The sequence below is a fragment of the Deinococcus aestuarii genome (genome assembly GCF_018863415.1).
Classification (GTDB): Bacteria; Deinococcota; Deinococci; order Deinococcales; family Deinococcaceae; genus Deinococcus; species Deinococcus aestuarii.
This window is the reverse complement of sequence record NZ_JAHKSN010000001.1, coordinates 393,269-614,543: the sequence shown is the minus strand read 5'-3', so window position 1 is coordinate 614,543 and position 221,275 is coordinate 393,269. Positions and strand designations below refer to the sequence as shown.

Here is a 221,275-nt window from a genome sequence, read left to right as displayed (position 1 = left end):
CCGCCGACCAGAAGACCGCGCTCAAGGAAACGATGCGCGACCTGGAGAAGCCCAACCCCGCCGACCGCCTGATCTCCGGCGACGTGGGCTTCGGCAAGACCGAGGTCGCCCTGCGCGCGGCGCACCGCGTTGTCGGCTATGGCAGGCAGGTCGCCGTCCTCGTGCCCACGACCCTCCTCGCCGAGCAGCACACGTCCACCTTTGTCGAGCGGTTCAAGAACCTCCCCGTGCGCGTCGAGGGCCTGAGCCGCTTCACCGGTGAGAAACAGGCCCGCGCGATCCTCGCCGACCTCGCGCAGGGCAAGGTGGACATCATCATCGGCACCCACCGCCTGCTCTCGAACGACATACAGTTCAAGGACCTCGGCCTGATCATCGTGGACGAGGAGCACCGCTTCGGCGTGGGGCAGAAGGAGAAGTTGCGGGCCTTGCGTGGCCTGCCCCCGGTCTCCAAGGAAGGCAAGATCGAAATTCCCGAGGGCGTGCGGGCCGTGGACACCCTGGCCCTCTCCGCCACGCCCATCCCGCGCACCCTCTACATGAGCATGGTGGGCCTGCGCGACATGAGCAGCATCCAGACGCCCCCCAAGGGTCGCAAGCCGATCCAGACGGTGCTCGCCCCCTTCGACCCCGTGACCGTGCGCGACGCGATCCTCAGTGAAATCGAGCGCGGCGGCAAGGTCTTCTACATCCACGACCGCATCGCCTCCATCGGGGCGCGCAGCCTGTACCTGCGAAACCTCGTCCCGGAAGCGCGCATTGGCGTGGCGCACGGGCGCATGAACGAGGAGGAGCTGGAGGAGATCATGCTCGGCTTCGCGGGGGGGGCCTTCGACGTGCTCCTCTCCACCACCATCGTCGAGACGGGCCTGGACATCCCCGAGGCGAACACCATCCTGATCGAGCGCTCGGACCGTTTGGGATTGGCGCAGCTCTACCAGCTTCGCGGGCGGGTGGGACGGCGGCAGCAGACCGCCTACGCCTATCTGTTCTACCCGCCGCGCATGACGGAAAACGCCCAGCGCCGCCTGTGGGCCATCGCCGACCTGCAAGACCTGGGAAGCGGACACCTCCTCGCCGAGAAGGACATGGAGATTCGCGGGGTGGGCAACATCCTGGGGGAAGAGCAGCACGGGCACGTCCAAGCCGTCTCCATCGACGTGTACACCGAACTGCTGGCCCAGGCCGTCGCCCGCCTGAAGGGGGAGAAGCTGGAGACGCCCGCGAGCGTGTCCATCGACCTCCCTATCAACGCCCGCCTCACGCCCGAGTATTTCGACGGCAACGAGGAGGAGCGCATCGCCACCTACGGGCGGCTGTCGGAGGCGCGGACGCTCCAGGCGGTCAGCCGGGTCGAGCGCGACCTGCGCAAGAAGTACGGCCCGCCGACCCCCGAGGTCCAGAACTTCATCGACCTCGCCAAGCTGCGCCTGACCGCCCTCGCCAAGCGGGTGCTGAGCATCGGCGAGACGATGACCCATATCCAGGTCGCCTTCGCCTACAAGGGCCTGGATTACGACGCCCCCGGCCTGAAACGCTTCCCGCACAAGACGGAAGTGACAACCTTCCCGCCCGGCGTGAAGTTGGAGAGGCGGGGGCTGAGGCCGGACGACTACGCGCGGGTGTTGATCGAGGTGCTGGGGTACTTCGGGTGAGGCGGAAGCTTTTGCCCAGTAACCCCTCCGGCGCTTCGCGCCACCTCCCCTTAGAAGGGAGGCTGTCGTGGGTTTCGTTCCTCCAGTGTCGTGCGCCCCAAAAGGCTCCCCTTTGAGGGGAGTTGTCGACGCAGCCGACTGAGGGGTCTCCCCGCCTAAGCTCTCGCCATGCGTCACGCCTACACCCAGCGCCTGGCCCCCCACGCAAGAGGACTCCGCAACAGCCAGACCCCCGCCGCGCGCAAACTCTGGTTCGAGTTCCTCCGCACCTACGGCGGAGCGCAGAAGGGTTGTCATGCTGAGCGGAGAAACATCCCAAGACTGAGGAACCCTTCGCGGAAGTTACCCTTGAGCGCAGCGAAGGGCTGAGGGTGACAAGCTTTCTGAGCGCCGCCCTATCCGGTCAAGTTCCGGCGTCAGGTCCCGCTTCACGGCTACATCCTAGATTTCTACTCGCCCCTCCCTGAGGCTGTGCATCGAACTGGATGGGCACAGCCACGACGGTTCGGCGGCGGTGGAGTACGACGCCGAGCGGACATGGCAGCTCGCGGCGGCGGGCATCCAGGTTGCGCGCTTCAGGAATGCGGAAGTGTTGGGGCAGTTTGAGGGCGTGTGCACGGCGATTGATGCACTTTGTCGAGGAGAAGCGCCTTTCTAAACCTGAGGCCCGCCCATTCCCTCTCCGGGCGCGGTAAAACTGACCTACCCATGAGCGAAGACCAGGAGAGGCAGACGGCGGAGCAGGACGCCGAGGTGAAGGTCAAGGTCCAGGTGGGCGAGAAGGGCCGCCCGGACGAGGAGCGGTCTCAGGACGAGGTTCGTGTCACCCACCACCGCGTCACCGTGAATGGCCGCGAACTCCACTACACCGTCACAGCGGGCACGCTGGTCCTGGCCGAGGAGAAGCACGCCAAGGAGGGCGAGTCCGAGGGGTCGAAGCCCCGCGCCCGGGTCTTTTTTACGGCTTACGCGCTGGACGGTCAGCCGGACCCGCGTGGGCGGTCCGTCACCTTCAGCTTCAACGGTGGGCCGGGCAGCAGTTCCGTGTGGCTGCACCTGGGCGTGCTCGGCCCACGCCGGGTGGTGATGGGTGACGCCGGAGCGCTGACCGGGCCTCCCTACGACCTCGTAGACAACGAGTTCACGCTGCTGACCCACTCGGACCTGGTGTTCATCGATCCGGTCAGTACCGGGTATTCCCGCGTGACGGAGGGCGAGAAGCCGGGCGACTTTCACGGCTTTCAAAAGGACATCGAGTCGGTGGGTGACTTCATTCGCCTCTGGACCAGCCGGGCGGGGCGCTGGCTCAGCCCCAAGTTCCTGATCGGGGAGAGTTACGGCACCACCCGCGCGGCGGGCCTCAGCGGGTACCTCCAGGAGCGCCACGGCCTGTACCTGAACGGCATCTTGCTGGTCAGCTCCATCCTGGACTTCTCCACGGTGGACTTCACGCCGGGCCACGACCTGCCCTACCTCGTGCATCTGCCGACCGCCGCCGCGACCGCCTGGTATCACGGCAGGCTCACGGCTCGGCGCACCCTGCCCGAGGTGCTGCGCGAGGCCGAGGCGTTCGCGGACGGCGAGTACGCCCGCGCCCTCCACGCCGGGTCCCGCCTGGGCGCCGAGGAAAGGCGGCGGGTGGCCGAGCGGTACGCCGAGCTGACCGGCCTGAGCGTGGACTTCGTGCTGCGAAACGACTTGCGGGTGACCCTCGACCGCTTCTGCAAGGAGCTGCTGCGCGATCAGAACCGCACGGTGGGGCGACTGGACAGCCGCTTTACTGGCATCGACCGGGACGCGGGCGGCGAAGGGCCCGAGTACGACCCGAGCCTGAGCGCCATCCTCGGCCCCTACACCGCGGCCATGAACCACTACGTCCGCGTCGAACTCGGCTTCGAGTCCGATCTGCCCTACGAGATCATATCGGGGCGAGTGCGTCCCTGGAGCTTCAAGGAGTTCGAGAACACGCACGTGCGCGTCTCCGACACCCTGCGCAAGGCCATGCATCAGAACCCGCACCTCAAAATCCTCGTCACGTCGGGCTACTACGACTTCGCCACGCCGTACCACGCCACCCGCCATACGCTCGACCATCTGGGCCTCGCCCCGGCCCTGCGGGAGAACATCCGTGAGACGTTCTACGAGGCGGGTCACATGATGTACGTCCACCTGCCCAGTCTGGAGCGGCAGTCGGTGGACCTGGCCTCGTTCATCGAGTGGGCGGTCGGGCGGCGCTGATTCAACAGGAAAGACCCGCCCGGGTGTGAGGGCGGGTCTTTCCTGGTCCTGCTTCCCTTAGACGCTGATCTCCGCGAACCGCGCGTTCTCCCGGATGAAGTCCTTGCGGGGCGTCACGTCGGTCCCCATCAGGTCCTCGAAGATGCGGTTGGTGTCCATCAGGTCCTCGATGCTGACGCGCTTGAGGACGCGGACCTCGGGATTCATCGTCGTCTCCCAGAGCTGCTCGGCGTTCATCTCGCCCAGGCCCTTGAAACGCTGAATCTCGTACTTCTTGCCTTCCTTGGTCGCGCGGGCGACGTGCGCCTTCAGCTCCTCCTCGGTGTAGAGGTAGGTGCCCTTGTTGTTCTTCGTCTGCGCGCCCACCGTGATGCGGTACAGCGGCGGCTGCGCGATGTATAGGTGCCCCTGCTCCACGACCGGGCGCATGTAGCGGAAGAAGAAGGTCAAAAGCAGCGTCGTGATGTGCCCGCCGTCCATGTCGGCGTCGGTCATGATGATGATCTTGTGGTAGCGCAGGTTGGACAGGTCGAAGTGAACGTTGTCGCCCGTGCCCTCCACGCCCGCGCCGATGGCGCCGATCAGGGAGCGAATCTCTGCGTTCTTGAGGATCTTGTTCAGCTCGGCCTTCTCGACGTTGAGAATCTTGCCGCGCAGGGGCAAGATCGCCTGGAAGCGCCGCTCCCGCCCGCCCTTCGCCGAGCCGCCCGCCGAGTTCCCCTCCACGATGAAGAGTTCGCTCTCGGAGGGGTCCTGGCTGGAGCAGTCCGCCAGCTTGCCGGGCAGGTCGTCGTTCTCCAGGGGGTTGCTCCGCCGCACGATGTCGCGGGCCTTGCGCGCGGCCTCGCGGGCGCGGGCGGCCTCGGCGGCCTTTTCCACGATGGTGCGCCCGACCCTGGGGTTCTCCTCCAGGAACTCCGCGAACTTCTCGCCCACGACGGCGTTCACGGCGGTCTGGGCTTCCGAGTTCAGCAGCTTGACCTTCGCCTGCGACTCGAACTGCGGGTCGCCCAGCTTGACCGACACCACGCAGTAAATCCCTTCGAGCAGGTCGTCGCCGCCGGGCACCGGGTTCCCCGCCTTGATCAGGTTCTTGTCCCTGGCGTACTTGTTCAGGATGCGGGTGTACGCGGTCTTGAAGCCCGTCAGCGGCGTGCCGCCGTCGCGGGTGCGGATCATGTTCGCGTACGTCAGGATGTTGTCGCTGGAGTACGTGTTCGCGTGGATGAACGCGACCTCGACCTCCACGTCGCTGTGGGTGCCCCTCATCACGATGGGCTGGTCGTACAGCAGCTTGCCGTCGTCGATTACGAGCGCGCGGGCGAAGTTGGCGATGCCGCCCTTTTCATGGAAGGTCTCTTCCTTGATGTCGCCCGCATGCAGCTCCGTGCGCTCGTCGCGGATGACGATCTTCAGGCCCGTCAGGTACGCCAGCTCGCGCAGGCGGCGGCGGATGCGGTCGTAGTCGAACTGGTTCTCGAACTCGTGGAAGACGCCGGGGTCGGGGTGGAAGGTGACCTGGGTGGCCCACTGCACGTTCCCCGGCGTCTTGCCGAGCACCTCCAGCGGCACCGCGACCGCACCGCGCTCGAAGCGGATGTGGTGAAGCTCGCCGCCCTTGTTCACGGTCACGTCGAGGTAGGTGGACAGCGCGTTCACCACGCTCGACCCCACCCCGTGCAGGCCGCCCGACACCTTGTACGCGCCGCCGCCGAACTTGCCGCCCGCGTGCAGCTCGGTGAAGATCACCTCGATGGCGGGACGGCCCTCGGACTTCATGAGGTCCACGGGAATGCCGCGCCCGTTGTCGGTGACGGTGGCCGAGCCGTCGGCGTGCATGATGACGTGCACCTCGTCGGCAAAGCCCCCCAGGCCCTCGTCGATGGCGTTGTCGATGATCTCGGTGAGGAGCTGGTGGTAGCCGTCCACGCCGGTCCCGCCCTGCACGTACATGCCGGGCCGCTTGCGCACGGCCTCCAGGCCCTTGAGGATCGAGATGGAGCTGGCGTCGTAATCGTGGGTCTGCGTCATGGTCCTCCTGGCAGCGCCCCGGGTGAGGGCGCGGCGATCAAGGTTCGATTCGGAAAAAACGGGCGCCAGGTGCGCCCCCGAAGGTCCTGACAGTATACCTGCTGGGTTGAAATGGGTCAAATATTTTACGTAAATGGCGTAATCCGGTGGCCCGAATAGGGATCGGGGCGGTCGGGCTGGAGGGCGTCCAGCGCGGGAAAAATTTCCGGGCGGGGGAGGAGGGGCCGCCGGGGTTTGGCGTTCCGGGTCGCTCGGGGCACAATGGGCACCCGATGCGCCGCGTTTCCGCCCTCATGATCCTGCTCGCGGGCAGCCTCGCCCACGCGCAGCCCGCGCCCTCCGCCTGCGCCCTTCCCGCCGGGCCGCTGCCCACCCAGACCCGCGCCGTGTTCATCCTCGACACGAGCGGCAGCATGCGCGGGATCGGGGACGGGAAGGCGGACATCTTCGGGCGGGTGAAGGCGGCGGTGAGGGACTACGTGCGCGGGGCGGGGCCCGATCAGGTCGAACTCGTGACCTTCGACACCGGGCCGAGGCGGGTGCAGAGCTACGCGCTGCCGGGGGACGCCGCGCGCTGGAACGCCGACCTCGCCGCGCTGCGGGCGGACGGGCGCAACACCTACCTCTACCGCAGCGTGGCGCGGGCGCTGGCGCCGTTGAGCACCCGCGAGCGGTACGCGACGACCGTCTTCATCCTCACCGACGGCATCGACAACGACCCGGACGACCGCGCCAGCCCCGCCCACGCCCTCGCCGCCTTCCGGGGACGCGGCCCCCTCGACACGCTGCATTACGTGGCGCTGGGCACCGACATCCCCGCCGCCGCCCGCGCCGCGCTGGGGGCGAGCGGCTACGGGGACGGCCTGACGGTGCCCGTCGGCCAGGTGCCGGACCTGGGCCGCCTGGGAGGGGGCGTCCTCACCGTCCGCGACCCGGGGCAGGTTCCCGTCCCCTTGCCCGAGGGCGCGGCCCTCACCCTCGCGGCGGGCGGGGCCGGGGACCGGGTGAGGCTCTCGGGCACCCAGGTCACGGATGGGCAGGTGCAGTTGAGGGTCGAAGGCCGCGTTCCTCCCGGCACGCCCGCCCTGCTCTGCGCGCAGACTGCCGGGGGGCAGGTGCGGCGCGTCCTGTTGCGCCTGAACGTCGCCCCGGCCCCCAGCCTGACCTGGCTCAACCCCGGGGCCGACCGCACGCTCGCGCCCGGCGAGACGGTCACGCTGCGTTACCGGCTGGAAGAGGCCACCACCGCGACCCTGCGCCCCACGCCCGGCCTGGGCGGTGAGGTCGTGCGCCTGCCGGGCGGGCGCGAATTCGGCGTGCGGCTGACGAACGCGGGGCTGGAGCCGGGGCGTGCGGTGACGCCGGTCCTGACCCTCGCGGGCGGGCGCAGCGTTCCCCTGGCGGGCGTGACGGCGGCCGGGGGTGGGGTGGCGGTTCTTCCGCGGCCCACGCCCCCGGTGTCCCCGAACAGCTCCGGTCCCGAGGGTCGGGGTCGCCTCCTCCCCTGGCTCCTCGCGGTCCTGCTCGGGCTGATCGCGCTGGGCGGGCTCCTCCTGCTCGCCCGGCGCCGCCGATCACGCGCCCGCCCGCGCCCTCCACTCCCGGCCGCCGCGCGCCCCAGCCCCGCCCCACCCCCGCCGACCGTCGAGGGCCTCCAGTACCGCGAGGACCGCACGCTCGCCCTCGTCGGCGCGAACGGGTTGGTGACGGCGGTGTCCACCCCGCTCGGCGGCCCCTTCGACCTCGGGCAGGTGGGGCGGGTGCCGCACCTCAGCGGGCTGCGGCTCGAACAGGCGCAGGGCGGCCTGCGGGTGCTGCGCGTGCCCGCCGACCTGGAGGTCAGCCAGGGGGCGCGGCTGCTGGAGGGCGGCGACGTGATCCGCCCCGGCACCCTGCTCGGCGTGGCGGTGGCGCGGCCCGCCCGCTCGCCGTGGCCGCCGCTGGGCACGCTGGTGGGGCTGGGGCTGCCGCTGCGGCTGCGCGCGGAGGGGGTGGCCCTGCACGTCGTCGGGCCGTACGGGGACCACGCCCTCACCCTGCCCCCCGGCGTCACCGACCTCGGGGAGGCGTTCGGGGCGCCGGTCCTGGCGGGGCTGAAGCTCACCCGCAGCGGCGGGCACATCCTGCTCGCCGACGTGCCCGCGTCGCTCACCGTGCGCCGGGCCACGGACGGAACCTCCCTGCGGCCCGGCACCCACCTGCCCCCCGAGGCGCATCTCGACCTGCCGGGGGAGGGGTGAGGGGCGCGTTACGCTGGGGCGCATGGACCTCCTGCGGCTGATTCACAACGTTCAGTTCGGCAGCTCGCTCGCGCTGCTCTTTCCCACGCCCCTCGCGCTGGGCACGCTGGTCCTCTTCCTCTGGAGCCTGGGCCCGGCCCTGAAGGGCACGGTGCGGACGGGCTTTCTGGTGGCGCTGCGGGTGGTGTGGGTGTTGACGCTGCTGCCCGCCGTGACGGGCGTGATCCTCGCCGTGGGCGGCGCCAAGGTGCCGAGCGCCGTGAACGTGGGCGGCGGCCTGACGAAGTACGGCCTGCCCTACGACCCCTCCCGCGACCCGGAACACTGGATGTACACGGCCTTCGTGCTGCTCAGCCTCTACGTGATCGAGGTCCTCGTGAGGGGCCGCCTCGTCGAGCACCGCCGGGGCCTGCGCTTCCTGCCCGTCGTCACCCTCTTCCTGTACGGGTGCGCCTACATGGTGGGCCGCGTGGCCGTGTTTCCGGGAAGCACGCCGGGGACGTGAGGGAAGCGGTCAGCCGTCAGCTTTCAGCAGGAGGAGCTTTCGCCCGGGCTTCCGGCTTTCTTGCTGAAAGCTGATCGCTGAGAGCTGACCGCTCTATCCTTCCCCCCATGATCGATATCTCCAGGCAGCTCGTCAGCGGGCACCCCACCTGGCCGGGCGATCCCCCCTTCGTGGTCGAGCCGATGGCGCAGATCGCCCGGGGAGACAGCGTGAACACGTCCCAGCTCCACGCGAGCACCCACACCGGCACCCACGTCGACGCCCCCTGGCACTACGACGACGCGGGCCTGCGGCTGGAGGAACTCGGTCTGGAGCCGTACGTGGGCCGCTGCCTCGTCGTCACGGCGCGGGGTCCCCTGGTCGGCCCGGAGGTGCTGGAGGGCCTGCCGCAGGGCCTCCCGCCCCGGCTGCTGCTGCACACCGGCCAGCCCGCCCACTGGGAGACCTTCCCGGGGGAGTTCGCCGCCATCGACCCGGCCCTGATCCGCGAGCTGTCCCGCCGGGGCGTGCAGCTCATCGGCACCGACAGCCCCAGCGTGGACCCCCTGACGAGCAAGACGCTGGACGCCCACGCCGCCTGCCGCGAGACCGGCCTCCTGATCTTGGAGGGCCTGAACCTCAGTCACGTCCCTGACGGCGAGTACGACCTGATGTGCCTGCCCCTCCCGCTGGCCCGGGTGGACGGCGCCCCGGCCCGCGCGGTGCTGTTCCCGGCGGGCAGCCTGCCCGAGGCCCCGCCAGTCGGCGGGTAAGAGAAAACTGGTCAGCCGCACCCAAAGTACGCCATCCTTTGATGTCATGCCAAAGCTCATCCTCGACATACCTGACTACACTCTCCAAGACGGTCTCAGGGCTGAATGGGAGGAAGGTTTTGAAATCTCAGTTCGTGTCGAGGAAGGTAGCGTGTACTTGCGGGCTAACGATGCTGGATTGAGGTCATTGGCCCGCTTGCTCCTCGGCCTCACGGTAGAAGGTGTTTCCGATTGGGCTCACTGGCACCTGGAAGACTACAACTGTCTTGAAGAAGGTTCGGCTCCCCTGACCATCGGCAAGCTTCAGGCCGATAGTCAGCACACGCCCTAGAACCCGAAGGCCCGCACGACCTCCTGAGGGGTCCGCTTGGGGCGCCCGCTGCCCGGGTCCACCCACACCCACTCGGTCTCGCACTCGGCGAGGCGGACTTCCTGCCCGTCCTCGCCGAGGCGGTCGAGGGTGTACGCCCGCACGCTCCGCACGCCCCCCGTCACGGTGAGCGCCGTGCGGACGCGCACCCGGTCCCCCAGGTACGCCGGACGGTGGTAGACGATGGTGTGCTGCCGGGCGACGGGCACGGCCCCGAGGGCGATCAGGGCGTCCGTGCCCATGCCCAGCCGCAGGGCGTGCGCGCGGGCCACCCCCTCGCACCACGCGAGGTAGACCGTGTTGTTGACGTGGTTCAGGTCGTCGAGGTCGCCGGAGCCCACCGTGACCTCCATCTCATGGCGGCGGGCGGGCGGGAGCGAGTCCCACAACACGTCCGCGTCGGGAATCTGGAGCTTCAAGGCTGGCCCGCCTCCGCCAGCCGGTCGACCGCGTGTGCCCCCGCGATGTCGAGGCCCGTCACGCCGCCCGCGTCGTAGGTGAAGTAGTTGACCCGCACGCGGCGGTAGGAGAGCCGGATATCGGGGTGGTGCCCCTGTTCCTCCGCCAGCGCGGCCACCCTCACCACGAAGTCCACCCCCGCCTGGTACGTGTCGAAGGTGAAATCGCGGTAGAGCTTGCCGTCGTCGCCCCACCAGCCCCGGGGCTTGAGGTCCTGCACGTCGCCGTCGGTCAGCTTGCGGTGCGCGTCAAAGGCCATGCGCGGGTCGTAGGGGTGGTAACTCATGCGGCCATGCTACGGGAGGGGGCGGGGAAGAGGGTGGGGGGTGGGACGCGGTTGAAACGGCCCCCCGCTCCCGGTCGGGGTTGGGCTGGAGGAGCTTTATCAAACATTGAAGGACGGGGGCGCCCCCATCTTCCCGCGTCACATCTGCAACCTGGGGGGTCGCAAAGCCTTTACGGTGAGTGGCGTATGAAAAAGCTTGGTGCCCTGATGATGGTCGGCTCCGTCCTCCTGCTCGCCTCCTGTGACCGCACGAACGTCCCCAGCAACCTCACCACTGTGTCGGGGACGGTCGTGGAGGGGAATCTCACCGCGTCGAGCAACGGTGCCCTGACCCTCACGACGAGCGCCTGGACGGGTGGGGCGGGCTCCGTCAGGGCGTACACGGTGGAGGGGACCCAGCCCCAGAACGTGGTGACCACGCCCCTCGCCGCCGACGGCAAGTTCAGGCTCAACCTTCCCGCCACGCCCGCGACGGGAACGCTGGCGGCCATCACCGCCGACGAGTTCAACGACGAGGAGGACAACTGCACGGGGACGGTCACGGTCAGCACCAGCCAGGCGCAGGGCACGGCTCTGGTGATCGGGGCGGAGGGCGCGACGAAGAGCGGCGGCATTTCTCCCCTGTCCGTCACCACCAAGGTTGACGGCGCCGGAACGGTGACCGGCTACGAGGCCGTGCTGGGTCAACTGCTGTACGTGGACCGTGGCGTGACCGTCAGGGGAACGCAGAGCTGCACGAACGGCGGCGACACGTTCAAGGGCGATGTCGACGTGAGTCTGCAAAAGGGCTGGAACAAGGTCAGCCTCACCCTTCAATTTGATGGGAACGGTGACTTGACCGGCTCAGTGGTCCGTGGCGGCTCCCCCAACAACTGGGTCTTCCTGAACAGCGGCGGCGCCTCCCCCCTGGGCGTTCAGAGCCTCAGGGCCCTGGAGAGGTTCTCCCGCTTCCGCTAGCCCACCCACTCCATCCGCCCCGCCTCCCCGTGGGGCGGTTTTTCTTGTGCCGTGTCCAATTGCAACGCCCGTTCCGCCGTGAACAGAACGGCGTGGGCTATTCTCCAGCCATGCCGGTGGGTGTGCCGCAGAGCGTGTTGAAGGGGACGGGATCGGGGGTGCTGCCGCCGATGCTCGAACAGTACGTGGCGTTGCGGGATAAGCACCCCGAGTTCTTGCTGCTGTTTCAGGTCGGCGACTTCTACGAGACCTTCGGGGAGGACGCCGAACGCGCCTCCCGGCTGCTGCGCATCGCGTTGACCCACAAGAGCAGCCGGGACTTCTCGACGCCGATGGCGGGCGTGCCGGTGCGGGCCCTCGACCACAATGTCGAGCGGCTCCTCGCGGCGGGGGTGCGGGTGGCCGTCGCCGACCAGATCGAGGAGCCGGGCTCGGGCCTCGTGGACCGCAAGGTGACGCAGCTCCTCACGCCCGGCACCGTGACGGAGGAGCGGCACCTGACCGCTGACGAGAACTACCTCGCGGCGGTGGCGACCGGGGACGGCTACGCCCTCGCGCTCCTCGACGTGTCCACGGGCGAATTCCGCTGCGCCGCCTTCCACACCCGCACGGCCCTCTACGACGAACTCGCGCGGCACCGGGCGCGGGAGGTGCTGCTCGCGCCGGAGCTGTCGGGGAACCCCGCTCTCCTCGCCGACTTCCAGACCCGTTTTCCCGTCATGCTCTCGCCCGCCAATTTCGACGAGGAGGCCACCCGGGCGGAGTTGAAAGAGACGCTCGGCGAGGTGCCCGGCTCGCTCACGAGCGCGGCCCTCGTGCGGGCGTGCGGGGCGGTCCTGGGGTACGCGCGCGTGACCCAGCAGGGGCGGCTGGAGATGGTGCGCCGGGTGGTGCGCTTCGAGCCCGGCGCCCACATGCGGCTCCCCGACGCGGCGGTGCGGGCGCTGGAGGTCTTCCAGGCGCAGGCCCCCCAGGGCATGACCCTGATGGACGTGCTCAGCGAGACGCGCACGGCGGGCGGGCGGCGGCGGCTGCGGGCCTGGCTGCGCGCCCCCCTCCTCGACGAACTCAGCATCCGGGCGCGGCTCGACGCGGTGGAGGCGCTGACCCGCGCCGCCGACCTGCGGGGGGCCATCCGGGCGCTGCTGTACCGGGCGCACGACCTGGAGCGCCTCGCCGCCCGCGTCTCCACCCAGCGGGCCACCCCGCGCGAGGTCGCCTCGCTCGCCCGCACCCTCGACCTGCTACCCGAGGCGTCCCGGCTGCTGGAGGCGCAAGACGGCCTTCTCGGCGCCGTCCGCGCCCGGCTGGGCGCCCTGCCCGACGTGGTGACGCTGATCCGCGCGGCGCTGGTGGACGACCCGCCCATCCGCATCGGGGACGGTGGCCTGATCCGCGACGGCTTCCACGCCGAACTCGACGGGCTGCGGAGCGAGGCGCTGGGGCACCGCGCCTGGCTGGCCGAGCTGGAGACGAGCGAGCGGGCCCGGACCGGGATCGGCAGCCTGAAGGTGGGGTTCAACAACGTCTTCGGCTACTACCTGGAGGTCAGCGGCCCGAACCTGAGCAAGGTCCCCGCCGACTACCGCCAGATCGCCACCCTCAAGGACCGCGCCCGCTTCACCCGCCCCGACCTGCGCGAGCGCGAGCGCGAGATCGCCCGGCTGGAGACCTCCGCGCAACGCCTCGAAGCGGAGGTCTTCACCGACCTGCGCGCGGGCCTCGCCGCCCACGCGGACGCGCTGGCCGAGGCGGCGGGCGCGGTCGCCGAACTCGACGTGATCGCGGCGCTGGCCGAACTGGCGGTGGAGCGCGGCTGGGTGCGGCCCCAGTCCGTCACGGGCGGGGCGCGGCTCGTGCAGGCCCGCCATCCTGTCGTCGAGCGGGCGACCGGGGGCCGCTTCGTGCCGAACGACGCGCACCTGGACGACACCCGGCACACCCTCCTCCTGACCGGGCCGAACATGGCGGGCAAGAGCACGTACCTGCGGACGGTGGCGCTGTGCGCCCTGCTCCACCAGGTCGGCTCCTTCGTGCCTGCCGACCACGCCGAACTGCCCATCTACGACGCCATCCACACCCGCATCGGGGCGAGCGACGACCTCGCGGGGGGCCGCTCCACCTTCATGGTGGAGATGAGCGAGCTGGCGAGCATCCTCCACGGGGTGACCCACCGCAGCCTCGTCATCCTCGACGAGGTGGGGCGGGGCACCTCCACCCTGGACGGTCTCGCCATCGCGCAGGCGGCGCTGGAACACCTGCACGCGACCCGCGCTCACACGCTGTTTGCCACCCACTACTTCGAGCTGACGCGGCTGGAGTCGGAGCACCCCGGCCTGGTGAACCTGCACGTCGCCGCCGAGGAGGACGCGGGGGGGCTCACCTTCTACCATCAGGTCATTCCCGGTGCGGCCCGCCAGTCCTACGGGGTGGAGGTCGCGCGGCTGGCTGGTCTGCCCGCGCCCGTGACCACCCGCGCGGCGCGGCTGCTGACCGCCCTCAACGCTGAGGGCGACGACCGCAAGCTCACCCGCGAACTCGCCACCCTCGACCTCAGCCGCCTGACGCCGATGCAGGCGCTCGAACTTCTGCACACCTGGCAGCGGGAGGCGCGCAGCACCGCCGAGGGCGAGGAGAAGGAGGTCAGGAGCCTGTGACCATCCGCGTCCTTCCCCCCCACGTCGCCCGGCTGATCGCCGCGGGCGAGGTCGTCTCCCGCCCGCTCGACGTGGTGCGCGAACTCGTGGAGAACGCGCTCGACGCGGGAGCCACGCGCATCGAGGTGGAGGTGGAGGGCGGCGGCCTCCTGCTGACGCGGGTGCGGGACAACGGGGCGGGCATCCCGGCGGACGCGGTATCACTCGCGCCCGTGCGCCACGCGACGAGCAAGCTGGAACCGGAGGCGGGGGCGGTCGAGCGCGTGACGACCCTCGGCTTCCGGGGCGAGGCGCTGTGGGCGGCGGCGCAGGCGGGGGACCTGCATCTGGTGACGCGCCCGGCGGCGCAGGTGGGGGCGGCGGAGGTCAGCGCCTCGGGCGAGGACGTGACCGTGCGCCGCACCTCCGCTCCGGCGGGGACGACGGTGACGGTGCGGGACCTCTTCGCCCGCCTGCCCGCCCGGCTGCGCACCCAGGCCCCGGCGGCGGCCGAGGCGCGTGAGATCACCGCGCTCGTGGGCCGTTACGTCCTGCACCACCCCGGTCTGCACTGGCGGCTGACGGTGGACGGCGAGCCCCGCCTCACCCACGCGCCTGCCGACCACCGGGGCGCGGTGGCGAGCGTGTACGGGCCGCTGAGCGCGAACCGCGTTTTACGGGTGGACGCCGGGGGCGTGTGCGGCGTCGTCTCCCGCCCCGAACTCACCCGCGCCCGCCGCGACCGGATGCACTTCAGCGTGAACGGTCGGCCCGTGCTGGCCCCGCCCGAGTTAGAGAGGGCCGTGATCGAGGGCTTCGCCGAACTCATCCCCTCAGGGGTCGCCCCGCTGTGCGTGCTCGACCTCCGCATCGCCCCCGAGGACCACAACCCGAACGTCCACCCGGCCAAGCAGGTCGTCGCCCTCGCTGACTTGCCCGGCGTGGCGGCCCGGGTGCGGGAGGCGGTGACGGCGGCCCTCGCCGCGCATCCCCTCGCCCGGAACGCGCCCAGCCTGATCGCCCCCCCGGAGCCTCAGACCGCGCCCACCCGGGGTAACTTCCCCGAACTCACGCTCGTCGGGGTCTACCAGGAGCTGTACCTCCTCGCGCAGGGGGAGGGCGACCTGTGGGTGGTGGACGCGCACGCGGCGCACGAACGCGCCCTCTACGAGCACTTCACCCGCGCGCTGGGCTCGGCGCCTCCTGTCGAACTCCCCGAGCCCGAGCTGCTGCACCTGACGCCCGAGCAGGTGGCCCGGCTGCACGAGCGCGGGGCCGAATTGCGGGCCTGGGGACTTATGATCGAGGACTTCGGGGCGGGCCTGGCGCGGCTGCGTGCCCTGCCCGCCGTCCTCGCCGCGCTGCCCGTGCCCCGGCTGCACGAGGAGATCGTGGAGGCGGCGCTGGGGGAGAACCCTGACCCCCGCCGCCATGTCCTCGCCCGGCTCGCCTGCGCGCCCGCGCTGAAGGCCGGGATGCTGGACGGAAACAGGGGAGAGGCGGTGCTGGCCTCCCTGAGCCTCTGCGAGCAGCCCTGGTCGTGCCCGCACGGGCGACCCACCACCCTGCGGCTGTCCGAGCGCGACCTCGCCCACGCCTTCGGGCGGCGGGGGGTGCGGGACGTGGCACGGGGGCGGGATACGGGGGACGGGCAGCGGGTGGAGCCGTTCAGGGAGTAGGGCGAAGGCTTGTCGCAGCCGGGCGCTGACGCCCCGGCGCACCCGTCCCCCTTCCCCGTATCCTGTCCCTCATGCCTGTCGTCACCCGCATCGCCCCCAGCCCCACCGGAGACCCGCACGTCGGCACCGCCTACATCGGCCTCTTCAACTTTGCGCTCGCCCATCAGGCCCGCGACCGGGGCGAGGAGGGCAAATTCATCCTCCGCATCGAGGACACCGACCGCAACCGCTACGTGGAAAGCAGCGAAAAGCGCATCTTCCAGATGATGCAGTGGCTCGGCCTCACCCCCGACGAGAGCCCCCTCCAGGGCGGCCCGAACGGTCCCTACCGCCAGAGCGAGCGCAACGACATCTACGGGGAGTACGCGCGGCGGCTGGTCGAGTCCGGCCATGCCTACCACGCCTTCGAGACACCCGAGGAGTTGAGCGCCCTGCGCGAGGAGGCGCAGCGGGAGGGCCGCGTCATCGCCGTCCCCAGCCGCGACCTCGATCCGGCGGAGGCGCAAAGGAAGGTGGACGTGGGCGAGGCTGCTGTCATCCGCCTCAAGGTCCCGCGTGAGGGTGAGACGGTCGTGAACGACGCCCTGCGCCAGCCCATCGTCTTCCAGAACCGCGAGATCGACGACAAGGTGCTGCTCAAGGCCGACGGCTACCCCACCTACCACCTCGCCAACGTGGTAGACGACCGCCTGATGGGCGTGACGCACGTCGTCCGCGCCGAGGAGTGGATCACCTCCACCCCCATTCACGTGCTGCTGTACGAGGCGTTCGGCTGGCCGCAGCCCGTCTTCGCGCACATGCCCCTGCTCCGCAACGCCGACAAGTCCAAGATCAGCAAGCGCAAGAATCCCACCTCCGTCGAGTGGTACATGGACCAGGGCTTTCTGCCGGAAGCCATGCTCAATTTCCTCGCCACGATGGGCTGGACGCACCCGGAGGGCCGCGAAATCTTCGACCTCGCCGAGTTCCAGCGCGTCTTCCACCTGGAGGACGTGACGCTGGGCGGCCCCGTCTTCAGCCTCGACAAATTGAAGTGGATGAACGGCAAGTATCTCCGGGAAGTGCTGACGGAAGAGGAGGTGGCGAAGCGGCTGCACGACTACCTCGCCTCCCAGAAGTACGACCTGCCCTTCGACGATTACTTCCGCGCCGTCGTCCGCATGATGATTCCGCGCATGGACGTGTTCTCGGAGTTTCTGGAGAAGACGCCCTACTTCTGGTCGGAGGACTACCCGGTGAACGAGAAGGCGGCAAAGCTCATCGAGGAGGGCCGCTCCTTCCTGCCCGAACTCGCCGCCCGCCTGAAGAACCTGCCCACCTTCGACCAGGCCACGACCGAGCCCGCCCTGCGCGCCTTCGCCGAGGAGAAGGGCCTCAAGCCCGGCAAGGTGATGCAGCCTCTGCGCGCCGCTATCGCCGGGACGAGCGAGAGCCCCGGCATGTTCGAGATGCTCGACGCCCTGGGGCGGGAGCGGGTGGTGGCGCGGGTGGAGCGGGCGGCACGGGGCTGAAGGCGGAGGGTATGGGGCGAAGACAGCTTCCCAGCGGTGGCGCTGGTCACACGCCCCCTCACCCCGGCCCTTTCCCGCAAGGGGAGAGGGAGAACTGCGCTTCTGCCTTTGCTCTCTAAAAACCGTCACCCTGAATGACTTATAGGAGCAAGCGCAACGGACGGCCCAGGCCACCACCCCGCCTTGCTCGCGCAGCGAGACGGTGGGCAGACCAGGCGGGACGCGACAAGATCAGACTTTGCCAGCGGACGGCCCAGCCGTGTCAGCCAAGCCTGCCTGAACCTGCCGAGCGCAGCGACCGCTCCCCCTGCCCCCCCTGGGGGTAGGGGGTTGGGGGGTGGGGGCAAACCGGAGCAAGTTGTCCGACCCCAACAAAACACCTCTGTGCCCTCCACCCGCCCCACCCCGTACAATGCCCCCAAACGACCGTTAGGAGGCAGGAAAGATGGAAGACCGCCGGATTCGGGTGCTGATCGCCAAGCCGGGCATGGACGGCCACGACCGGGGCGCAAAGGTGGTGGCGCGCGCACTGCGGGACGCGGGAATGGAAGTCATCTACACCGGCCTGCGCCAGACCGCCGAGATGATCGTCAACGCCGCCGTTCAGGAGGACGTGGACGCCATCGGCCTGAGCGTGCTCTCGGGCGCGCACATGCACTACTTCCGCGAGGTGGTGGGGCTGCTGCGTGAACGCGGCGCCGAGGACATCCTCGTTTTCGGGGGCGGCATCATCCCCGACCAGGACCTGCCGAAACTGGCGGAACTGGGCGTCGGGAAGGTCTTCACCCCGGGGGCCAGCACCGAGGACGCCGCCGAGTACCTGAAGGCCGCCGTGGCGCAGCGGTGGGCCGCGCAGGGCGCGTGACGTGGGCGAACCTGTCCGCGCCCAGTCCCCGGCCCTCGCCCCCGCCCTCCCCCTCGGACGGCTCCTGCCCCTCTACCTGGCCCAGGCGCTCGCCACGGGCGCGACGACCGTCAGCACCATCCTCGCCTCGCTGGTGATGAGCAGCCTGGGGCGCGAGAGCCTGTCGGGGCTGCCCAGCACCCTGATCTCCGCGTCGGCGGCCCTCTCGGCGGGGCTCTTCGGGGCGCTGATGCTCAGAGCCGGGCGGCGGGTGGGGCTGGGCGCGGCCTTCACGTTGGGGGCGGGCGGCGCGGTGCTGGGCTTTCTGGGGGCCAGGGCGGCCCTCACGCCCGTCTTCCTCCTCGGGGCGGCGCTGATGGGCGCGGCGCAGGGCGGCTACCAGCAGGCCCGCTACGCCGCTGCCGAAAGCGTGCCCGAGTCCAGGCGCGGCACGGCCCTGGGCCTCCTCATGCTGATGAGCGTCCTGGGTTCCTTCCTGATGACCGGCTTTTCCGGTGGCGTGGAGACCCTGGGAGAGCGCCTGGGTACCTCCGCCGAGGTCGCCGGGTGGCTCGTCGGCGGGGGGCTGCTGGGGGTGGCGGCCCTTCTGATCCTCGCCTGGACGCCCGTGCGGCCTCCCGCGCAGGTCGCGGCGAAGGCTCCGACCTCCGTCCGCGCCGCCTTCGCCGTGCCCGGCGTGCGCTCCACCGCCCTCGCGCTTGCCACCGCGCAGGGGTTGATGGTCACGCTGATGAGCCTGACCCCGCTGCGGGCGCACCACATGGGAATGGACCATACGGGTGTCGCCGCGCTGATCTCCGGGCACATCGCGGGCATGTTCGCCTTCGGGTGGCTCACGGGCCCCCTCATCGACCGGCTGGGCGTGCGCTTCGGGTACGTGGGCGGCTCGGTCCTCCTCGTGCTCGCCGCGCTGAGCGCCACGTTGCCCGGGGCCGCGTGGCTGGGCGTGTCCATGTTCGTCCTGGGGCTGGGGTGGAACCTCGCCTTCGTCTCCGGCAGCAAAGCGCTGGCCCGCCATCCCGCCGCGCAGGGGGTGACGGACGGCCTGGGTTACGTCGCCGCCGGGGCCGGGACCCTGATCGGCGGTCTGGTGATCGCCCGCGTGGGCTTTTCCGTCCTCGCCCACGCCTGCGCCGTGCTGGCGCTGCTGTCGCTCGTGAGCGCGTGGAGGGTGGGGCGGCGGTAGGGAAAAGGGGCAAAGGGCGAGGGCCGCACTCCCGGGTGGGAAGGCGGCCCTCGCCCTGCGCGCAGAGGCGGATTACTGTGCCGTCGAGGGCTCCAGCACGGCGTCCACGAGGAGCTTGGTCACCGTCATGCTCAGCAGCACGATGGAGAGGACGCTGATGCCCAGGGCCAGGAACTCGGTGTCCAGGCCGCCCGTGTTGCGGTAGAGCAGGTTGCTGTCCACCACGTTCAGGTGCCAGGCCGCCATGCCGGTGTAGTGCATGGCGACGATGGCCCCGCCCATGACCAGCCCCGCCGCCCCCTTGAGGCCCGTCAGGGCCGCGCCGGAAAGTTTGCGCGCCCAGGTGCTCGACACGAGGCGGAAGAGGTAGAACGCCGCCATGCTCGCCCCGACGGCGATGAGGACCGAGAGGACGAGGGGCACCGGGCGCACCGAGACGGCCGTGCCCGGCACCTGGAAGGCGAACATCCCCAGGTAGTGCATGAACACGATCCCGCTTCCGGCGACCAGCCCCGCCAGCAGCAGGCGGGGAAAGCGCAGCGGGCCCCCGTGGAGGATCAGCAGCGCCGGGTACATCAGACCAATCGCCAGCACCCCCGACAGCACCGTCAGCGGCAGGTTATAGGTGACGGTCGCCGAGACCTGATAGGCGAGCATCCCGACGAAGTGCATGGCCCAGATGCCGTACCCCAGCAGGGCAGCCTGCGCGAGCAGCCACGCCCGGCCCCGGCGCCCCTCGGCAGAGCGCTGGCCCGCGCGGGTGGCGACCTCCAGCGACACGTACGACGCCAGCGTGGCGATGACATACGACAAGACGACGTAAAAGACGCTCCAGCTATGCGACAGGGCTTGGTGCGTGTGGTCCATTCCTGGCCTCCTCTTTCTCGCCCCCACCGGAGCGGCTAGGCCGAGGGTAGCCCCGCCGGACACACGCGCCTCTTACAACGCCGAGGCCGGAGACCCGATGAATCGCCCCAAAAGAACATGCCTGTGGTGTCCGGGCAGACACGCACAGGCACAGGCTTTGGCGGAACGGGAGAGATTCGAACTCTCGGTACGGTTGCCCGTACACACGCTTTCCAGGCGTGCCCCTTCAACCACTCGGGCACCGTTCCAGCGCAGAGCAATCTAGCGGAGGAAGGCGGGAAAATCAAACGGGCGCGGGGGGGGTCATCCAGATGCCGCCGCGTGTGCCGGAGGGCTGACCGTTCAGGCCAGCCGCGCAGGGACCGTCCAACGTGTCTTTCGCCAGCATTTAACCGGGAAAGGGCACGTCGGGCTGGTCCCTATAGTGGGCAGATGGAAAACCTTCAGAAGCAGGTGCAGCGTTGGAAGATCGTCGCTTTCGCCAGCCTCGCCTTCGGCGGCGGGATGTTCGTGCAGCAGTACGGCAACGCCAGCGCGCAGCGCGGGGTCGCCGCCCAGGTCGTGCGGCTGGATACGAGCAACTGCACCTTCGGCGTGGTGACGGGCAGCTCGCCCCGGCAGGTGCCCAACGGTGCCCTGCTCATGCAGGCCGTGCAGCAGGGGAGCAGCGCGGTCAATACGGCGTGGATTTATAATGTTTGTAGGTAATTTGCTGGGTAGGTGAAGCGGGTGCCAATGCCGGGGAGAATGGATAAAGGACGGTGCGGGTGGTTGGTGTGACCATCCGCACCGTATTCCTGTAATTACCCCACACTAGCTTTCCAAGCATATGATTCTCGATTACTTAGGCACTGTATATAATGATGGACAAAGTGACAGGTGAGAAAGAGGCGTGTTGGACTCTGGTCCTTACTGGCTTTTAATTCCTGCTACTAGTAATTACCGTCAAGCTCTTCTAAGCTGTACGTTGGAAATTCTATAATCACAGCGGGCATATCAAGAACCTTGTTGACTAACTGCTTTAGGTAATTTTGTCCAAGCCGATATACCTCTAAAAGCATGTCTTGAGATATATCGTTGAGCATTTGTCTCCTGACAGGTTTAGGATGCACAAGGCTGTTTCTAATATCTACTATTAGGTCTGGGCCGCTCAAGATTTTGCGCTTAGCTTTGAAATATTTAATGATGTTTTTGTTGTAAGGGGGAACAAGCTCTTGTATCTCCGCCCAGCGTAGCAATTCTGAAATCTTTTCAACTGTGCGCAACTCATCAAAATTTTTGTCAGACATACTCTCAAACGCCAGATTGTTTTCTTTTAACGTCCAGGCAAACCGTTCAAATGCCGCTTGTTGTTGGACAATGGCTCCTTGTACTCCACCGGCTAAAGTGTTACTTTCTACATACCAATGAATGATCATTTTTAATGCATCGTGCCAATTAAAATCTACCCACTTTTTCCAGAATGTTGGGAACGAAAGTTGTAAATTAACAGAAGTTTTTGTTGTTGAGTATTCTGGGATGATTTGCCAGAAGTCAATCTTCCCTCCCTGTATCCCACGAAAGATTATAGAGTTTCGACATTGAACCCTATGGGTAAGCAAACTGAAACCCAAGAGCCTCTGTGAAATGAAAGGAAATAGGTTAAGAACTCGCCCAACTCATGCACAGAATCTTCATAAGAAACATGATAGATCGAGAGTCTTTCAACAAATAACACATGAGTTGATGCGTAACCATTGGTGTAGTCCAGACTTTTTACAATATCACCCAAATTGTCTACCCGGTGTAGTTCCATACGCCAATCGTCAGAAATTAAAGTCATCCTATCAGACTCGCTAAAACTACCCTCTGGATTGGATTCAATAAAATCTATATTATGTAGATTTATTATGTGAAACATCAATCGACCTAGCTTCATCAACGGTGAGGGAAACAAGAATCCCTGCTGATTTAATTTTCCGAAAAACTCTGTCGTCAACTCTGCATCAGACTCAAAAGAGTAGGTAATTGAGTCAACATGTCCATGAATGATGTGTCCCCAGTCATGTAAATTTATCAGAATATCGTAGTTGCCTTTGTGATGCATAAAAGTGCTTGTGGTGTGAAATCTAATGACTGGGTTGGGGTGCCAGGAACAGGTAATTCTGCACACGCCATCTGCTACTGCTTCTCCAGCCTTAATTTCACATTTCCCGCTGTAAATTTCTATTTCTTGGTTTATACTGGCCTGATGGTAACTCAGAGCTTTAAGTTGATTAAGTATATTCATAGATCACCTTACAGCTTATCCTGAAGCTGAGATGGGCAAGAGGAAGCAGTTACGCTTTACGTATACGGGTCCTCCAGATACCGCCTCAGCACCCCCAGCGGCCCGTAGGTCCCCGCCCGCAACTCCTCCTCTACCTTTCGCGCGTGGGCCCAGGCGGCCTCGGCGAGTTCCGGCGTCACCTGCCCGATCTGCACCGCCTCCTCCAGCTCGTCGGCGTCGATGACGTGCGTCTCGGTCACCCGCCAGCCGGGCTGCCAGTCGGCGATCACGTCGAGGTAGAGGTCGTCGTGCCAGGGCAGACCGTCTTCGCCCAGCCCCTCGCCCGCGTGGATGTCCACGTACAGTTGCTCGGGCCCCCCGGAAGGGTTGAGCATGACGGTCTGCGCATCACCCATGACGCCCTCGCCTCCGCCCGTCGGGTGGACGCGCACCCAGCGGTAGCCCTGATCGAGAATGCGGATGGTGCGTTCCCCGAAAGGCACGTCCTTCGTGCTCACGACCTCGTGGGCGGTGAAGTCCACGATGACGAAGCCGGGGATGTGGGTGACCGTGTGCGTCCCCCGGGCCACGCGCGGCCAGAGGCGGAGGTCGAAGACTTTGCGCTTCACGCCGAACCCACCGCCATCCCTTGCAGGGCGCGCAGCAGCAGTTCGCCCTCGGTCGCCTGCACCCGTGAGCGCAGCGTCTCCACCGTGTCGCCGGGCCGCACGTCCACCCGCGACTGCGCCAGCACCGGCCCCTCGTCGATCCCCGCCGTGACGAGGTGAACGCTCGCCCCCGTCTCGGCTTCCCCCGAGGCGAGCACCGCCGCATGAACCCGGTCCCCGTACATCTCCCGCCCGCCGTGTCTCGGCAGCAGGCTGGGGTGAACGTTCAGCAATCGCCCGGCGTAGGCCCCCAGCACGCGCGGCCCCAGTTCCCGCATGTACCCGCTCAGCACCACCGCATCCGCCCCCGCCCCCCGCAGGAAGCCCAGGATCGCCCCGTCCAGCGCCTCCGGGTCCGGGTGCGTCGCCGTGCTGAGGTGCGCCGTCTGAAGCCCTGCCTCCCGCGCCCACCCCAACGCCGCCGACCCGCTGTTGTTGCTGATCATCGCCACGGGCACGGCGTTCAGCCGCCCGTCCCGGCACGCCCCCACCAGAAACCGCGCCGCGCTGCCGCCGTGGGAGGCGAGGAAGGCGAGGTTCACGGGTGGCGCTCCGCGCCGGGGGTGGGAAGTGGTGAGCGGTGAGTCGGAAAAGAGGGGGCCCGCTCTGCTGGCGCACTCGGCATAACAAAGCCTGTCACCCTGAGCGGAGCGAAGGGTCTCCGGCGTGGAAGGCGAGAGGCTTCGCCGCGCTCAGCATGACAACGTGCTTTTGCTCCATCCACCAACCACTGCCCACTCACCACCAACCTCACTCGCCCAATTCCTGAAGCAGATACGCGCTCGTCAGAATCCCGTTGTGGTAATCCTCCAGCGCGAAGCTCTCGTTGGGCGAGTGGGGCGCGTCCTCGTTCAGGCCGAAATCCACGAGGAGGACGGGAGCGCCGAGCAGACGGCGAAAGTCGGCGACGATGGGGATGGAACCGCCCGTGCGCGCGAAGGCGGCGGGCTTGCCGTACACCCTTTGCAGTGCCCGGTCGGCGGCCTTGATATACGGCGAGTCGAGGTCCACCTTGACGGGCTGGCCGCCGTGCAGGGCCCTCACCTCGACCTTCACCCCCTGCGGCGCGATGGTGGGCACGTATTCCTGGATCAGGCGGGTGATGCGCTCGGGGTCCTGCCCGGGCACGAGGCGCATGGACACCTTGGCACCGGCTTTCGCCGCGATCACCGTCTTGCTGCCCTCGCCCTGGTAGCCGCCCCAGATGCCGTTCACGTCGAGGGTGGGCCGCGCCCACAACCGCTCCAGGGTCGTGTACCCTTCCTCTCCGGGCAGGGCAGGCACGCCGATGGAGGCCGCGAACTCCTCGTCCGAGTGTGGCAGACGGGCCCACATCTCGCGCTCTTCGGGGGTCAGCTCCTCCACCCCGTCGTAGAAACCGGGAATGGTCACGCGCCCGTGGTCGTCCTTGAGCTTCGAGATGATCTCGGCGAGCGCGTTGATGGGGTTGGGCGCCGCCCCGCCGTACGAGCCCGAGTGCAGGTCCCGGCTCGCCCCCTGCACGAGGATTTCCACGTAGCTCAGCCCGCGCAGCCCGTAGGTCACGGTGGGCACGTCGGGGGCGAACCGCGAGCCGTCGGAGATCAGGATCACGTCCGCTTTCAACTCGTCCGCGTGCGCCCCCAGGTAGGCGGCGAGGCTGGGGCTGCCGACCTCCTCCTCGCCTTCGAGCAGGAACTTGACGTTGACGGGCAACTCGCCCTGCGAGAGCAGCAGTTCGGCGCCCCGGACGTGCGCGTACGCCTGCCCCTTGTCGTCGGTGCTGCCGCGCGCGTAGATGCGCCCGCCCCGCACGGTGGGCTCGAACGGGGGCGAGGTCCACTCCTCCACGGGCGCCTCGGGCTGCACGTCGTAGTGGCCGTAGATCAGCACGGTCGGCCTGCCCGGCGCGCCTTGCCGCTCGGCGTACACGACCGGGTGCCCGGCCTTCCCGCCGTGCTCGGTGGCGTCCACCCGCGCCGCGAAGCCCAGGCGCTCCAGCTTGGCGCGCAGAAAGTCGGCGGCCCGGTGCATGTCGCCCGCGTGCGCAGGGTCGGCGCTCACGCTGGGAATCCGCAGCAGCTCGAACAGTTCCCGCTCGGCCTCCTCACGGTTCAGCAGGGCGGCGAGGTCCGTCTGGGATGTGGTCATGCCGGGATGATAGCGGGGGGGTGGGAGGGGGTGCAGGAGGGGGAACAGGGAAGAACGGCGCTGTTAGCTCCTCCCCCCTTGTGGGGGAGGGTGGGAGGGGGGTGAACCGAAGCTACGTCCTAAGGCCAATGAGAAGACAAAGCCATTCTCTTGGCGATGGGCTTGGTCACACGCCCCCTCACCCGTTGCTTCGCAACGCCCTCTCCCACGAGGGGAGAGGGGGCAGAACACCCACATTCTTACCCCGCACAACGTCACCTTTCCCTGCGTTCAAAAACCTTGCGGCGAGTATACTCAAGCAAGGTATGGCCGCCGACTCCAAGCACCGCCCCGTGTACGTGATCTCGGTCGCGGCGGAACTCGTGGACATGCACCCGCAGACCCTGCGGCTGTATGAACGCAAGGGTCTGATTCGTCCCGGGCGCAGCAGCGGCAAGACGCGGCTGTACTCCGAGCGCGACATCGAGCACCTGCGCGAGATTCGCCGCCTCACCCAGGAACTCGGCGTCAACCTCGCCGGGGTCGAGGAGGTCATGCGCCTCCAGCACGAACTCGACGACCTCCAGGGCGAGTTCGAGGCCGAGATCGAACGCATCGAGGACGAGCTGCGCGTTCGGGTTTCCCAGCCCCAGGCCCTGCCCGCCCCGGACGGCAAGACGGACCCCAGGGACCGCCCGGTGTACGTGATCTCCATCGCGGCGGAACTCGTGGACATGCACCCGCAGACGTTGCGGCTGTATGAACGCAAGCAGCTCATCCGCCCGGGCCGGAGCAGCGGCAAGACGCGGCTGTATTCCGAGCGCGACATCGAGCACCTGCGCGAGATTCGCCGCCTCACCCAGGAACTCGGCGTCAACCTCGCCGGGGTCGAGGAGATCATGCGCCTGCGCCACCAGCTCGACGCCTCGCGCTCGCACATGGAGGGCAACGTGCGCCGCCTCCAGCAGGACATCACCGAGCGCATGACGACGTGGCGGACGCTCCCGGCCCCCGAGCAGGCCGGGGAGCTTTCGGCCCGGGCAGAGGCGAACTCTTCCGAAGAACCGGAGGAGCGCGAACGGGCGGCGGGTCGGCGCGGGCGCGCTCGTGCGAACTGACCGGGCCGAGGTCGCGCTCGTGCGCCGGGGCGGGGATGGCGGCTGTGACCTCCCCGGCGGCGCGGTGAACGTGGGCGGGGCGACCCGCGTCTCTGTCGAAGCCCCGCGCGCCCGGCCGGGGGAGACGGTGTGAGCCACCCCACCGACCTGTGGGTGGTCGGTGACGTTCACGGCGAGCACGACAAGGTGCGAACCCTCTTGCGGGGGGCCGGTCTGATCGGTGCGGACGGCGCCTGGACGGGCGGGGAGGCCCACCTCGCCTTCCTGGGCGACTACCTCGACCGGGGGCCGGACGGCCTCGGCGTCGTGGGGCTGGTCCGCAGGCTGGAGGAAGAGGCGCCGCGCTCGGGCGGCCGCGTGACGGCCCTCCTCGGCAACCACGAGGTGATGTTCCTCGCCGCCGAGCACTTCCGCCGGGCCGACCCGGGGGACCGCTTCGGCTTTCGGAGCTACTGGGAGGCGAACGGCGGTCAGGTGCGGGACGCCGAGGGCCTCCAGCCCGACGACCTCGCCTGGATCGCCGCGCGGCCCGCCCTCGCCCGCCTGGGGCGCTGGCTGCTCCTGCACGCCGACAGCCCGGTGTACCTGCACCTGGGGGGCAGCGTGGAGGCCGTGAACGCCCGCGTCGCCGCCCTGCTGGCGAGCCCCAGCCCCGCGGTCTGGGGCGGCCTCGCCAACGCCTTTGCCGACCGCCTCGCGTTCGTGGGGCCGGGTGGAGAGGGCGTGGCGCGCAGGCTGCTGGACACCTACGGCGGCGACCGCCTCGCCCACGGGCACACGCCCGTCTCCGTGCTCCTCGACGAGGACGGGCCGGACGCGGGGCTCCCACTGCCCTATGCCGGGGGCCGGTGCGTGGCGCTCGACAGCGGCATGGCGTACCGGGGGGACGCGGGCTTCATCGCCCGGCTGGATGGCCGGGGCGTGGCCGAGGTCGTGGTCCTCCCGCCGGATTGAGCTCAGGAAAAGGGGTGGACCGCCCCGCCCGGTCCACCCCCTGCGCTCAGATGTGCTCGCTCAGGACTTGCGCTGGAGGTCGTCCTTGACCTCGGCCACGAGCTTCTCGCCGCCGCGCTGCATCTCGCCCCCCGCCGCGCGAACGGACGCGCCCGGCGACTGGCCCTGCATCACGTCGGAGGCGGCGGACTTCACGGCGTCGCCCGCTCGGGCGAGGTTGCCCTCGGGGCCGGGGTTCACCCGCTTGATCAGGCCGTCGACCTGCTCTTTCACCGTGGGATTGGTGCGGTACAGGGCGTACCCGCCGCCCACGAGAAGCACCAGCCCCCACGGAAAGCCGCCGCCCGAGGACTTCTGCTTTCTCAGCGCGGCGGTGAGCGTGCCGACCTCGCCCTGGAGGCTCTGGAGCTCCTTTTGTTGCTTGGTCAGCGCGGCGGCCATTTCGGCGTGCTGCTTCATCACGGCCTTGGAGACCTGCTCTTCCAGCTCGTGGCGGGCTTTCTGGGCGGCCTGTTTGAGGTCGGTCGTGGTGCGCGTGGCGGTGGTCATGTCGCTTCCCTCCTAGGAATTGAGCTGTGGACGCCTGCGGTGGCCCCCTCGTGCGCTGGGGCCACCCTGGTCTCGTGAAGTCTGAGGGGCCGGTCCCCGAGGTTCTTGCGACCGAGATAAAGAATTTTCCACAAATTCGGGTGCATGAAGGCTTCCTCAACGTCCGGCGGCGGTGAGGACGGGCTCCCGGCGCACGCGGCGGCGCGCGAGCGTGCCCGGGGCGGGAGGGTTACACTCGGGCACGTGAAGACGCACAAGGTCGAGGTCGGGGACGTGACGCGGGAGCTGCCGGTCGTGGCGGTGGCGCCGGGGGTGAGCGTGGCCCTGTTCAACATGCTGGGGGATACCGAAGTGACGGAGGCCGCCGGGCGCGCACTCGCCGCCCGCCTGCCCGCCGATGTGGACGTGCTCGTGACGCCCGAGGTCAAGGCCCTGTCCCTGGCGCACGTGATCAGCCGCGAGAGCGGCAAGCCCTACATCGTGATTCGCAAGACGCAAAAGCCCTATATGGTGGACCCCATCGCCCGCGAGGTCGTGAGCATCACCACGGGGAGGCCCCAACTTCTCGTGCTCGACGGTTTCGACGTGGACAAGATCAGGGGCAAAAAGGTCGCCATCGTGGACGACGTGGTGTCCAGCGGCGGCACCCTGCACTCCCTGCGGCAGATCATCGAGGAGGTCGGCGGCGAGGTCGCGGCGGTCGTCGCCGTCTTCACGGAAGGGCAGGAACGCCCCGAGGTCACGGCGCTGGGGCACCTGCCGCTGTTTTCTTGAGCGCGGAAGGAAGGGACGAGATGACCCAGCCCCACACCCCCACCCCGGCCCTGCGCGTCACGGTCGGCAGTGTCACGCGCGAGCTGCCCACCGTCCGGGTCGGCAGCGTCGGGCGGGTGCCCCTGGTGGAATTCATCGGGGACAGCGAGTTCACCAAGGCCGCCGCCGCGGCGATGCTGCCCCTGATCCCGCCGGGCACCGAGGTGTTGCTCACGGTGGTCACGAACGCGCTGCCGCTCGCCCACGAACTCAGTGACCGCTCGGGGCTGCCCTACGTCGCCGTGCGCAAGAAACGCCGCACCTACATGCAAGACCCCCTGATTCAGAACGTGCCCAGCATGACCCTCGGCGTCTCGGAGACCCTCTGGCTCGACGGGCCGCACGCCGCGCGGCTGAGGGGCAGGCGCGTCGCCGTCGTGCAGGACGTGATCGCCAGCGGGGGCACGGCGCAGGCCCTGGCCCGGCTCGTCGAGCGCGCGGGCGGCACCCTGAGCGGTTACGTCGCCGCCTTCAAGCAGGGGGACACGACCCTGCCCGTCGCGTACCTTCAGGAGCTGCCGACGAGCCTGTGAGGCGCGGCGAACCTTAAAGGGACGCTCAGGCCGCTCCCCGGGAAGCGCTGCTAGCGTGGCAGGACAGAGGAGGCAAGTCCCATGACCCAGAGCGACGACCAGCAGCTCCAGAACGCCCCCGCCGACCCGTCCGTGAAGACCGAAGACGAGGTCAGCAACGTGGACCTCCAGTTCATGGGCCGCACGGACGAGCGCCGCGACGCCCTCAAGGACGCCCGCGCCGAGGCCCGCATCGCCGACGAGTTCGAGGACCGGGGCCTCGACAAGCAGGACGTGGCCTCCAGCGGCAGCATGATCACCAGCGACCCCGCGAGCACCATGCCCGGCGACGAGACCTCGGAAGACACGAGTCAAGGCTGAGTCCCTCTGGAAGAGGGGGCCAGCGGAGTGAGTTCCCGCTGACCCCCTCCCCCCTACTTGCCCACGCAGAAGTTCCGGAATACGGCGTCCACCACGTCCTCGCCCACGTCGCGCCCGGTGAGGTCGGCCAGCGCCCGCAACGCCTCCTCCAGCTCGTACCCGGCCAGCTCGTCGGGGAGGAGGCGGGCCGCCCGGACATGCCCCAGCGCCCGCCGCGCCGCGTCCGCCTGCCGCTCGGTGGTGAGCCACGCCTCGCCCCGCGCCGCGTCCCCGATCAGCGCCGCGTGGATGGCGTCCCGCAACTCGGGCAGGCCCTGTCCGGTGACCGCACTCACGGCCAGCGTGCTGGGGTCGGTCCAGACGGCGGGGAGGTCGCTCTTCGTCCGCACGCGCAGCACCCGCGCGCCTTCCGGCAGACCGGCGGGCAGGGCCCCGCGCGGCAGGCTGCCGTCCTCCAGCGCGAGCACGAGGTCGGCGGCCCCGGCCAGGCTCACCGCCTGACGCACTCCGGCGGCCTCCACCACATCCGCCGTTTCACGGATGCCCGCCGTGTCCACCAGCGTGACGGGCACCCCGGCGAGGGAGAGCTGCGCCTCCAGGTAGTCGCGCGTGGTGCCCGGAATCGGCGTGACGATGGACCGCTCGTAGCCCAGCAGCGCGTTGAGGAGGCTGCTCTTGCCCGCGTTGGGAGGGCCGATCAGGGCCAGCCGCGCCCCCCGCGTGGCGACCTGCCCGGCCCGCGCCGTCCCCACCAATGCCTCCAGTTCCGCCTCCGCTGCCCGGAGGGGAGCGTCCCGGTCCTCCTCGGGCACCCCCTCCTCCGGGTAGTCGAGGAGGGCCTGGATCGCCGCCAGCGTGCGCGTGACGTGAGCGGCCACCCCCTCCACCCGCTGCCCGAGTGCTCCCGCGAGGCCGAGGGAGGCCTGCCGCCGCGCCGTGTCCGTCCCCGCGTTCACGAGGCCCAGCACCGCCTCCGCCTGCGCGAGGTCGAGCCTGCCCGCGAGGTACGCCCGCTGGGTGAACTCCCCGGGCCGGGCCGGACGCGCCCCGAGTTCGAGGACACGCGCCAGGACCCGCCCCAGCACCGCCGGGCTGCCGTGCGTCTGGAATTCCGCCACGTCCTCGCCCGTGTAGCTGCGCGGGGCGCGGAAGACGAGACACAGCCCCTCGTCGAGCACCTCGCCGTCGTCGGCCACGAGTTGCCCGAAGAGGAACTGCCCACCCCTCGTCGCGCTGGGCCTGCGCCGTCCCCAGAACACGCCGTCCGCAAGGGTCAGCGCCCCCGGCCCGCTCACCCGCACGATGCCCACGCCCGCGCTGCCGGGAGCGGTGGCGATGGCGGCGATGGTGTCGGATAAGCCGAGGCGCGTCACGGGGGGCAGGGTAGCAGGGGAGGGTGGGAGCATTCGGGCCAGAGTCCCAAAGTGCGTTCTTGTATAAGCTACTGAGGATGGATTTGGGCTACAGCTACGAGGGCTTGAGCGAACAGCAGAAACATACGTGTCGTGTATGTGGCTGGATCGAACCTTATATGCCTTATGGGGAAGATGGTTTTAGCTGGGGATTCGACTACTGTGACTGCTGTGGTGTGGAACACGGATACCAGGACATTGAACCGGAAAGCACTCGGCAGTACAGAGCCCAGTGGCTGTTGGCCGGTGCATCTTGGAACGACCCAAAGTCCACTCCTCCGCCCCGCAATTGGAGTGTCCATAAGCAGCTCGAAAATGTTCCTCCACCGTTCAGGTGAGTCGGTGTGTTGACGTGAAGAGGCGCCACCTCGCATCGAGGAAGGGCGCCTCTGAACTTTCCAACGTCCCTATCGTGTTTGCGAGCCGACGCTATCCCCCCTTCTTCCACTTCCCCTTGCTGCGGTTGCCCGGCTTGTTGCCCACTGGCGCCGTCCGCGTCCTGATTCTCTCGTCGTCGTAGCGCAGCATGACGGCGAGGCGGGCGCGGGAGATGAGGTGGTGCGGGTGCTTGGGCACGAAGGCCGTCACCACGTCGAGGTGCCCGCCCTGGCCGTGCTCGACGACGACGTGCAGGGGCAATGCCACCCCGTGCGACTCGAAGAAGCCGCACACCAGCCAGCGGCGGTCTTCCGGGTACACGGCGCGCACCCGCCCGGCGACGAGGACGTGCACGATGTCCTGTTCGAGAAAGCCCTCGGCGCGGGCGTGGCCGATAGCGTGGGGGCAGAGGTGGTAGTTGCCGTCGTACACGGCGTCACGCAGCCGGGCGTGGGCGCGGGTCAGCGTATGATCGGTGGTGTCGATGCCCGCGAGGTCGGCCTCACGCTGAGGCCCCACCGGCTTGGCGCGCAGGTGTTCGGGCTTCGCGGGCGGCGGCGTGGGCGCGCGGCGGGCCTCCTTCTCGGCGCGGGCGAGCTGCGCGCGCAGGGCGAGCAGGTCCGTGCCGGTCTTCGCCTGGCGGCGCGGGCTGGTGGGGCTGGACGCGGGTGCTCTGGGAGCAGATGCTTTCGTCACGGCGGGCCTCCCGTCTCGGCCACCTCCCCGTGGTTCTCTCCTGTTCAGGGGGCGGGTGTCCTTGCGGGAAGAGGCCGCCTCCTGAAAAGAAAAGACCCCTCAAACACGGCTTCGTGCTCAAAGGGAGGGAGGCAGCGTACCCTGTTCAGGGCATAGGGCAAATATAGCACGTCTCCTTAAGGGCGCGAGTGACGGGCCGGGCAGACGGGGGATGACGCGGGTCCATACGCTGACGGTGTTCGTTTCCGGTGGTGACCGCCCCGAAGCCGCGTTCTCCAGGAGGTGTCCTCCCATGATCCGCCCGATGCAAGCGACCGACGCCCCCGACGTGCTCGCCCTGCTGTCCTGGATGGACGACGCGCCCGAGCGCGAGGTGTTCGCTCCCGATGCCCGCGACGCCGCTGCCCTCCACGACGAGTGCGAGGACCGCGTTTGCCTGGTGGCCGAGGGGGTGGACGGCGCCGTGCAGGCCTACTGCGGGCTCGCTCCCTTCCGCGACGGGCTGGTGCTGGAGGGGCCGCTGGGCACCGGGGAGCTGCACACGCTTCTGCGGCGGGCGGTCGAGCGGGCCGACGGCCTGCCCGTCTACGCCTTCAGCGCCCGCGACAACCTCGCCGTGCGGGAGGCGCTGGAGGACGCGGGTTTCACGGCCATGCACGCCACCGACTTCTACACGGGCCGCGCCGAACACCTCGCCCGCGCGGCCCGCGTGCCCGCCGAGTACACCACCGAGACGGCCCTCTCCCCGCGGGAGTACCGCTCGCTGTTCCGCACCGCCGAGGACGGCTGGTCGGGGCGGCTCGACTGGACGGACGCCGAGTTGCGCTCGCACTTCGCGCGGGACGACGTGCGGCTCGTCGCGTTGAGGCAGGGCGGGCGGGCGGTGGGTTTTGCCGAACTCGAACTCAACGCCGAGGCCACCCGCGCCGACCTGACCTACGTGGCCGTCCACCCCGCCGACCGGGGGCAGGGGCTGGGGCGTGTCCTGCTGGGGCTCGCCGCCGCCGAGGCCGCCGCGCACCCCGAGGTCCGCACCCTGCGCGCCCGCGCCCACGACCACGCCCGCCCCGCCCGCGCCCTGTACGCCCGCGCGGGCCTGACCCACTGCCGCTCGGTGGTGACCTACCTGCGCGACGACACCGAGGGAGAACCGTAGGGAGGTGGTGGGCCGGGCGCTTGGGTGGGTGGCGCTGTGGCTCGTGGCAAGGTGGGCGGCACAATCCCTGCGCCGTCCCCGCGCTAGCCTCCCCGGCATGGGGAAACGTGACCGCCACGCCGTCCGCACCGCCTACGTCACGCTGCGCGACCTGCCCGGCTCGCGGGTGATGTTCTGGGTGGTGGACGAGTGCCCGTACTGCGGCGCGCGCCACTTCCACCCCGCCGGGAACCTCCGCACCGCCGACCCCAGCGAACGCCTCGGCGAGCAGCCCGCGATGTGCGACCCTGGCCGGACCTACGAGCTGCTGTTGCCCCCGCGCCCCCGCAAGAAAAGCGGCAAGCAGGAGCGCCGCAAGGAAAGGCGCGAGGGCAAGCGGGACGGGCTGGACGACGAGTATTAGGACCGGCGAAGGGAAGCGGGCGCAGAGGTGAAATCCTGCGCCCGCTCTCCTCTCGTGTCCGTTCTCAATGCTGGTGCCCGCCCATCTCCATGCCGTCCATCCCCCCGCCGTCGCCCGCCGGGGCCGGGAGAGGTTGCGCGCCCCGGTCGGCGAGAAGCTGGGTCATGAGCCTGATCTCGCCTCCCTGCGCCGCCTGAACCTGCCGGGCGAGGGCCTGCACCTCGGGCCGGACGCCGTTTTCCAGAGCGGGTTCGACCATCTCCAGGGCTCCCCGGTGGTGGCGAATCATCAGTTGCAGGAAGGTTTTTTCTGCCTGCGAGACGGGCTGGGTGTCGAGGCTGCCGAGTTCGGCGGGCGTCGCCATGCCCATCATCCGGGCGTGCTCCGCCGTCATGCCCTGGCCGCCCCAGGGCAGGCCCCACAGCGTCAGCCAGCCGCGCATCTGCCCAATCTGCTCCTGCTGGGAGAGCATGATGTCGAGGGCGAGCGCCCGGATCGTGCGGTCCTCGCTGCGGTCGCGGATGCGCGTCGCCATGTCCACCGCCTGCGAGTGGTGCTGGATCATCTCGCGCACGAAGCGGACCTCGGTGCTGCCCTCCCGCGGGGTGGCGAGCCGGGAGCCGAGCGTCAGCACGCCGACGAGCGCGAGGACGGCGAGCACGAGCAGGGCGAGGAGGCCGGAGCGGAGCTTCATGCGGCGAGTATAGGAAGGGGAGATGAGGCGCCGCGTCCCGGCCCGGTGTCTCCTGGCCCACGTTCAGGGCAACCGCAGAAGCCACTTCTGGATGGGCTCGCCCCGGTAAACCCCCTGTAAGCAGCTCTACGAGTCAGTCAGCTTCGCTCAAGGGGAGCCAGAGACAACATTCGCGCTATAGAGGGCAGGTTTTTGCCTCCCTTTCAGGGGAGGTGGCCCGGAGGGTCGGACTCGCAGAGCTGCACCGCAGACTGGTCCAGCTCCACAGAAGAGGGGTCAAACGAGGCTGAACAACCTTGGCGCTCACTCCGCCCCCACGTTCCACGCTCCACAATCCACCTCCCCCCGTCCTCTACACTGGCTTGTGATGAGCTTCCCGGAAATCACAGTCATCGGCGCGGGGCTGGCGGGGTCGCAGGCGGCGCTCGCAGCGGCCGGAACAGGAGTGCGGGTACGCCTCCATGAGATGCGCCCCGTCAAGATGACGCCCGCCCACCGTTCGGGGAACTTCGCGGAGCTGGTGTGCTCCAACTCCCTGGGCGGCGAGGGCGAGATGCAGGCCAAGGGGCTCCTCCAGGCCGAACTCCGCAGTGTGGGCGGCGAGATCGTCCTCTCGGCGGACGCCTCCCGCCTCCCCGCCGGGAATGCCCTCGCCGTCGAGCGCGAGGAGTTCAGCGCCCGCGTCACCCGCGCCGTCCGCGAACATCCCCTCATCGAGGTCGTGGAGGGCGAGGTCGAGCGGGTGCCGGAGGGCATCGCCGTGGTCGCCTCCGGGCCGCTGACCTCCGACGCGCTCGCTGCGGACCTCGCCCGAGTCACGGGGAGCGAGCGGCTGAGCTTCTACGACGCCGCCGCCCCTGTGATCGCCTTCGAGAGCATCGACATGCGCAGGGCATGGCGGGCCGGGCGCTACGACCAGAGCGCCGACTACATCAACTGCCCCTTCACCAAGGAGGAGTACCTGCGCTTCTTCGGGGCGCTGGAGCAGGCCCGCTCTCATACCCCCCACGACTGGGAGAAGCTCGAATTTTTCGAGGGCTGTATGCCCATCGAGGAGATCGCCCGCCGCGGCGTGGACACGCCCCGTTTCGGCCCGATGTCGCCCAAGGGCCTCGACGACCCCCGCACCGGGCGCTGGCCCTACGCCGTCGCCCAACTGCGCCAGGAGGACCGCGAGGGGCGGCTGTGGTCCCTCGTCGGCTTCCAGACCGGCCTGAAGTGGGGCGACCAGAAGGCGGTGGTGCAGCTCATTCCGGGCCTGGAGAACGCCGAGGTCGTCCGCTACGGGGTGATGCACCGCAACACGTACCTCAACGCGCCGGAGGTGCTGGACTCGACCCTGGGGCTCCGCGCCGACCCCACCAAGTTCGTCGCGGGCGTGCTGGCGGGCACCGAGGGGTATCTGGAATCGGCGGCGACGGGCTGGCTGGCGGGGTTGAACGCGGCGCGGCTCGCCCTGGGTCATTCACCCCTGACTCCTCCCGCCGAGTCCATGCTGGGCGGCCTGGTGCGCTACCTCGCCTCCGCCAACCCCAGGGGCTTCCAGCCCATGAACGTGAACTGGGCGCTCGTGCCCGAGATTCCCGTTCCCGAGGGACGCCGCAAGCTCGGCAAGCGCGAGAAACGCCCGGTGATGTTCCGCCGCGGCCTGGACGCCTTCATGGGCTGGGCGGGGGGGGAGGCCGCCTTGACCGTCACGCTGCCCCCGGTGTCCCAGCCCGCCCCCGAGGCGGAGGAGAAGGCCGCGCCCGTCTTGAGGTAGTGGGGGAGGTGGGGGTCACCGCAGGCCTCCTCCAGACGACCCGCCCCCGCTTTCCGGCCCCTTCCGGGGCGCGGCGCTAGACTCGTCCTTGATGGAGATCGGGGCGACCGTCACCGAGCGTTACGTGCTGCGCGCCCTGCTGGGGGAAGGCGGCAGCGCGAAGGTGTACCGCGCCCTGGACACCCACCTCGACCGCGAGGTGGCCGTCAAGGTCTTGCACCCCCACACCAACGACGCCGAGCGGGCGCGCTTCCTGCGGGAGGTGCGGACCCTCGCGCGGCTGACCCACCCCGGCGTGGTGCCCGTCCTCGACCTCGGCGAGATGCGGGAGCCGAGCGGGGCGGAGCGGGTTTTTTTCACCATGCCGCTCCTTTCGGGCGGGCCGATCACGGCGCTCGGGCCGCTGGAGGACGCGCCCGGACCGCTGGCGCACTTCCTGACCGCCGCCGCCTTCGCCTCGCGGGCGCTGGCCCACATCCACGGCCACGGGATCGTCCACCGCGACCTGACGCCCGGCAACGTGCTCCTCGACGACGCCCGGCTGCCGCGCATCATGGACTTCGGGCTGGTGGCCCTCAGCGACCACACCCGGCACCTCACCCGCTCGGGGGTGACGCTGGGCACGCCCGCCTACATGGCCCCCGAGCAGGCGCGCGGGGTGGGGGTCGGCCCCCGCAGCGACCTCTACGCCCTCGGCGCCGTGCTGTACCGGGTCGCCTGCGGCTCGCCGCCCTTCGTCGGCGACAGCGACCAAAGCGTGCTCTACCAGCACGTCTACGAGCCGCCGCCCGATCCGCGCGACCTCAACCCCGCCGTCCCCGATGCGGTGGCCCGCGTGCTGCTCGCCCTCCTCGCCAAGAGGCCGGAAGACCGCCCGGGGAGCGGCGAGGCGGTCACGCACCTGTGGGCCCTGGCCCGGCGGGACGTGTGGACCCGGCACGCGCGCGGGCAGTACCGGGGAGGCCGCGCCCGCACCGGCGAACACCCCGACGGCCCGGCCCGGGTGGAGGGACTGTGCGAGGCCTGGAGCGTGGCCCTGCCCGGCGAGGTGACCTGGCCCGCCGCCGTGGTGGGGGAGGGGGACCTCGTGGCGGTGGGGACGCGGGGGGGGCAGCTCGTCCTGACCCACGCCTCCGGGCGCCCCTACGCGACCTACGCGGCGCGCGACGAGGTGACGGCCCCGGCGACCTTCACGGGCGGGGCGGTGCTGTACGGCGGGTGGGACGGGACCCTGCGGCGGGTGCGGCTCTGGGACGGGGCGGAGGGCTGGCTCCACCAGGCGCGGGCCGAGTTCACCGGGGCACCGACCCTCTGGGGCGAGCGGGTCCTCGCCACCAGCCGCGACGGGCACCTCCACGCCCTGCACGCGCGAAGCGGCGAACTCGCCTGGGCCTACCGGGCGGCGGGGCCGGTGGCCGCCTCTCCCGTCGTGTGGGCGGGGGCGGCCCTCTTGTGCGACGAGAACGGCTGGCTGCACGCCCTCGACGCGCGGGAGGGCACGCCGCTGTGGAAGGTGGAGGTCGGCACGGTGCACGCCACGCCCGCCCTCGCGCCGACCGGACCGGGGTCAGCCACCCTGGTCATTCCCACCTGGCCCGGCGAGGTCCACGCCCTGAGCCTGAGTGCGGCCTCGGGGCGCGCGGCCCTCGTCCAGCCCGAGCCGACCCTCTGGACCTACGACGTGGAGGACGAAATCTGGGCCGCCCCGGCGGTGACCGGGGACCTCGCTGTCGTGGCCGGGTGGGGGGGTACGGTGCGGGCCCTGCGGCTTTCCGACGGCGAGGACGTGTGGACCTTCGCGCTGGAGGGCCGCGTGACCGCCAGCCCGGTGGTGAGTGCCGGGCTCGTCTTCCTCGCCTCCGAGGAGGGCGAACTCGTCGCGCTGGACGTGCGCAGCGGAAAGGTGCGCTGGCGCCACCAGGAGCGCGAGGGGGTGCAGGCCACGCCGCTCGCCGCCGGCGGGACGCTGTACGTGGCCTTTATGAACGGCACGCTGCGGGCCTACCGCGAAGGGCCGGAGGACAACGGCACCGGGACCTGAGGCGCCGCCGGGAAAAGGCCCCCTGACGTTTGTCTCAGGTCGCGGGGGTAGACTCCTGACAGGACGCCGCTTTCCACGCTCCGTCCACGTCACGGAGGACCCAAGATGCCCAATATCGGACCCGGTGAATTGCTCGTCATTCTCCTCATCGCGCTGCTCGTCTTCGGGCCGCGCAAATTGCCCGAACTCGGCAAGAGCCTCGGCGCGGGCATCCGCGAGTTCCGCCGGGGCACCCAGGGCCTCAAGGAAGAGCTGGAGGGCAGCTTCCGCGAGACGCCTGCCGCCCAGCCCGCCCCCGTGCGGACCGTGGTGGCGAGCGCCGCGCCCCAGCCCGTGCAGGCCGTCACCCCCCAGGCCGTGACGCCCGCTCCGAACAAGCCACAGGAGGGCTGACCTCCCGCTCGCCCCGCCGCCCCTGCCCACCGGGGGCGGTGTTCGCGTTGCGGTCTACCCCCATCATGGGGGGTCGAAAAGACGCTCCAGGGCGCGAGGTTGCCTGCTGAAGGGGGGCGCCCTTCGCTAGACTGCCCCCGTGAGCTTGGACGAGATGGCGACGACCCGGGGCGGCGGGGCCCGCAGGACGCGGCGTGTGGCGGGCCGGTTCCCGCGGGGGGGTTGATGCTCGCCCGCGCCCGCAGCGTCGCCTTGATCGGCGTGGACGCCGTGCCCGTCGAGGTCGAGGTGGACGTCAGCCCGGGCCTCCCCGCCTTCACCGTGGTCGGGCTTCCTGACCAGGCGGTCAGTGAGGCGCGCGAGCGGGTGCGGGCCGCCGTTCGCAATGCGGGCCTGCCCTTTCCGGCGGCGCGCATCACGGTCAATCTGGCGCCCGCCGACCTGCGGAAGGAGGGGCCGCTGTACGACCTGCCCATCGCGCTCGGGCTGCTCGCCGCGCAGGAACTGTTGCCCGCCTCCGCGCTCGCGGGCGTGGTGAGCGCCGGGGAACTCGCCCTCGACGGGTCGCTGCGGTCCATCGCCGGGGCGGTGAACCTCGCCCTGCTCGCCGCGCAGGAACACCTGCCCGCCCTGCTGCCCGCGGGCAACGCCTCCGAGGCGGCCCTGATCGACGGGGTGCAGGTATACGGGGCGCGGACCCTGGAGGACGCGGTGCGGCACCTCACCGGCCAGACCCTCCTCACCGAGGCCCCCCCGCCCGAGCCCGCGGCGGGGGCGGACGCCCTCCTCGACCTCGCCGACCTCAAAGGGCAGACGGCGGCGAAGCGCGCGCTGGAGATCGCCGTCGCGGGCGGGCACAACCTGCTCCTCGTGGGCTCGCCGGGAAGCGGCAAGACCATGCTCGCCCGCCGCGCTCCCGGCCTTACCCCGCCCCTCACGCGTGCCGAGGCGCTGGAGGTTACCCGCATCCACTCCGCCGCCGGGCTCCTCGCCGCCCGGGGAGGGCTCGTCGGTCAGGCGCCCTACCGCTCCCCCCACCACACCGTCTCCGATGCCGGGCTGATCGGGGGCGGGGGGGTGCCCAAGCCCGGCGAGGTCTCTCTCGCGCATAGAGGCGTCCTCTTCCTCGACGAATTCCCCGAATTCTCCCGCAAGGCGCTCGAAACGCTCCGCCAGCCCCTCGAAGACGGGCACGTCACGATCAGCCGCGCCCGCGCCACCGTGAGCTATCCCGCCCGCTTCCAACTGATCGCGGCCATGAACCCGTGCCCCTGCGGCCATCACGGTGACCCCGAGAAGGCCTGCAAGTGCACGCCGGTCGAGCGCACCCGCTATGCCGGGCGCCTCAGCGGGCCGCTTCTCGACCGCATCGACCTCACGGTGAAGGTGCCGCGCCTGACGGTGGACGAGCTGAGCCGCGCCCCGGAGACGGAGAACAGCGCTCAGGTTCGCGCCCGGGTGGCCCGCGCCCGCGAGGCGATGCTCGCCCGGCAGGGGGGCCGCAACAGCGACCTCGGCGGGCAGGCCCTGCGGCGTCACGCGGCGTTGCGCCCCGGTCCCGACGCCTTCCTGCGCGCCGCCGCCCGGCAGCTCAACCTGACCGGGCGGGGCTTTGACCGGGTTGTGCGCGTCGCCCGGACCGTGGCCGACCTCGCGGGCAGCGCCGACATCAGCGAGGCGCACCTCGCCGAGGCCGTCACGTACCGGCCGCGTGAGCTGGCCTGAAGCGCTCCGCCGCCCGGCCCCTTCCCAGGTGCGGCCGCTATGGGCACGAGAAGTTCGTCGACGGCCTGTGCAGCGCCCTCGCCAGGTAGGACCCGAGCCAGGACGAGACCGGGGCCGACCCGATCAGACGCGACGGGTCGGCCCCGGCATGGGTGCGGGTGTCGAACTAGGGGATCCCCCCGCCGGTGTCACGTTCATCGGGGAGGGTGCCGTCCGGGGTGATGTCGGGGTCGAGGACGGCGGGCACGGCGGTGGTGTTCGCGTTGGCGATGGCGGGCAGGGCGATCTGGTCGTTGTCCCAGAGTTCGCCGGTCGTCGGTGGGGGGTTTTCCAGATTGCCCCCCTCCTGCTCGACCTCCTCGACGCTGCGGCCCAGGGGCGTGTCGCCGTACCGGTTCTCACTGTCGGTCATGGCCTCTCCTCCCTCATCGCGCCGGGCACGGCGCCTGGCGTCAAGCCGTGCCCTCGCTGCTGTCGCGGTTCTCGCGGGCCGTGCCGTCGTCGGCCCCACCCGTATTCGCGTCCGTGACCCGGTCCACGTCCAAGACGCCGGGGATGACGGCGCTGCCCGCCGGACCGCTCAGCACGGGAGCCGCCGGGACTCCGGCGAGCATGTCGTCGTCGCGGACCTGTTCGCCGGGAACGGGGGAATTCATCCGGTTGCCCGCGTCCCCCTCGACTTCCTCGACACTGCGGCCCAGGGGGGCGTCACCGTAGCGGTTGTCGTCGTTCGTCATGGTCCAGTGTGTGGGGGTGGGCTGGCCGGGCGCGTGAGTCGCGGCTTGCGGACGCCTTTATGCCGGGCCCCGAGGAGGTGGGTGCGGGCGCGGCGGCTCACCCGCTATGCTGCCTCCCAAGGTGAGGAGAGCTGAGCCATGAATGACCGCGTACAGTCGGCCCTGAAGGTGCTGGGCATCGGCGTGCCGCCCGTCGCGACGCTGGAACGCGAGGGCGCGTTTTTCGCCCTGCTGGAAGACACGTTGATCTACCAGGACGCGGGCGGCACCCGCCGGGTCACCCTGCGCGACCTGACCCGCATCCACAGCGACGAGGAAGGCCTCCTGAGGGTCGAGACCCCCGCCGGAACGGCCCTCACCGCCAGCCTGCTCGGCTACGACCCCGCCCGCGTCCAGGCCTTTTTCTCCCGGGTGCGCGACGCCACCGCCCGCGCCAAACACCTGCCGACCACGCCCCTGCCGGGTCCGAGCGGGCAGAAGACCTTCGGTCCCTCGTCCGCGCCCTCCACACCGCCCCAGGGTCAGGCCCCCACCCCCGTCACCCCTCCCCGCGAGCAGGCCCCCCCCAGGGCCAGCCCGGACGCCGGGAAGGGGCCGGAGCCCGGGAAAGACCCCGGGCGGGGCGACCCGGCCCCCCCCCGCGAGCGTTCCGCGCCGCCCGCCGTCCCCCGCGCGACCCAGTGGAAACCGCCCGGCCACAACGACCTCGGCGGCGAGACGGTGCGCGTGATCGGCCCGTCCACCCAGGTGCCGCCCGCGCCCTCCCCCTCCCCGGCCCCGCCCGAGGGGACTCCGACGCAGGCCCCGACGACCTCCTCCCCCATCGTCGTGACGCCCACCCCGCCGGGCGCAGCTTCCGTCACGGGGCTGCCGGAGGTCACGCCGTCCGCCCCGTCTCCGGCGGTGACCCGCACCCGACGGGCCCCGGCGCGCGGTGGGCCCGGTGGTCTGGACGCGCGGGCGGAGGCCGTGCAGGGCTGGGTGGGGCGGCTGCGCCTCCTCGCGGCGGTGCTGGGGCTCGCGGCCCTGGGGCTGGCCGTCTTCCAGTTCGCCGAGGGGCCGCGCCTCTCGGGCCTGTGGACCCTGATTGTCGGGGGGGTGGGGGCCCTGGCCCTGCTCGCCTTCGCGGAGGTCACCGATCTCGTCGTGGCCCTCGCCCGGGCGGTGGCGGGCGAGCGGGGCGCCGGGGTGGCGGACGCGGGCGAGGCTGCCCCGGCCGACGGGTCCCCGTGAGGCCCCGGTGACCCGGCCGCCCGACCCGTTGACCGGCCCGCTGGCTGGGGCCCGCGCCCTCGTCGCCGGGGCCGTCGCCATCCCCTCCCTCTCCGGGGAGGAGGCGGGGGTCGCGGCCTACCTGAGGGCCTGGATGGCCGCGCGCGGCTTCGAGGCCCACGTGGACGGGGCGGGCAACGCCGTGGGCGAGCGGGGCTGGGGGCCCCTCACCGTCATGCTGCTCGGGCATATCGACACGGTGCCGGGGGACATCCCGGTGCGGGTGGAGGAGGACACCCTCCACGGGCGCGGCAGCGTGGACGCCAAGGGGAGCTTGTGCGCCTTTGTGGCGGCGGTGGCCGCCCTGCCGGAAGAAGCCCTCGCCGGGGCCCGCTTCGTGTGCGTCGGCGCGACCGAGGAGGAGGCGCCGAGCAGCCGGGGCGCCCGCCACGTCCTGGGCCGCTACCGCCCCGACCTCGTACTGATCGGCGAGCCGAGCGGCTGGACGGGCCTGACGCTGGGGTACAAGGGGCGGCTGGTGGTCCGCGTGCGGGTGCGCAAGGCCAACTTCCACACGGCGGGCGAGGGCACGAGCGCCGCCGACGACCTCGCCGAGGGCTGGTTCCGGGTGCGGGCCTGGGCCGCCGGGGAGGGGGGAGAGGGGGTCTTCGACACGGTGCAGGCCACCCTTCAGGACCTCTGGACGCGCACCGACGGGCTGGCCCAGCTCGCGGGGGGCACCTTCGGCCTGCGCCTGCCGCCCCGGCTCTCCCCCGAGGCCGCCGAGGAGGCCGTTCGCGGGGTGCTGGCGGACCTGCCCGACCCGGCGGGGGTGGAGGTCACCTGCACCGGGCACGAACGCGCCGTGCGTCACCCCCGGGACAACGCGCTGACCCGCGCGCTGCGGGTCGCCATCCGCGCGCAGGGCGGAACGCCCGTCTTCAAGGTCAAGACCGGCACGAGCGACATGAACGTGGTGGCGCGCGAGTGGCCGGTCCCCACCGTGGCCTACGGCCCGGGGGACAGCGCCCTCGACCACACCCCGCACGAGCACCTCGACCTGCGGGAGTACGACCGGGCGGTCGCGGTGCTGACCCAGGCGCTGACCCGGCTCGCGGCGGGAGGGGCCTCGCCCACCGCCGCCCCGGCTGCGCCCTGAGGGGCGTGCTTTAAGGGACGCGCGGGCCGTTCACATGCAGGGGCCTCCCGCCCCACGGCAGAGTCCGGTGGGGGGAGGGGAGGGCAGGCCCTGCGGCTTTTTCTCCGGCTCCTTCCCAAGGCGCCCGGCGGGCTCTCCTCGCCGGGCGTGACCGGCCCTCCAGCCGCCCCCCGGAGACCCATGGACCCCGTGACCATCCTGCTCATCCTCTTCGCCGCCGCGCTCGTGCTGTTTGCCACCGAGTGGCTGCCCGTGGACGTGACGGCCCTGCTGCTGCTCGGCTCGCTGCTCGTCCTCGGGCTACTGACGCCCCGGGAGGCGTTCGCGGGCTTCGGCAGCGACACCGTGATCACCCTCGCGGGACTTTTCACCCTGACGCGGGTGCTCCTGCGCGCCGGGGTCATCGAGTGGGTGGGGGTGACCCTCAGCCGCCGCGCCCGGAACGCGGGCGGGATGATCCGGGGGATGCTGGGCGCGGTGGCGGGCGTGAGCGCGTTCACGAGCAACACCGCCACGACCGCCGTCTTCCTGCCGGTGATGACGGGGCTCGCCCGCCGGGCGGGGGTCGCGCCGAGCCGGGTGCTGATGCCCCTGGCCTTCGCCAGCATCCTGGGGGGCACGGTCACCGTGATCGGCACGAGCACCAACCTCGTCGTCTCGGGGGCGCTTCCCGCCACGGGGCTCAGGCCGCTGGGTTTTTTCGAGCTCGCGTGGGTCGGCGTGCCCGTCGCCCTCTTCGGGCTGCTGTACCTCTTTTTCGTGGCGCCGCGGCTGCTTCCCGCCCAGGAGGCCGAGCTCGAAGAGTCCCTGCGCGCCTACCTCGCCGACCTGACGGTGGCGCCCGGCAGCCTCCTCACCGGGCAGACCCTGCGAGAGACGGGCCTGGGCCGTGACCACGGCCTGACCGTCGTGGCCGTGCGCCGCGGGGGCGAGACCCACTACGCGCCCGGCCCCGACTTCCGCATCGAGGAGGGCGACACCCTCGCCGTGGAGGGCCCGCCCCACCGCATCCTGAGCGGCAAGGGGACCCTGGGGGTGTTCAGCAAGAGCGAGCAACGCCTTCAGGTCGAGGGGGCCGTGCCCGTGCGGCTCGTGGAAGCGGTCGTGATGCCCGGCAGTCCCCTCACCGGGCGCACCCTGCGCGAGTCGCGCTTCCGGGAGCGCTACGGCCTGTCCGTGCTCGCCCTGCACCGCCGCGCCCGCACCATCGAACGCCTCGCCCGGGTGCGCGTGGGGGTCGGGGACGTGCTGATGATCCAGGGCCCCGCCGAACGGGTGGCGGCGCTCGGCGACCACCTCACGGTTCTCGGCGACCTGACCGAGGCGCAGCGTGACCCCCGCAAGGCCCCGCTCGCCCTGCTGCTCTTCGGCGGGGCCGTCGTCGGGGGCGGCCTGGGCCTGCTGCCGCTGAGCGTGGCGGTCCTGCTCGCGGTGGCCCTCGCCTTCGCGCTGCGGCTCGTGACCCCCGAGGAGGCGTACCGGGCCATCGAGTGGCCCGTCCTCGTCCTCGTCGCCTGCATGCTCGCCTTCGGCACCGCCTTCGAGGACACCGGGGCCGCGCGGGTGCTGACGGGCGCGATCTCCGGCGTCCTCGAACCCCTGGGTCCCTACGGCCTGCTCGCCGCCCTCTTCGGGGTGACGGTCGCCCTCACCCAGCCCATGAGCAACCAGGCCGCCGCCCTCGTGATGCTCCCCCTCGCCATCGGCACGGCGCAGGCCCTGGGCTACGACCCGCGCCCCTTTGTCATCGGCATCACCGTCGCCGCGAGCAACTCCTTCATCACCCCCCTCGAACCCTCCTGCATGCTCGTCTACGGCCCCGGCCGCTACCGCTTCATCGACTTCGTGCGCGTCGGCCTGGGCCTGACGGCCGTGAGCTTCGTGGTGGCGATGCTGGTAATTCCGCGGGTGTGGCCGTTTTGAGGGGAGCTTTCAGCTCTCAGCGGTCAGCCCTCAGCGAAACCCTCCCGTCCTGCTGAGGGCTGACCGCTAACGGCTGAAAGCTAGATAAACAGCGGCGCGTCCGGGTCGTCCGGCAGGGGGCGGTCCTTGCGGGCGAGCAGGGCGGCGGTCGTGCCGATGCCGATGGCGGCACCCACGGCGATGATCACCAGCGCCCAGGTCAGCACCAGTTGGTGGCGGTCCACACTCATGCGCGCAGCATAACAGCCGGGCCTCGCCCGGGCCCGCGCTCAGTCGGCGGGAAGACCGGGGGTGCTCGCGGCGGGGGCAGACGGCGTGACGCGCCGGGGCAGCCGCGTCCACAAGACGAGCAGCGCCACCGCGCCCAGGGCGGCGAGGGTCACCAGCCCCCAGCGGGGACCCAGCGGGCCCTCGCGGCCGATCAGGGTGCTGGCGAGCAGGGCGCCGGGCGGGCCCATCCCCACCAGGACAAAGGAATACAGGCTCATCACCCGGCCGCGCAGGTGGTCGGGAATGGTGAGCTGCACGGTGCTGTTCGCGCTGACGAGCAAGGAGAGCATCCCGAAGCCGCAGACCGCGAGGACGGGCGTGGCGAGGGCAGGCCCCGGCGTGAAGGCGAGGGCCGCCGCCGCCGCGAGCAGGATCACGGCGCCGACCCGCAGGTTGCGCGCCGGGTTGGGCTTGCTCGCCTGCCACAGCGCCCCCGCCATCGCCCCCACCCCGAACGCGGCGCTGAGGGTCCCGAAGGCCGCCTCCCGCGCCCCGAAGACCACCCGCGCGTAGTAGGGGATGATCACGTTGAAGTTGATGACGGTGAGGCTCAGCAGCCCCACGAGCAGCATCACGTTCCGCACGGCGGGGGTGGCCCGGACATACCGCAGCCCCTCGCGCACGTCCTCGGCCACGCTGCCGTGCCCGCCGAACTCGCGGTCGGGGAAGGGCAGGGTGGCGAGGACGAACAGCACCGCGAAAAAGGACCCCACGTTGAGGTAGAAGGGCAGAGCCAGCCGCGAGAGCCGCTCGGGGTCGCCGCCCGCGAGCAGGGTCACCCCCAGCGCGGCGACCACCCCGAAGAGGGCCTGCCCCACCGTGCGCGAGACGTTGAACGACAGGCTGTTCAGGGCCACCGCGTTCGGCACGTCGCCCCGGGGCACGAAGTCCACCACCATGCTCTGCCGGGCGGGCATGTCGAAGGCGTTCGCCGTGCCGCTCACGAAGGCGAGCAGCATCACCAGCCCCAGCGAGACGACGCCGAGGTGGGTCGTGACCGCCAGCGCCGTTGCCGTCGAGAGCAGCACGAGCTGGGTGACGATCAAGACCCGCCGCCTCGGCACCCGGTCGATCACCGCCCCCGCGAAGAGCGACAGAAGCAGGCTAGGCAGGAACTGGGCAACCGTCACGTACCCCAGCGCCGCGCTGCTGCCCCCCGAGAGTTCGAGCACGAGGTACTGCTGCGCGGTCGCCTGCATCCACGACCCCACCAGCGAGAGCAGTTGCGAGAACCAGTAGCGGCGGTAATGGGAGTGACGCAGCGCGCGGAACGTCCGGTCACGCCACGCGGAGACACGCGCGAACACCCGTCAAGAATAGGGGGGGCAGGCCCGCCGAGTCGGGGCCATTCCCCCCATGATGAAAACGCCAACGGGGGATGAGAGGTTTGATGACCCCTCCCTAAAGGGCATTCAGGCGGAAAGGCGAAAGAGGGGCGTGCGGAGCTTCTCTCAGGCTCGCTTCCCCGTGAAGAAGCCCTCTTCCTTCGTAAGGGAGGTCACGCGGGGGAGAGGGGACGGGTCCACTGCCCTCCGGCAGGAGAGTTCGGCAAGGGGGGCAGGGGAAAGCGCCGGGCCCTCCCTGCACGAAAAGTCGAAAACCCCACAGCGACGCCCTCGGCAGGGGTTGGCAGGGCGAGGACGGGCATGTTACGGTGCCGATGTTTCAATTCCTTTGGGGCACCTCTCATGCGGAGCGTTCCCCCTCCGGATGCCGTGCCGACTGGCGCCGCATGACTGTCCTTCGCGCCCTGCGAGCCCACTGCATGACGTTCTTTTCCCGGTTCCTGTTGCCGCTGGCCCTCCTGACCCTCGCCTCCGCCGCGGGGGCCTCGCTCACGAGCGCGGGGCCCGGACCGCTGCCGCCCGCCGCCTCCGTTCCGGAGGAAGTGCCGCTCACCGTGACCGTGCAGCCGGGGGACACGGCCTTCCGGCTGGCCCGCGCCCACGGCCTGAGCGTTGAGGCGCTCCTCGCCCTGAACGGTCTGACCGGCCCCGAGCTGCGGGTGGGACAGGTGCTGCGCGTGCGGGAGGTCCCGCCATACACCGTGCAGCCGGGAGAGACGCTGTATTCCCTCGCCCGCCGCTTCGGCGTGAGCGTGGACGCCCTGCTCGCGGCGAACACCCTCCCCGAAGGCAGCGTGCTGCGGGCCGGTCAGGTGCTGCTCGTGCCCGCGCCGAACCCTGTCGCGCCGGTCGTCGCGGTGGTGCCGACGCCCGTGCCCGCCTCTGCTCTCCCGGTCACGGTCGTCCCCGTGGCCCCGGCACCCGACGCGCCCGCCCCCGAGCCGCTTCCCGGAGCCGCCGTGACGCCGCCCCTTCCCGGGACCGCCTCCCCGGGTTTTGCCCTGCCGAGTGAATGGCGCGGCGCGGCCCTGGCGCTCCTGGGGGTGCCCTACGTTTACGGGGGCGCATCCCCCGCCGGGCTCGATTGCAGCGGGCTGGTGCTTCAGGTCTTCGCGCCGCTCGGGCTGAATCTGCCCCGCCGCAGCGCCGACCAGGCGCAGGTCGGGCAGCCCGTCGCGCCCGGGGAACTGCAACCCGGTGATCTCGTCTTCTTCGACACCGAGGGGGGAGGCGCCGTGACCCACGTCGGCATCTATCTCGGTGACGACGAGTTCGTGAACGCCAACTCGTACCGGGGTCAGGTCGTCGTGGACCACCTGCTCTCCGACCGCTACTGGGCCCCGCGCCTGCTCGGCGCCCGGCGCGTGTTGCCCCCGGCCACGTACGCCTCGGGTCGCTAGCGCAGGGTCCTCAGTCCCGGGAGCGGGGCGGCGTGCCTGCGGCCCCGCCTACCCTTCCTCGTCCCCGGGGTCGTCGTCGAGGAGGGCGCGGTACTCGTCGAGGTGTTCGCCCTCGCCGAGTTCGCGGGCGATCTTCTCGATGGCGAGGCGGACGACCTCGCTCTTGCTGATCAGTCGCTCGGGGCTCGACAGCTCATACGCCGTGCGGGTGAGCAGGGCGTCTTGCTCCTCGCTGATCACCACCTGCAAGCGTTTGCGTTCCTTTTTGGGCATCCCCTCTCCCTCTGGCGCCCTCTGGTGGCGGCTTGGTCTCCCGGGCAGCGTAGCACGCAGCATGAGTACCCTCAACATAGGCCTCATCGCACTCGGATGAGTACGTGTCCCCCGTTCCTCACCCGCGCCACATCGCCGGGGCGTGGGGCAGACGTATGGTTCTGCGTAGACGTACCGTGAGCAACATGTGTAAGATGCACTCTGCCCAGGCGGAGTGCGCCCGGGTTCACGCCATGCTCGACCCTCCCGCGCCGCGCGCGACTGAAAGGACCGCCATGCACCTGACCCCGCTGCACATTCAAGGAGGCCGGACCCTTTCCGGCGACGTCGCCATTCAGCCCAGCAAGAACGCGGCGCTGCCGATCATCGTGGCGAGCCTCCTGAGCAGCGAACCCGTCACCCTGCACGGCATTCCCCGCCTCAGCGACGTGTACACCATCCTCGACCTCGCGCACCATATTGGCGCCCGGCACGCCTGGGTGGGGCCGCACAGCCTGACCCTGCACACGCCCGAGATCGTCAGCACCGTCGCGCCCTACGGCCTCGTCTCCAAGATGCGCGCGAGCTTCATCATCCTGGGCGCGATTCTGGCGCGGGCCGGGGAGGCGACCGTGAGTATGCCGGGGGGCTGCGCGTGGGGACCGCGCCCGGTCGATCAGCATGTCAAGGCGCTGCGGGCCCTGGGCGCCGAGATCAGCGAGGATGGGGGCAATTTCGCGGCGGTGCGGCGCGGCAGCCTCAGCGGCACCTTCTTATTCGAGCTGCTGACCGTGGGCGGCACGCACAACGCCATCCTGGCCTCGGTCCTGGGCGACGGCGTGGTGACCCTGGAAAACGCCAGCATCGACACCGATGTGGTGGACCTGATCAATTTCCTGAACAGCCTTGGCGCGCGGATCGAGGGGGCGGGCACGAACACGCTGACCATCCACGGCGTTCCGGCGTTGCGCGGCGGCGAGTACACGGTGATTCCCGACCGCATCGAGGCGGGCACCTTCATGATCGCCGCCGCCGCCACCCGCAGCCGCCTGACGCTGACGAATGTGCGCCCCGACCACCTGCGCGCGGTCAGCGCCAAGCTCGCCGAGATGGGCGTGGACATCCTCGAAGGCCAGGACCGCCTGATCGTGGACGCCCGTGACCGCGAATTGCGGCCCGTCAACATCACCACCCAGAGCTTCCCCGGTTTCCCCACCGACGTGCAGCCGCAGATGAGTGCCCTGCTCGCCACCGTCCCCGGCACGAGCGTGGTGCAGGACCCGGTGTACCCCGACCGCCTGACCCACGTGGCCGAGCTGCACCGCATGGGCGCGAACATCACCGTCAGCGGCTACACGCAGGTCATCCAGGGAGGCAAGCTGCACGCCGCGCCCGTCAAGGCCGCCGACCTGCGCGCCGGGGCCGCCCTCTTCATCGCCGCGCTCACCACTGAGGGCGAGACGGTGATCGACGGGGTGCAGTACCTCAACCGGGGCTACGAGCGGCTGGCCGAGCGGCTGCGCTCCATCGGCGCGAACGCCTGGCAACCCCAGCCCGTGCTGGCGAACGCGATGGACTGAGGGAAGGGATGAGGGGACGCGCCCGCTTCCGGGGGATGGAGGTGGGCGCGTTCTGTTGAGGGGCGGGTCAGGCTGGCTTGAGTTGAAATTTCGTCGGTGAGTGATGAGGGGAAGTCATCGGGCTGTTTGCTGAGATGCCTTGCCCGTTCACCCCCTCTGCTCCGCAGCTCTACGAGTCCCAATTTCCCTCTCAAGGGGGAGGAGCTAAAAGGAAAGGCTCAGCGCCAGGCTGCTCCTCACACCTCCCCGCCCCACCCCTGCCCGTGCTCGGCCCAGGCCGCCTCGATCCGCTCCAGCACCTCGGCGGGAAGCGGTCCCTTCTCCACGGCGGCGGCGTTCCGCTCCAAGTTCTCCACCCGCGCCGTGCCGACAATCGCGCTGCTCACCCCCGGGGCGAAGGCGGAGAAGCGCAGGGTGAACTCGTTCCAGTCCAGGTCGCCGGGGTCGAGCCGCAGCGTCCGCAACCGTTCCCAGTACACCTCGGCGTATTGGCCCACCGGGCGCCCTGTGAACTGCCAGGCGGCGTTGGCGATGGGGCGCTTGGCGATCAACCCCAGGCCGCGGGCCGCCGCGCCGGGCAGGACGTGGTGGAGGCTCCACTGGTCGGTGACGTTCACGCTCGTCTGGAGGCTGCCGAAGCGGCCCGACTCCGCCGCCCACGCCAGCGCCTCGTTCTCGCCGCTGTAGGCCGCCACGCGGATGAGTCCCGCCTCCCGCGCCCGGTCGAGTTCGGCAAGCAGGTCGTCGCGGCGCAGGGTATCCAGTGGGCACGAGTGGAGGTGGAAGATGTCGAGGCGGTCGGTTCGCATCCGCCGCAAGGCGCGCTCGATGCCCCGGCGGATGTTCTCGGGCGTCCAGTCCTGGGTGCCCTCCACGCCGTACCCGCCCTTTGTGCTCAGGATGAACTCGTCCCGGCGGTGGGCGAGAAAACGCCCGATCCTCTCCTCGCTCAGCCCGTAGCCGCGCGCCGTGTCGATCAGGGTGATGCCGAGGTCGAGGGCGCGGTGGAGCAGCCGCTCCGCCTCCGCTTCCGGCAGCGTCTCCGCGCCCACCTGCCCGGCGCCGAGGCCGAGGACGCCGACCCTGAACCCCGTATTGCCAAACTCCCGCTGCTGCATGAGGCGTACCATACCGCCATGACTGGCCCCGCGCCGACCTTCTGGGAGATGAGCGAGGGGGAGTACCTGCGGACGGAGCCGGACAGTGCGGAGAGCTGGACCGACCGCGAATTGTCGGTCAATGGAGAGATCGTCGTCCCCGGCCTCAACACCACCCTCACCCTTGACGACATCTACGCGGGCGTGTTCGGCCGCTAGGCCAACTCTGCCCGCGCCTCCTGCTCCTTCCTGAACTGGAGTTCGTAGAGCCCCCGGTACAGCCCGCCCGCCGCCATCAGCTCCGCGTGGGTGCCGTCCGCCACGACCTGCCCCGCGTCCATGACGAGGATGCGGTCGGCGTTCCGGATGGTGCTCAGGCGGTGTGCGATCACGAAGGTGGTCCGGCCCCGCATCAGCCGTTCGAGGGCCGACTGCACCAGCGCCTCGGACTCGTTGTCCAGCGCACTCGTCGCCTCGTCGAGGATCAGGATGCGGGGGTCCTTGAGCAGCGCGCGGGCGATGGCGACCCGCTGGCGCTGCCCGCCGGAGAGCTTCACGCCCCGCTCGCCGACCACCGTGGCGTACCCGTCCGGGAAGGCGGCGATGAAGTCGTGCGCGTTCGCGGCGCGGGCGGCGGCCTCGACCTCCGCCGGCGTGGCGTCCGGGCGCCCGTAGCGGATGTTCTCCTCGACCGAGCCCGAGAAGAGCAGCGTCTCCTGCGGCACGAGGCCCACCTGGGCGCGCAGCCCCTCCAGCGCGTACTCGCGCACGTCCCGCCCGTCCACCCGCAGCTCGCCCGCCGTCACGTCCCAGAAGCGCGGAATCAGGCTCACCAGCGTCGTCTTGCCCGCCCCGCTCGGGCCGACCAGGGCCACGACCTGACCGGCGGGCACGTCGAAACTCACGTCCTGCAAGACGGGCGCGTCGCCGTACCGGAAGCCCACCCGGTCGAAGGTCACCCGGCCCTGCGCGCGGGCGAGGGGAAGGGGAGAGGCGGGCTCGGGGAGGTCGCTGCGCTCGTCGAGCAGCTCGAAGATGCGGCCCGAGGCCCCGAGCGCCTCCTGGAACTGATTGAAGATGCCCGTCAGGGCGGCGACCGTCCCTCCCACCTGAAGGGCGTAGATCAGGAAGGTGACGAGGTTGCCCGGCGTCAGGTCACCCGCCATGACCTGTCGCCCGCCGAACCACAGCAGCGCGGCGAGGGACCCGAAGGTGAGGAAGCTCATCGTGCCGCCCATCAGCGCCTGAAGACGGGCGCGTTTGAGCGCGGCGCGGAAGCTGGCGAGGACGCCCCGGCCGTAGCGCCCCCGCTCCACGTCCTCCGCCGTGAAGCTCTGCACCACCCGTACCCCGCTGATCGCCTCCTCGGCACTCGCGTTCGCCCCGGCCACCGCGTCCTGTACCTCACGGCTGACCCGCCGGATGCGCCGCCCGATGAAGACCGCCGTCCCGATCACGAGCGGGATGACGGCGAGGGTAAAGAGACTCAGGCGCGGACTCGTCGTGACGAGCAGGATGACGGCCCCCACGAGGCTGACCGTCTGGGCGGCGAGCTGCGCCAGCGCCGTGCTCGTCACCGTCTGCACCGTGCCCACATCGGCGGTGAGGCGGCTGGTGAGGTCGCCCGTCTTGTGGTCGGCGAAAAAGCGCGGCGAGAGCGTGAGGAGGTGACTGAACAGGACCTGTCGCAAGTCCGCCACCACCCCCGCGCCGACCCGGGCGAGCAGATACGACTGCGCCGCCGCGAAGAGGGAAGAGAGGGCAAAGATGCCGAGGAGGGCGAGGACCGTCCGGTCGAGCGGCCCGGTGACCGTGCTGCCCACCCGCAGGAAGGAGGCGTCGATCAGGCGCCCGAACAGCAGCGGAAAGACGAGGTTCAGACCGCTGGACACCAGGGTCGCCAGCACCCCCACGACGAAGAGGCCCCGGTAGGGCCGCGCGAAGGCCAGCAGCCGCGCGAGTTGCCGGGGGTCGTGTTTCACGCGGGGCGCGTCCGGGTCGCGGGCCGCCGAGGACATGCGGGAGGGACGGGAGAGCATGGGGGTAGGGTACGCCCGGCGTGGGGAGAAGAATTGCGCCCGAAGGGCCTTTGACCGTCGGGGGACGGGGCCGTCACAACAAGAAAACAGCAACTCCGTAAGGAGCGCGCGTCACTGGGGATCGAGGCTTGTGCAGCCCGCGCGAAGGTGTCACCACTCCCCCCGACGAACACGAAGTTCATCGGGAGAATTTTTATTCATGACACCACCCGCTTGCCGCGGATACTTTTCAATGGTGAAGCGGAACGCCGAACTAACGACCCGCCCAGGCGGTCACGCGGCACTCTGCACAACCGCGTGGACTTGAAGCCCACGATCCTCGCCGAGCACCGGCTGGAGATCAGTCAGCGACCAGCCGCGCAACTGCTCAAGCGTTGATCCAGCGCGGGCATGCAATGCCTACGCTCTGAAGCTCTGAGAGCAGGCTAGCCCCGAGTTCCCGAAGCCGCTGGCTTCCAGTTCGCCCACAACGATTCGTCAGACCGGAGAGAAGAGTCTCGAGGTGGTGGGCTACAGCTATGACCCACAGGTCTGGAACCTGCTCGAAGCTCTCGACCGCCAGGGCTGGGTGGACGAGGACAGGACCTTCCAGTGGACCAAATGGATGAACACCGAGGAGGCCATGAGCCTGATGTACGATTCCGCTGCTCGTGCTCGGGCCACACCTCAGCAATTTGCCAAACTCCTGACTGTCTTCGCCCGGCAGGAACGCTTCATTGATGAGGCGATGCTGAACTTTTGGAAGCCGGTGAGGTATGCCACGCGCACCGGGCCGAACACGCAGATCAGGTCGAGGTGCGCGTCTTGCAACGCTGCGGCAAGTTGGCAGCGTCTGGTGGCATGTTCGTCCCGCGTGATCTCCAGCCGCTCAAAGGGGCTCACGAGGTCTGCCCCTGCGTCTCGGGCTGGGGTTGCAGGATCAGCTCGGTGGCGGCGCGCCCCGCCGTGCCCTTGACGTACCCCGCGAGTTCCGGCAGGCGTTCTTTCATGACCCGACCGCTGGGTCCGGCGATGCCGATGGCGGCGATGACCTTCCCGGCGCCGTTGAGGATCGGGGCGGAGAGGCAGCGTACGCCGATCTCGCGCTCCTCGTCGTCCTCGGCGTAGCCCTGTTCGCGCACCCGTTGCAGCGCCTCCTCCAGTTGCCCGGGGTCGGTGATGGTGTGCGGCGTGCGGGGCCGCAGGCCGGTCTTGCGCAGGATGTCCTCCACCCGGGCGGGCGGCAGGTCGGCGAGGAACAGCTTGCCGACGTCGCTGCAATACAGCGGCGTGACCGAGCCCGGCGTGGTGAACATCCGCACCATGCTCAGCGGTTCGAGCTGGCTGAGGTACATGGCGCTCGTGCCGTACAACTCGGCGAGGTGGGCGGTCTCGCCCGTCAGGTCCACGAGTTCTTGCAGGTATGGGCGGACGCGGCGGACGAGGTCGTAGCGCAGGTACAGCGAGCGGCTGATCTCCACGATCTCCGGGCCGATGTCGTAGCGTTTGCTGCCCGCGTCCTGGTGGATGTAGCCCTTGGCGGTCAGCGTCTGGAGGATGCGGTGGATGGTGCTGGGCGCCAGGCCCATCGCCTGGGAGAGTTCGGCGATCCCGAGAGGCCGCCCCGCGTCCACGATGGTGTTGATCAGGTCGAGCGCCCGCTCGACGCTTTGCACGTTTTCGCTCATGGATAGCTCGCGTTCACGCCTGGAACATCAGCAGGCTTCGCGGGGAGTGCATCTCGCCGTACAGCGTCTGGATGAACGCTGGGCGCTCCTCGTCGGTCACCCGCTCGCGGACGGTGCGGACGGCCTCGTCGCCGTGCCAGTACGAGGCGATGAAGGGTCCCCGGAAGCTGTAGCTGGCGAAGCGGATGCGCCCGTCGATCCACGCGCGCTGCCCGAAGCTGTGGCGTTCGAGGTAGTCGCGGACGCGCGCCTCCTCCCAGCCGTCCCCCATCTGATACCACGCGGCACTCGTCGCGGCGGCGCTTCTCAGGCGGCGCAGGGCCATATGCACCGCGTCCCCCGCGTCCTCCACCCAGTCGATCAGGTGGATGCCCTGGTCGCCGATCCCCTCCTGAACGCAGCCGGTGACCGCGTTCGTGGTGCACAGCAGCACGTCGGCGGTGCTCTCCCCGCTCGCGGCGGCGTCCCGGGTGTAGAGGAGCTGGGTGGAGTGGCCGGGGAAGACCTCGTGGCACACCAGGTGCTTGAGGGCCGAGCGCGTGAAGTTCAGGTCCACGTTCAGGTCCATCTGCCCGACGTTGAAGTTGCAGCGGGCCGTGAAGGGCACCCCGCGCACGGCGTTGAGCGCCATGTGGTAGTCCCCGGTGGGGTAGATCATGGCGTCGGTGCGGCGCTGGGCCTCGCGCATCAGGTCGAGGAAGGTGGCTTCCAGGTCGCCGGGAGGTAGGGCGCCGTCGGCCTCGAAGCGGTGGACACGTTCGGCGAGCGCGCCGTGGCGGTACCCCGCCTGTTCCAGCAGGGCTTCGAGTTCGGCGAGCATGACCTGCATGGCGTCGTCGCCGACGGGTTCAGCGGGCACGCCCACGAGGTGTTCGAGCTTCTCCTTGAAGCTGAGTTCCTCGCCCTCGAACAGCCGCGAGGCGGTCCGTAGCGAGCGCAGCATGTCGGTCAGAAAAACCTTGCGCGCCCCGGTGGGGTAACCCCGGACGATCTCGTTCAGCGCGGCCAGTTCGGCGTGGACCTCGTTCCAGTCCGTGTAGTTCGGAGCGGGCACGAGGTCGTCGCCGAGGTAGATCGGGACGAGCCCCTCGCTGTCGAGCACGCCGTGCCCGCGTGAGAGGCGGCGCTCCAGCCGGTCCATTCCGACCGTCAGGGCAGTCAAGCGGCGGCCCACCTCATGGTCCTGAGCGGTCACATCCTCGTTGGACATAGAAACCTCCACCGCCAGCCTACCCGAAGATTCCGCAGAGTGGAACATAACTAGGACGGGAGCATTCCGGAGAGCGGAATGTCGTATGACCCGCCTCCTTGACTTTCCTTAACGGTACTCCGTACACTCGCCTTGCATCACAGGAATCTGCGGTATCAGAAGGATGTTCGACCCCCAACCTTCCCGAGGAGGATTTGGTATGGACTCGACCCGGCAGGCCAAGTATTCCGCGATCCGAAACGCCGCCCGCTTCCTCTCCGCCTCCGCCATTCTGCTAGGTGGAATGGCGCTCGCCCAGCAGCGGGGCGGAACCCTCACTGTCGGCCTGGGGTACGACATCGACACCCTCAACGTGTACTCCACCGGTTTTCTGGGAGACGTGCAGGCGGCGGTGGTCGAGGGGCTGGTCGCGCCGAACCAGCGGGCCCAGTACGTTCCCGTGCTCGCCACGCAGGTGCCGACGACGAGAAACGGCGGCATCAAGCTCAGCCCGGACGGCAAGCGCATGACGGTCACGTACAAGCTGCGCCCCAACGTCAAATGGTCCGACGGACAGCCCTTCACCTCTGCCGACGTGCGCTTCACTTGGGAGGCGGTCAAGAACCCCAAGTTCATCGCGGAGTCCAAGGACGGCACCGAGGACATCGAGAGCATCGCCACGCCCGATCCCCTCACGGTGGTCGTGAACTACAAGCGGGTGGCGCCGGACTTCGCCAGCACGCTCTTCACCTTCGGCATCCTGCCCAAGCACACCCTGGAGGGCAAGGACCTCAACACCGACCCCTACAACGAGAAGCCGCTGGGGACCGGACCCTTCCGGGTGAAGGAGTTCCGCCGGGGCCAGTACGTGGTGCTGGAGCGCAACCCGTTCTATTGGCGCAAGGACGCGAAGGGCGTGCAACTGCCGTACCTCGACGGTATGATCTTCAAGATCATCCCCGACAGCAACACCCTGGTGACGCAGCTCCGCTCCGGCGAGGTGCAGATGGCCTACGGGGTGCCGTATTCCCAGGTCCAGCAACTCGACAGCGTGCCGGGCCTGAAGGTCATCAAGAACAACGTGCTGTCGTGGCAGCACCTCGACTTCAACATGAAGAACGTGGCCGCCTTCAAGGACCCGAACGTCCGCAAGGCCATCGCCTACGGAATCAACAAGACCGCCCTCAGCCGGGCGCTCGGCGGCTATCCGACGCCCATCAACACGGTCGTCGTGCCGGTCTTCTCCTATACCAATCCCAACGTGCCCCGCTACGACTACAACCCCGCGCGGGCGCAGCAACTCCTCGACGCGGCGGGCTGGAAACCCGGCCCGGACGGTATCCGCGTCAAGGACGGCCAGCGGCTCAGCTTCAAGGTCATGGCGCAGGCGGGCCGCGCCACCGACGAGGACGCCCAGCAGGTCATCATCGCGTCCCTCAAGGGCATCGGCGTCGAGCTGCAACCCGACAACAAGTCGGGCGTGGCCTTCCGCGACGCACGCTACAAGGGCAACTACGACCTGTTCTACGGCGGCTGGATCACCTCCGCCGATCCCACCTACAGCGTCTTTTTCGGCTCCAAGGGCGTCAACAACGGCCAGGGGTACAGCAGCGCCAAGATCGACGCCACCCTCGCCCGGGCGGAGAGCACCCTCGACCCCGAGGACCGCACCGCCGCGCTCCGGCAGTTCCAGGTGGAGTTGATGAACGACCTGCCCAGCATCCCGATCACCAGCAACCCCTCGATGATCGTGGTGACCGACAAGCTCGGCGGCTTCGTGCCCAACCCGACCAACATGACGAACTTCGTGAACACGAGCGGGTGGTTCCTCAACAAATAGGGCAGGGGGCGGGGGAGACTGCCGCCCCGCGTCTCGGGTGACCTGTGAACGTGACCTACCTGCTCAAACGCCTGATCGGGGCGGTCCCGCTGCTCCTCGGCGTGTCCCTGATCCTGTTCGGGGTGCTGCACCTCGCGCCGGGCGGGCCGCTCGACGTGTACGCGGACAATCCCTCGGTCAGCCCCGAGGCGCTCGCTCAGATGCGCACCGCCTTCGGCCTCGACCAGCCGCTGCCCGTGCAGTACGTGTCGTGGGTGACGGCGTTCTTCCAGGGCGAGTGGGGCTTCTCGATCCGCACCGCGCGGCCCGTCGTGCAGGAGATCGGCGAGCGGGTGGGGCCGACCCTGCTGCTGGGGGGCACCAGCTTCGTGGTGTCGCTCTTGATCGCCATTCCGCTGGGGGTGCTCAGCGCCGTGCGCAAGTACAGCGCCGTGGACTACGGCATCACCTTCCTGTCCTTTCTGGGCGTGAGCATGCCGGTGTTCTGGCTGGCGCTGATGCTGCAACTGGTGTTCGCGGTGCAGTGGCGAATTCTCCCTTCGGCGGGGATGCAGACCATCGGGAGCGACTCGCTCCTCGACATCGCGCGGCACCTGATCCTCCCGGCGGGCATCCTGGCCTTCGCGTCGGTCGCGGGCTGGAGCCGCTACATGCGGTCGAGCATGGTGGACGTGCTGGCCCAGGACTACGTGCGGACGGCCAAGGCCAAGGGCGTCCCGGAGCGCAGCGTCGTGTACCGCCACGCCCTGCGCAACGGACTGATCCCGATCATCACCGTGGTGGCGCTGGATTTCGCCACCATCCTCTCCGGCGCCGTCATCACCGAGACGATCTTCGCGTGGCCGGGCATGGGGCGGCTCTTTATCGAGAGCATGAACGGGCGCGACTACCCGGTGCTGATGGCCCTGATGATGGTCGGGTCCTTCGCCCTGATCGTCAGCAACCTCGTCGCGGATCTCGCGTACGGTGCCGCCGACCCCAGGATTCGCTATGAGTGACGCGGCCCGCCGCCCTGCCCGCCCCGCGCCCAGGGAACGCGCGCCCGACACGCCCTGGAGCCTCTTCGTGCGGCGCTTCAGGCGCCACCGCCTCGCCGTGATCGGGCTGGTCATCCTGCTCGTGCTGGGGACGCTGGCCCTGCTCGCGCCCGTCATCGCGCCGTACGGGTTCGACACGCAGGACCTGAACATCATCGGCACGCCCCAGCCGCCCAGCGCCGAACACCTCATGGGCACCGACCAACTGGGACGGGACGCCCTGACCCGCGTGTTGTACGGCGCCCGCGTGTCGCTCGCGGTGGGCCTGATGAGCGCCCTGCTGGCGTCCCTCGTGGGCACGTTAGTGGGCGCGCTCGCCGGGTATTACCGGGGCTGGCTCGACACCTTCCTGATGCGACTGACCGACGTGGTGCTGTGCATCCCGCTGTTGCCGCTGGTGATCCTGCTGTCGGGGATGCTGCGCCCCAGCGTGCCGCTGCTCGTGGGCATCATCGGCGCGTTGGGCTGGATGGGCACGGCCCGGCTGGTACGCGGGCAGTTCCTGAGCCTGCGCGAGCGCGAGTTCGTGGAGGCGAGCCGGGCGCTGGGCGGCAGCAACAACCGCATCATGTTCCGGCACATCCTGCCCAACGCCATCGGGCCGATCATCGTCGCCACGACCCTCGCGGTGGGCAGCGGCATCATGCTCGAAAGCGCCCTGTCGTTCCTGGGGCTCGGCGTCCAGCCGCCCACCCCCACCTGGGGCAACCTGCTCAACTACGCGAGCCAGTGGCTCCAGGTCGCGCCGTGGCTCGCCCTCTTCCCCGGCCTGTTCATCCTGGTCACGGTGCTCGCCGTGAACTTCCTGGGAGACGGGCTGCGCGACGCCCTCGACCCCCGCTCGTAACTCCAAGGAGACCTCATGCGTTTCACCATCATCGGCGCCGGGGCCATCGGCGGCCTCGCGGGCGCGTGGATGACCCAGGCCGGACACGACGTAACTCTTGTGGACCGCTGGGCCGAGCATATCGACGCCATCAAGGAGCGCGGCCTCCACATCGACGGGGTGCGCGGGGAGCACCACGTTCAGGTCAAGGCCCTGCACCCCCACGAGCTGCAAGGACCGCTCGAAGCCGTCCTGATCGCCACCAAGTCGCAGCACACCCTGGACGCCCTGGAAAGCGTGCTGCCGCACTTCGGTCCGGAGACCTTCGTCGTGTCGTACCAGAACGGCTTCAACGAGCCCGACATCATCGCGCGACTCGAACGGGCCGGGCTGGGCGGGGCGGAGCGCGTGGTCGGCAGCATCCCCAACTACGGCGGTGCCCTCGTCGATCCCGGGTACATCGAATTCGTGCACGAGGGGCCCATCCAGCTCGGGGAGATGACCGGGGAGAGCACCGAACGCTTAGAGACGCTCGCCGCGTGTTTGAGCGCCCTCACAGAAGTGCAACTCAGCGACAACATCTGGGGGCAAATCTGGGCCAAGGAGGTCTACAGCGCGCAGGTGGTATTCAGCGCCCTGGTGGACGCGCCCGTGACCGAGACGCTGGGGGTGGAACGGTACGCGCGGGTAGCGGGAGCCGTCGTCCGGGAGGCGCTGGAGATCGCCGAGGCGAACGGCATCACCGTGGAGGCCTTTGACTTCTTCGACCCCGCCAATTACAAGCCCCGCACGCCCGAGGACACGGGGAGGCTCCTCGCCAATATCCACCACGCGATCTGGCTGCTCAAGAAGGACCAGAAGCCGAGCGCGCACCAGTTCAAGAAGAAGGGCTCGGGCATCTGGTGGGACATCGTGTACCGGAACCGCCCGTCCGAGGTGCGCGCTTCGAACGGCAAGCTGATCTCCTTCGGCGAGCGCGCCGGGGCCGACACACGCCTGAACGCGAGGCTCTGCGAGATGATCTACGAGATCGAGGACGGGCGGCGGCAACTCGGCTACCACAACTACGACGAGCTGGAGGCGTACGTGCAGCGCCTCGGAAAGGCCCTGCCATGACCCCCACGGACAGAGAGCGGCTGGGCGTCGGCGTGATCGGCGCGCACGCCTGGGCGGAGTCCGCGCACCTGCCCGGCTACCACGCCTATGACCGCGCCCGGCTGGTCGCCATTTGCGACACCGTGCCCGAACGCGCCGAACGCCTCGCCGAGAAGTTCGGGGCCGAGTGCGTCTACACCGACCACCGCGAGCTGCTGTGCGACCCCGACGTGCAGATGGTGGATGTCTGCACGCCGACCGACACGCACCTCCCGCTCAGCCTCGACGCGATCCGGGCAGGGAGACATGTCCTGTCCGAAAAGCCCCTCGCGCACGATGCCCGCGACGCCTTCATAGCGGCCCACGAGGCAGAGCGTGCCGGAGTCCGCACCAAACTCGGCGTCACGTTCCGCTACTCGCCCGCCATCCGGCAGGTTCACCGCTGGATTCAGGATGGGACCCTCGGCGAAATCTTCCACGTTCACGGGCTGGAGCAGAACTCGCAATTTCTCAACCCGCACTACCCGCTGCGCCAAGTTCCACACGGCGCTGACTTCTCCGAGCTGATCCCGTCCTCGGTGGTGGGGTACGGCTCGCACCTGCTCGACCTCGTGCGCTGGTGCGCCGGGGAGTACAAGAGCGTGATCGGCAGCATGAGGAACTTCGTGCCCGAACGCGAGGTGCGCGGGTACGAGGGGTTGCAGCGCATCAACGTCGAGGACGGCACCGTGGCCCTCGCCGAGTTCGAGAGCGGCGCGCACGGCATCCTGCAAACCTCGTACATCGCCGTGGGCAACTACCCTGGCGTGGAATTGCGGGTCTACGGCTCGAAGGGCGCGGCGGTCGCGCGGCTGGTGGAGGAGAACGGCATCGCTGAGACGCTGCGCTTTGCCACCCCCGACGCGGTGGAGTTCCGCGAGGTCACCCTGCCGGAGAGCGCCTATCCGCCCGGCACCACGCTGCACACTCCCTGGCCCGAGTTGTATTACCGCAACCTCGTGCGGCATTTCGTGGACGAGATTCTGGACGGTACGCCCCCCGAGTGCACCTTCTACGACGGGGCGAAGAGCCAGGAGGTCGTGAACGCCATCGTGCAGTCCCATCACGAGCGGCGCTGGGTGGACCTGCCCCTGATCGACGCTGAGGTTCTCGCGTGAGCGATGCCGCCAGCCTGGCGCAGGAGTACCTACGGGTACATGCCCACTTCCACCCTGTCGATGCGACCTTCATGGGGCTGCGCGGCCACGACCACCAACTGCCCCCCGCCGGGCCGGACAGCGTGGGGGTGGAACTCGACGCGCTCGCCACGTTGCGGGCGGGGCTGAGCAAGGCGACTATTGCCACCGGAAGCGGCGACCGTATCGACGCGCGGTTGCTGGACGCGCAACTCACCGTCCGGGCGGCAGAACTGCACCGGGCCCCACCCCAGCACAACCCCGCTTGGTACACGGGCGAGGCGGCCTTTGGGGTGATCTCGTTGCTGCTTCCAGGCGGCCCCGAGGACTCCCAGGAGGCGCGCGACGCGCTGCGGGTGAGGCTGGAGACTGTACCCGGCTTTCTCGCACAGGCCCGCACCCATCTCCAGGGGCGAACCGTGCCGCGCGACTGGGCCGAGCGTGCGCGACGTGAGGCGAGGGCGACCGCGCTTCTGCTTGAAGACGGCCTGCCGCGCCATCCGCTGTGGCAGGACGACCTCCACCACCCCGCCGCGCGGGCGGCCCGTGCCCTGCGTGCCTACGCGGAAGACCTCGACCGGCTGCCCCTCGCGGACGATGTAGCCTGCGGTGAGGCCCACCTCGACCTGCTGATGCGTGTCGGACACGGTCTGCCCTTCGGACCGCGTGAAGCTCTAGAGCGCGCCACGGTCGCCTTCGACCGCCTCACCCGCGAACTGGAGGGGGACGCCGCCCGGCTCGACCTCAGCCGCTCCTGGCAGGAACAACTAGCCGCCCTTGAACAAGTGTCACCCGACCTCAACGGTGTGCGGGACGCTTACCGGGCTTGGCACGAACGCGCCATGAGCGCCGCCGAGGGCCTGGTCACGCCTGCCCGCGAGTACGACCTCGACTTCCGCGCCGCGCCTGACTGGGCTGTGGGGACGGGTGACCTCTACTTCCTGTTCTACCGCTCCCCGGCCCCTTTCCGACCCGGCCACGGCAGCGTGTACTGGGTCTTTCCGCCTGGCGACGACGTTGCTGCGTACTTGCGGGCGCAGAACACCAGCGCCATCAAACTCATCCATGCCGTTCACCACGGCAGCATCGGGCACCACACCCACAACGCCCGCGCCCGTGAGGCGGAGAGCGTCCTCGCGCGCGTGGCAGGCACCGACTGCGCGAGCGGGATTGCGCTGCTGAGCGGGGGCACGGCGGTGGAGGGCTGGGCCTGCTATGCCGAAGACCTGCTGCTCGAAGCGGACGGCTTCTACACCCCCGCCGAGGCGCTGCTGCTCAAGAGCTACGAGCGGCGCAACGCGTCGTCGTGCATCGCGGACATCAAGCTGCACCTGGGCGAGTGGAGCCTGGAGGATATGCGCACCTTCTACCGCGAGCGTGTGAACTTCGCCCCGGCGCGGGTCTGGAGCGAGACGACCCGCAACTCCATGTTCCCCGCCACTCGCCTGATGTACTGGCTCGGCACGGAGGCGATCAAGGCGCTGCGGGCCGAACTTTCGCTGCCCCCCCGTGCCTTCCACGACACCCTGCTCTCGTATGGTCACGCGCCCGTGGCGTGGATCGCCGAGGAGATGCGCGCCGTACGCGCCCAGGAGACCGCATGACCCTGACCCAGGACCGCAAGCTGGAGCTGCGCGACCGCTTCCTGCGCGTGGACACCGCCAACGTCGCCGACATTCTGGACGAGATGGGCTACCCCGACTGCGGCCTTGCGAGCAGCTTCTGGCCGATCCGCGAGCGCCTTGAAAAGATGGGTGGCTGGACGTACACGATTCGCGGGCAGATGACCCCTTACCCGGGCACGGGCGACCCGAAGAAGATGCAGGCGGTGAGCGGCCTCACCCCCGGCCACCTCAGCGTCTGGAGCGGCGGCGGGGCCGAGGGCGTGTGCTTCTTCGGCGAGCTGATCGCGCGCGGGATGCAGTACCGGGGCTGCGTCGGCGCCCTGGTGGACGGCGGCATCCGCGACATCGAGTGGCTCGCCCGCATGAACTTCCCGGTCTATGCCCGCTACCGCACACCCGTCCAGTCCATCGGGCGCTGGGAGGTGAACGCCTGGCAGGTGGACGTGTACCTGCCAGGCGCGACGACTGCCCGGGTGCGGGTCAGGCCCGACGACTTCATCCTCGCCGACTTCGACGGGGCGGTGCTGATCCCCCAGGAGATTGCGGAGGAGGTCCTAACGCGCGCCGAGGCCCTCACCGAGAAGGAGCGGCACATCCGCGAGGACCTGGAGAGCGGCATGAGCCTCCCCGACGTTCTGGGCAAGTACGGGCACGTGTGACGTATGGACCTCGGCCTGACAGACCAACCGGCCATCGTGACCGCCGCGAGCGCCGGACTCGGGTACGCGACCGCCCTCGCCCTCGCCCGCGAGGGGGCGCGCGTTGCCCTCTGCTCCCGCGACTTGGAACGCGCAGGGAAGGCCGCCGAGCGCATTGAGCAGGAGACGGGAACGACCGTGCGCGCCTACGCGGCGGATGTTGCCAATGCTGACAGCCTACGCGGTTTCATCGACCGGGCCGCCGAGGACCTGGGCGGCCTGCGCGTGCTGGTGTGCAACGCGGGCGGCCCTCCTCCTGGGGGCTTCACCAGCCTGACCGAGGCGCACTGGGAGAAGGCCTTCCAACTCACGCTGATGAGCGTTGTTCGCAGCGTCCACGCCGCCCTGCCGTACTTCCGGGCGGGTGGCGGGGGGCGCGTCCTCGCCATCGTGAGCAGCAGCGTGAAACGCCCGCTGGACAACCTCACCCTGTCCAACGCCTACCGTCCCGCCGTGCAGGGGTTGTGCAAGTCGCTGAGCATCGAACTCGCGCCGAACAACGTGCAGGTCAACTGCCTCGCGCCGGGCCGCATCCTCACCGAGCGCATCCAGCAGCTCGACGAGGCCGCCGCCGCGAGACGCGGGATCACCTGGCAGGAGGTCCGCGCCCGTTCCGAGGGGGAGATTCCCATGCGCCGCCTCGGCACCCCCGACGAGTTCGGGCGGGTCGCGGCGTTCCTGTGCTCTGAGGCGGCCACCTACATCAACGGCAGCACCCTGCTCGTGGACGGCGGCGCCGTCACGTCGCTCTAACCGGAGGGCCCATGTCCCTGTACGACCCCGAACGCCACGCGGAGCTGCTCGCCGACTACTGCATCGGCGTCAAGCCCGGCGACCGCGTGTACGTAGGTGCCAGCACCCTCGCCCTCCCGCTGGTGGAGGCCTTGCACCGCGTGTTGCTCAGGCGCGGCGCCCGGCCCGTAGTCCGCCTGAGCTACCCCGAGCAGGACGAGAATGTCCAGCGTTACGCCAGCGACGAGGTGCTGGGCAGCGTGCATCCCGCCGAGGTGGAGGACGCGCGGGCCCTCGATGCGTCCATCCGTATCCTCACGCCCACCCCGCCCGACACTGGCCTCGACCCCGAGCGGGCCGCCCGGCACCGCGCCTCGCTCGCGCCGCTCGCCATGAGCCGCCTGCACCCCCGCTGGAACCTCACCCTGTACCCCACCCCCTTCGGCGCCCAGGCGGCGGGCCTGACCCTGGCCGAGTATGAGGACTTCGTGGCCCGCGCGATGTTCCTGGGCGCGCCCGACCCCGTGGCGAAATGGGGGGAGGTGCGCGCCTTCCAGACCGGACTGATCGAGCGCCTGGCGCGGGCCGACGACGTGCACCTCCTGAGCGAGGACACCGACCTCCACCTGAGCGTGAGGGGCCGCTCGTGGAGCAACAGCGACGCGAGGCGCAACATGCCGTCCGGCGAGGTGTTCACCGCCCCGCTCGAAACCAGCGCGAACGGCCATATTCACTTCGACCTACCCACCCTGTACGGCGGCCAGCCGGTGCGCGGCATCCGTCTCACCTTCCGCGACGGTGAGGTTGTCGAGGCCACCGCGCAGGAGGGCGAGGAGGTGCTGCGGGCCGCCCTGCGCACCGACGACGGCGCGCGTTTCCTGGGCGAATTGGGCATTGGCACCAACGAGGGCATCCAGCGGCCCAGCATGAATATCCTGTTCGACGAGAAGATCGGTGGCACCGTTCACCTCGCCGTGGGACAGGCCTACCCGGAAAACGGCGGCACGAACACCAGCGCCGTCCACTGGGACATGATCCTCGACCTGCGCAAGGGAGGGCGCGTGCGGCTGGACGGGGAGGACTTCCAGGTGGACGGCCGCTTCGTCGGAGACACCGCGCCGTAAGAGGCCCCCTAGGCTCCTGCTGAAAGCCCCGCCCGCCGGTGGACCCCTACTCCACCACGTCGATGCCCGCCTCCCGCACCCGCGCCTTCACGTCGCGCACGCCCTCGCCCGTCACGCGCATCACGAAGCGGCGGCGGGGCTGCCCCTCGCCCCCCCCCTGGCCCGAGGTGGCGACGCTGATGATGTTGCTCGGCAGCACGGCCCCCGCCGCGCGGGCGAGGCTGCCGGGCGTGTCGGGCATCTCCAGGGTCAGGCGCGTGCCCCCCTCGCGCAGGCCCAGGATGTCGGTCAGCGCGCGCAGCACGTCCGTGATCGTGAGGATGCCCCGCAGCTCCCCGGCGCTGTCCAGCACGGGCAGGCCGCCCACCCCGTACTCCTGCATCCGCAGCGCGGCGTCTTCGAGGGACTCGTCCTCCTGCGCGGTGATCACCGGCCGGGCCATCATCTCGGCCACGGTGAGTTTGCTCAGGAGGTAGTTGAGTTCCCAGACGCTCAGGGTGGTCGCCTGGCTGGGCACGGCGTCCTTGAGGTCCTTGCGGGTCGTGATGCCCACCAAACGCCCCTCGTCCATCACGGGCAGGCGGCGAAAGCCCCGTTCCTTGAGCTGCCGCAGGGCCTCCATCACCGTCGTGTCGGGCCTGACCGTGAGGGGGCCGGGGGTCATCCAGTCGCGTACGAGCATGCTGCAACCTTACCTTCCCGGACCCCCCTCCCGGCCTGACGGCCCGCTGATGCGATATGTGAGGAGACTGTGAAGAGATTCATTCGGCTCAGAATGGACCGTGCTAGCTTGCCCGCCATGAAGATCAACGCCACATCTCTCGCTCCCCTTGCCATCGTGGCCGCATTCGGCCTGGGCACCCTCGCCCCGCACGCCCAGACCACGCCGCAGAAGCTCGGCTTCGTGGACGTTCAGCGCATGCTCTCCGCCCACCCCGCCGACAAGGACCTCCAGGCGATTCAGCAGAAGGCCAACGCCGAACTCGAGGGGTTGCAAAAGCAGATTCAGGCCATCGACGCCAAGGGAGCCGGGGCGACTGCCGCCGAGAAGCAAAACCGCACCACCCTCGTCTCGACGATCCAGGCCAAGGCCAAGGCCTACGACGACCAGATGAAGCCCAAGATGCAGACTGTCGAGAAGGCCGTGGACACCGCCGTCAACGCGGTGGCGAAGGCCAACGGGTACAGCATCGTGATGGACCGGGGCGTGGCCGCCCGCAGCGGGCTGGTGGTCTACGCCGACAACGCCACCGACCTCACCGACGCGGCCCTCAAGGCCCTCAAGCCCTGAGGACGGCCGCCCGGGGCCCCCGCCTGAGCGCGGGGGTTTCTGGTTGGAGCCCCCGCCCTCCCCCGCCGAGAGGAGCCCGATCCTGATGAAACCCGCCCTCCTGATCCTGCCCCTGGCCTTGATCGCCACCGTGCCGCACGCCGCGCAGACCCGTGCCCGCGTCGGCATCGTGGACGTGCAGCAGGTCGTCGCCGCCCTGCCCGGCAGCGCCGCGTACCTCAGCCTCACCAAGCGGGTGGACGCCGACATCCAGCGCAAGCAGGCGAGTCTCCAGGGGCTCGTCGCCAAGGCGAACAGTTCGCGCAGCCCGGCCGACATTCAGGCCGCCCAGCGGGCCCAGCGCGACTTCCTGAGCACCCAGCAAAGCCACCAGCAGCGCCTGAACACTGAGTTCAAGCCCCTGGCGGGCCGGATCAACACGACTGTGGCGAACGTCGCCAAGGCGAGCGGCTTCACCGTGGTCCTCGACCGCCGCGTCGCCGCCCAGTCGAACCTCGTCGTCTTCGCCAACACGGCGACGACCGACCTCACGCCCGCCGTGCTCAGGGCCATCAAGAAGTAGGCCCCAACCCCCCGGCAGGCCCCCGTCTCCGCACGCCCGGAGCGGGGGCCTGTTACGCTGCCGCCCATGACGGACGACGACAGGGACGGGCCGGGGGAAGGGGAGACGCACGGGTCGGCGCGCCAGGCGATCTTCGGGGCGCAGGAGGAGCGCATCCTCGCGCGGCTGGCGGCCCTCGACCCGGACCTGATGAGCTACGTGCGCGACTTCGCCTACGACACGGTGTACGAGCGGCCCGGCCTGGACCTGAAGACCAAGGAGCTGATCGCCTGCGCCCTGCTCGTCAGCTTGGGCAGCCCGACCGAACTGCGGACGCACCTGCGCGGCGCCCTGCGGGCCGGGGCCACCGAGCGCGAGGTGCGTGAGGCCCTGCTGCTGTGCGCCCCCTACCTGGGTTTTCCGCGCGTGGTGGCGGCCTTTTCGCAACTTCAGGCGCTGCTGGAGGCGGGGCGGTGAAAAACCCCCACCCGCGAGGGGTGAGGGTTCAGGTGGCGAGGCTCAGAAATTGGTCTTGATGCCGATGCGGGCCTTGAAGACGGTGCCGGGGCGGACGAAGCGGTTGCTGATGTCGTTGTAGCCCGCCTCGCCCGTCTGGAAGGTATCCGAGCCGGTGCTGATGGCAGACCTGAAGAACTGGTCCACGCCCAGGTCGCCCACCAGGCTGAGGTTTCCGGCCAGCGCGTAGCTCACCATCACGCCCGCGCCGATGCCGAAGGCGTTGCTGGAGTAGGTCGTGCTGCCGGAGGCCCCGTAATCCTCGGTCGAGCGGAAGAGGCCGTAGCGCCCACCCGCGTACAGGGTCGCGCCGACGCCAGGGGTCAGCTCGCCCACGCTGTAGGTGCCGTCCACACCGAAGACCGTGTGGCTGCCGTACTCCGTGGCGCCGTTCGCCTTGTAGCTGGCAAAGGTGCCCACCCCCAGGTCGCTGTTGTCGTTGATCGCGTCGTTGGGGCGCGAGTAGCTTGCCCCCGCCTTGATCCCGAAGGGACCCGCGAGGTTGGGCGCGTGGACGAAGACCTCGCCGCTCAGGCCGCCAGCGTACCCGCCGGTGAGCCCGAGTTCGAGACCGCTGCCCGTGCTGAAACCGGCCCCTAAGGTTTGCGCGCCCGCCGTGGCGAGCCCGGCGCTGATCGTGAGTGCAAGAAGCTTGTTCATCTCGCCCGTAGCCTGAGCGCCTAAGATGAGCGGGCGCCCTCATGTGTTTCGTGGCGACTTTATGAACCGGACAGACGGGCGTCAGGTCGGGGGAACCCGGTGGGGGTGTGCGGATGGTCGCCTGCCGCCTCCGGACGGGCCGTCCGGGCACGGGGAACATGGGGGGCGCTGCCAGGGGAGCGACCTTGGCGCCTGCCCGCGCCGCCTGCTAAACTTACACCCGGTTCAATTCTTGACGCTGCCGGAGCGGGCCAGGCCGACAAGGCGGCAGCTCCGGATTCACTCCTGCGGAGGCCCCATGAAGATTCTCACTTTGGTCAGGCAAGTGCCCGACGCGGAGGCCCGCGTCAAAATCAATGCCGGAAGCGTCGATCTGGAGGGCACGACCCTCGTGATCGACGGCATGGACGAGTACGGCGTGGAAGAAGCCCTGCGGCTGCGCGAGGGCGGCGGGGGCGTGGAGGAGATCGTGGCGCTCGCCGTCGGACCCAAGCGGGTGGAGGACGCCCTGCGGACGGCCCTGGCGATGGGCGTGGACCGTGCCATCCACATCGAAACGGGCGAGTTGCTCGACCCCATCGCTCTGAGCCGGATCGTCGCGCAGGTGGCGCAGGCGGAGGGGGCGGGATTGATCCTCGTCGGCGGGCAGGAGGCCGACTGGGACAGCCAGGCGCTTGGGGCCGCGACCGCCGAACGGCTCGGGTGGCCGCAGCTCACCTGGACGAACGAGCTGCAACTGGAGGGCGACCGTCTCACGGGCCGTCACGACGTGGACGACGGCAACGAGAGCTTCCGCGCCTCCCTCCCCGCCGTCGTGACCACCCAGCAGGGCCTCAACGAGCCGCGTTACCCGACCCTGCCCAACATCATGAAGGCCAAGCGCAAGGAACTCCGCAAGGACGACCTCGCCACCTACGGCGTGCAGCCGACCGTGCGGGTGGTGAACGCCGAGATTCAAACCCGCGCCCGCCTGAACCGCATGATCGACGGCAAGGACCCGCAGGCCGCCGCCGAACAGCTCCTCGACCTCCTGCGGAACGAAGCGAAGGTCCTGGCCTGACGCTTCGGGGACGGTCCCTCCGCTTCTTACGAGAGAACACCGTGTCTCTCCACCCCTGGAAGGTGCTGACATGATCCTGATCGTCGCCGAATACGCGGGCGGCAAGCTCGCCAAGTCCACGCTTGAAATGGTCACCGCCGCCCGGGAGTCGGGCCGCGAGGGACCCGTCACCGTCCTCGTCCTCGGGCAGGGGACCGCGGAGATCGCCAACGCCGCCGCCGCCGTGGCCGATCAGGTGCTGGTGGCCGACCTTCCCGCGCTCGCCACCTACAACGCCGAGTTGTGGGCCGCCGCCGCCGCGCAGATCGCGCAGGAGGGGGAAGCACATACCGTCATCATCGGCGGCAGCCGCTCGGGCCGGGAGTACGCGCCCCGCGTCGCCGTGAAGCTCGACGCGCCCTACCTGGAAGACGCGATCCACCTGGCGAGCACGGGCACGGCCCTCCAGGCGCAGCGGTACACCTACCTCGCCCGGGTGACGGAGACCGTCGAGGCCGAGGGTCCGGTCGTCGTCGTGAGCGTCAAGCCCGGTGCGTTTGCCCCCGCCGCCCCGCTGGCCGCCGCCGGAGAGCAGTACGACGTGGAACTCGACCTCCCCGCCGCGCGGGTCGAGGTGACGGGCCGCAGCGTCGAGAAGACGAGCCGCGTGGCGCTCACCGAGGCGGACGTGATCGTGACGGGCGGGCGCGGGGTGGGCAACCCCGAGAACTTCAGCCTGTACGTGGAGGGGCTGGCCGACCGCCTGGGCGCGGGCGTGGGGGCCACCCGTGCCGTCGTGGACGCGGGCTGGCGCCCCTACGCCGAGCAGGTCGGGCAGACGGGCAAGACGGTACAGCCCAAGGCCTACGTCGCGCTGGGGGTCAGCGGCGCCGTGCAGCACCTCAGCGGCATGGGCAAGAGCAGGTACATCGTCGCCATCAACAAGGACGCCGAGGCGCCCATCTTCAAGGTCGCCGACTACGGCATCGTCGGGGACGTGAACCAGATCGTTCCTGCCCTGATCGAGGCCGCCCGGAAGTAGGTTCCGCGTCCGCCGGACCGCCTGCCCCCGTGGGTGGGCGGTTTTTCATGTTCCCTCAGCCTCTTTCTCATGTAGGATGTGCACGTCATCTCAACCCAACGTGGGGGCGGCTCGGGCGGGACGTTCCGGCGCCGGACCCGCGTCCCCCAGGAGACGCGCATGAAGCTTACCCCGTTTGCTGCCGTTGCCCTCGCCCTGACCCTCGCCGCCTGCGGGCAGACACCGGGCGCCTCCACTCCCCCCACCGCGCAGGGCACCCTGACGGCGAGCTACGCCTCCCGTCCCGAGTTGCAGGATGTGGAGAGCCAGGCGATCCTCGCGCGGTACGGGAACGATCCCGGCCTGCTCGCCGCGTTGCAGGAGGCGTACGGGGAGCGGCCCGCCACCTTCGAGCGCCCGCAGGCGCCGCTGATCTCCGGCCTCGACCTCGCGGGCGACCGCCTCGCGTACGTCAAGCGGATCGCGTGGGGCACGGTGCCCGCCTACAACGCGGAGTACGCCAATCAGGCGGGCGTGAACAGCGTCTACCCCGGCCTCGACTGGACGCGCGACGGGTGCAGCGCCCCCGACGGCCTGGGCCTGGGTTACCGCGAGGACTTCCGCCCCACCTGCAACGTCCACGACTTCGGCTACCGCAACCTCAAGGTGTACGAGCGCACCTCCGCCAACCGCCTCGCCACCGACGACGCCTTTTACGCCAACATGAAGACGGTCTGCGCGGCGAAGAGCTGGTATACCCGCCCCGCGTGCTACAGCGCCGCGTACGCCTATTACCAGGGCGTGCGGGTGGGGGGCGGCGCCAGCTTCTGACCTCCCGGGGTGGGTGAGAGGCGGGGCCCACGCTTCTCTCCTGACTCACGGTCTTCCCCCCTCCCGCCTGCTAAGCTCCCCGCCGTATGACGGGTGAGCGCGTTCTGTGTGCGATGTCGGGCGGGGTCGATTCCAGCGTCTCGGCGGCGCTCCTGAGGGACGCGGGCTATCAGGTCGTCGGGGCGATGATGCGCTTCTGGCCGGACGACAAGCGGGCCTCGACCTTCGATACCTGCTGCTCGCCGGACGCCGCCTACGAGGCGCGGCGGGTGGCCGAGCAGGTCGGGGTGCCCTTCTACCTCCTCGACTACCGCGAGCAGTTCCAGCGGCACATCGTGGGCCCCTTCATCGAGGAGTACGCGCGGGGCCGCACGCCCAATCCCTGCGTGAACTGCAACACGCGGGTCAAGTTCGACGAGCTGGTGAGGAAGGCGAAGCTGCTGGGCTGCCGCTACGTGGCGACCGGGCATTACGTCAAGCGGGTGGAGACGGCGGGGGGCGAGGTCCAGTTCCACCGGGGCGACGATCCCCGCAAGGACCAGACCTATTTCCTGTGGGGCACGCCGCGTGACGCCCTGCCCTTCATCCTCTTCCCGGTGGGTGAGCTGGAAAAGCCGCGCGTACGTGAGATCGCCGAGGAACGCGGCCTGCTGACCGCCCGCAAGCCGGAAAGCCAGAACATCTGCTTCGTGCCCGGCAAGGTGCAGGACTACGTGGCCGAGCAGTTGCCGCAGAGCCAGGGGTTCATCCGCGAGATCGGGACCGGCGAGGTCGTCGGCGAGCACCTGGGCACCCAGTTCTACACGCTGGGGCAGAAAAAGGGCCTGGGCCTGTACCGGTCGCACCGCGTCCGCCACGTCGTCCACCTCGACCCGGGGACCAACACCGTCTGGGTGGGCGACTACGAGGACTGTTTGTGGAACGGGCTGCGGGCGGAAGGGACGAACTACCTCCTCGACCTCGCCGAGTTGCCGCGCGAGGTGGAGGTGCAGGTGCGCTACCGGACGAAGCCCGTGCGGGCGACCGTCGTCCACGCCGACGAGCAGGGCTTCGAGCTGCGGTTCGAGGAGCCCCAGTTCGCCGTCGCGCCGGGCCAGAGCGCGGTGCTGTACGCCGGGACGCGGCTGCTGGGCGGAGGCCTGATCGCGGACCACGCGCGGGCGTTGCCGGTGGCGGCGGACGGGCAGCGGGTCGCCGTCCCATCTTGAAGCCCTGAACCTCGACCGCCCGTGCGACAGGCCCAAGCACGGGCGGTCCTGTTTTCAGGGCCTGGGCGACCGAACCTCAGTACGCCTGCCCCGCCTCCACCCGCCCCTCCGGCTCGCGCCCGGCCGCCATCTCCGAGAGAAAAGCCCGGGTGTACTCCGCCCCCCGCGCGACGAGATCGGCGGTCGTGCTGGCGATGTGCGGCGTGATGATGACGTTTTCCTGCGCCCACAGGGGGTGCCCCTCCGGCAGCGGCTCGGGGTCGGTCACGTCGAGGACCGCGCCGCCGAGGTGGCCCGAGTTCAGCCCGTCGAGCAGGGCGCCCGTGTCGATCAGGTTGCCGCGTCCCTGGTTGCTGATCCACGCGCCGGGCTTGAGGCGGGCCAGCACCTCCGCGTTCACGAGGCCCTTCGTCTCCGGGGTGCTCGGCAGGAGGAGGACCACCCAGTCGGCCTCCGAGAGCGCCGCGTCACGCTCGGCCTCGGGGGTGCGCGAGCGAATGCCGGTCACACGGGCCCCGAACGGGGTCAGCAACTCCTCCAGCAGCCTGCCGATGTGCCCGTAGCCCCAGATCACCACCCTCTTCCCGTCCAGTGTTCCGAGGTCCATCGTCGTCGCCCAGCGCCCCTCCCGCCCCGCGTCACGGAAGCGGTGCAGGGCCCGGGCGGCGGCCAGCATTCCGGCGGCGGTGTGGACGGCGACGGCGCGGTCGTGCAGGCGGTGGGCGTTGTAGAGGGTAACCCCCGGCGGCAGATCACCCGCCACATGCTCGATGCCCGCCGTGAGGGTCAGGACCCAGCGCAACCCGGGCCGACCCAGCAACTCGCGGCGCAGCTCGGGGGAGGCGAACCACAGCACCAGCCCCTCGGCGTTCTCGGGCGGAGCCTGCTCGCGGGAGTAGAAGCTCAGTTCCGTGTTCTCCACCCGCACCTCGCGGAACTCGGGTCGGTCAGGCACCAGCACGCGCATCCAGCCACTCTCCTCTCGTGATCTCCATGTGAACGTCGGTGCGGGTCGGCGTGGACGTGCGCCCCACCTCGCGGAAGCCACACGCCACAAAGGCCCGCTGGGCGCGGCGGTTGTGGCCGAAGGTGGTCAGGCGCACGCGCGCGAGCGGCACGGGTCTCGCCCGCCCCTGCTGCCCCACGTCCTGATCCCCGGCAAAGGCCCAGGCGAGAAGCGCCATGACCGCCTCGCGCCCGTAGCCCTGGCCCCACAGCGCCCGCACGCCGATCATCACCCCCAGGGTGGCGAGGGTCGGGGGGGTGGGCGGCGGGGGGCGCAGGTCGTACAATTCCGCGCTGCCGATCAATTCGCCACGTTCACCCAGGACGCCGAAGCCCGCGCGCTCGCCCGTGGCCTCCTCCTCCAGCATGACCCGGCGAAAGAGCCACTCGGGGAGCCGGATGGGCCTCGCGTCGTTCCAGTCGGCGAGTTCGCGGTCGCGGAAGAAGCGGTAGAGGGTGCTCCACTCGGCGGGGCTGAACTCGGGCACCGGTTTGAGGGTGACGCGGCCCCACCCGATGCCCGTGTCCTCCGCCCCCATGCGCGTCAGTCTACCCTCCCCGTTCCCACCGGAGCCGTCCCGAGGGTCCCCAGCGCCCGCGTCACGTCCCGGGTCAGCCGCTCGAGGTGAAAGGCGTCCCCCTCGGCCCGCTCGACCGCGCCCCCCTCCCCCACGACGAGCAGCGCGAGCGGACGCCCCCCCGCGTGCCGCACGAAAACGCCGGGATGTCCGGCGAGGGCGGTCCGGTCCCCCGCCGTGAGCACACTCCAGGCGGGGTCCCCGTCGGTCAGGCCGAGGTGGGCGGTGGGGAGCTTCCGCGCGGCGAGTTCGCCCTCCAGCCAGTCGAGCGCGTCGGGTCGTCCTCCCAGGAGCCCCTGCTCGACGTGGGGCCGGGCGAGGTTGTACCGGATGGGCCGCCCGTCGCGCCGCCGCACGTCGCCGCCCGACGCGCGCACGAGGGCGTGTCCGGCCGCGATGTCCCACTCCGAGCGCGGGCTCATCGTAAAGGTCACGTCCGCCTCGCCCGCCGCGATCCGCGCGAGTTTCAGGGCGATGGAGCCGCTCGGCGCCATCCCGGGCAGGTCGTGGCGGTGCAGCTCGCGCCGGAACTCGGTGTCCGACACGCTCACCACGTAGTCGCTCCGGCTGCTGAAGCCCGCGGCCTGGCCGTTGTTCGTCACGCCGCCGCCCACGACCCCCGCGAAGAGTTCGTCGGTGGCGGGCGCGTACACCACGCCGAGCACAGGCTCCCCCTCCACCGCGAGGCCGATGCTGACGGCGAAGTCGGGGCTGCCCGTCGTGAACTCTTTGGTGCCGTCGATGGGGTCCACGATCCACACGCGCCCCAGGCCGAGCCGCGCGGGGCTGTCGGCGGCCTCCTCACTGAGCAGGCCGTCTTCCGCAAAGGCGGCGCGCAGGCCGCGCAGGATCAACTCCGAAGCCTCGCGGTCGGCGGCGGTCACCGGGTCGTCGGCACCCGTCTTGTGCTCAACGGTGAGCCCCCGGCGCAGGTGCGCGCGCAGCAGCTCCCCGGCCTCCAGGGCGAGACGGGTGGCGACGTGGAGTTCGGCGGACAGAGGGCCACTCATGAGCCGAGGATAGAGCCCTGCGCACCCGGCAGTCGGGCCCCATCCGCCTCGGCGCGCCTGGGCCTGCCCCACTGCCTGCCCACCGGAGGTTGGAGGGCCCTCATGGGGCGGCAGAATTGTAGAGGATGAAGATTTTTTGAGCAGCGTGAGCCCATGATCAACGGCTGCTCACGACGCGCGGTCGGTAGCCTAAGTCATTCCAACAAAGGAGGAACGATGTTGAAACAAGCTACTCTTGCCGGTGTTCTGGTCCTTGGACTTGGATTGGTGGCCTGCGGGCCGAGTCAGACCAAGGTTGATCCCCCGCCCAGCGGCACCGGCACCTACCCCTACAACCCCGCCCCGAGTGCGGAGGAGTCCACCGATACGCGCGTGCCCTACCTGGGCGACTGGGCCTGGGTGGCGAAGCTGCCCGACGGCTCCGAGCGCCTGGGAGTCGTCAGCATCAAGGACCGCGGAGCACCGACGGACCGGGCCAAAAACGGCGGAGTCGGCCTGGGGTACCTCTGCCGCGACGACATCTGTGCCGTTCAGTACGACGCGAGCTACGGGGTCATCAACACCTACACCGGGAACGGCACGGCCCAGCTCGGCGCCGTGTACGTCGATCAGAACAGCACCACCAAGCCGCCGACGAATCGGCTCGCCATCATCGATAGCGACTCCAAGGTGAGCTTGAACGCCCAGAACAACCCTGTGATCGCCGGGCCGGGGACGTGGGTGGAGGTCACCGGGCAGCCCGGGCAGACGGTCAGGGCAGCCTTCGTGCAGATGGACAGTACGCCGGGCGACGACATTTTCGGTGTGCCCCGGACCGCCGCCTTCGCGCAGGCCCGCGAGGCAGCGGCGGCGGTCACCGTCCAACAGGTCAGCCCCCAGTCGCTCCTTCGTCTGCCGACGGTGGTGCCTACCCAGAGGTGAGGCCGGGCCGGGCCGCCGTGAACATCCGTTGATCATGGCCGGTCGGGCTTACTCTGGGCCATCCCAACCCAGGAGGAAACAACGTGAAACAAATGCTTGTCGCAGGTGCCCTGATCCTCGGTCTCGTGGCTTGCGGTGGAAATAAAGTGGGTGGTGGCGGCGGGAGCACCACCTACCCCTATAACCCCGACGCCTCGGCCACGGAGTCGACCGACACGCGCACCCCGTACCGCGGTGACTGGGTTTGGACAGCCAAGCTGCCCGACGGCTCCTACACGTCGGGGGTGTTGGTCATCTCCGAGCGCGGGCAGTCGGCAGCGGCGGCCAAGAACGGCGGGGCGGGTCAGAACGCCCCCTGTGCAGACGCGGGTTGCACCAGCATCAACGTCAATGCCTTCGATTTCGGCCTGATCTATTCGCAGGTCGCCAGCTCCGGGCCCCAACTGGTGGCCCTCCTGGGTGACCCTGCCAGCGAGGCCAACCGGGTGGAGATGATCGACACCGACGGCAAGGTCTCGACCAACGCGCAGGGGCGTGCCGTGCTTTCCGGCGCCGGGAAGGCGGGCACGCAGGCCGCCCGGGTCGCCTTCGTGCAGATCAATTCCGACGCGAACGTGGGAGGCCGGATCGACGCCGTGGTGACCCCCGAGCTCCTCGCCGAGGTGAAGGCCGCCGCCGATGCGGTCGCGGCCCAGAGCCTTCAGGCCCTCCCGTCGAGCCTCGACGGCAAGTCCATGTTGAAGTAAGCCCCAGACCCGGCGGCGGCACCTCTGCGACCCAGGGGGCCGCCGCTGCGTTTGGGTGTGATCTCCGCCCTCAGCCTCCCCCGCGCCCCCCGGTCTGACGAACGGGCGGGGGCAGGACCGGGGACCCGTCCCGGGTCGCGTCCGCCGCCGTCCCCTCCAGCCGCAGCAGGGCGGGGGAGAGGAAGCCCGCCAGGCTCGCCAGCGCCGAGAGCACCCCAGCGGCCACGAACAGCCCGCGCACGCCGAGCCACTCCCCCAGCGGGCCCGCCAGCGCCAGCCCGACCGGCCCGGCCAGCCCCATGACGGTGGAGAGCAGCGACAGCGCGCGGCCCTGGAGCTGGTTCGGGATCACGGTCTGGAGGACGGTGGTCATGGGCGCGTTGCCGTAGCTGAAGGTCACGCCGCTCACCACCCACCACACGACCGCGAGCCAGAAGGCATTCCCCGGCGCCAGGGCGGTGAGGGCCACCGCGAGGCACGACAGCGCGAAGGCCACCAGAACGGTCGCCACCCGCCGCCGGGGAGCGAGCAGGGTCACGGCGAGCCCGCCCGCGATCATCCCGACGCCCGAGAGGCCCTCCATCAGGGCGACCTGCCCCGCGCCGCCCCCGAAGTGTTCCTTGACGAGCAGCGGGGTCAGCGTGAAGGTCGGCATGATCACCAGCACGACGGCCGCCATCACCCCGTAGAGCTGCCGCAGCCCGGGGTGACGCCACACCAGCCGCACGCCTTCCCGGAACTCGGCCCAGACGCCCGCCCGTTCCCCGCGCGGGAGGCGCCGCTGCGGCACCCGGAAGACCAGCAGGGGGAGGATGCCGATCAAAGCCGTCGCCACGTCGATCCCCAGCGCCGCGCCCAGCGGCAGCACACTGATGGCGAGGGCGCCGAGCGGCGCGGCGGCCACCGTCATGACCCCCATCAGGGTCTGGTTCAGGCCCGCCGCCCGGGGCAGGAAATTCGCCGGAACGAGCATCGCCGTGCTCGCCGCCGCCGCCGGGCCCTGGAAGGCCTGCATCGACGAGCGCACGAACATCATCGTGTAGACGTGCCACAGCTCGACCCGCCCCGTGGCGAAAAGGGCGATCAACACGAGCATGCACAGCGCACTCACCGTGTCCGCCGCGATCATCAGGAGGCGGCGGCTGGAGCGGTCGGCGAAGGTGCCCCCCAGCGGCCCCAGGAGCGCCTGCGGGAGCAGCGCCGCCATCCCGGCCGTCGCCAGCGCTCCCACGCTACCCGTCGTGTCGGTGATCCACCACAGCAGCACGAACTGGGTCATCGCCGAGCCCGTCAGGCTGAGGGCCTGCCCGGTGAAGATTGCCCAGAACCGCCGCTGCCAGCCGGGGCCGGGGTCGAGGTGTCCGGACGGGGCGGGGGAGGGCGCCGTGCTCACGTCCGCGTCCATGCCAGCAACTCCTCTCGCAGCGCCGCCCGCCGCCCCGTGTCCAGGTCCGGCAGCCCCGTCAGCGGCCCCAGGCACAGCGCGTCGCAGGCGAGGCGAACCGCGTGGGCGCGCGCCGGGGGCAGGCCGTCCGCCTCCGCCCCGGTCAGTACGAAGGCCTGGGCCTCCCGCAGCCGCTTGATCAGCTCCGGGTGTCCGGCCAGCGGCGCGAGCGCGGCGATCAATGCGTCCTCCCCGGCGGCGGGCGTGAGGCTCACCTCGATGTACGCGCGCAGCCACGCCCCCGGCCTCTTCCCTGAGAGGGCGACCTCACGCGCCCGCGCCGCCTCGACGCGGGCCCGGAACCGCTCGGTCAGTTCCAGCGCCAGCGCCGACAGCAGGGCCTCCCGGCCGGGGTAGTGATGCAAGAGCCCCCCCTTGCTCACCCCCGCCTCGCGCGCCACCGCGTCCAGGGAGAGCGCCGCCCCCTGCGTCTGGAGCACCCTTCCCGCTGCCTCCAGCAGCGCCGCGCGGGTCAGTTCGGGATTGCGGGTCCGGGTCATGATGCCAGCATACCGTCTGGACGGTCGGTAAGGGTGAGCACGGAAAGGGGACGAGGGAGGTCCCGTCCCCCCTACCTGTCGGCGTGTTACTGGTCCTCGTCCGTGCCGGGCAGGGGCCGGGTGCGGGGAGGGCCGCCGTCGATGCCGCCCGAGCCGCCCACGCGGGGGCCCTTGGTCTCGCCGCCCGCGTCCTGGCTGGGGTCGGCGAGGCGGGTGGTGCCCTCCGCGTTGTCGGCGGTGATCACGCTGAAGTCGGAAAAGCTCGCGGGCGTGCCGTCGTCGAAGCTGGGCTCGTCGTTGACGTTGCCGGGAGCGAAATCGACCCCGTAGGCCACCGCGTTGTCGAGCATCTCGCTGCGCAGGGCAGGGTCGATGCCGTCGTCGTAGGCGACCCCCGCCCCCGCGAGCGCGTCGTCGCCGCCGCTGTCGCGCTTGCCGCCCGTGACGTCGCCCGAGCGCGGAAAGTCCTCCTCGGTCTCGGTCACGTCCCGGATCAGCTCGGCGTTCGACTGGGTGTCCTGGTTCGCCGGGTCGTCGTCCTCCGGCAGCGAGAAGTCCATCGTCTCCGCGCCCGTCACGCTGGCGCCGCCCACCGGGCGCAGCTCGGCGTCGGTCGGCTCGCGGTCGTCCCGGTCGAGGTCCTCGCCGGTCACGGTGGCGTCGTCGTCCAGCCGGGCATTCAGCTCGGGGTCGATGTCGGTGGTGGGGTCGCGGTCGGTGGGGTCGGTCATGAGCTTCCTCCTCGAAAAGGCGCCCGGTGCCGGGGCCGTGTCGCCACGAATTAGAGCGGACGGCCAAGTCCCCGCCGATGAGGACTCCTGCAACGTTCGTTGGCCCACGCCCGGTCTCGGGGAGGGGTGGCCTTGCCGCCCCGCTTTGTAAAGCGACCTTGGTCAATTTCTTCCCTGGGGTTGTCCCTGCGGCGGGTCAGATTGGACCGGCAGTGGCGGTCGGCGGCGCCCCCGCTCCGGGTGCAATCCGGCAGGGGCCGCGCTCCGTCTCTCTTCCCGGCCACGGGGAGGGCCACCCACAGGAGGGACATATGGCAGAACAGATTCCCATGACGGCGGAGGGGTACCGGCGCCTGGAAGAGACGTTGCAAAAGGAACGCGAGCGCCGAGAGGCCGCCACCGAGACCATCGCGGCCCTGCGTGACGACACCGGCGACATCGAGGACCGCAACCTGGAGGCGTCCCAGATCGATCTCCCCAGCATGGACGCCCGCATCTTCGAGCTCGAAGACGTGCTCGCGCGCGCGGTGATCGTCGAGACGCTTCCCGGAGAGGAGGGCAAGGTCGGTATCGGCTCGGTCGCCGTGTTGCGCGACGAGGACCAGGGCCGGGAGATGCAGGTCCAGCTCGTGAGCGCGGTCGAGGTGACGGCCCTCACGGAAGGCGTGACCCAGGTCAGCGAGGACAGCCCGGTCGGCAAGGCCCTGCTGGGACGGCAGGTCGGCGAGGCCTTCGAGGTGGAGGTCGGGGAGCGGCACGTGCGCTACACCGTGAAGAGCGTCGGTGCGGGTTGAGGGCCGGGGGAGCCCAGACCCCCCGGCCCTGCCTAGCCGCCCGCGTTGACCTGTCGACGGTGCCCCCGCTACACTTGCCGGCATGACCGCGGCCCACGCGAACGCTGTGCTGGCGAACAACGTGAAGGACGATCCCCGCTAGGGGACGCCCTCGCCGCCGCGCCGCGCCCCCGACTTCCCCACGGAGTCGGGGCCTTTTTTTGAAGCACAGCTTGTTGAAGCGCCGCCCGATCCATCCCGTCCAAAGGAGCCCGACCGTGACCACCGAACCTGCCGTCCACCTCCAGCGCACCCTCACCCGCGAGCTGCCCGGGCATGAGGGCCAGACCGTCCGGCTGCAAGGCTTCCTGCACGCCCGCCGCGACCTGGGGGGCGTGCAGTTTCTGGTCCTGCGCGACCGGAGCGGCGTGGCCCAGTGCGTCGGCAGCGGCCTGAGCCTGCCCCTCCCCGAGAGCAGCATCGAGGTCGTGGGCAAGGTGAAGGCCCACCCCAAGGCCCCCGGCGGCTTCGAGGTCCAGGTCGAGAGCCTGCGCGTCCTGACCGCCGCGGTCGAGCCCCCGCCCGTCGAGATTCCCAAGATGGAGTGGAACGTCAACCCGGAGACGATGCTCGACTACCGGGTCGTCACCGTGCGGGGGCTCAAGGAGCGCGCGGCCCTCAAGGTTCAGGCCGAACTCGTGGCGGCCTTCCGCGACCACCTGACCGCGGAGGGCTTCACCGAGATCAGCACGCCCAAGATCGTCTCGGCGGGGGCGGAGGGCGGGGCGAACCTCTTTCCCATCGACTACTTCGGGCACCCGGCGTACCTCGCCCAGAGCCCGCAGCTCTACAAGCAGATCATGGTGGGCGTCTTCGAGCGCGTCTTCGAGGTCGCGCCCGTCTACCGCGCCGAGGAGCACGCGACGAGCCGCCACCTCAACGAGTACCTCAGCCTGGATGTGGAGATGGGCTTCATCGAGTCCGAGGAGGACGTGATGGACCTCGAAACCCGCCTCCTCGGGGCGATCATGACCCGGCTGAGGGAACGCGCCCAGGCTGAGTTCCAGCTTCTCGGCGCGACCATTCCCGACGTGCCCGCCCGCATTCCCCGCATCACCCTGATGGACGCGCGCAAGCTCGTCACCGAAAAGTACGGCCACCCGGTCGGCGGCAAGGACCTCGACCCGGAGGCCGAGCGCCTGCTGAGCCAGCACTACGCGGAGGAAGAGGGCACCGACTTCGTGTTCGTGACGAAGTACCCGCGCGCCGCCCGGCCCTTCTACGCCCACCCCGAGTTGAACGCGGACGGCACGGTCAACCCGGAGATCACACGCGGCTTCGACCTGCTCTTCCGCGGCATCGAGATCACCTCGGGCGGGCAGCGCATCCACGACCACGCGATGCTGATGGACTCCATCGCGTCCTATAAACTCAACCCCGAATCTCTGACGGGCTACACCGAGGTCTTCAAATACGGGATGCCCCCCCACGGCGGCTTTGCCATCGGGGCCGAGCGGCTGACGGCGAAGCTGCTGGGCATCGCCAACGTGCGCTATGCCCGCGCCTTCCCGCGCGACCGGCACCGGCTGACGCCCTGAGGGCGCTGCTAGAGCATTTGACACACCACCGGGTGTCATGCTGAGCGAAGCGAGGCATCCCGTCTTCCCGGGAATGGACCCTTCGCCTCGCTCAGGCTGACAACTGTTCTTTTGTCAAACGCGCTAGAGGTCGAGGGGTCCAGGCAAATCATCTTCCTGGACCCCTCGACTTTCTGGCTCCTCGACCCTTAGCCGTTTCCCTCCAAGTCGAGCTTCACGTCCTTGCCGGGGGGCGTCTTGCCGCCGCTGGCGAGCGTCCGGGCGAACGCCACGACCTTGCCGATGCCGCTGGCCGGGCCGTCCCAGTATTCGGCCCGCTGCGGCGTGACCTTGATCAGGGTCAGGTTGGGGTCGTCCACGCCATCGGGGAAAAAGGCCTTGAGGGGCGGCTTCCACAGATCGCGCATCTTTTCCCGGTCGTCCACCTGCTCGGCGGTGCCCGACACATCGACCCACAGGTTCTTGTCGGGGTTGTTGTAGCCCAGGTGGACCTGCCGGTTGGCCTGAATGTCGGTGACCTTGTGGCTGTCGCGGTAGGTGAAAAACCACAGGTCACCGTCGAACTCGGCCTCCTGGGTCGCCATCGGGCGCCCGTGCAGGCTGCCGTCCTGCGAGACGGTCGTGAACGTGGCGAAGCGCACCCCCCTGATCTTCTCGGCGAGCAGTTGGGCGGCCTCCTGCGGGTCGGTCACGTGCTGCGGCTCGGTCATGTCGCCTCCTTTCCGGGCAGTGTAGGCGGGAGGGAACAGGCGTACTTTGAGCGGAGGTTAGGCCTCTCGTGCCCGTCCTCTCACGCGCGCCACTTCCCCCCGGCCCTCTGCCATCATCCCCGCATGGAACAGTTCGCGCAGTTCAAGGTGGGCGCCCAGCGCGTCTACGGCATGGTCCACGTCCCCGAAGGCGAGCGGCCCGCGCCGGGGTGGCCTGCCGCCGTCATCCTGCACGGCTTCACCGGCAACCGGGGCGGCGACCACCGCCTGCTGCCCCTGCTCTCGCGCTTTCTCGCGGCCCGGGGCGTGGCGTCCCTGCGCTTCGACTTCCGGGGCAGCGGAGAGTCCGAGGGCGAATTCAACGAGATGACCGTTGCCCGCGAGGTCGAGGACGTGGAGGCGGCCTTCGACTACGTGCGCGGCCTGCCCCTGCTCGACCCCGAGCGGGTGATGCTGCTGGGCTTCTCGATGGGCGGTCTCGTCGCGGCCCTCGCCGCCGAGCGGGTGCGGCCCCACCGCCTCGCCCTGTGGGCCCCCGCCCTGCCCGAGCTGTGGCTGCCCCTCCTGCGCGGCGGCTACGCCCCGCCCGTGATCCTCGACTACGGCGGCTGGCCCGTCGGGCGCGAGTTTCTGCTGGAGATGCCGCGCCTGCGTCCCCTGGAGGCGGCTACCCGCTGGGGCGGCGTGGCCCGCGTCTTCCACGGCGACGCCGACCAGGTGTGCCCCCCCGCCTTCGGGGTCCGCTATGCCCAGGCCCTCGGCTGCGATGCGGTGGCTATCCCCGGCGCCAATCACACCTTCGACTCGCTGGAGGCGGTGGAGATGCTGTACCGGGAGACGGCGCGGTTCCTGACGGGGGGGTAGGGGTGTTCGAATTTCACGGATGGTTCGCGCTTCGGGATTCAACCTCTGAGATAGACGATCAAAAGATGTGGGGCATCGTGGCGCGCCTCCGGGAACGTATCCGGAGATTGGGCTGGGAGTCCTCCGCCTCCGCAGAAGTCCGGCCCATGAACGGGACGTACTTTCTGTTCGTCCACGGCAACCTCAACCGCAGGGGGTCCTACGGTCCAGAGTTAGATGACCTGCTCGTCTCCGTGGCGTCAGAGGCGCCCGGCTCCTATGGCGTGATGGACTGGCGCGACTCGGAACGAGGCAACGATGATTTCACCATCAAGGTGATGGCACGAGGACGACTCATAGATCACCCTGATCCTTTTCTCTCGCCTGTCATCTCCACCGTCGAGGACGCCTGGGAACCCGGTATGGAATGACGGCGGGTTCCCTCCTTCGGCGCCCTACCGTCAAAAACGAGGTCGGGCCTCAACGCCGCGTGTCCAAATCCGTCCCGAACTGCCCATTCATGAACACAGCCAGTTCCCGGGCAAAACGCTCGTGCGCGAAGCTGCTTGGATGCACGCCGTCGAGGCTGAACGACCGCCCGAAGGGGGAGGACGCGGTGGGGATCAGGGGAGGTTTCGGCAGCGTGTCGAGCACCCGCGTCACGTCGAAGACGGGGACCCTGCGGGCGGCGGCGATCTCGCGGATGGCGGCGTTGTAGCCCTCCACAATGCGTTGCGACTGCGCGTACTCGGCGCCGGTCAGCGCCTCGGGGGAAGTGCAGGAGAGGGGGTTTTCCCGGCTGGCCCGCGCCACGATGACGCTGCCGAAGGACACGTCCTGCCCCCGGCAACTGTCGTCCACCAGCCCGGCGAGTCGAAGCCGCTGCACCGAGATCAGTGCGGGCACCCGCGTCACGTCCGGTACCGTCATCAAGACGAGGTAACGGGCGCCCCCCGCCAGCAGCCGGTTCACCAACGCCGTGTAGTCGGCGCGGAAGCTCTCCAGTGGCGTGGACTGGTCGGGCCGTCCGCGCAGGGTGGGCAGGAGCACGTCGTTGTTGCCGATCCACACGGTGACGAAGAGGGGACGGCGGGCCAGCGCCGCTTCGAGCTGGGTGGTGCCGGGGCCCAGGATGGCCCGGTAGAGGTCGGCGTCGTAGAGTTGCGGGTCGGGGTCGGTCACCCGCGTGTCGGTGCTGCGCAGAACGTCACCCACCTTCGCGCCGGGCACGGCCACCACCGGGGACACGACGCCGGGCTGGCGCAACGCGCAGTTCCTCTGCCCCGTCACGCCCACCGGGGGGGGACAGCCCGGGTCCCGCACCTCGGGCATGGGGACGTTCAGTCCCGCCCGCTCGCCCAGCAGCCGGGGGTAGGCCGCCCGCTGCGACGCCGCCGTCAGCCCGCCCGACTGGAACCCGGCGGTGATGCTGTCACCCACCGCCACGTAGCGGGTAAAGGGCACGGCGTCCGGGCGCGGGGTGTGGGCCGTCTGCCTCGGGGCGCAGGCCGCGAGCGCGAGCAGGGCGAGGAGCAGGAGTCGTTTCATGGCACCACCTTGGTCGGGAGGAGGGAAGTCGGCCTGACGGTTTCCGGGTCTTCTCGCAGAGGTTACCCTTCCCCGGCGCCCTCCGACTGCACGGAGGAGACCCCTCCTACGGCCAAGGGCGCGGGAGTGCCACGTCCCACGCCCTTCGCCCTCTGCCCCTCGCTCTACAGCGCCAGGTACGCCTCCCGCACCTTCGGGTCCGCCAGCAGCGCCGCCCCCGTTCCCGTATTCACCACCTGCCCGTTTTCAAGGACATAGGCGCGGCCAGCGAGCTTGAGACTCAGGCCGACGTTCTGTTCGACGAGCAGGACGCTCACGCCCTCCTGGTTGACGGCCTTCAGCGCTTCGAAGACCGTCTGGGTCATCAGCGGCGAGAGACCCAGGGAGGGCTCGTCCACCACCAGGACGCTCGGGCGGGCCATCAGCGCGCAGGGTATGGGCCGTCTGCCTCGGAGCACAGGCGGCAAGTGCGAGCAGGGCGAGGGGCAGGGGGTCACTTCGTGGCACAACCCTGGAGGAGGAAGGGCTGACCTTCTGGCGGGGCTCAGGGGGTGAGTCGCGGAAGTTCGGCTTTACTGGAAGACCGAGACCTTCCCCCTACGTTCCTTCTCCCGAGAGCGACACGGTTGCGTACGCCTTGTCCGGCTAGGCCTGGAAACCCGTGGATACCGGGTTCTCCGAGAGCCGCCGCGCCACGTTCATCGCCCGGTGCACCGCACCGTCGGAGTTGATGTAGAGCCATTCACCGAAACGGCCTACGCAATGCACGTCGTGGGCGGCGTAGTGGTCAAGGATGGTCCGGCGCGCGTCTGCCCAGGCGTGGTCGTACACCGGGTACGCCAGGGGGAGGGTGACCACCGAGCTGGCGGTCGGCCGCTCTCCGGCGCCGATCACGTTCATGCGGGTCAACGAGTCCAGCACCCGCTCAAACAGGCCCTCACGGTCCACCGGCTTGTGGGCCGAAAACGACACTTCCGCCTGGACGGAAAAGCCCGGGGCCCCGCCAGGCCGGGGGGTGGAATTGGCGTTGAACACGAGCTTGTGGAAAGGGTCGCGGGGGTCGGCGGAGTACAGCCGCTGCATCTCGGTCATGGCAGGACGGCCGAATACCAGATTCACCAGGTGCAGCGAGTTGTGCCGCAGCCGATCCGCCGCCTCTTGGACCTTGGGTGGAACCTGCCGCGTCGATCTCACAAGTGCCGTGAGCGGGATGGTGGAGACGAGCCCCTCGTACTCGTATGTCCGGCCCTGGTCGGTGTGCACGCGGCGTGCCTCCAGGTCGAGTTCCAGCGCCGCCTCGTGACGGAGGTTGGGCCTGACGGCCTCGACCAGGGGCGTAAAGAAGCCCTCGAAGCCGCCCCGCAACGGGTAGCTGACCTGGGCGTTGTCGAAGGACGTGAAGTCCCGGCGCCGCAGGGCCCCGTCGAGCACTTCGGCAAAGTCCGGGCGGACGATCCGTTGTCCCGTCCACTCCGGGTAGATGTCGTCGAGGGGATGGGCCCAGACCTTCTCGTTGTAAGGCACCATGAAGTGCCGCGCGATGCCTGACCCGAAGGTCGCCCCGATCCAGCTCAGCAGGTTGGTCGCCTCGCCCGGCTCGCCCTGCCGCGCCGCCTCATGCAGACCCAGCAGGCAGTCGTGCACGATCTCGTGCGGGAGGCCGTGCAGGTTGGCCTGAAACGGATAGGGGACGACCGCGCCGTGCGAGTGCACCCAGGCGGAGCGTGGCTGGGTGTAAACGGCCCCATCCAGCAGGTTCCACAGTAATTCGCGCACAGGCTCGTGCCTCGTAAAAAAAGCGTGCCCCCCCAAATCGAAGGTCAGGCCCCCCAGCTCGAACGAACGGCACAGCCCGCCGGGTGTCTCATTTTTCTCCAGCACGACATACTCGCGCTCCAGATGATACGCCGCACTCAGACCTGCCGGTCCTGCCCCCAAAATCACAATCATAGGTTTCCCTTCCGCTGCCGCCGACTGGTCAGACTTCCGACCAGGCCGAGCAATCAAATAGCCGACGACCTCCCCCTCACCCCTGTCATGAGGTGTGTTCGGCTTCCCGTCCCGGCTGGTCTTGTTGACTCTACAGCAAATTGCTTCGTTAAGTTCTTCACACTATGGGGGTCAGTGAGGCTCGCTGGTATCCCTTGACGACTCTGGCCGAAATGAGTGGGAATACGGCGAGCCCCCTCCTTCGAGGTCGTGTGCTGAAGGACAGGAGAAGGGCGCGGGTGTCATGTCCCACGCCCTCTCCCACGGCCGCTCATTCCGAACTCGCCCGACAGCCCCCGGGGCTTGACAGGTCTCTCACAGCGCCAGGTACGCCTCCCGCACCTTCGGGTCCGCCAGCAGCGCCGCCCCCGTTCCCGTGTTCACCACCTGCCCGTTTTCAAGCACATAGGCGCGGCCAGCGAGCTTGAGGCTCAGGCCGACGTTCTGTTCGACGAGTAGGACGCTCACGCCCTCCTGGTTGACGGCCTTCAGCGCCTCGAAGACCGTCTGGGTCATCAGCGGCGAGAGACCCAGGGAGGGCTCGTCCACCACCAGGACGCTCGGGCGGGCCATCAGCGCGCGGCCCACCGCGACCATCTGCTGCTCGCCGCCAGATAGGGTGCCCGCCAGTTGCCCCTGCCGTTCGCGCAACCGGGGAAAGAGGGTGTAGACGTGCTCCAGCGTCTGCGGCTGTGCGGCCCGCGCCTCGGCACGCATCGCCGCCCCGAGTTCGAGGTTCTCGCGCACGGTCATCAGCGGGAAGAGTTCGCGGCCCTCGGGCACGTGCCCCAGCCCCAGACCGACGATGCCGCTCGGCGTGGCGCGGGTGATGTCCTGCCCGCCGAGGAGGATGCGCCCGCCCGTGGGCCTCACCACCCCGCTCACCGCGCGCAGGGTGGTCGTCTTGCCTGCCCCGTTCGCCCCGATCACGGCGACGAACTCGCCGGGTTCGACCCGCAGGCTCACCCCCCACAGCACCTGCACCTTGCCGTACCCGGCCGTCAGGTTCTCGATGACGAGTTCCTGGCCCTGGGTCCGCGGAGTTGTCGAATTCGCCTGGGTCGCCGTCATGCGTGCAGTCCCTCCTCGGTGCCCAGGTAGGCGGCGACCACCTGCGGATTCGCCGTCACCTCGCGGTAGGTGCCCTCCGCCAGCACCTGCCCCTGGTCCATCACGACCACCCGGTCGGCGAGGTCGCGCACCACGGGCATGATGTGTTCGATGAAGAGGACGCTGACCCCGCTGTCGCGCACGCTCCGAACGAGGGCGACGGCCTCCTGCGCCTCGGCGGGGCGGAGTCCGGCCATCACCTCGTCGAGCAGCAGGACGCGGGGCTGGGTGGCGAGGGCGCGGGCCACCTCCAGCCGCTTGTCCTGAAGTAGGGTGAGTTCGTGCGCCGCCTTGTCCGCGTGCGCGGCGAGCCCGGTGCGTTCCAGCAGGTCGTAAGCCCGCTCGCGCGCCCCCGGCAGCGTCGTCCCCCGCTTGCCGAACAGCGCCCCGACCGTCACGTTCTCGTGGACCGTCATCTCGGGAAAGGGCCGCACGATCTGGAAGGCGCGGCCCAGCCCCGCGTGGCAGCGCGCCTCCATGCTCTCCTGCGTCACGTCCCGCCCGAGCAGGTGCAGCCGCCCCGAGGAGGGCCGGTACACGCCCGAGAGCAGGTTGAGCAGCGTCGTCTTGCCCGCCCCGTTCGGCCCGATCACCGCCAAAATCTCGCCCACGTACTGGCTGAAGCTGACGTTCTGCACGGCCAGAAGGCCCCCGAACCGCTTGCTCAGCCCCTCGGCCCGCAACACGACTTCCTTCTGGCTGACCGCTGACGGCTGAAAGCTGACCGCTGTCACAACTCCCCCCCCCGCTTCCCCTTCCTGAACAGCCCCATCAACCCGCGCGGCAGCCACAGGATCGAGAGCATCAGCACCAGCCCGTACACGACGAGGTAGCCATTCTTGATGTAGTTGTGCAGGATTTCCTCGGCCACCCGCAGCACCGTCGCCCCCAGGATCGGCCCGAGGGTGGTGTAGAGCCCGCCGAAGATGCTCGTCGTGAGCGGCGCGATGGAGTTGGCGAGGCTGAAGGTCTCCAGGGGGTTGATGAAAAAGGTCTTCCCGGCGAAGAGCACCCCGCCCAGCGCCGCCAGGAACGAGGAGATGAAAAAGGCGAGCAGCTTGTACCGCACGATGCTGACGCCAAGGACCCGCGCCGTCTCCTCCCCCTGCCGGATCGCGGCGAAGGCGTGGTGCAGCCGGGTGAAGCGCACCGCGAGGCTCACCAGGGCGGTAAGGAGCAGGACGGCGAGGGCCAGGAAGTACTGCGCCCGCGCATTCCCACCCAGCAGCGCCGGGACGAGCAGCCCGTTCGCGCCGCCCGCCACCGACTCGGGCAGGTTCTGGATGACCGTCCGCACGACCTCCGTGAAGGCGAGCGTGGCGATGGCGAAGTACATCCCGCTCAGGCGCATCGTCACCGCGCCCAGGATCAAGCTGACCAGCCCGGCGATCAGGGCCGCGAGGGGCATCGCCAGGAACCAGGGCACGGCCTTGCTCAGCAGCGCGAAGCCGTACGCCCCCAGCCCGTAGAAGGCGGCGTGCGCGAGGCTGACCTGACCGCTGCGTGCCAGGATGTCCCACGACAGCGCCAGGACGCCCGCCACGACGGTAAAAAAGGCGATCTGAAGCAGGTACTCCGCCCGCGCCCCCAGCGGCAGGAAGGGGAAGGCGAGCGCGAGCAGAAAGAAGAGGGCCAGCGGCACGAACGCCCGCCCGGTGAAGTCGGGTCGGCGGCTGACCGTCCGGGTGGCCTCGATCACGCGGCTCACCTGGCCCCCCGGAACGAGCGGAAGACCAGCGTGGCGAAGATCAGCAGGAAGAACACCGCGTCGCTCCACCCGCCGCCGCCCGGCACGTAGGTCTGCACCAGCGCCTCGGACACGCCGAGGACCACCGAAGCCCACAGCACGCCCGTCAGGTTGCCCAGCCCCGCCATGACGATAATCGCAAAGGCCTTGAGGGCGAACACCAGCCCCACCGTCGGCGAGGCGAAGAGCAGCACGGCGACGAGGACGCCCGCCACCGCCGCCAGCCCGCACGACACCCCGAAGGCGATGAGATACACCCGGTCCACGTTGATCCCGATGAGCTGCGAGCCCCGGCGATTCTGCGCCACCGCCCGCATCTGCCGCCCCAGGGTCGTGCGGTACAGCACCGCGTACAGCCCGGCCAGGATCGCCACCGCGAACCCGAACGCGATGAGCTTGGGCCCGCCGACGCTGAGTTCCCCGAGGCTGATCGAACTGCCCTGGTACGTCGTGGTGACCGTGCGCGTGTTGCCGCCCAGTAGCATCAGCGCGAGGTTTTGTAGCAAGATGCCCAGCCCGAAGGTCAGAAGCATCTGGTTGAGTTCGGGGGCCAGCAGCACGTGCCGGATGCTCACCCGGTAGGTCAGCGCCCCGACCGCGAAGACCGAGGCGGCGGCCAGCGGCAGCGAGAGCAGGGGATCGACACCCAGGTAGGTGCTCAGGCCCCAGGCGAGGAAAGCGCCGATCATCAGGAACTCGCCGTGCGCGAAGTTCACGATCCCGACCACGCCGACCGCCAGCGCCAGCCCCGACGCGACGAGCGCGTAGATGCCGCTTTGCAGCAGGCCGTTGAGGAGGGTCTGGAAAAACAGGTCCATAGGGAAGGCTCCGTTGAAGTGACGAGCCGCCTCGCGGGGGGAGACGGCTCGGGGGGCGGTCAGCTCTCAGCTTTCAGCGATCAGCAAAAACTTAGGGGGCGGAGGCGTGGGCCTTCTCGGGCTGATGGCTGACGGCTGACCGCTGAGGGTTTACTTGTTCCACACCATCGGCTTCTGCGCGAACTTGATGGGATAGACCGGCACGCGGCCCTCCCCCTGGAACTGGAAGTGCAGCCAGTTTCCGGCCTTGAAGCCCTGGTACTGGGTTTTGTTGCTCTTCGAGAAAGTCAGCGGGCCGAAGGGCGTGGGCGTGTTCGTCCCCGCGAGGGCGGCGGCCACCTTGTCCTTGTCGGTGCCCCCCGCCTGATTGATCGCGGCGGCGAGCGTCTTGAGGTTCACGTAGGCGAGGGGCGCGAAGTATTCCTCGGTCACGTTGCCGAACTTCTTGCGGTAGGCGGCGACGAACTTGCGGCTCTCGGCCTGCGGGCTGGAGGGAAGCCACAGGCTCAGGCCCGCGATGTTGTCGGCAAGCTGGTTTTTCTCGAAGCCCACCGGCCACGAGGGCGGCGTGCCGTAGACCAGCCCGACTTGCAGGTTCTGCTGCTTGATCTCGGTGGCGAGCGGCAGGGCGTCGGTGTCGTAGCCCACCCAGTAGAAGATGTCCGGCCTGGCGGCCTTCGCCTTGCTGATCAGCGGCCCGAAGTTGCCGCTGCCCGTCTTGAACTTCTCGGTCATCACGACGTTGAAGCCCGCCTTCTTGAAGGCCGCCACCGTGTCGCCTATCCCCGCGCTGCCGAAGGGACCGTCCTCGTAGGCGATGGCGATGTTGCGCGCCTTTTTCTGGGTCTTGAGGGTGTTGAAGTACCCCAGGATCGCCTCGAAGTTGTAGTACGACCAGGGGTGGTAGTGGAAGAAGTACCGGTGGTCGGCGAAGGCGTCCTCGACGGGCACCGCCGCCGCGCCGATCCAGGCCATAAAGGTGTTGTACTGCTTGGCCGGGCCGCTGATGGCGATGCTCGTGGCGCTGCTCACGCCGCCCGCCATGAAGTCCACCCTGTCCACGGTCACGAGCTTGACGAACTCGGGCACGGCCTTGGCGGGGGAGGAGCCGTCGTCGGCGAACTCCAGCTCCAGGGGCTTGCCGAGCACGCCGCCCGCTTTGTTGATCTCGTCCAGCGCCAGGAGGTAGCCGTTCCTGGCCGCCTGACCGGAGACGCTGCTCGCTCCCGAGAGGGGAAGCAGCACGCCCACCTTCACCGCGCCCGCGCTGGAGAGCGCGAGCAAAACGCCCGTCAGAAGCATCTTTTTCATGTTCGCCTCGGAGTGTAGGGGAGAGACATTACTCGTCTGTTACACCCCGGGCCCACCCTGCCCTGTGACCGCCCCGTAACGCCCCCCTCCTACCCTCTTCGGTAATGCGACAAGACGAAGAGGGCCAGGCGGGCGGGGCACCGCCGGGGGCGTTCACGCTGGAGGTGACGGCTCCGCTCGGCGGCGAGCGCGTGCCCGTGCGGCTGGGCGTGCAGACCTGGGGACGGCTGGGTGCGGCGCGCGACAACGCCGTCTTGGTGTGCCACTACTACACGGGCACGTCCCAGGCGGCGGGCGTGGACGCGGACGGGGTGCCCGGCTGGTGGGACTCCCTGATCGGACCGGGCCGCGCGGTGGACACCGACCGCTTTTTTGTGGTGGCGATGAACACCCTGTCCAACGTGCAGGTCCACGACCCCCGGGTGGTGACCACCGGGCCGGATACCGCGCACCCGGAGGGAGGCCCGTGGGCGGAGCGTTTCCCCGCCTGGACCTTCGCCGACCTCCACGCCCTGCAACTCGCGCTGCTGCGGCACCTGGGCGCCCAGAGGTGGCACGCCGTCGTCGGCCCCAGCTTCGGGGGAATGCAGGCCCTCCAGTGGGCGGCCCGGTCGCCGGACCTCGCCCCGCGGGTGGCCGCCGTCGGCACCAGCCCGTGCGCGGGGCCGGTGCTGCGCGGGGCCTTCGGGCCGCTGCTGCGCGACGTGGCCGCCCCCGGGGGGCTTACCGGGGCGCTGCGGCTGATCTCGCTCTTCGGGCTGGGGGCGGAGGCGCTGGAGCGCACCTTCCGGGAGGCCGACTTCGAGGCGTACCTGAGAACGCGGGCGGGCACGGCGAGCCTCGCGCACATCCTCGACATCGCGCGGGTGGTGGAGACGCATGACCTGAACGAGGTGGCGCCGCGCCCCGACCTCTTCGCCCGCTGGCGGAACGCGGGGTTGCGGCTCCTGACGGTGAACATCCGGGGCGACCTGTTCTTCCCCTCGGCCGAGATGCGGACCTTCGCCGAGGCGAGTCGGGCGGCGGGCGTGCCCCACACCCACCTGGAGTTCGACTCGGCGCACGGGCACCTGGGCTGCGTGGCGGACACGGCGCCCTTCGCGCCCCTGCTGCGCGGCCTGCTGGAAGACACCCTGCCCCTCGTGCCGCTCCCGCCCGAGCCCCTCGGCACCGGGGACGTGCCCCATGCCTGAACGGGTCCTCGTCGCCCTGCACGGCAATTTCGCGTCGGCGGCATGGTGGGACGATCTCGTCGCCCACCCCCCGGCGGGCTGGCGCGTCCTCGCCCCCGACCTGCCGGGGTTCGCCGGGACCGGGCATGAGGGAGAGGTCAGTATCGGGGCGTACGCGGACTGGCTCGGCACCTGGCTGCGGGATCAGGGCGTCACCCGGCCCGTGCTGCTGGGGCACAGCCTGGGCGGGGCGGTCGCGCTGGAGTTCGCCGCCCGCGATCCGGGAGCCCTCTCCGGCCTGATCCTCGCCGCGAGCGCGCCCCTCTCCGGGCTTGTCACGCCCGAGGAGAATTACCCGGTGCTCGACCTCCTGCGGACGAACGCGGCCCTGCGCGAGGTCAGCCTGGGTGCGCTCTTTCCCTCCGCCCGGCCCGCCAACTTCGCGCGGCTGGTCGAGGACGGCGGGCGGATGGCGGGCACGCACTACGCCGGGAACGCCCGCGCCCTCGCGGCCTGGAGCGTGGACCCCGCGCGGCTCGGCGGGCTGTCCGTCCTCGTGATCGGCGGGGACCTCGACACCCTCGTCACCCCCGAGATGGTGCGGGCGCTGGCGGCGGCGCTGGGCCGGGAGGCGATTATCCTGGGCGGGCGCGGGCACGGCTTCCCGCAGGAGGACCCGGGGGCCTTCCGCGCCCACCTGGAGGACTTTCTGAAAACGTTGCCGGTCGGCGGCTCTACAGTGGAGGCTCGATGAACAAGGTGTACGAGAACGCCGCGCAGGCGTTGCAGGACGTGGTGAGAGACGGCCAGACGGTCGCCGTGGGCGGCTTCGGGCTATGTGGCATCCCCGAAGGGCTCATCCTCGCCCTGCGCGACAGCGGCGCGAAGGACCTCACCGCCGTCAGCAACAACGCGGGCGTGGACGACTTCGGGCTGGGCCTGCTTCTCCAGACCCGCCAGATCCGGAAGATGATCTCCTCCTACGTCGGCGAGAACAAGGAGTTCGAGCGCCAGTACCTCAGCGGTGAGCTGGAACTCGAATTCACCCCGCAGGGCACCCTCGCCGAGCGGATGCGCGCGGGCGGCGCCGGGATTCCCGGCTTCTACACGAAGACGGGCGTGGGAACCCTCGTCGCCGAGGGCAAGGAGCACAAGGAGTTCGACGGCGAGACGTACATCCTGGAGCGGGGCATCGTCGCCGACCTCGCGCTCGTCAAGGCGTGGAAGGCTGACCGGGCGGGCAACCTCGTCTACCGCAAGACGGCGCGCAACTTCAACCCGATGGCGGCCACCTGCGGGAAAGTCACCGTCGCCGAGGTCGAGGAGATCGTGGAAGTCGGCGAACTCGACCCGGACGAGATTGATACCCCCGGCATCTTCGTGCAGCGGGTGGTGTTGAACGCCACGCCCGAGAAGCGCATCGAGCAGCGGACGGTGAGGAAGGTCGAGGCCCCGGCGACACCCGCCGCGACGGGAGAGGAGGTCTGACATGCCCTGGACGAGAGACGAGATGGCCCGCCGCGCCGCGCAGGAGTTGCAAGACGGCTACTACGTGAACCTGGGCATCGGCCTGCCGACGCTGGTCGCCAACCACATCCCGGAAGGGGTGAGCGTGTGGCTCCAGTCCGAGAACGGCCTGCTGGGCATCGGCCCCTTCCCCACCGAGGACGAGGTGGACCCCGACCTGATCAACGCGGGCAAGCAGACGGTGACGGCGCTGCCGGGGGCGAGCTTTTTCTCCAGCGCCGACAGCTTCGCGATGATCCGGGGCGGGCACGTTAACCTCGCCATCCTGGGGGCGATGCAGGTCAGTGAAACGGGCGACCTGGCGAACTGGATGATCCCTGGCAAGATGGTCAAGGGCATGGGCGGGGCGATGGACCTCGTGGCGGGCGTGCAGCGCGTCGTGGTGCTGATGGAGCACGTGGCAAAGGGCGACGCGCACAAGATTCTGCGTGAATGCACCCTGCCGCTGACGGGCAAAGGCGTGGTGGACCGCATCATCACCGACCTCGGCGTGCTGGATGTCACCGCCGATGGGCTGAGGCTGGTCGAACTCGCCCCCGGCGTGACGTTGGGCGAACTGCACGCGAAGACGGGGGCGGAGATTCGGGAGTAGGAGAGGGGGCGGGCCGGGCGCATCTGCGGGGGCGTCCGGCTGTTCCGTTGCCTATCCTGCCCGGGATGAGCCGTGCCCCCCTGCTGACCCTCCTCGCCCTCCCGCTGGGTTACCTGCTGGGATGGCTGCTGTTCGGGCTGCCGGGGTGGGCCGTGGCTGTCGCCGTGCTGGGCGCGGCCCTCGCGCTGGCCGCCGGAGTGGGCGGGGGCCGGGGGCTGGGGGGCTTCGTGCGATTGCTGGCGCTGCTGCTACTCGCCGCCGGGATGCTGTGGCTGCTGGGAGGTGGGCTGCTTCTGGCCGGGATGGTCCTATAACCCGTTGCCTCTCGGTGTGGGCGGGCTGCTCGTGGTGCTGGTGGTGGGTCTAGTCGCCTTTCTTCTGCTCGGTGGGTTGACGCGGCGGCTGGCGAAGACGCCCGGCTCCCCGCTGCGGGCCAGTCCTGCCGCTCCCTTTCTGCTGGGCGCGGGGGTCCTGCTGTTCGCCTTCTTTCCCGCCGTGCGGGTGGACTGCCGGGGACTCCAGGCAGATTCCTTTCTGAGCCACGGCAGCGGCTTTTCCGGCCCCTCTGCCACCCAGAGCTTCTGGGCCAGAACGCCCGGGCTGATTCCCGACCGGGCCGAGTTGCCGGACGACTTCGTGGTGGACGGCGTGAGCGCCAGCGTCACCCGCTGCTTTCAGGACGGGCGGGGGAGACCGCGCCCCCTGGGCTTCCGCGCCAGCGAGCCGCTGCTGGTGGTGCATCTGACCGAACGGGTGCGGCCCGGGATGCGGGCCTCCGCCGCCGTCTTCACGCCGGGCGAACACCGCAAGCTGACTCCCTGGCTTCCCGCCGGGCCGCCCTACGGCCAGACGCGCACGCATAGACCGTACTTCTGGCCCGGCTGGGTCGTCTTTCCCGAAGCGCCCGCCTTGCCGCCGAGGTTGGAAAGGGCGCTGGAGCGTTGACTTACGCCCATGTCGCGTCTGCTCCGCCGCGTTTTCGCCCCGCTGTCGGGCCTCGGGATGGTGGCCTGCCTGTTCGGGGCGCTGTTCATGGGATTCGGTGCAGATTCACCCTTTCCCGAGGAGGTGGCGACAGTTTTTCTCGTCCTGAGTGGGTTCGGCGTGCTCGCGTTCGGTGTCGCCCTGTGGTGGCTGAACGGGCAGCTCGGCCGGGCCGCGCGGGTGGAGGGGAGGCTACCGCCCAGCCGCTGAGGCTGCCCGCACCCGCGCCTGCACCGTCCCGTCCGGCTTGAGCGTCACGCCCGCCACCAGCCCCGTCGGCCCGCCGCCCGGCACGTCCAGCGTGAAGTCGCGCAGCACGAGCGCGGCGATGATCGCGGCCTCCATCAGGGCGAGGTGGTTGCCGATGCACATCCGCGCGCCCGCCCCGAAGGGCATGAAAGCCTCCGGCGTGCGCCCCCCGCCCAGCCACCGCTGGGGCCGGAAGGCGTCGGGCTGATCCCAGTACCGCGCGTTCCGTTGCAGCAGGAAGATGTTGACGCTGACGTTGGTCCCCTCGGGCAGGGGGACGCCCGCCACCGTGACGGGTTCGGTGGCCTGACGGGGGACGAGCCACGCGGGCGGGTACAGCCGCAGCGTTTCCTGGATGCAGGCGTTGAGCAGGGGAAGGTTCCGCGCGTCGCCCGCCGTCGGTGTCCGGTCCCCCAGGACCTCCCGCACCTCGGCCTGCACCCGCCCGCGGACCCCCGGGTGGCGGGACAACTCCAGAAACAGGAAGGTCAGCAGCGTGGCGGTGGTCTCGTGCCCGGCCAGGAAGAGGGTCATCACCTCGTCGCGCAGCTCGGCGTCGCTCAGGCCGCCCCCTCCCTCCTCATCCCGCGCGGCGAGCAGCATTCCCAGCAGATCGCCTCCCTCCGAGCCCGAGGCCCGACGCTCGCGGATGATGCGGTGAACGATCCCGTCGAGGGCCCGCGCCGCCGCCCGCTCGCGCCAGAGGGAGGGGGTGGGAAGTTCCCAGTCCACCACCGACCGCACCCGGTTCGTCGTGCGGGTCAGCAGGGGGGGCAGCTCGCGCTCGACCACCCGCAGGTCGCGCTCCTCTAGCGCCGCCCCGAACAGCACCGCCGCCACCGCCCGCAGGGTGACGTGCAGCATCTCGGAGGCCACGTCCACCTCGTCCCCCGACTGCGAGGCCGCCTCCAGACGGGCGAGCAGGGGCCGGGTCGCCTGCGCGATCTCCGTTGCCATCCCCTCCAGCGCCGCGTGGTGGAAGGCGGGCTGCATCAGGCGGCGGTGCGAGCGCCAGACCTCGCCCTCGGCGGTCAGCAGCCCGTTTCCCAGGAAGTCCTGCATCTTCTGGATGCCGCGTCCCTTGCGGAAGCTGCCCGCCCGAGTCACGAGGACCTCGCGCGCCGCTCCCGGTTGCGCCACCACGAGCACGTCGCGCGGGCCGAAGCGCAGGCGGAACACGTCCCCGTAGGCGGCGCGGCTGTGGCGCAAGAACCCCAGCGCGTCGCGCCGCAGCTCGGGGAGGTTGCCCAGCACGCCGTGTCCGCGTGGGCCGTCCGGCCAGCCGGTGACCTGTGTCATGGCGGCATTATGGTGCCTGCGGCGCGGGCCGACGGCAAGGGCGAGCCTGGGGCGGCGGGGGCTATCCCAGGCTCGCGGAGCGGTCGGTGGCCGTCCTCCCAGCCTACGAGCGCACGGCCTCGCGCGGGGCTTCCAGGCCCAGCAGCATCTCCTCGCTGAGGGTCTTCTCGCGGGCGACGGCGTAGATCATCAGGCCGTAGAACACCTTGGCGCAGATGTCGGCGACCGAGTGCCCGACCTGCCCGAGCGCGAAGGCGGGCGCCCCCGTGAGGCCCAGCAGCGGGAGGGCGTACACCAGGGGGTGCAGGCTCCACGAGGCGACCAGCAAGACGCGCAGCCGGGTGAACAGCTCGCGCACGCGCGGGGTCTCGAAGCTCAGCACGCCGCGCAGCTCGCTCCACAGCACGAACAGGATGTACGCGAAGGGCACGCACGACGCCGCGCCCCACAGGGCCCGCAGGCCGAGGTTCTCGCGCTGCACCTCGCCGACGTACCCCAGCCCGATCATCACGACGGCCGCGACGGCGAGCCGCGCCACCAGGCTGGCACTCTTGCGCCGCCCGATGTCGAGCACCAGCATCAGCGCGGCCAGGATCAGGGGCACCGTGCCCAGCCAGTCGGCGTAGCGGAAGGCGTCGGCGAAGGGCTGGCCGGTGGGGACGTACGCGCCGCCCTGAAGGGCGTAGGCCGCCTTCCAGCCGCCCAGGAGCTGCCAGTAGTGGTAGCACGCCATCCCGACGGCGGCCGCCATCAGGCTCAGCGCGAGGCGGTAGGCGCTCGCCACCTGCGAGCGCAGCAGGACGAACAGCAGCGCCGCGCCGCCCATCAGGGCGGTGGTGAGGTTCAGGGCGTTGAGGATCAGCAGGTGCTGACCCGGGGTCAGGGGCATCAAGTCGTTCATTCGCTCTCCGGGCGCGGGGCGCCGTGGGTGAGGCCGTGGGTGAGGGGAGCGGAGTGGTCTTGCCGCGGGGCACCCGCGACGCGCCGCAGATGCCCGGCCAGCACCCGCCGCAGCTCGCCGGGCTCGGTGGTGGCGTGCTGGTCGCGCACCAGGGCGAGCAGCCTCGGGGCCCGTTCGTCGAGTTCCTCATGCAGCTCGCGCTCGAACGCCTGCCACAACTCCTCGGCCGTCACAGAGGGGGGAGGCGGGGCGTCCTCCACGGGCAGGGCGGGCGGGGCGGGGCGCTCGTCGGCGTACAGCAGTGCGGGCAGCTCGCGCGGGGTCCAGGCGATCACCGTCTTGCGGTACCCCGCCGTGCTGTCGGGCAGGGGAGCCTGGAGAGGCGCGCCGCCGCGCAGATGCCAGATGTGGTGGTGCGTCGCCCCGCGTTCCAGCAGCACCACGCCCTCGAAGCCCCGAACGGTGAGGTCCGACAGCAGCGCGGGCTCGTGCGCGGGAAGCGGCTGGGCCAGCGCCACGGCCCGCCCGTCCACCGAGGCCAGGGCGAGCGCAGCCTGCTCGGCCCCCAGCGTGAAGGCGTGGACCGTGGCGTGCCGCGCGGCGCGCAGCAGGGTCTCCGCCGCCTCCACAGGCGGGAAAGTGCCGTACACGGCGTGCACCAGGCGGCCGTGGTGCAGCAGCAGCCACCCCCGGGCGCCCCCGGGCAGGTCCAGCTCAAACAGCCCCGTGAACCCCGCCGCCCGCCGCTGGGCAAAGGTGGTGCCGAAGGTCGAACTGGGCAGGTACTCTCCCGCTGTCCGGCGACGGGTCAGCAGCCGAAGGACGTGCGCGACGGGTGAGGACACCTCCGCCGTCATGGGCGTCCCCCCCGCGCCGTGCGGTCAAGGTGCTGCCGTCCTGTGCCGCCCGCCGCCCCAGGGGAACGGCCACGGCGGCGCCACGTCCAACGCCCGTCCATCCCTCGCGGTCGGGGACGGGTCTTTCCAGGTGCGCTCGTCATACCTCTCTTGTAGAAGGGTGGTCATCACAAGAACCTTTTCCCGCCGACCTCAAGAGTGTTCGCGCCCACAAAAGCTCGGGGAGGTCCGGCCTGGCGTTCTCAGGATGAGGAGCCAGGCTCGCCCTGCGTGTGGGCGACGGTTCCCTGCCGACGCCCTCAGGCTGGGGACCCCGCCGCGCCCGTTCCCCGCTCCTCGGGAAGGCGCCCGGTGAGCGGCCCGCACGGTGGGTGTCCTCCACCCCTCCCACAACTAACGAACGCTTGTTAGACTGCTCGCACAGATGACCTCCTCCGATCCCCCCGTTCAGGTTCCCGTCGCCTCCGCGTGGACGGACGCCCTCGCCCGCCTCGCCGCCGACCAGGCCCGGGTGCGCGCGGGTGGAGGTCCCCGGGCTCAGCAACGCCAGCACGAGAAGAGCCGCCTGACCGCCCGCGAGCGCATCGCCCGGCTGGTGGACGAGGGCACCGTGTTCGACGAGCTGATGACCTTCGCCGGGTGGGGCATGTACGAGGAGGTGGGCGGCTGCCCGAGCGGCGGCACCGTGACGGGCATCGGCCGGATTCAAGGCCGCCCGTGGATGATCGTCGCCAACGACGCGACGGTGAAGGCGGGGGCGTTCTTTCCCATCACCGCCAAAAAGGTCATTCGCGCGCAGACCATCGCCCTCGAAAACCACCTTCCCGTCGTGTACCTCGTGGACTCGGCGGGCGTGTACCTGCCCATGCAGGACGAAATTTTCCCCGACCAGGACGACTTCGGGCGCGTCTTCTACCTCAACGCGCGGATGAGCGCGAGGGGCGTCCCCCAGATCGCTGCGATCATGGGCAACTGCGTGGCGGGGGGTGCCTACCTCCCCGTCATGTGCGACACCCTGATCATGACCGAGGGCTCGGGCCTGTACCTCGCCGGTCCCGCGCTCGTGAAGGCGGCCATCGGGCAGGTCGTGGACTCCGAGGAGCTGGGCGGCGCGGCCATGCACGCCGGGATCGCCGGAACGGTGGACTACCGCGAGCCGGACGACGACGCGGCCCTCGCGCGGGTGCGCTCGCTCGCCGACCTGTACGCCCGGGGAGAGGTCGCCCTGTGGGCCAGGCGCCGGGCCGAGGTGCGGGCCGCCCCCGAGCGCGACCTCACCGGACTCGTCGGCTTCGACGGTTCCAAGACCTACGACGTGCGCGACCTCATCACGGCCCTCACGGACGGCGGTGAGTTCCACGAGTTCAAGGCCGAGTACGGTGAGACCATCGTGTGCGGCTTCGCGCGGGTGGGCGGCTACCCGGTGGGCTTCGTGGCGAACCAGCGCATGGTGATCAAGAAGAAGCTCAAGAGCGGCGGCGAGCCGGGCCTGCGCACCCGCATCGAGGTCGGCGGCGTGATCTACGGCGACTCCGCCGACAAGGCCGCGCGCTTCATCCTCGACGCGAACCAGGCGGGCGTGCCGCTGGTGTTCCTCTCCGACGTGACCGGCTTCCTGGTGGGCCGCGACAGTGAACAGGAGGGCATCATCCGCCGGGGCGCGAAGCTCGTGAACGCGGTGAGCAACAGCGTCGTCCCCAAGATCACCGTGATCACGGGCGGCTCGTTCGGCGCCGGGAACTACGCGATGAACGGCAAGGCGTACTCGCCCCGCTTCCTCTTCGCGTGGCCCAGCGCCAAGTACGCCGTGATGAGCGGCAACGCGGCGGCCAAGACGCTCCTCGACATCCAGCTCGCCGCCCTGAAAAGAGGCGGCCATGAGCCCGACGACGAGGAGTTGCAGGCCCTCTACCACGAGGTCAAGGCCAAGTACGACACCGAACTCGACCCCCGCTACGCCGCCGCCCGGTTGTGGGTGGACGAGATCATCCCACCCAACGACACCCGTGAGCGCCTGATCCGTGCTCTGGAAGCCTGCGCGCAGAACCCGGTGCAAGAAGAGTTCAAAGTGGGCGTGTTTCAGGTGTAGGCGCCGTTCTCCCTCCCTCCTCGTGGGGGAGGGCCGGGGAGGGGGGGCGTGTGACCACCTCCACCGCCGACGAGATGTCCTGTCTCACCCTCCAGCCGCGCCGCAGGTCGCTTATGTCCCCCCTCCCAGCCTCCCCCACCAGGGGGGAGGAGCAAAAAAGCCCCTCGTTCTCCTTCCCGGAGGTTTCACCCATGACCAGCACCCTCGACCGCCCCGCCAACCCCAACGTCTCGCCCCTGAACGACGACCAGCGCACCATCGTCTCGGCCCTGAGGAGCTTCCTGAAGGACCGGGTGGAGCCCGGGGCCGCCGAGCGCGACCAGACGGGCGAGTTCCCCTTCGAGATCGTCCGTGACCTGGGCGAGATGGGCATCATGGGCGCGCAGACGCCCGAGGAGTACGGCGGCTCGGGGCTGGACACGGCCACCTTCGCCATGATCATCGAGGAGATCGCGGCGGTGGACGGCTCGCTGTGCCTCACCGTCGCCTCGCACAACTCGCTGTGCCAGGGCCACATCCTGATCGCGGGGACGGACACGCAGAAGCGGAAGTTCATTCCAGACCTCGCCTCCGCGAAGAAGCTCGGCGCGTGGGGCCTGACCGAACCCGCCAGCGGCTCCGACAGCGGCGGCCTCCAGACGCGGGCGGTGGAGCAGCCGGACGGCTCGTGGATTCTGAACGGCTCCAAGAACTTCATCACCCAGGGCAGCGTGGGGGGGACCTACGTGATCCTGGCGCGTACCGACGCCGCGCGGCCCGGCAAGGGCAAGAACGATGGCATCAGCGCCTTCGTCTTCAACCGCGACGAGGTGACGGGCTTTTCCATCGGGCGCAAGGAGGACAAGCTCGGCCTGCGGAGCAGCGACACGGCGCAACTGATCTTCGAGGACATCCACCTCCCCGCTGACGCGCTGCTGGGTGAGCGCGGGAACGCCTTCAAGGACGTGATGCGGGTGCTCGACGGCGGGCGGGTCGGCATCGCCGCGATGGGGCTGGGGCTGGGCCGCGCCGCCTTCGAGTTCGCCGCGCGCTACACGCTGGGGCGCGAGCAGTTCGGCAAGGCCATCGCCCACAACCAGGCCATCGCCTTCCGGCTGGCCGACATGGACACCCAGCTTGAGGCCGCCCGGCTGCTGATCCGCAAGGCCGCCGACCTCAAGGACGCGGGGCAAAACTTCACGACGGCGGTCGCCCGCGCCAAGCTGTACGCCACCACGGTCGGCGTCCACGCCTGCGACGAGGCGATCCAGATGCTCGGCGGCTACGGCTACATCAAGGAGTACCCGGTGGAGCGCTACTGGCGGGACAACCGCCTGACCCGCATCGGGGAAGGGACGGACGAGGTGCAGCGGCTGGTGATCAGCCGGGACGTGATGAAGCGCTTCGCCGACTGAGGCTTGGAGGAGGGGCGGGCGGCGTGATGGACGCCGCCTGTCTCTTTTCTTTGGATGGTCACTCGGTCGGTTAGGACTCCGCCTCAAGTCCCTGGAACGCCCGCCGCGCCTCCATGATCGCCTCGCGGTGCTCCTCGGCCCACACCCAGACCCCGCAGAAGGCGGCGCTCAGGCTGCGGCCCATGTCGGTCAGCTCGTACTCCACCCGTGGTGGGATGACCGGAAACACGGTGCGAACCACCAAGCCGTCCGCTTCCATCTGCCGCACCGTCTTGGTCAGCATCTTCTGGCTGATGCCCCCGACCAGCTCGCCCAGGCGGGTGAAGCGCAGCCGCCCGTGTTCCTCCAGGGCCTCCAGAACAAGCATCGTCCACTTGTCGGCGACCCGCCCGATAATCTCGCGCACGAGCGCGTCCAGCTCGGGGTCGGTCTGCCGAGGAGGGGCCGTGCCTTCCCGCGTCAAGCTCCTCATCGCCTCACTCTCCTTCGGGTAAGTATAGAACTTTTGGGTGCCTACTTCCCTTTGGTAAGTGTGGGGCCTATCCTCCGAATCAGGAGGAAGACCATGCAGATGAACGGCAACACCATCCTGATCACTGGCGGGGGCTCGGGCATAGGCCGCGCGCTCGCCGAGGCCTTTCACGCCCGCGGCAATCAGGTCGTCATCGCGGGGCGCCGTCAGGGCGTACTCGATGAGGTGACGGCCGCGAATCCGGGAATGAAATCCGCCGTCCTCGACATCGAGGACCCGGAGGCGATTCGCGGCTTTGCTCAGCGGCTCCAGGCCGAGTACCCGGCTCTGAACGTGGTCATCCACAACGCGGGCATCATGCGCGCCGAGTCGGTGCGGAGCGGGGCCCTGGAAGACGCCGAGGCGACCGTGGCGACAAACCTGCTCGGCCCGATTCGCCTCACGGCGGCGTTGCTGCCCCTGTTGACGAGCCAGCCACGCGCGGCGATCCTCACGGTGTCGTCCGGCCTGGCGTTCCTGCCCCTGGCCGCGACTCCGACCTACAGCGCGACGAAGGCAGCCATCCACTCCTACACCCAGTCGCTGCGCCACCAGCTCCGGGATACGTCGGTGCAGGTCATTGAACTTGTCCCGCCCTACGTGCAGACGGAGTTGATGGGTCCGGGGCAGGCCAGCGACCCGGGCGCCATGCCGCTGGGGGAGTTCATCGAAGAGGTCATGGACCTCCTGGAGACCTCGCCGAACGCGGCTGAGATTCTGGTCGAGCGGGTGAAGCCGTTGCGGTTTGCTGAGGTGGACGGCAATTACGACGCCGTTTTCGGCCAGATGAACGCCTCGGCTCACTGAGGGCGAACGCGGCAACGCCCGGCCATCAATACTGCTCCACCCGCTCCGCCAGCAGCCCGAAAAACCCGTCCGCGTCCACCTCCGTCATCACCTCGGCGTTGGGCGCCCGGCCCGTCACGCCCCACACGTCCGCCACCGTTCGCCCCCGGCTGGGGCCGCCCGTCAGGTCGATCTCGACGTGCATGGGGCGCGTCCTGAACAGCTCGGGACGCAGCAGCCACGCCACCGTCAGCGGGTCGTGGAGGGCGCCGCCGTCCCAGCCGTAACGCTCACGGTGGTGTTCGGCAAAGAATTCGAGCAGCACGGCCACGAACTCGCCGACCTCGGTGCCCAGCTCCCGGAAGGCCGCCACCCGCGCCGGGTGGGCGATGGCCTGGTGTGAGGCGTTCAGGCCGATCATGGTGAGGGGCACGCCGGAGGTGAAGACGATGTGGGCGGCCTCCGGGTCGGCCAGGGCGTTGAATTCGGCGGCGGGCGTCCAGTTCCCCACGTCGGTCGAGCCGCCCATCCAGACGATCTGCCGGATCAGGGGCGCGATGTCCGGCGCGAGGCGCAGGGCCAGGGCGACATTCGTCAGCGGGCCGGTCGGCACCAGGGTCACGTCACCGGGCCGCTCACGAACGGCGCGGATGATGAACTGGGCGGCGTGCCCCGGTGCCACGTCCCGGCTCGGGGTGGGCAGGTGGGGGCCGCCCAGCCCACTCTCCCCGTGCACGAGTTCGGCGCTGATGGCCTCGGCGACGAGGGGACGGTCGGCGCCCCGGTACACCGGCACGTCCGCGCGGGCGAGTTCGCGCACGACGAGCGTGTTGCGGGTGGTGCGGGGAAGAGAGACGTTGCCGAAGACGGTGGTCAGCCCCAGCACGCGCAGCTCCGGGCTCGTCAGCGCGAGGAGGATGTTCACGGCGTCGTCGTGGCCGGGGTCACCGTCGAGGATGACGTTCAGGGGCATGGCGGGCATTGTGTCACCCCCCATTGTCCCCGGACCTTTGTCCCGGACTGTGGGCCCGAGGGTGAAGCCAACGTAAGATTGGGCGCATCTGCCCCATGTTCGCGTCCCTACACTGTCTCCATGAAGGGCCTGCGTGAATTCATCGACTGGCTCCGGGAGACCCTCCAGGGCTCGCCCCAACCCCAGCCGGTGCCCATTCCCGTCCGCGTCCGCGAACGGCGCTGACGGGCCTCGCCTGCCGAGCTCACTCTCCCGCTCACCTCCGGGTGGGTGTTTTTTTGGCTCCCGGTTGGTGACACAGGGCCGCCGCCCGCGTCTGCGCCCGCGCTATGCTGGCCCGCGTGCCCGGCCCGTCCGAACCCGTCTCCGAACACGGCATGGAGGAACTGCGCCCCCTCATCGCCGACCGACCGGCGGGGGAGCGCGAGCGCGTCGAGCGGGCCTACGAGTTTGCGCGGGACGCCCACGCGGGCGTGAGGCGCAAGAGCGGCGAGCCGTACATCACCCACCCCGTCGCCGTCGCCGTGATCCTGGCGGGGCTCGGCATGGACACCGACAGCCTCCTCGCCGGGCTCCTCCACGACACGGTGGAGGACGTGGAGGGCGTGACCTTCGAGGAGATCGAGCGCCGCTTCGGGCCGGACGTGCGCCGGATCGTGGAGGGCGAGACCAAGGTCAGCAAGCTCTCCAAGCAGGGGAGCCAGGCCGCCCAGGTCAGCGACGCGGGCCGCGACGTGCAGGCCGAGAATCTGCGCCAGATGCTGATCGCCATGACGGGCGACATCCGCATCATCGTGGTCAAGCTCGCCGACCGGCTGCACAACATGCGGACCCTCGGCAGCATGAAGCCGGAAAAGCAGGTGCGGATCGCCCGCGAGACGATGGAGATCTTCGCGCCGCTCGCGCACCGCCTCGGCATCGGGCAGATCAAGTGGGAGCTCGAAGACCTCAGCTTCCAGTACCTCCAGCCCGACGCCTACGAGTACCTCCAGACCCGGCTGCGCACCCGCCAGGACGAGCGCCAGGCCCTGATCGAGCAGGCGGTGGGGCAACTGCGCGAGGCGCTCGAAGACGACCTCGAACTTCCCGAGTGGGTCAGCGACATCGACATCGCGGGGCGCAGCAAGCACCTCTGGAGCATCCACAACAAGATGCAGAAGGAGGGCAAGGCGCTGGAGCAGATCTTCGACCTCCTCGCCATCCGGGTGATCCTGACGCCGCGCGAACTCACCGTCCCCCCCGGCACCGACGAGAAACGCCGCGAGCGGGCCGAGGAGACGCGCGAGAAACGCATCTGCTACCACACCGTCTCCATCGTGCACTCGATGTGGACGCCGCTGCCGGGCCGCTTCAAGGACTACATCGCGGTCCCGAAGCCCAACGGCTACCAGAGCCTGCACACCACCGTGATCAGCCAGAGCGGGCAGCCCATCGAGGTGCAGATTCGCAGCCTGCGGATGCACGAGATCGCGGAGTACGGGGTCGCGGCGCACTGGATGTACAAGCAGGGGAGCACGCTCGCCCAGCGCGACCGCGAGAACTGGATCGCCCAACTGCGCGAACTCCAGAACGAGATCAACGACGCTTCCGACTACCTCGACGCGGTGAAGACCGACATCCTCTCCCAGCGGGTGCGGGTCTTCACGCCCAAGGGCCTGGCGATCTCATTGCCGGCGGGCAGCACGCCGGTGGACTTCGCCTACCACATTCACACCCGGATCGGCGAGACGACCGTGGGGGCGCGGGTGAACGGGAGCATCGTGCCTCTGAGCCACAAACTCGGCAACGGCGACATGGTGGAGATCGTGACGAGCAAGAACGGCCACCCCAGCAAGGACTGGCTGAACTTCACAGTCACGAGGAGCGCCCGCGCCAAGATCAGGCACCACTTCCGCCAGCAGGAACGCGCCGAGGCGCTGCAACACGGCCATGACCTGCTGGAGCGGTACCTGCGCAAGCGCCAGCTCCCGGTGCGCCAGCTTATGCGGACCAAGCTGCTGGAGGACGTGACGAGCCGTCTGGTGGGCACCCGCAATCCGGACGACCTGTACCTCGCGCTGCACGCGGGGAAACTCACGCCGGGGGCGGTGGGGCGTGTCCTGGCGCCCAGCCTCGCGCAGGAGCAGGCGGCCACCGAGCGGCGCGGGCCCCCCCCGCCGAAAGCCGCCGAGCCGGGCGGCGTGTACGTCGAGGGCTTTTCGACCACCACCAAGCTCGCGCAGTGCTGCAATCCGATCCGGGGCGATCAGATTATGGGCTACCTGACGCGCGGGCGCGGCGTCAGCGTCCACCGCATCGACTGCCCCAACATGATCCGGCTGCTCAAGGACGAGCCCGAACGCTGCATCGCCGCGAGCTGGGACGCGGGCACGCCGGGCAGCACCATCGTGGACCTCGACGTGGTGGCCTCCGACCGCGCCGGGCTCCTCGCCGACGTGCTGGGCGTGCTGGCGAATGAAAAGCGCAGCCCCATGAAGATCGAGGCGGGCGTCAGCGCCGACAGCACCGCCCACATCCACCTGCGGCTCGCGGTGGACGGAAACGCCGACCTGGAGGCCGTGCGCGAGGCGATCATGCGGGTGCCGGGGGTCAGGGACATCCTGCGGGCGGGCAAGGGAAACGGGCGGGCCAGGAACGGGGCGAGCGCGTAGGGGGCCGCCCCCTCCCGTTTCCCAACGAAGGCCCCACAGAAGGGGAGTGCTAGGCTCGGCCCATGAGGACCGCCGCCGTGCTGGGCGCCACCCTGGCGCTCTCTTCTGCCGCCTTCGCGCAGGACGTGCTCACCCTGAACCCGAAGCCGGGTGTGACGCTGAACTACGTCTCCACGGTGGAGAGCCGCACCGAACTCGTGGACGTGCGGCTGGAACCCGCGCCGGGCCGGGCGGTCTCGGCGCAAGTGCGGCAGAGCTTCGAACAGGCGCGGGCTCAGCTCAGGCAGCAGTTGGGGGCGGCGGGGACCCAGCGGGTGAACGTCACCCAGTCGCTGCGGGTGCTGCCGCGCCTGAACGACGGCAGCGTGGTCGTGCGGTCTACGCAGAGCCTCCCCTTGCCCGACGGCACGACCCAGCGCCTCGTCTTTCGACAGATCACGGTGCCCGGCGGCAGGACGCGGGTGGCGCTGGACGAGGTGAGCGGGACTCCCCAGCTCCGCGCCGTGTTCGAAAAGGTGTTGCAGTCTCAACAGACGCAGGACCTCGCCGGTCAGGGCATCCAGAACCTCTACGGGCAACCGCTGACGGTCGGGCGGGCGCGGACACAGCGCCTCAAGCTCGACTTCGCGCAGCTTCTCGGCTCGTTGAGCGGCCTGCTGCCGCAGGGGGCCAGGTTGGGGGTGGCGGGCAGCGTGACGCTCGAAAATACGACGACCTACCGGGGACGTGATGCGGAGGGCAACTTCACCTTCGACGTGACAACGCGGCTGGCCCAGCCCGGCACCGTGCGCTCCACCGTGGAGGGGCAGTCGTTCGAGCTGGCAATGAACCGCCTGAGCGTCACGGGCCGCAGCACCTACCGCCCCGACGGCTTGCAGGCGGGCACCAACGCCACCACCGAGCAGGCGTTGCGCCTGACCCTGCCCTTCGAGGAGGGCGCCCGCCTCGCCCTGACGCTACGGGTGACGCAGAAGGTGAACGCGACTGCACGCTAAGGGGACCCCCGGTGGGGGAGGGGCCGTTCCCACACCCTTTCCTTCGCCGTCCCTCACGCTCGCCCTCTAGCCTTCGCGCATGACCCGCCGTGTCCTCTCCCTGTGCGCCGCCCTCCTCGCCGTCCACGCGGGCGCGCAGACCCTCGTGCCCCTCGACTCGCGCCCGGCGACGCGGGTGCTGCCCGCATTGATCGCGGAGGTGGGAGGCCGCAGCGTGCAGGTGCCGGGGGCCGACCTCCTCGGGAGCGCGGGGCGGGGAGCGGACCCGGCGGCCCTGACGGCGTGGCTCGGCGCCCAGCCCCAGGGCGAGCCGCTGATCGTCGCGCTCGACGCCTTCGCCTACGGCGGCCTGGTGCAATCGCGCACGAGCCCGCTGAGTGCCGAGGAGGCCCTCGCCCGCCTCGAACCCGTGCGGGCGTGGGGCGTGCGGACGGGCCAGCCCATCTACGCCTTCATCACCCTGCCGCGCGAGCCCGACGCGACGAACCGGGAGCGCAACCTCGCGGTCGTGCGGCAGATGGTCGAGTGGGCGCGGCAGGGCGTGTTCAGGGAACTGCACGTGACCTGGGACGACGCCCTGCCCGGCAGCCCCTCCCCCGCCGAGGGCGCGGCCATCGCCCAGGACGCCCCGGAAGGCGTCCTCGTCTACCCCGGCGCCGACGAGGTGCTCGCCATGCTGGCCGCGCGCGCCCTCGCGCCCACCGAGAAGACCGTCCGCGTCGAGTACAGCGACCCGGCGAAGGCACAGCAGGTCATCCGCTACGAGGGCATCCCCCTCACCCGGAGCGCGGAGAACCACGCGCGGGCGAGCAGCTTCCGGGTCGTGACCGAGGGACCCGCCGACCTCACCCTCTACGTGTACAACGGCGGGGACCCGCGCCGGGCCGCCGTGCGGGTGAGCTCCCTTCTGCGGCGCGGTCCGGTCGCCGTGGCGGACGTGGCGCAGGTCAACCTGGGCAATACGCGGTTGTGGTCGGACCTCGCCACCCTGCGCCAGCACGCGAACCTGCGTTCCCTGGCCGCGTGGGGCACGCCGGGCAACAACCTCGGCACGGCCCTCGCCCACGCCCGCCTCGCGCTGGAGGGGGCCGATCCCGTCCGGCAAGACGCCCTGCTCGCCCGCGAGTTCGCCAACGACGTGATCTACAGCGCCGAGGTGCGCGCGCAGTTGCGCAAGGCGGTCCCCGAGGCGGAATTGAACACGCCCGCCGGGCAGGCCAAGCTCCTCGAACTCGCCCGGGACTACTTCCCGCTGCGGGTGGGCCTGACCTACACCCTGGACGACGCGACCCTGCCTTGGGGGCGCTCCTTCGAGTGGGATTTCGACCTGAAGCCGCGTTGACGGGGGAGAGGGACGGCTGTCGACCGTGCCTCCTGCCCATCGGCGGCCCACCCCTGGCGTTCGGCTCGTCGGCGCCCGCCACGCTCCGGGGGCGATGATGCGGCCCTTCTTCCCCGCGCTGGTGCTGTTCCTGAGCGTGGGGCTCGGGTTCTGGTCCTTCGCCGGGTCGTCCTTCGGGACGGGGGTGGCGGTGACCGGGGCGCTCGGCGCGGGGCTGCTGGGGCTGGCCGTGTTCGGGCGGGCGCGTCGGGGACCGCTGTGGCGGGGGATGGCGGCGCTCGTGGGGGCGCAGTTCGTGTATCTCGCCCTGTGGATCGCCGGGGGATTGCTGTGGGCGGGGCCGCCGCGCAGCCTGCCGCACTTCGCAGCGCCCCTTCGACTCCAGTGGCAAGAGCTTCAGGGCCGCTGGACGGGGGAGAAGGGGGAAGTCTACGAGGTCCGGGGGACGAGTCTGTGCCCGTTGAGGCCAGTCGAATTGCGGTCACTGCCGAGCGAGCACCCGTCTCCCGATCCCTGCCTGCGCCTGATGTCGGAAGGCGGGCGCCTCGCCCTGCTGGTGGACGACCTCGCGCTCTCCCTGCGTGCCTACCGCCTCTGGGGTCGGGAATATCTCGACGCGGGGCTGTTCGACCTGAGGTTCTCGCGCCCGGTGCCGGAACGCTGACCCCTACTCGACCCGGGGGGACAGCTCCGCCGTCGGCCTCTTCTCCACGCTGAGCAGCAGCGCCGCCCCGATGACGATGGCCGCCCCGACGAGCGCGGTGGGGGAGAGGCGCTCACCGAAGAGCACGGCGGCCAGTCCGGCGGCGACGACCGGCTCCAGGCTGGCGATCACGCTCGCGCGGGTGGCGGGAAGGTGCTTCAGCCCCGCGCTGTACGCGAGGTAGGCGAGGTACGTGCTGAAGACGGCGATGGCCCAGAGGGAACCCCACGCGCCGGACGTCTTGGCGCCGAAGCTCACGAAGGGGAGCAGGCACAGCGCCCCGACCGGCAGGGCGACCGCGAGGAGGGCGGGGGGCGAGGCGCGCCCGAAAAACGCCTTGCCGTACAGGTAGTACAGGCTGTAGGTGAAGCCCGCGACCAGCCCCCACCCCAGCGCCGCGCCCGTGACGTTCACGCCCTGACCCCCGCCGAGGCTGATGAGGGCGATGCCGCCCAGCGTTCCGGCGACCGCCGCCACCTCCCGCACGCCCAGCCGCTCACGCAACACCGCCCAGCCGAAGAGCGCCACGAAGGCCGGGGCAGTGTAGAGCAGCACGCTGGCAAGGCTCGCGCCGCCCGATTGCACGGCGAGCTGATAAGACCCGTAAAAGACGCTCACGCCGAGCACCCCGAACCCGGCGGTGACGAGCAGGTCCCGCCCGTGCGGCAGGGGGGCGCGCGTGACGGCGGCGTGAAGGGCGAAGAGCCCGCCCGCGAGCACCGCCCGCCAGAAGGCGACCTCCAGCGGGGAAACACCCGCGGCCTGCGCGTTCTTGCCGAAGATGCCCAGCAGGCCCCACAGCACCGCCGCGACCAGGATCAGGAGGGGCGCGGGGACCCTCACGGGCGGCGCCAGACGGCCACGGTGGCGACCACCACGGTCAGGAGGCCGAGGCCGCCCAGCCCCAGGAGCAGCAGGGTGCGCCGGTCCCGTGTCGCCCCGACGGGCGCGAGCGTGCCCTGGGTGAAGGGCGCCGGGTCCCCCGACGGCAGCAGCACGTCCACCGGTACAGGGGCGCCGGGGCGGCCCGCTTGCAATGAGGTGGGGCCGGGCGAGGTGACGGGCCGCAGCACCCCATCGGGCGTGAGCGGCGAGTACACGCTGCTGGTGACCCAGTAGCCATAGTCACCGGGAGGCACGGCAGCGTCGATGACGAGGCTGGTGCCCTCCACCCGCACGGTCGGTGCCGGGAGCGGGGTGGGCGGGCCTCCACCCTCCGGCACCTTTCGCAGGCTGGCCCCGAAGCCCGTCACGCGCAGGTGATACGCCCAGCCGCCCGTTCCGGTCACGTTCAGGCGCAGGTGGTCGAGGGTCCGCACGCCGCCCACGCCCGTCTTCACGAAGATGTCGGTCACGCCCGCCGAGAAGCCGCTGCGGGCTCCCCAGGGATTTTCGATCCGGCCCAGCGCCACGGTAAAGCGCATCCCCTGGCCCTGGGGCTGGGCCTGGAAGCCGCGCAGGTCGAGGGCGGGCTCGCTCACCGCCGGGCGGGTGGGCAGCACGTAGCCCCCGTCGCCGCGCGCGTCCCCGGCTGGGTCGGGAAAGGACACGAGCGCGGCGGTGAGGAGCGTCAGCACGGGCGCGAGTATACCGTGGTGGTCCTGAAGCTCCTGAAGCGGTGCGGGAGGGCCAGGGCACAAGGGCCGCGCGGGTGGATGGCCTCTCCGGACTGCCGTGTTTGATCGTGTCGCGTTCTATCCGCCAGCCCACCGTCTCGCTGCGCGAGCAGGGCGGGGCCGTGGGCCCGGGGCGTCCACTCGCCTTCAATCAGAGGGCGTCCGGACCGACATTTTGAAGAGCGCGACGGCTCCACCTTCTTCCGCCTTCTCCTTGAGGGTGACTCCAAGAGCCGCGAGGCAGACGGGGACAGCCCCGCAGGAGAGGGCCGGGGTGAGGGGGCGTGTGACCACCTCCGCTGCCCTCCCCCCTGAGGTGCAGGGCTGCTGGCCGAGGGTGGGTGAAGCGCTCACCCACGTTCCTCACCGCCCGGTCCCCGACAGGCGTCCGAAGGCCGTGGGGCCAGGCCGGGCGCGGGCAGCCTTCCTCCTCAGGCCGCCCGCGCCCGCGAGATCAGCGCCAGCAGGGCCTGGGCCAGCGCCGCCGGGTCGTGGCGGGCGGTGGGGCCGGGCTGGAGGAGGGGGGCGGTTCGCACCCGGCCCCGCAGGTCGCGGCTGGCACCCGCGAGGTCGAGCACCTGGGCACCCTCGGCGGCATAGCGTTCACGCACGCCCTCGGGAATGGGGGCGCTGTTCATGAGGACCCAGGTGGGCGCGCGGCCCAGGTGGGCGGTGATGGCGAGCACGTGGTCTTCCAGGGTGAGCCCCGTCGTCTCGCCGGGTTCGCTCATCAGGCTGGCGACGTAGACGATGGGCGCGTCCGATTCGCGCACCGCCCGCGCGATGTCCGGCACGAGCAGGGCGGGGATGATCGAGGTGAATAGGCTCCCCGGTCCCAGGACGATCAGCTCCGCCCCCCGCACGGCGCCCAGCACGTCGGGGAGCGCGGGCAGGCCGGGGGGTTCGAGCCGCACGTCGAGAATGCGGGCGGGGCCCACCTGCCCGCTGAGCCGACTCTCGCCGCGCACCTCGCGCCCGTCGGAGAGCCGCGCGACGAGGGTGGCGGGCCGGGTCGTGGCGGGGAAGACCTGCCCGCGCACCCGCAGCACCTCGTGGATGTCGCGCATCGCGCCCTGGAGCCCGCCCTGCTCCTCGCTGAGGGTGGCGAGGAGAAGATTGCCGAAGGTGTGTCCCTCCAGCCCCTCCCCGCGCCCGAAACGGTGCAGCAGCAGCCGGGCCAGGACCGGGCTGTCGCTGAGCGCCGCGTAGCAGTCGGTGAGGTCGCCGGGCGCGATCATGTCGAGGGCCTCCCGCAGCCGCCCGCTCGATCCCCCGTCGTCCGCCACGGTGACGACCGCCGTGATGTTGCCGGTGTGAACCTTGAGGCCCATCAGGAGGTTCGAGAGGCCCGTGCCGCCCCCCACCGCCACGATGCGCGGGCCGCGCGCGAGGGTGCGGTGCGAGTAGATCACGTCGAGCGCCGTCTCGGGGGCCGTGCCCGTCGAGCGCAGCATCGAGCGGCTGAGCATCATGATGCTCAGGAGGGCGCCGAGGAGCGCGAGCCCCATCACCGTGATGCCGACCACGTAGAGGGGCAGCACCTCGGGCTTGGTGAGGGCATTGAGCCACAAAATCCAGCGGGTCGCTATGAAGTGCAGCGGCCCCGTCCAGGTGAAGTGGAGGAAGCCCACCGCCCCGATGAGGGTGCACCCCACGAAGAGCAGCAGCCAGCGTTTGACCCCCAGCCCCGGTTCCATCCACATCCGGGCCCGGCGGGTGGCCCGGCGCGCGCCCCCGCCCCGTGTGCCCGCCGACTCGCTCATCCCCCCTCTCCCACGTGCATGTCGCGGTGGTCGGTGACCTGCGCGCCCTGGTCGGCAAGGTCGTGCGCCAGCCGCGCCGCCACCGCCACCGAGCGGTGCTGCCCCCCCGTACAGCCGATGGCGACCGTGTACCCGTGCCGCCCGGACGACCGCGCCCGCTCGGCCGCCGTCCGCACGAAGTCGCGCACCTCGCCGTAAAACTGCTCGGAGGCCGCGTCCTGAAAGACGTATCCCGCCACATCGGGCTCCAGCCCGGTCTTGGGGCTCAACTCGGGCACGTAGTAGGGGTTGGGCAGCGAGCGCACGTCGATCACGAGGTCGGCGTCGCGCGGGGGGGCGTTCTTGAAGCCGAAGCTCATCAGCCGCAGGGTGAAGTCGTGCTCCAGCCGGAAGGTGTGGAGCACCCGCTCGGCGAGCTCCCCCGCCGTCAGGGCCGTCGTGTCGATCACCGTGTCCGCGATGGCGCGCAGAGGCGCGAGGAGGTCGCGCTCGCGGGCAAAATCCACCATCAGGGTCTCGCCCAGGGGGTGCTCGCGGCGGGTGAGGTTGTAGCGGCGCAGCAAGACCTCCGCGTTCGCCTCCAGGAAGAGCACCCGCAGGTCCTCGCGCCGCCGCGCCAGCCGGGCGTAGCTCGACTCCAAGGCTCCCAGGAAGTGCCGGGTCCGGGCGTCGGTGCTGATCGCCACTCGCTCCAGCCCGCTCGCGGTCACGAGGTCGTGCATCGCCACCCACAGCTCGGGCGGGAGGTTGTCGGTGATGAAAAAGCCCGCGTCCTCCAACGTCCTCAGCGCGGTGCTCTTCCCACTTCCCGACAGTCCCGACACGACCACAAACGGCATGGGGCCAGTCTACCCCCGGCGCGGACCTGCGCCGGACGAGGCTGCCCCCCCGTCGAGACAGGACCCGGATGATCGGGGGAGGGGACGGCTGGCCCTCGTGCACCCAGGCGGACCACCGTGGCCTGCATCCTCCGGCACATTTGGAGGCCGCTTCCCAAATCCGACCTTGCAAGTCGGATTTGCATCTGCCACAATCTCGGCGTTTCCGAGAGGTGGTCCAGAGCGACCGGCTCAGGTAGCAAGGAGTTGTGATGCGCAGACGTTTGTTAGGCTCGACCGTTCTGGTCTGCGGTCTGGGTGTGGCGGCAGCGACCGCCTACCCGGCGACCATTGGGCACAGTGCCGGAACCACGACCATCCCGAAAAAGCCCCTCCGCGTGGTGGCCCTCGGACCCCACGCGCTGGATCTGCTCCTGTCCCTCGGGGTGCAGCCTGTCGGTTATGGAGAGGCGTCGACCTACATCAAGACGCCCGCCTTCGGTTCCTCCCTGCGTGACATCAAGTACCTGGGAAGCCGCGTGACCTCCAACCCCATCAATGTCGGAGACCGCTTCAACCCGAACCTGGAGATTCTGGTTTCCCTCAAGCCCGATCTCATCGTCGGCGAGGACTACGCCTCCCAGGTCTACCCCCAACTGAGCCGCATCGCGCCGACCCTTCTCTTCAAGGGGACGGACAGGAACGAATGGCAGAAGACGCTCCCGCTCCTCGCCCGGGCACTCGACCGGGAGCAGGCCTTCTCCAAAGTGCTGAGCAACTACAACAGAGGGGTGCAGCAAACCAGGGCCCAGCTTGCCAGCACCCTGGGGAAGAAGCGGGTCCTGGTCGTCTGGACGGGAGGCGGGGACGCCCGGAACACCTTCACGATCAGCGACAGCAACGACTGGACGGGCGGCCTTCTGAACGACCTCGGGCTGAACGTCATCGACGGGGACAAGAGGGACGCGGTGGTCGGCATTGAGGGGTTGTCCGCCTTGGACCCTGACGCCGTGATCGTGCTGGCCTCGGGGAACAACACCCCGGCGCGGGCACGGGCCGACTGGAATGCAAATCCCCTCACCACTCGGTTGAGGGCGAGCCGGGCGAACCAGGTCTACTTCCTCGACTATCACCTGTTCAGACGCATTCGCGGGCCGATGGCGGCTCAGTTGGTCGAGAGACAGCTTGTGAGGGAAGTCAGGAAGTAGAGCTTCCCGGAAACGTCGTTCAGGGCTCGACGGCAGGGTCACGTGGCGACGCGAGAAGTGGGGACGGTCCATGCGAAGACCGTCCCCGTTTCTTCCCTCGCCGAGGGGTCGCCTGCACCGCGCTCCCTACCCGAAGAAGGTCCCCCACAGCAGGTACAGGTTGAGCGAGATGATGATCCCCGCGAAGGCCCAGCCCAGCCCCGTGACGACGGGCCGACTCACGAGCACGCCCATCACGTCGCGGCGGGCGGTGAAGAGCAGGAGGGGCACCAGGGCGAAGGGCACCCCGAAGCTGAGGATCACCTGCGAGAGCACGAGGGTCCGGGTGGGGTCCAGGCCCGCCAGGATCACCGCGAAGGCGGGCAGCATGGTCAGGGTCCGGCGCAGCCACAGCGGAATGTGAAAGTTGACGAAGCCCTGCATGATGACCTGCCCGGCCATCGTGCCCACGGCGGAACTGCTCAGCCCCGAGGCGAGGAGCGCGACCGCGAACGCGACGGCGGCGGCGGGCCCCAGCAGCGGCGTGAGGGTCTGGTACGCGACGCTGAGGTCGCCCGCGTTCTCCACGTTCTTGCCGTGGAAGGTCGCCGCGCTCACCGCGAGCATGCTCATGTTGATCAGCCCGGCGAAGCCCATTGCCCCGATCACGTCCACCCGGTTCAGGCGCGAGAGCCGCACCTTCTCCTCGTCCGTGCGAGTGGGGACCCGGCCCTGGGTCAAGGCCGAGTGCAGGTAGATCACGTGCGGCATGACGGTCGCGCCGATGATGCCGACCGCCAGGTACACGCTCTCCACCCCCTGGAAGGTGGGGACGAAGCCGCGCAGGGCCTCCACCCCGGGCCGTGCCAGCGCGAACTGCACGAGGTACGCCACGCCGATGATCAGCACGAACGCGCCCACCGCGATCTCCAGCGGGCGGAAGCCCCGGCGCTGGAGGGTGAGCAGCCAGAAGGTGATGACGCCTGTGATCGCCGCCCCCCAGATCAGGGGCAGCCCGGTGAGCAGGTGGATGGCGAGCGCCGCCCCCAGGAACTCGGCGAGGTCGGTCGCCATCGCCACGATCTCGGCCTGCACCCAGTACGCCCACACGACGGGCCTCGGCCAGCGTTCGCGGATCACCTCGGGCAGGTTCTTGCCCGACGCAATCCCCAGCTTCGCGCTGAGGTTCTGGATCAGCATCGCCATCAGGTTCGCCGCCAGGATCACCCACAGCAGCGTGTACCCGAACTGCGCCCCGCCCTGGATGTTGGTGGCGAAGTTCCCGGGGTCCATGTACGCGATGCTGGCGATCACCGCCGGACCCATGAAGGGCAGGACCCGCCCCAGCCCCCGCCGCTGGGCGGGCCGGGTGAGGATCTGGGTGGCCCGCTCGGTCATGCGGGCGTCGAGGCTCCCCGCCGCACCCGGCAGCGGGGCGACCGACTCGGGGGAAGAGGGGGGCGGAACAGACATGGCCGTATTTTAGGCTTGCCTAAAAAAATGTCCAGTCCACTCCCGGTGAGGGTGAACGTTCCCGCAGGGGGTGGGGTCTGGACCTTGGCCCCGTTGCCCTAGCCAATTCCCGCGCCGCCGCCGCCCGCAGGCTTACCCTGGCCGCATGACCGCCTCCCTCCCCGCCCGGCCCTTCGCGGCGCCCGATCCAACGCAGGCGGCTCCCCTGCGCGTCCTGATCTGCGACGAGATGAACCCCGGCCACCTGGAGCACGCCGGGTTCGAGATCGACTACGAGGGCAACCTCCCCCGCGAGGAGACCCTGCGCCGCCTCCCCGACTATGACGCCCTGATCACCCGCAGCCGGACGAAGGTGGACCGCGAGCTGCTGGAGGCGGCGGGCGAACGCCTCAAGGTCATCGGGCGCGGCGGCGTCGGCGTGGACAACATCGACCTGGAGGCGTGCTCCAGGCGGGGCATCCTCGTCCTCAACGCGCCCGAGAGCAACAACGTCTCGGCGGCGGAACTGGCGATCACACACCTGATGGCCGCCGCGCGGGGGCTCACACGCTCGGACCGCCTGACCCGCGCGGGCGAGTGGGACCGCAAGTTCCTGGGCGTCGAACTCAAGGACAAGACGCTCGGCATCGTGGGTCTGGGCCGCATCGGGAGCATCGTCGCCGACCGGGCGCAGGGGCTGAGGCTGAACGTCGTCGCCTTCGACCCCTACGTCCCCGAGAACAAGTTCGAGCGGCTGGGGGTCACGCGGGCCGCCGGTCTCGACGACCTGCTCGCCCAGGTGGACTTCCTGACCGTCCACACGCCGCTGACCGAGGAGACGCAGGGGATGATCGGGGCGCGGGAACTCGCCCTCCTGAGGCCCGGCGCCATCGTCGTGAACGCGGCGCGCGGCGGCATCGTGGAGGAGGGGGCGCTGGTGGAGGCCCTCAAGTCCGGCCACCTCTTCGGGGCGGGGGTGGACGTGTTCGTGGACGAGCCGCCGACCCCCGAGCACGTCTTCCTGGGGGCCCCGAATCTCGGGATCACGGCGCACCTCGGCGCGAATACCCGCGAGGCGCAGGAACGGGTGGGCGCGGAGATCGTGGGACGGGTGCTGGCGGCCCTGCACGGCGACGTGAGCCGCGGCGCGGTGAATGCCCCGGCGCTCGACGCGAAGACGCTGGAGCTGCTCGGCGGCTACCTCGACCTCGGCGAGAAGCTGGGGCGCATCCTCGCGCAACTGCTCCCCGGCGCGTCTGACCTGGAGGTCACCTTCCGGGGCGAGTTTCCGGCCGACCCCGCCCCCGTAGTGACGGCCGCCCTGGTGGGGTACCTCAGCGGCAGCACCGACGAGCGCCCGAACATGATCAACGCCCGCGCGCTGGCGAAGGAACGCGGCCTGAACCTCGCCGTGCGGGAGGAGGGCGACAGCCCCGACTACCAGACCGAGGTGATCGTGAAGGTCGTCAGCGGCACCGGGGGCGAGAAGCGGCGCACCCGCACGGTGGGGGGCACCGTCTTCGGCCGCAGCCCGCGCCTGACCCGCCTGCGAGACTTCCGGGTGGAACTCGCACCCGAGGGCTTCATCCTGATCGCCTCCAACCAGGACCGCCCCGGCGCAGTCGCCAAGCTCTCCAACCTGCTGGGCACCTGGGGGGTGAATATCGCCGGGATGGCCCTCGGGCGCGCGGAGAAGGGCGGGCAGGCCCTCTTCACCCTCACCCTCGACGACGGCCTGACCCCCGAGCAGCTTCAGGCGATCCGCGACCTCGACGTGATCGAGTCGGCCTTCCTGGTGCGGGTGTAGGAGGGAGTGGAGGGGGCGGGCCGTCCGGACGGGGGCCCGCCCCACGCCTTACCATGACGTATGAGCGACCCCGCCCTCCAGGTGATCAGTGTCGAAGACTACCTGCGGACGGAATTGGAGAGTCCGGTCAAGCGGGAGTACGTCAGCGGCTTCGTGTACCCCCTGCACGGTGCGACGCGGGCGCAGGCCGGGACGAGCAAGGCACACGCCCTGATCACCGGCAACATCATGTTCGCGCTCCAGCCTGCCAGTCGCCGTGAAGGGTGCCGCCTTTACGCGGCGGACATGAAGCTCCGTATCCAAGACCGCGGTTCCTTCTCTTCCCCCGATGTCATGGTCGCTTGCGGAGAGGACAACGGCGAGGAGTACGACGAGACGGACCCCTGCCTACTCGTGGAAGTCCTCTCCAAGCGCACCGCCGCCATTGGCCGGCACGCCAGGTACCATGCCTACACGTCCATTCCCAGCTTCCAGATCTAATCGTCTCCCAGAGCGAGCGGCGCATCCTGGCCTATCAGCGGGCGGGCGATGGCTGGCGGCTGACCGAGTACGACGGGCCGGGCCGTATTCCCCTGGTCTGTCCCGACCATGCACTGATACTGGATGAAGTGTACCGGGGGGTCATCGATCCCGCGGGCGCGGCGGCCACCGGGACCGGAATTCCCCCCAAGCCTGAGAGGAACGCCTCACACGCTCAGTTGCACGATCAGCCGCTCCAGCGTCGCTCCGGGGTCCAGGCCCCGTTTCATCGCCACGTCGGCGTCAAGGATGCGGGCGAGGTGGGCGCGCACCTTGTCCTCGCTCAGGCGCCGGGCCACTTCGAGCGCCTTTTTCGCCGGGTAGGGTTTGACCCCGAGCCTCTGGGCGGCGACCGCCTCGCCCACCCGGCCCTCCTCCTGGGTCAGGGCCACGCAGCGCGCGACGAGGCTGTACTGCCACACGACCGCACCGAGCAGCTTGAAAGGATCCTCCCCCGACGCGAGGAGACGGCGAAGCTGCGTGACCGCCTCGCCGGGGCGCCCGGTGGTCGCGGCCCCCAGCAGCGCGAAGGAGTCGCCGGGCGGCTCGCGGCCCACCACCCGCCGCACGAGGTCGGCACCGTGCGGCGGGTCGAGGAGGGTGAGCTTGTTCAGCTCCCCCGCGATGCCCGTCAGGTCGGGGCCGAAAACCTCGGCGAGGGAGAGGGCGGCTTCGCGGTCGAGCTTCAGGCCCAGCCGCTTTCCCCGCTGCGTCACCCACCCCGCCACGTCGCCGGTCTTCTGGGGGGCGGGGGCCGCGTGGTGCTCGCCGCGCGACTCGTAGAGCTTTACCCGGGAGGCGGGCGGGCTCTCGTCGAGGACGGCCACGGTGACGGGCGCGGCGGCGAGGAGGTCGAGCAGCGCCTTGTCGGGCTTGGTCCCCGCGAGGTCCACGACCACGCCGCCGTCCCCGAAGAGGCTGGGGGCCAGGAGGGGGGCCACGGCCTGCGGGGTGACCTCCTCGCCCGCGAGGCGGGGCAGGTCGCGCACGTTCAGGCCGCGGCTCGTCAGCGTGTCGCGCAGCGCCTCCTCGACCAGGAAGCGGTTGCCGCTGAAGGCGACTAGGGGCACGCGGCAGCGGCCTCCAGCGTGTGCTGGATGCCCTCCAGGGCGGCGAGCATCTCCCCGGCGGTGGCGGGCCGCGCCTCCGGGTCACGCTCCAGGGCGGCGCGCAGCATGGGGTGGACCTCGGGGGGGCCGGGCAGGGGCGCGCAGTCCTCGTGGATGCCGACGAGCCAGCCCAGCGCGTCCTCGAAGGGGGGGAAACCCGCCAGGCAGTCGAACAGGAGGACGCCCACCGAGTACAGGTCGCTGCGGGGGTCGCCGCGCACCCCCCGGAACTGCTCGGGCGCCATGAAGTGCGGGGTGCCCATGCGGGTGCCGTCGTGGATGTCGCTGCCCAGCGCCCGCCAGTGGCTCATGCCGAAGTCCACCAGCCGCACCGCGTCGCCGCGCGCCCGCATCTCCAGCAGCAGCACGTTCTCGGGCTTGAGGTCGTGGTGGGTCACCCCGCGCGCGTGCAGGTGCTCGACGGCGCGCAGCAGGCCGCTCGCCACGCACAGCGCCGCCTCCGGGGGAAGGGGGCCTTCTTGCACCACCTCGCGCAGGGTGCGGCCCGGCACGAAGGGGAAGATCAGTTGGCGCGGCGTGCGGGCGAGCGGCGACACGACGAGCGGGTGGTCGAGGCCGGACGCGATCTCGCCCTCGTGGGCAAACCGCAGGGCGGCCTCAGGTTCGGCGGTGAGCAGCGTCTTGACGAACACGGGCTGGCCCCGCCACTCCCCGACCACACTCTGGACGCCGCCGCGTGTGGCGAGGACGCGGCGGCGCTCGATGGGTTGGGCGACACGGAAGTCCTGCACCCGGGTATTTTAAACTCAGTCTTCCTACAGTTCCGTCACACGGTGTCCCTGTGAGGGGAAGCGGGGAGCGGGCCCCCGCCCACCCGGCGTCCAACCCGTGGAGCATCCGCCGATGCCGTGCGTGTTTTTCTCCCGAGAGCGGGCGTGCGGCCCGTCAAACCCGGTCGAGGGCCCCGTGGGGTTCGGGCGGCAGCTCCGCGCGGATGGGATCGCCGGGCCGGACCTCGCCCCCCGCCACGACGACGCCCATGACCCCCGCCTTGCGGACGAGGCGGCCCTGCCCGTCGCGGCCCAGCACGGCGGCGAGCAGGCCGGGCTGAAAGGCGTCGAGCTGGGCACAGGGATTTCGCAGCCCGGTGACCTCCACCACCGCCGCCGCGCCGAGGTGCAGCCGCGTTCCCCGGGGCAGGCCGAGGAGGTCCACCCCGCGCGTGGTGATGTTCTCGCCCATCTGTCCGGCCGACACGGAAAAGCCCCGCGCCCGCAACTCGTCGTGCAATTCCGAGTGGATGAGGTGGACCTGCCGGAGGTTGGGCTGCGTGGGGTCGGCGGCCACCCGCGAGCGGTGCTTCACCGTGGTCCCGAGGTGCGCGTCGCCCTCCACGCCCAGCCCGGCCAGCAGGCGGACGCTCTCCCGGTTCGCCTTGCTGAAAGAATGCGTCGCGCTGACGCTGACGGCGGTGACGGTCGCGGTCATGGGGTCATGGTACGGCCGGTCCGACGAGGGACAGCCCAAGGAAGAGGGGGCAGGCGCCCTTCCCGGCCCCACCCCCTCCCGGTCACCGTTCCCGGCTCAGCTCAGGCGGACGCTGTTGACGAGGTTGCGGACGACGGTCTCGTTGCGGCTGTAGTCGCCCGTGTTGGCGGCGATGGTCACGACCAGGGTGCGGCCCTGCACGCTGGTGATCAGGAATTCGCGCCGCACGTCGTCGCCCTGGCCGGGGGTGGTGAAGACGAACTGCGCCCAGGGGGTGCCGCCCACCTGCACCAGCCCCGCGCGCAGGGTCTTGACGTTGGGCACCTGCGCGCGGATCACGGCGGGGAACTGGGTGACGAGGTCGGAGACCTGTGCGGGCGCGAGGCGGCCTTCGCGCCACTCGAAGGCCACCGTGACCTTGCGGTCCTCGGTCATGAACACGGCGTCCGGGCGGCTCGACGCCGTGGGAAAGGCCTTGGCGATTCCCGCGTCGCTCAGGGTCAGGAGGCGGGCGTTGGGTTCCACCGTGACGGGCACGGTGTGGAGTTTGACGGGCGCGGCCAGGGCGCCGGACAGCAGGGCGGCGGCCGCGAGCGAGAACAGGACCTTCTTCATGGAGTCTCACGTTACCCGCCCACCCCCCCGCCTGCCATGAACCCCGCGTGAGGAGCGTGCGAGTCGCCGTCACGCGGCCGTCAGTCTCGGAAGGACCGGGGAGAGGGGAGAGGAGCGCCCGACCTCTGCCCCCGGCCCCGCTACCATGCGTCCATGACGGATTCGGGGTTGGAGTTTCCCCTGGGCTTCCAGGCGGCGGCGATGAGCGCGGGCATCAAGCCCAGCGGCAGGGCGGACCTGAGTTGCGTGGTCAGCGATGAAGACTGTGCCTGGGCCTTTGCGGGCACCCGCAGCACCACGGCGGCGGCCTGCGTGGGGCGCAACCGCGAGCTGTACCGGGAGGGCAGGCCCGTGCGCGCCCTCCTCGTGAACGCCGGGAACGCCAACGCCGCGACCGGGGCGCGGGGCGTGCGCGACAACGCCGACCTGGCCGAGGCGCTCGGCAGCGTGCTGAACGTGGACGCCGACGCCGTGCTCACGGCCAGCACGGGCATCATCGGCCACCCCCTGCCGATGGACCGGGTGCTCGGCGGCGTGGAGCATCTGCCGGAGGAGCTGGCGGCGGGGGCGGACCCCTTCGCGGCGGCGATCATGACGACCGACACGCGGCCTAAGCTGGCGACGGTGACCCTGAGCACGGGTGCGCGCATCGTCGGCACTGCCAAGGGCAGCGGCATGATCCACCCCGACATGGCGACGATGTTCGCCTTCGCCTTCACGGACGCGCGGGTGGAGGAGGGTGTGCTGCGGGAGGCCTTCCCCGCCGTCGTGGCGCGCACCTTCAACGCGGTAACGGTGGACGGCGACACGAGCACGAACGACATGGCCGTGGTGCTGGCGAACGGGCGGGCGGGAGAGGTGGACGCAGGGGAATTCCTGGCCGCCCTCGAAGGCGTGATGCGGGAGCTGGCCCGGATGATCGCCGCCGACGGGGAGGGGGCGACGAAGCTCCTCACCGTCCGGGTGTCGGGCGCCCGCACGGAGGCCGAGGCGCTGACCGCCGCCCGCACCTGCTGCGTGAGCCCCCTGCTCAAGAGCGCCGTCCACGGCAACGATCCCAACTGGGGCCGGGTGATCATGGCGGTGGGCCGCAGCGGCGCGGCGGTGGACATCGAGCGCATGACGGTCATGGTGCAGGGCCACGCCGTCTTCGCGGGCAAGCCCCTGCCCTACGACGACGCGGCGGTCAGCGCGAGTATGCGGGCCGAGGAGGTCGTCTTCGAGGTGAATCTCGGCGCGGGGCAGGCGTCCGGCGAGGCGTGGGGCTGCGACCTGAGCGCCGAGTACGTGAGCATCAACGCGGACTACACGACCTGAGCCGGGCTCAGCCGCCCCGCGCCTTGAGAAACTGGCCGACCCACGGCACCTGTTCGGAGAGGAGGTGCCCGCCCACGGCGGGAAGGGGTGGAAGCGGAGGTCGATGCCGTCCATGTCCCCTGGTCCCACCCCGAAGAGGCGGGCGAGGACGGGGGGCAGGGGGCGGACCACCCGGCGCTGCTTCCGGGCCCTCCTGTTCCAGTCGGAGAGTTCGGCGGTCAGGTCCACCCGGCCCTGCTCGCGGGGGGTGCGCCCGCCGATGGAGAGGTCCCCGTCGTGGACTTGGGCGAGGTGGATGGTCGTCCGCTCGCCCAGCTTCTCAAGAACAGGAGATTGACCGCCTCGGTGAGCTGCCGGGCCACCTCCGCCTTCCTTGAGCCTTTGCTGAGTCGGCCCCCGGTCCGGGTGGGAGGGGGTAGCGTGAGGCATGACCGCCTCCTCCCTTCCGGCCTCGGCGCTGGCCCGCCCGCTCGATTTCGCCTGGCCGTCGAACCGCTACGTGGTGGCGGGCGCGGCGGTGAGCGTTCTCGTCGCCCGCCTCTCCGGCCGCCCCTGGCCCTCGGCGCTCGGCGCGGGCGCGGCGGGCTTCCTGGGCTGGGCGACGGCGCGCGAACTCGATCCCGACCACCCCGGGACGGCGGGCGCCGCGCTGCCCGTGGCGGCCCTCGCGGCGCTGGCGGGGGGGGTGCCCAACCCCCTCGCGGGCCTGTCCGCCCTGAGCGGCCTGCGGGTGCTCGCGGCGACGGTGGGGCAGGCGCCGGTCCCGCTCGACGTGGCGGCGCTCGCCGGGCAGGCGGGCCTGTCGGCGCTGATGGGGGAGCGGGTCGCCGCTCTCGTGCCGGGAGCCGCCCTCGCCCTGTCGTCCACCCGGGCCGACGCCTTCCGGGGCTCGGGGCGGGACGCCGGGCTCGCGGCCGTGGCCGCCCTGCTGCCGGGGGTGCGGCCGGGGCGGGGCGGGGGCACGCTCGCCGACGTGCTGGCCCTCGCCGCACTGGGTCTGGCGGGCGTGCTGGCGAGACCGGAGGCGGTGGAGACGGGGTGCGACCGCGCCCCCGTGCCGGTCCCCGCCGACCGGGTGCGCCTGACCCGGCTCCTCGCGCTGGGGGCCCTCGGTGCGGGGCTGCTCACGCGGGAGACCCGCTCGCTCACGCCGCTCGCCTCGGCAGCGCTGGCGGTAGGGTTCAGGCGGGTCAGGCCGGGCGCCTGACGGGAGGGGTGACCCGCCCGCCTCACCCACGGGCCGCGTAAGCTGGGGCATGACAGGTCTTGCCAGACAACTCACCCTGCTCGCGGCGACCGTCCTCACGCTGGTGATGAACGACCTCAGCAATGCCCTGCCCCTCTTCGGCAACAGCAACGGGGAGATCAGCGACCGATTGCCGAACGCCTTCACGCCCGCCGGGCTGACCTTCTCAATCTGGGGGGTGATCTTCTTGGGGCTGATCGTCTTCGCCGTCTATCAGGCCCTCCCGGCGGGGCGGGGCCCGCGTCTCGACCGCCTCGCCTGGCCTTTTTTGCTGGCGAATCTGCTCAACGTGGGGTGGCTCCTCGCGTTCCAGAGCCTGAATTTCGGGCTCAGCGTGCTCGTCATGCTCGCCCTGCTCGGCAGCCTGATCTGGCTGTACCTGGAGGTCCGTGACCTCGGGCCACTCGGCGCCGAGCCCCTCACGCTCGCCCTGCCCACCAGCCTCTACCTCGCCTGGGTCAGCGTGGCGACCATCGCCAACGTCACGGCTTTTCTCGTCAGCCGGGGCGTGACGGCGGGACTCGCGGGGCTGAGCGGCCCGGCGTGGTCGGCGCTTCTCGTGGTCATCGCCGCGCTGCTGGGCGTGTTCTTCCTCGCGCGGTTCCGTGACTACGCCTTCGGCGCGGTGCTGCTGTGGTCCTTTTACGGCGTGTACGCCGCACGGCCCGAGGTGACCCCGGTCGTCCTCGCCGTGGCGCTCGCCGCCGCCCTCGTGCTGCTCGGGATCGTGCTCGCGGCCCGGCGGCCCCGGCCCGCGCTGTAGGGCGGGAGGACAAAACCGGAGGGGGAGGTCCGCGGCCTCCCCCTCCGGCTGGAGAACAGTTATTTGGCTGATGCGGGCGCGGGCGCGGCGACTACGGACGGCGTGGTCTGGATGCTCAGGCGGGCGATCTGGGCGTCGAGGTACTTCTGGGCGGCGTCGCGGGCGAGCTGCTCGCGGATGGTGGGCGCGACCTCGGCCAGCGGCGCCAGCCCCGCCCCATTCCGCTTGGTCACGAGCAGGACGTGCCAGCCGTACTCGGTCTGCGCGACCTGGGGCTGGTTCAGGGGGCCGCTGAAAGCCGCCTTGTCAAAGGCCTCCACCGTGTCGCCGGGCGCGACGCAGCCGAGGTCGCCGCCTTCGGCCGCGCTGCCGGGGTCCTGGCTCTTTTCCCGCGCGATCTTGGCGAAGTCGCCGCCGCCCTGCACGTCCTTCAGGATGGTCTGGGCCTCGGCCTGGGTCTTGACCAGGATGTGGCTCACGCACGCCTGGGCCGGGCGCGTGAAAGTCGGCTTGTTCAGGTTGTAGAAGCTGGTGACGAGGGCGTCGCCGAACTTGAGGCGGGTTTTGATGCCGTCGAGGTACGCGGAGACGACCGCCTGCCGCTCCAGGTCGGCGCGCAGTTCGGCCTCGTTGTCGTAGCCCGTCGCCACCAGGGCCTCGGCGAACTCGGCGTCGGAGTCAAACCCGGCGCGGGCGGCGGCGATCTGCTCGTCGATCTGGGCGGGGGTGACCTTGGTGCCCTGGCGGGCGAGCTGGTACACCGCGCGGTCGCGGGCGTACTGCTTCAGGAATTCCCCCCGTGCCTCGGCGAACTCGGGCAGGATGTCGGGCGTGAAGGGCACCCCCTGCGAGTTCAGTACCCGCGCCACCGCCACCCGGAAGGCCCGCTCGTAATCCGCCAGCGTGAATCGCTCGCCCCCCACCACCGCGACGACCGCCTGCGCGTTGGCGGCGGGGGCGGCGGTGGTCCGGGCCGGGGTGGTCTGGGCAGGCGTGGTCTGGGCTGGCGCTGTCTGGGTCGGCGTGGTTTGGGCTGGCGTCGTCCGTGCGGGAGCCGGGGTCGTCTGCGCGGGCGCCGGGGTGGGGGTCTGGGCCAGGGCCGCACCGCCGAGCAGCAGGGCGAGCGTCAGGATGCTTTGTTTCATCCGCCCACTCTAGCGTCCCCCGCCCCCCGGCGCTGAGGCCGGGGGGAAGCCGGGCCGCCCGTGCGTCCCCTGCTACAATCCCCCCCGATGCGCCTGACCCTGGTAGAAACCACCGATGCCCGCGTCTACGACGACGCGGTGCGCTCGCTTCCCCTGACCTCCGCCCTGCAAGGCTGGGGCTACGGGGAGGCGCGGCGGGTGCTCGGTCAGGTGCCCGTGCGGTACCTGATGCAGCACAGCGGGCGGACGGTCGGCGCCGTGCAACTCCTGCGCAAGCGGCTGGTGCCCGGGCTCAGCACCCTCTACGCCCCGCGCGGCCCGGCGCTGGAATCGCTCGACCTCCTGCCCGCCTTCGCCGAGGCGGTGCGGAGGGTGGCCCGGCCTACCGACGCGCTCCTGAAGGTCGAGCCCCCCTCGCCCGTCCCCGCCGACGACTCCGTGCCCGTCCCGGAAACGTTCGGGCCGCTGCGCCGCGCCGAGTCCGAGCAGCCCGAACACACCATCCTCGCCGACCTCACCCGCTCCGAGGACGAGTTGTTTTCCAGCCTGCACTCGATGGCCCGCCGCAACGTCCGCGCCGCCCAGAAGCTCGGCGTGGTCGCGGGCCGTGACGACGACTTCGGGGCCTTCTGGGACATCTTCACGGCGACGAACGAGCGGGCCAAGCTCGGCGCCTTCCCCCGCGCCTACTACGAGACCATGCTGCGTGAGGGGCGCGCGCACGGCGGCGAGGCCTACCTCGTCCTGTCCCGCTACGAGGGAAAGGCGCTTGCCGGGGGCTTTTTCCTGGCGATGGGGACGGGCACGTATTATCTCTTCGGCGGCAGTGTGCGCGACGACCGCACGCACCCGGACGGCACGCCCTACAAGGATGCCAAGGCGCCCGACGCCTTCTACTGGAACGCGATGCTGGACGCCAAGCGGCGGGGCTACACCCTCTTCGACTTCTGGGGCATTCCCCGCAGGCTGGACGAGGACAAGCATTCCTTCGGCGTCTTCAAGATGAAGCTCAAGTTCTCCGAGCACCGCGTCTGGTATCCCGCCTACGACCTGAACCTCAACGTCGCCGCCCCCGCCATCGTGAAGGCGCTGCGCTGGCGCAAGACGCAGAACAATCTCAGGAAGCGGGGGAGTGCGGAGGACGTGTTGTAGTTGTAATCCGCCACTTCCTTTTCCGTTCAGAGCGGATTTTTCAGAACAGATGCTGTTGCTGGACCAAAAGCATGAGCCTACACTGACGTTATGACACTCGGACTCAAGCGGGGGATCGTCGAGCTGCGCCCTTCGTCGGAGAACTATCCCACCTTTTTTGAAGAAGAACGCGCCAGGGTGCAGCAAGCTCTCGGTTTCCTTGTCCTCGATATTCAACATGTGGGAAGCACGAGTGTTCCGGGTCTTGCAGGCAAACCTATCCTTGACCTCGCTGTGGCTGTGCAAAATGCAGCCCAAATGGATGCTTGCGTCCGTTCCCTACAACAACTCGGATATACGTCCTTCGGTGATAGGGAAGGCTGGGGAGAGTATTTCTTCGCTAAGGGTACGGACGACGCACGCACACATTACGTGCATCTCCTGCCTCTCAACCACCGGAAATGGAGTGAATACCTGATTTTTCGTGATGTGTTACGACAGCGCCCTGACCTACGCGACGAGTACCAGCAAATGAAAACGGTGCTTACTCAGCAGCACTCGGGAAGCCGTACAGAGTACACAGCCCGAAAAGGGTTATTTGTGCAGCGCGTTCTTGCCGATTTTGGTTCCCTCCTGCCTCGCTCAAAGTGACCAGTTACCGGGTCGCCTGGACCCGCCGCCCCGGCGCCGTCACCCCCAGCGCCAGCACCGCCGCCGCGCCCGCCAGAACCGCCGCCGCGATCATCGCCGCGCTGTAGCTGCCCAGGGCGTCCCGGCTGACCCCGCCCAGCCACGAGGCCAGCGCCGCGCCGACCTGATGCGAGCAGAAAATCCAGCCGTAGACGGTGCCCACGTTCGCCCGCCCGAAGGTGTCGGCGGTCAGGGCGATGGTGGGCGGCACGGTGGCGATGTAATCCAGACCGAAGAGCACCGCGAAGAGGGTCAGGCTGTAGCCCGGCGGCACGAAGGGCAGCAGCGCGAGGCTGACCCCCCGGAAGGCGTAGTACAGCCCCAGCAAGAAGCGCGGGTCCACCCGGTCGGTGAAGTACCCGCTGGCGAGCGTGCCCACGAAGTTGAAGGCTCCCATCACCGCCAGCATCCCGGCGGCGAAGCCCGGCGTGAGCCCCATGTCCCCGCAGTACGCGATGAAGTGCGTGCCGATGATCCCGTTGCTCGTCGCCCCGCAGACGAAGAAGGTGGCCGCCAGCAGCCAGAAGTCGCGGTGCCGCACGGCCCGTCCCATCACCCGGGGGTCGGGCTGGGGAGCGGCCTGGGTCGGGGCGCCCGCCGTCACCGGGTCGCCGTCCGGCCTCAGCCCCACCTGGGCCGGGCTGTCGCGCAGCAACCACCACACCAGGGGGGTGAGGCCGAGCGCCACCGCCGCGATGATCCAGGTGCCCCCCGTCCAGCCCACCGACTGCGCCCAGCCCGTGAGCAGGGGGATGAACAGCAGTTGCCCCGCGCTCGTCGCCGCGCCGAAGATGCCCGTCACCAGCCCGCGCTGCCTCACGAACCAGCGGGTCGCCACGGTGGCGCCGAGCACACTGCCGACCAGCCCCGTCCCCAGACCGCTCAGAAGCCCCCAGGTCAGGTGCAGCCCCAGGGCCGAGCGCGAGAGGGTCGTCAGGCCGAAGCTCAGCGCGACCAGCCCGAGGCCCACGGTGGCGACCCGGCGCGGCCCGAAGCGGTCCATCAGGCGGCCCGAGAGAGGAGCGGCGAGCCCGAACACCAGGAGCCCCAGGCTGACCGAGAGCGACAGCGTGGAGCGGCTCAGGCCCAGCGACTCCTCCATCGGCAGCAGGAACACGCCGGGCGCGGAGCGGGCCCCCGCCGAGATCAGCAGCGCGAGGACCGTCACCCCCACCACGACCCAGCCGTAAAAGAGCCCCTGCGTGCGTGGACGGGGGGAAGTCGGCTCGCTCATCGCCCGATCATAAACCCTTCGTGAAGATGCGGGGGACGTGCGGTCTAAGCCGGCGGGCCTCCGGTCTGCCTCTCCCCCCGGTTCCTGAGGTGCCGCGCCCCCCACCACAGCGCCACCCCGAGCGCGGCGAGAAGCAGGATGGGCGTCAGGTCCGCCTCTGCCCGCCGGAAGTACGCCAGCGCGGCCTCCCCGGATTTCCACAGGAGGTATTGCCAGATGCCGACGTGCAGCACGGCGCCGACGAGCGCCCAGAGGGTGAAGGGGGCGGCGGGCACCCCGAGCGCGCGGGCGGTCCAGGTGACGGGCGTTCGCAGCGACCCGATGCTGCGGCTGATCACGATCAGGAGCGGCCCGGCGTGGGCGGTCAGGTGCCGGACCCGGGGAGTCTCGACCCGGCTGCGCCAGCGTGCGGGGAGCCGCGCCAGAATCCAGCCCCCCAGCGTGTACCCGGCGAGGCTCCCCAGGAAGTTGCCCAGCGCCCCCCACAGCACCGCCTCCGGGTAGCTCGTCCGCCCCGCGCTGATCAGGGCCGCCTGCGCGAGCATGGGCAGGATGCCCGGAATGAAGGGCACCCCCGCCCCCTCCACGAACATCAGGCCCAGGGTCGCCGCGTTCAGCCACGCCGGGTCGAGCGCGGTGAGCCAGCCGGGGACCTCGGGGTTCACGCCCGCCCCCGCGTGAGGTCGAGGGCCAGCGTGACCCCCTCCTCCGCCTGCCCCGTCCAGGGGGTCCACAGGGCGGTGCGCCGGGCCGCCCAGACCCGGAAGCCGCGTCGCTCGTAGAGGTGCACGGCGGCGGCGTTGCGGCGGGTCGTGGAGAGCTGCACGCCGGGCACCCCCCGCGCCCTCAACTCGCAGAGGTAGGCGTCCAGCAGCGCCCCGCCCGCCCCCAGCCCCCGCGCCGACGCGAGCAGGTTCAGGTGCAGGTGGGCGGGATAGAGGTCGGCGGGCGGATGCGGCACCCCGTAGACGGCCGAACGCAGCAGGTAGCGCAGCGAAGGCACGGCCCCCGGCAACCGCCCCGTCACCAGCCGCCCGAGCAGCCCCGGCCCCTGCGCGGCGAGGGCGCGTGAGTAACGGCGCGGGTCCACGCTCCCCAGGATGTACCCCACGACCTCCCCCCCCCGCTCGGCCACAAAGCCGAGGCCGCCCCCGTCCGGCGTGAGGTACGGCGCGACCCACAGGGCGGCGAACAGGGGGCGCGAGGGGAAAAAGCGCGCCGCACTCTCCCCGAAGTAGGCCGTCTCGTAGGCGACGTGGGCGAGCGTGTCCCGGTCGGCGGGCCTCACGGGGCGCAGGGTGAGGGCGGGGGCGGACATGGCCCAGCCTACGTGTCCGGCGCGTCCGGGCGGGCGCGTGGTAAATTGAACCCAGTCCAGAGATTCCCATTCCGCCGGGGCGAGGGTTCCCGCCCGTCGCCCCGGGCCGCGCCAAGGAGCCCCCATGATCGACTTCACCCTGACCGACGAGCAGAAGCAGCTTCAGCAACTCGCCCGCGACTTCGCCCGCCGCGAGATCATCCCCGTCGCCGCCGAGTACGACCAGAAGGAAGAGCTGCCCTGGCCGGTGGTCGAAAAGGCCTTCGAGGTCGGGCTCCTGAACGCCTCCATCCCCGAGCACGCGGGCGGTCTGGGGCTGGGCATGGTGGACGAGTGCCTGATCGGCGAGGAACTCGCCTACGGCTGCATGGGCATCTATACGGTGATGATGGCCTCCGAACTCGGCATCACGCCCATCCTCGTCGGCGGCACCGAGGAGCAGCAGCGGCGCTTCCTGGGCCCCCTGACCGAGAAACCTTCCTTGGCCGCCTTCGCCCTCTCCGAGCCCAACAACGGCTCGGACGCCGCCGGGATGCATACCACCGCCGTCCTCGACGGGGACGAGTGGGTCATCAACGGCACGAAGATGTGGATCAGCAACGGCGGGGTGGCCGAGATCACCGTCGTCTTCGCCACCACCGACCGCCAGGGGGGGCATAAGGCCACCGTCGCGCTCGTGGTGCCCAAGGACGCGCCCGGCTTCTCGTGGAACAAGATCAAGCACAAGATGGGCCAGCGGGCCTCGCTGACCTCCGAACTCGTCTTCGAGAACGTGCGGGTGCCGAGGGAAAACCAGCTCGGCGGCCTGGGCGACGGCTTCAAGATCGCCATGAAGACGCTTGACAAGACCCGTGTCCCGGTCGCGGCGGGGTCGGTCGGCATCGCCCGGCGGGCCCTCGACGAGAGCGTGAAGTACGCCAAGGAGCGTCAGGCGTTCGGCAAGCCCATCTCCGACTTCCAGGCGATCCAGTTCAAGCTCGCCGAGATGGCGATGGGCGTCGAGACGGGGCGGCTGATGTACCAGAAGGCCGCGTGGCTGGTGGATCAGGGCCTCCCGCACGGCTACGAGTCCGCCATCGCCAAGGCGTACTGCTCGGACATGGCCTTCGACGCGGCGAACGAGTCGATTCAGGTCCACGGCGGGTACGGCTACGTCGGCGAGTACCCGGTCGAGAAGCTGCTGCGCGACGTGAAGCTCAACCAGATCTACGAGGGCACGAACGAGATTCAGCGCGTGGTGATCAGCCGCAACCTCCTCAAGTAAGCGCTTCGACGGGAAAAACAGGGGCAGGCCGAACGGTCTGCCTCCTTCCTTTTCCGGCTTGACTTCCCCCTTGCCTCACCGGATAGTGAGCGCACCCTAAATCCGGCTTCACGGGCGCACCACCTTACCGAAGAGCGATTGCCCAGGAGGAACCCCTATGAAACGAATGGCCTTGACTGTCACCTTCACCCTGCTGGCCGCCGCCCAGGCCCAGAGGGTCGCCACGCCCGTGCCCATCGGCGTCGCCGTCGCCCAGACGAGCAACACGGCGCTCCTCGGGCAGGAGCAGGTGATCGGGGCGCGCTTCGCCGAGAAGTTCCTCAACGCGCGGGGCGGCATAGGCGGCACGCCGATCAAGCTCGTCTTTCAGGACGCGGCGGGCGACGAGAACAGCGCGATCAACGCCTTCCAGAACCTGATCACCAAGGAAAACGTCGTCGGGATCGTGGGGCCCACCCTGTCGCAGCAGGCCTTCGCCGCCGACCCCATCGCCGAGCGGGCCAAAGTCCCCGTGCTCGGCCCGAGCAACACCGCCAAGGGCATCCCGCAGATCGGGCAGTTCATCGCGCGGGTGTCGGCCCCCGTCGCGGTGGTCGCGCCGAACGCGATCAAGCAGGCCCTCAGGCTCGACCCCAAGATCAAGAAGGTCGCCGTCCTGTACGCGCAAAACGACGCCTTCTCGACTTCCGAGACGGGCACCTTCCAGGACACCGCCAAGGCGCAGGGCCTGAACGTCGCCACCGTGCAGAAGTTCCAGACGACCGACACCGACTTCACCACCCAGGTGACGGCGGTCCTGAACGCGGGCGTGGACCTCGTGATCGTCTCGGGTCTCGCGGCGGACGGCGGCAACCTCGTCAAGCAGCTCCGGCAACTGGGCTACAAGGGATCGATCATCGGCGGCAACGGCCTGAACACCTCCAACATCTTCCCGGTCTGCCAGCAGTACTGCGACGGCATCATCATCGCGCAGGCGTACAGCCCGGCCCAGCCCAGCGCGGCCAACCAGGTCTTCGTGAAGGAATACCGCGCCCAGTACAAGAAGGACCCGCCCCAGTTCGCCGCCCAGGCGTACGCGGGCGTGCAGGTCATGGTCGAGGCCCTCAAGGCCATCGACCGCAAGAAGAAGCTGGGCACCTGGAACCTGAACGACCTGCGCGCGGAGCTGAACAAGCAGATTCTCGCCGGGAAGTACAACACGCCCCTGGGAGAGCTGCGTTTCGACAAGGACGGCGAGATCATCCAAAAGGACTTCTACGTCGCCCAGATCAAGATGAAGGACGCGAAGACGGGCTCGTTCGTGTTCCTGAAGTAAGCCGTCAGCGGTCAGCCGTCAGCCGTCAGCAAGAACAGAGCTGATCGCTGACGGCTGAGGGCTGAAAGCCCCCGGAGACCCCATGGAAGCAAGCCAACTCCTCCAGAACCTCCTCAACGGCCTCGCCATCGGCAGCGTGTACGCGATCTTCGCGCTGGGGTACACGCTCGTCTTCTCGATCCTGGGCATCATCAACTTCGCGCACGGGGCGGTGTTCACGCTGGGCGCGTACTTCACCTACACGCTGGTCGTCGGGCAGTTCGAGAACAACGGCTTGCTCAAGGGCGTGAACCTCTTCCCGCAGGGCTCGCCGCTCTCGGGGAACCCGTGGGCTTTCGCGCTCGCCACCCTGGTCGGGGCGGTGATCGCGGGGTTCGTCGCCGTGCTCATCGAGCGGCTGGCGTTCCGGCCCATGCGGGCGAGGGGTGCCGACCCGCTGCTCGCGCTGGTGAGCAGCCTGGGGGTGGCGCTCGTCATCGTGAACCTGATCCAGCTCCTCGTGGGGGCCGAAATCTACAACTTCCCGTCGGACGCCTACGGGGAGGTGCGGCCCGCGCTCAGTTTCCAGATTGGGGACCGTGTGGTCATCGTCCGCACGGTGCAGATCATCATCTTCGCTGTCAGTCTGGCGATGCTGGCGGTGCTGGGCTACGTGATCGGGCGGACGAAGGTGGGCAAGGCGTTGCGGGCGGTGGCGGAGAGTCCCGGCACGGCGAGCCTGCTCGGCATCAGCGTGGACCGCTTCATCCTGATCACGTTCTTCCTGTCGGGCTTCCTCGGGGGGCTGGCGGGGACCCTCGTCGGCACGGCGTTCGGGGTGGCCGGGCCGTACTTCGGGGTGACGTACGGGCTCAAGGGTCTGGCCGTCATCGTGCTCGGCGGGCTGGGGAGCATCCCGGGCGCGGTCGTCGGCGGCCTCGTGATCGGGCTGGCGGAGGCGTTCGTGCCCGCCGACTACAGCGCGTACAAGGACGCGGTGGCCTTCGCGCTCCTCTTCGTCATTCTCCTCGTGCGACCGCAGGGTCTCTTGGGCCGCACGCAGATTCAGAAGGTCTGACATGGGAGATTTTCTCGCCCAGTACGGCTTCCTGATCGTCACGATGGTGCAGGCGGGCCTGCTGGGCCTGAGCCTGTATTTCCCGCTCCAGGCCGGGCAGCTCAGCCTCGCCAGCCCCGGCTTCTACGCGGTGGGGGGGTACGTCGCCGCCATCTTGCTCACCAATCCGGCCTTTGCGGGACTGCGTGAGTCGCTGGGCAACGGGATGTTCCCGCTCACCTGGCTCGCGGCGGCGCTGATCTGCGGGCTGCTCGGCCTTGTCGTGGGCATCCCCGCCCTGCGGCTGCGCGGTATCTACCTCGCCCTGGCGACCATCGCCTTCGTCGAAATCCTGCGCGTGGTGAGCCTGAACCTGGGCGTCACGGGCGGGGCCATCGGCATCTTCGGCATCCCGCAGGCGTTCGGCTTTCAGGACCGCTGGCAGTACATCTTCCTCTTCGGGCCGCTGCTGATCCTCATCCTGCTCTTCGCGTGGCAGCTCGAACGCTCGCGGGTGGGCCGGGCCTTCCGCGCCATCCGCGAGGACGAACTCGCCGCCGACGCGATGGGCGTGCCGCCGACGCGCTACAAGGTCCTCGCCTTCGTGATCGGCGCGGTGCTGGCCGGGATCGTCGGGGCGATGAGTGCCCCCTTCCTGAACACCTGGAACGCCAAGCAGGGTACCTTCGACGCCTCCATCGCCATCCTCGCCTTCGTGCTGATCGGCGGGTCGCGCAACATCTGGGGCCCGGTGGTGGGCGGTGCCCTCCTCACCGCCGTGCCCGAGCTGCTGCGCTTCCTGGCCGACTGGCGGCTGGTCATCAACGGGCTGGTTCTGGTCGTGGCGAGCCTGTACCTGCCGCAGGGCATCGTGGGGGCTCTGCAAGGCGTACGGCGCCCACCGCCTCCCCGCCGCCCGCCTTCCGTCCCCGTCGTGGTGGAGGCGAAGGGAGGCACGCCTTGACCGCCACGCTGACCGAACGAAAGACCGTGCTGGAGGCGCGCGGCCTGACCCGGCGCTTCGGCGGCCTCGTCGCGGTGAACGACGTGAGTTTCGACGTGGCCGAGGGCGAAATCTTCGGTCTGATCGGCCCCAACGGGGCGGGGAAGACGACCCTCTTCAACCTGATGACAGGCCTGACGCCGCCGAGCGCGGGCACGCTCACCTACCGGGGACAGCGGGTGACCGGCCTCGCCCCGCACCGCATCGCCGCCTTGGGGATGAGCCGCACCTTCCAGAACATCCGGCTCTTCCGGGCCCTCACCGCGCTGGAAAACGTAAAGATCGCCCAGCATGTCCGCACGAACGCGGGGCTGTGGGCGGGCGTCTTCGGCACGGCCCGATCCGAGGAGGCACGGGTGGAGGAACGGGCCTGGGCCCTCCTCGACCTCGTGGGCCTCGCCGACCGGGCGGGGGAGCGGGCGGGGAACTTCAGCTACGGGGACCAGCGCCGCCTGGAGATCGCCCGCGCCCTCGCCACCGAGCCGCGCGTGCTGCTCCTCGACGAACCGGCGGCGGGCATGAATACCAGCGAGAAGGGCGGGTTGACCGCCTTCATCCGGCAGGTGCGCGACCGCTTCGACCTCACCGTCCTCGTGATCGAGCACCACGTTCCCCTGGTGATGAACCTCTGCGACCGGGTGGCGGTGCTCAACTTCGGGCAACTGATCGCCATCGGCGATCCGGCGGCGGTGCAGCGCGACCCGAGGGTGATCGAGGCGTACCTGGGGGGCGAGTGATGGCGCTGCTGCAAATCGAGAACTTGAGCGTGAATTACGGCGGCGTCCAGGCGGTGCGCGGCCTGAGCCTGCATGTCGATGAGGGCGAGGTCGTCACCCTGATCGGCGCGAACGGGGCGGGGAAGACGACCACCCTGCGCGCCGTGTCCCGCCTTGTGCGCCCGCGCGAGGGCCGCATTCTGTTCGAGGGCCGCGACATCACCCGCCTGCCCCCCGACGAGGCGGTGCGGCTGGGCATCGCGCAGAGCCCGGAAGGAAGGCAGGTCCTCGCCCGGCAGAGCGTGGAGGACAACCTGGAGCTGGGGGCCTACACGCGGCGGAACGCGGCGGAGGTGAGGGCGGACATACGGCAGATGTACGAGCGGTTTCCCCGGCTGGGCGAGCGGCGGGGCCAACTCGCCGGGACGCTCTCGGGCGGCGAACAGCAGATGCTCGCCATCGCCCGCGCGCTGATGAGCCGCCCCCGCCTGCTCCTCCTCGACGAGCCCTCGCTGGGACTGGCGCCCCTGATCGTCCGCGAAATCTTCGCCATCATCCGCAGCCTGAACGAGTCAGGGACGACCATCCTCCTCGTCGAGCAGAACGCGCGGCTGGCGATGGGGCAGAGTCACCGGACCTATGTGCTCGACGCCGGGCAACTCACCTTGCAGGGGGACAGCTCGCAGCTCGTGAACGACGAGCGGGTGCTGCACGCCTACCTGGGGGGATAGGTCGTGGAGGACGAGGGGAGAGGCGCCGTCCTGTGCCGCTTCCCTCCCTCCTGCTCAGCGCGTGCCGAAGTCCTGCACCCAGTAGGTGCCCTCACGGCTGCCGGGGCGGTCCACGTAGCCGACGCCGAGTTCCCTGAAATTCGGGTCCATCAGCGTCTTGCAGTGGCTTTCACTGGCTAACCAGGCTGCCATGACGTGCTCACCGTCGTACCCGGCGGCGATGTTCTCGCCCACGAATCGCCAGCCCGTGTATCCGGCGGCCTCGGCGCGGTCCTCGACCTCCTGTCCTTCGGGGCTCTGGTGATCGAAATACCCACGGGTCGCCATGTCGTCGGCGTGGGCGCGGGCCGCCTTTGCCAGAGAGCCGTTCCAGGTGACGGGTGTGGTCGCGGCGAAACGCCGGGCGCCGCACATCTGGGGCTGGGCGCGGACCTCATTCACCTGCTGGAGGATCAGGGCCTCCTCGGGGCTCTGGGTCGGATGACCGGCGTCGCTGGTCCCGGAGGTGCCGGGCGTGCCCGTTCCGCCACAGGCCGTGAGGGTGAGGGAAGCGAGGAGCAGGAGGATCAGGGGAGTACGCATGGGAGGTCCTTTCGCCGTCCCGGAGGAGAGAAGGCGGCCTTGGAATGGCCCAGCCTAGAAGGCCTGCCCTTGCGTCCCCGTCACAGGCGAGGTTCCTAAAGCCCGGCCCTGAGCGCGGCCACTGGAAAGCCCCTCGTCAACGGAAGAAGGCGGCCACCCATGCGCCGCCTCCCCGGGCTCAGCCCTGCGTTTCCTTCGGAATGTCCACGTCGAACAGCGCCTGCACGAACTCGCGGCTGTCGAAGGGTTGCAAGTCGTCCTTGCCCTCGCCCACCCCGATGAACTTGATGGGCACCCCCAGTTCCCGCACGATGGGGATCAGGATGCCGCCCTTGGCCGTGCCGTCGAGCTTGGTGACGATCACGCCGGTCAAGGGCGTCGCCTCGTGGAACTTCTTGGCCTGCTGGAGGCCGTTCTGGCCGGTCACGGCGTCGAGGACCAGCCACACCTCGGCGGGCTCGCCGGGGTCGGCCTTGTCGATCACGCGCCGGACCTTTTTCAGCTCCTCCATCAGGTTGTGCTTGGTATGAAGCCGCCCCGCCGTGTCCACAAAGAGGAGGTCCACGCCCCGCGCCACCCGCGCGCTCGCCGCGTCGAAGGCCACGGCGGCGGGGTCGCCCCCCTCGGGGCCCTGGACGACGGGCACGCCCAGCCGCTCGCCCCACACGCCGAGCTGTGCGCCCGCCGCCGCGCGGAAGGTGTCCCCGGCGGCGAACATCACGCCCCGGCCCCGGCTGCGGTAGTACTGGCCGAGCTTGGCGATGGTGGTCGTCTTGCCCACCCCGTTCACGCCGATCACCATGACGACGTGCCCCGCCGGATCGACGGTGGCGCGCCGGGCGCTCGGCGCGAAGCCGAACTTGCGGAACTGCGCCCGTTTCGCGTCGGGCTCCAGTTGCAGGGTCAGGGCCTCCATCAGGGCCTCTTGCAGATTCGGCTTGTCGCTCGCACGCACGTCGGCGATGATCTCCTCGGTGGCGGCGCGGCCCACGTCGGCGGCGATCAGGGCGTATTCGAGGTCCTCGATGGAGTCGAGGCGGTTCGTGAACGAGTCACGGAGGTCCTGGCCGATGAACCCGGCCGTGTCACTGATCTGCTTGCGGGTCTTGCTCAGCCCGTCCCGCAGGCGTTCTAGCCAACTCATACCCCCACCATAGCGCCCGCGGGGACTTCGGCGGGCGCACGGGGTCGCAAAGCGGGGCCACTCAGCCGCCCGGGGTGCCCGCCCGCGCCTCCCGCAGCAGTTGCACCTTGAGATTGCTCAGGCGCCCCCGACCCAGCACGCCCTTGAGCAGCACGCGCTCCCCCAGCGCCAGCACGGGCACGTCGTGGCCGTACCAGGCCTCCAGCTCCGCGTTCCCGCTCACGTCCACGGGCGTGTAACGGTAGGCGAGGGCCTGGAGTCCCGCCTCCGCCTGCTCGCACAGGTGGCAGCCCGCCCGGGTGTAGAGGGTGAGGGTGGGAAGGTCACTCATGGGGGGAGTCTAGGGCGTGCAGGCCAAAGGGTGCTGCGGTTCTAAAGTGCGTGATGACATGCACCTGTACAGCCTTTTGGATTACCAACCCAACCAAGATTCAAATGCAGGACTCTCGTACCTGGGGAGAATTTACCTAGAAGACCACGTGGCCTGCAGAGCATTTTTTGAAATCGCCCAGCGTGAGGGTTGCGATCTTCATCCGTTCGAGGATGTCCGCCTAACTTCAGGACAAGTGCGGCAGTTGGTCGCCATTTTTCGAAGAATGGAGGGGGAAGCCGCTCCTGAGTCTGATGCATGGCAACGAATCATGAAGGTCCTGACTTTAGCCATAGAGGCAAAAACAGGCGTTCTGAGTTTCTGCGATTGAGGGCTCTGGCACCAAAGGTGGTGGCTCCGGGTGTTCGCCTCTTTCCCTTGGCCTACGTGTCCTAAGCCGGAACCGGCGTGGGCCGGGGCAGCAGCGTCAACGCCTGCACAGGCGCGTACATGTCGTGGGAGGCGAGGAGGTCTCCGGCGGCGCTGTAGGCTCGCAGCACCTGACCGCCCCGGCGCACGGCGAACACCTGTCCCTCGGAGCCGATCTGAAGCAGCCACGGCGCCCCCTCCGGCTCCCCGACAAGCGGTTCGAGGGCGAAGGACGCGCCGGGCTTGCCGCCGGGCTCGATGCGGCGCACCCGGCGGGCCACCCCGTCCACGATATACACGGCGCCGGAGCCGTCCACGCCCAGGCCCTCCAGCTCACGCAGGGCGTCACTCTCCCGGTCGAGGCGGAAGGCGTAGCGGCTGAGGTACTCGCCCTGTGGGGAAAATCTCTGCACCTCGCGGTTGCCGTGGTCGAGGACGTACACCTCCCCGTTCGGCGCGGCGGCGATGGCGCGCGGGCCCTCGAAACGGCCCAGGCCCCGCCCGCGCCCGCCGAATCTCCGCACGAAACGTCCGTGCGTGTCGTAGACGACGACATGGTGCGCCTCCGCGTCGAGGACGTAGACGTGCCCCCGCGCCACGGCGAGGCCGACGGGTTGCAGGAGCTCGCCCTCGCCCAGCCCGTAGGGGCCGAAAGAGGAAACCTCGCGGCCGTCGGGGGCGAAGCGGCGGATCAGGGTGCCCGCCTTGCCCTGGCGGAAGTCGAGCAGGGCGGCGTAGAGGAAACCCTCCGGGTCGGCGGCCAGGGCGTTCGGCGCCCCCGGCAGTCCCCCCTCGCCCCCCGTGTCGCGCAGGCTCAGGCGCAGCCGACCTCCCAGGTCGAGGAGCCGCAGAGTGCCGCGCTTTTCCACCACGCCCAGGGCCAGGGCCAGGGGGTCGGTGAAGGTCTCGTCCTCCAGCACCCCGGCGCCCAAGCGGGCGATCACCTCGTCGAGGGTGGGGCGGGCGTCGGGGTCTTTTTCGATCATGTGCAAGATCAGGTCGGCGAGCTTGCCGGGCACCTCCAGCCGCACCTGCTTGGGCGGCTTGGGCGTCTCGAACACCTGCTGGTGCACCACCGCCTCGTAACTGCCCTTGAAGGCGGGTTGCCCGGTCGCCATCTCGTAGGCGAGCAGCCCCAGCGAGTACACGTCGCTGCGGGCGTCCACCCGGTTGCCCTTGGCCTGCTCGGGGGCCATGTACACCGGCGTCCCCACCCGCGTGCCCGTCATGGTGAGCCGCGTGAGCACCTTGCCGACCGCGATGCCGAAGTCCATCAGCTTGACGCCGCCCTCGCGCAGCTTGCCCTCCACGAAGGCGTGCCTGAGCACCATCACGTTCGCGGGCTTGATGTCGCGGTGGACCACATTATGCCCGTGGATGTGCCGCAGCGCGTCGGCGAGGGCGCATAGGACCTGGGTGCATTCCGCGAAACTCAGCGGGCGGCGGTCGAGCAACGCCTCCAGGCTCTCGCCGTCGAGGAACTCCATGGCGATGTAGTGCTCGGGGGCCTCCATCCGGTAGTCGTACACCCGCACGACGCCGGGGTGGCTGAATCTCTTGAGCACCTCGGCCTCGCGGTAAAAGCGTTTGACGAAGCGCGCGTCGGCGAGGTACTTCTCCTGCGGCACCTTGAGGGCCACGACCCGACCGTCGAGCCGCCGCCGGGCCCGGTACACGCTGCCCATGCCGCCGATGCCCACCCGGTCGAGCACCTCGTAGTCCTGAAAGTTCAGGTCGGGCACGGTGGGGAGCGGGCGGGGCGGGGGGGACGCCGTGCGCCTGACCCCGGTGGGAAAGAGGGTGCGCGGGCCGCCCGGCAGGCGCAGGCCCCCCCCCGGCACGGCCACCCGGCCCAGCCGGAAGGCGGCGCTCCCCGCCACGACCGCCGCGGCGACGAGGACCCCCTGTGCCCGGCCGAGCCCGCCCCCGCCGAGGGCCAGCGAACCCAGGAGCGTCGCCAGCCCGAGCGCGAGGGCGGCCACGGCGAGGCTGAGGGTGCGCTCGCCCGAACGAATACAGATCAGGAGGCCCACCACGAAGAGGGCGCCGAGCAGCAGCACGTTCACGGGCGGTCCCCGCAGGGAGGTGGGCAGGCGGCGGGAGGAACGCGCATGGCTACCTTCCTTTATACCGGACCCCCCTGTCTGGACGCTTACAGACTCCCTCGGCGGGGGGGAAGGGGGGCGTGAGCGGGCCGGGCCCCTTCCTATACTGACCCGGTGACCTCCTGGGCGTACTGGGCCGAACTCGTCGAGTTGTACGAATACCGGGTCGCCGACGTTCTGGCGGGCCGGGTGCCGCGCGGGGGCCGACGAGCCCTCTCCGAACTGCGCGACCTCCTCCTCGGGGCCGGGCTGGAGCCCGCCCTCCAGCGCCGCCTGCTGGAGAGTGACCGGCGGTACCGGACCAGACGGGGCGAGGACGGGCCCGCCGCAGTTCGGCCAGAAGGGCGACCCGGTGGACCCCCCGCCCCTGCCTGGTCCGCGCCCGCCGCCGGGGACTCGCCCGAGACCCGCGCGTGGGAGGAACTGCGGCGCCTCGCGTGGCACGCGGACCTGCGCGTGCGGGCGGCCGGGCGGACCCGCCCCCTGTGGGGCGAGCCCGGGCGCCTGGGCCTGCGGGTGCTGTACGCGGCCCTGGAAAACGCTGAGCGCGCCGCGCGGGGGGTGGCCGAGCCGCTGGTGGTTCCCGCCGAGCACGACCCCCTGGTGTCCCTGCACGACCCCGAGGTGGCGCGGGGGCTTGCCGGGGCCCTCGCCGACGCGCTCCTGACCCCGGCGGGGCGGGCACGGGTGCAGGCCGCCCTCTGGGCCGTTCACGACGCCCCCTTTCCCCGGCATCCCGACGAGGACCTGCTCGCGGCGCGCATCGAGGCCGCCGAACGCGAGCCCCTGGCCCCCGGGGCGCGGGCGGCCCTTGCCCAGGCGCTGCGGGCGGCGCACCCGGCCGTGCGTGACCCGCGCGAGCGCCCCGCCATCCGCGCGGCGGCCCGGGGACTGCTGACCCTGCTCGCCGAGCTGCTGGAAGACGCCCCGGCCCCGGCCCTCGGGGCGTTGCCCGCCCGCAGCGTCTTGTACGCCGCCCACGCGGCCGCCGCGCTCCCCGCCCCCGACGACCGGGCGGACGACCTCGCCGTTCACCTCGCGGGCGGGCGTGAGGCACGCTGGCGGGGCCTGCACCTGCGCTGGCAGCCGGTCGGTCCGCACTGGCAGTTCCAGGCCGGGGGAGAACTCGCCCTGCTGCAACCCCACCTGCCCCCCACCGAGCGGGCCTGGACGCTGCCGACCCCCCAGGGTCCCCTGAGCGTGTCCCTGAGCGGCGATTACGCCTTGCTGCGCTTGGGCACCGGGGACGGCGTGGACCCCGGCCACCTCGCGGCGCGGGCGCGGGCGGTGGCGCGGCTGCTCGACCCGGGGGGGCAGCACGCGAACTTGCGGCTCGCCCGGGCGGCGGCGCAACACCTGCGGGGGGGGCAGGTGGACGCCGCCACCCTCGGTCCCCGCAGCGCGGAGCGGTACGCGGGCGCCTCCCAGGAGACCCTGCTCACCCTGGCCCGGAAGGGGGTAGACGCCCTGATCTCGCGCCTGGCCCGGCTCACGCCCGTCGAGGCGGAGGCCGCGCTGCGAGACTGCGCCGCCGCCCTCGGCCTGTCCGCGCAGCGCGCCCTCGCCCTGCACGACGTTCTCCACGCGGCGACCTTCACGCCCGAGCCGCTGCCCGCGCCGTCCTCCGCCCCCAGCCTGGACGTGCCGGGGAGCGGCGCCTTCGTCAGCGTCCGCCTGGGGAAGAGCCCGGTCACGCTCCAGGTTCGCAACCGGGGCCTGAGCGTCTCCCGGGACGCGGGTGGGAGCGCGGTCGCCGCCCTGCCCGGACAGCCTGCCCTGCCCCTGCACGACCTGCTCGTCCTGCCCCTGCCGGGGGCACAGGTGCTCCTCGTCCGGCAGGGGTCGTGGGTGGCCGCCGCCGTGGAGCCGCTGGGTACTCCCGGCGAAGCCGTGCCCTGAAGGCCTCTCCTTGTGCCAGGGGGAGGGGAGGGCACCTGCCCCCGGCCCTTCCCCTTACCCTACCGGCATGGCGACCCTGTACCTGATTTTGCTCACCCTGCACAACCTCACGCGGTGGCTCGTCCTGATCGCGGGCGTCTGGGCCCTGTTCGTCAGCGTGCGCGGGGTGGGGGGCGCGCGGGCCTTCACCCCCGCCGACCGCCGCCCGGTCGCCCTCTTCGCGGGGAGCGTGCACCTTCAGGTCGTGCTCGGGTTGCTCCTCTTCGGGCTCCTGGGGGCCACGGCGGGCCGTGCCTTCTCGGACGCCCCGCGCGCCAGCTTCCAGTGGGAGCACCTCGGCCTGGGACTCGTCGCCGCCGTCTTCGCTACCCTCGCCAGCGCCCTGAGCAAACGGGCCCAGAGCAACCAGGCCAAGTTCCGCGTTGCCGCCCTGTGGTCGGGGCTCGCGCTCGTGGTGATTCTGGCGGGCATTCCGTGGTGGCGGCCCCTGGTGCGGCTGTTCGCGTAGAGAGCGGTCAGCCGTCAGCTTTCAGCCATCAGCGAAGAAACGACGCCCCGGCTTGTGCTGGGGCGTCCCTTTTGCTGACCGCTGACGGCTGAAAGCTTACCCCTACCTTCCCGGCTCGATGATCACCTTCCCGGTCGTCTTGCGGTCAAGAAGGTCTTGAAAGGCGCGGGCGCTCTCGGCGAGCGGGTAGGTCGGCCCCACCTGCGGGGTGACGCGGCCACTCCCCACCAGCGACGTGAGGGCCTGCGCGGCTCCCCGGGTCGCCTCCCGGTCGCCCATCAGGGAGGTCAGCCACAGCCCCGTGACGGTGAGGTTGCGCTTCATCAGCTCGACCGGGCGCATGTTCGCCTGCTCGCGGCTCGCGTTCCCGATCACGATGATGCGGCCCCGGTTCGCCGCCATGTCGAGGCTTTCCTGAAAGCGTGTGCCGCCCACGACCTCCAGGATCAGCGGCACGCCCTGGCCGCCCGCCGCCTCGCGCACCTTCTGCACCCGCTCCGGGTCGTCCTGAAGCAGCGTCACGTCGGCGCCCAGGTCGCGGGCGATCCCCAGCTTCTCCTCCGTACTCGCCATCGCCACGACGTTCATGCCCAGCGCCTTCGCCAGTTGGATGCTCGCCGTGCCCAGCGCCCCCGCCGCCGCCTGCACGAGGACCCACTCGCCCTCCTGCCCGTGCCCCAGCGTCTTCAGGCCGTGGTAGGCGGTGAAGTACGAGACCGGGAAAGCGGCGGCGTGCGCGGCGGTGAAATGCTCCGGCACCGGGATCAGCGCGGCGGCAGGGGAGACGGCGTACTCGGCCAGGCCCCCGCGTCCCCCCAGGCTGGCGACTTTCTGGCCGACCTGCACGCCCGTTACGCCCTCCCCCAGCGCGTCCACAGTTCCCGCGAACTCCATGCCCGGCGTGTACGGCACCCGCGTGCGGGTCAGGTATTCCCCGGCCACCGCCAGCACGTCCGCGAAGTTGATGCCGACGGCCTCCACCTTCAGCCGCACCTCTCCGGGGCCGGGCTCGGGGAGGTGTACCTCCCGTATCTCCAGCACGTCGGGGGGCCCCAGTTGCTCGACGACGATGGCGCGCATGGTGCCTTGCTCACTTTGAGTCATGGAGAGAGGATACTCGCGTTGTTCCTGTCAGGGTGAACGTCAACGTTCAACATGAACGCGGGCGTATTTGACCCGTCCCCCTGACCCGTGAAAAGCTGGGGCCCTCACCCAAGGAGGACCGCTATGAGCATCGTCGATCAGGCCCGTCAGGGGGACGTTCTCGTCCTGACCATCAACAACCCGCCCGTCAACGCCTTTTCGCCCGGCGTGCCCGAGGGCCTCCACGCGGGCCTCGACGCCGCGCTGGCCGAGGAGGGCGTGCGCGCGGTCGTCATCATCGGCGGTGGGCGCACCTTCATCGCGGGGGCGGACATCAAAACGTTTGACATGCCCCGCGAGCAGGCCCCCGACCTGCGCGGCTTCATCTCCCGGCTCGACAGCTTCGAGAAGCCGACCGTCGCCGCCATCCACGGCACGGCCCTCGGCGGTGGGCTGGAAGTGGCCCTCGCCTGCAACTACCGGGTAGCCGTCAAGGAAGCCCAGATGGGTCTGCCCGAGGTCAAACTCGGCGTCCTGCCTGGTGCGGGCGGCACCCAGCGTCTGCCCCGCGTCGTCGGCGTCCAGAAGGCGCTGGAGATGATGCTCTCGGGCAACCCGATCAAGGCGACCGAGGCGAAGGAACTCGGGCTGGTGGACGAGATCGTGGAAGGGGACCTGCTGGCGGGGGCCGTCGCTTTCGCCGAGGCTCATGCCAACATCCGCCCCCTCCCCCGGGTCAGCGAGCGCACCGTGACGGACGCCAGCCCCGAGGTGTTCGCCGCCGCGCGCGAGGGCATCAAGAAGACGCACCGCGGCCAGCTCTCGCCGGGCTACATCGTGGACCTCGCCGAGATGGCGGCCACCCAGCCCTTCGCGGTGGGTTGGGACGCCGAGGCCCGCCTCTTCATGGACGCCAAGGACAGCCCCCAGTCGCGCGGCCTGCGCCACATCTTCTTCGCCGAGCGGGAGAGCGCCAAGATTCCCGGCCTGAGCAAGGACACGCCCACCACTGACATCAAGAAGGCGGGCATCATCGGCGCGGGCACGATGGGCGGCGGCATCGCCATGAACTTCCTGAACGTGGGCATCCCCGTCACCATCGTGGAGACCTCGCAGGAAGCCCTCGACCGGGGCCTCTCGGTCATCCGCCGCAACTACGAGAACTCGGCGAAGAAGGGCCGCATGACGATGGAGGACGTGGAGAAGCGTATGGGCCTCCTGACGCCTTCGCTCGACATGCAGGACCTGGGGGACGCCGACATCATCATCGAGGCCGTGTTCGAGAACATGGACGTGAAGAAGGACATCTTCACCAGGCTCGACGCTCTTGCCAAGCCCGGCGCCATCCTCGCCACGAACACCAGCACTCTCGACGTGAACGAGATCGCCAGCGTGACGAAGCGGCCCGAGAGCGTTATCGGCCTGCACTTCTTCAGCCCGGCGAACGTGATGCGGCTCCTCGAAATCGTGCGGGCGGACAAGACGAGCGATTCCGTCCTCGCCACCAGCATGGCCCTCGCCAAACGGATCAAGAAGGTGGGCGTCGTGGTCGGCGTGTGCGACGGCTTCGTGGGCAACCGCATGATCCACCGCTACGGCGACGAGGCGCGCAAACTCGTGGAGGAAGGCGCCCGCCCCGAGGACGCCGACGCCGCCATGCACGCCCTCGGCCTGCCGATGGGTCCTTTCGAGATGAGCGACATGGCCGGCCTGGATGTGGGCTACCTCATCCGCCAGCACCAGGCGAAAGTGCGCGGCGAACCCAAACCCGACGGCTGGCTCGACCGCATTGTGGAGACCGGGCGCAAGGGCCAGAAGACGGGCGGCGGCATCTACGACTACGACGAGAACCGCAGGCCAAAGCCGAACGCCGAGATGCAGCGGCTCATCGAGGACTACCGCGCCGAGAAGAGCCTGACACCGCGCGAGATCAACCAGGAGGAGGCCACCAAACGCCTCGTCTACAGCCTTGTCAACGAGGGCGCCCAGATTCTCGACGAGGGCATCGCCGGGCGCGCGGGTGACATCGACGTGATCTACATCTACGGCTACGGCTTCCCCGCCTACCGCGGCGGCCCTATGCAGTACGCCGACGAGATGGGCTTGGGGAACGTGGTCGCCGACCTGGAGCAGTACGGCCAGACGCCCGCGCCGCTGCTGAGGAGGCTGGCGGACGAGGGCCAGACGTTCGCGGGGTACGACCGGGAGAGGGCGGGCGCCTGACCGCATGACTGTCCAGGTGCGCCTGCTGGGTGAGGGGGAGGCGGAGGTCTTGCGAAACGTCGCCCCCGGCGTCTTCGACTACGACCTCCGGCCCGACTCGCTGGCCGCCTTCTTCTCGGACGCCCGGCACCACCTGGCCGTCGCGCTGGACGGTGAAACTGTGGTGGGCATGGCTGGTGGCTTCCACTACGTCCATCCTGACAAGCCGCCTGAATTGTTCATCAACGAGGTCGGGGTGGCGGGCCCTTACCAGGGACAGGGCCTGGGCCGACGGATGCTGGACGCCCTGCTCGCGCACGCTCGGACGCTGGGCTGTGTGGCTGCCTGGGTCCTCACCGAGGAGGACAACCACGCCGCGCGCCGCCTGTACTCCTCCGCCGGGGGTGATGAGCAGCCGGGCGTGGTGATGAGCCTCTTCGAGCTTTAGAGGAGTCGTGCACAAGAAAGGGCCAGGCCAATGAGCGAGAGGTTCGAAGTAGAGGTCTTTCACAGGACCTCCGGTACTTGGATATTTCAACGGCCTGATAGGGGATACCCCAGCGTTTCCATCCAGGGAGACAGCTTGGCTCTTCTACTTAGTCGCATTCAGTCGGCGATCAAGCAACTTGAATCCGGTCAGTGGGATGAGGAGGGCGAGTACGACCTTGAGTTTGTGCGAGATACGCTCTTAGGTCTGTGGTCCATTTACCAGCAGAACGGTTTACAAGATGGAATCCAGAAGACTCAGGACCAAGCGAAAAAGGAGTAATTAAATGCGTGAAGCCGTCATCGTTTCCACCGCCCGCACCCCCATCGGCAGGGCCTACCGGGGGGCCTTCAACGCCACCCCCTCGCCGACCCTCGCCTCCTACGCCATCCGCGCCGCCGTCGAGCGGGCCGGGGTCGAGGCCGCCGAGATCGAAGACTGCGTGATGGGCGCCGCCATGCAGCAGGGCGTCCAGACCACGATTGGCCGCAACGCCGCGCTGCGCTCGGGTCTCGGCGTGGGCGTGGCGGGCATGTCCATCGACCGGCAGTGCGCCTCCGGCCTGATGTCCATTGCCACCGCCGCCAAGCAGGTCATCGTGGACCGCATGGACGTGTGCGTGGCGGGCGGCGTGGAGTCGATCTCGCTCGTGCAGACGCCGGAGATGCGCGTGGGCCCCGACCCCGAACTCCTGTCCATGCACAACGGCGTCTACATGCCGATGATCGACACCGCCGAGGTCGTCGGCCAGCGGTACTCCATCAGCCGTGAGCGGTGCGACGAGTACGCCCTGCGCTCCCAACAACGCACCGCGAAAGCCCAGGCCGAGGGCAAGTTCGACGACGAGATCATCCCCGTGACCGCGCGGATGGGGGTCCAGAACAAGGAGACGGGCGAGATCACCATGAAGGAAGTGACCCTCACCAAGGACGAGGGCAACCGCCCCGACACCACGATGGAGGGCCTGCGTTCGCTCAAGGCCGTGCGCGGCGAGGGCAACCAGATCACGGCGGGCAACGCCTCGCAGCTCTCCGACGGCGCATCCGCCTGCGTGGTGATGGAGGCGGAACTGGCGCGTTCGCGCGGCCTGCAACCGCTCGGGCGCTACATGGGCATGGCGGTCGCGGGCACCGAGCCCGACGAGATGGGCATCGGTCCCGTGTACGCGGTGCCCAAGCTCCTCAAGCGCTTCGACCTGACGGTGGATGACATCGACCTGTGGGAGCTGAATGAAGCCTTCGCCGTCCAGGTTCTCTACTGCCAGGACAAGCTCGGCATCCCGGACGACAAGCTCAACGTCAACGGCGGCGCCATCTCGGTCGGCCACCCCTACGGCATGAGCGGCGCCCGCCTCGTCGGCCACGCTCTGATCGAGGGACGGCGGCGGGGCGCCAAGTACGTCGTCGCCACTATGTGTGTCGGCGGCGGCATGGGGGCGGCAGGGCTGTTCGAGGTGATGTAGGGATAGGGATGAGTAATGAGGGGCGCGGGGCGGTGATGACCGTCTCGCGCCTTCATCTTTTCGCTCCTCCCCTTGAGGGGGGAGGCTGGGAGGGGGTGAACGGGCACGCCATCCCAAGGCCAGTAGGAAGGGAAGGCATCTTCTTAGCGGTGAGAGGACTTGCCTTCCCCCTCACCCCGACCCTCTCCCACGAGGGGAGAGGGAGAAAACCCTGCATCTCACTGTAGTTCAACGTTGAACGATCTACACTGACCCCATGACCAACTCCCCCCTCATCCCCCACGGGCTGCACCACGTCACCGCCGTGACGGCGAACGCGCAGGCGAACCTCGACTTCTACACGGGTGTGCTGGGCCTGCGGCTCGTCAAGAAGACGGTCAATCAGGACGACGTGACGGCCTACCACCTCTTCTTCGCGGACGGGGTGGGGAGTCCGGGGAGCGACCTGACCTTCTTCGAGTGGCCCGTGCCGCCCGAGGTACCGGGCAACAACTCGATCACGCGCACGGGGCTGCGGGTGCCCGAGGGGAGCTTGGGTTGGTGGACCGAGCATCTGCGAGGACAGGGCCTGACCGTTACGCCCGTCACCCGCGCGAATCGCCCCCACCTAGACTTTGCCGACCCGGAGGGCCAGCGCCTCAGCCTTGTGGAAGGAGGGCCGGAAGGGGTGGCGTGGGAGGGCAGTCTCGTCCCCGCCGAGCACCAGATTCTCGGCCTCGGGCCCGTCGAACTGACCCTGCCCGGCCTCTTTCCCACTGAGCGGGTGTTGACTCGCGCCTATGGTCTGCACGCGGCGGGCACCTATCCCGACCCCGAGAAGCCCGACCGGACAGTCCACGTTTACGCGATGGGGGAGGGCGGGCCGCACACCGAACTCCACCTGCGCCTCGACTCCTCTCTGCCTGCGGCGCGGTCCGGTGCGGGCGGCGTCCACCACCTCGCCCTGCGGGTGCGGGACGAGGATTACCACGCCTGGAGCGAGCGGCTCAGCGGCCTGGGCCTGCGGACGAGCGGCGAGGTGGACCGCCACTGGTTCCACTCGGTCTACTACCGCGAGCCGCAGGGCATCCTGATCGAACTAGCGACCGACGGCCCGGGCTTCGCGGTGGACGAGGACCCGGCCCACCTCGGGGAATCGCTGGTGCTCGCGCCCTTCCTGGAGCCGAGGCGGAAGCAGATCGAGGCGGGGTTGACGCCGCTGAAGGCTAGTCGGAACTGAAGGGGAAGGGGCGAGGCCGCCGAAGTGGTTGCCTCGCCCCCTGTTGGCCTCCCGCTTACGCCAGCACGGCCTCTGCCTTGGCGACGGGCAGCTCGAAGGCTTCGGCCACGCCCCCATAGGTGATCTGGCCCCGGTAGGTGTTCAGGCCGCGCCGCAACGCCGGGTTACGGCTCAGCGCCTCCACGCCCTGATCGGCGAGGAGCAGCGCGTAGGGCAACGTCTGGTTGGTGAGCGCGAAGGTGCTCGTGCGCGGCACGGCGCCCGGCATGTTCGCCACGCCGTAGTGGATCACGCCGTCCACGAGGTAGGTCGGGTCGTCGTGGGTGGTGGGGTGGATCGTCTCCACGCAGCCGCCCTGGTCCACCGCCACGTCCACGATGACGCTGCCCTCCTGCATCAGGGGCAGCATGTCGCGCGTGACGAGGTGCGGGGCCTTGGCGCCGGGGATCAGCACGCCGCCGATCAGGAGGTCCGCCTCCGGCAGCAGGGCGCGGATGTTCGCCTCGCTGCTCATCATGGTGGTGAGCTTGCCGAAGAACACGTCGTCGAGGTAGGTCAGGCGGCGGTGCGACACGTCGAGGACCGTGACCTTCGCGCCCAGCCCCATCGCCATCTTCGCCGCGTTCGTTCCCACCACGCCGCCGCCCAGGATGACCACATGGCCCGCCTGCACGCCCGGAACCCCGCCCAGCAGCACCCCGCGCCCGCCGACCGGCTTCTGGAGGTGGTACGCACCCGCCTGCACGCTCAGCCGCCCGGCGACCTCGCTCATGGGCATCAGCAGGGGGAGGCTGCCGTCCTCGAGCTGCACCGTCTCGTAGGCGATGGCGGTCGTGCCCGAGGTCAGGAGCGCCTCGGTGAGCGGGCGGTCGGCGGCGAGGTGCAGGTACGTGAAGAGCAGGAGGTCGTCCCGTAGATAGCCGTACTCGGCCTCGACGGGCTCCTTGACCTTCACGACCATCTCGGCCCCCCAGGCGTCCGCCGCCGTGCCGATCTGGGCGCCCGCCCCCTCGTACTCGCCGTCCGTGATGGCGCTGCCCGCGCCCGCCCCGCGCTCGACGGTGACCGTGTGCCCGCGCCGCACCAGGGTCGCCACCCCGCCCGGCGTGAGGGCCACCCGGTTTTCCTTGACCTTGATTTCCTTGGGAAGTCCGATTCGCATGTCCTTGCCTCCACACGCCGCGCGGAAAGAGGTGCCCCGCCGACGGATTCTCTGTTGCCTTGGCGCAATGGTAGCAGGAGCATCGGCACTTGCGATTGCTTCCTTCCCAGCTCTGGGGTGCATATCCGCAACGTCGTTGCGTGAAAGGGCTAAACTGCTGGCATTTATGTCACGGCCCGAACTCGACGCCATCGACCGCCGCATCCTGACCATCCTCCAGCGCGACGCCCGCATCCCGAACACCGAACTCGCCGACGAGATCGGCCTGACGCCCGCGCCCACGCTGCGCCGGGTGCGGCGGCTGGAGGAGGAGGGGGTGGTCAGCCGCTACGTGGCCCTGCTCGACCCCAAACTCGTCGGGAGGGACCTGATGGTGCTCGTGCGGGTGACGCTCGACAAGCAGACGAAGCAGGGTTTCGAGACCTTCGCCGAGCACATGCGCGCCCGCCCCGAGGTGCTGGAGTGCTACCTGTGCCTGGGCGACACCGACTACCTGCTCAAGGTGTGTGTGCCCGACCTCGACGCCTACCAGACCTTCCTGGTGGACGTGCTGGCCGCGACCCCCGGCGTGCGGAACACGGCGAGCACGATTGTGGTCAAGCAGGAGAAGTACACGACGAGCCTGGCGGTGGAGGAGGGATGATGGAGCGTTCCCAGCCCGCTTGAAGGGAGATGCTGATGAGGGGCTGGAGACAGGCGGTGTGCGTGACCCTGACGGGCCTGCTGTTCGCGGGTGGTCCCCAGCTTGCGGGCAGTGAGGGGCAATAGCTGGCGGAGGGCTACGAGAAGCTCAACGCCCGGGCCTCCATCCGCGAGCGCCCCGATGGTCACAGCTTTCCTTCATCTCCAAGGGCGAGTTGGGGGAGGCGACCATCTTGGCTTACCTGCGGAAGAGGCTTGAAAAAGACGACGAGGTGTTGAAGGTGATGACGGCGGCGGGCGCCGACCCGGCGGAGATCGGGCGCCTGGAGGCCCATAAAGCGTCGGTCCAGCGGACCCTCGACCTGATCATCTCGGCGGGGCGCCGGTGGAGAAGGCCCCGTCACCAGCTAGGCTAAGCCTCATGCGTTCCCTCACCCTGTCCGCCCTGCTGCTCGCCTCCGCCGCCCTCGCGCAGACCTCCACCCCGGCCACGGCGCCTGCCCGCCCCGCCGCCGCGCCCACCTTCATCCCGGTGCCGCCCCTCAGCGCCCAGCCGGTCCGTTCCTTCAAGGAGCCGGGCTGGGTGGTCGATCCCGCGAAGACCTACCGGGCTGTCCTGAGGACGGGCAAGGGGGACGTGACCGTCGAGCTGTACGCCCGGCAGGCGCCCAAGGCGGTCAACAACTTCGTGTTCCTGGCGCTGAACCACTTCTACGACGGGACACGCTTTCACCGGGTGATCGACGGCTTCATGGCGCAGGGGGGCGATCCGCTCAGCGCGGACCTCTCCCAGCGGGGGAAGTGGGGGACGGGGGGGCCCGGCTACGATTTCTTCGTGGAACTCGACCAGGGGCTGAACTTCAACTCGGCGGGGGTTCTCGGCATGGCCCGCTCGCAGAGTCCCTTCTCGCAGGGGAGCCAGTTTTTCGTCACGCTCGCGCCTGCCGACTTCCTGAGCGGCGAATACACCGTGTTCGGCAGGGTGGTGGCGGGTCAGGACGTGCTGGCGAGGCTCACGCGGACGGCGACGAGCGGGCAGGGCGGGGAGACGCCGGTCGCGGGCGCCCAGCCCGACACCCTCCAGAGCGTGCAGATTCTCGTCTCGCGGTGAGGTCGGCGGGGTGGAAACCGGGGGTCCCGGCGGCCCCGCCCGTTCCTCCTCTACACTCCCCCCATGCCCCGACTCCCCCGCCTGATCCTGCCCCTCGCCGCCCTGGGAGCCGCCGTCTGGTACGTGCGCGGGGTGCGCCGTTACCGCGATCCCATCCGCATCCCGCCGCAGGACGCGGGCGCGGTCCTCAGCCCCGCCGACGGGCTGGTGTGTTTCGTCCGGCGCATCGAGAACGGGGAGGTGCGGGTGGAGACGCTGGCCGCCCCGCTGGGCGCGCGTGACCTGACCGGCGCGGACGTGCGCGAGGGCTGGCTCGTCGGGCTCCATGTCGGGCCCCTCGACGTGCATTTCGCCTATGTCCCGGTGAGCGGCACGGCCACGGGAGTCGAGCACCTCGGGAGCCGCCTGAACGCGCCCCTGGGAAGCCCCGGCCTCCTGCTGGGCCTCCCCGCCGACCTGCTCGGCACGCGCGGCGCGGTGGAGAACGAGCGCCACACCACGACCCTGACCGCCGCGAACGGCGACGTGAGCGTGACCTTCGTGGCGGGGGCGGGCGGCCTGAACGCGACGACCTACCTCCGGCGGGGCGACGAGGCCCGCGCCGGGCACAAGCTCGCCTTCCTGGGGGAGGGGGGCCTCGTCCTGCTGACGCTGCCCGCCGGTGCCACCCCGCAGGTCAGCGTGGGCGACCGGGTGACGGGGGCGGAGACGGTGCTCGCGCGGCTCTGAGCCTCAGCGGGTCAGCGCCACCACCAGGGTCACGACGAGGGCGGCGAGCCCCATGCCGATGCTGCTCGCGGCCCCGGTCTGCTCCCCCTCCTCGCGGGCGCGGGCGGTGCCGATCCCGTGCGCGACGCTGCCGATGGCAACCCCCCGAGCGAGGGGATGACGCACGCCCAGCCGCGTCAGGGCGGGGGGGAGGACCAGGGCGCCCAGCAGTCCCGACAGCACGGCCAGCGTCGCCGCGAGGGCCGGGGGCGCCCCGGTGAGGTGGGCGAGTTGCAGGGCGACGGGGCTTGTCGCCGGGGCCGTCGACAGCGACCGCTGCGCCTCCACGCTCAGGCCGAGGAGGCGGGGCAGCAGCGTGTCGGCCCCCACCCCGACGAGCGTGCCCGCCGCGCCCCCCAGCGCCAGCGCCCGCCACTCCCGCACCAGCAGTGCCCGCAGCCGGTAGAGCGGCACCGCGAGCGCCACCACCGCCGGACCCAGCAGGAAGGAGACGGGCCGCACCTGCGCCTGGTAGGTGGAGTACGCCGTGCCCGACACCAGCAGCACCGCCGCCACGACCACCGTGGCGATCAGGGTGGGGTTGACGAGGGCACTCCGCGTCCTGACCTGCGCCACCACGCCCAGCGCGAAGGCGAGGAGGGTGAGGGCGACCCAGATCACAGGGGCCCCCCGGTCGTCGAGAGCGGACGGCTGACGGCGGATGGCTGAAAGCTCCCCCTCACCCCCGCACCAGCCGCCCCGCCACCAGCCCCGCCGCCCCCGCCCCCAGCAGCAACCCGGCGAGCATCACGAGCAGCCACAGCGCCCACGCCGCCCCCGCCGACAGGTACTCGACCACGCCCACGGTGGCGGGCACGAACAGCAGCCCCAGGGTGCCGAGCAGGCCGTCGGCGGCGTCCTCGATCCAGTGGAGCCGCACCACCCCCAGGGACAGGGCCGCCCACAGCAGCACCATGCCGACCACCGACCCCGGCAGCGGCAGCCGCAGGGCGGAGACGAGGGCGGTGCCCAGCGCCGCGAAGGCCACGAGCACGCCCAGCCCCAGCACGAAGCGCACGGGAGCGGGGAGCGTCCGGGTGACGGACGTGTTCACCCCTGCGCGGCCAACCGGGCGAGCATCCCCCGCACGACCTGTTTGGCGTGCCGGGCGACGAGGGGCATGAAGGTGCGGTAGTCCACCCTCGCGCCCTTGTCGGCGGTGTCGCTGACCGAGCGGATGACCACGAAGGGCACGCCCGCCTTGGCGCACACCTGGGCGACGGCGGCCCCCTCCATCTCCGCGCAGGCCGCCCCGAAGAGCTCGTGCAGCCGCCCCGCTCCCTCGCGCGAGGCGACGAACTGGTCACCGCTCGCCACCCGGCCCTCCAGAACGCGCACGCCCTCCACCTCGCCCGCCGCCGCCAGCGCGACCGCCCGCAGCCGCTCGTCGGCGGGCCAGGCGGGGGGCTCGCCGGGCATGGTGCCGACCTCGTAGCCCAGCGCAGTCACGTCCACGTCGTGCTGCACGAGGTCGGTGCTCACCACGATGTCGCCCACCCGCAAGCCCGGCAAGACGCCGCCCGCCACGCCCGTGAAGATGACCCGCGAGGCACCCGCCGCGAGCAGGTGCGTGGTCGTCATCGCGGCGTTCACCTTGCCGATCCCGCCGCGGGTCAGGAGCACGGGCACCCCCTCCAGCACGCCCCGGTGCAGGGTCACGCCGGGCCGTTCCAGGTCCTCACGCTCCCGCAGGTCCGCGAGCAGCAATTCGATCTCCTCGTCCATCGCCCCAATAATTGCCAGCATCGCGGCCCAGTGTACGGCGCCCATGACCTGAGTCATGGCGGGCGGGCCGGGCGGGCGGGCAACATACCCCCATGACCCACGTGATCGTCAGCTCCTGCATCGGCGTCAAGGACCAGGCCTGCACCGAGGTGTGCCCGGTCGAATGCATCTATGACGGCGGCGACCAGTACCTCATCCACCCCGACGAGTGCATCGACTGCGGTGCGTGCGTCCCCGCCTGCCCCGTCAGCGCCATCTTCCCCGAGGAGGACGTGCCCGCGGGCGAGACCGAGTTCATCGTCAAGAACAGGGCGTTCTTTGGGCTATGACGGTCCTCGCCGCCCTCAACGTGCTGCTCGTCGGCGTGTGGGTGGGGATGTACCTCTTCACCACCTTCGTCGTGAGCCCCGCCTTCAAGGAGCTGTTCCCCGATGAGACGACCCGGGGCGCCCACCGCCGCGTCGTGGGTCGCCACTACGCCCGGGTGAACGGCCCGCTGACGGGGTTGCTGCTGCTCGTCGTGCTCGCGCTCGGCCTGACCGGGGGCTTCACCGCGCCCCTGCTCCTCGAACTCGCGGTGCTGGTCCTGATCGGCGCCCTCGTGACCCTGCACGTCCGGCGGGCGGGAAGGGCGGGAGCGGCCCCGGCCCCCTGGATCACCCACCTCACCCTCACGGCCAGCGTCCTGCTGTGCGGGCTGGCCGTCCTCGCGCACCCATGAGCTCGCCCTCCGCCCGGCTCGGCGACGAGCGGCTGCGGCGGTTGCTGTGGGTCTTCTACGCGCGGGTGACGCGGGACGAGCTCCTGGGTCCTGTCTTCACCCGTCGGATGGGCCCCTTTCCGCGCGGAGGGTGGTCCGTCCACCTCGCGCGGCTGGAGGGGTTCTGGCGGGCAGTTCTCGGCGGGCCGAGCGCCTACCGGGGGCAACCCGGCCCGGCGCACGCGGCCCTGGGCATCGACGCGGCGCACTTCGACCGCTGGCTGGAGTTGTGGGGCGAACCCTTGCGCGACGAGGTGGACCCACCCGGGGCGGAGGCGCTGCTTGCCCTCGCCGGGCGGATGCGGGTGAGCCTGGAGAGGCACGCGCGGGGGAGCGTGTGAACCGCGCCCAGCCCCCGCAGGTTCTCGCGGCGACACCGGGGGGCCGCAGCCTCCTCTTTCACCTGAACGAAGGGGAGGGCATCCCCCGCCACGCGCACCCGGGAGCGCGGGTGGTGATCGCCGTTCTGAGCGGCACGCTGCACGTCACGACCGGCGAGGGCACCCGGACCCTCCACGGGGCCGAGGTCGTCACCCACGACGGGGACCGGCCCCTCGCCCTGGCGGCCGCCGGGCCGGGCACGCGGGTGCTCGTCACGCTGCTCGGCGGGGCGTAGGAGTAGGGAGGGGTCTTGACCTCCTTCCCAGCCCACGGCGTGGCAGCATCTGGGGACGTGACCTCCCAGGCCAAACGACTGCTCGCCCAGGCGCCCATCTTCCGGGGAGCCGACCCCGCCGACCTGGGGCCGCTGGCGGCTCTGGCGTCCTTCCGGTCCTTCACGCGCGGCGAGCACCTCTTTCGGGCGGGGGACGCGGCGGACACGATGTACGTGGTGAGTTCGGGCAGCGTCCGCGTCTACCGGCTGGCGCGGGGGGGCACCCGCGAGCTGACCCTGCACGTCGAGGGGCCGCGGCAGGTCGTGGCGGGGGTGGCGGCCTTCGAGGCGCAGGCGCGGTACCCGGCGAGCGCGGTGGCCCTCACCGCCCCGACCGAGGTGCTGGCCCTGCCCGCGGCGGCGGTGCGCGAGCGCGTCTGCGGCACGCCCGCCCTCGCCGGGGCGGTGATCGCCTACCTCGCTCGGCGGCAGGCCGAACTCCTCGCGCGGGTCGAGCAACTCGTGTTCAGCGAACTCGGCGAACGCCTCGCCGCCTACCTACTGGAGCACGCGGGGGAGCCCCACGCCCTGCCCACCAACAGCGAACTCGCCGCCCTGCTCGGCACGGTGCCCGAACTCGTCAGCCGCAAGCTGGGGGAGTTCTACCGCCTGAACCTGATTCACCTGGAGCGGCGCACGGTGCGCGTGGTGGACGCCGCCGAACTCGCCCGAATCGCGGGAGGACAGGGGGCCTAGCCTGAGTCGGCGTATCCTCCCCCCATGACCGACGCGCAGCCCAGCGAACTCCTGCCCGACGCTTCCGTCGCCGACCCCTACGGCGGCCTCGACGCCGCGACGCTCCGGCACGTGGACAGCCTGAAGTGGACCGTCCACGACGAGGGCGTCATTCCCCTCTGGGTCGCCGACATGGACTACCCGGTCGCGCCCCCCATCGTCGCCGCCCTGCGAGACCGCCTGACGCGCGGGCTGGGTTACCACCAGCTTATGGGCGATTCCACCCTGAACGGGCAGTTGCGGGGGCACCTCGCCACCCAGGGGCTGACCGACCTTCCCGGGGAGGGCATCGCCTTCCTGCCGGGCGTGGTGCCGGGCATCTACGCAGCCGTCAAGGCGCTGACCGAGCCGGGTGAGCCCGTCGTCACCATGACGCCCGTGTACCATCCCTTCCACCTCAGCATCACGGACCAGGGGCGAAGGGTGGCCGCCGCGCCGCTGCGGGAGGGGGGGGCGCGCTGGGAGATCGACTGGGAGGCGCTGGAACAGGCGACCGAGGGCAGCAGGCTGCTCCTGCTCTGCCACCCCCACAATCCCACCGGGCGGGTGTGGGACGCCCAGGAACTCACCCGCTTGCGCGACCTCGTGCTGGCCCGCGACCTGTGGGTGATGTCGGACGAGCTGCACGCCGACCTGCGGTACACGGGCCCGGCGTTCGAGTCCTTCGCCGCCGACCCGCGCGTGCGGGCGAGGACGATCACCCTCACCGGCCCCTGCAAGGCGTACAACACGGCGGGCCTGGGCATCGGGGCGATGGTGAGCCACGACCCCGAGCTGGTGAAGCGGGTCAAAGCTGCCGCCGGGGGCCTGATGGGCCACCCCAGCGCCCTGAGCGTGACGATGTGGCAGGCGGCCCTGCGGGGAGGCGGCCCCTGGCTCGCGGACACCGTGGCCTACCTGCGGGGGAACCGCGACGTGCTCCAGGCGTTCGTCGAGGCGCGGCTCCCCTGGGTGCGCTCCTTCCCCGTCGAGGCGACCTACCTCGCGTGGCTCGACCTGCGGGCGCACCCGCGCGCCGGGGAGATTCAGAAGTTCCTGCTGGAAGAGGCCAGGATCGCCGTCCACGACGGCCCCGTCTTCGCGCCGGAAGAACTCAAGCCCCAGTACCAGGGCTTCATCCGCGTCAACTTCGCCACCAGCCGCGCGCTCTTGATCGAGGCGCTGGAGCGGATGGCGGAGGCGCTGGGCAAGGAGACGGTGACGCCCGCTTGAGCCTGCGTCACCGAGAAAACGGCCTGCGTCCGTCGCGGATCTAAAGTCGGGAATTGTCACCCTGAGCGGAGCGAAGGGTCCCCGGAAGCGTTGAGGAGATGCTTCGCTGGGCTCAGCGTGACAACATTCCTCGTCAGACGCCCTGGCTTCCCGCCTCCATCGCCGTCAACTCCCGCAGCCGCCCGATCAGGGGCCGCAGCCGCTCGCGCCGCAGCTTGAGGGCCGCGCGGTTCACGACGAGGCGGGCGCTGGAGTGGAACAGCACCTCGACCTCCTCCAGGTTGTTCGCGCTCAGGGTGCTGCCCGTCTGCACGAGGTCCACCACGGCGTCGGCGAGGCCCGTCAGCGCGGCGAGTTCGATGTTGCCGCTGAGCTTGACAACCTCGGCGGGGAGGCCGCGCGAGGCGAGGTACAGGCGGGCCGAGCGGGGGTACTTCGTGGCGACGCGACCGATGGGCCCCGACGCCCCCACCTCGCGGATCAGGGACAGGCGGCACCCGGCGAAGCGCAGGTCCACGGGTTCGTACACCGCCCGCCCCGACTCGACGAGCACGTCCTTCCCGACGATGCCCGCGTCCGCCACGCCGAGGTCCACGTACACGGGCACGTCCTGGTTGCGGAGTTCGAGCACGGTCACGCCGGGAAACTCGTGCCGCAACGCGCGGGACCGCTCGGGCAAGGAGAGGGGCAGCCCGGCGCGGGAGAGCAGACTCACGGCCTCCTCCAGAATCCGGCCCTTGGGCAGCGCGAGGGTGAGGTGGTCGGGGCCGCGCTGGATGGTCGGAGTCAAGCGGGCTCCTCCTCGCTGATCGTCTCCCCCTGTGCCCAGCGGCGAATACCTCGACGCACGCAATACGCGAGGAGTTCCTCACGGTCGTCCGTCCAGGCGAGTTCGGCCACGAGTCCGGCGGCGCGGGCCGTCTCCGCCCCGGCGGGGTCGAGGGCCAGCACGACCTCGGGCTCGGGGGGGAGCGCCGCCGCCGCCACCTCCGTCAACCGCTCCAGACCGATGGCGAAGCCCGCCCCCGGCACCCCGGAGAGGTCGTAGCGCCCGCCGCCCAGCACCGGCTGGTTGAGCTCCACAGCGTAGGCGCGGAAGGTGATCCCGGTGTAGTACCCGTAACGGCGGCTGGCCCCCAGGTCGAAGAGCAGCCCCGGCCCGCACAGCGCGGCGACCGCCTCTAAATGCCCGACGGCCGCCCGTGCCCTTTCCCCTCGCGCCAGCCCCGCCGCCTGCTCCAGAACCTCAGGCCCGCCGTACAGGTCGGTCAGCAGGTGCAGGGTGCGCGTCACCTCCGCCCCCAGGCCGTGCCGCCGGGCGAGGAGGTCCACGTCCGCCCCGCTCTTGCGGTCGATGGCCCCGTGCAGGGCATCGCGCGCCTCGCCGTGCAGCCCCGCGTCCTCCAGCACGGCGTCCACGAAGCCGGGGTAGCCGACCTCCATCACCGCCCGCACGCCGACCGTCTCCAGCGCCCGCGCGCCCAGCCCCAGCAGCTCCGCGTCGGCCTGCGGGGTCTCCACGCCGACGAGTTCCACGCCGACTTGGTAGAACTCGCGCAGCCTGCCCAGCTCGCTCGTCAGGGTGCGCAGCCACAGCCGCCCGCCGTACTGGAGGCGCAGGGGAAAGGGCCCCTGCGGGAAGCGGGCGCGCACGAGCCGACCGATGGCCGTGGTGTATTCGCTGCGCAGGGCCAGCACCTCGCCGCTCGCGTCGATCAGTTTGAAGGCGCGGGCATTTTGCGGGTGCGCCTCCGAGGCGAATTCCAGCGCGGGCACCTCCACTCCCTGATACCCCCAGGCGGAGAAGACGCTCATCAGCCGCGAGCGCAGATGCTCCCGCCACGCCCACTCGGGCGGCAGGACATCGCGGGTGCCCTCGGGGATGGCACGGCTGACGGCGGGGGGGCGGGGGGGCGCGCTCACGGGGGGCATTAAAGCACCGGGGCGGGGGGAAAGCGATCAGCCGTCAGCCATCAGCGATCAGCTCTCAGCGTGATGCTGTCGCCTCGGCTCTCGCTGCTGACGGCTGAGGGCTGACGGCTGACAGCTATACTTGCCCCCATGCGCCGCGCCCGCCTGCTGCTCCTCCCGCTCGCCGCGCTGCTGGGGGCGTGCAACCGGACTGCCGACACCTTCCAGCCGCGCATCGTGATCACCAGCCCCGAGGGGGGCGGGGTCAGCCAGGCGCGCAACTTCGTGGTCAAGGGCTACGTGCTCGACGACCACGGCGTCAAGGACCTGACGGTGGAGGGCCGCCCCGTCCCCCTCCAGGGAGGCACGCCGAAGCTCGCCAACTTCGTCTTCCAGACGCAGATTCAGGGCTCGCGCGGCGAGTACACGATCCGGGCGCGCGACGCGGCGGGCAACGAGAGCACCCTGCGCCTCCCCGTCAGCGTGGACGGCACGAATCCGGTCATCAAGGTCACCCGCTTCGAGCGCGAGCGCAACGTGATCCGCGTGACCGGCGTCGCCACCGACGACACCCGGGTCGCCCAGATTCTCGTGGACGGCAACCGCCTCAACGTCACGCCGGGTGCCCGGGTGGACTTCTACGCCGAGACGACCGGCATCTACGCCGACATCGAGGTCCGCGACGCGGCGGGGAACGTCACCAGGCTGCGCGCCCGGCAGTAGGGAGCCCCGGGGTCCGACCTCCAGCACAGTCCCGCCTCCACCCCGGGGCTAGCCTGGGCCGTGCCCCGCGTTCCCGCTCCCCCGCCCGGGTCCTCCCTCACGCTGACCGCGACCGCCCCGCCTCCCAGGGTCCGCGCCCCCCGCCCCACCCCCGGCCAGGAGGCGCCGCCGCCCCCCCACCTCCCCGAGATCGCGCGGCGGCTGGCGGAAACGTACCTGCCGACCCCACCCCGCCCCAGGCTCAGTCCCGAACCCCTGGACGGCCTGATCGAAACGATCCTCAGCCAGCAGAACGTCGGCGCGATCACCCGGCGGCAGTTCGGGGCGCTCAAGCTCGCCTACCCGAGTTGGGAGGCGGCGCTGGCGGACGGCCCGGACGGCATCGAGGCCGTCCTCCGCGCGGCGGGCGGCGGTCTGGCGAGGATCAAGGCCGACTACATCTGGAACGTCCTGCACCGGCTGGAGGAGACGCGCGGCGCCCTGAGCCTGCGGGAGACCCGCGACCTCGGCGACGCGGAGGCCCGCGCCCTGCTGGAATCGCTGCCCGGGGTGGGACCCAAGACGGCGAGCTGTGTGCTGCTGTTCGATCTGGCAAGACCCGCGATGCCGGTGGATACGCACATCGACCGCATCGCCAAGCGGCTCGACCTCACCCCGTCCCGCTGGAGCGCCGTCAAGGTGGAGCGCTGGTTCGACGAGGTGCTCCCGCGCGACTGGACGGCCCGCTACACCTTCCACGTCGCCACCATCCGCCACGGTCGCCAGACCTGCAAGGCGGGGCGGCCCCGCTGCGAGACGTGCGTTCTGCGCGACCTGTGCCCGTCTGCGGCGATCTTCCTGGGCGGACGTGAGGCTTGAGGCGCTGCTCGGAGCCTTGCAGGCCTTGTTCGGCCCACGCCTCGGTTTCGGCGCGGTGAAGGAGGGCGACCGGGAGATCGTCCTCCTCTGGGACGGCCAGGTGGACAGCGTGGTCGGGCTTGCGGAGGGCGGGCCGGAGAACGTGGCCTGGCAACTGCTGAGCACCGCGCAAGATCTCTGGCTCCGGGGCCTCGGCGAGGAGGGAACGCATCCGGGTGTGTGGGCCACCGCCTCGCCTGAGGTGAGCCGAGACGGCCTGGAATGGGTCCTCGCTCTGCGTGGCCCGGGGGGCGAGGTCGCCTCGGCGCGCGTTCCGCCGGTGGAGGGGTGATAGTGCGGGCCGATGAAAAAGCGCCCCCCGGATGAGGGGGGGCGCGGCTCGGCGGGGGTGAGGCTCAGCCCGCGTCCGGGTGCCTCTGCGTCTCGTGCAGGGCGACCGGCTTGCCCTTGCGGGCGCGCAGGTTGAGCAGCTCGACCATGATGGCGAAGCCCATCGCGAAGTACGTGTACCCCTTGGGAATCTTGAACCCGAAGCCGTCGGCGATCAGGTTGACGCCGATCAGGAGGAGGAAGGCCAGGGCCAGCATCTTGACGGTGGGGTGTGCCTGCACGAACTCGCCGATGGGCCGCGCGGCGACGAGCATGATGAGCACCGTCACGACGACGGCGCTCACCATCACGCCGATGTCGTCGGCCATGCCGACCGCCGTGATCACCGAGTCGAGGCTGAACACGATATCGAGCACCATGATCTGCGCGATGATGCCCGCGAAGTTCGCCGCCCCCACGCCCCCCAGGGTGGGCTCGTGTGCGCCGGGCCCTTCGAGCTGCTCGTGCATCTCCTTGACGGCCTTGTAGAGCAAGAAGAGTCCGCCGAAAATCAGGATCAGGTCGCGGCCCGAAAAGCCCCTTCCGAAAATCTCGAACAGGTCGTTTTGCAACCGGTAGATCCAGGCAATCGAGAACAGCAGCGCGAGCCGCATCAGCATCGCGGCGAGCAGGCCGATGGTGCGTGCCCGCTGGCGCTGTTCGGGCGGCAGTTTGCCTGCCAGAATGCTGATAAAGATCACGTTGTCGATGCCGAGCACGACTTCGAGCAGCAGCAGCGTGCCGAAGGCAAGCCAGGCCTCGGGCTGGGTGACCCAGCCGAACAGGGTTTCCATCAGGGTGTCTCCAAAGGGACGAGCGGGAGAGGAGCGTGGGCGACGGGGGCCGCACGCGGGCGAAGAGGGGCACGGGGAAACGGGCGCACCGCGAAGGCGCGATACAGGCCATGCTCCGGGAGAAGTTGTGCACCGTTCCCAAGTGGATGATGAAGGACCTTCATCATCGCCCGGGCCTCTTACCGCGCCGCGGCCCCGTCGAGGTACACGCCCAGCAGTGCCCGCGCCGTGCCCTGGGGGTCGGCGGGGGGCGCCCCCGTGACCAGGGGGTAGAGCAGCGCGAGCAGCGCCCGCGTCAGCACGGCGGGGGGCAGGTCGGCGCGCAGCTCTCCGCGCGCGGCGGCCCCCTCGATCAGGCGGGTCAGGCCGCCCATCCACACCCGGCGGTACTCGCCCTCGAAGGCGGCGCGGCGCTCGGGCGAGACGTGCCGCAGTTCTCCCGCGAGTTGCAGGCCCAGCCGCTGCTCGGGGGCCGAGGCCAGCAGGTCGCCCACGAGCACCTCCAGTTGCCTGCGGATGCCGGGCTGGCCCTCCGCGTGGGTCACCAGCCGCGCGAGGCCCGCCAGCGTGCCGTTCAGCATCGCCAGGAAGAGGGCCTCCTTGTCCGCGTAGTGGTGGTAGAGCGCGGGCTTGGTCACGCCCACCGCCGCCGCCACCTCCCGCATGCTCACCCCGTGATAACCGCTGGCGACAAAGAGCCGTGCCGCCTCGGTCAGGATGCGGGCGCGGGTCGTGTCGGGCGTGGGGGAGAGGGGCAAAGAGGGCGGCAGGGTCACGGGGGCATGATAGCCCAGGTGGGGCAAAGGTCCCGGGAGGAAGGACCGTCTGGACCCCCCGGGACAGGAGGAGCTGTGACCCCATCCGGGGCTGTTGCGCGGCGGCCGCACTCAGGCGGTTCGCCTGCCCAGGGCCCCCCGTTCGCGGGTCAGGTGGTCATCGTGAAGTGGGTGGGCAGGGGCGTCCTGCTGCTGCCCTCCTCGCGCGGGGGGACAAGGCGAGTTCCGGACGTGCTGGCAGCGGGAACGGCCGGGGCTGGAAACGCCGACCGGACGTGATCCGCCCGCCCGGAAACGTGAGGTTCGGGCGGGTCGGGGAGCTGAGGACCGAGACCCGGTAGGACGGCCACGTGGTGCCGCCCGGTCAAACCTCCGCCGCCCACACCTCCTGCGGCGTCTCCCGGCGGCGGATCAGCCGCCACTCGCCCCCCTCCCACAGCGCCTCGGCGGGCCTGGGCCGGGTGAGGTAGGTGCCGCTCATCGCCGCCCCGTAGGCCCCTGCGTCCCCGACGGCGAGGAGGTCGCCGGGGTGCGGCAGGGGCAGCGTCACGTCCCGCGCGAGCAGGTCGCCGCTCTCGCAGGCAGGTCCGGCCACATCCCAGGTCTCCTCCGCGCCGCCGTCCCAGAGGGGCGTGAGCGGGTGAACCGCCCCGTACAGCATGGGCCGCAGCAGCTCGGTCATGCCCGCGTCGGTGAGGAGGAAATTGCGCCCGGTGCGCTTCGTGCCCACCACCCGGGTGAGCAGCGTGCCCGCCCGCGCGACGAGGTAACGGCCCGGCTCGACCCACACCTCCGCCCCGAACGCGCCCGCGGCCTCCCGCGCCTCGCGGGCGATGCCGGGCAGGTCGGCGCCGAGCCCCCAGCCGCCGCCCACGTCGAGCACCTCCAGCTCGCCCGTGTGCGCCCGCAACCCGGCGAGGCGGGCGAAGGCGGCCCCAAAGTCCGTAGCAAGACGGATCGCGCTGCCGATGTGGACGTGCAGCCCCAGGGCCGTGTGTCCGGCCTCCCGCAGCGCCCGCAGCACCCCGGGAGCCTGCTCCGGCGTCACCCCGAACTTGCTCCCCGCCGCCCCCGTGGCGAGGTGGTCGTGCGTGCTGACGCTGAGGGCCGGATTCACCCGCACCAGGGCCCGCGAGCCGGGGGGCAGGAGCCGGGCCTCCTCCTCGCGGTCCACGATGAAGGTGGCCCCGAGCCGCGCGCCCGCCTCGTATTCCTCGCGCGACTTGGCGGGTCCGTTCACGAGGATGCTCCCGCCCTCCGCGCCGACGTGCTCGGCCCGCGCGATCTCCCCGGCGCTCACGCACTCGAAGCCCACCCCCGCCGCGCGCAGCCGGGCAATCAGGGTGAGGTTGGGATTCGCCTTCAGCGCGTAGAAGACCCGCGCTTCCCCGAACGCCGCGCGCACCCGGGCGAGGGCCGCGTCCAGCTCCGCCGCGTCGTACACGTACAGGGGCGTGCCGAAGCGCTCGGCGGCGGCGTGAAATTCGGCGCGGGGGAGGGAGGGGGAGGCGGTCACGCGGGACAGTGTAAGGGGGCTCAGCCCAGCTCCAGCACCGTGGGGTGCGCCAGCCCCACCGCCCTCGCCGCCCGCCACGCCCCCCGCGTGTCCCCTCCCTCCACGCAGCTCATAAAGGCCCCGTCGCGGGCCAGGGTGGTCAGGACCCAGAAGTCGCCCCACGCCTCCAGGCCCCACTCGGCGCGCATGGCTTTCGCCGCCGCCGCCCAGATCGGCTCCGACAGATGTTCGAGGGGCGCGATGAAGTGCAGCTCGCCGTCGGTGCCGGGCGTGCGGGCGACCTCGCGGCGGTACGTTTCCCGCTCGCGGCGGGTCATCTGCTCCAAGGCCCCGGCCTCGCAGTAGCGGGCGGGCAGGGCGCTGAAGGTGTCGCGGCAGCGGGTGGGCCGCACGTCGTAGCGTGAGCAGCCGCCCGTCCCCCGGTCGAGCAGGGGGCAAAAGCCCACCTCCCGGCGGTGGCGCTCGACGTACACGTCGTCGTCCGGCGCGGTGCGGGCGTTCCCGATCACCCGGCGGGCGTGGGCCTCCACCCGCGCGGCCTCCTCCTGCGTGAGGGCCTGCGCGGTCACGAGCGCCTCGGCGAGGCTGACCCGGACCGGCATGTTGCAGCACGCGAAGCACCCCGCCCCGCAGGAGACCCGCCCGCCGCGTTCCTGGTACCCCGCCGTCCAGGCCCGAGCACGCCGGGTATAGGCGTCGTAGCCGCGCCGCACGGCGTCCGTCACCCGTGCCGAACGGGCCGGGGAGGGGGCGGGCCTGAAGTCTCCGGGGGGGGTGGGGGGACGCAGCATCGGGGGCCAGGGTAGCGCGGGTATACTCGCCGCAACGTGTTCCGACGCCCCCCTCGCCCGCAGACCGCGCCCGAACCCGACCCCCGCCCGGCGGTGGCCGCCGAGAGCCCCTCCCCCGCCCGGACCCCCGACGCGGCCCGCGTGCTGGCCGACCTGCTCGCCCGCCCGACCGCCGAGGGCATCCTGGAGGGGGCGCTCGCCCACGGGGCGGGCCTGCTCGGCGGCGGGATGCAGGGGTACGGGGTCTTGCGCCGGGGCGAAGACCGGGTGGCGGCGGTGCTCGGCTATCCCAAGACGCTCGTCGGCGCCGTGTTGAGCGGTCCCTGGACCGGCCCCCGCCCCCGGATGCTCGCGGGGGGGAGCCGTGATCTCTACGCGCAGAATCCGCCCGAGGTGCACGCCCGGCTCGACGAGTGCGGGCTGAAGGACGCGGCGTGGACACTCGTCGTGCCGCTGGCGGACCGGGGGCGCAACCTGGGCGCGCTCGTCTTCGACGGCCGGGCGGCGGGGGAGGTCGCGCCCGCCGCACAGGAGGCCGCGGCGCGCTGGGCGGGGGCCGTCGCGCCGCTGCTGAGTCTCGTGGGATCGCGCGACGACTGGCGGCAGGCGTCCCGGCAGCTCACGGTCGCCCTCGTCGAGGCGGTCGAGAGCCGCGAGTTCGACTCGCTGGGGCACGCGCAGGCGGTGGCGGAGACGGCCCTGCGCCTCGGGCGGGCGGTGGGGCTGGCGGGGCGCGAGCTGGAAGAACTCTGGTTCGCCGCCACCCTGCACGACCTCGGCAAGATCAACGGCGAGGCCGGGCACGCGCAGGTCGGCGCGAACTTCCTGCACGGGGTCCCCCAGCTCGCCGAGTCGCAAAAGGCCATCCGCCACCACCACGAGCGCTGGGACGGCGGCGGGGAGCCGGGCGGCCTGAGCGGCGAGGACATCCCGCTCTACGCCCGCATCCTCGCCGTGGCGAACGCCTCGGTCCGCCTGGGCGACCCCGAACGCCTCAAGGCCCAGGCGGGGGTCACCCTCGACCCGCGCCTGGTGACCGTGCTCGAAGGGCTGCCGCAATAGGCCTTTTTCCGCACGCCGGGGGGAATGGCCCGCGTGCTCTTTGCGCGGTGACGTTCGCCGTCCGGGCCGGGGCCGTCTCCCGGCGCCTGCGCCCCTTTCGTCGTCCACGCCCACGGGCCCCGCTATGATGCGCGGGTGACCTCCGGCGGCCCGACCTCCCTCCGTTTCCCCGTGCTGGAGGCCCGCTACGGCCCCCTCACCCCGATGGACCAGGGGATGCAAAGCCGCGTGTACAGCACCCCGGACGGGCGGGTCGTGGTCAAGGTCTACCGCAACCAGCAGGGAGAACACCGCCTGGAGGCCGAGAACATGCGCCGCGCCGCCCTCGGCGACTGGGTTCTGGGCGCCGTGGAGGCCGACGGGGTGGAGGCCCTGATCATGCGCCGTTTTCCGGGGCACCCCCTCACCGTCGCGGACGTGCCCCGCGCCCTGCCCCGGCTGCGCGAAATTCTGGGTGCCCTCCACCGCGAACGGGGAGAGGCTGTGGACCTCAGCCGCCTGCGCGAACGCCTCAAGCGCTTTCGCCGCGCCCTGGCCGCCTATCCCCTCGACGATCTCTTCGACGCCGTGGAGGAGCCGCTGGAGCGCGGGCTGCTCGACCAGCCCTCGGCGTTTTGCCACCTCGACCTGTGGCAGGACAACATCCTGATCGCGCCGGAGGGGGAGGTCATCGTGATCGACTGGACGAAGGCCGCGTGGGACGACCCCCTGCGCGACATCGCCCTTCTCAAGACGGGCACCCTCGACCTGCTCTCGCCCGACGCGAGCCTGGACGCGGCCCTGACCTTCCTGCCCGACCGGGAGGCGGCGACGGTGACGCGGCTGCGGGCCTACCTCGCGCACACCTACCTGCACGACCTGTACTGGTTCCTGATGAACGAACCCTATGAGTTCGACGGCCAGCGTGGGCCCAAGCTCTCGCGCGCCCGGCACGTCCTCGCGCGGTTGCCGGGCTGACGCCCACCGGGCGGGTATGGTGGGGCCATGCTCACGGTCGTGACCCACCCCCTGATTCAGCACAAGCTCTCCCTGATGCGCAGCGTCGAGACGGGGGTCAAGGAGTTCCGCGAACTCGCCGCCGAGGTCTCCATGCTCCTCGCCTACGAGGCGATGCGCGACCTGGAGCTGAGCCCCACCCATCTCATGACCCCCCTGCAAGAGGGCGATTTCCCCATGCTCAGCGGCAAGAAGCTCGCCCTCGTCGCCATCTTGCGCGCGGGGCTGGTGATGACGGACGGCATCCTCAGCCTGGTGCCCGCCGCGCGGGTCGGGCATATCGGGCTGTACCGCGATCCCCTCACCCTGAGGCCCGTCGCGTACTACAACAAGCTCCCCGCAGATATCGCCGAGCGCCGGGTCTTCCTGACCGACCCCATGCTCGCCACGGGGGGCAGCGCGAGCGCCGCCATCCAGTTCCTCAAGGACGCGGGCGCCCAGTCCATCGGGCTGATGTGCATCCTCGCCGCGCCGGAAGGGGTGGCCGTCATCGAGGCCGAACACCCCGACGTGGAGATCGTGGTCGCCGCCGTGGACGAGCGGCTCAACGACCACGGCTACATCGTGCCGGGGCTGGGGGACGCGGGGGACCGGATTTACGGGACGAAGTAGAAGGCTTTTGTCATCACCCAGAGAGCCTCTTGGCGTTCTTCAGTTCTGCTGCTTACACTCCCCGCCATGTCCTCCCCTGCGCGCCGACGTGCCCTGACGCTCCAAGCGCGGCGGCGGGCTCTCGACCTCCTCAACTGCACTCCTGCGGCACGGGTGATTGGGGTGCAAGACGTTTTTGTACTTCCACCCCTCCTGCAAGCCCACTGGGAGGCGTTCATACGCATCGAAAAGCCTTTGGGCGAAGCCTTGCCCAGGTCGCACGACAGTCGGACTCGGACTCGCTGGATTGCGGAGCCGCTGGAACATCGTCAATTCCCGCTCCGCCTGACGCTCGTCCTGTTCCCGACAGCCATTTACCTCGACATGTACGACGTGGTGTGGCTTCAGCAGCTCGACACCCACCTCAAACCCTTTGACGTTGTGCTGATCGAGGGTGAGCAGAACATGCTGGCTTTCAGCGATGACGAGGACGCGCTGAGACGGCTTGTCGTCTGCGACGGTCAAGTGCTCTGACGCTTACACCGAGAAGTGCAAGGGTTCTGGTAGGGGGCGAGTGGGCACACTGGCCTGACGCTGAACGGACGAGGTTATCCCAGCCCCATCCCCTTCCCACTTTCGGCCGTCGCCTCCCCTCACCTCTTGCCTTTAGACTCCGGTCAGCTTATGGACTCCCTGAAGGCGCTCGCGGCGCAATTCGGTATCGCGGACCTGTTCGGGCGCGGTTTTCTCAGCGTGCTCCTCACCTTCCTGACGGCGTGGGTCTTCACCTGGCGCTTCATCCCGGGGGTGCGCGCCTTCGCCCTCGAGGTCGGGTGGGCCGACCAGCCCAACGCGCGGCGGCTGAACAAGGAACCGCTCCCCAACGCGGGCGGGCTCGCCATCTTCGCGGGCTTCCTGCTGGGCGTGGTCGTCGCCTGGGCGCTGCGGCCCATCGTGATCGAGCAGGTCAACATTCAGGTGCTTGCCATCCTGCTCGGCGGCGCGGTGCTCGTCCTGGTGGGCTTCATCGACGACCAGTACGGGCTCTCGCCCGCCTTCCGGCTCGGCGTGCAGGCGCTCGCGGCGCTCCTCCTGATCGTGAACGGGTTGCGGATCGACCTGAACGCGATTCCCTTCCTGCCCACCCTGCCCGCCGCCCTGAACGACCCGCTGAGTTTCCTCGTCACGCTGTTGTGGATTGTGGGCCTGACCAACGCCGTGAACCTGATGGACGGGGTGGACGGGGTGGTGGGGGGTGTGGGCTTTGTCGTGAGCATGGTGCTGCTCGCCACGGCGGCGCAGTTCGCGGACCGGGCGGCGGCGGTCGTGCTGCTCGCCGGGCTGGCAGGGGCGGCGCTGGGGTACTTGCGGCACAACTTCAACCCCAGCCGGATCATCATGGGAGACGCGGGGGCGTACCTCTTCGGCTACACGCTGGCCGCCGTCAGCCTGCTCGGCACCCTCAAGGTGAGCGCCGGGGCCAGCCTGCTCGTGCCGCTGCTGGTGCTCGCATTGCCCCTCTTCGACACCACCCAGGTCGTGATCGGGCGGCTGGCGCGGGGCATCCGCAACCCGCTCGGCCACCCCGACAAGACGCACATCCACCACCGTGTCCTCGCCCGCACGGCCAGCGCGCGGCGCACGGCGGTCATCCTCTGGGGGGTGGCCCTCGCGTGCGGGGTGCTGGGGATGCTCGCCCAGGGGGTGCGGTTCCCGGTGATCCTGGCGACGGTCCTGGTGATCCTGGTGTGCCTGTGGTTCGTCACCTACCGCCGGGTGCGCGCCCACGGGGAGGAGGTGGCGGGCGTGCCCTCCTCTCCCGGAAGCGGCTGATAACGTGACGCCGATGACCGAGTTGCCTTCCGAATCCGCCTCCCCCACGACTGACCGACGCATCGTCCTCGCCTTCGGCACCCGGCCCGAGGCGACCAAGATGGCCCCGGTGTACGCCGCCCTCGCGCGCCAGCCCGGCCTCACGCCGCTGATCCTCTCCACCGGGCAGCAGCGCACCATGCTCGACGAGGCCCTCGCCGTCTTCGGCCTGACCCCCGACGAGGACCTGAACGTCATGACCGACCGCCAGACCCTCGCGGGGCTCACCGGGCGGATCGTGCCCCAGGCGGGCCGCAAGCTGCGCGAGATGGGCGCGGACATGGTGCTCGTCCACGGGGACACCACCACCTCCTTCTGCGTCAGCCTGAGCGCCTTTTACGAGGGCATTCCGGTCGGGCACGTCGAGGCGGGGCTGCGGTCGGGAAGCATGGCCGAACCCTTTCCGGAGGAGGCCAACCGCCGCCTGACCGGGGTGCTGTCCACCCTGGATTTCGCGCCCACCCCCGGCAGCCGCGCCAACCTGTTGCGGGAAGGCAAGGACCCCGGCGGCGTCTTCGTGACCGGGCAGACCGCCGTGGACGCCGTGCGCGAGGTGGCGGGCCGGGTGCCCCTGCGCCCTGAATGGCGGGAGCGGCTGGAGGCGGGGGGGCGGCTGGTGACCGTGACGATGCACCGCCGCGAGAATCTGCCCGTCATGGCGGAGATGGCACAGGCATTGGCGGACGTGGCCCGGATGTACCCCGACTGCCACTTCGTCTACCCGGTCCACCTGAACCCGGCGGTGCAAGAGGCGGTGCGTCCGGCGCTGGAAAGATTGCCCAACTTCGAGCTGGTAGGGCCCCTCGATTACGCGAACATGGCGCCCCTGATGGCGGCCTCGGCGCTGCTGGTGACCGACTCGGGCGGCTTGCAGGAGGAGGGGGCGGCGCTCGGCGTGCCCGTGGCGGTGCTGCGGAACGTCACCGAGCGACCCGAGGGGCTGGAGGCGGGGGTGCTGCGGCTGGCCGGAAATGACCCGGACTCCATCCGCGAGGTGATCGGCGGGCTGCTGGGGGACGAGGCCGAGCTCGCGTGGATGCGCTCGGCGCGCAATCCCTACGGGGACGGGCAGGCGTCGGGGCGCGTCGCGCAGGCGGTGGCGTGGCACTTCGGGTTGAGCGGAAAACCGGAAGACTGGCAGTAGAGGCGGGAACCGGGGTGTCGGCTCCCTCCACCGTATCCTCTTCCCACGTGACCCAGACCGAGCCTCCCCGTCGCCTCGCCGTCGTCCTCAACCCCACCGCCGGGCGGGGCCTCGCCGGGCGCGAATGGCCCCGGCTGGAGGCCGAACTGCGCCGCCGCGAACTGTCCTACGACCTGATCACGGAGGCGAGCGGCGCGGCGGCCCTGGAGCGGGTTTGCGCCCTTCCTCCCGACGTGGCAGTTCTGGCGGTTGGGGGAGACGGCACGGTGACAGCCCTGCTCCCCGCCGTGGTGGACGCGGTGGGGCAGGGGGGAGGCCGGCCCCTCGGTCTGGTGCCGCTGGGCACCGGCAACGATTTTGCGGGGATGCTCGGCCTGAAACCGGGGGACTTCGCCGGGGCGCTCGGCCGCCTCGCCGCCCCGCCGCGCCGGGTGGATGCGCTGCGGGTCCGCGTTGTGGAGGGGGACCTCGCGGGCACGTCCCGCCTGCTGCTCAACGGGCTGGGAATGGGTCTCGACGCCCAGGTCGCCGCGCTCCTGCGCCTCGCCCCCGCCCGCCTCTCGGGTTTCGGGCGTTACGCCTGGGCCGCCCTCACGGCGCTGCGTGACCTGACCCTGACCCCCGTGACCGTGGAGGTGGACGGCCGCGCCCTGTACAGCGGGCCGAGCTGCCTCGCCGCCGTGATGAACGGCACGCGCTACGGGGCCGGATTCCGGATCAGCCCGCTTTCCGACCCCGCCGACGGCCTCCTCGACGCCGTGGCGAGCGGCCCGGTGGACCGTCTCCAGGTCCTCGGCCTGATGGCGCGGGTGTTGCGGGGCCGTCACCTCGGGCACCCCCGGGTCCACCACGCCGCCGGGCGCCGCGCGGCCGTCACCTGGGCGCGGCCCACCCACCTTCACCTCGACGGCGACCTCGCCGGGCGGGTGACGCGGGTGGAGGTGGAGGTGCTGGCGGGGGCGGTCACGCTGCTGGGGGGAGCGGTCAGCCCTCAGCCGTCAGCGGTCAGTCCAAAGCGAGATGCCCCGGCCTGAGCCGAGGCGTCTTGTGCTGAAAGCTGACGGCTGAGGGCCCCTACTGCAACGAGGCTAGCCGCGCCTTCGCGTCTTCCAGGTCGCGCTTTTCCCAGAAGGTGTTGGCGGGGAGGCTCACGGCCTTCTGGAGCTGGGCGGCGGCCCCGGCGCGGTTTTTCTGGAGCAGGAGGGCGTTGGCGTACTCGATGCGGTGGACGGCCACGTCGGGTTCGAGGGCGATGGCCTTCTCGAAGTTGGGGGTGATCTGGTTTCGGCTGGCGCCCGTCGCCTGGGTCGCCACGAAGCCCTTGCTCACGAGGTTGGCGTTCCACAGCCCCAGCGCGACGTAGGCGCCCGCCATGTTGGGGTTGAGCCGCAGGGCCTGGTCGAGGTTCTTCTTCATGTCGCCCGCCAGCCCCAGGCTCTTGAGAATCCCGCTGTACTGGGCCAGCCTCCCCTGCGCGCGGGCCAGCTCGAAATAGGCGTCCGCGTTGTTCCTGTCGAGCGCGATGGCCTGCCGGGCGTACCCCTGGGCCCGCTCGAAGAGGGCCTTTTTCTGGTTGTCGGGGCTCAGGCCCGCCCCGGCGGTCGTGGCCTCGGCGGCGAGGGCGAACCCGGCCGCCGTGTTCAGGGCGGCGGCGACGCTGGCGGCCTCCTGCCACTTGCCCTCGTCGAGGAGGGCCTGGGCGGCCTGCTGGCTCTGGGCCCCCGCCGCCACGGCAGCGCTGAGAGCCAGGGTGACGAGAGCCGAACGGAAACGGGCTGGACGCATGGATTCCTCCTGGGATGGGGATGGGAAGTGTGAAAACTGGACCGAGTATACACAGGGCCCCGGCGTGACGCTGACGGCGCCGTCAGGCCCGCGCCCGCCTGGGTCCGGGCGGAGGGGGCGGGGGTGCTACCCTCGGCATACCTTGAACGTGTCCGCGTCCGGCCTCGACTGGAGGGGGGTCCTCGCCGACCTGCGCGCCCACCTGCTCCCGGTGGAGGGGGAGGCGGGGCGGGAGGTGCGTGGCAGCCTGCGCTGGCTGGAGGCCGAGATGCGCTCGCGCGGGGCGAACGGGTCGAGTGTCCGCAACATCGTGTACCGCGACGTGGGCACCCCGGCGGACAAGGCCGCCCTGCGCGCCATCCTCGAAGGGCTCGCGCGGGAGGCCGGGCGGCCCCTCGGCCCCGTCCAGGCCCCGCCTCCCCCCCTCCCCGACGAGCTGGAGCTGCTCGGCCGGGCCAAGAAGCGCGCGTACAAGCAATTTCTGGCGGGCGTCCGGGCGGGCCGCGCCCCCCGGTTGATCGTGACCGGCCGGGCCGGGGCGGGCAAGACGATCCTGCTCGACCACCTGGAGCGGGCGCTGCGGGGGCTGGAGGCGGGCCCGGTCGTCCGGCTCAACCTGCGGGGCGACGTGACGGCAGGGGGGCCTCTCCCGCTTCCCCCGTCGGGCACGTCCTTCTCGGCGCGGGCGCAGGCGCAGTCGGACGCGGCCCGGGCCGTGCTGCCCCCCCCGCCCGGCGTGCTCCTCGCGCGGGTGACGGCAGACCTCTCGTTCGCGGGAGAACCGCCCCGGGGCCTGGGCGGCTCCCCCCTGTCCCCCGCCGCCTGGGCCGCCGAACACCTGCTGCGCCGCGCGCCCCCCGGCGTGGCGGTGCTCCTCGCGCTGGAGGACGCCGCCGGGCTGCCGGACGGGACGGCAGAGGTGATCGAGCTGCGCCCCCCCACCCCCGCCGAGGCCCGCGCGTACCTGATGGCCCGGCTGGGCATTCCCCGCGAGCGGGCCGAGGGGCTCGTGCGCGAAACGGGGCGGCACCTCGACCGGCTGGCCCTGCTGGCGGGGCCGGGAACGGGGGAGACGGCCCCCGACCGCCTCCTCGCCGACCCGGACGTGCGGCGGCTGGCGGCGGCCCTCGCGGCGCTGGAGGTCGGGGCGGGGGAGACTGTGCCCGGCTCAGTCCTCTCTGCTGCGCTCGGCGTGGCCGTCGCCGCCGTGCCCCCGCACGCCCGCGCCCTGATGGGGGAGGGGGAGGCGGGCTGGGCGCCCCTCTCCCCGCTGCGGGCCGCCCTGGGGCACGTCCCGGCGCGGGAGGTGGAGGAGGCTCGCCGCCGTGTGGCGGACGCTTCCCCGGTCCCGGACCTCGCCCGCTTCCGGCTCACGGCCCTCGCCGCGCTGGGGGACTGGGCCACGCTCGCCGGGCACCTCGCCGCCGCGCCCGACGACGCCCGGCACCTGCCGCCGCTGTGGCCGCGGGTGCGGGCGGAGGCGCGGGGGGAGACCCGTGAGACGCTCGCCCGGGCGGTCGCCGCCCACCACGCCGGGCGCGGCGAGTACGACGAGCCGCACGCGCGCGACGCCCTCTTCACCCTGCTGGAGTCCCCGAACCCCGCCGTCCGGGGCTGGGCGCGGGCCAAGCTCGCCGAGAGCAGCGTGGACGCCGGGAACTTCGGGGCGGCGACCGCGCAGCTCGCCCACCCCGACCTGGAGGGCGTGCTGGCGGACGCCCCCGACCCCTGGACCACCGCCGCCGGGGCCGACGCCCTGCTCGTGCGGGCGGCCCTGGCCCGCTGGCGCGGCGACTTGGAGGCGGCCACCCGGGCGGTCAGCGACCCCCGCACCGCGCACGGCGGGGCCCGCGCCCACCTCTGGCGGGGCCTGATCGCCAAGGACGCGGGGAGGTGGGATGAGGCGCTCCGCCACCTCCACCTCGTGCCGGGGACGAGCCCGCTCCTCTCCGCCCGCGCCCGCTATCAGGAGGGCGACCTGCGGCTGCGCCTCGGCCAGCCCGCCGCCGCCCTGGAGGCCCTACAAGGCGCCGCCGCCCGCCTGGAGGCCGCCGGGGGCACCCCCGAGGAACGCGCCCGCGCGCTCGCCCGCGCCGGAACCGCCCTGCGCCGCCTGGGCCACCCGGGGGAGGGCTGGGCCCGGTTGCAAGAGGCCCTCGCCCTCCTGCCGAACGGGAGCGGGGGAGGAGGGCGGGGCGACGCGGTGCTGCGTGCCCGCCTCCTGAGCGAGGGGGTGCCCGTCCTGCTCGCCCTGGGACGGCCCGACGCGGCCCTGGCGGACGCCGCCCGCGCGCTCTCGCTGCTCGCCCGCCCCGGCCCCCGCCGCCCCGAGGCCGAGTACCGCCTGCGCCGCACCGCCTACCGGGTCGCGCTCGCCTACCTCACCCGGGGGGTGGGCCTGCCCTATCTCCAGCCCTTCGCCGGGCCGCGCCGCGACCACCCCGACCTCGCCCACGCCCGGGCGCTTCTCGACGCGGGGCTCGCCGGGGCCGACGGCACGAGCGACCGCGAGCAGGTCCTCACCTTCGACATGCGCCTGAGCCGCGCCCTCGCCGACCCCGACCCGCGCGCCGCGCTGGAACACGCCGACCGGGCGCTCGCCATGACCGACCACCCCTACGCCGAGGCCCAGGCCCGCGCCATCCGCGCCGAGGCCCTGCTGCGTGGCGGGCAGAACGAGGCCGCCCTCGCCGAGATCAACCGCGCCCACGCCCTCGTGCGCCGGGTGCAGCTCGGCCTGCCCGGCACCCACGCGCCCGACCCCGGCCTGACCGCCCAGCTCCTCGCGCTGGAAGCCCGCGCCACGGTCCTGGACGGGGAGAAGACCCTGGCCTGGCTGCGCGACGCCCTGCGTGACCCCGCCCTCGCCCCCTTCCGGCCCGGGGTGTGGCGGGAGGCGGGCCGGGCCCTGGAACACGGGCACCCGCGCCCGGGGGCCGTATTGCGCGCCCTGCATCCCGGCTGGGAGCCCGGCTACCTGCGGGTGCGCGACGCGCTCGCCTTGCTCGAAACCGGGCCGGAAGGTTAATCCACGGCCCCCGTTCCTGTGTCCCGGAGCGGGTATGCTGGGGCGCGATGAGCACTCCCTACGCCCACGGCGGAGGCCGCGCCGCCGTGAGACTGCTTCAGGGTTACGTCTGGCACCCGGCGGACGCCGACGTGGACCTGGAACACTACCTGCCCCACGAACTCGATGAGGCCCACGTCCTGTGGGATCAGGTCACGCCGCCCTTCGCTTTCTTCGAGAACGGCCAGCCCACGGCCGGGCAGACCTTCTACCAGTTCACGGTCCTGCGCGTGTACGACGACAAGCCCGGCGGTGACGCCCTGCACAGCGACGCCGAGACGGCGAGCCAGGCCCTCGGCCCGCTGCTGGACGCCACCCCCGAGGGCGTGGGCTGGCAGCTCTGGGAGGACCTGCGCGAGCTATGACCCCCGCGAGCGCCGCGTGATCGACTGGCTCGACCTGCGGGTGGAGGGTGACCCCCACCCCCGCCGTTTCGACGGCCCCGCCAGCCTGCGGACGTACCTGGAGCGGGTGGAACGCCTGCCGGACGCGGCGATGAGCCTCCTGCTCGACCGCGGCGAGGTCGGCCCGCCCCACGCCCGGCGGAGCTACCGGGTGGAGCCGCTCCGGCGGTGAGCGGGGCTGCGCCCGTACAGGAGTACGTCACCCTGCCGCAGAGCCCCGACCCGGCGACCCTCGCCGCCCTGCTCGCCACGCCGGGCGGCGCGAGGCTGAGTGCCCGAACCGGGACGGACACGGCGGGCCGCTCCCGCGTGGTCCTGACCGTCGAGCACGCCGACCCCGAGGTGGTGGCCGGGACCCGGCAGCGGCTGTTGCGGGCCTGCCGGGAACGTGGGGTGCGGGCCTTCGTGGTGTGAGGGGCGTAGGTGCGGAGGGAGTTCTACCGAGGCCCTGGATTGATCCGCGTGACGGAAGACGTTCTTGGTTCCTCCCTATCGCGACGGTTGGTGTGGAACGGGCAGCACGCCAGCCGGATCGGGGGTAGTTGCTCCCGCTCCCCCTGCGGGTGACTCGTAGAGCTGCGCAGCAGAGGGTCGGGGAGAGGGGTGACGAGCGCAGCTCATCCTGCTGTCAGACGAAAAAAATCTTGCAAGCCCGTCTCTCAACTCACATCAGGCGTCCTGAGTGAGCACGCCGGGTGGGCGTGAACTGGCACCGCGTCAGAGGCCCATCCGAACCTCCGCCCCCCTCTCAATCCCCCGCCCCGCCCTGCGCTAGCCTGCCTTCCATGTTGGACCGTCCCCGCCGCCTGCGCCGCACCGCTGGCCTGCGCGCCCTGACCCGCGAGGTCACCTTGACGCCGCAGCACTTCATCCACCCCATCTTCGTCCACGAGGCCGAGACCGAGGACCCCATCGCCACCATGCCCGGCGTGAGCCGTCACAGCGTGCGGGGCGCGGTCGAGCAGGCCAGAGCCGCCCATGCCCTCGGCATCCCCGCCGTGATCCTCTTCGGCATCCCCGACCACAAGGACCCCGGGGGGAGCCAGGCCTACGCCGAGGGCGGCGTGATCCAGCGCGCCGCGACCGCCATCAAGGCCGCCCTGCCCGACGTGACCGTCGTCGCCGACACCTGTCTGTGCGAGTACACCGACCACGGGCACTGTGGGCCGCTGTGTCAGACGGGGGACGGCGAGTGGACCGTGGACAACGACGCCGCGCTCGACCTCCTCGCCAAGACGGCGGTGTCCCAGGCGCGGGCGGGCGCCGACGTGGTGGCCCCCAGCGCGATGATGGACGGTCAGGTCGGCGCGATCCGGACGGCCCTCGATGAGGCGGGCTTCTCCCACGTGCCCGTCATGGCCTACGCGGTCAAGTACGCCTCGGCCTACTACGGCCCCTTCCGCGACGCGGCGGGGAGCACCCCCAGCGTCGGCAACCGGGCGTCGTACCAGATGGACCCGGCGGGCGGCGAGCGCGAGGCGCTGCGGGAGGCGAGGCTCGACGCCGAGCAGGGGGCGGACTTCCTGATGGTCAAGCCCGCGCTGGCCTACCTCGACATGGTGCGGTTGCTGCGCGACACCTTCGACCTGCCCCTCGTCGCCTACAACGTGAGCGGCGAGTACGCCCTGATCAAGGCCGCCGCGGGGCTCGGGTACATGGACGAGCGCCGCACCGTGCTCGAAACCCTGACCGGGATGCGCCGCGCCGGGGCCGACGCGATCATCACCTACCACGCCCTCGACGCCGCCCGCTGGCTCCGGGGGGAGGGGTGAGCGTGACCAGTGAGACGCACCCCATCCGGGTGGACTGGGTGGAGACGGGATTGTGGCCGGGCCGCCTGGGGCTGACCTTCGCCCCCGGCAAGAAGGGCGCGAGCGTGCTTCAGGCCGGAGTCATCCACGACCGGGACCTCGGCGCGGACCTCGGGCGGCTGGCCCGCGAGGGGGTGCAGGTCATCGCCCCCCTGATCGAGGACCACGAGTTCGAGCTGCTGGGCATCTGCGAGTACCCCGCGCTCGCCGAGGAACACGGCCTGACCGTCCTCGCCTGCCCGATCCGCGACCGCGACGTGCCGGGCGACCTGGGCGGCTTCGGGGCCTTCCTCGACGAGCTGATGGACGCCCTGCTGGATGGTCGCCGGGTCGTCGTCCACTGCCGGGGCGGGCTGGGGCGGGCTGGGCTGACCGCCGCGTGCCTCCTCATCCAGGCGGGAATGCCACCCGAACAGGCCGTCGCGCGGGTGAGAGAAGCCCGCCCCGGCGCCATCGAGACCCAGGCCCAGGCTCAGTTCGTCCACGACTTCGCCCGCCGCTGATTCATGCAGGAGGCCCCCGCCATGATCACCGTCGCCAACCGCATCTACGTCAACCCCCAGTACCACGAGCAGTTCGAGGCCCGCTTCCGCGAGCGCGCGGGACTGGTGGACGGGATGCCCGGCTTCGTCGCCAACCACGTCCTGCGGCCCACCCGGGAGGGCGAGCCCTTCATCGTTCTGACCTTCTGGGAGTCGCGCGAGGCCTTTGAGGCGTGGACGATCTCCGACGCCTTCCGGCAGGGGCACGCGAGAAGCGGCACCCTGCCGAGGGACGCCTTCACTGGGCCGAACGTGCTGGAGATTCATGAGGTCGTTTAAAGTGGCGGGCCGCGCTGAGCGCATGTCTCCCTCACCGGCCCGTCAGCTCCGCCCCCTACACTGAGGACATGATGAAAGCGACGCTGGCCTGCCTGAGCATCGCCGCGCTTCTCGCCTCCTGTGCCCCGGCCCTGAACCCGCCCGTCACGGGCCGCATCGTCAACGCCACCAACGGCCAGGAGGGGACCGTCACCTTTTCCCCCGGCGCCCTGAGCGGCGGCACGAGCAACCCCTTCGGCGGCAACAACACGACGATTCAGGTCGGCGGCCAGACGTACGGGGGCCGCACCGCCCTCGTCGACGCCTCCAGCACCGTGACGGTGCGCCCCGCCGTGGACGTGGGCTTCGGCTTCGGCACGGGCCCGTACAGCGACCCCTTCTTCGGCACCCGCCTGGGCACCACCACGCAGACGCGCAACGCCCTGCGCACCGGCAACCTGATCGCCAAGTCCTTTGCGGCGCCCACCCGCACCATCACCTGCACCCTTCAGGTCAACGACGGCTACCACGGCGTCGGCGAGTGCACGGGAAGCGACGGGGCGCGGTACGCCTTGCAGTTTTAGGAATTCCAGGGAGGCGGTCAGCCTTCAGCCGTCAGGGGTCAGTCGGGAAGGGGTGGCCCCTGACGGTTTGCCTGATGGACGCGCTCGCCGGGAAGTGACCGTCAGTCAGGCCAGCAGGCTCACCGCCGGATGCCGCACCCCGCGGACGGTGAGGTGCAGGCGACCATCCGGGCTGGGGGTGGGGCGCGAGACCTCACGCAGGCGGGAGGCGGGGTCGAGGTGCAGGTTCAGGGTCCGCACCACGGCGGCCGCGTTCAACAGGATCAGCCCCTCGGCGAGCCCGCTCCCCAGGCAGGTGTGCGCTCCCACCCCGAAGGGCACGTACGCCCCCGCCCGGCGGTGTTCCGCTCGCTCGGGGCCGAAGCGTTCCGGGTCGAACCGCTCCGCCCGGTCAAACACCTCGTCCAGCCCGTGGGTGACGGTCGTGGCGAGCAGCAGGTCGGTGCCTGACGGGACGGTGTGCCCGGCGAAGGTGAAGTCCCGCGTGACCCGTCTTGTCAGGGCCGGGGCGATGGGATGCAGCCGCAGGGTCTCCAGCACCGCCCGGTGGAGGTGGGGCGCCCGCCCGAGGGCCTCCGGGGTCGGCGGGCCGTCCCGGAACAGGGCGTCGGCCTCCTCCCGCACGCGGGCGAGCACCTCCGGGTGGCGGTGCAGGCGGTACAGGACGAAGGCGAGGCTGTTCGCCGCCGTGTCCAGCCCGGCGATAAAGGCGCCCAACGCCGCGAAACGCACGTCCTCGTCCCGCCAGAAGTCGGGGCGCTCACGCTGGGCGGCCAGCACGTCGTCGATCAGGTCGTGCGTGCGGTCCTCCCCCGGCGGGTGGGCGCGGTGCCACGCCACCAGCTCGTCCACCATCCGGCCCACCCGGCCCTTCGCGCGGCGGTAGCGGGGGTCCGCCAGGGCGGCGCGGGGCCAGCGGCGGGTCACGGTGACCATCAGGCCCGTCTGCACGAAGGTCAGGATGTCGTCCAGGGAAGGCCGCGCCGTTCCGCCCACCGCCACCCGGGCGAGCTGTTCGGTCACCACCCGCTTGCACCAGCGCGCCACCGGGAGCCGTTCGCCTGCCCCCAGCGCCGCCAGGTCCTCGGCGGCCACCGCGAGCGCCGGGCGCAGGTTCGCCTCGAAGTGCGAGCGGCTGTAGGCCCGGCGCTCGGCCCGCCGGAACGCCCGGTGGGGCTCGCCGTCCACACTGATCAGGGAATGCCGCACGCCCCCCATCTCCACGTCGTTGGCGTGCCACGCCTCCCACGAGCGCAGCACCCCCGCGCCCTCCCGCATGACGAAGCGGTTGGCCTCCAGCCCCGCGAGCACCGTCAACCGCACGCCGGGTGCCGTGACCGCGAAGACCGGGCCGTGCGCGCGGTAGGCCCGGGTGAGGAAGCCGCGCGTGTCCGCCCCCAGCGCCAGGGCGTTGCCCAGGATCGGCCACCCCGGCGCGGCCGGAACGGGGGAGTGGAGCGCCGGTGCGAAGGTGCTGTTCATGCCTCCCAGCATGGCATCTCCACCTCCCCGTAAAGGCCTCCCGCTCAGCCGCGCGCCGCGCGCATCAGTCTCCAGCCGATCAGGAGCATGACCGCACCCCACGCCAGATACCCCAGATCGTAGGCGAGCCAGGCCGGGCCGGGCCGCACATGGTGGACGCCCAGAATCTGGTGGTCGATCAGCCCCTCGACCACGTTGAACAGGCCCCAGCCGAAGAGCAGGGTGCCGAGGAAGGTGGCCGTCCGCCAGGTCGCGCGGCCAGCCCGCAGGCCGCTCCAGAGCAGGAACGTCCCCAGCACGGTGAAGACCCAGTTCAGGCTGTGGAAGAGGCCGTCGCCCAGGGTATTGATGCGAAGGTTCTGAAGCGTGTTCGGCGGGTACGGCCCGCTCACCATGTGGTGCCATTGCAGAAGCTGGTGCAGCACGATCCCGTCGAAGAAGCCGCCCAGCCCCAGCCCGAGGAAGACCCCGCCCGTCATCCAGCGCCGCTGCTCCGCCGCCTGCTCCCCGAGCCTGCCCCGCTCTCCCCGTGTGGTCATCGTTTCCCCCTCCGAAAAGTAGGCGAGCGGGAGGGCCGGGAAGGTACGGGCGCTTTCAGAGGGACTTGAGCTTCGGGCCATGCAAAAGGGAAGAGGCGGAAGCCTGCGCCTCCGCCCCTCTGTCTTGTTCTGACCGCTGACGGCTGAAAGCTGAGCGCTCTGCCCTTACGACTGCTGGTACATCACCGCGCGCTTGACCTCCTCGATCAGTTGGGTGATCGGGATGTCGCGCGGGCAAGCTTCCGTGCAGTTGTAGGCGGTGCGGCAGCGCCACACGCCGGTGTTCTGGTTCATGATGTTCAGCCGCTGGTGGGTCGCCTGGTCGCGGCTGTCGAAGATGAAGCGGTGCGCCTGCACGATGGCGGCCGGGCCGAGGTACGAGCCGTTCACCCAGAAGATCGGGCAGGAGGTCGTGCACGCCGCGCAGAGGATGCAGTTGCTCGACTGCGCCATCCGCTCGGCGAGTTCGGGCGACTGGAGCCGCTCACCCGCGGGCGGCGGGCTCTCGTTGATGAAGTACGGCATGATCGCCCGGTAGGCGTCGAAGAAGGGCTCCATGTCGGTCAGCAGGTCCTTCTCGACCTTCAGGCCGCGGATGGGCTCGACCGTCAGCGTGCCGCCTTCCTTCACCACGTCGCGCAGCAGCGTCTTGCACGCGAGCTGGTTGCGCCCGTTGATCATCATCGCGTCGCTGCCGCAGATGCCGTGCATACACGAGCGGCGGAAGGTCAGCGACGGGTCCACGAACCACTTGACGTAGTTCAACACGTCCAGCACGCGGTCGGCGGGCTGCGCCTCCACCGGGTAGGTCTCCCAGTGGGCCTTTTTGTCCTTTTCCGGGTTGAAGCGGAGGATCTTGACCTTGATGTGCATCATGGGCACGTTCGGGGCGGCATTGGAGGGGGGGTAGTACTCGGGCATGTCTTTCCTTTGCAGAGGTGGGAGGTGGCCTGACGCCTCAGGAAAAGCTTTCGCTGCAGGCCACACTTCTCCTAGTACACGCGCGGCTTCGGCTCGAAGGCCCGGGTGTAGCCCTTGAGCGACACAGGCTTGTAGCCGATGATCACGTTGTCGGGGTTGCCGAGGTCCTTGTAGGCCATCGTGTGCTTGAGCCAGTTGGCATCGTCGCGCTCGGTGAAGTCCTCACGGTCGTGGGCGCCGCGCGACTCCTTGCGGTTGAGCGCCGAGGCGGTCGCGGCCTCCGCGCAGTCGAGCATGAAGCCGAGTTCCATCGCCTCAAGCAGCTCGCTGTTGTAGCGGACGCTGGGGTCGGAGACACCGACCTGCGTGTAGCGGGCCTTGAGTTCCTTGATGATCTCGACCTGTTTTTCCATGTCCGGGCCGTTGCGGAAGATGCCGACGTTGTTCATCATCGACTCTTGCAACTCCTTGCGGATCATGGCCGAATTCTCCTTGCCGGAGGCGTTCTTCAGGCGGTCGAGCGTCTCCACCGTCTCGCGCTCGGGGTCTTCGGGCATCTCGGCGTACTCGACCTGCTGCGCGTACTGCGCCGCAAAGATGCCCGCCCGCCTCCCGAAGACGATCAGGTCGCCCAGCGAGTTCGTGCCAAGCCGGTTCGCCCCGTGCAGCGACACGCACGCCTGCTCGCCCGCCGCATACAGCCCCTCGACCGAGGTGCCGTTGCCGTCCGCGAGGCACAGCCCGTTGATGTCGGTCGGGATGCCGCCCATCGCGTAGTGCGCCGTCGGCTGCACCGCCACGAGGTCCTTCACCGGGTCCTGCCCCAGGTACGTGCGCGCGAGGTCGGTGATCTCCGCCAGCTTGCCCTCGATGACCTCGCGCGGCAGGTGCGTCAGGTCGATGTGCACGGCGTCCCGGTCGCGGCCCACGCCCCGGCCCTCCCGAATCTCGGTGATGATCGAGCGGGACACGATGTCGCGCGGCGCGAGGTCCTTGATCGTCGGCGCGTACCGCTCCATGAAGCGTTCGCCGTCCGAATTGCGCAGGATGCCGCCCTCACCGCGAATACCCTCGGTCACGAGGATGCCCAGCTTGGCGAGGCCGGTCGGGTGGAACTGGTAGAACTCCATGTCCTCCAGCGGCAGGCCCTTGCGGTAGTAGATGCTCATCAGGTCGCCCGTGAGCGTGAGCGCATTCGAGGTGATCTTGTAGATGCGCCCGTACCCGCCCGCCGCCAGGATCACGGCCTTGGCGTGGAAGGTGTGGAGCTCGCCGCTCGCGAGGTGGTAGGCCACCACGCCCCGGCAGCGCCCCTCCTCGATGATGAGGTCGGTGACGTGGAACTCGTTGTAAAAGTTGGTCCCGGCCTTGACGTTCTGCTGGTAGAGCGTTTGCAGGATCATGTGGCCGGTGCGGTCCTTGGCGTAGCACGACCGCTCGACCGCCGCCTTGCCGAAGTCGCGGGTGTGGCCGCCGAACTTGCGCTGGGCGATCTTGCCGTTGTCCAGCCGCGAGAAGGGCAGGCCCATGTGCTCCAGCTCGTAGACGGCCTCGATGATGTCCTTGGCGAAGATTTCGGCCGCGTCCTGGTCGGTGAGGTAGTCGCCGCCCTTGACGGTGTCGAACATGTGCCATTCCCAGTGGTCCTCGGCAACGTTGCCGAGCGCGGCGCCGATGCCGCCCTGGGCCGCGCCCGTGTGGGACCGGGTGGGGTAGAGCTTGGAGATGCAGGCGACGGACACCCCGCCCTTGGCGGCGTAGAGCGCGGCCATCAGCCCCGCCCCGCCCGCGCCGACCACCAGTACGTCGTAACGATGGTGCATATCAGTCCTTTACGTCAGATCGAGAACAGCCCGATGGTCCCCAGGGTGAAGATCACCGCGCTGATGGTGTAGAAGATGGTCTTGACCCACGCCCGGTTGGGCCGCGTTCTCACGTAGTCCTCGATGGAATACCGCGCGCCGTTGACTCCGTGCAGCAGCGAGAGGGCCAGGATGGTCCAGTCGTAGAACTTCCAGGCGGGCTGCTGGAGCTTGTTCACCACCGCGATATAGGTGGCGTCCGCCTCGCTGACCTGGATGAAGGTCATGTAGATGTGGCCCAGCACCAAAAAGACCAGGATCAGGCCGCTGATCCGCATGAAGATCCACCAGTTCAGCTCGGCGTTGGAGTGCGCCTGCTGCCGGGCGTCCGTGAAGGTGCGCGCGCGAATCACGCGTGACCCCCGAGCAGGCGGCTGATCACCACGAAGGCCGTGTAGGCGGTGGCAAGCAGCGTGAGGCCCAGGACGGCCCAGAACATCTGGCGCTGGTAGAGCACACCCATGCCGGTAAAGTCCATCACGATGATGCGCAGGCCGTTCAGCGAGTGGTACACCACCCCCGCCGTGACCGCGATGAGCCCCAGGCTGAAGATCGGCAGTTCGTAGGTCGTGTGCAGCGCCATGTACGCCCGCTCACCGAACATGAACAGGCTGATGCTGATGACGTGCACCAGCAAGTAGGCCAGGATCGCCAGCCCGGACAGGCGGTGAAGCACCCACGCCCACTGCCCCTCTCTTCCTCGGTACATTCCTCTTCCTCCTCTTGCTCCCGCGCCCGCTCACGCCCCCCGCCCCTGCGGGCGGAAGGCGGGGTTGCCAGACCGCTTGCTTGCCGTGTGGGTGAAGCTTCACGCCACCTTTTCAGACAGCCCACAGGATATCATCCCGCCTCTCTTCCCTTGCGGCAGGCATTCCACTCCGGTGGACGCGCCGTGTCACTTCGTGAGTGAAGTTCCAATGAAGGCGAAGCCCGCCTCACAGTGTGGGACGTTCGCCCCGGCCAGCCTTAGTGAGGTGAAGAGGCCACGCTTCTTCACCGCCGCGCCGCCATTCGCGCTAGGGTGCGGGTATGACGCACAGCGGCGCGCCCACCCCGCCCCCCCCTCCTCCCAACGAGGCCGAGTACGCCCGCAAACTCGCCCTCGCCATCCTGGGGACCCTGCAATCGAAGGGCATCCTCAGCGCCGGGGACGTGGACGCTATCCTCATCGCCGCACGCCGGGCGGCCCAGGGACAGGGGGCACCCGCCGTTCCCGTGACGCCGCCCGCGCCGCCCGCCGACCCCCGCCCAGCGCCCGTCCCCTTTCAGGTCACGGTGCAGCCCGCCCCGCCCCCCGGCAACCTGACGTGGCGCACCACGCCTCCGCCCGAGAAGGCCGACCGGGAAGGGGAGAAAAAGGAGAAGTCCGGGGAGAAGACCCCGCCCGTCATCGACATGCAGCTCGACTGAGCGTCATCCCCGGCGCGTCTGCACGCGCCCCGGCCAGTTGGCGAGCGCGGCTCCGGCGAGGATGACGAGCGCGCCCAGCCACACGGTGGCGGGCAGCCGCTCGTGCAGGACGGCGGCGCTGAGGACGAGTGACACGGCGGGGGCCAGCGTATTCCAGACGCTCGTGCGGGCCGCGCCGAGGACCCGCGCCCCGTTGGCCCAGGCGACGTAGGCGACCACGTTCGCGCCGAGCGCGCTCAGGGCCACCCCTGCCCACGCCAACGGCGGCACACCCACCGGGGCGTGGAGGTGCGGGAGCGCCCACACCACGTACGGCAGGCACCCCAGCGCGAGGCTGAAGGCCACGAAGGGCAACGCCCCCAGCCGCTCGGTGAGGGGGCGGTTCCAGAGGGTGTAGAGCGCCCACGCCGTCGCCGCCCCGAGGACCCAGGCGAGGCCACCCGGTGTCACCGCCGCTCCCGGTTGCAGGGTCACGGCGAGGAGGGCGATCAGCCCCGCGAAGGCGAGCGCGGCCCCCGCCCCCTGCCGCCAGCCGACCCGCTGCCCGAGGAGCAGCCCCAGCGGAATCACGAGCACGGGCACGATGCCGCTCACCAGCCCCGCCACGCCCGCCGGGTTGGCCCGGATGCCGCTCAGGAAAAAAGCCTGGAAGACGGTGTTCCCGAGCAGGCCCACGAGCGCGACCTGCCCCCAGGTCCGGGCGTCCCAGCGCGGCCAGCCGTGCGCGCGGACGGCGAGCGCGACCAGAACCGCCCCCGCGATCAGGAAGCGGCCCAGGTTGATCGTCTCGGCGTTCAGGAAGCGCAAGATCACCTTGAGGAGCACCACGTTCGCCCCCCACAGGGCTACCGTGAGCAGCACACCCGCGAGGGCCAGCCCCGCCCTCGGCGGGGAGGCTGGGGCATGGCGGGGGGCGAGCGGTTCGGAGGTCACGGGCCCGAGCATACGGCGCGGTTGCCGCGTCAGTCCGGGCGGGCGGGACGCCGGAAGACGGGGGAAGGCGTCCGCGCCCCCTTCCCCGTCTTCCGGCCTAGAACTTGACCGTCTCGTTCGTGCCGAGGTCGGTGGCGGACTTGCCGGTGAGGGCCGCCTTCGCCTGCGCGAACATATTCTTGAGCTTGCCGTCGCTGCCCCAGTATTCGCCGCCCTGCGCCTCGATCTTGATGAGCTGGACGGAGGGGTCGTCGATCCCGCCCGGGAAGTAGGCCTTGTAGGCGTCACTCCACAGCTCCTCCAGCTTGGCGCGGTCCTCCACGAGCTGGGCCACGCCGCCGACGCTGACGTAGTTCCCCTTGTCGTGGTCGGCGTAGCTCACGTTGACCTGGGGGCGGGCGGCCATGCACTGGACCTGCTCGGTGTCCTTGCCGCCGATAAACCACACGTCGCCGTCGAACTCGGTCTGCTGGGTGGTCATCGGGTGGGCCTTGAGGTGCCCCTCCCCGGTGCTCACCGTCAGCATGGCGAACTTGACGTTCTTCATGACGGCGGCCATCTCCCGGATCGTCTCCTCGCGGGTGGGGTGGTCGTGTTTCTGGTCCATGGCGCGAGCATGTCACGGGGCAGCTCGTCCGCTTTGGTGGCGCTGGCACCGTCTAAAGGTTCCCGTCAGGTTGCGTGAGGCTCAGGTCGCGGCGCGGCGGTGCGCGGCGTCGGGCACGTTGCGCACGAGAACCACCCCCGCCAGGAAGAACAGCGCGGCGATCCCGAAGACGAGGGTGTAGCCCAGGTTCCCGCCGTGCGCGTTGCCCCAGTCGAGCAGGGCCCCCTGCGGCGCGCTCGTCATCTGCGGGGCCACGAAGGCGACGTGCCAGATGCCCATGTCGCGGGCGTAGCTGCTCGCGCTGGGCATGGCGTCGCTGCCGAGCGCCCAGTCCACGCTGGTAAAGGCCCCGAAGCCCAGCCCGAACCCCACCGCCAGAACGAGCGCCACCGGGTAACTCGGTGCCACGAGCAGCCCCAGCGCGGCGGCGGCCATCACCCCGCCCGCCACGTAGATCACCGGCTTGCGCCCGGTGCGGTCGCTGACCCGCCCCCCGACGAGCGCCGAGGCGATGCTCCCCACGATGATGCACACGAGCATGACGCTGGTGCTCGTCTCCGGATCGCGCTGCCCCAGCACGTCCGCGTTGTAGTACTGCAAAAAGGGCTGCACGCTGTACTGCCCCAGCGCGAACAGCACCCGCGTCACGAACACCCAGAAGAAGGGCTGGTGCGCGAACAGTTCCCGCCAGGAGAGCGTCGGCCCCTGCGCCGCCTGCGGAGCGGGCCCCGCCGTCTCCGGCACCCCCCGCAGGGTGACCAGCGCCGGGATGAGGAGCACGGCGGCGATCAGGGCGAAGGAGACGATCACGGGCAGCCCCAGCAGGCCGATCACGAAGGCCGCCACCGCCCCCAGCAGTTGCCCGACCGCCTGGAGCATCGCCATCACGCCGCTGTAGCGCCCGCGCTCCCCCGGGGGCACGAGCTGCGGGATCAGGGCGCTGTAGGGCGCCGTCGCGTAGTTGTTCCCGAACTGCACGAGGAGGAAGCCCAGCACGTACACCCAGAAGCCGCCCAGCCCGCTCAGAGCGGTCGCCGCGAAGGCCATCACCGCCAGTCCCGCGAGGTTGACCCCCACCCCCAGCCGGATGTAGGGCACCCGCCGCCCCGTGCGGTCGCTGTGGGCGCCCACAAGCGGCGGCAGCACGAGGGCGATCAGCGCGCCGACGAGGAGCAGCACGCCCAGGTAGGTGCCCTTTTGCTCCTCACCCACGAAGCGGACCACGTTGGCGGGCAGCAGGATCAGCAGCAGCAGCAGCCAGTGGAAGGCCGTGCCGAACCAGAAGGCGGACAGCACCCACGGGCTGACGCGCGGGGACGCGGGGGAGAGGCTCGTCATCTGGGGCGAGTATAGGCCCCCGTCTTCATCGGCCTTTTACGTATTCGGGCAGGTGTGGGGAGCGCAGCAATTCGGCGGCGAGGGCGCGCGTCAGACTGCCGGCCATGAACCTCGAAGACGCCCTCCTCGCCTTCCGCTCCACCTTCCACTACGACCACCCCGAGGGCCTGAACATCGAGCCCCGCGTCGAGGGCCAGACCCTGCGCGTCGAGGTGCGCCACCAGGACGTGAACGCCGTGCGCGGCTTCGACGTGGTGGCCGAGCCCCTGGAGACCGAGGAACGTGACGCCGTGCAGCTCGGCGAGGACGTGGCCCGCGTGGTCGAGCAGGAACTGATGTACGGCCAGCTTCCCGCCCGCCACGAGGACGGCTCGTTCAAGCGCGTCGTGGTCTGAAGTTCGGGAGGGAGCACAACGGCGGGTGGTCTGTGCCCCTTCGCCTGGAGCATCCGCAAAAGGGTTGTCGCCCTGAGCGAAGGGTCTCGCAGACGGCATCCTAAAAGGATTGATCTCCGCTCCCGGTCCCTTCACCCCGGGTCCGGCACCCCGTCCCAGAAGGCTTGCAGATCGGGCGCGAGGGGGACCTCCGCGACGAACTGGGTGCCCGCCCAGGGAAAGGCGATCCGTGCGGCGTGCAGGGCCTGGCGGGGGAGCAGCAGGCGTGCCGTCAGCTCCGGCGTCTGCCCCGTCTCCATGAAGTCGAGGAAGGCCTGCGGGTCGCGCCCGTAAATCTTGTCCCCGACCATCGGCAGCCCGAGGTGCGCGAGATGCGCCCGAATCTGGTGCAGCCGTCCCGAGCGCGGGTACGCCTCGATCAGCGTGAAGCCCGCCCGCCGTCCCACCACCCGGAAGTCGGTCACGGCGGGTCGCCCGTTCGGCACGACCGCCTGCCGGATCGCCACCCGGTTCGCCCCGCCCAGGCCGAGGTCACCGAGCGGGGCGTCGAGCGTGCGCCGGTCCCACTCCGGCGCCCCGTGCACGACGGCGAGGTACGTCTTGCCGACGATGTGTTCCTTGAAGAGGGTGAAAAAGCGCCGCGCGGCGTCCGGGTCGCGGCTCAGGAGTTGCGCCCCGCTCGTCTCCCGGTCGAGACGGTGGGGGGGCGCGAGGTCCCGCTCGCCCGTCTCCGCCCGCATGAAGGCCAGCACGTCGGGCACGTCCACCCGCGCCCGCACCGGATGGGTCAGCCACAGCGCGGGCTTGTGGACCACGTAGAAGTCGGGGTGCTCGACGACGACGCGCGGCTTCTCGGTGGGCGGGAGGAGGGGGGCTCGGGAGACAGGGAGGGTCACCCTCAGACCTCCCACACCGAGCGGTAGGGGCGGTCCCCCAGGCGGGCGGCGAGGTCCACCCCGCGCTCGACCGTGCGGGCCAGCCTCTCCGCGAGCCACTCGCCCGGCACCCCGTCCGCCGCCCACTCGGCGGAGGTCGCGTAGGTGAAGTGCGGGTTGATCACGCACCGGAAGTCCGTCATCAGCCCGAAGGCGAGGGCCCCGTGGCTGAGGTAGCCGTGGCCCAGCCCGCCCGACACGAGAAAGGTCACCACCCGGTCGAACCACGCGCCGTGCAGCCCGCGCTCGGGGTCGGTGCTGCCCGTGAGTTCGACGAGGTTTTTCACGCCCGCTCCCAGCCCCCAGTTGTAGACAGGCACCCCGAGAAACACGCCGTCCGCCTCCCGGATGGCCCGGTGATAGAGCCCAGCGTTGGGGTGGGCGTAGCAGGTGTCGTTGTCGAAGAGGGGCAGCGGCGTCTCCCGCAGGTCGAGGAGGGTGACCGTGTGCCCGGCCTCGCGGAGCTGCGACGCCGCCAGCCCGGCCATCCAGCGGCTGCGGCTGACGGGATCGAGGCTGGTCGAGAGCACGGTGAGGCGCAGCGGGGTCACGCGGGGCAGGGTAGCAGGGGAGGGGCCGCGCCACCGGGGGGCCCCACGCTTTGGGGCGGCCCCCGACTCTTCCCGAACGTCGAACGCGGGGAAGGGCCGCCCACGTCGCGCCCGCGCTGCCTGCTGGCCGTCGCTTCTCCTGAGAGGCATGGGGACGGCCTGGGCCCTTGAGGAGGTCGGGCTCGTCGCCGCCTGCTCCCGGCCTGTCGGCTGGGCGGTTCCTGGTGGGGTGAGCGCGGCCATCACGCAGAAGCGGGGAGGGCGAGCGGCCTTGTTCGCAACCTTCCCTAAGCCACCCGGCGCACGTTCCTTCCGGGGGGGCGTTGTTATGCTCCCCACGTGCCCTTCGACGCCCGCGCCCTGTCGGCCCTCGACTTCCCCCGCATCCGCGATGCCCTCGCCGAGCGCAGCGCCACGTCGCTCGGGGCGGAGCGGGCACGCGCCCTGCTCCCGTCGGAAGACGGGGGCCGCGTCGCCCGCGAGCTCGACGAGGTGGAGGACGCCCTCTTCGGCGTCAGCCTCTCGCTGGGGGGCATTCAGGACATCCGCGACCTGTATGCGCGGTCGGTCGAGGGCCGGGTGCTGGCGGGGCAGGAACTCCTGAACGCCGTGTATTCCCTCGACGCCGCGATGAGCGTCAAGCGGGCGATTCAGGCGAACTCGCGCGGGCCCCTGCGCGAGGTGGCCCTCGGGCTCGGGAACCACAGCGAACTCGTGCGCCGGGTGCTGGGCGCCATCGACCGTGACGGGGCCGTGCGCGACGACGCGAGCCACCACCTGCGTGACCTGCGCCGCCGCATCGAGCCCTTGCGGGGCCGCATCCGCGAGCGGCTGGCGGCCACCCTCGACCGCTGGGCCGACGTGCTGCAAGAACACATCGTCACCATCCGCCGCGACCGCTACGTCCTGCCCGTGCAGGCGAGCCGGGTGGGGCAGGTCCAGGGCATCATCGTGGACGCCTCCGCGACCGGGCAGACGTACTTCGTCGAGCCCGCGACCGTCACGCCCCTGAACAACGAACTCGCCCGGTTGATCCTCGACGAGGAGGCCGAGGTCCGCCGCATCCTCACCGAACTCTCGGGCCTGCTCGCCTCCGACGCCGAGGTGCCCATGACCCTCGCCACGGTGGGCGAACTCGACCTGATCGCCGCGAAGGCGCGGCTGGCGCGCGACTGGCGGCTCAACCGCCCCGAGCCCGCGCACGATCACACCTACGAGCTGCGGGAAGCCCGCCACCCCCTGATCGAGAACCCGGTCCCGAACGACCTCGAGCTCGGCGAGACGAAGATGCTCCTGATCACCGGGCCGAACATGGGCGGCAAGACGGCGACCCTCAAGACGCTCGGCCTCGCCGTCCTGATGCACCAGTGCGGGATGTACGTGGCGGCCTCGAAAGCCCGCCTGCCCGTCGTGCGCGACGTGCTGGTCGACATCGGCGACGAGCAGAGCATCGAGGCGAGCCTGTCCACCTTCGCCTCCCACCTCAAGCACCTGCGGTTCGTCCTGCGACACGCGGCGCCCGACACCCTGGTCCTGATCGACGAGCTGGGGAGCGGCACCGACCCCGGCGAGGGTGCGGCGCTCGCGCAGGCCCTGATCGAGACGCTGCTCGCCCAGGACGCGCGGGGCATCGTCACCTCGCACCTCTCGCCGCTGAAACTCTTCGCGCTGGAGACGCCGGGGGTCCAGAACGCCAGCATGGGCTTCGACCTGGAGGCCCTGGCGCCCACCTACCAGCTTCAGGTCGGGCAACCGGGCCGTTCCTACGCGCTCGCCATCGCCCGGCGGATGGGATTGCCGGAGGACGTGCTGGGCCGCGCCGAGAGCCTGCTGGGCCCCGACGCGGGCCTGATGGAGCGGATGCTGGAGGGCCTGGAGCGCGAGCGCGCCGACCTCGCGGGCCTGCTCGAAACCACCGACGCCGCCCGCCGCGAGGCCGAGGCCGAACTCACCCGGGTGCGCCAGGAGCGCGAGACGCTGGAGCGGCGCCGCAATGAGATGCTCGCGGAAGCCGCCCAGAAGGCCGAGAGCCTGTACGCCGACGCCATCGAGCGCGTCCGCACCCTGCGGGCCCGCGCCCAGGAGGACGGCGCCCGCCCCCGGGTGATGCAGGAACTGCGCGAGCTGCGCTCCGCCGCCCAGAAGGCCCGCCCCGCCCCGCCCCCCGCTCGCGAGGAGCGCGGCGACCCCATCCGCGTCGGCAGCCGGGTGGACGTGCCCGCCTACGGGGCGAGCGGGCAGGTGCTGGAGATGCGCGGCGACGACCTCGTGGTGCAGCTCGGCGTGATGAAGGTCGGCGTCAGGCGGCGCGACGTCCGGCTCCAGCCCGAGGCGAAACCCAAGGTCGCCCGCACCGCTTTCGGCGGCACCGCGCCCGCCAGGTTCGAGAAAGAACTCCAGTTGCGCGGCCTGGGCGCCGAGGAGGCCGTTGAGGAACTCCGCACCGCCGTCACCGAGGCGCACGCGCTCAAGGAAACGCCCCTGCGCGTCGTCCACGGCAAGGGCCAGGGCGTGCTGCGAAGGTTGCTGCGCGATTACCTCAAGACCGACAAGCGGGTGGAGAGCTTCCACGACGCCGAGGCCAACCAGGGCGGCCACGGGGTGACCATCGTCAATGTCCGGGTGTGAGGACGGCGGTCAGGAAAGGGTCAGAACGAGATGTCAGCCGCCTATTTTCTGTGAAGTTCCCGGCAGCCGCGCCGGGTCTGTCTAGACCACCGTTCGGCCCCGCCTAGGGTTGCCCCTCACGATGCTGGGGTGTTTTCCCGCGCTTCCCAACTTCTGAAGGCCGGGGCCGTGGCCCTGGCGCTGAGCCCGTCCGCCCTCGCCGCCGCCCAGCCGGGGCCGCCCGCGCCCGGGGGCTTGCGCCTGCCCGCCAACTACCTGTCGCGCTTCTCGACGACGGAGCTCCTCGCCTCGAACGAGGTGGGATTCGGGGTGCGGTACTTCCCGCTGCCCCTGGCCCAGGACATCCGGGTCTCGCTCGCCAAGCAGCCGAACTACTGGGAATACAACGTCAGCACGCGGGCGAAGGACACGCTCTTCGCCGTCGGCGTGTTCGACAACGGGGCGACGGCGACCGCCGGGATTCCGCGGCTGGAGGTGACGCACGATCCCTTCAAAGGCGTGCAGTACAGCGCTCGTCTTCAGGGCAACACGGCCTACTCGCGCTTCACGGGCGGGTACGCCTTCACGGTGGCCGGTGACCGGGTCCGGGTCCTGAACAACGTGGGCGTGGCCTACGACTACCAGGGCGGGGACCGTGAGGTGGTCGCGCCCTACACCCAGACTGAGGTCGGCGGGGGGTACGGGCGTTCCTTCGGTCGGCTGAACACCAGTTTCGGCACGACGGCGCGCGCCTTCACCTTCCCGGTGCAGCGGCAGGCGCAGGGCAGCGTGGACCTCAGCGTGGGCGCGAACATCACGCCCGTCACGGGGCTGACCTTCGACGGCTCGCACCTCGAACGCTTCGCGGTCGGGACGGTGCCCGTGGACGACCTGAACTTCGCCCGCTACCAGGAGTCCAACTTCGGCGTGACCTACCGCCTGCCGGTCGCACAGACGCCGCCCGCCTTCACCCTGGGCGCCGTGCGGACCCGCGTGACCCGCAAATGGACCGACGACTACACCGCCGTGCGCGGCGACCTCCTCTTCCGGGTCGAGGCCCTGCCCGTCCTCGTCGGCCCCAGCATCGGCTACGAGTGGCCGCGCGACCGCATGACCAGCCGCTGGCTGCTGAGCCTCTCGTTCCTGCCCAAGTAAGCCTGCTCACAGGGGCCCGGGGGAGACGGAGCGGCCACGGCCGCCTGACCCCCGGCCCGTCGTCTTTTCCGTCCGACCGGCTGTCGGGGGGAGTCACCCCCCGGCGGGCCGTCTGACGGGGTGGTCAACCCTTCGTTGTCAGCGAAACGGGGCTGTGGCAGAATGCTGGGCAATTCCCAGAAGAACTTTCCCCTTTTCTCACCCGGCTGGAGTGGAGGACGCAGTGGTACACGCAACCAAACAGGTCAAACTCACCCGTGAGGGGTACGCCCGGTTGGAGCGCACCCTGGAGCAGGAGCAGCGGCGCCTCACGGAGGCGACCCGCATCCTGCAAGAGCAGATGGAGACGAGCGCCGACAACGAGGACACCGGCCTGGAGGACGCCAAGCGCGAGAAGATGGGGATCGAGGCCCGCATTGAGGAACTCGAAGACACCCTCGCCCGCGCCTCCATCATCGAAGACCACGGCCAGGACGACCAGATCACGCTGGGCGCGGTCGTCGCCCTCGCCAACGAGGCGACCGGCAAGGACATGCGGGTGCAGGTCGTCAGCGTGCCCGAGGCGGCGGTGCTCGGCGGCAGCGTGCCGCGCATCAGCGAGGACAGCCCGGTGGGCCGCGCGATGATGGGCCGCAAGGTGGGCGACTCCTTCGTCGTGAACCTCGGCAACGGCAAGCAGGTCAAGTACCGGGTCAAGACGGTCGAATACTGAGGGCAGAAGGTCAAAGGCAGAGGGCGGCGGGATGGCCTTCTGCCTTCCGCTTTCGGCCTTCTGCCCCATGCCTCCTATACTCCCCCTCATGTCCGACGCGCCTTTCCCCGGTCCCCGCCGTGAGGGCCTGCACGAGCAGACCGTCAGCCGCCTCAACAACCTCGACGCCTGGCGAGAGGCGGGGTTCGAGCCCTTCCCGTACCGCTTCCCCCAGACCCATCACGCCCGCGACGTGATCAAAGCCCACCCGCCCGACGAGCAGGGCAGGCTGGAGCCCGGGCAGGAGTGGCCGGAGGAGACCTACTCGCTCGCGGGCCGCGTCACCCTGCTGCGCCACATGGGCAAGGCCGCCTTCGCCGACCTGGGAGACGAGGACGGGCAGATCCAACTGCACTTTTCCAAGCAGGACACCGAGCACTTCGACGCGACCAAGCGGATGGACCTGGGCGACCTCATCGGCGTCACGGGCTTTCCCTTCGTCACGCGGACGGGGCAGCTCACCCTGCGGGTGCGGTCGTGGCGGCCCCTGGTCAAGAGCCTGCACCCCCTGCCCAGCAAGTTCCACGGTCTCCAGGACGAGGAATTGCGCGCCCGCCGCCGCTACCTCGACCTGATGGTGAGCCCCGAGCGGCGAGAGGCGTACCGGACCCGCGCCCGCGCCATCGGGTACATCCGCCGCTTCCTCGACGAGCGCGGCTTTCTGGAGGTGGAGGGCCCCACCCTGCAAGTCGTGCCGGGCGGGACGGAGGCGCGGCCCTTCAAGACCTTCCACAACGCGCTGGGGCACGAGTTCTCGCTCCGCATCAGCCTGGAGCTGTACCTCAAGCGCCTCCTCGTCGGCGGCTTCGAGCGCGTGTACGAGATCGGACGCAACTACCGCAACGAGGGCATCGACCGCACCCACAATCCCGAATTCACCATGCTGGAAGCCTACTTCGCCTACGGGGATTACGAGGACATGATGCGGCTGATCGAGGAGCTGCTCCACGGCCTCGTCACCGAGGTCAAGGGGGAGCCGCGGCTGACCTATCAGGGCCAGGAGGTGGACTTCAGCGTGCCCTTCAAGCGGCTCGACTTCGTGACGGCGCTCCAACAGGCGGCCGGGCTCGACTTCGACCCCACCGACCTCGCCCGGCTGCGCACCTGGACCGACGAGCGCCACCCGGAGCTGCGCAAGGTCCCCGATTACAAGCTCCTCGACAAGCTCTTCGGCGAGTACGTCGAGCACACGCTGATCCACCCCACCTTCGTGACCGACGTGCCGCTGGCGATCAGCCCGCTGGTCAAGGCCCACCGCAGCCGCCCGGGCCTCGCGGAGCGCGCCGACCTCTTCATGGCGGGCTTCGAGCTGGCGCCGATCTACTCCGAGCTGAATGACGCCCTCGACCAGCGTGCCCGCTTCGAGGCGCAGTCCGCCCGCCGCGACGCCGGGGACGACGAGGCCCACGAGCAGGACGAGGATTTTCTCCTCGCGCTGGAGTACGGGATGCCCCCCGCCGCCGGGATGGGGATGGGTATGGACCGCCTCGCCATGCTGCTGACAGACAGCGACTCCATCCGCGACGTGCTGCTCTTCCCGCTGCTTCGCCCCGAGGGCCAGGGCCGTTCGGGAGGCGAGGTGGAGGACGAAGCCCCGAGAAGTTGAGGGCGTTGGTCGGCGTTTAGGAAGGGCTGGGGGTGTTCTCCCGGCCCCCTTTCTGTTACCCGCCCGGTAGCGTTGCCCCTTCGTTTGTTCTTTTGACAAACAAAGGCCGATGAGGCAAGATGAGTCTTGCAACAAGACTTCCTGAAGAGCGTCCTGCGAAGGCCCCGGTCTCCTGCCCACGCCCGTGCCCTGTTCCTCTGCCCCCTGGAGCCCCTGTGCCGTATTCCATGCCTGTCCACGACACGCTCGACCTGGCCGCGATCCGCGCCCGACACACGCTGCTCTTGCTGGGGCGGCTGTGGCAGGGGGACCGGGCGCGGGTCGATCTGGCGCGGGAACTGGGCATGTCGCGCAGCGCGATCAGCTCCATCGTGAGCGAGCTGATGGACGCGGGGCTGGTGGGCGAGACGGGGCCGCGCGCCGCCCGGTGCGGGGAAGGCGGGCAGACGGGGCGGCGGGCGACCATGCTCGCGCTGAATACCCGGGCCGCCTTCTTGCTCGCGCTCGACCTGGGTGCCAGCCACGTGCGGGTGGACCTGCTCGACCTGCGCTGCCGCACGCTCGCCAGCCGCACCGTCCCCCACGACATCGCGTGCGGCCCGGCCCCGACGTACGCGCTCGCCGCCCGGCTGACCCGCGAGGTGCTCGCCGAGGCGGGCGTGGGCCGCGAGGCGGTAGCAGGGGTGGGGGCGGGGGTGCCCGGCCCGGTCGACCACACGACGGGCGGGGTCGTGCAACCCCCCAACATGGGCGGCTGGGACGGCGAACGGGTGGCCGCCGGGTTGAGCGCGGCGCTGGGTCTCCCTGCGCTGGTGGACAACGACGCAAACCTCGGGGCGCTCGCGGAGGCCCGCTTCGGGGCGCACCGGGGCCAGCCCGACCTGATCTACGTGAAGGCCGCGACCGGCATCGGGGCGGGGGTGATGCTCGGCGGGCGGCTGCACCGGGGCGTGCGCGGGGGGGCGGGCGAGATCGGCCACATCAGCATCAACGAGCGTGGGCCGGTGGGCCGCAGCGGCAACCCCGGCAGCCTGGAGAGTTACGCCGCCGGGCAGGTGCTCGTGGAGACGGCCCGCGCCCGCCGCGCCGCCGGGGCGCCGAGCACCCTGCCGGGGTCCCTCACGCTCGGCGACCTGATTGCGGGGGCGGGCAGCGACCCCCTCGCCCGCGAGATCTGGGCGGAGGCGGGTCACCACCTCGGCGTGGCGATCAGCACCATCCTGAACCTCTTCAACCCGGGCGCGGTCGTGATCGGGGGGCGGCTGGCGGGGGCGGGGGCGGTGTTTCTGGAGGCCATCCGGGAAAGCGCCCTGAGCCGCACCCTGCGGGTGAACGCGGGGGGCACCCCCATCGAGTTCAGCTCGCTCGGGGCGGACGCCGGGGTCCTGGGTGCGGGGGCCATGCTGCTCGACCATCTCTTCACGCCCGCCGGGCTGCGCCACCTGGGGCGGATCGCCTCGGGGGGCCGCAGCCCGCCGCCCCCCGCCCGACCGGCACCCCGCCTCTCACCGATCTCCTATTTCTCCCCTGGAGGAACGTTATGAAAAAAGCTCTCTTGATCGCCGCCGCCCTCACCGTGACGGGCACCGCCTCCGCCGCCGGGAAGCTCGAGATCTTCTCGTGGTGGTCGGGTGACGAGGGTCCGGCCCTCGACGCCCTCGTCAAGCTCTACAAGCAGCGCTACCCCACGGTGGCCGTGGACAACGCGACCGTCTCGGGCGGCGCGGGCACGAACGCCAAGGCGGTCCTCAAGACCCGCATGCTCGGCGGCACGCCCCCCGATTCCTTCCAGGTGCACGCCGGGCAGGAACTCATCGGCACCTGGGTCGTGTCGAACCGCATGGAGGACCTCTCCAGCCTCTTCAAGTCCGAGGGCTGGGACAAGGCGTTTCCCAAGGACGTGATCGGGCTGCTCTCCTCCAAGGGCGGTATCTGGAGCGTGCCCGTCAACGTCCACCGCTCGAACGTGATGTGGTACAACCCCGCCAAGCTCAAGGCCTGGGGTGTCACCGCGCCCAAGACCTGGGCCGAGTTCCTGACGACCTGCTCAGCCCTCAAGGCCAAGGGCGTTGCCGCGCCGCTGGTCGTCGGCGAGAACTGGACCCAGCAGCACCTCTGGGAGAGCGTGATGATCGGCACCCTGGGCGCGCAGGGCTGGCAAAACCTCTGGGCTGGCAAGACCAAGTTCACCGACCCCAAGGTCGTGCAGGGCTTCACCACCTTTGGGCGGGTCATGGACTGCGCCAACAAGGACGCCTCCGGCCTGAGCTGGCAACAGGCTTCCGACCGCATCGCCGACGGCACGAGCGCCTTCAACATCATGGGCGACTGGGCCGCCGGGTACTTCACCACCACCAAGAAGCTCCAGCCCAACACCGGCTTCGGGTTCACGCCCAGCCCCGGCACGGGCGGCACCTTCGTGATGCTCGCGGACTCCTTCGGGCTGCCCAAGGGCGTCAAGAACCGCACCGAGGCGCTGAACTGGCTGAGGCTGATGGGCTCCAAGGCCGGCCAGGACGCCTTCAACCCCCTGAAGGGCTCCATCGCCGCCCGCACCGACTCCGACCTGAGCAAGTACAACACCTACAGCCGCGCGGCCGCCGCCGATTGGAAGCGCAACAAGATCGTGGGCTCGCTCGTCCACGGCGCCGTCGCCCCCGAAAGCTTCATGAGCGCCTTCGGCGCGGTGATCGACCAGTTCGTCGCCAGCAAGAACGCCCAGGGCGCCGCCGCCGCCGCCCAGCAACTCGCCACCCGCTCGGGCATCGGCCAGTAACACCAGGGTAGAGGTCGTGGGTTGTGGGTTGTGGGGGGGTTCCCTGCGGCCTACAACCCACAACCTGCGTCCCGAAAAAAGAGGTGAAGCACCCGTGAAAGGCCTCTCCCGCGACCGTCTGTGGTCCATCGCCGTGCTGCTCCCGAGCATCCTGCTGCTCGCGGTGTTCGTCTACGGCTTCATCGCGCGCACGGTGTACGTCAGCCTCACCGACTGGGGCAACGATCCCGCGCAGGCGCTCGCCCTCGACCCCATCATCCGCTGGGTGGGCCTTGCCAACTACCAGGAACTCTTCACCGGCTTCCTGCAAGGCCGCTTCCGGCAGGAACTCGTCAACACAATCTTTTTCACGCTGTTTTTCATCCTGGGTTGCCTGGGGCTGGGGCTGGGCCTCGCGCTCGTGCTCGACCGCAACCCCCGCGGCGAGGGGCTGTGGCGCACCATCTTTCTCTTCCCGATGAGCCTGAGCTTTATCGTGACGGGCACGATCTGGCGCTGGATGCTCCAGCCGCAGGGGGGTGTGAACCAGTTCCCGAACGCCGTCGGCCTGCCCGCCGGACAGTTCAGTTGGCTGAGCAGCACGGACTCGATCTGGAAGTTCGACTGGAACGCGCTGCCGCTGATCACGGCGAGCGTCGTGGGTCTGGTCCTGATCCTCCTCGCCGTGCGCGCCGCCCGCGCGGGAGACCGCACCCGGGCCATCGTCTCGGGCCTGTGCGCCGCGCTGCTCCTGGGCTGGGCACTGTTCGTGGGGCCGAACGTGAGGCTGCTGCCCGCGCCCGAGCCCCACGGCTTCAACCTCGCCCTCATCGGCATCATCATCGCCGCCGTGTGGCAGATGAGCGGGTACACGATGGCGCTCTACCTCGCCGGGCTGCGCGGCATCCCCGAGGAACTGCGTGAGGCGGCGCGGGTGGACGGCGCGAACGACTTCGGGATGTACCGCCACGTCATCTTCCCGCTGCTCGCGCCCATCACCCTGAGCGCGATGATCATCCTGGGGCACATCAGCCTCAAGATCTTCGACCTCGTGTACGCGATGACGGGGCCCGACAACACCTACACCTCCGTGCCCGCCCTCAACATGTACCTCACGTCCTTCCGGCAAAACCAGTTCGCGCTGGGCGCGGCCATCGGGACGATTCTGCTGATTCTAGTGGCGTTCGTGATCGTGCCGTACCTGAGCAGTTCCTTCCGCGGCGAGGAGGGCCACGCATGACGACCACCGTTCCCACCACCACGGCGGGCCCCGCGCCCGCCTCGCGCCGGTTCGGGCTGAGCCGGGCCGGGCTGTACGCCCTGCTCGTCGTCGCCGCGCTGTTTTTCCTGCTGCCGATCTACCTTTTGATTGCCACGGCGCTGAAGTCCCCGGACGCGATCAACCTCGCCACGACGTGGCAGTGGCCCCGCGCGCTGAACTGGGCGAGCTTCGCCGACGCCTGGGGCAAGATCGGCGGGAACATGCTCAACAGCCTCTTTCTCGCGGTGGTCGCCACGATCCTCTCGGCGCTGCTGGGCAGTCTCAACGGCTACGCGCTCGCCAAATGGAAGTTCCGGGGGGCGAACACCCTCTTCGCGCTGATGCTCTTCGGCATGTTCATCCCGTACCAGGCGGTGCTGATCCCCCTCTTCCAGTTCGTGAAGTCGCTCGGCCTGTACGGCTCGATCTGGGGGCTGATCCTGGCGCACGTCGTGTACGGTCTGCCCATCACCACCCTGATCTTCCGCAACTACTACGCCGAGGTGCCCGACGCGCTCGTCGAGGCGGCGACCATCGACGGCGCGGGCTTCTGGAACATCTACCGCCAGGTGATCTTTCCACTGAGCGTGCCCGGCTTCGTCGTCGTGATCATCTGGGAGTTCACCCAGGTCTGGAACGAGTTCCTGTTCGCGGCGACGCTGACGAACACGAGTTCGCAGCCCGTGACCTACGCCCTCTCGCAACTCGCGGGCGGGCAGGCGGTGAGCTGGAACCTGCCGATGGCGGGGGCGATCCTCGCGGCGCTGCCCACGCTGCTCGTGTACATCCTGCTGGGGCGCTACTTCGTGCGCGGCCTGCTCGCCGGGAGCGTGAAGGGGTAAGTTCGTCGGTCGCCCTGCGGCACGCCTCTTCCGGCCCGGGGGGGCGTGTTTTCCTTGGGCCACGGTTCATCCTCCTGCGGGGGAGGGGGGAGGTTTCGGTATTCGCGCCGGAGCTGACGGGGTAGACTCCAGGGCACGTCATGCCGAGTCCCGATGCCCAGGTGGCCTATTCCCAGGTGGTCTTCGTCGTGTCCCACGACCGCTCGCGGGCCGCCCGGCTCGCGCCCGCGCTGGCCCAGGCCCAGGTGATCCCCGTTCCCGACGCCGAGACGCTGCTGCGGGAGGCGCACGTCCGACCGCCCGCCGTCGCGCTCCTGTATGCCGACACCCCCGGCGTGCCCCTCGCCGAGGTGCTGCCCCTGCTGAGGCAACGGGCCGAACTCGCGGGCACCCGCTGGCTCGCGGTGGGCACGCACGGCCTCGGTGCCCTCCTCGCGGCGGGGGCCGACGCCCTGATCAGCGACACGACGGCGCCCGACGCGCTGGCCCTTCAGGTCCGCACCCTGCTCGCCCGCGCGGCGCAGCACCGCGACCAGGAGGGCCGCATCACCACGCTTCAGCGACGCCTCGACACCTGGGAACACGAGGAGCGGGTGCGCGACCAGCTCGTGCATATGCTCGTCCACGACCTCAAAAACCCCATTGCCGCCGTCATGGGGCTGCTGGAAGTCGTCGAGGAGGACGACCGGGTGCCCGACGACACGCGCGAACTCGTCAAGATCGCCCACGACGAGACCCAGCACCTGCTCCACCTCGCCGTGAACATGCTCGACGTGCGCAAAATCCAGGCGGGCAAGATGAACCTGCGCCCCGAGCTGATGTTCAGCCCGATGTTCGAGGAGGTCATCGAACAATCACGCGGCGACGTGGGCACCGGCCTGCGCGACCGGGTGGTCCGGGTGGAGGTGGCCCCCAACCTCAGCCCCGCCCGCGCCGACCCTGAGATCCTGCGCCGGGTGCTGGCGAATTTGCTCAGCAACGCCATGAAGCATACGGGCACGGGCGGCGTGATCCAGATTAGCGTCCGCAAGGACGGCGACGAGACGCTGATCTCCGTGCGCGACGACGGCGAGGGCATCCCCGCCGAGGACATCCCCAACCTCTTCGCCGCCTTCGAGCAGTCGCGCCTGACCCTGCACGGCCGCTTCGACACCGGCATGGGCCTGGCCTTCTGCAAGCTCGCCGTCGAGGAGCACGGCGGCACGATCTGGGTCGAGTCCGAGCGTGGCAAGGGCTCCACCTTCACCTTCACCCTGCCCCCCGCCCAGGACGCGGAGGACGACGACTTCGTGGAGTTGTTGAGCTAGGGGAGGGCAGCCCGGCGTGGAAACACGTTGGTCGGTCAGAGCACGGTAGGAAACTGGACGATACCTTCCCGAGGTGCAGCCTTCGTATGGTGGACTCGGGTTTGTCCAAAACAGCATCCTCACCCTTCTTGGACTTGCCTGGTGGATCACCGTTGTCGGTGGATTGGACAGTTTGCCGAACGTATGGGAGCGGTGGTTGGGGCTCGCGCTCTATCTGGCCTGCTGTGTGGGCCTGCTTCTGCCCAGAAAAAGTTCGCAGGGGGAGTCCTGGACCAGGCTCATTCCCTGGGTCCTGCTGTGGGTGACCGGCTGGGCGGCGGCGGCAGTGGCAGGACAGGCCTGGGAACAGACGGATCAGAGAGTGTGGAGCACGGTGGTGATCGCGGCGGTGGGTGCAGGAACGTTCTGGTTCGTGACGGTAGTTCATCATCCTGGGATGACGCCCGGACTGCGGGTTCTGCTGACCGTGCTGATTTTCCTCTTTATAGGGTAAGTCAGAAGGTGCAGACCTCTTCTCCGTCCTGGTCCCTCGATGGTCTAGGACGCACAAGACGAATCTGGCATCGGGAAGCCGTCCCCCGCGCCACCCACGTTGTCCAGCCGTCACGGGGGGCTCGCGCACCTTGCAAAACGTGCCGCCGTGCTAGAACTTAAGGCGTACCACAAGCCGCTTTTCATTCCGGTTCGTCAGGCCCTCTCTTTTTTTTAGCCCACTCGTGCGTTTTTTCACGAGTAGGGTGAAGGGGGGAGGAGGGCAGAAGGGAGACTCCCATCGAGTACGCGAATTTCGTGATCATGCTGCTCATCGCCCTGGGGATCGGGGTGCTGGCCGTGGTGGTGAGCGCGATCCTGGGCCCGAAAAAGGCCAGCCGCACCAAGTTAATGGCCTATGAGAGCGGCAACGACCCGGAGCACGGCGGTGTGGGCACGGGCCAACGCTTCCCGGTGCACTTCTACCTCGTCGCCATGCTGTTCATCATCTTCGACATCGAGACGGCGTTTTTTTTCCCGCTGGCTGTGGCGTACCAGAAGCTCGTGCCCTTCGCCTTTTTCGAGGCCGTGACGTTCGTTGGACTGCTGCTCGTCGGGTATTACTACATCCTCAAGAAGGGCGTGCTGGAATGGGCGTGAAGGAGTTTTCCATATGGCGCTGAAAGAACTCTTTGACCGCGACTGGCAGGAACTCGAATCCGAAGGCGTCCTCTTTTCGAGCCTGGAAAAGCTCGTCGCCTGGGGGCGCAGCAATTCCCTTTGGCCTGCCACTTTCGGCTTGGCCTGCTGCGCCATCGAGATGATGAGCAGCACGGACGGACGAAACGACCTCGCCCGCTTCGGCTCTGAGGTTTTCCGCGCGAGCCCGAGGCAGGCGGACGTGATGATCGTCGCCGGGCGGCTGAGCAAGAAGATGGCGCCGATCATGCGCCGGGTGTACGACCAGATGCCCGACCCCAAGTGGGTGATCAGCATGGGCGCGTGCGCCTCCTCGGGTGGCATGTTCAACAACTACGCCATCGTGCAGAACGTGGACCATGTGGTGCCCGTGGACATCTACGTGCCCGGCTGCCCGCCCCGCCCCGAGGCGCTGATCTACGCCGTGATGCAGCTTCAGAAAAAGGTGCGCGGCGAGGCCTTCGACGAACTCGGCACCCAGCTCCCGATGGTGGAGGCCTGGACGAGATGACGGGCCAGGAGACGATCATCGTCATGACTGGAACGGGCACGGTTCAGAGTGACCCCCGCGACGTGACTTCCCTCATCGCCGAACTCGGGCTGACGGAGGACGAGGCCGCCGAGCCGACCGCCCTCGTACCGCACGAGCGGCTGCGGGAAGTGGCGTACGCCCTCAAGCAGCGCGGCTTCATGCTGATGGACACGGTGGGCATCGACTACAGCGCCTACCCCGCGCGCCGCCCCGCCCGCTTCGCCGTACTGCACAACGTCTACCACCCGGACGATCACCGCCGCCTCTTCCTGCGCGTGTGGGTGAATGACGGGGAGCCCGTGGACAGCCTCTACCCCGTCTGGAAGGCCGCGAACTACCTGGAGCGCGAGGTGTACGACCTGATGGGCGTGGAGTTCGTGGACCACCCCGACCTCCGCAAGGTGCTCACGCCGGACGACCTGGAGGGCCACCCCCTCCGCAAGGACTTCCCCATCGGCGAGACACCCACAATGTTCCGGGAAGGTCGCTTCCTTGATCCGGGTGCCTTCCGCGCGGGCCTGACAGGGCGTGAGGCGGGGCTCAGCAAGTACCGGGGCGAGCTGCGGCGCGGCCAGGGTGAGGACCGGGTGCCGCCTGTCATGCCAGATGGAGGGCCGAAATGACCATCAAGGACCGTGACGTGAACTCCGGCACCCTCCCCCGCACGCAGATGACGCCCGACCACCAGGAGTCCACGAGCGCCGAGCGGTTGCAGGGGCAGACGGGGGCCCTCCTCCACACCGAGGTCATGAGTCTGAACGTGGGGCCGCAGCACCCCTCCACGCACGGCGTCCTGCGTCTGGTGGTGGACATGGACGGCGAGTACGTGGTGAAGGTCACGCCGCACATGGGCTACCTGCACACCGGCTTCGAGAAGACCTTCGAGCACCGCACCTACCAGCAGGGCGTGACCTACGCGCCGCGCACCGACTACCTCCACTGCTTCGGGCACGAACTCGCCTACGTGCTGAGTGCCGAAAAGCTTCTGGGGGCCGAGGTTCCCGAGCGGGCGACCACCGTGCGGGTGATCCTGCACGAGCTGGGTCGCATCCACTCGCACCTCGTCTTCGTGGGGACGGGGCTGCTCGACCTCGGGGCACTGACGCCCTTCTTCTACGCCTTCCGGGAGAAGGAAGCGCTTCAGGACCTGTTCGAGGCCGTGTGCGGCTACCGGATGAACCAGGGGTACTTCCGGGTGGGCGGCCTCGCCCGCGACATCCCCGAGGACTGGCCCGCCCGCGTCTCCGCCTTCCTCGACACGTTCGAGAAGGGTGTGGACGAGTACGAGACGCTGTTCGCCAAGAACCCGATCTTCCTCGACCGGGCGACGGGCGTGGGCGTCATCCCGCGCGACGTGGCGATTGACCTGGGGCTCACCGGGCCGAACCTGCGGGCGAGCGGCGTGGCCCTTGACCACCGCAAAGCGAACCCCTACTGCGGTTACGAGACCTACGACTTCGACGTGCCCGTGAGCCAGGCCGGGGACAGCCTCGCCCGCTTCCAACTGCGCCTGATGGAGTTCCGCGAGAGCGCGAAGATCGTGCGGCAGGCGCTGAAACGTCTCACGCCCGGTCCCGTCAAGGACCCCAACCGCAAGATCAGCCTTCCGCCCCGGCACGAGCTGGAGACGAGCATGGAGGCGGTCATCCACCACTTCAAGCTGGTGACCGAGGGTTTCCACCCCCCGGTCGGCGAGGTGTACGTGCCCGTCGAGACGGCGCGCGGCGAGGTCGGCTACTACATCGTCTCGGACGGCGGCTCGATGCCCTACCGGGTGAAGATTCGCGCGCCAAGCTTCGTGAACCTGCAAGCGTTGGAATACGCCTGCGTGGGCGGCCAGTTCGCCGACCTCATCACCATCCTGGCGACGATTGACCCGGTGCTGGGGGATGTGGATCGGTGAGTATGACTAACCTGCCAGCCACTCACGCGCACTTGCGACTTCCGGAATTTCCGAAGGTTCTGGAGCCGCGCCGTGAATGGCTTGAGGCAAACGTGCGGCCCGCGTGGTTGCTGCGCGCGGTTGAGAGTCAGTCCATTCAAGAGGGTGACAGTTTTCTTGGTGGCAATGCTCCCTACTTGCCGGAAGGTGAGGCATGGCCCACTTGCCCACACTGCACCCGTGAAATGGGCTTCGTCATGCAGGTAAATCTTGCTCCGTTTGTGGGTGTGCTGAAGTTTGTCCAACCTGGAACTTTCCAGTTCTGGAACTGCTGGTATTGCCTGCCATCCGGTGATGCCTATGCTGATGCCCGGCAATTGAGAACACACTCGAAATCGTACCGAGCTGACTTTATTTCCTATGGCTCAAGCAGTCACCTCGCCCGCTGGTATGTGGGTAAAGCGTTGAGCCTTGGCACGGCACATGGCGCTGAACAGAACTACTCCGGTCCTATTCTGCTAAGCCCTGAGCCCTACCTGAGCTTGCCTCACCCGTTCGATGACGGCCTGGACGGTTGGGACAGTGAGGAGATAGATGTCTATTGGGAGGTTTCAGATCAGTATTGGAACCGCGAGACGATCTCCCAAGTAGGCGGTTACCCCTCATGGATGCAGGACGGCACGACTCCGCGTGACCCAACGACGGGGGAGCCGACTGCATTTGCCCTTGCACTTGGCACGGGCGATACAGGCGTGATTTGGGGGGATACAGGGTTCTACTACTTCTTTGCTTCAAACAACGGTGACCTTTCAGAGCCTTTCGTTCTGGAGCAGACCACATGAAAGAGGAGAAGTTGACCTACTTCGCAGACAAACAACCCCTCGTCGCCGACATCTTCTCCCGCTACCCGGCCTCTCCACAAGGCCGACGCTCGGCGCTGATGCCGCTGCTGCGTGAGGTGCAGAACGCCTTCGGGTACGTGTCGGAGACGCACATGGCGGAGATCGCTTCTCTTTGCGGCACGACGGCGACCGAGGTGCGGAGCGTGATGAGCTTCTATTCGACGTACCACACGGTCCCGACCGGCAAGTACCACCTCCAGGTCTGCTCGACGCTGATGTGCGCGCTGGCAGGAAGCGACGAGCTGTGGGACCACCTCGTCTCCACGTTGGACGTGCAGCCGGGCGAGGTCAGCCCGGACGGGCGTTTCAGCGTGCAGAAAGTGGAGTGCCTGGGAAGCTGCGGCACCGCGCCCGTCGTGCAGATCGGCGACGAGGGCTACTACGAGAACGTGACCCGCGCGAAGTGCGACCGCCTGATCAAGGCGATGCGCGCTGACACGCCGCCACCGCCCGACAACCCCGTCCCCGTCACCGTGCGGGAGGACGGGCGTCAGATGACGGCGAAGGGTGAGCGCGTTGGGGCCAGCATCCACGACCTCGCCCCGCTCGCCGGAGGTGAAGCATGACGATTGCCGAACCCGCCCCCAAACCCATTACCAGCGGCAAGGACCCCCGCTTCGCCCCCACCCTCTACGCGCACGTCGGGCAACAGGGAAGCTGGACGCTCGATTATTACCGGCAGCACGGGGGATATGAGGCGGTCAAACGCGCTTTCGCATTGGGCCCCGACGCCGTGATCGACGAGGTGAAGAAGTCCGGCCTGCGCGGGCGCGGTGGGGCAGGCTTCGCCACCGGCCTCAAGTGGTCCTTTATGCCCCTCAAGGACGGCAAGCAGCACTACATCATCTGCAACGCGGACGAGTCCGAGCCGGGCAGCTTCAAGGACCGCTACCTGCTGTCGGAGGACCCGCACCAACTGATCGAGGGGATGCTGATCGGCGGGTACGCTATGCGCGCCTCGGTCGGCTACATCTACATCCGCGGCGAGTACGTCTACGCCGCCGAACGCGTCCAGGCTGCCATCCACGAGGCGCGGGCGGCGGGGCTGCTGGGCAAGAACATCCTGGGTAGCGGCTTCGACTTCGACCTGCAACTGCACCGGGGGGCCGGGGCGTACATCTGCGGCGAGGAGACGGCGCTGATGAACTCGCTGGAGGGCCTGCGCGCCAACCCTCGCCTCAAGCCGCCCTTTCCCGCCGCCGCCGGGCTGTATGGCCTGCCGACGACCATCAACAACGTCGAGACCTTCTGCGCGGCTACCCAGATTCTCAAGTACGGCGCCGACTGGCACGCGGGCATGGGCACCGAGAAGAGCAAGGGCATGAAGCTCTTCCAGGTCTCCGGTCCCGTCGCCCGGCCCGGCGTGTACGAACTGCCGCTGGGCACCACCTTCCGCGAGCTGATCTACGACTGGGCGGGCGGCCCCACGGAGGAGATGAAGGCCATCATCCCCGGTGGCTCCTCCTGCCCGATGCTGCCGTGGGACGACAAGACGCTCGACACGCCGATGGACTACGAGAGCGTGGCCGCCGCTGGGTCCATGCTGGGCACGGGCGGCGTCACCCTGATCCCGAAGGCCGACTGCATCGTGAACGTCACCTGGAACCTCGTGCGCTTCTACGCCCACGAGTCCTGCGGCAAGTGCACCCCCTGCCGCGAGGGCATCTCGGGCTGGATGGTCCGCATGTACGAGAAGCAGGTGCGCGGGCGCGGCACGCCGAACGACGTGCAACTCATCCTCGACATGAGCGACAACATCGGCGGACGGAGCTTCTGCGCCCTCGCCGACGCCTGCCTGGGTCCGGTCCTGAGTTCGATCAAGCTCTTCCGCGAGGAGTACGACGTGCTGGCGCAGACGGGACAGCCGATGTACGGGGCGCGGAGAAGGTGGAAGGAGAGTTGACGGCAGGCTCGGACAAGCAGGTAGAAGCGTTCTGGCGGGTGATCGAGTCGGCGCGCGGCGAGAGTGGGGGCGATCTCGAACGTCAGACAAAGCTGATCGAAGAACACCTGATGAAAAGTAATGCCAGTGAAATCGTCGCCTTTCAGAAGCAGTTCGACGCGCTGATGGATAAGGCCAACACATGGGACTTGATGGCGGCGTGCTACCTCATCAATGGTGAAGCGTTTGACGGAATCTTCGACTGTTTCTGTGCTTGGCTTGTAATGCGCGGTAAGGAGTTTTATGAGGCCACAGTCGAAAGCCCGGAATCTTTAGCCGACTTCCCTGAGTTTCAGCTTTATAAGGTGATGTGGTGTGAGATTACAGAGCTACCGGAACGCATCTACAGAGAAAAAGTTGGCAGATACACGGGGCTGCGTCGGGACTACACAAACCTCAAAGGCAGCCCTTGGGAAGAAGATGAGCTTTGGAAGCGATACCCCCGCCTGTGGGCTACCTTCGGCGAGTGGCGAGCTGACGTAATGGGAGGTTCCCCTTGAAAGTCACCGTTGACGGCCTCGAACTCGACCTCCCCGCAGGCACCAGCGCTATCGACGCGGTGTTCGCCGCCGGGCGGGACGTGCCGTATTTCTGTGCGCACAGCTACCTCTCGCCCGTCGGGGCGTGCCGGATGTGCCTGATCGAGTCGGGCTCGCCGCGCAAGAACCCGGACGGGACCTTCGTGATGGAGGGCGAGGGGGACGCGGCCAAGCCCAAAATCTTCTGGTTCCCCAAGCCGATGGCCGCCTGCACCATGCAGGCCACGGAAGGGATGCACATCCGCACGGCGGCGACCTCCGAGGTCGTGGCGAAGTCGCAGGCGGGGATGATGGAGTTCACGCTCCTGAACCACCCGCTCGACTGCCCGACCTGCGACAAGGGCGGCGCGTGCGAGCTTCAGGACCGCGCCTTCGAGTACGGCTACGGGGCGAGCCGCTTCGGCTTCGACCGACGCCACGCGGACAAGCACTATCCGCTCTCCGACTTCATCATCCTCGACCAGGAGCGGTGCATCCACTGCAAACGCTGTGTGCGCTACTTCGAGGAGGTGCCGGGGCAGGAGGTGCTGGACTTCATCGAGCGTGGCGGGCACACCTTCATCGACACGGAGGAGGGCGGGCTGCCCACCGGCTTCCAGGGCAACATCGCCGACATCTGCCCGGTGGGGGCGCTGCTCGACAACGTGGCCCGCTTCCGGGGCCGCAACTGGGAGTACGACCACAACCCGACGACCTGCACCCTCTGCCCGGTGGGCTGCTCCATCACCGTGGACGCGCGCAACGGGCGGCTGGAACGCATCGTGGCGGGCGAGAACCGCGAGGTGAACGAGGCGTGGATATGCGACGCGGGCCGCTTCGGACACGGCTTCGCCTCGGAGGGGAGGCTGACCCAGCCCCTCGTCCGCGTGAACGGCGAACTGCGCGAGGCGACCTGGGATGACGCGATTGCGGCCATGCGTCAGGGGTTGGCGTACACGAACCCCGCCGACCTCGGCCTGTACCTGGGCTCGGACAGCACGCTGGAGGAGGGCGTGTCGCTCGAAGCCCTCGCCGGGCTGCTGGGCACCCGCTCGGTGGACCACTGGCCCCGCTACCCGGTGGGCGTGAGCGCCCCCGCCGCGACGCTGACGGACGTGGGCACCGCCGACGCCATCGTGGTGCTCGGTGCCGACCTGGGCGAGGAGGCCCCGGTGGTCGAGCTGCGCGTGCTGGAAGCGTTGCGCGGCGGCATCATCCCGCCCGAGTTCCCGCATGGTACCGCCATTGCAGATTTGCGGCTGGTGGAACGTCCCACCCGCAAGCCTGAGAAGTTGGCCGTGATTGGGCCGGACTCACGCCTCTCTAGGCACGCGGGAATCCGGGTAAATGAGGAGCGGGCGAGCGGGGGAGACCTGCTGGGCGCCCTGCTCAACCCCCGAACCGACGAGGCGCGGGCGGTGCTGAAGCTCCTCACCGACGCCAAGCAGCCCGTCGTCATCCTTGGCGCGGACGTACTGAACAATCCCTCGGGCGCCTTCGCCACCCAGGTTGGCGATCTCGCCATGCGGACGGGCGCGAAGGTGCTGGCGATTCCCGCCGGGCCGAACAGCAAGGGGCTAGCGCACCTGGGCCTCGTGCCCCGCTTCGGCGGTCTGGGGTATGCGCGGCTCTCCGACGCTCCCGCTGCCTTCATCTCGCGCCTCGACCCTGGGAAGCGTGCCCGCGGCTTCACCATCGTCCACGACACGCACCTGACAGACACGGCGCGGCTCGCCGACGTGGTGCTCCCCGCCGTCACCAACTACGAGAAGCGTGGGACGACTGTGAACCTCGAAGGCCGCCTCCTTCCCCTGCGGCAGTCGGCGCTGAACGCGGGCGAGGCCGCTGACCTGACGCGTACCCTGGCCGCGCTCGCCGAAGCCCTTGGGGTCCGTACCAAGGTGCGCGGACTCAAGTCGGCCCAGGCCCTCCTGCGCGACCGCCTCGGCGTGAACGTGGAGAACCTGCCTGAGAGTGGCGTCATCCAGTCCCTCGGCCAGCGTCACGAGGCGCCCACCGGCCTCCGCCACACGCCGAACCTGTGGACGGAGCGGATGGTGCCCAAGCCCAACCCCAGCTCGGACCCGCGCCACCTGACCATCGACCCACGCTTTGAACTCCCGATGGCCGCCCAGCCGGGGGGGGATGACTGATGCCCGACTGGCTCATCCAACTGCTGATCACGCTCGTCAAGGGCCTAGCCCTCGCCTTTGCCCTGCTGACGACCTTCGCATACATGACCCTCGTGGAGCGGCGCCTCCTCGCCCGGATGCAGATTCGCCTGGGGCCGAACCGGGTGGGACCAATGGGCCTCCTCCAGCCCCTCGCGGACGCGATCAAGAGCATCTTCAAGGAGGACGTGAGCGTCACGCTGGCGGACAAGCTGGTCTACACGCTCGCGCCCATTGTCGCTATCGGCATGGCGTTGACGGCCTTTGGGGGGATTCCCGGGGGCCCGCCCGGCAGTCTCTTCGGGGCGAACCCCTGGGTCTACAACCTCGACGCCGGAATCCTGGCACTGCTGGCGATCACGAGCATGGGCGTGTACGGCATCTTCCTGGGTGGTTGGGCGTCGGGCTCCAAGTACCCGATCCTGGGTGGCCTGCGGAGCAGCGCGCAGATGATCTCCTACGAACTCGGCATGGGCCTGAGCATTCTGGGCCTGCTGATGCTGGTGGGCACCACGTCCTTCCTCGGCATCGTGGGGTGGCAGGCGGCGAACGGGTGGCTGATCCTCTTCCAGTCGCTCGCCTTCGCCCTCTTCCTGATCAGCTCCTTCGCGGAGACGAACCGCACGCCCTTCGATCTGCCGGAAGCCGAGCAGGAGATCGTGGCGGGCTATCTGACGGAATACTCGGCGATCAAGTGGGCGCTCTTTCAGATGGCCGAATACGTCAACATGATCACGGCGTCGGCGATCATGGCGACCCTGTTCTTCGGGGGCTACCGGGGGCCGGGCTTCCTGAACGGCATCATCCCCGGCATCGCGGACTGGCCGATCATCTGGCTCGTCGTCAAGATCGCCTTTTTCCTCTTCCTCTTCATCTGGGTGCGGGCGACGCTGCCCCGGTTGCGCTACGACCAATTGATGCGCTTCGGGTGGAAGCTGCTGCTTCCCGTCGCCCTCGCCAACACGGTGATGACGGCGGCGTACCTGGCGTTTGCGCGGGGGACGGGGCTGTGGCTGCTCGGCCTGCTCAGCCTTGCCGGACTGGTGCTGCTGCTGGTGATGAGCGACCGGGTAAGGACCCTGTGGAACACACCCACGGTCAGGCGCGAGGGCGAATCCCTCCCCAGCACACGACCCATCGGGGGCGACTGATGCCCGTCCTCTCTCAACCCCAGAAAGGAACCACACATGGGCGTTCTTGAAATCGCCAAGGGCATGGGCGTCACGCTCGGGAAGCTCTTCCAGAAGCCGGTGACGGTCAGTTACCCGGAGCAGCGCGCGACCCTCCAGCCCCGCTTTCGCGGTCGGCACGTCCTGACCCGCCACCCGGGTACGGGATTGGAGAAGTGCATCGGCTGTTCGCTGTGCGCCGCCGCCTGCCCCGCCTACGCGATCTACGTGGAAGCGGCCGAAAACGACCCGCTGAACCCCACCAGTCCTGGCGAGCGGTACGCGAAGGTCTACGAGATCAACATGCTGCGCTGCATCTTCTGCGGCATGTGCGAGGAGGCTTGCCCGACGGGCGCGGTGGTCCTCGGCAACGAGTTCGAGATGGCCGATTACCGCTACCGCGACCTCGTGTACGGCAAGGAGGACATGCTCGTGGGCGTGGACGGCTCGCTGCCCCAGCGGCGGGAGGCGGCGCGCACGGCCAAACCCGTTCGCCTCGGCTTCCAGGTGCCGGAAGGGGCGAGGCCGGAACTGGAGGGGGTGGAGTACCCGCGATGAGGCAGACAGCACAAGGCAGAAGGTGGGAGGCGAAGATCGGCCGCCGCGTCCCTCGCATAGGGTCCTGTTCACCACTCCCCGCGCCGCAGGTGCGCCCGTGATCGCCTTCATGCTCCTCGGTGCCCTTGCCCTCGTCGGGGCCATCATGACCGTCACGGCGAAGAATGCGGTCCACGCCTCGCTGGGGCTGGTCGGCACCCTGCTCTGTGTGGCGGGTCTCTTCGCCAGCCTCAGCGCGTCGTTCCTGGCGGCCATCCAGGTGATCGTGTACGCGGGCGCGATCATGGTGCTCTTTCTGTTCGTGATCATGCTGCTCAACGCCAACCAGCCCATCTCCGGGCGGGACCCGGTGCCCTTCGTGCGGGAGCTGGCGGGGATTGGCGGGGTGGTGCTGGCGGGGGCGCTGGCGGTGCTGGCCTTCACGTACCGCGATCCGCAGCCGCTGGCGCAGGGGGTGGCGGCCCTGCGCGGCACCGGCACGGCGGCGGAACTGGCGGCCCGCACGCCCGGCAACGCGGCGGCGGTCGGCGAGGTGCTGCTCACCCGCTTCCTGCTGCCCTTCGAGGCGGTCAGCATCCTGCTGCTTGTCGCCATCGTGGGGGCCGTGGCGCTCGTGCAGCGGCCCAGGCCCCAGCCGGACGGGGTGCCGGACACGGAGCGCGTGAGTCTGCCCGCGCCGGGCGAGCCCCTGATCGAGGCCCGCGAAACGGTCGCCTTGTCGTCGGAGAGGAGGCGCCTCTGATGGCTCCCACCGGGTATTACGTCGCCCTGTCCGGGCTGCTGTTCGCCATCGGCATGATCGGGGTGCTGACCCGCCGCACGGCGATCATGATCTTCCTGAGTGTCGAGCTGATGCTGAACGCGGCGAACCTCGCGCTGGTTGCCTTCGCCCGCTCGTGGGGCGACCTGACCGGGCAGACGGCGGTGTTCATCGTGATGACGCTCGCCGCCGCCGAGGTCGCCATCGGGCTCGCCATCATCGTCGCCATCTTCCGCAAGCGCGAGACCACCAACGTGGACGCACTCGCCACCCTGAAAGGCTGAGTCGGAAGCGTGCCCCTGTACCTTCTGCCCCTCTTCCCACTGCTGGGATTCACGCTGCTGATCCTCTTTCCCCGCCTCTTTCCCGGCAAGGCGGCGGGCTGGCTCGCCTCGGGCGCCGTACTGGCGAGCTTCGTCGTCGCGGTGCTGCGGTATCTCGGGCAGGGCGACGAGCCCGCCCGCGAGGTGCTGTGGACGTGGCTGCCGAACATGGCGCTGGGTGCGAACCTCTCGGTCGGCTTCTGGTTCGACCAGCTCTCCGCCGTGATGGCCCTCATCATCACCGGGGTGGGCTTTCTGATCCACGTCTACTCGATCAGCTACATGGGCCACGACCGCCAGTTCACGCGCTTTTTCGCGTTCATGAACTTCTTCGTGGCGATGATGCTCATCCTCGTCCTCGCCGACTCCTACCCGCTGATGTTCGTGGGCTGGGAGGGGGTCGGCATGGCCTCTTACCTCCTGATCGGCTTCTGGTACTCGGGGCGCAACTCCGAGGCTTCGGGCGGCGACCTGCGAGAGGCCAGCGACCGTGAGGGCCTCGCCAACTCCAATGCCGCGCGCAAGGCCTTCATCATGAACCGCATCGGCGACGTGGGCTTCATGCTGGGGATGTTCCTGATCTACCGGCTCTACGGCACGCTCGTCATCCCCGAACTCGCCGAGCGGGCGGAGAGCGTGCGGGTGGCGGTCTCGGGCATCGAACTCGCCTGCCTCCTCCTGCTCGTCGGAGCGGTGGGCAAGAGCGGTCAGCTTCCCCTGACGACCTGGCTGCCGGACGCGATGGCGGGTCCCACGCCCGTCTCGGCCCTGATCCACGCGGCCACGATGGTCACGGCGGGCGTGTACCTGATCAGCCGCAGCCACTTCCTGTACGACCTCGCGCCCGTGGCCTCGACGTGGGTGGCGTGGGTCGGGGGCTTGACCGCGCTGTACGGCGCCCTCTCGGCCCTCAATCAGCACGACATCAAGAAAATCCTGGCGTACTCGACCGTCTCGCAACTCGGCTATATGTTCCTGGCGGTGGGGCTGCACGCCTACTCGGCGGGGGTGTTCCACCTGCTTACCCACGCTTTCTTCAAGGCGCTGCTGTTCCTCTCGGCGGGGGCCGTGATCCACGCGCTGCACGAGGAACAGGACGTGCGGGCGATGGGCGGGCTGCGGAAGTTCATGCCCTTTACCCACGTCGCCGCGCTGATGGGCGTCCTTGCCATCGCCGGAATTCCGATCTGGAGCGGTTTTTTCTCCAAGGACGCGATTCTGGCTGCCGCCTTCGAAGCCGATCCATTGCTCTACGTGGTCGGGCTGGGGGTGGCGCTGCTGACGGCCTTTTACATGGGCCGCTGGTACTTCCTGGTGTGGCGCGGCGAGTACCGGGGCCACGTGGCGCACCCGCATGAGGCGGACGGGCTGATCAAGGTGCCGCTCGGCATCCTGGCCGCGCTCGCCACCCTCGCCGGGTTCCTGAACGTGCCAACCTTCCTGGGGGGCGGTCATGCCTTCGACGACTACCTGGGGCGCGCGATTCCGGCCGAGGTGCATGAGATTCCCGTCTCGACGGAATGGCTGCTCACGGCCCTCGCCGTCGCCGCCGGGGTGTGCGGGCTGCTGTGGGCCCTCGCCGAACACCGCCGCCGCAGCCTCGCCAACGGCCCGCTCGGGCGGCTCAGCTCCAACGCGCTGTACCTCGACCGGGTGTACGACGGCCTGATCAGCGCCCCCAGCCGCGCCGTCGCGGAGGGGCTGGACGTGGTGGACCGGGGGGTGGACGTGACGTTCGGTGGGATCGCCCGCAACAGCGCCGCACCGGGGGGCTTATTCACCCGCTGGCAGAGCGGCTTCGTGCGCGCCTATGCCGTGTCCATGCTGCTCGGCACCGCCCTGATCCTGGGGTACTGGGCGCTGCGGTCGATTGGGGGCGGGGCGTGAGGGGTGGGCCAGTGAGGTCGCTGGGTCGCCCCCTCACCCCCGGCCCCTCTCCCACGAGGGGAGAGGGGAGCAGGCCCTTGACTCCCGGTTCCCTGCGAGGCTCCCGATGATCCACCTGATGATTTTTCTGCCCCTGCTGGGGAGCCTGCTGCTGTTCGCCGTGCCGCCGCGCTGGCGGGAGGAAGTGGCGGGCTTCTTCGCGGCCCTGACGCTGGGCATCGGCCTGCTGATCTGGCGCGGCGGCGGCTCGGAACTGTTCAGCGTGCCGTGGGTCCCGGCGCTCGGCATCACGTACTCGGTGGCGCTCGACGGGGTGAGCCTCACGCTCGCGCTCGTGACGGCCTTCATGTCCTTCGTGGCGGTGCTGTACGCGGCGCGGCGGGTGAGCAATCCGGGCACGATGCTCTCCCTGGTGCTGGCGATGGAGACGGGCCTCATCGGCATCTTCGCCGCGCGGGACCTCGTGCTGTTCTACGTCTTCTTCGAGGACGCGCTGCTTCCGGCCCTCCTCATGCTCGCCATCTACGGCAAGCCGGGCCGGATGCGCGCGCTGGTGAAGTTCGCGGCGTATACCCTCTTCGGCAGCCTCCTTATGCTCCTCTCGATCATCGGCGTGAAGTACTACGGCGGGAGTCCGACCTTTGCGCTGGCGGACCTCGTGCAGAACCCGGTGACGGGGACGGCGCAGACGTGGCTGTACCTCGGTTTCCTCGCCGCGATGGCGGTCAAGCTGCCCCTCTGGCCCATGCACGCCTGGCTGCCCGACTTCCACGAGCAGAACCACGACAGCGGCGTGCCGGACGTGATGGGGACGCTCTACAAGGTGGGCGGCTACGGCATCTTCCGCTTCGGGCTCACGCTCTTCCCGGACGCCTCGGAAGCCCTGCGCCCGATTCTGATGGGGCTGGCCGCCTTCACCGCCCTCTACGCGGCGTGGATCGCCTTCCGGCAGACCGACTGGAAGCGGCTCCTCGCGTACGCGGGGCTCTCGCACATGGGCTTCGTGGGGCTGGGCGTGTTCAGCCTGAACGAGACGGCGACCATTGGGGCGATGTACCTGCTCGCCTTCCAGAACGTGTACACGGGGGCGCTCTTCCTCTCGGTGGGGATGCTCCAGGAG

At 70.1% G+C, this 221,275-nt stretch carries 229 protein-coding genes, 1 tRNA gene and 1 pseudogene (2 of these 231 cut by a window edge); 146 read left to right on the top strand and 85 right to left on the bottom strand.

Annotated elements, in window-relative coordinates; genetic code table 11:
* The 3 genes from IC605_RS03010 to IC605_RS03000 all read left to right on the top strand — a co-directional run.
* Positions 1-1,655: the 3' portion of a DEAD/DEAH box helicase gene (locus tag IC605_RS03010; protein ID WP_216318674.1), read on the top strand. The gene continues 1,471 nt to the left of window position 1, outside the view; only the last 1,655 of its 3,126 coding nucleotides appear in the window; its start codon lies beyond the left edge, outside the window; the stop codon is at positions 1,653-1,655.
* 445 nt (positions 1,656-2,100) lie between these two features.
* A complete protein-coding gene (locus IC605_RS25525) occupies positions 2,101-2,313 on the top strand; it encodes an endonuclease domain-containing protein (protein ID WP_216318839.1) in 213 nt (70 codons plus the stop codon).
* A 50-nt stretch (positions 2,314-2,363) separates the two neighbouring features.
* A complete protein-coding gene (locus IC605_RS03000; protein ID WP_216318672.1) occupies positions 2,364-3,893 on the top strand; it encodes a S10 family peptidase in 1,530 nt (509 codons plus the stop codon).
* Between the two features lie 57 nt (positions 3,894-3,950).
* Here the strand turns inward: IC605_RS03000 and IC605_RS02995 are convergent, their stop codons facing one another.
* A complete protein-coding gene (locus IC605_RS02995; RefSeq protein ID WP_216318668.1) occupies positions 3,951-5,924 on the bottom strand; it encodes a DNA topoisomerase subunit B in 1,974 nt (657 codons plus the stop codon).
* A gap of 272 nt (positions 5,925-6,196) precedes the next feature.
* Between IC605_RS02995 and IC605_RS02990 the strand changes: the two genes are divergently transcribed.
* From IC605_RS02990 to IC605_RS02975, 4 genes are all read left to right on the top strand, one after another.
* The gene (locus IC605_RS02990) at positions 6,197-8,164 is read left to right on the top strand and encodes a vWA domain-containing protein (RefSeq protein ID WP_216318666.1); all 1,968 of its coding nucleotides are present in this window, start codon (positions 6,197-6,199) and stop codon (positions 8,162-8,164) included.
* A 22-nt stretch (positions 8,165-8,186) separates the two neighbouring features.
* Positions 8,187-8,669, top strand: a complete 483-nt coding sequence (locus IC605_RS02985; RefSeq protein ID WP_216318663.1) for a hypothetical protein — start codon at positions 8,187-8,189, stop codon at positions 8,667-8,669.
* Between the two features lie 107 nt (positions 8,670-8,776).
* A complete protein-coding gene (locus IC605_RS02980; RefSeq protein ID WP_216318660.1) occupies positions 8,777-9,421 on the top strand; it encodes a cyclase family protein in 645 nt (214 codons plus the stop codon).
* Between the two features lie 46 nt (positions 9,422-9,467).
* Positions 9,468-9,752, top strand: coding sequence for an Imm32 family immunity protein (locus IC605_RS02975; protein ID WP_216318657.1), 285 nt, complete (start codon positions 9,468-9,470; stop codon positions 9,750-9,752).
* On the opposite strand, the gene IC605_RS02970 is transcribed toward IC605_RS02975, so the two are convergent.
* Together IC605_RS02970 and IC605_RS02965 are read right to left on the bottom strand one after the other, a co-directional pair.
* The gene (locus IC605_RS02970) at positions 9,749-10,210 is read right to left on the bottom strand and encodes an acyl-CoA thioesterase (RefSeq protein WP_216318654.1); all 462 of its coding nucleotides are present in this window, start codon (positions 10,208-10,210) and stop codon (positions 9,749-9,751) included. The genes IC605_RS02975 and IC605_RS02970 overlap by 4 nt on opposite strands.
* On the bottom strand, positions 10,207-10,536 hold the full coding sequence (locus tag IC605_RS02965) for a 4a-hydroxytetrahydrobiopterin dehydratase (protein WP_216318652.1): 330 nt from the start codon (positions 10,534-10,536) through the stop codon (positions 10,207-10,209). Before IC605_RS02965 ends, IC605_RS02970 begins: the two co-directional genes overlap by 4 nt.
* Before the next feature lie 186 nt (positions 10,537-10,722).
* On the opposite strand from IC605_RS02965, the gene IC605_RS02960 reads away from it, so the two are divergent.
* The 6 genes from IC605_RS02960 to IC605_RS02935 all read left to right on the top strand — a co-directional run bounded on the left by IC605_RS02960 (position 10,723) and on the right by IC605_RS02935 (position 19,370).
* Entirely contained in the window at positions 10,723-11,493 is a 771-nt protein-coding gene (locus IC605_RS02960; protein WP_216318650.1) for a hypothetical protein, read from the top strand.
* 110 nt (positions 11,494-11,603) lie between these two features.
* Complete coding sequence (gene mutS, locus IC605_RS02955) at positions 11,604-14,150, top strand: DNA mismatch repair protein MutS (protein WP_216318648.1); 2,547 nt, start codon at positions 11,604-11,606, stop codon at positions 14,148-14,150.
* A complete protein-coding gene (gene mutL, locus IC605_RS02950; protein WP_216318646.1) occupies positions 14,147-15,808 on the top strand; it encodes a DNA mismatch repair endonuclease MutL in 1,662 nt (553 codons plus the stop codon). Before mutS ends, mutL begins: the two co-directional genes overlap by 4 nt.
* A gap of 71 nt (positions 15,809-15,879) precedes the next feature.
* Positions 15,880-17,319 (top strand): glutamate--tRNA ligase, encoded by a 1,440-nt coding sequence (gene gltX / locus IC605_RS02945; RefSeq protein ID WP_216318644.1) that lies wholly within the window; start codon positions 15,880-15,882, stop codon positions 17,317-17,319.
* Between the two features lie 445 nt (positions 17,320-17,764).
* Entirely contained in the window at positions 17,765-18,184 is a 420-nt protein-coding gene (locus tag IC605_RS02940) for a cobalamin B12-binding domain-containing protein (protein ID WP_216318641.1), read from the top strand.
* Between the two features lies 1 nt (position 18,185).
* Positions 18,186-19,370, top strand: coding sequence for an MFS transporter (locus IC605_RS02935; protein ID WP_216318639.1), 1,185 nt, complete (start codon positions 18,186-18,188; stop codon positions 19,368-19,370).
* 72 nt (positions 19,371-19,442) lie between these two features.
* Here the strand turns inward: IC605_RS02935 and IC605_RS02930 are convergent, their stop codons facing one another.
* The gene (locus IC605_RS02930) at positions 19,443-20,237 is read right to left on the bottom strand and encodes an MHYT domain-containing protein (protein WP_216318636.1); all 795 of its coding nucleotides are present in this window, start codon (positions 20,235-20,237) and stop codon (positions 19,443-19,445) included.
* 158 nt (positions 20,238-20,395) lie between these two features.
* A tRNA-Ser gene (locus tag IC605_RS02925) sits at positions 20,396-20,485 on the bottom strand.
* Between the two features lie 184 nt (positions 20,486-20,669).
* Here IC605_RS02925 and IC605_RS02920 point away from each other — a divergent pair.
* Entirely contained in the window at positions 20,670-20,945 is a 276-nt protein-coding gene (locus IC605_RS02920) for a hypothetical protein (RefSeq protein WP_216318633.1), read from the top strand.
* A 224-nt stretch (positions 20,946-21,169) separates the two neighbouring features.
* On the opposite strand, the gene IC605_RS02915 is transcribed toward IC605_RS02920, so the two are convergent.
* The 5 genes from IC605_RS02915 to IC605_RS02895 all read right to left on the bottom strand — a co-directional run bounded on the left by IC605_RS02915 (position 21,170) and on the right by IC605_RS02895 (position 25,283).
* The gene (locus tag IC605_RS02915) at positions 21,170-21,655 is read right to left on the bottom strand and encodes a hypothetical protein (protein WP_216318629.1); all 486 of its coding nucleotides are present in this window, start codon (positions 21,653-21,655) and stop codon (positions 21,170-21,172) included.
* Positions 21,656-21,801: 146 nt separating this feature from the next.
* The gene (locus tag IC605_RS02910) at positions 21,802-22,506 is read right to left on the bottom strand and encodes a YopA family protein (protein ID WP_216318625.1); all 705 of its coding nucleotides are present in this window, start codon (positions 22,504-22,506) and stop codon (positions 21,802-21,804) included.
* 56 nt (positions 22,507-22,562) lie between these two features.
* On the bottom strand, positions 22,563-23,114 hold the full coding sequence (locus tag IC605_RS24390; RefSeq protein WP_216318622.1) for a DUF402 domain-containing protein: 552 nt from the start codon (positions 23,112-23,114) through the stop codon (positions 22,563-22,565).
* Positions 23,111-23,695, bottom strand: coding sequence for a phosphoribosylglycinamide formyltransferase (gene purN / locus IC605_RS02900; protein WP_216318618.1), 585 nt, complete (start codon positions 23,693-23,695; stop codon positions 23,111-23,113). Before purN ends, IC605_RS24390 begins: the two co-directional genes overlap by 4 nt.
* Before the next feature lie 208 nt (positions 23,696-23,903).
* Positions 23,904-25,283, bottom strand: coding sequence for a dipeptidase (locus tag IC605_RS02895; protein WP_216318614.1), 1,380 nt, complete (start codon positions 25,281-25,283; stop codon positions 23,904-23,906).
* A gap of 305 nt (positions 25,284-25,588) precedes the next feature.
* Between IC605_RS02895 and hspR the strand changes: the two genes are divergently transcribed.
* The 3 genes from hspR to IC605_RS02880 are packed head-to-tail and all read left to right on the top strand — an operon-like array spanning position 25,589 to position 27,334.
* Entirely contained in the window at positions 25,589-26,380 is a 792-nt protein-coding gene (hspR, locus tag IC605_RS02890; protein ID WP_216318611.1) for a heat shock protein transcriptional repressor HspR, fused homodimer type, read from the top strand.
* Complete coding sequence (locus IC605_RS02885) at positions 26,370-26,513, top strand: hypothetical protein (RefSeq protein ID WP_216318609.1); 144 nt, start codon at positions 26,370-26,372, stop codon at positions 26,511-26,513. Before hspR ends, IC605_RS02885 begins: the two co-directional genes overlap by 11 nt.
* On the top strand, positions 26,510-27,334 hold the full coding sequence (locus IC605_RS02880) for a metallophosphoesterase (RefSeq protein WP_343216484.1): 825 nt from the start codon (positions 26,510-26,512) through the stop codon (positions 27,332-27,334). Before IC605_RS02885 ends, IC605_RS02880 begins: the two co-directional genes overlap by 4 nt.
* Before the next feature lie 60 nt (positions 27,335-27,394).
* On the opposite strand, the gene IC605_RS02875 is transcribed toward IC605_RS02880, so the two are convergent.
* Positions 27,395-27,883 carry a hypothetical protein gene (locus tag IC605_RS02875; protein WP_216318606.1) on the bottom strand — a complete coding sequence of 163 codons (489 nt, stop codon included), beginning with the start codon at positions 27,881-27,883 and terminating at the stop codon, positions 27,395-27,397.
* 243 nt (positions 27,884-28,126) lie between these two features.
* Here IC605_RS02875 and IC605_RS02870 point away from each other — a divergent pair, with 243 nt between their 5' ends.
* The 3 genes from IC605_RS02870 to IC605_RS02860 all read left to right on the top strand — a co-directional run bounded on the left by IC605_RS02870 (position 28,127) and on the right by IC605_RS02860 (position 29,589).
* On the top strand, positions 28,127-28,657 hold the full coding sequence (locus tag IC605_RS02870; protein WP_216318603.1) for a phosphoribosyltransferase family protein: 531 nt from the start codon (positions 28,127-28,129) through the stop codon (positions 28,655-28,657).
* A 20-nt stretch (positions 28,658-28,677) separates the two neighbouring features.
* Complete coding sequence (locus IC605_RS02865; protein WP_216318600.1) at positions 28,678-29,229, top strand: phosphoribosyltransferase family protein; 552 nt, start codon at positions 28,678-28,680, stop codon at positions 29,227-29,229.
* 81 nt (positions 29,230-29,310) lie between these two features.
* Positions 29,311-29,589 carry an M-like protein gene (locus tag IC605_RS02860; protein ID WP_216318596.1) on the top strand — a complete coding sequence of 93 codons (279 nt, stop codon included), beginning with the start codon at positions 29,311-29,313 and terminating at the stop codon, positions 29,587-29,589.
* Between the two features lie 53 nt (positions 29,590-29,642).
* On the opposite strand, the gene mnmE is transcribed toward IC605_RS02860, so the two are convergent.
* Both mnmE and IC605_RS02850 read right to left on the bottom strand, forming a co-directional pair.
* Positions 29,643-30,962 carry a tRNA uridine-5-carboxymethylaminomethyl(34) synthesis GTPase MnmE gene (gene mnmE / locus IC605_RS02855; protein ID WP_216318593.1) on the bottom strand — a complete coding sequence of 440 codons (1,320 nt, stop codon included), beginning with the start codon at positions 30,960-30,962 and terminating at the stop codon, positions 29,643-29,645.
* A 468-nt stretch (positions 30,963-31,430) separates the two neighbouring features.
* A complete protein-coding gene (locus IC605_RS02850; protein ID WP_216318590.1) occupies positions 31,431-32,075 on the bottom strand; it encodes a DUF4258 domain-containing protein in 645 nt (214 codons plus the stop codon).
* A 292-nt stretch (positions 32,076-32,367) separates the two neighbouring features.
* Between IC605_RS02850 and IC605_RS02845 the strand changes: the two genes are divergently transcribed.
* Positions 32,368-33,231, top strand: a complete 864-nt coding sequence (locus tag IC605_RS02845) for a GNAT family N-acetyltransferase (protein WP_216318587.1) — start codon at positions 32,368-32,370, stop codon at positions 33,229-33,231.
* Positions 33,232-33,328: 97 nt separating this feature from the next.
* Positions 33,329-33,634, top strand: coding sequence for a hypothetical protein (locus tag IC605_RS02840; RefSeq protein ID WP_216318585.1), 306 nt, complete (start codon positions 33,329-33,331; stop codon positions 33,632-33,634).
* Between the two features lie 64 nt (positions 33,635-33,698).
* Here IC605_RS02840 and IC605_RS02835 read toward each other — a convergent pair whose 3' ends face one another.
* A complete protein-coding gene (locus tag IC605_RS02835) occupies positions 33,699-34,328 on the bottom strand; it encodes a DUF305 domain-containing protein (protein WP_216318582.1) in 630 nt (209 codons plus the stop codon).
* Between the two features lie 367 nt (positions 34,329-34,695).
* Between IC605_RS02835 and trmFO the strand changes: the two genes are divergently transcribed.
* The 4 genes from trmFO to IC605_RS02815 all read left to right on the top strand — a co-directional run bounded on the left by trmFO (position 34,696) and on the right by IC605_RS02815 (position 40,249).
* The gene (trmFO, locus tag IC605_RS02830) at positions 34,696-36,090 is read left to right on the top strand and encodes a methylenetetrahydrofolate--tRNA-(uracil(54)-C(5))-methyltransferase (FADH(2)-oxidizing) TrmFO (RefSeq protein ID WP_216318579.1); all 1,395 of its coding nucleotides are present in this window, start codon (positions 34,696-34,698) and stop codon (positions 36,088-36,090) included.
* A gap of 91 nt (positions 36,091-36,181) precedes the next feature.
* Positions 36,182-38,131, top strand: coding sequence for a protein kinase domain-containing protein (locus IC605_RS02825; RefSeq protein WP_216318833.1), 1,950 nt, complete (start codon positions 36,182-36,184; stop codon positions 38,129-38,131).
* 105 nt (positions 38,132-38,236) lie between these two features.
* A complete protein-coding gene (gene tatA / locus IC605_RS02820; protein ID WP_216318576.1) occupies positions 38,237-38,524 on the top strand; it encodes a twin-arginine translocase TatA/TatE family subunit in 288 nt (95 codons plus the stop codon).
* Between the two features lie 225 nt (positions 38,525-38,749).
* Positions 38,750-40,249 carry a YifB family Mg chelatase-like AAA ATPase gene (locus IC605_RS02815; RefSeq protein WP_216318572.1) on the top strand — a complete coding sequence of 500 codons (1,500 nt, stop codon included), beginning with the start codon at positions 38,750-38,752 and terminating at the stop codon, positions 40,247-40,249.
* A 166-nt stretch (positions 40,250-40,415) separates the two neighbouring features.
* On the opposite strand, the gene IC605_RS02810 is transcribed toward IC605_RS02815, so the two are convergent.
* Both IC605_RS02810 and IC605_RS02805 read right to left on the bottom strand, forming a co-directional pair.
* Positions 40,416-40,661: a hypothetical protein gene (locus IC605_RS02810; RefSeq protein WP_216318570.1), complete on the bottom strand. Its 246-nt coding sequence runs from the start codon at positions 40,659-40,661 to the stop codon at positions 40,416-40,418.
* Positions 40,662-40,701: 40 nt separating this feature from the next.
* Complete coding sequence (locus IC605_RS02805) at positions 40,702-40,986, bottom strand: hypothetical protein (protein WP_216318568.1); 285 nt, start codon at positions 40,984-40,986, stop codon at positions 40,702-40,704.
* Between the two features lie 138 nt (positions 40,987-41,124).
* Between IC605_RS02805 and IC605_RS02800 the strand changes: the two genes are divergently transcribed.
* The 3 genes from IC605_RS02800 to IC605_RS02790 all read left to right on the top strand — a co-directional run bounded on the left by IC605_RS02800 (position 41,125) and on the right by IC605_RS02790 (position 45,280).
* Positions 41,125-42,219, top strand: coding sequence for a DUF4887 domain-containing protein (locus IC605_RS02800; RefSeq protein ID WP_216318566.1), 1,095 nt, complete (start codon positions 41,125-41,127; stop codon positions 42,217-42,219).
* A 7-nt stretch (positions 42,220-42,226) separates the two neighbouring features.
* Positions 42,227-43,357, top strand: a complete 1,131-nt coding sequence (locus IC605_RS02795; protein ID WP_343216483.1) for a [LysW]-lysine hydrolase — start codon at positions 42,227-42,229, stop codon at positions 43,355-43,357.
* Positions 43,358-43,537: 180 nt separating this feature from the next.
* Positions 43,538-45,280, top strand: coding sequence for an SLC13 family permease (locus tag IC605_RS02790; RefSeq protein WP_216318564.1), 1,743 nt, complete (start codon positions 43,538-43,540; stop codon positions 45,278-45,280).
* A gap of 80 nt (positions 45,281-45,360) precedes the next feature.
* On the opposite strand, the gene IC605_RS02785 is transcribed toward IC605_RS02790, so the two are convergent.
* Positions 45,361-45,510, bottom strand: a complete 150-nt coding sequence (locus IC605_RS02785) for a hypothetical protein (protein ID WP_216318562.1) — start codon at positions 45,508-45,510, stop codon at positions 45,361-45,363.
* A 39-nt stretch (positions 45,511-45,549) separates the two neighbouring features.
* A complete protein-coding gene (locus tag IC605_RS02780) occupies positions 45,550-46,857 on the bottom strand; it encodes an MFS transporter (RefSeq protein ID WP_216318560.1) in 1,308 nt (435 codons plus the stop codon).
* A gap of 458 nt (positions 46,858-47,315) precedes the next feature.
* On the opposite strand from IC605_RS02780, the gene IC605_RS02775 reads away from it, so the two are divergent.
* Positions 47,316-48,296, top strand: coding sequence for a C40 family peptidase (locus tag IC605_RS02775; RefSeq protein ID WP_216318558.1), 981 nt, complete (start codon positions 47,316-47,318; stop codon positions 48,294-48,296).
* A 48-nt stretch (positions 48,297-48,344) separates the two neighbouring features.
* Here IC605_RS02775 and IC605_RS02770 read toward each other — a convergent pair whose 3' ends face one another.
* Positions 48,345-48,569: a transcriptional regulator gene (locus IC605_RS02770; RefSeq protein WP_216318556.1), complete on the bottom strand. Its 225-nt coding sequence runs from the start codon at positions 48,567-48,569 to the stop codon at positions 48,345-48,347.
* A gap of 275 nt (positions 48,570-48,844) precedes the next feature.
* On the opposite strand from IC605_RS02770, the gene murA reads away from it, so the two are divergent.
* Positions 48,845-50,128 carry a UDP-N-acetylglucosamine 1-carboxyvinyltransferase gene (gene murA, locus IC605_RS02765; protein ID WP_216318827.1) on the top strand — a complete coding sequence of 428 codons (1,284 nt, stop codon included), beginning with the start codon at positions 48,845-48,847 and terminating at the stop codon, positions 50,126-50,128.
* 236 nt (positions 50,129-50,364) lie between these two features.
* On the opposite strand, the gene IC605_RS02760 is transcribed toward murA, so the two are convergent.
* Positions 50,365-51,246 carry an aldo/keto reductase gene (locus IC605_RS02760; protein ID WP_246580258.1) on the bottom strand — a complete coding sequence of 294 codons (882 nt, stop codon included), beginning with the start codon at positions 51,244-51,246 and terminating at the stop codon, positions 50,365-50,367.
* A gap of 18 nt (positions 51,247-51,264) precedes the next feature.
* Here IC605_RS02760 and IC605_RS02755 point away from each other — a divergent pair, with 18 nt between their 5' ends.
* Entirely contained in the window at positions 51,265-51,444 is a 180-nt protein-coding gene (locus IC605_RS02755; RefSeq protein WP_216318551.1) for a hypothetical protein, read from the top strand.
* Here the strand turns inward: IC605_RS02755 and IC605_RS02750 are convergent.
* Positions 51,441-53,264 (bottom strand): ABC transporter ATP-binding protein, encoded by a 1,824-nt coding sequence (locus tag IC605_RS02750; RefSeq protein WP_216318549.1) that lies wholly within the window; start codon positions 53,262-53,264, stop codon positions 51,441-51,443. The genes IC605_RS02755 and IC605_RS02750 overlap by 4 nt on opposite strands.
* Before the next feature lie 448 nt (positions 53,265-53,712).
* Here IC605_RS02750 and IC605_RS25520 point away from each other — a divergent pair, with 448 nt between their 5' ends.
* Positions 53,713-54,219: a DUF6508 domain-containing protein gene (locus IC605_RS25520; RefSeq protein ID WP_425514209.1), complete on the top strand. Its 507-nt coding sequence runs from the start codon at positions 53,713-53,715 to the stop codon at positions 54,217-54,219.
* Here IC605_RS25520 and IC605_RS02740 read toward each other — a convergent pair.
* Both IC605_RS02740 and IC605_RS02735 read right to left on the bottom strand, forming a co-directional pair.
* On the bottom strand, positions 54,143-54,919 hold the full coding sequence (locus IC605_RS02740) for an IclR family transcriptional regulator (protein ID WP_343216482.1): 777 nt from the start codon (positions 54,917-54,919) through the stop codon (positions 54,143-54,145). The two genes, IC605_RS25520 and IC605_RS02740, sit on opposite strands and share 77 nt — an antisense overlap.
* A 25-nt stretch (positions 54,920-54,944) precedes the next feature.
* The gene (locus IC605_RS02735; protein WP_246580257.1) at positions 54,945-56,141 is read right to left on the bottom strand and encodes a glycosyltransferase family protein; all 1,197 of its coding nucleotides are present in this window, start codon (positions 56,139-56,141) and stop codon (positions 54,945-54,947) included.
* Positions 56,142-56,340: 199 nt separating this feature from the next.
* Here IC605_RS02735 and IC605_RS02730 point away from each other — a divergent pair, with 199 nt between their 5' ends.
* From IC605_RS02730 to IC605_RS02690, 9 genes are read left to right on the top strand one after another with little or no spacing between them, the layout of a single operon-like run.
* On the top strand, positions 56,341-57,960 hold the full coding sequence (locus tag IC605_RS02730) for a peptide ABC transporter substrate-binding protein (protein ID WP_246580256.1): 1,620 nt from the start codon (positions 56,341-56,343) through the stop codon (positions 57,958-57,960).
* 50 nt (positions 57,961-58,010) lie between these two features.
* Complete coding sequence (locus IC605_RS02725) at positions 58,011-58,958, top strand: ABC transporter permease (RefSeq protein WP_343216481.1); 948 nt, start codon at positions 58,011-58,013, stop codon at positions 58,956-58,958.
* Positions 58,951-59,844 (top strand): oligopeptide ABC transporter permease, encoded by an 894-nt coding sequence (opp4C, locus tag IC605_RS02720; RefSeq protein ID WP_216318538.1) that lies wholly within the window; start codon positions 58,951-58,953, stop codon positions 59,842-59,844. The genes IC605_RS02725 and opp4C overlap by 8 nt, the downstream gene beginning before the upstream one ends.
* Before the next feature lie 15 nt (positions 59,845-59,859).
* Positions 59,860-60,939, top strand: a complete 1,080-nt coding sequence (locus tag IC605_RS02715; protein WP_216318536.1) for a ketopantoate reductase family protein — start codon at positions 59,860-59,862, stop codon at positions 60,937-60,939.
* Positions 60,936-62,075 (top strand): Gfo/Idh/MocA family protein, encoded by a 1,140-nt coding sequence (locus tag IC605_RS02710; RefSeq protein ID WP_216318534.1) that lies wholly within the window; start codon positions 60,936-60,938, stop codon positions 62,073-62,075. The genes IC605_RS02715 and IC605_RS02710 overlap by 4 nt, the downstream gene beginning before the upstream one ends.
* Entirely contained in the window at positions 62,072-63,697 is a 1,626-nt protein-coding gene (locus IC605_RS02705) for a DUF885 family protein (RefSeq protein ID WP_216318532.1), read from the top strand. Before IC605_RS02710 ends, IC605_RS02705 begins: the two co-directional genes overlap by 4 nt.
* Positions 63,694-64,377 (top strand): RraA family protein, encoded by a 684-nt coding sequence (locus IC605_RS02700; RefSeq protein WP_216318530.1) that lies wholly within the window; start codon positions 63,694-63,696, stop codon positions 64,375-64,377. Before IC605_RS02705 ends, IC605_RS02700 begins: the two co-directional genes overlap by 4 nt.
* Positions 64,378-64,380: 3 nt before the next feature.
* On the top strand, positions 64,381-65,169 hold the full coding sequence (locus IC605_RS02695) for an SDR family oxidoreductase (RefSeq protein ID WP_216318526.1): 789 nt from the start codon (positions 64,381-64,383) through the stop codon (positions 65,167-65,169).
* A gap of 11 nt (positions 65,170-65,180) precedes the next feature.
* Positions 65,181-66,272 carry an aminopeptidase gene (locus IC605_RS02690; RefSeq protein ID WP_216318523.1) on the top strand — a complete coding sequence of 364 codons (1,092 nt, stop codon included), beginning with the start codon at positions 65,181-65,183 and terminating at the stop codon, positions 66,270-66,272.
* Between the two features lie 46 nt (positions 66,273-66,318).
* On the opposite strand, the gene IC605_RS02685 is transcribed toward IC605_RS02690, so the two are convergent.
* Entirely contained in the window at positions 66,319-66,954 is a 636-nt protein-coding gene (locus IC605_RS02685) for a CBS and ACT domain-containing protein (protein ID WP_216318520.1), read from the bottom strand.
* 117 nt (positions 66,955-67,071) lie between these two features.
* Here IC605_RS02685 and IC605_RS02680 point away from each other — a divergent pair, with 117 nt between their 5' ends.
* The 3 genes from IC605_RS02680 to IC605_RS02670 all read left to right on the top strand — a co-directional run bounded on the left by IC605_RS02680 (position 67,072) and on the right by IC605_RS02670 (position 68,581).
* Positions 67,072-67,563, top strand: a complete 492-nt coding sequence (locus tag IC605_RS02680) for an OmpH/Skp family outer membrane protein (RefSeq protein ID WP_216318517.1) — start codon at positions 67,072-67,074, stop codon at positions 67,561-67,563.
* 85 nt (positions 67,564-67,648) lie between these two features.
* Complete coding sequence (locus IC605_RS02675; protein ID WP_216318513.1) at positions 67,649-68,125, top strand: OmpH/Skp family outer membrane protein; 477 nt, start codon at positions 67,649-67,651, stop codon at positions 68,123-68,125.
* 66 nt (positions 68,126-68,191) lie between these two features.
* Positions 68,192-68,581, top strand: a complete 390-nt coding sequence (locus tag IC605_RS02670) for a carboxymuconolactone decarboxylase family protein (RefSeq protein ID WP_216318510.1) — start codon at positions 68,192-68,194, stop codon at positions 68,579-68,581.
* A 42-nt stretch (positions 68,582-68,623) separates the two neighbouring features.
* On the opposite strand, the gene IC605_RS02665 is transcribed toward IC605_RS02670, so the two are convergent.
* Positions 68,624-69,280: a hypothetical protein gene (locus IC605_RS02665; protein WP_216318507.1), complete on the bottom strand. Its 657-nt coding sequence runs from the start codon at positions 69,278-69,280 to the stop codon at positions 68,624-68,626.
* A 298-nt stretch (positions 69,281-69,578) separates the two neighbouring features.
* On the opposite strand from IC605_RS02665, the gene IC605_RS02660 reads away from it, so the two are divergent.
* The 4 genes from IC605_RS02660 (at position 69,579) to mnmA (ending at position 73,379) form a co-directional block, all read left to right on the top strand.
* A complete protein-coding gene (locus tag IC605_RS02660) occupies positions 69,579-70,340 on the top strand; it encodes an electron transfer flavoprotein subunit beta/FixA family protein (RefSeq protein ID WP_216318503.1) in 762 nt (253 codons plus the stop codon).
* Positions 70,341-70,410: 70 nt separating this feature from the next.
* Positions 70,411-71,361, top strand: a complete 951-nt coding sequence (locus IC605_RS02655) for an electron transfer flavoprotein subunit alpha/FixB family protein (RefSeq protein ID WP_216318500.1) — start codon at positions 70,411-70,413, stop codon at positions 71,359-71,361.
* Between the two features lie 159 nt (positions 71,362-71,520).
* Positions 71,521-72,171: a phospholipase A2 gene (locus tag IC605_RS02650; protein WP_216318497.1), complete on the top strand. Its 651-nt coding sequence runs from the start codon at positions 71,521-71,523 to the stop codon at positions 72,169-72,171.
* 86 nt (positions 72,172-72,257) lie between these two features.
* A complete protein-coding gene (gene mnmA / locus IC605_RS02645; RefSeq protein WP_216318493.1) occupies positions 72,258-73,379 on the top strand; it encodes a tRNA 2-thiouridine(34) synthase MnmA in 1,122 nt (373 codons plus the stop codon).
* Between the two features lie 76 nt (positions 73,380-73,455).
* Here the strand turns inward: mnmA and IC605_RS02640 are convergent, their stop codons facing one another.
* From IC605_RS02640 to IC605_RS02630, 3 genes are read right to left on the bottom strand one after another with little or no spacing between them, the layout of a single operon-like run.
* Positions 73,456-74,346, bottom strand: coding sequence for an NAD(P)-dependent oxidoreductase (locus IC605_RS02640; RefSeq protein WP_216318490.1), 891 nt, complete (start codon positions 74,344-74,346; stop codon positions 73,456-73,458).
* On the bottom strand, positions 74,327-74,923 hold the full coding sequence (locus IC605_RS02635; protein ID WP_216318487.1) for a GNAT family N-acetyltransferase: 597 nt from the start codon (positions 74,921-74,923) through the stop codon (positions 74,327-74,329). The genes IC605_RS02640 and IC605_RS02635 overlap by 20 nt, the downstream gene beginning before the upstream one ends.
* A gap of 5 nt (positions 74,924-74,928) precedes the next feature.
* Positions 74,929-75,972 carry a 3'(2'),5'-bisphosphate nucleotidase CysQ gene (locus IC605_RS02630; RefSeq protein WP_216318484.1) on the bottom strand — a complete coding sequence of 348 codons (1,044 nt, stop codon included), beginning with the start codon at positions 75,970-75,972 and terminating at the stop codon, positions 74,929-74,931.
* A gap of 216 nt (positions 75,973-76,188) precedes the next feature.
* Between IC605_RS02630 and IC605_RS02625 the strand changes: the two genes are divergently transcribed.
* Together IC605_RS02625 and IC605_RS02620 are read left to right on the top strand one after the other, a co-directional pair.
* Positions 76,189-76,893 carry a hypothetical protein gene (locus IC605_RS02625; protein WP_216318481.1) on the top strand — a complete coding sequence of 235 codons (705 nt, stop codon included), beginning with the start codon at positions 76,189-76,191 and terminating at the stop codon, positions 76,891-76,893.
* A gap of 83 nt (positions 76,894-76,976) precedes the next feature.
* Positions 76,977-77,639: a hypothetical protein gene (locus IC605_RS02620; protein ID WP_216318478.1), complete on the top strand. Its 663-nt coding sequence runs from the start codon at positions 76,977-76,979 to the stop codon at positions 77,637-77,639.
* A 70-nt stretch (positions 77,640-77,709) separates the two neighbouring features.
* On the opposite strand, the gene IC605_RS02615 is transcribed toward IC605_RS02620, so the two are convergent.
* The 3 genes from IC605_RS02615 to IC605_RS02605 all read right to left on the bottom strand — a co-directional run bounded on the left by IC605_RS02615 (position 77,710) and on the right by IC605_RS02605 (position 80,314).
* On the bottom strand, positions 77,710-79,044 hold the full coding sequence (locus IC605_RS02615) for an MFS transporter (protein ID WP_216318474.1): 1,335 nt from the start codon (positions 79,042-79,044) through the stop codon (positions 77,710-77,712).
* Positions 79,029-79,583 (bottom strand): TetR/AcrR family transcriptional regulator, encoded by a 555-nt coding sequence (locus tag IC605_RS02610; protein WP_216318471.1) that lies wholly within the window; start codon positions 79,581-79,583, stop codon positions 79,029-79,031. The genes IC605_RS02615 and IC605_RS02610 overlap by 16 nt, the downstream gene beginning before the upstream one ends.
* Before the next feature lie 86 nt (positions 79,584-79,669).
* Positions 79,670-80,314, bottom strand: coding sequence for a hypothetical protein (locus tag IC605_RS02605; RefSeq protein WP_216318468.1), 645 nt, complete (start codon positions 80,312-80,314; stop codon positions 79,670-79,672).
* 311 nt (positions 80,315-80,625) lie between these two features.
* Between IC605_RS02605 and IC605_RS02600 the strand changes: the two genes are divergently transcribed.
* Together IC605_RS02600 and aspS are read left to right on the top strand one after the other, a co-directional pair.
* A complete protein-coding gene (locus tag IC605_RS02600) occupies positions 80,626-81,108 on the top strand; it encodes a GreA/GreB family elongation factor (RefSeq protein WP_216318464.1) in 483 nt (160 codons plus the stop codon).
* A 257-nt stretch (positions 81,109-81,365) separates the two neighbouring features.
* On the top strand, positions 81,366-82,685 hold the full coding sequence (gene aspS / locus IC605_RS02595; RefSeq protein ID WP_216318461.1) for an aspartate--tRNA(Asn) ligase: 1,320 nt from the start codon (positions 81,366-81,368) through the stop codon (positions 82,683-82,685).
* A gap of 188 nt (positions 82,686-82,873) precedes the next feature.
* Here aspS and IC605_RS02590 read toward each other — a convergent pair whose 3' ends face one another.
* Positions 82,874-83,395 (bottom strand): pyridoxamine 5'-phosphate oxidase family protein, encoded by a 522-nt coding sequence (locus tag IC605_RS02590; RefSeq protein ID WP_216318458.1) that lies wholly within the window; start codon positions 83,393-83,395, stop codon positions 82,874-82,876.
* Positions 83,396-83,518: 123 nt separating this feature from the next.
* Here IC605_RS02590 and IC605_RS02585 point away from each other — a divergent pair, with 123 nt between their 5' ends.
* Both IC605_RS02585 and IC605_RS02580 read left to right on the top strand, forming a co-directional pair.
* Positions 83,519-84,259 carry an alpha/beta hydrolase gene (locus IC605_RS02585; RefSeq protein ID WP_216318455.1) on the top strand — a complete coding sequence of 247 codons (741 nt, stop codon included), beginning with the start codon at positions 83,519-83,521 and terminating at the stop codon, positions 84,257-84,259.
* Positions 84,260-84,261: 2 nt separating this feature from the next.
* Entirely contained in the window at positions 84,262-84,669 is a 408-nt protein-coding gene (locus IC605_RS02580; RefSeq protein WP_216318451.1) for an Imm7 family immunity protein, read from the top strand.
* Positions 84,670-84,718: 49 nt separating this feature from the next.
* On the opposite strand, the gene IC605_RS02575 is transcribed toward IC605_RS02580, so the two are convergent.
* From IC605_RS02575 to IC605_RS02540, 8 genes are all read right to left on the bottom strand, one after another.
* Entirely contained in the window at positions 84,719-85,786 is a 1,068-nt protein-coding gene (locus tag IC605_RS02575) for a GDSL-type esterase/lipase family protein (RefSeq protein WP_216318448.1), read from the bottom strand.
* 164 nt (positions 85,787-85,950) lie between these two features.
* Positions 85,951-86,208, bottom strand: a complete 258-nt coding sequence (locus IC605_RS02570; protein ID WP_246580255.1) for an ATP-binding cassette domain-containing protein — start codon at positions 86,206-86,208, stop codon at positions 85,951-85,953.
* Positions 86,209-86,431: 223 nt separating this feature from the next.
* Positions 86,432-87,736: a protoporphyrinogen/coproporphyrinogen oxidase gene (locus IC605_RS02565; RefSeq protein ID WP_216318445.1), complete on the bottom strand. Its 1,305-nt coding sequence runs from the start codon at positions 87,734-87,736 to the stop codon at positions 86,432-86,434.
* Between the two features lie 354 nt (positions 87,737-88,090).
* On the bottom strand, positions 88,091-88,846 hold the full coding sequence (locus IC605_RS02560; protein ID WP_216318442.1) for an ABC transporter ATP-binding protein: 756 nt from the start codon (positions 88,844-88,846) through the stop codon (positions 88,091-88,093).
* Positions 88,843-89,571, bottom strand: coding sequence for an ABC transporter ATP-binding protein (locus tag IC605_RS02555; RefSeq protein WP_343216480.1), 729 nt, complete (start codon positions 89,569-89,571; stop codon positions 88,843-88,845). The genes IC605_RS02560 and IC605_RS02555 overlap by 4 nt, the downstream gene beginning before the upstream one ends.
* A gap of 44 nt (positions 89,572-89,615) precedes the next feature.
* Positions 89,616-90,593 (bottom strand): branched-chain amino acid ABC transporter permease, encoded by a 978-nt coding sequence (locus IC605_RS02550; protein WP_216318435.1) that lies wholly within the window; start codon positions 90,591-90,593, stop codon positions 89,616-89,618.
* Entirely contained in the window at positions 90,590-91,450 is an 861-nt protein-coding gene (locus IC605_RS02545; RefSeq protein ID WP_216318432.1) for a branched-chain amino acid ABC transporter permease, read from the bottom strand. Before IC605_RS02545 ends, IC605_RS02550 begins: the two co-directional genes overlap by 4 nt.
* 150 nt (positions 91,451-91,600) lie before the next feature.
* A complete protein-coding gene (locus IC605_RS02540) occupies positions 91,601-92,761 on the bottom strand; it encodes an ABC transporter substrate-binding protein (RefSeq protein ID WP_216318427.1) in 1,161 nt (386 codons plus the stop codon).
* A 104-nt stretch (positions 92,762-92,865) separates the two neighbouring features.
* Between IC605_RS02540 and IC605_RS02535 the strand changes: the two genes are divergently transcribed.
* The 7 genes from IC605_RS02535 (at position 92,866) to IC605_RS02505 (ending at position 97,246) form a co-directional block, all read left to right on the top strand.
* Positions 92,866-93,954, top strand: a complete 1,089-nt coding sequence (locus IC605_RS02535) for an alpha/beta fold hydrolase (protein WP_216318424.1) — start codon at positions 92,866-92,868, stop codon at positions 93,952-93,954.
* Complete coding sequence (locus IC605_RS02530; protein ID WP_216318421.1) at positions 93,947-94,687, top strand: alpha/beta fold hydrolase; 741 nt, start codon at positions 93,947-93,949, stop codon at positions 94,685-94,687. Before IC605_RS02535 ends, IC605_RS02530 begins: the two co-directional genes overlap by 8 nt.
* Positions 94,684-95,421 carry a CoA transferase subunit A gene (locus IC605_RS02525; protein ID WP_216318417.1) on the top strand — a complete coding sequence of 246 codons (738 nt, stop codon included), beginning with the start codon at positions 94,684-94,686 and terminating at the stop codon, positions 95,419-95,421. Before IC605_RS02530 ends, IC605_RS02525 begins: the two co-directional genes overlap by 4 nt.
* A 1-nt stretch (position 95,422) precedes the next feature.
* A complete protein-coding gene (locus tag IC605_RS02520; protein WP_216318414.1) occupies positions 95,423-96,052 on the top strand; it encodes a CoA transferase subunit B in 630 nt (209 codons plus the stop codon).
* Between the two features lie 65 nt (positions 96,053-96,117).
* A complete protein-coding gene (locus tag IC605_RS02515; RefSeq protein WP_216318412.1) occupies positions 96,118-96,366 on the top strand; it encodes a hypothetical protein in 249 nt (82 codons plus the stop codon).
* A gap of 16 nt (positions 96,367-96,382) precedes the next feature.
* The gene (locus IC605_RS02510; protein ID WP_216318409.1) at positions 96,383-96,997 is read left to right on the top strand and encodes a hypothetical protein; all 615 of its coding nucleotides are present in this window, start codon (positions 96,383-96,385) and stop codon (positions 96,995-96,997) included.
* Between the two features lie 9 nt (positions 96,998-97,006).
* Positions 97,007-97,246, top strand: coding sequence for a hypothetical protein (locus IC605_RS02505; protein ID WP_216318406.1), 240 nt, complete (start codon positions 97,007-97,009; stop codon positions 97,244-97,246).
* Here IC605_RS02505 and IC605_RS02500 read toward each other — a convergent pair.
* From IC605_RS02500 to IC605_RS02490, 3 genes are all read right to left on the bottom strand, one after another.
* Positions 97,229-98,584 carry a cytochrome P450 gene (locus IC605_RS02500; RefSeq protein WP_216318403.1) on the bottom strand — a complete coding sequence of 452 codons (1,356 nt, stop codon included), beginning with the start codon at positions 98,582-98,584 and terminating at the stop codon, positions 97,229-97,231. The genes IC605_RS02505 and IC605_RS02500 overlap by 18 nt on opposite strands.
* A gap of 103 nt (positions 98,585-98,687) precedes the next feature.
* On the bottom strand, positions 98,688-99,485 hold the full coding sequence (locus tag IC605_RS02495; protein WP_216318400.1) for a bacteriorhodopsin: 798 nt from the start codon (positions 99,483-99,485) through the stop codon (positions 98,688-98,690).
* The gene (locus IC605_RS02490) at positions 99,482-100,342 is read right to left on the bottom strand and encodes a hypothetical protein (RefSeq protein WP_216318397.1); all 861 of its coding nucleotides are present in this window, start codon (positions 100,340-100,342) and stop codon (positions 99,482-99,484) included. The genes IC605_RS02495 and IC605_RS02490 overlap by 4 nt, the downstream gene beginning before the upstream one ends.
* 424 nt (positions 100,343-100,766) lie before the next feature.
* On the opposite strand from IC605_RS02490, the gene IC605_RS02485 reads away from it, so the two are divergent.
* Together IC605_RS02485 and IC605_RS02480 are read left to right on the top strand one after the other, a co-directional pair.
* Positions 100,767-102,431, top strand: a complete 1,665-nt coding sequence (locus tag IC605_RS02485; protein ID WP_216318394.1) for an acyl-CoA carboxylase subunit beta — start codon at positions 100,767-100,769, stop codon at positions 102,429-102,431.
* Between the two features lie 191 nt (positions 102,432-102,622).
* The gene (locus IC605_RS02480) at positions 102,623-103,825 is read left to right on the top strand and encodes an acyl-CoA dehydrogenase family protein (RefSeq protein ID WP_216318390.1); all 1,203 of its coding nucleotides are present in this window, start codon (positions 102,623-102,625) and stop codon (positions 103,823-103,825) included.
* Positions 103,826-103,895: 70 nt separating this feature from the next.
* Here IC605_RS02480 and IC605_RS02475 read toward each other — a convergent pair whose 3' ends face one another.
* Complete coding sequence (locus IC605_RS02475; RefSeq protein WP_216318387.1) at positions 103,896-104,297, bottom strand: winged helix-turn-helix transcriptional regulator; 402 nt, start codon at positions 104,295-104,297, stop codon at positions 103,896-103,898.
* Between the two features lie 93 nt (positions 104,298-104,390).
* Here IC605_RS02475 and IC605_RS02470 point away from each other — a divergent pair, with 93 nt between their 5' ends.
* Positions 104,391-105,143, top strand: a complete 753-nt coding sequence (locus tag IC605_RS02470) for an SDR family oxidoreductase (protein ID WP_216318384.1) — start codon at positions 104,391-104,393, stop codon at positions 105,141-105,143.
* A 25-nt stretch (positions 105,144-105,168) separates the two neighbouring features.
* On the opposite strand, the gene IC605_RS02465 is transcribed toward IC605_RS02470, so the two are convergent.
* On the bottom strand, positions 105,169-106,095 hold the full coding sequence (locus tag IC605_RS02465; protein WP_425514206.1) for a nucleoside hydrolase: 927 nt from the start codon (positions 106,093-106,095) through the stop codon (positions 105,169-105,171).
* Positions 106,096-106,472: 377 nt separating this feature from the next.
* Here IC605_RS02465 and IC605_RS02460 point away from each other — a divergent pair, with 377 nt between their 5' ends.
* From IC605_RS02460 to IC605_RS02445, 4 genes are all read left to right on the top strand, one after another.
* Positions 106,473-108,746 (top strand): RelA/SpoT family protein, encoded by a 2,274-nt coding sequence (locus IC605_RS02460; protein WP_216318822.1) that lies wholly within the window; start codon positions 106,473-106,475, stop codon positions 108,744-108,746.
* A 62-nt stretch (positions 108,747-108,808) separates the two neighbouring features.
* Positions 108,809-109,741, top strand: a complete 933-nt coding sequence (locus IC605_RS02455) for a hypothetical protein (RefSeq protein ID WP_216318378.1) — start codon at positions 108,809-108,811, stop codon at positions 109,739-109,741.
* A gap of 79 nt (positions 109,742-109,820) precedes the next feature.
* Complete coding sequence (locus IC605_RS02450) at positions 109,821-111,083, top strand: DUF4127 family protein (RefSeq protein ID WP_216318375.1); 1,263 nt, start codon at positions 109,821-109,823, stop codon at positions 111,081-111,083.
* Between the two features lie 94 nt (positions 111,084-111,177).
* Positions 111,178-111,747, top strand: coding sequence for a hypothetical protein (locus tag IC605_RS02445; protein ID WP_216318372.1), 570 nt, complete (start codon positions 111,178-111,180; stop codon positions 111,745-111,747).
* Positions 111,748-111,750: 3 nt separating this feature from the next.
* Here IC605_RS02445 and IC605_RS02440 read toward each other — a convergent pair whose 3' ends face one another.
* From IC605_RS02440 to rapZ, 4 genes are all read right to left on the bottom strand, one after another.
* Entirely contained in the window at positions 111,751-112,629 is an 879-nt protein-coding gene (locus IC605_RS02440; RefSeq protein ID WP_343216478.1) for a DMT family transporter, read from the bottom strand.
* On the bottom strand, positions 112,626-113,363 hold the full coding sequence (locus tag IC605_RS02435) for a glucodextranase DOMON-like domain-containing protein (RefSeq protein ID WP_343216477.1): 738 nt from the start codon (positions 113,361-113,363) through the stop codon (positions 112,626-112,628). The genes IC605_RS02440 and IC605_RS02435 overlap by 4 nt, the downstream gene beginning before the upstream one ends.
* Before the next feature lie 470 nt (positions 113,364-113,833).
* Entirely contained in the window at positions 113,834-115,165 is a 1,332-nt protein-coding gene (locus tag IC605_RS02430; RefSeq protein WP_246580254.1) for a gluconeogenesis factor YvcK family protein, read from the bottom strand.
* Positions 115,162-116,004, bottom strand: coding sequence for an RNase adapter RapZ (gene rapZ / locus IC605_RS02425; RefSeq protein WP_216318369.1), 843 nt, complete (start codon positions 116,002-116,004; stop codon positions 115,162-115,164). Before rapZ ends, IC605_RS02430 begins: the two co-directional genes overlap by 4 nt.
* A 251-nt stretch (positions 116,005-116,255) precedes the next feature.
* Between rapZ and IC605_RS02420 the strand changes: the two genes are divergently transcribed.
* Positions 116,256-117,191, top strand: a complete 936-nt coding sequence (locus tag IC605_RS02420) for an ABC transporter substrate-binding protein (protein WP_216318366.1) — start codon at positions 116,256-116,258, stop codon at positions 117,189-117,191.
* 126 nt (positions 117,192-117,317) lie between these two features.
* Here the strand turns inward: IC605_RS02420 and IC605_RS02415 are convergent, their stop codons facing one another.
* Entirely contained in the window at positions 117,318-118,568 is a 1,251-nt protein-coding gene (locus IC605_RS02415; protein ID WP_216318809.1) for an Nramp family divalent metal transporter, read from the bottom strand.
* Between the two features lie 220 nt (positions 118,569-118,788).
* On the opposite strand from IC605_RS02415, the gene serA reads away from it, so the two are divergent.
* Both serA and IC605_RS02405 read left to right on the top strand, forming a co-directional pair.
* Complete coding sequence (gene serA / locus IC605_RS02410; RefSeq protein ID WP_216318363.1) at positions 118,789-120,429, top strand: phosphoglycerate dehydrogenase; 1,641 nt, start codon at positions 118,789-118,791, stop codon at positions 120,427-120,429.
* 60 nt (positions 120,430-120,489) lie between these two features.
* Entirely contained in the window at positions 120,490-120,909 is a 420-nt protein-coding gene (locus IC605_RS02405; protein ID WP_246580253.1) for a Uma2 family endonuclease, read from the top strand.
* Between the two features lie 206 nt (positions 120,910-121,115).
* Here IC605_RS02405 and holA read toward each other — a convergent pair whose 3' ends face one another.
* From holA to IC605_RS02385, 4 genes are all read right to left on the bottom strand, one after another.
* Complete coding sequence (holA, locus tag IC605_RS02400) at positions 121,116-122,018, bottom strand: DNA polymerase III subunit delta (protein ID WP_216318361.1); 903 nt, start codon at positions 122,016-122,018, stop codon at positions 121,116-121,118.
* A complete protein-coding gene (locus IC605_RS02395) occupies positions 122,009-122,809 on the bottom strand; it encodes a serine/threonine-protein kinase (protein ID WP_216318359.1) in 801 nt (266 codons plus the stop codon). Before IC605_RS02395 ends, holA begins: the two co-directional genes overlap by 10 nt.
* A 154-nt stretch (positions 122,810-122,963) precedes the next feature.
* Entirely contained in the window at positions 122,964-123,506 is a 543-nt protein-coding gene (locus IC605_RS02390) for an MOSC domain-containing protein (protein WP_216318357.1), read from the bottom strand.
* A gap of 96 nt (positions 123,507-123,602) precedes the next feature.
* Positions 123,603-124,121, bottom strand: a complete 519-nt coding sequence (locus tag IC605_RS02385; RefSeq protein ID WP_216318355.1) for a hypothetical protein — start codon at positions 124,119-124,121, stop codon at positions 123,603-123,605.
* A 153-nt stretch (positions 124,122-124,274) separates the two neighbouring features.
* Here IC605_RS02385 and argJ point away from each other — a divergent pair, with 153 nt between their 5' ends.
* The 3 genes from argJ (at position 124,275) to IC605_RS02370 (ending at position 127,447) form a co-directional block, all read left to right on the top strand.
* Complete coding sequence (gene argJ, locus IC605_RS02380) at positions 124,275-125,438, top strand: bifunctional glutamate N-acetyltransferase/amino-acid acetyltransferase ArgJ (protein WP_216318353.1); 1,164 nt, start codon at positions 124,275-124,277, stop codon at positions 125,436-125,438.
* Positions 125,439-125,865: 427 nt separating this feature from the next.
* Positions 125,866-126,645 (top strand): hypothetical protein, encoded by a 780-nt coding sequence (locus tag IC605_RS02375; RefSeq protein WP_216318350.1) that lies wholly within the window; start codon positions 125,866-125,868, stop codon positions 126,643-126,645.
* A 49-nt stretch (positions 126,646-126,694) separates the two neighbouring features.
* Positions 126,695-127,447, top strand: a complete 753-nt coding sequence (locus IC605_RS02370; protein ID WP_216318349.1) for a TspO/MBR family protein — start codon at positions 126,695-126,697, stop codon at positions 127,445-127,447.
* 59 nt (positions 127,448-127,506) lie between these two features.
* Here IC605_RS02370 and IC605_RS02365 read toward each other — a convergent pair whose 3' ends face one another.
* The gene (locus IC605_RS02365) at positions 127,507-128,592 is read right to left on the bottom strand and encodes a peptidylprolyl isomerase (protein WP_216318347.1); all 1,086 of its coding nucleotides are present in this window, start codon (positions 128,590-128,592) and stop codon (positions 127,507-127,509) included.
* 87 nt (positions 128,593-128,679) lie between these two features.
* Here IC605_RS02365 and IC605_RS02360 point away from each other — a divergent pair, with 87 nt between their 5' ends.
* Together IC605_RS02360 and IC605_RS02355 are read left to right on the top strand one after the other, a co-directional pair.
* Positions 128,680-129,744: a lipid II:glycine glycyltransferase FemX gene (locus tag IC605_RS02360; RefSeq protein WP_216318343.1), complete on the top strand. Its 1,065-nt coding sequence runs from the start codon at positions 128,680-128,682 to the stop codon at positions 129,742-129,744.
* 90 nt (positions 129,745-129,834) lie between these two features.
* On the top strand, positions 129,835-130,374 hold the full coding sequence (locus IC605_RS02355) for a GrpB family protein (RefSeq protein WP_216318340.1): 540 nt from the start codon (positions 129,835-129,837) through the stop codon (positions 130,372-130,374).
* A 4-nt stretch (positions 130,375-130,378) separates the two neighbouring features.
* On the opposite strand, the gene IC605_RS02350 is transcribed toward IC605_RS02355, so the two are convergent.
* Genes IC605_RS02350 through IC605_RS02340 form a run of 3 tightly spaced genes read right to left on the bottom strand, consistent with a single transcriptional unit; the run spans position 130,379 to position 132,965 of the window.
* Positions 130,379-131,647 (bottom strand): MFS transporter, encoded by a 1,269-nt coding sequence (locus tag IC605_RS02350; RefSeq protein WP_216318337.1) that lies wholly within the window; start codon positions 131,645-131,647, stop codon positions 130,379-130,381.
* Between the two features lie 44 nt (positions 131,648-131,691).
* Positions 131,692-132,312, bottom strand: a complete 621-nt coding sequence (locus tag IC605_RS02345; RefSeq protein ID WP_216318334.1) for a DedA family protein — start codon at positions 132,310-132,312, stop codon at positions 131,692-131,694.
* A complete protein-coding gene (locus IC605_RS02340; protein ID WP_216318331.1) occupies positions 132,309-132,965 on the bottom strand; it encodes a GNAT family N-acetyltransferase in 657 nt (218 codons plus the stop codon). Before IC605_RS02340 ends, IC605_RS02345 begins: the two co-directional genes overlap by 4 nt.
* 124 nt (positions 132,966-133,089) lie before the next feature.
* Here IC605_RS02340 and IC605_RS02335 point away from each other — a divergent pair, with 124 nt between their 5' ends.
* The 6 genes from IC605_RS02335 (at position 133,090) to IC605_RS02310 (ending at position 139,030) form a co-directional block, all read left to right on the top strand.
* Positions 133,090-134,229 (top strand): acyl-CoA dehydrogenase family protein, encoded by a 1,140-nt coding sequence (locus tag IC605_RS02335; RefSeq protein ID WP_216318328.1) that lies wholly within the window; start codon positions 133,090-133,092, stop codon positions 134,227-134,229.
* Between the two features lie 157 nt (positions 134,230-134,386).
* Positions 134,387-135,544, top strand: coding sequence for an ABC transporter substrate-binding protein (locus tag IC605_RS02330; RefSeq protein ID WP_216318325.1), 1,158 nt, complete (start codon positions 134,387-134,389; stop codon positions 135,542-135,544).
* Between the two features lie 82 nt (positions 135,545-135,626).
* Positions 135,627-136,601 (top strand): branched-chain amino acid ABC transporter permease, encoded by a 975-nt coding sequence (locus IC605_RS02325; RefSeq protein ID WP_216318322.1) that lies wholly within the window; start codon positions 135,627-135,629, stop codon positions 136,599-136,601.
* 1 nt (position 136,602) lies between these two features.
* On the top strand, positions 136,603-137,544 hold the full coding sequence (locus tag IC605_RS02320; protein WP_216318319.1) for a branched-chain amino acid ABC transporter permease: 942 nt from the start codon (positions 136,603-136,605) through the stop codon (positions 137,542-137,544).
* A complete protein-coding gene (locus IC605_RS02315) occupies positions 137,541-138,320 on the top strand; it encodes an ABC transporter ATP-binding protein (RefSeq protein ID WP_216318316.1) in 780 nt (259 codons plus the stop codon). Before IC605_RS02320 ends, IC605_RS02315 begins: the two co-directional genes overlap by 4 nt.
* Positions 138,320-139,030 carry an ABC transporter ATP-binding protein gene (locus IC605_RS02310; RefSeq protein ID WP_216318313.1) on the top strand — a complete coding sequence of 237 codons (711 nt, stop codon included), beginning with the start codon at positions 138,320-138,322 and terminating at the stop codon, positions 139,028-139,030. The genes IC605_RS02315 and IC605_RS02310 overlap by 1 nt, the downstream gene beginning before the upstream one ends.
* 54 nt (positions 139,031-139,084) lie before the next feature.
* Here IC605_RS02310 and IC605_RS02305 read toward each other — a convergent pair whose 3' ends face one another.
* The 3 genes from IC605_RS02305 to IC605_RS02295 all read right to left on the bottom strand — a co-directional run bounded on the left by IC605_RS02305 (position 139,085) and on the right by IC605_RS02295 (position 141,087).
* Complete coding sequence (locus tag IC605_RS02305) at positions 139,085-139,612, bottom strand: CAP domain-containing protein (protein ID WP_216318311.1); 528 nt, start codon at positions 139,610-139,612, stop codon at positions 139,085-139,087.
* Between the two features lie 178 nt (positions 139,613-139,790).
* Complete coding sequence (gene ftsY / locus IC605_RS02300; RefSeq protein WP_216318308.1) at positions 139,791-140,756, bottom strand: signal recognition particle-docking protein FtsY; 966 nt, start codon at positions 140,754-140,756, stop codon at positions 139,791-139,793.
* Positions 140,757-140,817: 61 nt separating this feature from the next.
* On the bottom strand, positions 140,818-141,087 hold the full coding sequence (locus IC605_RS02295; protein ID WP_216318305.1) for a glutaredoxin family protein: 270 nt from the start codon (positions 141,085-141,087) through the stop codon (positions 140,818-140,820).
* A gap of 16 nt (positions 141,088-141,103) precedes the next feature.
* Between IC605_RS02295 and IC605_RS02290 the strand changes: the two genes are divergently transcribed.
* Entirely contained in the window at positions 141,104-141,457 is a 354-nt protein-coding gene (locus IC605_RS02290; RefSeq protein ID WP_216318301.1) for a hypothetical protein, read from the top strand.
* Positions 141,458-141,518: 61 nt separating this feature from the next.
* Here the strand turns inward: IC605_RS02290 and IC605_RS02285 are convergent, their stop codons facing one another.
* Entirely contained in the window at positions 141,519-143,561 is a 2,043-nt protein-coding gene (locus IC605_RS02285) for a protein kinase domain-containing protein (protein WP_216318299.1), read from the bottom strand.
* A gap of 153 nt (positions 143,562-143,714) precedes the next feature.
* On the opposite strand from IC605_RS02285, the gene IC605_RS02280 reads away from it, so the two are divergent.
* Together IC605_RS02280 and IC605_RS02275 are read left to right on the top strand one after the other, a co-directional pair.
* On the top strand, positions 143,715-145,499 hold the full coding sequence (locus tag IC605_RS02280) for a hypothetical protein (protein ID WP_216318296.1): 1,785 nt from the start codon (positions 143,715-143,717) through the stop codon (positions 145,497-145,499).
* A gap of 67 nt (positions 145,500-145,566) precedes the next feature.
* Positions 145,567-146,007, top strand: a complete 441-nt coding sequence (locus IC605_RS02275) for a hypothetical protein (RefSeq protein ID WP_216318293.1) — start codon at positions 145,567-145,569, stop codon at positions 146,005-146,007.
* 102 nt (positions 146,008-146,109) lie between these two features.
* On the opposite strand, the gene IC605_RS02270 is transcribed toward IC605_RS02275, so the two are convergent.
* Positions 146,110-147,111 carry an NADPH:quinone oxidoreductase family protein gene (locus IC605_RS02270; RefSeq protein ID WP_216318290.1) on the bottom strand — a complete coding sequence of 334 codons (1,002 nt, stop codon included), beginning with the start codon at positions 147,109-147,111 and terminating at the stop codon, positions 146,110-146,112.
* A gap of 123 nt (positions 147,112-147,234) precedes the next feature.
* Here IC605_RS02270 and IC605_RS02265 point away from each other — a divergent pair, with 123 nt between their 5' ends.
* From IC605_RS02265 to IC605_RS02250, 5 genes are all read left to right on the top strand, one after another.
* Positions 147,235-149,313, top strand: a complete 2,079-nt coding sequence (locus IC605_RS02265; RefSeq protein WP_216318288.1) for a 3-hydroxyacyl-CoA dehydrogenase NAD-binding domain-containing protein — start codon at positions 147,235-147,237, stop codon at positions 149,311-149,313.
* Between the two features lie 4 nt (positions 149,314-149,317).
* On the top strand, positions 149,318-149,740 hold the full coding sequence (locus tag IC605_RS02260) for a GNAT family N-acetyltransferase (RefSeq protein ID WP_216318285.1): 423 nt from the start codon (positions 149,318-149,320) through the stop codon (positions 149,738-149,740).
* A 30-nt stretch (positions 149,741-149,770) separates the two neighbouring features.
* Entirely contained in the window at positions 149,771-150,061 is a 291-nt protein-coding gene (locus tag IC605_RS25515; RefSeq protein ID WP_425514205.1) for a DUF6959 family protein, read from the top strand.
* A 4-nt stretch (positions 150,062-150,065) separates the two neighbouring features.
* The gene (locus IC605_RS02255; RefSeq protein ID WP_216318282.1) at positions 150,066-151,241 is read left to right on the top strand and encodes an acetyl-CoA C-acyltransferase; all 1,176 of its coding nucleotides are present in this window, start codon (positions 150,066-150,068) and stop codon (positions 151,239-151,241) included.
* A gap of 256 nt (positions 151,242-151,497) precedes the next feature.
* Positions 151,498-152,460, top strand: a complete 963-nt coding sequence (locus tag IC605_RS02250) for a ring-cleaving dioxygenase (RefSeq protein ID WP_216318279.1) — start codon at positions 151,498-151,500, stop codon at positions 152,458-152,460.
* Between the two features lie 55 nt (positions 152,461-152,515).
* Here IC605_RS02250 and ald read toward each other — a convergent pair whose 3' ends face one another.
* Complete coding sequence (gene ald, locus IC605_RS02245; RefSeq protein WP_216318276.1) at positions 152,516-153,622, bottom strand: alanine dehydrogenase; 1,107 nt, start codon at positions 153,620-153,622, stop codon at positions 152,516-152,518.
* A 166-nt stretch (positions 153,623-153,788) separates the two neighbouring features.
* Between ald and IC605_RS02240 the strand changes: the two genes are divergently transcribed.
* From IC605_RS02240 to IC605_RS02225, 4 genes are all read left to right on the top strand, one after another.
* On the top strand, positions 153,789-154,265 hold the full coding sequence (locus IC605_RS02240; RefSeq protein ID WP_216318273.1) for an Lrp/AsnC family transcriptional regulator: 477 nt from the start codon (positions 153,789-153,791) through the stop codon (positions 154,263-154,265).
* Between the two features lie 232 nt (positions 154,266-154,497).
* Positions 154,498-154,680, top strand: a complete 183-nt coding sequence (locus IC605_RS02235; protein WP_216318270.1) for a hypothetical protein — start codon at positions 154,498-154,500, stop codon at positions 154,678-154,680.
* A gap of 5 nt (positions 154,681-154,685) precedes the next feature.
* The gene (locus tag IC605_RS02230) at positions 154,686-155,375 is read left to right on the top strand and encodes a peptidylprolyl isomerase (protein ID WP_216318267.1); all 690 of its coding nucleotides are present in this window, start codon (positions 154,686-154,688) and stop codon (positions 155,373-155,375) included.
* Positions 155,376-155,438: 63 nt separating this feature from the next.
* Positions 155,439-156,104: a phosphatidylserine decarboxylase gene (locus tag IC605_RS02225; protein ID WP_216318264.1), complete on the top strand. Its 666-nt coding sequence runs from the start codon at positions 155,439-155,441 to the stop codon at positions 156,102-156,104.
* 3 nt (positions 156,105-156,107) lie between these two features.
* Here the strand turns inward: IC605_RS02225 and IC605_RS02220 are convergent, their stop codons facing one another.
* Genes IC605_RS02220 through IC605_RS02210 form a run of 3 tightly spaced genes read right to left on the bottom strand, consistent with a single transcriptional unit; the run spans position 156,108 to position 157,889 of the window.
* Positions 156,108-156,764: an LrgB family protein gene (locus IC605_RS02220; RefSeq protein WP_216318261.1), complete on the bottom strand. Its 657-nt coding sequence runs from the start codon at positions 156,762-156,764 to the stop codon at positions 156,108-156,110.
* Positions 156,765-156,822: 58 nt separating this feature from the next.
* Complete coding sequence (locus tag IC605_RS02215) at positions 156,823-157,197, bottom strand: CidA/LrgA family protein (protein ID WP_216318258.1); 375 nt, start codon at positions 157,195-157,197, stop codon at positions 156,823-156,825.
* The gene (locus IC605_RS02210; RefSeq protein ID WP_216318255.1) at positions 157,194-157,889 is read right to left on the bottom strand and encodes a 5'-methylthioadenosine/adenosylhomocysteine nucleosidase; all 696 of its coding nucleotides are present in this window, start codon (positions 157,887-157,889) and stop codon (positions 157,194-157,196) included. The genes IC605_RS02215 and IC605_RS02210 overlap by 4 nt, the downstream gene beginning before the upstream one ends.
* Before the next feature lie 71 nt (positions 157,890-157,960).
* On the opposite strand from IC605_RS02210, the gene IC605_RS02205 reads away from it, so the two are divergent.
* From IC605_RS02205 to IC605_RS02180, 6 genes are read left to right on the top strand one after another with little or no spacing between them, the layout of a single operon-like run.
* On the top strand, positions 157,961-158,197 hold the full coding sequence (locus IC605_RS02205; RefSeq protein WP_216318252.1) for a ferredoxin: 237 nt from the start codon (positions 157,961-157,963) through the stop codon (positions 158,195-158,197).
* Complete coding sequence (locus tag IC605_RS02200; protein ID WP_216318248.1) at positions 158,194-158,589, top strand: DUF4149 domain-containing protein; 396 nt, start codon at positions 158,194-158,196, stop codon at positions 158,587-158,589. Before IC605_RS02205 ends, IC605_RS02200 begins: the two co-directional genes overlap by 4 nt.
* Positions 158,586-158,969, top strand: a complete 384-nt coding sequence (locus IC605_RS02195; protein ID WP_216318245.1) for a group III truncated hemoglobin — start codon at positions 158,586-158,588, stop codon at positions 158,967-158,969. The genes IC605_RS02200 and IC605_RS02195 overlap by 4 nt, the downstream gene beginning before the upstream one ends.
* Complete coding sequence (locus IC605_RS02190) at positions 158,966-159,244, top strand: cupin domain-containing protein (RefSeq protein ID WP_216318242.1); 279 nt, start codon at positions 158,966-158,968, stop codon at positions 159,242-159,244. Before IC605_RS02195 ends, IC605_RS02190 begins: the two co-directional genes overlap by 4 nt.
* Before the next feature lie 15 nt (positions 159,245-159,259).
* A complete protein-coding gene (locus tag IC605_RS02185) occupies positions 159,260-159,979 on the top strand; it encodes a Crp/Fnr family transcriptional regulator (protein WP_246580252.1) in 720 nt (239 codons plus the stop codon).
* A 24-nt stretch (positions 159,980-160,003) separates the two neighbouring features.
* The gene (locus tag IC605_RS02180; RefSeq protein WP_216318240.1) at positions 160,004-161,230 is read left to right on the top strand and encodes a MalY/PatB family protein; all 1,227 of its coding nucleotides are present in this window, start codon (positions 160,004-160,006) and stop codon (positions 161,228-161,230) included.
* A gap of 133 nt (positions 161,231-161,363) precedes the next feature.
* Here the strand turns inward: IC605_RS02180 and hisG are convergent, their stop codons facing one another.
* Together hisG and IC605_RS02170 are read right to left on the bottom strand one after the other, a co-directional pair.
* The gene (gene hisG / locus IC605_RS02175) at positions 161,364-162,020 is read right to left on the bottom strand and encodes an ATP phosphoribosyltransferase (RefSeq protein ID WP_216318236.1); all 657 of its coding nucleotides are present in this window, start codon (positions 162,018-162,020) and stop codon (positions 161,364-161,366) included.
* Positions 162,017-163,180: pseudogene (locus tag IC605_RS02170) on the bottom strand (ATP phosphoribosyltransferase regulatory subunit); the annotation flags it as partial. The pseudogene IC605_RS02170 and the gene hisG, both read right to left, overlap by 4 nt.
* 111 nt (positions 163,181-163,291) lie before the next feature.
* On the opposite strand from IC605_RS02170, the gene IC605_RS02165 reads away from it, so the two are divergent.
* The 3 genes from IC605_RS02165 to IC605_RS02155 are packed head-to-tail and all read left to right on the top strand — an operon-like array spanning position 163,292 to position 165,053.
* The gene (locus IC605_RS02165) at positions 163,292-163,864 is read left to right on the top strand and encodes a hypothetical protein (RefSeq protein ID WP_216318230.1); all 573 of its coding nucleotides are present in this window, start codon (positions 163,292-163,294) and stop codon (positions 163,862-163,864) included.
* Positions 163,865-163,924: 60 nt separating this feature from the next.
* Entirely contained in the window at positions 163,925-164,722 is a 798-nt protein-coding gene (locus IC605_RS02160) for an endonuclease III domain-containing protein (RefSeq protein ID WP_343216474.1), read from the top strand.
* A gap of 25 nt (positions 164,723-164,747) precedes the next feature.
* Positions 164,748-165,053 carry a hypothetical protein gene (locus IC605_RS02155; RefSeq protein ID WP_216318227.1) on the top strand — a complete coding sequence of 102 codons (306 nt, stop codon included), beginning with the start codon at positions 164,748-164,750 and terminating at the stop codon, positions 165,051-165,053.
* Between the two features lie 64 nt (positions 165,054-165,117).
* On the opposite strand, the gene IC605_RS02150 is transcribed toward IC605_RS02155, so the two are convergent.
* The 4 genes from IC605_RS02150 to IC605_RS02135 form a co-directional block, all read right to left on the bottom strand.
* Positions 165,118-165,888: a TerC family protein gene (locus IC605_RS02150; RefSeq protein WP_216318800.1), complete on the bottom strand. Its 771-nt coding sequence runs from the start codon at positions 165,886-165,888 to the stop codon at positions 165,118-165,120.
* A 176-nt stretch (positions 165,889-166,064) separates the two neighbouring features.
* A complete protein-coding gene (locus IC605_RS02145; RefSeq protein WP_216318224.1) occupies positions 166,065-166,661 on the bottom strand; it encodes a TetR/AcrR family transcriptional regulator in 597 nt (198 codons plus the stop codon).
* A 364-nt stretch (positions 166,662-167,025) separates the two neighbouring features.
* Positions 167,026-168,177 (bottom strand): diaminopimelate decarboxylase, encoded by a 1,152-nt coding sequence (lysA, locus tag IC605_RS02140; RefSeq protein ID WP_425514204.1) that lies wholly within the window; start codon positions 168,175-168,177, stop codon positions 167,026-167,028.
* A gap of 20 nt (positions 168,178-168,197) precedes the next feature.
* Positions 168,198-168,968, bottom strand: a complete 771-nt coding sequence (locus IC605_RS02135; RefSeq protein ID WP_216318221.1) for a YkgJ family cysteine cluster protein — start codon at positions 168,966-168,968, stop codon at positions 168,198-168,200.
* A gap of 36 nt (positions 168,969-169,004) precedes the next feature.
* Between IC605_RS02135 and IC605_RS02130 the strand changes: the two genes are divergently transcribed.
* The 7 genes from IC605_RS02130 (at position 169,005) to IC605_RS02100 (ending at position 175,667) form a co-directional block, all read left to right on the top strand.
* Positions 169,005-170,030 (top strand): HD-GYP domain-containing protein, encoded by a 1,026-nt coding sequence (locus IC605_RS02130; RefSeq protein ID WP_343216473.1) that lies wholly within the window; start codon positions 169,005-169,007, stop codon positions 170,028-170,030.
* Between the two features lie 135 nt (positions 170,031-170,165).
* Complete coding sequence (locus IC605_RS02125; RefSeq protein ID WP_216318218.1) at positions 170,166-170,987, top strand: phosphotransferase; 822 nt, start codon at positions 170,166-170,168, stop codon at positions 170,985-170,987.
* 27 nt (positions 170,988-171,014) lie between these two features.
* On the top strand, positions 171,015-171,638 hold the full coding sequence (gene upp / locus IC605_RS02120; RefSeq protein ID WP_216318212.1) for a uracil phosphoribosyltransferase: 624 nt from the start codon (positions 171,015-171,017) through the stop codon (positions 171,636-171,638).
* Positions 171,639-171,704: 66 nt separating this feature from the next.
* Positions 171,705-172,151 carry a hypothetical protein gene (locus IC605_RS02115; RefSeq protein ID WP_216318845.1) on the top strand — a complete coding sequence of 149 codons (447 nt, stop codon included), beginning with the start codon at positions 171,705-171,707 and terminating at the stop codon, positions 172,149-172,151.
* Between the two features lie 150 nt (positions 172,152-172,301).
* Complete coding sequence (locus IC605_RS02110) at positions 172,302-173,450, top strand: MraY family glycosyltransferase (RefSeq protein ID WP_216318210.1); 1,149 nt, start codon at positions 172,302-172,304, stop codon at positions 173,448-173,450.
* Positions 173,451-173,463: 13 nt separating this feature from the next.
* A complete protein-coding gene (wecB, locus tag IC605_RS02105) occupies positions 173,464-174,633 on the top strand; it encodes a non-hydrolyzing UDP-N-acetylglucosamine 2-epimerase (RefSeq protein ID WP_216318208.1) in 1,170 nt (389 codons plus the stop codon).
* Positions 174,634-174,680: 47 nt separating this feature from the next.
* Positions 174,681-175,667, top strand: a complete 987-nt coding sequence (locus IC605_RS02100) for a diacylglycerol/lipid kinase family protein (protein ID WP_216318205.1) — start codon at positions 174,681-174,683, stop codon at positions 175,665-175,667.
* Between the two features lie 40 nt (positions 175,668-175,707).
* On the opposite strand, the gene IC605_RS02095 is transcribed toward IC605_RS02100, so the two are convergent.
* The gene (locus IC605_RS02095) at positions 175,708-176,418 is read right to left on the bottom strand and encodes a tetratricopeptide repeat protein (RefSeq protein ID WP_216318202.1); all 711 of its coding nucleotides are present in this window, start codon (positions 176,416-176,418) and stop codon (positions 175,708-175,710) included.
* Positions 176,419-176,566: 148 nt separating this feature from the next.
* Between IC605_RS02095 and IC605_RS02090 the strand changes: the two genes are divergently transcribed.
* The 8 genes from IC605_RS02090 (at position 176,567) to IC605_RS02055 (ending at position 183,084) form a co-directional block, all read left to right on the top strand.
* Positions 176,567-179,446, top strand: coding sequence for a tetratricopeptide repeat protein (locus tag IC605_RS02090; RefSeq protein ID WP_343216486.1), 2,880 nt, complete (start codon positions 176,567-176,569; stop codon positions 179,444-179,446).
* 47 nt (positions 179,447-179,493) lie between these two features.
* Positions 179,494-179,850, top strand: coding sequence for a DUF3208 domain-containing protein (locus IC605_RS02085; protein ID WP_216318196.1), 357 nt, complete (start codon positions 179,494-179,496; stop codon positions 179,848-179,850).
* A gap of 16 nt (positions 179,851-179,866) precedes the next feature.
* On the top strand, positions 179,867-180,061 hold the full coding sequence (locus tag IC605_RS02080) for a hypothetical protein (RefSeq protein ID WP_216318194.1): 195 nt from the start codon (positions 179,867-179,869) through the stop codon (positions 180,059-180,061).
* Entirely contained in the window at positions 180,058-180,303 is a 246-nt protein-coding gene (locus IC605_RS02075) for a hypothetical protein (protein WP_216318192.1), read from the top strand. Before IC605_RS02080 ends, IC605_RS02075 begins: the two co-directional genes overlap by 4 nt.
* 371 nt (positions 180,304-180,674) lie before the next feature.
* Positions 180,675-181,661 (top strand): porphobilinogen synthase, encoded by a 987-nt coding sequence (gene hemB, locus IC605_RS02070; protein ID WP_216318189.1) that lies wholly within the window; start codon positions 180,675-180,677, stop codon positions 181,659-181,661.
* A gap of 2 nt (positions 181,662-181,663) precedes the next feature.
* On the top strand, positions 181,664-182,203 hold the full coding sequence (locus IC605_RS02065; RefSeq protein WP_216318187.1) for a cyclin-dependent kinase inhibitor 3 family protein: 540 nt from the start codon (positions 181,664-181,666) through the stop codon (positions 182,201-182,203).
* Between the two features lie 21 nt (positions 182,204-182,224).
* Positions 182,225-182,521 (top strand): antibiotic biosynthesis monooxygenase family protein, encoded by a 297-nt coding sequence (locus IC605_RS02060; protein WP_216318185.1) that lies wholly within the window; start codon positions 182,225-182,227, stop codon positions 182,519-182,521.
* Positions 182,522-182,589: 68 nt separating this feature from the next.
* A complete protein-coding gene (locus IC605_RS02055; RefSeq protein WP_216318182.1) occupies positions 182,590-183,084 on the top strand; it encodes a hypothetical protein in 495 nt (164 codons plus the stop codon).
* Between the two features lie 105 nt (positions 183,085-183,189).
* Here IC605_RS02055 and IC605_RS02050 read toward each other — a convergent pair whose 3' ends face one another.
* The 6 genes from IC605_RS02050 to sdhC all read right to left on the bottom strand — a co-directional run bounded on the left by IC605_RS02050 (position 183,190) and on the right by sdhC (position 188,597).
* Positions 183,190-184,566, bottom strand: coding sequence for a cytochrome P450 (locus IC605_RS02050; protein WP_216318179.1), 1,377 nt, complete (start codon positions 184,564-184,566; stop codon positions 183,190-183,192).
* A 44-nt stretch (positions 184,567-184,610) separates the two neighbouring features.
* Positions 184,611-185,105, bottom strand: a complete 495-nt coding sequence (locus IC605_RS02045; RefSeq protein WP_216318176.1) for a DUF2243 domain-containing protein — start codon at positions 185,103-185,105, stop codon at positions 184,611-184,613.
* Positions 185,106-185,270: 165 nt separating this feature from the next.
* A complete protein-coding gene (locus tag IC605_RS02040) occupies positions 185,271-186,026 on the bottom strand; it encodes a succinate dehydrogenase iron-sulfur subunit (protein WP_216318173.1) in 756 nt (251 codons plus the stop codon).
* A gap of 71 nt (positions 186,027-186,097) precedes the next feature.
* Positions 186,098-187,849 carry a succinate dehydrogenase flavoprotein subunit gene (gene sdhA / locus IC605_RS02035; RefSeq protein ID WP_216318170.1) on the bottom strand — a complete coding sequence of 584 codons (1,752 nt, stop codon included), beginning with the start codon at positions 187,847-187,849 and terminating at the stop codon, positions 186,098-186,100.
* 14 nt (positions 187,850-187,863) lie between these two features.
* The gene (locus IC605_RS02030) at positions 187,864-188,241 is read right to left on the bottom strand and encodes a succinate dehydrogenase hydrophobic membrane anchor subunit (RefSeq protein ID WP_216318167.1); all 378 of its coding nucleotides are present in this window, start codon (positions 188,239-188,241) and stop codon (positions 187,864-187,866) included.
* Positions 188,238-188,597 carry a succinate dehydrogenase, cytochrome b556 subunit gene (sdhC, locus tag IC605_RS02025; protein WP_216318165.1) on the bottom strand — a complete coding sequence of 120 codons (360 nt, stop codon included), beginning with the start codon at positions 188,595-188,597 and terminating at the stop codon, positions 188,238-188,240. Before sdhC ends, IC605_RS02030 begins: the two co-directional genes overlap by 4 nt.
* A gap of 320 nt (positions 188,598-188,917) precedes the next feature.
* On the opposite strand from sdhC, the gene IC605_RS02020 reads away from it, so the two are divergent.
* Positions 188,918-189,298 carry a hypothetical protein gene (locus IC605_RS02020; RefSeq protein WP_216318162.1) on the top strand — a complete coding sequence of 127 codons (381 nt, stop codon included), beginning with the start codon at positions 188,918-188,920 and terminating at the stop codon, positions 189,296-189,298.
* Positions 189,299-189,301: 3 nt separating this feature from the next.
* Here IC605_RS02020 and IC605_RS02015 read toward each other — a convergent pair whose 3' ends face one another.
* From IC605_RS02015 to IC605_RS02005, 3 genes are all read right to left on the bottom strand, one after another.
* On the bottom strand, positions 189,302-190,231 hold the full coding sequence (locus IC605_RS02015) for a DMT family transporter (RefSeq protein WP_343216472.1): 930 nt from the start codon (positions 190,229-190,231) through the stop codon (positions 189,302-189,304).
* Between the two features lie 97 nt (positions 190,232-190,328).
* On the bottom strand, positions 190,329-190,838 hold the full coding sequence (locus tag IC605_RS02010) for a pyridoxamine 5'-phosphate oxidase family protein (RefSeq protein ID WP_216318159.1): 510 nt from the start codon (positions 190,836-190,838) through the stop codon (positions 190,329-190,331).
* Between the two features lie 81 nt (positions 190,839-190,919).
* Positions 190,920-192,176, bottom strand: coding sequence for an MFS transporter (locus tag IC605_RS02005; RefSeq protein WP_216318156.1), 1,257 nt, complete (start codon positions 192,174-192,176; stop codon positions 190,920-190,922).
* A 104-nt stretch (positions 192,177-192,280) separates the two neighbouring features.
* Between IC605_RS02005 and IC605_RS02000 the strand changes: the two genes are divergently transcribed.
* Positions 192,281-192,571: a hypothetical protein gene (locus IC605_RS02000; RefSeq protein ID WP_216318153.1), complete on the top strand. Its 291-nt coding sequence runs from the start codon at positions 192,281-192,283 to the stop codon at positions 192,569-192,571.
* A 131-nt stretch (positions 192,572-192,702) separates the two neighbouring features.
* Here the strand turns inward: IC605_RS02000 and IC605_RS01995 are convergent, their stop codons facing one another.
* Positions 192,703-193,467, bottom strand: coding sequence for an RluA family pseudouridine synthase (locus tag IC605_RS01995; RefSeq protein WP_216318150.1), 765 nt, complete (start codon positions 193,465-193,467; stop codon positions 192,703-192,705).
* Between the two features lie 2 nt (positions 193,468-193,469).
* Positions 193,470-194,057, bottom strand: a complete 588-nt coding sequence (locus IC605_RS01990) for an NADPH-dependent FMN reductase (RefSeq protein ID WP_343216471.1) — start codon at positions 194,055-194,057, stop codon at positions 193,470-193,472.
* A 339-nt stretch (positions 194,058-194,396) separates the two neighbouring features.
* Between IC605_RS01990 and IC605_RS01985 the strand changes: the two genes are divergently transcribed.
* From IC605_RS01985 to IC605_RS01865, 25 genes are all read left to right on the top strand, one after another.
* Positions 194,397-196,685 carry an endonuclease MutS2 gene (locus IC605_RS01985; RefSeq protein WP_216318144.1) on the top strand — a complete coding sequence of 763 codons (2,289 nt, stop codon included), beginning with the start codon at positions 194,397-194,399 and terminating at the stop codon, positions 196,683-196,685.
* Positions 196,686-196,814: 129 nt separating this feature from the next.
* Positions 196,815-197,819, top strand: a complete 1,005-nt coding sequence (locus IC605_RS01980) for a hypothetical protein (protein WP_343216470.1) — start codon at positions 196,815-196,817, stop codon at positions 197,817-197,819.
* Between the two features lie 223 nt (positions 197,820-198,042).
* A complete protein-coding gene (locus IC605_RS01975) occupies positions 198,043-198,531 on the top strand; it encodes a GreA/GreB family elongation factor (RefSeq protein WP_216318142.1) in 489 nt (162 codons plus the stop codon).
* An 88-nt stretch (positions 198,532-198,619) separates the two neighbouring features.
* A complete protein-coding gene (gene lysS / locus IC605_RS01970; RefSeq protein ID WP_216318139.1) occupies positions 198,620-200,176 on the top strand; it encodes a lysine--tRNA ligase in 1,557 nt (518 codons plus the stop codon).
* A 215-nt stretch (positions 200,177-200,391) separates the two neighbouring features.
* Complete coding sequence (locus IC605_RS01965; protein WP_343216469.1) at positions 200,392-201,720, top strand: ROK family transcriptional regulator; 1,329 nt, start codon at positions 200,392-200,394, stop codon at positions 201,718-201,720.
* Complete coding sequence (locus tag IC605_RS01960) at positions 201,717-202,952, top strand: ABC transporter substrate-binding protein (RefSeq protein ID WP_216318137.1); 1,236 nt, start codon at positions 201,717-201,719, stop codon at positions 202,950-202,952. Before IC605_RS01965 ends, IC605_RS01960 begins: the two co-directional genes overlap by 4 nt.
* Positions 202,953-203,046: 94 nt before the next feature.
* On the top strand, positions 203,047-204,171 hold the full coding sequence (locus IC605_RS01955; RefSeq protein WP_216318134.1) for a carbohydrate ABC transporter permease: 1,125 nt from the start codon (positions 203,047-203,049) through the stop codon (positions 204,169-204,171).
* Positions 204,168-205,034: a carbohydrate ABC transporter permease gene (locus tag IC605_RS01950; protein ID WP_216318131.1), complete on the top strand. Its 867-nt coding sequence runs from the start codon at positions 204,168-204,170 to the stop codon at positions 205,032-205,034. Before IC605_RS01955 ends, IC605_RS01950 begins: the two co-directional genes overlap by 4 nt.
* Positions 205,035-205,174: 140 nt before the next feature.
* On the top strand, positions 205,175-206,341 hold the full coding sequence (locus IC605_RS01945; RefSeq protein WP_216318128.1) for a sensor histidine kinase: 1,167 nt from the start codon (positions 205,175-205,177) through the stop codon (positions 206,339-206,341).
* A gap of 73 nt (positions 206,342-206,414) precedes the next feature.
* On the top strand, positions 206,415-206,834 hold the full coding sequence (locus IC605_RS01940; RefSeq protein WP_216318125.1) for a hypothetical protein: 420 nt from the start codon (positions 206,415-206,417) through the stop codon (positions 206,832-206,834).
* Between the two features lie 302 nt (positions 206,835-207,136).
* Positions 207,137-207,472, top strand: coding sequence for an NADH-quinone oxidoreductase subunit A (locus IC605_RS01935; protein ID WP_216318781.1), 336 nt, complete (start codon positions 207,137-207,139; stop codon positions 207,470-207,472).
* Positions 207,473-207,485: 13 nt separating this feature from the next.
* Positions 207,486-208,022 carry a NuoB/complex I 20 kDa subunit family protein gene (locus IC605_RS01930; RefSeq protein ID WP_102127850.1) on the top strand — a complete coding sequence of 179 codons (537 nt, stop codon included), beginning with the start codon at positions 207,486-207,488 and terminating at the stop codon, positions 208,020-208,022.
* Complete coding sequence (locus tag IC605_RS01925) at positions 208,019-208,666, top strand: NADH-quinone oxidoreductase subunit C (RefSeq protein WP_216318122.1); 648 nt, start codon at positions 208,019-208,021, stop codon at positions 208,664-208,666. The genes IC605_RS01930 and IC605_RS01925 overlap by 4 nt, the downstream gene beginning before the upstream one ends.
* A 47-nt stretch (positions 208,667-208,713) precedes the next feature.
* A complete protein-coding gene (nuoD, locus tag IC605_RS01920; RefSeq protein WP_216318778.1) occupies positions 208,714-209,946 on the top strand; it encodes an NADH dehydrogenase (quinone) subunit D in 1,233 nt (410 codons plus the stop codon).
* A 2-nt stretch (positions 209,947-209,948) separates the two neighbouring features.
* Positions 209,949-210,767 carry a DUF1963 domain-containing protein gene (locus IC605_RS01915; protein WP_216318119.1) on the top strand — a complete coding sequence of 273 codons (819 nt, stop codon included), beginning with the start codon at positions 209,949-209,951 and terminating at the stop codon, positions 210,765-210,767.
* An 11-nt stretch (positions 210,768-210,778) separates the two neighbouring features.
* Positions 210,779-211,393 (top strand): NADH-quinone oxidoreductase subunit NuoE, encoded by a 615-nt coding sequence (nuoE, locus tag IC605_RS01910; RefSeq protein WP_216318775.1) that lies wholly within the window; start codon positions 210,779-210,781, stop codon positions 211,391-211,393.
* The gene (gene nuoF / locus IC605_RS01905; protein ID WP_216318116.1) at positions 211,390-212,730 is read left to right on the top strand and encodes an NADH-quinone oxidoreductase subunit NuoF; all 1,341 of its coding nucleotides are present in this window, start codon (positions 211,390-211,392) and stop codon (positions 212,728-212,730) included. The genes nuoE and nuoF overlap by 4 nt, the downstream gene beginning before the upstream one ends.
* A complete protein-coding gene (locus IC605_RS01900) occupies positions 212,715-213,269 on the top strand; it encodes a DUF4240 domain-containing protein (RefSeq protein ID WP_216318113.1) in 555 nt (184 codons plus the stop codon). The genes nuoF and IC605_RS01900 overlap by 16 nt, the downstream gene beginning before the upstream one ends.
* The gene (nuoG, locus tag IC605_RS01895; RefSeq protein ID WP_216318110.1) at positions 213,266-215,440 is read left to right on the top strand and encodes an NADH-quinone oxidoreductase subunit NuoG; all 2,175 of its coding nucleotides are present in this window, start codon (positions 213,266-213,268) and stop codon (positions 215,438-215,440) included. Before IC605_RS01900 ends, nuoG begins: the two co-directional genes overlap by 4 nt.
* The gene (gene nuoH, locus IC605_RS01890; RefSeq protein ID WP_216318107.1) at positions 215,440-216,609 is read left to right on the top strand and encodes an NADH-quinone oxidoreductase subunit NuoH; all 1,170 of its coding nucleotides are present in this window, start codon (positions 215,440-215,442) and stop codon (positions 216,607-216,609) included. Before nuoG ends, nuoH begins: the two co-directional genes overlap by 1 nt.
* A gap of 36 nt (positions 216,610-216,645) precedes the next feature.
* Positions 216,646-217,185: an NADH-quinone oxidoreductase subunit NuoI gene (gene nuoI, locus IC605_RS01885; RefSeq protein ID WP_216318104.1), complete on the top strand. Its 540-nt coding sequence runs from the start codon at positions 216,646-216,648 to the stop codon at positions 217,183-217,185.
* A 97-nt stretch (positions 217,186-217,282) separates the two neighbouring features.
* The gene (locus IC605_RS01880; protein WP_343216468.1) at positions 217,283-217,927 is read left to right on the top strand and encodes an NADH-quinone oxidoreductase subunit J; all 645 of its coding nucleotides are present in this window, start codon (positions 217,283-217,285) and stop codon (positions 217,925-217,927) included.
* A complete protein-coding gene (gene nuoK, locus IC605_RS01875) occupies positions 217,927-218,229 on the top strand; it encodes an NADH-quinone oxidoreductase subunit NuoK (protein ID WP_102127858.1) in 303 nt (100 codons plus the stop codon). Before IC605_RS01880 ends, nuoK begins: the two co-directional genes overlap by 1 nt.
* A 9-nt stretch (positions 218,230-218,238) precedes the next feature.
* Entirely contained in the window at positions 218,239-220,155 is a 1,917-nt protein-coding gene (nuoL, locus tag IC605_RS01870) for an NADH-quinone oxidoreductase subunit L (protein WP_216318101.1), read from the top strand.
* A 106-nt stretch (positions 220,156-220,261) separates the two neighbouring features.
* Positions 220,262-221,275, top strand: the 5' portion of a protein-coding gene (locus IC605_RS01865; RefSeq protein WP_216318098.1) for an NADH-quinone oxidoreductase subunit M. It continues 411 nt past the right edge of the window; the window shows 1,014 of its 1,425 coding nt (coding positions 1-1,014); it begins with the start codon at positions 220,262-220,264; the stop codon falls past the right edge of the window.

Excerpts from the sequence above, each read along its gene's own strand:
- IC605_RS03000 (WP_216318672.1), top strand. The coding sequence starts at position 2,364 with ATGAGCGAAGACCAGGAGAGGCAGACGGCGGAGCAGGACGCCGAGGTG.
- IC605_RS02995 (WP_216318668.1), bottom strand. The coding sequence starts at position 5,924 with ATGACGCAGACCCACGATTACGACGCCAGCTCCATCTCGATCCTCAAG.
- IC605_RS02990 (WP_216318666.1), top strand. The coding sequence starts at position 6,197 with ATGCGCCGCGTTTCCGCCCTCATGATCCTGCTCGCGGGCAGCCTCGCC.
- IC605_RS02985 (WP_216318663.1), top strand. The coding sequence starts at position 8,187 with ATGGACCTCCTGCGGCTGATTCACAACGTTCAGTTCGGCAGCTCGCTC.
- IC605_RS02980 (WP_216318660.1), top strand. The coding sequence starts at position 8,777 with ATGATCGATATCTCCAGGCAGCTCGTCAGCGGGCACCCCACCTGGCCG.
- IC605_RS02975 (WP_216318657.1), top strand. The coding sequence starts at position 9,468 with ATGCCAAAGCTCATCCTCGACATACCTGACTACACTCTCCAAGACGGT.
- IC605_RS02965 (WP_216318652.1), bottom strand. The coding sequence starts at position 10,536 with ATGAGTTACCACCCCTACGACCCGCGCATGGCCTTTGACGCGCACCGC.
- IC605_RS02960 (WP_216318650.1), top strand. The coding sequence starts at position 10,723 with ATGAAAAAGCTTGGTGCCCTGATGATGGTCGGCTCCGTCCTCCTGCTC.
- mutS (WP_216318648.1), top strand. The coding sequence starts at position 11,604 with ATGCCGGTGGGTGTGCCGCAGAGCGTGTTGAAGGGGACGGGATCGGGG.
- gltX (WP_216318644.1), top strand. The coding sequence starts at position 15,880 with ATGCCTGTCGTCACCCGCATCGCCCCCAGCCCCACCGGAGACCCGCAC.
- IC605_RS02940 (WP_216318641.1), top strand. The coding sequence starts at position 17,765 with ATGGAAGACCGCCGGATTCGGGTGCTGATCGCCAAGCCGGGCATGGAC.
- IC605_RS02930 (WP_216318636.1), bottom strand. The coding sequence starts at position 20,237 with ATGGACCACACGCACCAAGCCCTGTCGCATAGCTGGAGCGTCTTTTAC.
- IC605_RS02920 (WP_216318633.1), top strand. The coding sequence starts at position 20,670 with ATGGAAAACCTTCAGAAGCAGGTGCAGCGTTGGAAGATCGTCGCTTTC.
- IC605_RS02915 (WP_216318629.1), bottom strand. The coding sequence starts at position 21,655 with ATGATCATTCATTGGTATGTAGAAAGTAACACTTTAGCCGGTGGAGTA.
- IC605_RS02910 (WP_216318625.1), bottom strand. The coding sequence starts at position 22,506 with ATGAATATACTTAATCAACTTAAAGCTCTGAGTTACCATCAGGCCAGT.
- IC605_RS02895 (WP_216318614.1), bottom strand. The coding sequence starts at position 25,283 with ATGACCACATCCCAGACGGACCTCGCCGCCCTGCTGAACCGTGAGGAG.
- hspR (WP_216318611.1), top strand. The coding sequence starts at position 25,589 with ATGGCCGCCGACTCCAAGCACCGCCCCGTGTACGTGATCTCGGTCGCG.
- IC605_RS02875 (WP_216318606.1), bottom strand. The coding sequence starts at position 27,883 with ATGACCACCGCCACGCGCACCACGACCGACCTCAAACAGGCCGCCCAG.
- IC605_RS02865 (WP_216318600.1), top strand. The coding sequence starts at position 28,678 with ATGACCCAGCCCCACACCCCCACCCCGGCCCTGCGCGTCACGGTCGGC.
- IC605_RS02860 (WP_216318596.1), top strand. The coding sequence starts at position 29,311 with ATGACCCAGAGCGACGACCAGCAGCTCCAGAACGCCCCCGCCGACCCG.
- IC605_RS02845 (WP_216318587.1), top strand. The coding sequence starts at position 32,368 with ATGATCCGCCCGATGCAAGCGACCGACGCCCCCGACGTGCTCGCCCTG.
- IC605_RS02840 (WP_216318585.1), top strand. The coding sequence starts at position 33,329 with ATGGGGAAACGTGACCGCCACGCCGTCCGCACCGCCTACGTCACGCTG.
- IC605_RS02835 (WP_216318582.1), bottom strand. The coding sequence starts at position 34,328 with ATGAAGCTCCGCTCCGGCCTCCTCGCCCTGCTCGTGCTCGCCGTCCTC.
- trmFO (WP_216318579.1), top strand. The coding sequence starts at position 34,696 with ATGAGCTTCCCGGAAATCACAGTCATCGGCGCGGGGCTGGCGGGGTCG.
- IC605_RS02825 (WP_216318833.1), top strand. The coding sequence starts at position 36,182 with ATGGAGATCGGGGCGACCGTCACCGAGCGTTACGTGCTGCGCGCCCTG.
- tatA (WP_216318576.1), top strand. The coding sequence starts at position 38,237 with ATGCCCAATATCGGACCCGGTGAATTGCTCGTCATTCTCCTCATCGCG.
- IC605_RS02815 (WP_216318572.1), top strand. The coding sequence starts at position 38,750 with ATGCTCGCCCGCGCCCGCAGCGTCGCCTTGATCGGCGTGGACGCCGTG.
- IC605_RS02810 (WP_216318570.1), bottom strand. The coding sequence starts at position 40,661 with ATGACCGACAGTGAGAACCGGTACGGCGACACGCCCCTGGGCCGCAGC.
- IC605_RS02805 (WP_216318568.1), bottom strand. The coding sequence starts at position 40,986 with ATGACGAACGACGACAACCGCTACGGTGACGCCCCCCTGGGCCGCAGT.
- IC605_RS02800 (WP_216318566.1), top strand. The coding sequence starts at position 41,125 with ATGAATGACCGCGTACAGTCGGCCCTGAAGGTGCTGGGCATCGGCGTG.
- IC605_RS02790 (WP_216318564.1), top strand. The coding sequence starts at position 43,538 with ATGGACCCCGTGACCATCCTGCTCATCCTCTTCGCCGCCGCGCTCGTG.
- IC605_RS02785 (WP_216318562.1), bottom strand. The coding sequence starts at position 45,510 with ATGAGTGTGGACCGCCACCAACTGGTGCTGACCTGGGCGCTGGTGATC.
- IC605_RS02775 (WP_216318558.1), top strand. The coding sequence starts at position 47,316 with ATGACGTTCTTTTCCCGGTTCCTGTTGCCGCTGGCCCTCCTGACCCTC.
- IC605_RS02770 (WP_216318556.1), bottom strand. The coding sequence starts at position 48,569 with ATGCCCAAAAAGGAACGCAAACGCTTGCAGGTGGTGATCAGCGAGGAG.
- murA (WP_216318827.1), top strand. The coding sequence starts at position 48,845 with ATGCACCTGACCCCGCTGCACATTCAAGGAGGCCGGACCCTTTCCGGC.
- IC605_RS02760 (WP_246580258.1), bottom strand. The coding sequence starts at position 51,246 with ATGCAGCAGCGGGAGTTTGGCAATACGGGGTTCAGGGTCGGCGTCCTC.
- IC605_RS02755 (WP_216318551.1), top strand. The coding sequence starts at position 51,265 with ATGACTGGCCCCGCGCCGACCTTCTGGGAGATGAGCGAGGGGGAGTAC.
- IC605_RS02750 (WP_216318549.1), bottom strand. The coding sequence starts at position 53,264 with ATGCTCTCCCGTCCCTCCCGCATGTCCTCGGCGGCCCGCGACCCGGAC.
- IC605_RS02735 (WP_246580257.1), bottom strand. The coding sequence starts at position 56,141 with ATGTCCAACGAGGATGTGACCGCTCAGGACCATGAGGTGGGCCGCCGC.
- IC605_RS02730 (WP_246580256.1), top strand. The coding sequence starts at position 56,341 with ATGGACTCGACCCGGCAGGCCAAGTATTCCGCGATCCGAAACGCCGCC.
- opp4C (WP_216318538.1), top strand. The coding sequence starts at position 58,951 with ATGAGTGACGCGGCCCGCCGCCCTGCCCGCCCCGCGCCCAGGGAACGC.
- IC605_RS02715 (WP_216318536.1), top strand. The coding sequence starts at position 59,860 with ATGCGTTTCACCATCATCGGCGCCGGGGCCATCGGCGGCCTCGCGGGC.
- IC605_RS02710 (WP_216318534.1), top strand. The coding sequence starts at position 60,936 with ATGACCCCCACGGACAGAGAGCGGCTGGGCGTCGGCGTGATCGGCGCG.
- IC605_RS02700 (WP_216318530.1), top strand. The coding sequence starts at position 63,694 with ATGACCCTGACCCAGGACCGCAAGCTGGAGCTGCGCGACCGCTTCCTG.
- IC605_RS02695 (WP_216318526.1), top strand. The coding sequence starts at position 64,381 with ATGGACCTCGGCCTGACAGACCAACCGGCCATCGTGACCGCCGCGAGC.
- IC605_RS02690 (WP_216318523.1), top strand. The coding sequence starts at position 65,181 with ATGTCCCTGTACGACCCCGAACGCCACGCGGAGCTGCTCGCCGACTAC.
- IC605_RS02685 (WP_216318520.1), bottom strand. The coding sequence starts at position 66,954 with ATGCTCGTACGCGACTGGATGACCCCCGGCCCCCTCACGGTCAGGCCC.
- IC605_RS02680 (WP_216318517.1), top strand. The coding sequence starts at position 67,072 with ATGAAGATCAACGCCACATCTCTCGCTCCCCTTGCCATCGTGGCCGCA.
- IC605_RS02675 (WP_216318513.1), top strand. The coding sequence starts at position 67,649 with ATGAAACCCGCCCTCCTGATCCTGCCCCTGGCCTTGATCGCCACCGTG.
- IC605_RS02670 (WP_216318510.1), top strand. The coding sequence starts at position 68,192 with ATGACGGACGACGACAGGGACGGGCCGGGGGAAGGGGAGACGCACGGG.
- IC605_RS02665 (WP_216318507.1), bottom strand. The coding sequence starts at position 69,280 with ATGAACAAGCTTCTTGCACTCACGATCAGCGCCGGGCTCGCCACGGCG.
- IC605_RS02660 (WP_216318503.1), top strand. The coding sequence starts at position 69,579 with ATGAAGATTCTCACTTTGGTCAGGCAAGTGCCCGACGCGGAGGCCCGC.
- IC605_RS02655 (WP_216318500.1), top strand. The coding sequence starts at position 70,411 with ATGATCCTGATCGTCGCCGAATACGCGGGCGGCAAGCTCGCCAAGTCC.
- IC605_RS02650 (WP_216318497.1), top strand. The coding sequence starts at position 71,521 with ATGAAGCTTACCCCGTTTGCTGCCGTTGCCCTCGCCCTGACCCTCGCC.
- mnmA (WP_216318493.1), top strand. The coding sequence starts at position 72,258 with ATGACGGGTGAGCGCGTTCTGTGTGCGATGTCGGGCGGGGTCGATTCC.
- IC605_RS02640 (WP_216318490.1), bottom strand. The coding sequence starts at position 74,346 with ATGCGCGTGCTGGTGCCTGACCGACCCGAGTTCCGCGAGGTGCGGGTG.
- IC605_RS02635 (WP_216318487.1), bottom strand. The coding sequence starts at position 74,923 with ATGGGGGCGGAGGACACGGGCATCGGGTGGGGCCGCGTCACCCTCAAA.
- IC605_RS02630 (WP_216318484.1), bottom strand. The coding sequence starts at position 75,972 with ATGAGTGGCCCTCTGTCCGCCGAACTCCACGTCGCCACCCGTCTCGCC.
- IC605_RS02625 (WP_216318481.1), top strand. The coding sequence starts at position 76,189 with ATGTTGAAACAAGCTACTCTTGCCGGTGTTCTGGTCCTTGGACTTGGA.
- IC605_RS02615 (WP_216318474.1), bottom strand. The coding sequence starts at position 79,044 with ATGGACGCGGACGTGAGCACGGCGCCCTCCCCCGCCCCGTCCGGACAC.
- IC605_RS02610 (WP_216318471.1), bottom strand. The coding sequence starts at position 79,583 with ATGACCCGGACCCGCAATCCCGAACTGACCCGCGCGGCGCTGCTGGAG.
- IC605_RS02605 (WP_216318468.1), bottom strand. The coding sequence starts at position 80,314 with ATGACCGACCCCACCGACCGCGACCCCACCACCGACATCGACCCCGAG.
- IC605_RS02600 (WP_216318464.1), top strand. The coding sequence starts at position 80,626 with ATGGCAGAACAGATTCCCATGACGGCGGAGGGGTACCGGCGCCTGGAA.
- IC605_RS02590 (WP_216318458.1), bottom strand. The coding sequence starts at position 83,395 with ATGACCGAGCCGCAGCACGTGACCGACCCGCAGGAGGCCGCCCAACTG.
- IC605_RS02585 (WP_216318455.1), top strand. The coding sequence starts at position 83,519 with ATGGAACAGTTCGCGCAGTTCAAGGTGGGCGCCCAGCGCGTCTACGGC.
- IC605_RS02575 (WP_216318448.1), bottom strand. The coding sequence starts at position 85,786 with ATGAAACGACTCCTGCTCCTCGCCCTGCTCGCGCTCGCGGCCTGCGCC.
- IC605_RS02570 (WP_246580255.1), bottom strand. The coding sequence starts at position 86,208 with ATGGCCCGCCCGAGCGTCCTGGTGGTGGACGAGCCCTCCCTGGGTCTC.
- IC605_RS02565 (WP_216318445.1), bottom strand. The coding sequence starts at position 87,736 with ATGATTGTGATTTTGGGGGCAGGACCGGCAGGTCTGAGTGCGGCGTAT.
- IC605_RS02560 (WP_216318442.1), bottom strand. The coding sequence starts at position 88,846 with ATGACGGCGACCCAGGCGAATTCGACAACTCCGCGGACCCAGGGCCAG.
- IC605_RS02545 (WP_216318432.1), bottom strand. The coding sequence starts at position 91,450 with ATGGACCTGTTTTTCCAGACCCTCCTCAACGGCCTGCTGCAAAGCGGC.
- IC605_RS02540 (WP_216318427.1), bottom strand. The coding sequence starts at position 92,761 with ATGAAAAAGATGCTTCTGACGGGCGTTTTGCTCGCGCTCTCCAGCGCG.
- IC605_RS02535 (WP_216318424.1), top strand. The coding sequence starts at position 92,866 with ATGCGACAAGACGAAGAGGGCCAGGCGGGCGGGGCACCGCCGGGGGCG.
- IC605_RS02530 (WP_216318421.1), top strand. The coding sequence starts at position 93,947 with ATGCCTGAACGGGTCCTCGTCGCCCTGCACGGCAATTTCGCGTCGGCG.
- IC605_RS02525 (WP_216318417.1), top strand. The coding sequence starts at position 94,684 with ATGAACAAGGTGTACGAGAACGCCGCGCAGGCGTTGCAGGACGTGGTG.
- IC605_RS02520 (WP_216318414.1), top strand. The coding sequence starts at position 95,423 with ATGCCCTGGACGAGAGACGAGATGGCCCGCCGCGCCGCGCAGGAGTTG.
- IC605_RS02515 (WP_216318412.1), top strand. The coding sequence starts at position 96,118 with ATGAGCCGTGCCCCCCTGCTGACCCTCCTCGCCCTCCCGCTGGGTTAC.
- IC605_RS02505 (WP_216318406.1), top strand. The coding sequence starts at position 97,007 with ATGTCGCGTCTGCTCCGCCGCGTTTTCGCCCCGCTGTCGGGCCTCGGG.
- IC605_RS02500 (WP_216318403.1), bottom strand. The coding sequence starts at position 98,584 with ATGACACAGGTCACCGGCTGGCCGGACGGCCCACGCGGACACGGCGTG.
- IC605_RS02495 (WP_216318400.1), bottom strand. The coding sequence starts at position 99,485 with ATGAACGACTTGATGCCCCTGACCCCGGGTCAGCACCTGCTGATCCTC.
- IC605_RS02490 (WP_216318397.1), bottom strand. The coding sequence starts at position 100,342 with ATGACGGCGGAGGTGTCCTCACCCGTCGCGCACGTCCTTCGGCTGCTG.
- IC605_RS02485 (WP_216318394.1), top strand. The coding sequence starts at position 100,767 with ATGACCTCCTCCGATCCCCCCGTTCAGGTTCCCGTCGCCTCCGCGTGG.
- IC605_RS02480 (WP_216318390.1), top strand. The coding sequence starts at position 102,623 with ATGACCAGCACCCTCGACCGCCCCGCCAACCCCAACGTCTCGCCCCTG.
- IC605_RS02475 (WP_216318387.1), bottom strand. The coding sequence starts at position 104,297 with ATGAGGAGCTTGACGCGGGAAGGCACGGCCCCTCCTCGGCAGACCGAC.
- IC605_RS02470 (WP_216318384.1), top strand. The coding sequence starts at position 104,391 with ATGCAGATGAACGGCAACACCATCCTGATCACTGGCGGGGGCTCGGGC.
- IC605_RS02465 (WP_425514206.1), bottom strand. The coding sequence starts at position 106,095 with ATGCCCCTGAACGTCATCCTCGACGGTGACCCCGGCCACGACGACGCC.
- IC605_RS02460 (WP_216318822.1), top strand. The coding sequence starts at position 106,473 with ATGGAGGAACTGCGCCCCCTCATCGCCGACCGACCGGCGGGGGAGCGC.
- IC605_RS02455 (WP_216318378.1), top strand. The coding sequence starts at position 108,809 with ATGAGGACCGCCGCCGTGCTGGGCGCCACCCTGGCGCTCTCTTCTGCC.
- IC605_RS02450 (WP_216318375.1), top strand. The coding sequence starts at position 109,821 with ATGACCCGCCGTGTCCTCTCCCTGTGCGCCGCCCTCCTCGCCGTCCAC.
- IC605_RS02445 (WP_216318372.1), top strand. The coding sequence starts at position 111,178 with ATGATGCGGCCCTTCTTCCCCGCGCTGGTGCTGTTCCTGAGCGTGGGG.
- IC605_RS02430 (WP_246580254.1), bottom strand. The coding sequence starts at position 115,165 with ATGAGCGAGTCGGCGGGCACACGGGGCGGGGGCGCGCGCCGGGCCACC.
- rapZ (WP_216318369.1), bottom strand. The coding sequence starts at position 116,004 with ATGCCGTTTGTGGTCGTGTCGGGACTGTCGGGAAGTGGGAAGAGCACC.
- IC605_RS02420 (WP_216318366.1), top strand. The coding sequence starts at position 116,256 with ATGCGCAGACGTTTGTTAGGCTCGACCGTTCTGGTCTGCGGTCTGGGT.
- IC605_RS02415 (WP_216318809.1), bottom strand. The coding sequence starts at position 118,568 with ATGACCGAGCGGGCCACCCAGATCCTCACCCGGCCCGCCCAGCGGCGG.
- serA (WP_216318363.1), top strand. The coding sequence starts at position 118,789 with ATGACCGCCTCCCTCCCCGCCCGGCCCTTCGCGGCGCCCGATCCAACG.
- IC605_RS02405 (WP_246580253.1), top strand. The coding sequence starts at position 120,490 with ATGAGCGACCCCGCCCTCCAGGTGATCAGTGTCGAAGACTACCTGCGG.
- IC605_RS02390 (WP_216318357.1), bottom strand. The coding sequence starts at position 123,506 with ATGACCGCGACCGTCACCGCCGTCAGCGTCAGCGCGACGCATTCTTTC.
- IC605_RS02385 (WP_216318355.1), bottom strand. The coding sequence starts at position 124,121 with ATGAAGAAGGTCCTGTTCTCGCTCGCGGCCGCCGCCCTGCTGTCCGGC.
- argJ (WP_216318353.1), top strand. The coding sequence starts at position 124,275 with ATGACGGATTCGGGGTTGGAGTTTCCCCTGGGCTTCCAGGCGGCGGCG.
- IC605_RS02375 (WP_216318350.1), top strand. The coding sequence starts at position 125,866 with ATGACCGCCTCCTCCCTTCCGGCCTCGGCGCTGGCCCGCCCGCTCGAT.
- IC605_RS02370 (WP_216318349.1), top strand. The coding sequence starts at position 126,695 with ATGACAGGTCTTGCCAGACAACTCACCCTGCTCGCGGCGACCGTCCTC.
- IC605_RS02365 (WP_216318347.1), bottom strand. The coding sequence starts at position 128,592 with ATGAAACAAAGCATCCTGACGCTCGCCCTGCTGCTCGGCGGTGCGGCC.
- IC605_RS02360 (WP_216318343.1), top strand. The coding sequence starts at position 128,680 with ATGCGCCTGACCCTGGTAGAAACCACCGATGCCCGCGTCTACGACGAC.
- IC605_RS02355 (WP_216318340.1), top strand. The coding sequence starts at position 129,835 with ATGACACTCGGACTCAAGCGGGGGATCGTCGAGCTGCGCCCTTCGTCG.
- IC605_RS02350 (WP_216318337.1), bottom strand. The coding sequence starts at position 131,647 with ATGAGCGAGCCGACTTCCCCCCGTCCACGCACGCAGGGGCTCTTTTAC.
- IC605_RS02340 (WP_216318331.1), bottom strand. The coding sequence starts at position 132,965 with ATGTCCGCCCCCGCCCTCACCCTGCGCCCCGTGAGGCCCGCCGACCGG.
- IC605_RS02335 (WP_216318328.1), top strand. The coding sequence starts at position 133,090 with ATGATCGACTTCACCCTGACCGACGAGCAGAAGCAGCTTCAGCAACTC.
- IC605_RS02330 (WP_216318325.1), top strand. The coding sequence starts at position 134,387 with ATGAAACGAATGGCCTTGACTGTCACCTTCACCCTGCTGGCCGCCGCC.
- IC605_RS02325 (WP_216318322.1), top strand. The coding sequence starts at position 135,627 with ATGGAAGCAAGCCAACTCCTCCAGAACCTCCTCAACGGCCTCGCCATC.
- IC605_RS02320 (WP_216318319.1), top strand. The coding sequence starts at position 136,603 with ATGGGAGATTTTCTCGCCCAGTACGGCTTCCTGATCGTCACGATGGTG.
- IC605_RS02310 (WP_216318313.1), top strand. The coding sequence starts at position 138,320 with ATGGCGCTGCTGCAAATCGAGAACTTGAGCGTGAATTACGGCGGCGTC.
- IC605_RS02305 (WP_216318311.1), bottom strand. The coding sequence starts at position 139,612 with ATGCGTACTCCCCTGATCCTCCTGCTCCTCGCTTCCCTCACCCTCACG.
- ftsY (WP_216318308.1), bottom strand. The coding sequence starts at position 140,756 with ATGAGTTGGCTAGAACGCCTGCGGGACGGGCTGAGCAAGACCCGCAAG.
- IC605_RS02295 (WP_216318305.1), bottom strand. The coding sequence starts at position 141,087 with ATGAGTGACCTTCCCACCCTCACCCTCTACACCCGGGCGGGCTGCCAC.
- IC605_RS02275 (WP_216318293.1), top strand. The coding sequence starts at position 145,567 with ATGGCGACCCTGTACCTGATTTTGCTCACCCTGCACAACCTCACGCGG.
- IC605_RS02270 (WP_216318290.1), bottom strand. The coding sequence starts at position 147,111 with ATGACTCAAAGTGAGCAAGGCACCATGCGCGCCATCGTCGTCGAGCAA.
- IC605_RS02265 (WP_216318288.1), top strand. The coding sequence starts at position 147,235 with ATGAGCATCGTCGATCAGGCCCGTCAGGGGGACGTTCTCGTCCTGACC.
- IC605_RS02260 (WP_216318285.1), top strand. The coding sequence starts at position 149,318 with ATGACTGTCCAGGTGCGCCTGCTGGGTGAGGGGGAGGCGGAGGTCTTG.
- IC605_RS25515 (WP_425514205.1), top strand. The coding sequence starts at position 149,771 with ATGAGCGAGAGGTTCGAAGTAGAGGTCTTTCACAGGACCTCCGGTACT.
- IC605_RS02255 (WP_216318282.1), top strand. The coding sequence starts at position 150,066 with ATGCGTGAAGCCGTCATCGTTTCCACCGCCCGCACCCCCATCGGCAGG.
- IC605_RS02250 (WP_216318279.1), top strand. The coding sequence starts at position 151,498 with ATGACCAACTCCCCCCTCATCCCCCACGGGCTGCACCACGTCACCGCC.
- ald (WP_216318276.1), bottom strand. The coding sequence starts at position 153,622 with ATGCGAATCGGACTTCCCAAGGAAATCAAGGTCAAGGAAAACCGGGTG.
- IC605_RS02240 (WP_216318273.1), top strand. The coding sequence starts at position 153,789 with ATGTCACGGCCCGAACTCGACGCCATCGACCGCCGCATCCTGACCATC.
- IC605_RS02230 (WP_216318267.1), top strand. The coding sequence starts at position 154,686 with ATGCGTTCCCTCACCCTGTCCGCCCTGCTGCTCGCCTCCGCCGCCCTC.
- IC605_RS02225 (WP_216318264.1), top strand. The coding sequence starts at position 155,439 with ATGCCCCGACTCCCCCGCCTGATCCTGCCCCTCGCCGCCCTGGGAGCC.
- IC605_RS02210 (WP_216318255.1), bottom strand. The coding sequence starts at position 157,889 with ATGCTGGCAATTATTGGGGCGATGGACGAGGAGATCGAATTGCTGCTC.
- IC605_RS02205 (WP_216318252.1), top strand. The coding sequence starts at position 157,961 with ATGACCCACGTGATCGTCAGCTCCTGCATCGGCGTCAAGGACCAGGCC.
- IC605_RS02200 (WP_216318248.1), top strand. The coding sequence starts at position 158,194 with ATGACGGTCCTCGCCGCCCTCAACGTGCTGCTCGTCGGCGTGTGGGTG.
- IC605_RS02195 (WP_216318245.1), top strand. The coding sequence starts at position 158,586 with ATGAGCTCGCCCTCCGCCCGGCTCGGCGACGAGCGGCTGCGGCGGTTG.
- IC605_RS02180 (WP_216318240.1), top strand. The coding sequence starts at position 160,004 with ATGACCGACGCGCAGCCCAGCGAACTCCTGCCCGACGCTTCCGTCGCC.
- IC605_RS02165 (WP_216318230.1), top strand. The coding sequence starts at position 163,292 with ATGCGCCGCGCCCGCCTGCTGCTCCTCCCGCTCGCCGCGCTGCTGGGG.
- IC605_RS02135 (WP_216318221.1), bottom strand. The coding sequence starts at position 168,968 with ATGCTGCGTCCCCCCACCCCCCCCGGAGACTTCAGGCCCGCCCCCTCC.
- upp (WP_216318212.1), top strand. The coding sequence starts at position 171,015 with ATGCTCACGGTCGTGACCCACCCCCTGATTCAGCACAAGCTCTCCCTG.
- IC605_RS02115 (WP_216318845.1), top strand. The coding sequence starts at position 171,705 with ATGTCCTCCCCTGCGCGCCGACGTGCCCTGACGCTCCAAGCGCGGCGG.
- IC605_RS02110 (WP_216318210.1), top strand. The coding sequence starts at position 172,302 with ATGGACTCCCTGAAGGCGCTCGCGGCGCAATTCGGTATCGCGGACCTG.
- wecB (WP_216318208.1), top strand. The coding sequence starts at position 173,464 with ATGACCGAGTTGCCTTCCGAATCCGCCTCCCCCACGACTGACCGACGC.
- IC605_RS02095 (WP_216318202.1), bottom strand. The coding sequence starts at position 176,418 with ATGCGTCCAGCCCGTTTCCGTTCGGCTCTCGTCACCCTGGCTCTCAGC.
- IC605_RS02085 (WP_216318196.1), top strand. The coding sequence starts at position 179,494 with ATGAGCACTCCCTACGCCCACGGCGGAGGCCGCGCCGCCGTGAGACTG.
- hemB (WP_216318189.1), top strand. The coding sequence starts at position 180,675 with ATGTTGGACCGTCCCCGCCGCCTGCGCCGCACCGCTGGCCTGCGCGCC.
- IC605_RS02060 (WP_216318185.1), top strand. The coding sequence starts at position 182,225 with ATGATCACCGTCGCCAACCGCATCTACGTCAACCCCCAGTACCACGAG.
- IC605_RS02055 (WP_216318182.1), top strand. The coding sequence starts at position 182,590 with ATGATGAAAGCGACGCTGGCCTGCCTGAGCATCGCCGCGCTTCTCGCC.
- IC605_RS02050 (WP_216318179.1), bottom strand. The coding sequence starts at position 184,566 with ATGAACAGCACCTTCGCACCGGCGCTCCACTCCCCCGTTCCGGCCGCG.
- IC605_RS02045 (WP_216318176.1), bottom strand. The coding sequence starts at position 185,105 with ATGACCACACGGGGAGAGCGGGGCAGGCTCGGGGAGCAGGCGGCGGAG.
- IC605_RS02040 (WP_216318173.1), bottom strand. The coding sequence starts at position 186,026 with ATGCCCGAGTACTACCCCCCCTCCAATGCCGCCCCGAACGTGCCCATG.
- sdhA (WP_216318170.1), bottom strand. The coding sequence starts at position 187,849 with ATGCACCATCGTTACGACGTACTGGTGGTCGGCGCGGGCGGGGCGGGG.
- sdhC (WP_216318165.1), bottom strand. The coding sequence starts at position 188,597 with ATGTACCGAGGAAGAGAGGGGCAGTGGGCGTGGGTGCTTCACCGCCTG.
- IC605_RS02020 (WP_216318162.1), top strand. The coding sequence starts at position 188,918 with ATGACGCACAGCGGCGCGCCCACCCCGCCCCCCCCTCCTCCCAACGAG.
- IC605_RS02010 (WP_216318159.1), bottom strand. The coding sequence starts at position 190,838 with ATGGACCAGAAACACGACCACCCCACCCGCGAGGAGACGATCCGGGAG.
- IC605_RS02005 (WP_216318156.1), bottom strand. The coding sequence starts at position 192,176 with ATGACGAGCCTCTCCCCCGCGTCCCCGCGCGTCAGCCCGTGGGTGCTG.
- IC605_RS02000 (WP_216318153.1), top strand. The coding sequence starts at position 192,281 with ATGAACCTCGAAGACGCCCTCCTCGCCTTCCGCTCCACCTTCCACTAC.
- lysS (WP_216318139.1), top strand. The coding sequence starts at position 198,620 with ATGTCCGACGCGCCTTTCCCCGGTCCCCGCCGTGAGGGCCTGCACGAG.
- IC605_RS01960 (WP_216318137.1), top strand. The coding sequence starts at position 201,717 with ATGAAAAAAGCTCTCTTGATCGCCGCCGCCCTCACCGTGACGGGCACC.
- IC605_RS01950 (WP_216318131.1), top strand. The coding sequence starts at position 204,168 with ATGACGACCACCGTTCCCACCACCACGGCGGGCCCCGCGCCCGCCTCG.
- IC605_RS01945 (WP_216318128.1), top strand. The coding sequence starts at position 205,175 with ATGCCGAGTCCCGATGCCCAGGTGGCCTATTCCCAGGTGGTCTTCGTC.
- IC605_RS01935 (WP_216318781.1), top strand. The coding sequence starts at position 207,137 with ATGCTGCTCATCGCCCTGGGGATCGGGGTGCTGGCCGTGGTGGTGAGC.
- IC605_RS01930 (WP_102127850.1), top strand. The coding sequence starts at position 207,486 with ATGGCGCTGAAAGAACTCTTTGACCGCGACTGGCAGGAACTCGAATCC.
- IC605_RS01925 (WP_216318122.1), top strand. The coding sequence starts at position 208,019 with ATGACGGGCCAGGAGACGATCATCGTCATGACTGGAACGGGCACGGTT.
- nuoD (WP_216318778.1), top strand. The coding sequence starts at position 208,714 with ATGACGCCCGACCACCAGGAGTCCACGAGCGCCGAGCGGTTGCAGGGG.
- IC605_RS01915 (WP_216318119.1), top strand. The coding sequence starts at position 209,949 with ATGACTAACCTGCCAGCCACTCACGCGCACTTGCGACTTCCGGAATTT.
- nuoF (WP_216318116.1), top strand. The coding sequence starts at position 211,390 with ATGACGATTGCCGAACCCGCCCCCAAACCCATTACCAGCGGCAAGGAC.
- nuoH (WP_216318107.1), top strand. The coding sequence starts at position 215,440 with ATGCCCGACTGGCTCATCCAACTGCTGATCACGCTCGTCAAGGGCCTA.
- nuoI (WP_216318104.1), top strand. The coding sequence starts at position 216,646 with ATGGGCGTTCTTGAAATCGCCAAGGGCATGGGCGTCACGCTCGGGAAG.
- nuoK (WP_102127858.1), top strand. The coding sequence starts at position 217,927 with ATGGCTCCCACCGGGTATTACGTCGCCCTGTCCGGGCTGCTGTTCGCC.